Here is a 226316-nt window from a genome sequence, read left to right on the forward strand (position 1 = left end):
ATTGATGCCGCAGCTCATTGCCTTGGCTGCCATTCTTCTTTTGAATTTCATTATGTTCCCGCATTTCTTTAATCTGGAAATGCAGAATGGCAGATTGTACGGCAGCGTCATCGACGTCCTCAATCGCGGTGCGCCGGTAGCGCTTCTGGCGATCGGCATGACGCTGGTCATCGCCACCAAGGGCATCGATCTCTCGGTCGGCGCGGTGATCGCAATTTGCGGCGCTGTTGCTGCCTCGACGATCGTTGCCGGAGGTTCGCTCGCCTATACGCTGTTGCTGACCATCGGCGTCGGGATTGCCTGCGGATTGTGGAACGGATTTCTGGTCGCGGTTCTCGGCATTCAACCGATCATCGCCACGCTGGTGCTGATGGTCGCGGGCCGTGGCATCGCGCAATTGATCACCGAAGGCGTCATCCTGACCTTCAACAATGACGGGCTCATCTTCTTCGGTAGCGGATCTTTTGCCTGGCTGCCGATGCCCGTCGTCGTTTGGCTTGCTGTGGGGCTTGCGGTCATCGTGCTTGTTAGGCGCACCGCGCTCGGTATGCTGGTCGAGGCCATCGGGATCAATCGCCGCGCCAGCACGCTGTCCGGCATCCAGACGCCGATACTGCTGATCGCCGTCTATGCGCTGAGCGGACTTTGCGCCTCCATCGCCGGCATCATCGTTTCTGCCGACATCAAGGGCGCGGATGCCAACAATGCCGGCCTCTGGCTCGAGCTGGATGCGATCCTGGCCGTGGTCGTTGGCGGCAATTCCCTTCTCGGCGGTCGTTTCAGCATTGTCGGCTCATTGATCGGCGCGATGATCATCCAGTCGGTCAATACGGGCATCCTGCTCTCCGGCTTTCCGCCGGAGTTCAATCTGGTGATCAAGGCCGTCATCGTCATCATTATTCTGGTCATCCAGTCTCCCGCCCTTCAGTCCGTGACGACGTTCCTGTGGCGTCGGCGTGACGAGGCGCAGATGATCCGTGAGGAGCAGGCAAAGTGAATTCGAAATATCTTCCTCTGCTCGCAACGATCGTCATTTTCATCCTCGCCTATACCGGCTGCGCGCTGCAATATCCGACCATGCTATCGACGCGGGTGGCCGGTAACCTGCTGACGGACAACGCGTTTCTCGGAATTGCCGCCGTCGGCATGACTTTCGTGATCATCTCGGGCGGTATCGATCTGTCGATCGGCTCGGTCATCGCTTTTACCGGCGTTTTCCTGGCGATCGTCCTGCGCGACACCTCGATCCATCCCTTGTTCGCCTTCGCGATTGTTCTTGTGATCACGACAGCCTTCGGCGCCGGCATGGGGGCGATCATCCATTACCTCGCCATGCCGCCCTTCATCGTCACGCTGGCGGGGATGTTTCTGGCGCGCGGCATCGCTTTTGTCCTGTCGATCGACAGTATCCCGATCGAGCATGATTTCTATTCGCAGCTTAGCGACATGTATCTGTTGCTGCCGGGCGGCGGCCGCCTGACGGTGATCGGCGGCGTGATGCTTATCGTCTTTGCCGCCGGCATCCTGCTGGCGCATCGCACCCGCTTTGGCGCCAATGTCTACGCGCTGGGCGGCGGTGTGCAGACGGCGCAGTTGATGGGGGTTCCGGTCGCGCGCACGACGATGCAGATCTACGCTTTGTCGGGCTTTTTGGCCGGTCTATCCGGAATCGTTTTTTCGCTCTATACATCCGCCGGATATTCGCTTGCCACGGTCGGTGTCGAACTCGACGCCATTGCCGCGGTGGTTATCGGCGGAACGTTGTTGACGGGGGGAGCAGGGTTCGTCGGGGGGACTCTGATCGGGATTCTCATACAGGGCTTGATCCAGACGTACATCACCTTTGACGGAACACTTTCCAGCTGGTGGACGAAGATCTTGATCGGGCTGCTGCTTTTTGCGTTTATTTTGATGCAGAAGGGGCTTCTGTTACTTTCCCGTTTCAATCGACGTTACGCCTAAGGGAAGGACAGAGCGGTTGCGCAGCAGATTGCTTGAGACACGGAAAGGCCAAGGAAAATCACGAACGAGCCATGCTCAGGTTGTCGATGATCTCGGCAAGGCGATTGTGGCGGGCGTTTTTCCCATCGGCGGCATCCTTCCGGGCGATAGCGATCTTCTGCAACGGTTCAAGGTATCGCGCACGGTTCTGCGCGAGAGCATGAAGACGCTGGCGGCAAAAGGACTGGTCGTCCCGCGCGCCAGGGTCGGCACCCGCGTCACCGAGAGGATCCACTGGAACATGTTCGACAACGAGGTGCTGACCTGGCACTTCGAAAGTGGCGTGAACGAAGAGTTCCTGCTTCATCTCTATGATATTCGCCTGGCCTTCGAACCATTTGCCGCCAGTCTCGTCGCCGAGCGGGCCGGCGCGGAAGAAATCGAGCTGCTGCGGCGGCTGGCGCTGGCAATGGCCGCGCCGGAGCATACGGCGGATAGTCTCGCGCTCGCCGACCTTCATTTCCATCTGGCGATCACTGAAGCCTCCCACAATCCCTTCATGCGGTCGCTCGGCGGCCTGATCGAAGCTGCTTTGGTCGGCATGTTCCGCATGAGCGCGCCTCCCTCCAGCAACGGTTTCGCCAATATCGCCGATACGCACATGGCGATTGTCGACGCTATCGCGGATCACGATGGACCGACCGCGTATAAGGCGATGGAGTTCGTGATTTTCGATGGCCGCCAGCATGTGCTGGAAGCCTTCGCGGCGCTTGCTGATGCCTGAGCGACATATCCAAATTCGCCGTAGTTCCCCATTCAACTAGTTGCTAAGAGAAAGCGAAGCCTGCATAGGCCTCGCCGAGTCGTATCTTTCGGAGCTTGAAATGGAACGCACCTGCCTCGCCATCATCCTCGCCGCCGGTGACAGCACCCGCATGAAGTCGTCGGTCTCCAAGGTGCTGCATCCGATCGCCGGCCGTCCGATGATCGCGCATGTGATGGAAGCGATCGCCAAGACCGATATTTCCGCCGCCGCCCTCGTTGTCGGCCGCAATGCGGAGGAGGTGGCTGCCGCCGCCGATATCGGTGGCATCGAGGTCGAGGCCTATCTGCAGAAGGAGCGTCTGGGGACCGGGCATGCCGTGCTGGCCGCGCGCGAGGCGATCGCCCGGGGCTATGACGATATTATCGTCGCTTACGGCGATGTGCCTCTGCTCACCGACGTGCCGCTGCGCGCCGCCCGAAAGGGACTTGCCGACGGCAACGATATCGTCGTCATCGGCTTTCACACGGAAAATCCGAATGCCTATGGCCGGCTGCTGGTCAAGGACGGCGAACTGATCGCCATCCGTGAGGCGAAGGACGCAACGGACGCCGAACTGGCGGTGACCTGGTGCAACAGCGGCCTGATGGCGATCAATGGCCGCAGGGCACTCGATCTGCTCGACCGCATCGGCAACAGCAACGCCAAGGGTGAATACTATCTGACTGACCTGGTGGAAATCGCCCGCTCGCTCGGCGGCCGCGCCGTTGCCGTTGATGCGCCGGAAGTGGAAATGACCGGCTGCAACAACCGCGCCGAACTCGCATTCATAGAACGCCTCTGGCAGGAGCGTCGCCGTCATGAGCTGATGCTTTCGGGCGTCACGATGATCGCACCGGAAACGGTGTTTCTCGCCTATGACACGGTGATCGGCCCGGATGCGCTGATCGAGCCGAACGTTGTCTTCGGCCCCCGCGCGGTCATCGACGGCGGGGCGGTTATCCATGCCTTCTCGCATATCGAAGGCGCTCATGTCAGTGGCACCGCCACGGTCGGCCCGTTTGCACGGCTGCGCCCCGGCGCGGATCTTGCCGATGGCTCGAAGGTCGGCAACTTCTGCGAAGTGAAGAACGGCAAGATCGGCAAGGGTGCCAAGGTCAGCCATTTGACCTATATCGGTGACGCCACGATCGGCGCCGGCAGCAATATCGGCGCGGGCACGATCACCTGCAATTATGATGGCGTCAACAAGCACGAGACCCATATCGGCGCCAACAGCTTCATCGGCTCCAACTCCTCATTGGTGGCGCCGGTGCGTATCGGCGACAATGCCTATGTTGCCTCCGGCAGCGTGATCACCGAGGATGTCCCCGCGGATGCACTTGCCTTCGGCCGTGCGCGCCAGGAGGTGAAACCCGGCCGCGCCAAGGTCATCCGCGAAAGAGCCCTGGCCATCAAGGCAGCAAAAAAAGGCAGCCATTAAGTATTTCGCTTGCGGTCGCGTAACGGTTGGAAACCGAAAGTGACCGTCGCGGTAATTGTGAAAACTGTTAGAATCATTAGGACTTGCCTTCTTATTTGAGGCCAGACGGAGAGTTGCATGTGCGGCATTGTTGGGATTGTCGGAACGAAGCCGGTAGCGGCGCGATTGGTGGATGCCTTACGGCGTCTCGAATATCGCGGTTACGATTCGGCGGGTGTCGCGACCATTCATGACGGCGTGATGGATCGCCGCCGCGCCGAAGGGAAGCTCTTCAATCTGGAGAAGCGGCTTGAGGCCGAGCCATTGGCCGGTGTCACCGGCATTGCCCATACGCGCTGGGCGACGCACGGCGTTCCGAACGAGACCAACGCCCATCCGCATTTCATCGAAGGCGTCGCAGTCGTCCACAATGGCATCATCGAGAATTTCTCCGAATTGCGCGAGGAATTGAAGGCCGAGGGCAGGGTGTTCACCACGCAGACGGACACGGAAGTCGTCGCGCATCTGCTGGCGAAATACGTCGGCGAGGGCCTTGATCCGCGCGCGGCGATGCTAAAGATGCTGAACCGCGTCACCGGCGCCTATGCGCTCGCGATCATGTTCCAGAGCGATCCCGATACGCTGATGGCGGCCCGCTCCGGTCCGCCGCTCGCCGTCGGTTTCGGTAATGGCGAGATGTTCCTCGGTTCGGATGCCATTGCACTTTCGCCCTTCACCAACGAGATCACCTATCTCGTCGACGGCGACTGCGCGATCATCACGCGCAATAGCGCCACGATCCTCGATTTCAACGGTAAGGAAGTCAGCCGCCCCCGGCAGATATCGCAGGCGACCGCCTATGTCGTCGACAAGGGCAATCACCGCCACTTCATGGAAAAGGAAATCTACGAACAGCCGGAGGTGATCTCCCATGCGCTCAGCCAATATGTCGATTTCGTCGGTCATCGGCTGCGCCCGAATGCGTCGGCGATCGATTTCAAGGGTGTATCGGGACTTGCTATCTCGGCTTGCGGCACGGCCTATCTCGCCGGCCTGATCGGCAAATACTGGTTCGAGCGCTACGCCCGCCTGCCGGTCGAAATCGATGTCGCCTCCGAATTCCGTTATCGCGAGATGCCGCTGTCGCCCTCGCAGGCAGCGCTGTTCATTTCGCAGTCCGGCGAAACCGCCGATACGCTGGCGTCGCTGCGCTATTGCAAGGACAACGGCCTGAAGATCGGCGCAATCGTCAACGTCAAGGAATCGACCATCGCGCGCGAATCCGATGCGGTGTTCCCGATCATGGCCGGCCCGGAGATCGGCGTTGCCTCGACCAAGGCTTTCACCTGCCAGCTTGCCGTTCTGGCATCACTGGCGATCGGCGCGGGCGTTGCGCGCGGCACGGTGAGCGCCGAGGACGAAAACGCGATGGTACGCCACCTTGTCGAGATGCCGCGCATCATGGCAAGGGTGCTGAACATCATCCAGCCGCAGATGGAAAGCCTTGCCCGCGAAATCTCCAAGTTCAAGGACGTGCTCTATCTCGGCCGCGGCACCAGCTTCCCGCTCGCCATGGAAGGCGCGCTGAAGCTCAAGGAAATCTCCTATATCCATGCCGAAGGCTACGCCGCCGGCGAACTGAAGCATGGTCCGATCGCGCTGATCGACGAGAACATGCCGGTTATCGTCATTGCGCCCTATGATCGATTCTTCGACAAGACCGTCTCCAACATGCAGGAAGTGGCGGCTCGTGGCGGCCGTATCATCTTCATCACCGACGAGGCGGGGGCGGCTGCCTCCACGCTGCCGACGATGGCGACGATCGTCCTGCCGGTTGTCGATGAAATCATCGCGCCGATGATCTTCTCGCTGCCGATCCAGCTGCTCGCCTATCACACGGCCGTCTTCATGGGCACGGATGTCGACCAGCCACGCAATCTCGCCAAGTCGGTGACGGTGGAGTAAGGCGCGGCCTCATTTATTTTCGTGTGATAACGTCGTCGTGAACTGGGCCGATATCCGGCCCGGTGGCGTGGCTGCCGGGTTGTGCACTGCGCCGATTTCTGGCACGATTCATCAAGGAGGTGGTGGGGGAATTTGCCGGTTAGCGGTTGGCGACGGAACGGAGTTTTCGAACGGCGAATGACGGAAAAGCCCATCAAAATGTCCGTGGCGACACGGCTCAGAAACAATTTCCTGGCCGGCCTCATTATCTGCGCGCCGATTGCCATCACGCTCTGGCTAACCTGGTCTGTCATCCATTGGGCCGATAGCTGGGTCCGACCCTATATTCCCGCGCGCTACGATCCCGAGAGCTATCTGAACTTCGCCGTTCCCGGTACGGGTGTGGTGATCGCGATGATCTTCATCACCATCATCGGCTTCCTCGCCAAGAACCTGATCGGCCAGAGCATCGTTCGCTTCGGGGAGTCGATCGTGCAGCGCGTGCCGCTGGTGCGAACCATCTACAAGAGCCTGAAGCAGATCTTCGAAACCGTGCTGAAGGAGCAGGGGACGTCGTTCAAGAAGGTCGGGTTGATCGAATATCCGAGCCCCGGTCTCTGGTCGATGGTGTTCGTCTCGACTGATGCCAAAGGCGAAATCGCCTCGAAATTCAATGCCATGGGGCATGATATGGTGGCGGTTTTCCTGCCGCCGACCCCAGTACCAACAGCCGGTTTCCTGATCTTCGTGCCGCGCGAGAAAATCACGCTTCTCGACATGAGCCCGGAAGACGGGGCCAAGCTTCTGATTTCGGGTGGCCTGGTCTCGCCCGAATATCGGGAGAAGCTGATTGCAGCCAAGGAATTGCCGCCGCCCGTCCCGATGAAATCCCTGTCTTAATGCGAGATCGCGTGTTGGAACGGTAGCTCGCGCGCCGGCCAGTCCCTGCGATGCAACGCTTCTATCTCACGCTATTGAACATTTCGATCGCGCTGTTGAAGCGGGTGACGACGAGTTGATATTTGTCCGGCGTGGGATCCTGTTTGATCTGGCGGAAGTCGCCGACCATTCCGGTCAAACTGTCGTTGATGCCATCAAGAAGAGGAGTATTGACGCTGTTGCCGCCTTCCTGTTTGGCTTTTGCCAAGGCGGCGCGCTGATCCTCTAATGTCTTTTCCAGATCGGTGATCTTTGCGTCTATCTGACTCTGTAGAGCAGGCTTACCAGGATCTTCCGAACTATTGAGAAGATCGACCAGTTGTCTCGCCTGGCTGAGGGCAAGCCGTGTCTGATAGACCGGCATGTCCCCGCGTTCCTTGATCTTGGCAAGCTCGGCTTGTTCCCGACGATCAAGCTCCTTCTGCAATTGCTGATGGAATTCCTCCAGCGCGGCGGCCGCAGTCTGGAAATCGGCAAGCATCAACGGATCCTCGCGCTTTCCGCGCGCGAGCCCGTCTTCCATGTAGGCCTTGCTGGCATAGTAGACATTCAGGCCGGAGAGGCGGGGCACGGCCTGACCAAGCGCGGAGATCAGCTTGTCGGCGGCGGTATCGAGTTCTGTGGACGCATCGCCCTTTGCGCCGCGCACCGCCTTCAATTTGTCCGCGGATCGTTCGAGCGAGCCTTTGCTGACTTCGGTAATATTGTCGGAGGTCGCGCTCTTCGAAATATTGGCGTTCTGATAGGCCTGATATTGCGCCAGCAGGCCGGAATCCCCGATGAGATCATTATAGGCCAGCACGTAGTCGTTTAATTTTGCGCTGTTCGCCAGCTTCGATGCCGTATCGGCCGAGGACTGATTGCTGGCGGCAGTGGAATTCGACTGATCGTCGCAGGCCGAGAGGCCCAGGATTGCGGTGAATGCCATCGCGAGAACAGCGACAGAAGCAGACGTCTTCATGGAGTGAAACCCTTCGCTATATTGTGGCGTTAACGGCGATTATTGCGAGGACATCGCAAACAAGGTTCGCAGCAGGCTTAGGAACGACCTACGCCAAATGCGGCACGGTTTCAATCTCAAGATGTCGTGGCGGACGAGCGGAACGTTATGCTAGCGATCATCCGGCCAGCCGGTCGCATCAGCCGGATCGAACTGTCATGTCCCTATCATATTGCCGTTCTAGACCGGTTGCCGGAAGGGCAGGCGGGCACATCTCATGGTCGAATGTTTTCGGCTCAACGGAGCCTGACACTATCGTTCGACATGGTTTTCGACCGATCGGGAGATGAACGCCATTCCAGCACAAAGAGTTTTCATTAGGAGGATATTGCCGTGAGAAATTTGCGTTCAATGAGTTTGCCGCTGCTGTCGGCAGCGCTCGCCACTTGCGTTTTCGCAATGCCGGTCGTGGCCTTCGCCGATAGTTCCGTCGCCGTCGGTGGCGTCACGCTGGTGAACAAGGGCCTCGTCGCTGTCGGCCGTATCCCGGCTAACCAGCGCGACAAGTTCGGTGAAACCTTTGGCTCGGGTTCGGGCATGTCGATCGACGCCAAGAACTGGGTGCGCAATGCCGATGGCTCCTACAAGGGATCGCTATGGCTGCTGCCGGATCGTGGCTATAACGTCGTCGGCACCACTGATTATCGTCCGCGCCTCAACACCATCGACGTTCAACTGATACCGGTCGCCCCAGGCGCAACGCCGCCGGCTGGCAAGGAGCAATCGGGCGTCGTTGCCAAGCTGGCCGACACCATGCTGCTGGCCGACAACAAGGGCGCCGACACCACCGGCCTCGATCCCTCGGGTGGCAGTCGCCATCCGGAAGATGGCATGCCCTTGCTGCCTGAAGCACCGAACGGCAAGATCTCGCTCGACAACGAAGCCATCGTCCGCTTGGCCGATGGCACCATGTTCATCAGCGACGAATATGGTCCCTATATCTACCGCTTCTCCGCCGAGGGCCGCATGATGTCCGCCACGCCGCCGCCGGCGGCGCTGCTGCCGATGCGTAACGGCGCCGTGAACTTCGCCTCGAACAATCCCGGCCCCGGCGAAAGCGCGCCCGACCCCAAGGATCCGACCAGTGGACGCCAGAACAATCAGGGCCTCGAAGGCATGTCGATGACCCCGGACGGCAAGTTCCTGATCGCCGTGCTGCAATCGGCGACGCGCCAGGACGGCGGCGATTCCGGTTCGACCCGGCAGAACACTCGCGCATTGGTCTACGATGCCACCGACCTGGCCCATCTGAAGCTGGTGCATGAATATGTCGTGCCATTGCCGGTCTTCACCAACAACAAGGGCAAGACGGCTGTCGCTGCTCAGAGCGAAATCGTGGCGCTTTCGCCGACGAGCTTCCTGATGCTGGCGCGCGACAGCAACAACGGCTACGGCATGGAAGGCGAAAAGTCGCTCTACCGCAGCATCAACGTCGTAGACATCTCGACTGCCACCGATATCGCCGGCAGCAAATTCGATGCCGACACGCCGGTTGCTCCGAAGGGTGTTCTTGATGCGTCGGTGAAGCCCGCAACGGTTAGCCAGTTGATCGACATCAACGATAGCGCCACCCTTGGCCGCTTCGGTCTCCATAACGGCGCACCGAACGATCGCAACAACCTCTCCGAAAAGTGGGAGGCCATGTCGTTCGTCAGCGTTCTCGATCCGAAGCTGCCGGACGACTACTTCCTGTTCGTCGCCAATGACAACGACTTCCTGACACAGGACGGTTTTCAGGTGGGCGCCGCCTACAAGGGTGAAGGTGGGGCTGACGTCGACACCATGTTCCAGGTGTTCCAGGTGACGATCCCTGGCTTGTCTGCCAAGTAATAGCTTTTGAGAGGGATGGACGCGCCTGCTGCGTCCGTCCAACTATCCGGCTCTCAGGAACCGGATCGCTTCGTCGCGGCGGAAGAGATAGAGCAGGGTGCGTACCGCCATGCCGCGCTCGCCGGTCAGGTCCGGATCGCGGTCGATCAGATAGGCGGCGTCTTTGCGGGCGATCTCCAGAAGATCGGCATGGGCCTCGAGGCTGGCGATGCGGAAGCCGGGCGTGCCGGACTGGCGCGTGCCGAGCAGCTCGCCTTCGCCACGCAGCTTCAGATCCTCCTCGGCAATGCGGAAGCCGTCCTCGGTATCGCGCATGATCGATAGCCTCGCATGGCCGGTCTCGCCGAGCGGGCCTTTGTAGAGCAGGATGCAGGTCGAGGCTTCGTCGCCACGTCCGACGCGGCCGCGAAGCTGGTGTAGCTGAGCCAGGCCGAAACGCTCAGCATGTTCGATCACCATGATCGTCGCATCCGGCACGTCGACACCGACCTCGACGACCGTCGTGGCAACCAGCAGCCGGATTTCGCCGTTCTTGAAGGCCATCATCACGGCATCTTTTTCCGGCCCGCTCATGCGGCCGTGGATCAGGCCTATGCCGGGACCAAGCGCCTTGACGAGCGTTCCATGCCGCTCCTCGACGGACATTAAATCGGATTCTTCGGATTCTTCCACAAGTGGGCAAATCCAATAGGCTTTCTTGCCCTCTGACAGCGCACTCTTCAGCCGGGATACGATATCCCCGGTTCGTTCGGTCGGGATGGTGATCGTCTGGATCGGCTTGCGGCCGGCCGGCTTCTCGGTGAGTTTGGAAACATCCATATCGCCAAAGGCGGCTAGCACCAGCGTGCGCGGGATCGGAGTTGCGGTCATCACCAGCATGTGCGGCGAGATGCCCTTCGCCGTCAGCCGCAGGCGCTGGTGGACTCCGAAGCGGTGCTGCTCGTCGACGACGGCCAGCATCAGGTTCGCATAGCTGACGCTGTCCTGGAACAGCGCATGCGTGCCGATGATGATCTGTGCCTCACCGGAAGCGATGCGCTCGAGGATGGCATCGCGCTCGCGACCCTTGGTGCGGCCGGTCAGCACTTCGACGGAGAGATTGGCGTTGGCGGCGAATTTCGCGATGGTCGCATAATGCTGTCGCGCCAGGATTTCCGTCGGCGCCATCAATACGGCCTGGCCGCCACTTTCGATGACGGCCGCAATCGCCATCAGCGCGACGAGCGTCTTTCCTGCGCCGACATCGCCTTGCAGCAGTCGCAGCATGCGCTCGGTGCCCGCCATATCCTTGAGGATATCGGCAATGGCTGCCGTTTGGCTATTCGTCAGGGAGAAAGGAAGGGATTCCAATATCTTCTGGCTGATGTCTCCAGTCGGATGCACGGGCTGTCCCGCGACTTTGCGCAGCCGTTGACGGACGAGCGCCAGCGACAATTGCCCGGCCAGGAATTCATCATAGGCAAGCCTGCGGCGGGCCGGCGCCTGCGGGTCGAGATCAGCGGCGTCGCGCGGCGAATGCAGCATGTGAAAGCTGTCGGATATCGAGGGGAAGCCCTGCTTCTGCGCCAGCGCCTCGTCATCCCATTCCGGCAGTTGCGGCAAGCGTGTCAGCGCCGCCTCGATGGTCTTGCGCAGGAATTTCAGCGCGAGCCCCGCCGTCAGCGGATAGACGGGTTCGACCAATGGCAGGTTCTGCGCTTCGCTTTCGCGCATGATGTAGTCGGGATGCACCATCGACGGGCGGCCATTGAACCAGTCGACCTTGCCGCTGACGGTGACCGTCTCATCGATCGGCAATTGCTTTTCCAGCCATTGCGCCTTGCCGCGGAAGAATACCAGGCCGAGTTCGCCGGTCTCGTCATGCAGGAAGACGCGATAGGGCACGTTGCTGCGCGGGTTCGGCGGCGGCTGGTGGCGGTCGACGCGTCCGGTAATGGTGACGATCGCGCCCTGCGGCGCCCGCGCGATGCCCGGCTGCTCCCGTCGGTCGATAATGGAGTGTGGCGCATGAAAAAGGAGATCGATGACGCGGCAATCGTCGATGGTTTCCCGGTCGAGCAGCTTCACCAGCAGCTCGGCGACCTTCGGCCCAACGCCGGGCAGCGAAGAAATGGACGCAAATAACGGGTCGAGGATGGCGGGTCGCATGGCCGGCAAAATGCGACGGGGAGGGTAGTCTTGGCAAGAGCTGACCGCCACGGAGGCTTCCGCGAGGCACACACTCCCCGGAAAATTGAATGTCAGGCGCTTTTTTCCGAAAAAGCGGTTCCCACCTTCCAAGGCTGGTTTTATAGAGACGCATCAACATAAAGGTTTTTGTGATGACTGGGCTGACACTCAGCAGTGCCGATCTCGATCCCCGCCGCCGCCGTATCCTGTTTCGCTGCTGGCACCGTGGCCTCCGCGAGATGGATCTCGTTTTCGGCCAGTTCGCCGACAACGAATTGCCGGGACTCAGCGAGGCCGATCTCGATGAGTTCGAGCGCATCATGGATGAGGAAGACAATGATCTCGTCCGGTGGATCCTCGGAACGCTGCCGGTGCCCGAGCATCTGCAGACGCCGCTTTTCAAGCGTGTGGCCGCCTATAAGCCGGATTTTGAAGAGGTCGCGGAAAGGCTTGGGATAACCAGATGATCCCAGGGTTCGACGCGAAGAAACTGCTCGCGGCGAGCGAGCCGCTGACGGTTGGCCATGTTCCTGCGGGCATGGAGCCCTTCCTGCTGGCCGAACTGGCCCGCACCGGTGAGCCGATCGCTTATGTGATGTCGGACGGCCAGCATATGGCCGATGTCGAGCAGATGCTTGGTTTCCTCGCGCCCGAAATTCCGGTTTTGCCGCTGCCTGCCTGGGATTGCCTTCCCTATGACCGCGTATCACCCAGCTCCGACACCTCGGCCCGCCGTCTCGCGGCCCTGAGCGGCCTTATCGCCTACCATCGCAAGCCGCATGCGGCGATCGTACTGGTGACGGTCAATGCCATGCTGCAAAAAGTGGCGCCGCAGGATGTGATCGAGAGCCTGGCTTTCTCGGCCCGGCCGGGCAATCAGGTCCGGATGGACGACGTCGCCGGCCGTCTGGAGCGCAACGGCTTCGACCGCGTCGCGACCGTGCGCGAAGTCGGCGAATATGCCGTGCGCGGCGGTATCCTCGATGTCTTCGTGCCGGGAACGGAAGAGCCGGTGCGCCTCGATTTCTTCGGCGATACGCTGGAAAGCATCCGCAGCTTCGATCCCGCCAGCCAGCGCACGACCGGTCAGGTCCGCTCTCTCGATCTCAATCCTATGAGCGAAGTGACGCTGACGCCGGATACGATCAGCCGATTCCGCAAGAATTACCTCTCCTCATTTGGTGCCGCAACGCGCGATGACGCTCTCTATGTCGCTGTCTCCGAGGGCCGCCGCTATGCTGGGATGGAACATTGGCTGCCGCTGTTCTACGAGAAGCTGGAGACGGTTTTCGACTACCTCCGAGGCTTCCGGCTGGTCACGGATCATACGGTGCGTGAAGCCGCCGAGGAGCGCTCCAAGCTCGTTTTCGATTATTACGATGCCCGCCTGAACTCCGGACAGCCGGCCAAGAGCCAGATGTCCCAGGGCACGCCGTACAAGCCGGTAACGCCAGGCCAGCTCTATCTCGACGGCGGCAGCCTTTCCAAGGCGCTCGATGCCTTCAACGCCATCCGCATCTCGCCTTTCAACGAGCATGAGGGCGAGGCTCGCCGCGTCATCAACATCGATGCCCGTCAGGGTCCGCGCTGGGCGCGGTCCGCGACCGAAAACGCGGACGCCGAGCGCGTCAATGTCTTCGATTCCGTGGTCAAACACATAGCCGAACGCCGCGCCGCCGGCGGCAAGGTAATGATCACGGCTTGGACGGAAGGCTCGCTCGACCGCCTCTTGCAGGTGCTTGCCGAACATGGGCTTGCCCGCGTCAAGACGGTCGAGGCTTTCAAGGATCTCGCCACGCTGGCGAAAGGCGAGGCGGCCGCAGCTGTGCTGAGCCTGGAAGCCGGTTTTGAAGTTGGCGATCTCGTCGTCATCGGTGAGCAGGACATTCTCGGCGACCGCATGGTGCGCCGCTCCAAGCGCCGCAAGCGCGCCGCCGATTTCATCTCGGAAGTGGCAGGTCTCGACGAGGGCTCGATCGTCGTCCATGCCGAACACGGCATCGGCCGTTTTGTCGGCCTCCGAACCATCGAAGCGGCGGGTGCGCCGCATGCCTGTCTCGAGCTGCAATATGCCGATGAGGCCAAGCTTTTCCTGCCGGTCGAAAATATCGATCTCCTGTCGCGCTACGGCGGCGAGGGCACCGAAGCGCAGCTCGACAAGCTGGGCGGCGGCGCATGGCAGATGCGCAAGGCCAAGCTCAAGAAGCGCCTGCTGGATATGGCCGGCGCGCTCATCCGCATCGCGGCCGAGCGCCTGACGCGGCATGCACCGGTGCTCAGCACCCCGGATGGCCTCTATGACGAGTTCGCCGCCCGTTTCCCCTATGACGAGACCGAAGACCAGATGAACGCCATCGAGGCGGTGCGCGACGATCTCGGCGCCGGCCGGCCGATGGACCGACTCGTCTGCGGTGACGTCGGTTTCGGCAAGACGGAAGTGGCGCTGCGCGCCGCCTTTGTTGCTGCCATGAACGGCGCGCAGGTCGCGGTCGTCGTGCCGACGACGCTTCTGGCGCGTCAGCACTTTAAGACTTTCACCGATCGCTTCCGTGGCCTGCCAATCCGCATACAACAGGCATCCCGCCTTGTCGGAGCCAAGGAATTGGCACTGACCAAGAAGGAAGTTTCTGAAGGCAAGACCGACATCGTCGTTGGCACGCATGCGCTGCTCGGCGCCGGCATCCAGTTCGCCAATCTTGGTCTGCTGGTCATCGACGAGGAGCAGCATTTCGGCGTCAAGCATAAGGAGCGCCTGAAGGAGCTGAAGAGCGACGTGCATGTGCTGACGCTGTCGGCGACGCCGATCCCGCGCACGCTGCAGCTCGCCATGACCGGCGTGCGCGAATTGTCTCTGATCACCACGCCGCCGGTCGACCGCATGGCGGTCCGCACCTTCATCTCGCCTTTCGATTCGCTGGTGATCCGCGAAACGTTGATGCGCGAGCATTATCGCGGCGGCCAGAGCTTCTATGTTTGCCCGCGCCTCGCCGATCTTGCCGACATTCACGCCTTCCTGCAATCGGATGTGCCGGAGCTGAAGGTTGCCGTCGCCCACGGCCAGATGCCGGCCGGCGAGCTCGAGGACATCATGAACGCCTTCTATGAAGGTCGCTACGATGTGCTTCTCTCGACCACCATCGTCGAATCCGGTCTCGACGTGCCCACGGCCAACACGCTGATCGTGCACCGCGCCGACATGTTCGGCCTGGCGCAGCTCTATCAGCTGCGCGGCCGCGTCGGCCGTTCCAAGGTACGCGCCTTCGCGCTCTTTACGCTTCCGGTCAACAAGGTGCTGACGACGACGGCCGAGCGCCGCCTCAAGGTGCTGCAATCGCTCGACACGCTCGGCGCCGGCTTCCAGCTCGCCAGCCACGACCTCGATATCCGCGGCGCCGGCAATCTGCTCGGCGAGGAACAGTCCGGCCATATCAAGGAAGTCGGTTTCGAACTCTACCAGCAGATGCTCGAAGAGGCCGTTGCCGAGGTCAAGGGTGTCGACGAGATCCAGGACACCGGCTGGTCACCGCAGATCTCCGTCGGCACGCCGGTCATGATCCCCGACGCCTACGTGCCGGACCTGCATCTGCGCATGGCGCTCTATCGCCGCCTCGGCGAGATCACCGAAATCAAGGAAATCGACGGCTTTGGCGCGGAAATGATCGACCGTTTCGGACCGATGCCGATCGAGGTGCAGCATCTCCTGAAGATCGTCTACATCAAGTCGCTCTGCCGCGTCGCCAATGTCGAAAAGCTGGATGCCGGCCCCAAGGGTGTTGTCGTGCAGTTCCGCAACAAGGAATTCCCAAACCCCGCCAACCTCGTCGGCTATATCGCCAAGCAGGGCACCATGGCGAAGATCCGCCCCGACCATAGCGTGTTCCTGACGCGCGATTTGCCGACGCCGGAGAAGAGGTTACAGGGGGCGGCTGTGGTTATGACGCAGTTGGCGGAGCTGGCGAAGTAGAAAGACCGGTAATCAGCAGGCGGTGGTATTGACGACAGCTTTGGGGCCGGCAGCTTTCCAAGGGACTAATAGCCATACCTGCTGTTCGCCAATCCGATGCGTTATGCTCGACAGTAAAGGGAGCACGTCAGTGACAATTCCGTGCACCGTTTGGCGAGCGTACTAGACTGTGAATCCATAACCCCCCCCGAGGCCGAGATTGTAGGAAGGGTAAGCCACTGTTATTTTCGCGACTTGACGGAGACAGCTACCGTTCGGTGTTCTGCCGTAACGACGATGGGATGTTACAAAGCCAGAGCAAGTTCGAGCGGAAATCCGTTCAAAGCGCAGAATGTCGACGATAGAGGCCGCAGTCAGTGATGACTGTTTATTGCGGCGCGATACGCCTTTTCGGCCCATTGAACCAATGTCTCGTCATCTTCCAAAACATCGGCCGGTGCTTCCATGTAGGACTTGAGGGCTTGGGGTTTGCCTTGGCTATGATATTCCAAGGCGTGCGACCCTGCCGCGTCGAAATCTTTTCGGGTGTTTTCGTCTACTTTGAAATAGACCGCTCCCTTCCACACCATGGCGAAGACATGGTCTCCACGATACAGAGCGATGGCACCGAACAGCGGTCTTGTCGTGACGTCTGCCCAAGTTGACAGTCGTTCGACAACGTCTTTGGCCTGATCAGCTTTATTCGTCATCTGTCCTCGCGTTCGCATATCAAGCCATTGAATTCATCTACCAATCGGACACACCTTAGCATTTCGCGCCTGGGGATGTTGTGGATGGCGATAGCGGCCTAAAAGTGGTTGCCGCATTCAATAAAACAGCGGCCAGGATGTCTGCCTTGGGGTAGAAAATACGATGTGCCGAATAATCAGCGGGTGAAGTCTGCAACGGTTTTTCCGGGCGCGTGACCGGTACGGTTGCGCTCGATGGCCTCGGCCAGGTCCTCGAAGGCAACGACTTCGGCGATCACTGATCGTAGGGAGCCATCGGCGACTTGTTGGGCGATGCTGGCCAACTGAGCCGTGTCAGGCTTGACCGAGAACCAAACGCCCCGACGGCCTTCCGGTGACCGCGCGACCACGTCGGTTGCAGCGATACTCACCAGGATGCCATTGTGCGACAGGATAGCCCACGACGTGTCCACGACGGGACCGCCGACGAGATCGACAACGAGATCGATGTTGTTCGCAACAAGCTCGAACTTCTGCTTTTGGTAATCGATCACCTCATCAGCGCCGAGGGACAGGACATGGGCCACGCTCTTTGTCGAGGCTGTGGCATAGACGGTCGCACCTGCCGCCTTGGCGAATTGAACAGCAAAGCTACCTACGCCGCCAGCCGCACCGTGGATGAGCACCCGTTTTCCTTGAAGGTCGAATTCAGGGACCTGGAGGACTTGCCATGCCGTCATCGCCGCCACCGGCAGCGCTGCCGCGTCAATGTCTGACAGGTTTGCAGGTGTCCTGACGAGCTTGTCGGCGTTTATCACCAAATGGTCGGCATAGGCGCCGAGGCCACCGAGCGCAGCCATGACCCTTTCTCCCACGCTCACGTCTTTGACGTTCGATCCGACCTTGAGCACGACGCCCGACATTTCGATGCCAAGGGTGGCGGGCAACACCAAATTGAACCTTTCGCGCAGATAGCCTTCACGGACTTTCCAATCCATTCCGTTGATGCCAGCGGCTTTGACCTGGACCAGGACCTGATCCTGCCCCGGCTCGGGAGCACGAACCGTATCGACTTTCAAGCTGTCAGCGCCGCCATAGGCGTGCAGCCGCAGAGCCCGACCTTTGGCCAGTGGTTCAGTACTATTGTCCCTCTCGGGCGTTGCAGAATGGGTCATGCTTATCTCCTTTTGGAGAGACGGGCGGCGTGGGGCGACTCCGCTACCACGTGCCATTTTCTCGTATGCTGGCGCATCGTCTCGCCATTGTTGAAATGCCATCCCTAGGTCTTACGGAATGAGCTGCTGATCTCGTGCCCACCGCGTGATCACGTCGTGGGATGCCGGAGCGGGTCCGAAGAAGCGCTCGTGCTTGGAGATGTTCGAGACGTAGAGCCCCGTCCTGAAGAACAGGAACATTTGGATCAGATCATACCCGAGCTCGGAAAACAGTTTGACCGGCCCCGCCGCCACTCGAACGATCCACCATGGGATGATCTGGATCTTCAGACGCTTATTGATGACATCGGAGACAATGTCGGCCAGCTCCTGCTGGTTCTTCGGACCGTCACTCCAGCCGACATCGATCGTCTGGTTGGCGATTTCGGTCCCTTGATACGTTGCCGCCTTCGCAAGATAGGAGGCAAGGTCATCCGTCAGAACATAGGACCACCTGGTGGTCTTGTCGCCGATGCCCTGGAATTTGCCAGCTTTTACGGCCTTTGCGATATAGTCCGTGCTCTGGTCGAGAAACGAGGGCGCGCGGACAAAGACATAAGGCACGCCCGATTTCTTGATCAGATCCTCAGCCACCTTCTTGGCGTGGAAGTGAGGCACTGCCGAGGCCGCCTCACAGCTCACGATGCTGAGAAAGACAAATCTGCTAACCTTTGCCCGTGCCGCTGCCTCGATGAGGTTCTTGTTGCCCTGGAAGTCGGTTTCTAGGCTGCCCTTCATGTAGCTGTTTGCCGAGCTGACGACGACGTCGACGCCCTGCAAGGCGCGATCCAGCGACGCCGGGTCCATCATGTCGCCGCGTACCCATTCGACGCCGGCGACCCCGCCTGAGGGAGCGCCCTTACGCGACATGGCGAGGACGGCCGCGTTTTCGTCAAAGGCGAGGTTGCGCAGGATCTTTGCACCGAGGAACCCTGTCGCACCGACGACCAGGACTTTCAATCTCGCTGCAGCATCTGCGCCGCCCGACGCTTCACGAATTGCAGAGGTCGATGGATGCTGTGATTGGGTCATATCGAGCCTCCTGTCATGAATTCGCGTTGGCTGAGGGGATGAGCGTAGGGTAATCCGTATAGCCCTCTGCTCCGCCGCCATAATAGGTCGTCGGATCGGCCACGTTCATTGCCGCATTCGTCTTCAATCGCGCGACGAAGTCAGGATTGGCCAGCACCATCTGACCATAGGCTTCCAGATCGGCCAGCCCTGACGCCACGTCGGTGCCGATCTGGTGACGCGGACGACCTGGACGGTTGAGGATGAATGATTGGTGCCAGAGCTGGCGGATGTCAGCGACCAGTGTCTCGTTGCCCAGATGCATGATGTGCAGGTAGGCAAGCCCGAGCTTGTTGAGTTCCCCAACGAGGTAGCGGTAGAGAGCCGGCCCTTCTGCGCCTTCGTCGATACCCCATATCGTCGTGCCGGGGGACAGGCGGATCGCGGTGCGATCCGCACCGATTTCCTCGGCGATGGCTGAAGCCACCTCGATGGCAAAGCGGGCGCGGTTCTCGACGGAGCCGCCATATTCGTCCGTGCGCGTGTTGGCGCTCGGTGCGAAAAACTGCTGGACGAGATATGCGTTCGCGCCGTGGATCTCGATGCCGTCAGCACCCGCCTCGATCGCAGAGCGCGCCGCATTGCGGAAATCGGCGACGGTCTGGCGCACCTCTTCCGTCGTCAGCGCTCGGGGTGTGGGAATGTCCTTCATCCCTGTCATTGTGAACATGCCCGTCCCTGGCGCGATCGCGGACGGTGCGACACCCTGGCGATGATGCGGCGTGTTGTCAGGGTGGTTCATACGACCGGCATGCATGAGCTGGATGAAGATTTTGCCGCCCTTGTCGTGGACGGCGGATATGATCTTGCGCCAGCCGGCGATGTGAGCGGGCGTGTAAATGCCTGGCGTCATCAGGTAGCCCTGGCCGTCATCGGAAGGCTGGCTGCCTTCGGTGACGATCAGGCCAAGGCTGGCGCGCTGGGCATAGTAGTCGGTAGCCAGTTCGCCGGGCGTGCCGTCGAAGGCGGCACGGCTGCGGGTCATGGGTGCCATGACGAGGCGGTTGGGAAGCGAGTAGCGGCTGACATGGACTGATGTGAATATTGGATTCATTTGAGGTCTCCATTTGTTGGGACCACTATCCACTGTTCTGTTTTCGGGATAAACCCGTTGATGCTGAAATCAGTATTTCATTAATGGGGCAATGGTATGAACCATCTGAATGACATGGCGCTATTCGTCGAGGTGGCGAGAGCCAAAAGTTTCCGTAAGGCGGCGGAGGCTGCGGGCATTCCCAACTCCACGCTGTCACGCCGTATCAGCGAGTTGGAGAAGGCAATCGGTCTGAGGCTGCTGCATCGCACGACCCGCAAGATCGAACTCACGGAGGCGGGCCAGCTTTACTACGCACGGAGCAGGCGGATCGTCGACGAGGCACGGCTGGTGCACGAGCAGCTCGGCGAGATGCTTGAGCAGCCGAGCGGCGTCCTCCGCGTTTCGTTGCCGGTCGATCTGGCCACTCATTACCTCACGCCGATCATCGCCGATTTTGCGGGGCACTACCCCGGTATCACATTCGAGTTTGACTTAACCCCACGCCGCGTCGATCTGGTAACGGAGCCTTTCGATGTGGCGATCCGCATCGGCAAACTGGAAGATTCCGGTCTGATCGCCCGCCTGATCGGGAGGCATTCGCGCTACCTCTATGCGTCCCCTGGCTATATCGAAGCGTCAGGCGAGCCCGCCACACCGGCGGACCTGGCGGAGCACGAATGCATCTGCATGCCGAAGGTTTCGACCTGGACCTTGCATCAAGGGGTGAGCAAGGTTGAGGTGGAGACCGCCGTTCACGGTCGGTTTACACTCAACAGCGTTGGGATGATCCGTACCCTCGCGGTCAACCATCAAGGTATCGCCCTTCTTCCCGAGAGGATCGTCGCCGAAGACTTAGCGTCAGGCCGCCTCCGACGCGTTCTGTCCGACTGGCAGGGGTCAGAAGTCAGCATCTATGCCGTCACCGAAACGCGACTTATTCCGGCCAAGACCCAGCGCTTCATAGAATTCCTGTCCGCGAAACTTATGTGACCTCGATCGCAATCATGAAGAGCAGCCGCAGTAGGTGAGCCGTAAAGCCATTAGCTCGATCGCCGCACATCGCCCTCTTAACACCCAGGATAGTCGTTCCAGCGCCATGAGTTGACCGGCAGCTTTCAAGAACGTGCCCGAGTGCCTCTAACGGCAAAGAGGGGGCTAAATTTCGGTCGCAGCACCGACCAAAGCAGAAGGGCTGCTTTCGGTATTCGCCTAGGCCGCGCGAACGACAGAAATGGGGAGCGCAAAGCGGCCTTCAACTCTTTCATGAAGCAGCCGTGACCTTCCGTATGAAGGTTAAAATCTGTAGACGCTGTTCAATTCATCCCCGCCCGCGCCTCAGCCTTCATCTTGGCGATATCCCTCAACGCCCCAACGAGCACATCCGGTGTCTGCGCGCCGCTGACGGCGTATTGTTGGTCGAAGATGAAGAAGGGGACACCGGTGACGCCGATCTTCTGGGCGGCCTCGATTTCGCCGATCAGCAGATCACGGTCGGCGTCGGAGGCGAGCAGCGTGGCGATGACGGAGCGGTCGAGGCCGGCCTTTTCGGCGATATCCAGCAGCACGGTATGGTCGCCGACATTACGGCCCTCCTCGAAATTGGCCTTGAACAGGGCGTTGACCACCTTTTCCTGCTTTTCGCGGTTTTCGGTCCCGGCCCAATGGATGAGGCGGTGTGCGTCCAGCGTATTCGGGCCGATCTTGATGGCGTCGAAATCGAACTTGATGCCGACTTCGCGGCCGAGATCGCTCAGCATCTTGTGCGCCTGCGCGACACGCTCCTCGCCGCCGAGCTTCTGCGCCAGCGCCTTCTTCTGGTCGACGCCCTCGGGCGGATATTCGGGATTGAGCCGATAGGGGCGCCAGTTGAGATCTACGCCCACCTCGTCCTGCACCTCGGCGATCGCCAGCTCTAGCCGCGCCTTGCCGAGATAGCACCAGGGACATACGACGTCCGAGACGATATCGATCGTGATGCGTTCCATGGTCCGTGTCCTTCCGCTTTATCGGCCAAAGATCCCATCTAGGCTTTCCAGCCGGAGGCTTCAACCGGTTACCGAAAGGGAACCGGCAACATTTTGGCGGCTTCAGTGCCCTATTGCACCGAAGCGTCCCACCATGTCGGCAATTGATAGCCGTAGAGCGGCAGCACATCGGGATGGGCGATGCGGCTGCGCCGTGCCACCCATTGCTGGCCGATATGATAGAGCGGCAGGACGTAGTAGCCGGAAATCAAGATGCGGTCGAAGGAGCGCACCGCGTCACGGAAATCCTCGGCGGAATGGGCCGTCAGGAAATGATCCATCAAAGTATCGACATCGGGATCAGCGACACCAGCGAAATTGAGGCTGCCTTCAGCCTTTGCGGCGGCGGAGCTCCAGCGTCCCACCTGCTCGATGCCTGGCGACAGCGATGAGGGGTAGGCTTTGAGGATCATGTCGTAATCGAAGCTGATCGTCCGGAGCTGATATTGCGAATCATCGACGGTGCGGATCGTCACAGAGATGCCGAGCAGCGACAGCGACCGGCGATAGGCGATCGCGATGCGTTCCTGATCGGGGTTCTGCGTCATGATCTCGAAGCTGAGCTGGCGCCCGGCACTATCGACCATTTTCTCGCCTTTGATCGTGTAGCCGCCCTGCTTGAGCAGATCGACGGCCTTGCGCAGGATGGCGCGATCGCGGCCTGACCCGTCGCTGACGGGCAGCCTGTAGGTGCCGTCGAGCACATCGGCATCGATGCGGTCCTTGATCGGGCCGAGCATGGCCAGCTCGCGCGCATCGGCGGGCATGCCGAGCGACGAAAGATCGGAGTTCTGCCAGTAGCTCTGCGTGCGCGTATAGGCGTTCGAGGAAAGGCTGCGGTTGACCCATTCGAAATCGAAGGCAAGTGTCAGGCCTTGCCGCACCTTCTTGTCGGAGAAGATCGGCCGGCGCGTATTGAAGACGAAACCGAACATGCCGCTCGGCAACTTCGGCTTGAAAACGTCCTTGATGACGGCGCCGGAGGTGGCTGCCGGGAAGTCATAGGCCTGTTGCCAGTGGCCTGGGCTTCCGTCGGGATAGACGTCGATATCGCCCTTCTTGAAAGCTTCGAATAGCGTGGTCTCCTGCAGGAAATAGGTGACCGATATCTCGTCGTAATTGTCGACGCCGACCTTTGCGGGAATATCCTTGCCCCAATAATCGGGATTGCGCTGGTAGATGATACGCTGGCCCGGATCGATGCTCTTTACCTTATAGGGGCCGGAGCCGACGGGAATGGCCAGTGTGGTCCGGTCGAAGCCTTCCGGATCGATGACATGTTTCGGCAGGATCGGCAGTGACGACGCGATGATCAGCGGCGTTTCGCGATTCGCCTTATCGTTGAAGTGGATCCGCACGCCATGCTCGCCGACCTTCTCCATCTTGTCGACCGCCTGCAGCGGGGATGAGAAGACCACGCGGCCCTTGTCGCGCAGGAGCTCGAAGGTGAAAATCACATCTTCCGGCGTCACCGGCTGCCCGTCCGACCATTTGGCGCTCGGATTGAGGTTGAACTGGATGAAGCTGCGGCTCTCATCCCATTCGACCGTCTGCGCCAGCAGCCCATAAAGGGTAAAGGGCTCGTCGCGCGAGCGCTGCATCAGCGATTCGTAGATGAGATTGCCGTAATCCGGATCCCACATGCCGCGCGCCGTCGTGCGCATGCTTTTCAGAATGAAGGGATTGAGATTGTCGAAAGTGCCGACGACGCCATAGCTGATACGACCGCCCTTCTTGACGTCCGGTTTGACGTAGGGGAAATGCGTATAGTCCGCTGGCAGGGCAGGATCTCCATGCATTGCGATGCCGTAGAGCGGCTGGGCGGCCGCCACGTTGCAGAATGCTGCGAAGAACAGGAGAGTAGCGATCCGGAGCGCTTGCATGGCATCCTTTCCGGTAAGGGGTATGATTCTGCCGGACCTTATCATGACAGTGCCGAATTCAACACGCGTCCGGGGAATTCTTGGGTCTCAGCAGAAAAGACCAAAGAAAAGCTGGATATCCTCGCCTGTGCGATGTAACAGGAGTCCCGGGTTTCCCGGGTCATGCATTTGCCTCAATCTTTCGACAGGTGGACGGTAGTTTGACCCGGTTGGCATGGGGCGACAGGCTGTCGTCCCGCATCGGATTTCAGGAGGCGGTTTCGCTATGACGTTCAAGACTGACAACAAAACGCGGGCAGGTCTGTCTGCTCTGGCTCTCATGATCGGTGCGGCGCTTCCGGCTGCTGCCTTCGCTCAGGACGCTTCCGGCGCGGCCCCTGCTGACGGTGGCGGCGACGCCAGCCAGCCGCGCCTAGGCTGGTACAAGACCTGCACCAAGCAGGATGATGCCGATATCTGCATCGTTCAAAACCTCATGATGGCCAACAATGGTCAGCTCGTGACGGCAGTCGGCCTCATCTCGGTCGACGGCAAGGTCAACCGCAAGATCCTGCAGATTTCCGTTCCGACCGCACGTCTGATCCCTCCGGGCATCACCATGCAGATCGATGGCGGCAAGGGCCAGAAGCTCGATTACGCTGTCTGCCTGCCGGACAAGTGCACGGCCGAAGTGCCGGTGACCGACGCCATGATCGCTGCTTTGAAGAAGGGCACGGACGTGACCTTTACCTCGATCAACTTCCGTCGCGCTCCGAACCCGATCAAGATTTCGCTGACCGGTTTCGGCGCTGCCTTTGACGGCGCTGCCATCTCCGACTCGAAGCTGGCCGAAAGCCAGAAGAGCCTGCAGGACAGCATGCAGAAGAAGGCTGAGGAAGCTCGCAAGAAGCTCGAAGACGCTCAGAAGGCTGCCAAGCAGTAAGCTGCGGCACCTATTATATTTCATGAAAAAGCCCGGCGCGAGCCGGGCTTTTTCTATTGCGGCACCGGTCTGATGAAAGGTGAACCGCTCAAAACGAAAGGGAAGACGTTGGGAGCGTCTTCCCTTCGGGAAACCTGTTATAAAATAGGCGCTTAATGCGCGAGGCTCATCTTGGGCTTGAGCTCACCCGTGGGCGCCTGGTCGAAAATCTGAGCGATCTGTGGGTTGCGGAGCGGAACGCCGCTCTCGTCATTGATCAGGTTCTGCTCGGATACGTATGCGACATACTCTGTCTCGTCGTTTTCGGCGAGAAGGTGATAAAAGGGCTGGTCCTTGCTGGGCCGCACTTCCATCGGAATGGAATTCCACCATTCTTCGGTATTGGCGAATTCCGGATCGACGTCGAAGATGACACCGCGAAATGGGAACATCCGGTGTCGAACCACGTCGCCTATATTGAACTTTGCGTTGCGTTGTTTCATGGCGCGACTTCCTTTCAAGCAATCATGTGGTGAGTTTCACCGCCGATATCAAGGATTTTGCCCCGATTCCTTCATGTAGCCGTCACATTCGATTAACGCGTATCGTACCCTGATCGTTCGATCATGCGATGCACGAAATGTGACATCCAGTGAGGCAGTCGTGACCGAGAAATGCCTGCCTCACGCTTGCCGGTAATGAAAAAGCCCCGGCGAACCGGGGCTTTCGCTTCGGCTCTTATGCCGAATAGTACATGTCGTATTCGACCGGATGCGGGGTCATTTCGAAGCGCATGACTTCCTGCATCTTCAGTTCGATGAACGCGTCGATCTGGTCGTCGTCGAAGACGCCGCCGGCGGTCAGGAACTTGCGATCCTTGTCCAGGCTTTCGAGCGCTTCGCGCAGCGATCCGCAAACCGTCGGGATCTTCTTCAACTCCTTCGGAGGCAGATCGTACAGATCCTTGTCCATGGCCTTGCCCGGATGGATCTTGTTCTTGATGCCGTCGAGGCCGGCCATCAGCATGGCGGCGAAGCCGAGATAGGGGTTCGCGGTCGGGTCAGGGAAGCGGACTTCGACGCGCTTTGCCTTTGGATTGGTGCCAAAGGGAATACGGCAAGAAGCCGAACGGTTGCGCGCAGAGTAGGCGAGCAGAACCGGAGCTTCGTAACCCGGGACGAGACGCTTGTAGGAGTTCGTCGACGGGTTGGTGAAGGCGTTGAGCGCCTTGGCGTGCTTGATGATGCCGCCGATATAGTAGAGGCAGCTCTCGGAGAGGCCTGCATATTCGTCGCCCGCAAAGGTCGGCTTGCCGGCCTTCCAGATCGACTGGTGAACGTGCATGCCCGAACCATTGTCGCCGAAAATCGGCTTCGGCATGAAGGTTGCCGTCTTGCCGTAGGCATTGGCGACCTGATGAACGACATACTTGTAGATCTGCATCTTGTCGGCGTTGCGCACCAGCGTGTCGAACTTGATGCCAAGTTCGTGCTGAGCGGCGGCAACTTCGTGGTGATGCTTTTCGACGGTGACGCCCATTTCGCCGAGAACCGTCAGCATTTCCGAACGCATGTCCTGGGCGCTGTCGACCGGCGGAACCGGGAAATAGCCGCCCTTGACGCGCGGGCGGTGGCCGAGGTTGCCGGTCTCATAGTCGGTGTCGTCGTTCGACGGCAGTTCGCTCGAGTCCAGCTTGAAACCGGTGTTGTACGGATCGGCCTTGTACTTGACGTCGTCGAAGACGAAGAATTCGGCTTCCGGACCGAAGAAGGCGGTGTCGCCGATGCCGGATGCCTTGAGGTAAGCTTCGGCCTTCTTGGCGGTACCGCGCGGATCGCGGTTGTAGGCTTCGCCCGAGACCGGGTCGAGAATGTCACAGAGGATGACCATGGTGGACTGCGCGAAGAACGGATCCATGTGAACCGTTTCGGTATCCGGCATCAGCACCATGTCGGATTCGTTGATGGCCTTCCAGCCCGCAATCGAGGAGCCGTCGAACATGACGCCATCGGCGAACATGTCTTCATCGACGCAGACGATGTCCATCGTGACATGCTGCAACTTGCCCTTGGGGTCGGTGAAGCGCAAGTCAACGAACTTGACGTCGTTGTCCTTGATCTGCTTGAGAATTTCGCTTGCCGTCGTCATTAAATTTCTCTTCCCTTGACTTAGATGACGATTTTTAGCCGCGGCCAAAAGGCCGGGCGGGTTAAATGGCGTCTATGCCAGTTTCACCGGTGCGGATTCGAATGACCTCTTCCACATTGGAGACGAAAATCTTTCCGTCGCCGATACGGCCGGTCTGTGCTGCCTTGCGGATAGCGTCGATCACCGCCTCCGCGTTTTCGTCCGCCAATACGACTTCGACCTTCACCTTCGGCAGGAAGTCAACGACGTATTCAGCACCACGGTAAAGTTCCGTGTGGCCTTTCTGACGACCGAAGCCCTTCGCTTCCGTGACGGTGATGCCCTGCAAGCCGACTTCCTGAAGGGCTTCCTTCACTTCGTCGAGCTTGAAAGGCTTAATGATCGCTTCGATCTTTTTCATGAGAAAATGTCTCTCCGCTTTTCCTGTTACAGCAGGACTACTCCCCGCTCGGCCAACGTGATGCACGTATCATGCCAGTTCAGAGTGATCCGCTGCGAAAAATCCCGGCGAATTGACGCCGAGACCCCGGATTGATGAGGATTTTTGGAGAAAATGAAAGCGATTTCGCACAAAATTGGGCGGGATAAGCATATTTTTGCGAAAAAGTGCCTCAACTCTCACAATCGTGCCTTGGCGGGGTGCCTGTGGTTGATGGAGTTATTTTAAGCATATGCATAATTTTCGATCAAATCGCCCAGCCGAATGACGGTTGTTTTTCAGGCAGGTTTCGGATTCAATGTGGTCCATCATGATGTTACCGCTCGCCGATCTGCTTCTCTCACCTGATGATATGGCTGCCGTCGATCGCGCAGCGGCCGCGTCGGGTATCGATTCCTATGGCCTCATGGAAAAGGCAGGGCAGGCGGTGGCCGCGAGCGCCCTTCGGCATTTCCCCGGAATCTTGAGATATGTCGTGCTGTGCGGGCCTGGCAACAATGGCGGCGACGGCTATGTGGCGGCGCGCGCGCTCCGGCAAAGCGGCGCGGAGGTCCTGCTCTTTCATCTAGGCGATCCGAAAACGCTCAAAGGCGATGCCGCTCGCGCCTTTGCCGATTGCCCTGTCGCAGGAGAGGCGTTGGAGCGCTATCTGCCGCGCGCCGGCGATGTGGTCATTGACGCCATCCTCGGCGCCGGTCTCTCCCGTCCCGTCTCCGATCAGGTTGCCGCGATTATCGCGCGGGTTACCGAAGCCGGTATTCCCGTCATTACTGTTGACTTGCCCTCCGGCCTCGATGGTCGCAGCGGTCAGGTGCTTGGTACTGCTTTCCGCGCCGAATGCACGGTCACATTCATGACCCGTAAGCCTGGCCATCTGCTGATGCCGGGACGGGAGCTTTGCGGTGTTCTGGAGATCTTCGACATCGGCATTCCCGCGCGCATTGTCCGTGCCCATGCGAATGGCATGCTTGCGGAGAATACGCCGGCGCAATGGCTGGCGAACCTGCCAACGGCGGCCAGCGACACCCACAAATACAAGCGCGGCCACCTCGTCGTCTTTTCCGGCGGCGCGACGGCTACGGGCGCGGCGCGCATGTCGGCCATGGCCGGGTTGAAGGCGGGGGCAGGGCTCGTCACCATCGCCTCACCGGAACAGGCACTGGCGGTCAATGCCGGCATGCTGACGGCAATCATGCTGCACGCCGTCGAGGACGAGGTGTCTTTGCGTGAGTGGCTAGCTGACAAGCGCCTTTCGACCTTCGTCCTTGGTCCCGGCTTCGGTGCTGGCGAGAAGGCTCGACAATTTGCTTTGGCCCTAAGTGACCGCCATCTGGTGTTGGACGCCGACGGCATCACCTCGTTTCGCGACGACCCGCAACGCCTGTTCGACGCCTTTGCGGATGGCCCGACGCGTTTGGTGCTGACGCCGCATGAGGGTGAATTCGCCCGCCTCTTTCCCGATATCGCCACCGATGGCGCGCTAAGCAAGGTGGACAAGGCCAGAGCGGCGGCGGCGCGGGCGCATGCCGCGATTATCTATAAGGGTGCCGATAGCGTCATCGCGGCACCCGATGGCCGGGCGCTGATCAATGCCAATGCCCCGCCATGGCTTGCCACCGCCGGCTCCGGTGATGTGCTGGCCGGCATCATCGGCGGACTGATGGCGCAGGGAGCGCCCGCCTTCGAAGCGGCAGCCGCCGGTGTCTGGCTGCATGGCGCCGCCGGGCAGCGCGCCGGAAAAGGACTGACGGCGGAAGATCTAGTCGCCCACGTCACGCCTGTTTGAGGGATGCTATTTCGCGACTTCTTCCTGTAGCGCGATCGCGCCATGCGGCGCATTGACCTTGCCCTCATGGATCATGAAGGCGAAGACGTCGCGCGGCTCGGCCTTGACCTTGCGAGCCTCGTCGATCAAAGGCAGATCATCGGGTATCTCACCCTCGGCCCAGGTTTCCAGCCGCTTTGCCCAGGCTTTCAAGTCTTTCGGCGGATAGCAGGTCTTGATCTCATCGGACCCTTTCTGCAGACGAGCATAAACGAAATCGGCGGTTACATCGGCGATCATCGGATATTCGAAATGCTCGGCGCAAACCGGCGCGATATTGTATTTGGCGAGCAGGGCGATGAATTCCGGCACCTTGAACGAGTCATGCCGAACCTCAACCACATGCCTCAGCGCCAAGCCATCCTGCTTGCCCGGCAGCAGCTTTAGAAACGCCTCGAAATCATCCGGATCGAACTTCTTGGTCGGAGCGAACTGCCAGAGCAGCGGGCCGAGATGATCGCCCAGTTCACTGATGCCGGAGTCGAGAAAACGCTGCATGGATTCACCTGCTTCGGCAAGCACGCGCCGATTGGTGACGAAACGTGTCGCCTTGAGCGAGAAGATGAAACCATCCGGCACGTCGGCGGCCCATTTGGCAAAAACCTCAGGCTTTTGCGTGCTGTAATAGGTGCCGTTGACTTCGATCACCTTTAGCTGGCGACTGGCGAAATTGAGTTCTTCCTTTTGCTTCAGCGTGTCGGGATAGAATGTCCCGCGCCACGGCTCAAACGTCCAGCCGCCAATGCCGGTTCGGATCGTGCCGGTTTTGGTCATTCTCTCCTCCATTGATTGGGCGCGGCTAGATCACTCCGCCGCTACCACTTTTTTCATCGGCCGCCGCTCCAGCAATTCCTTGAGGAACTGGCCGGTATAGGAGCGCTTCTCCTTGACGATCGTCTCCGGCGTGCCCGTGGCAACGATCTCGCCGCCGCCGTCGCCGCCTTCGGGGCCGAAGTCGAGGATCCAGTCGGCCGTCTTGATGACTTCGAGATTGTGCTCGATGACGACAACCGAATTGCCCTGGTTGACCAGCTCGTGCAGCATCTCCAGAAGCTTGGCGACATCGTGGAAATGCAGCCCGGTGGTCGGTTCGTCGAGAATGTAAAGCGTGCGGCCCGTCGATCGCTTCGACAGTTCCTTGGCTAGCTTGACGCGCTGTGCCTCGCCGCCCGAAAGCGTATTGGCCTGCTGGCCGACCTTGATATAGCCGAGACCGACATCCTTCAGGGACTGCAGCTTGTCGCGCACGGCGGGAACGGCGGCGAAGAAATCGACGCCTTCCTCGACCGTCATGTCGAGCACATCGGCAATCGACTTGGTCTTGAAGGTGACGTCCAGCGTTTCCCTGTTGTAGCGCTTGCCGTGGCAGACGTCGCAGGTGACGTAGACGTCGGGCAGGAAGTGCATCTCGATCTTGATGACACCGTCGCCCTGGCAGGCCTCGCAGCGGCCGCCCTTGACGTTGAAGGAGAAGCGGCCCGGTTGGTAGCCCCGCGCCTTGGCTTCCGGCAGGCCGGCGAACCAGTCGCGGATCGGTGTGAAGGCGCCGGTATAGGTCGCCGGGTTCGAGCGCGGCGTGCGGCCGATCGGCGACTGATCGATGTCGATCACCTTGTCGATATGCTCGAAGCCGTCGATCCGGTCGTGTTCGGCCGGGATTTCGCGTGCGCCCATGACGCGGCGCGCGGCCGACTTATAGAGCGTCTCGATCAGGAAGGTAGATTTGCCACCGCCGGAAACGCCGGTAACGGCGGTAAAGACGCCGAGCGGGATCGCGGCTGTGACGTCCTTGAGGTTGTTGCCCCTGGCGCCGACGACCTTGATCTCCTTGCCCTTCTTGATCTTGCGACGTTCGTCGGGAACCGGCACGCCGAGCTCGCCGGAGAGATATTTCCCGGTCAGCGACTTTGGATTGGCCATGACTTCCTGCGGCGTGCCATGCGCCACCACCTGGCCGCCATGTATGCCGGCGGCGGGGCCGATATCGACCACGTCGTCCGCCGTCATGATCGCATCCTCGTCATGTTCGACGACGATCACCGTGTTGCCGATGTCGCGCAGATGCTTCAGCGTTTCCAGCAGGCGGGCATTGTCGCGCTGATGCAGGCCGATCGAGGGTTCGTCGAGGACGTAGAGCACGCCGGTGAGGCCCGAGCCGATCTGCGAGGCCAGACGGATACGCTGGCTTTCGCCGCCGGACAGCGTGCCGGAATTGCGCGACAGGCTCAGATATTCAAGGCCGACATCGTTGAGGAAGCGCAGGCGATCGCGGATTTCCTTGAGAATGCGGACGGCAATCTCGTTCTGCTTGTCGGTGAAAGTCTCCGGCAGCAGATCGAACCAGTCGCGGGCAATCCGGATCGACATCTCCGCGACCTGGCTGATATGCAGCTTGTTGATCTTGACCGCCAGCGCTTCCGGCTTCAGGCGGTAGCCGTTGCAGGCCGGGCAGGGGGCGGCCGACATGAAGCGCTCGATTTCCTCGCGCGCCCAGGCAGAATCCGTTTCCTTCCAGCGCCGTTCGAGGTTCGGCACAATGCCTTCGAAATTCTTGTGGGTCGTATAGGAACGCGCGCCGTCGGCGTAGTGGAACTCGATCTTGTCCTCGGTGCCGTTGAGGATGACGTCCTTCGCCGTATCCGACAGGTCACTCCAGCGGCTGCCAAGTTTGAAGCCGTAATGTTTGCCGAGCGCTTCCAGCGTCTGATTGTAATAGGGCGAGGTCGATTTGGCCCAGGGAGAGATCGCGCCGTCGCGCAACGTCCGTTCCGGTTCCGGCACGATCAACGCGGGGTCGATCTTCTTCAGCGAGCCGAGACCGTCGCAGGACGGACAGGCGCCGAAGGGATTGTTGAACGAGAACAGCCGTGGTTCGATTTCTGAAATGGTGAAGCCGGAGACCGGGCAGGCGAATTTTTCTGAAAACAGCACGCGCTCATGCGTCTCGTTCAGCGACTTGTTGGCCGAACCACCGGCGGAAGTTTCCTCCGGCGGCAGCGGCTTGTCGGCGAATTCCGCAACAGCAAGGCCGTCGGCGAGACGCAACGAGGTTTCGAAGCTGTCCGCCAGGCGAGCTGCCATGTCGGGCCTGACGACGATGCGGTCGACGACCACGTCGATATCGTGCTTGTATTTCTTGTCGAGCGTTGGCGCATCGGCGATCTCGTAGAACTGCCCATCGACCTTGACGCGCTGGAAGCCCTTTTTCATGAGCTCCGCCAGTTCCTTCTTGTATTCGCCCTTTCGACCGCGCACGAGCGGCGCGAGAATATAGAGCCTGGTGCCTTCCTCGTAGGCGAGCACGCGGTCGACCATCTGGCTGACCGTCTGACTCTCGATCGGCAGGCCGGTGGCCGGCGAATAAGGCACGCCGACGCGGGCAAACAGCAGGCGCATGTAGTCGTAGATTTCGGTGACGGTGCCGACCGTCGAGCGCGGATTGCGCGACGTGGTCTTCTGCTCGATCGAAATCGCCGGCGACAGGCCGTCGATCTGGTCGACATCAGGCTTCTGCATCATCTCCAGAAACTGCCGGGCATAGGCAGACAAGCTCTCGACATAACGACGCTGTCCCTCGGCATAGATCGTGTCGAAGGCAAGCGACGACTTGCCCGAGCCGGAAAGGCCGGTCATGACAATCAGCTTGTTGCGCGGCAGGTCGAGATCGATGCCCTTGAGATTGTGCTCGCGCGCACCACGTATGGAAATAGTCTTCAGCTCGCTCATCGTCTTACGCTTATCCCTTGGAGTCTGCCCTTATTTAGTGATGCCAAGCCGTGAGTCGAGGCTGAAATGAAGGGCAGCGCCAGGTTTTCGATTCGGTTGACAGGATCATAGGGATAAAATAGAACAAAGAAAGAACAAAATTCCTTGTGGATGAAGCTCCCTTGGATGATTGCTTAAATAGCACCTGATGGCGGCAATAGTCTAAGGTGCGCGGATAGAATTTCAGAGCCGTCGATGGGCGGCAAGTAGGGTGGTGTCATGGCCGGTAGTGTGAACAAGGTAATTCTGGTTGGAAATCTCGGGGCGGACCCGGAAATTCGCCGTACGCAGGATGGCCGTCCGATCGCCAATCTCAACATCGCGACATCGGAAACCTGGCGCGATCGCAATTCCGGCGAACGCAAGGAAAAGACCGAATGGCACCGTGTGGTGATCTTCAACGAAGGTCTCTGCAAGGTCGCCGAGCAATATTTGAAGAAGGGCGCCAAGGTCTATATCGAAGGCGCTCTGCAGACGCGCAAGTGGCAGGATCAGAATGGCCAGGATAAGTATTCGACCGAAATCGTGCTACAGGGCTTCAATTCGACGCTGACCATGCTGGATGGCCGCGGTGAAGGCGGCGGTGGCGGCGGTAATCGTGGTGGCGGCGGCGGTGATTTTGGTGGCGGTGACTACGGCGGCGACGACTACGGTCAGCCCGCACCGTCATCCGGCGGTGGTCGCAGCGCTGGTGCAAGCCGTGGCGCTCCCGCAAGCGGCGGCGGTGCTGGCAGCAATTTCTCGCGCGACCTGGACGACGATATCCCGTTTTGATCGAGCGGCCCTGATCGATAGCTTATATCGGCTTGAGTTGAACAGCTCGCCTTTTCCGGCGGGCTTTTCTATGCGAGCGTGAGGGCGGACCGCACGCCGTCCACGACAAACTGGGCGGCAAGTGCTGCGAGGATGACGCCGAGCAGGCGGGTCAGGATAGCGCGCCCCGTTGCCCCCAGCATGCGGTCGAGCCTGTCGGAAATTGCAAGGGCCGCGAAGACAAGTCCGAGATTGACGGCGATGACGCCGATTAGCTGCGCCCGGTCGAGCGTGGTTTGCAGCGAGCCGGCGAGCAGGATGGTTGCAGAGATAGCACCGGGGCCGGCGATCAGCGGCAAGGCGAGGGGGAAGACCGCGATATTGTGGATGTGATCCTTGGTGATCGCGACCTCGGTCGTCTTCTCTTTCCGGTCCTGCCGCTTTTCGAACACCATCTCGAAGGCGATCCAGAAGAGCAGCAGGCCGCCGGCAATGCGGAAGGCGCCGATGGAGATGCCGAGAATGCCGAGCACGCTGGCGCCGAACAGCGCGAAGGCAGCCAGGATGAAGAAGGCGATCAACGAACCACGCAAGGCTACCTGCTTGCGCTCGGCCCGGTTCATGCCGGCCGTGAGGCCGATGAAAAGCGGAGCGAGACCTGGCGGATCGACCGTGACAAGCAGCGTCGTGAAGGCATTGATTAGCGTGTCCGCGCTCGCCATATAGTCCCCAGCCATTTGTTTTCTATGGTTGTTGATCCATTGATATGCGAGGAATGGGCTTTCGCAAAGCGCAATGCGGCCAATCCGGGACGTGCTGCCACGGAAATGTTCGATTTAGCGGGTTAAGAGGGCAAAAGCCTGTTCAAAAGCACCCGCCAAAATTGGCGCTCGCAGGGCCTTTCGGCTATAAATTTCGCAGTGATTCTAAAAGAGATCGTGATCTGTTTTGACTGAGCAAACACCACCCGGCGGCGGGAAGCTCCCGCCAGGCATCGAGCCAATTTCCATCATGGAGGAAATGCAGCGGTCGTACCTCGATTACGCCATGAGCGTGATCGTCAGCCGCGCACTTCCCGATGTTCGCGATGGTCTCAAGCCCGTTCATCGACGCATCCTCTATGGCATGTCGGAACTCGGGATCGACTGGAACAAGAAATATGTGAAGTGCGCCCGCGTCACCGGTGACGTGATGGGTAAATACCATCCGCACGGTAACCTCGCGATTTACGACGCGCTCGCCCGCATGGCGCAGCCCTGGTCGCTTCGCCTGCCGTTGATCGACGGGCAGGGCAATTTCGGTTCCGTCGATGGCGATCCGCCGGCGGCTGAACGTTACACGGAATGCCGCCTGCAGAAGGTGGCGCATTCGCTGCTCGACGATCTCGACAAGGATACCGTCGATTTCCGCGATAACTATGACGGCACGCTGAGCGAGCCTGTCGTCGTGCCGGCAAAGTTCCCGAACCTGCTTGTCAACGGTTCTGGCGGTATTGCTGTCGGTATGGCGACCAATATTCCGCCGCATAACTTGTCCGAAGTGATCGATGGCTGTATCGCGCTGATCGACAATCCGGCGATCGAGCTGCCGGAGATCATGCAGATCATTCCGGGTCCGGACTTCCCGACAGGCGCCAAGATCCTCGGCCGTGCCGGTATCCGCTCGGCCTATGAAACCGGGCGTGGCTCCATCGTCATGCGCGGCGTCGCAGCGATCGAGCCGATGCGCGGCGACCGCGAGCAGATCATTATCACCGAAATTCCCTATCAGGTGAACAAGGCGACGATGATCGAGAAGATGGCCGAACTCGTGCGCGAAAAGCGCATCGAAGGCATCTCCGATCTGCGTGACGAATCCGACCGCCAGGGCTACCGCGTTGTCGTCGAGTTGAAGCGCGACGCCAATGCCGATGTCATCCTGAACCAGCTTTACCGCTATACGCCGCTGCAGACGTCTTTCGGCGCTAACGTGGTGGCTTTGAATGGCGGCAAGCCGGAGCAGCTGACCCTGCTCGACATGCTGCGCGCCTTCGTGTCCTTCCGCGAAGACGTCGTCAGCCGCCGCACCAAGTACCTGCTGCGCAAGGCGCGTGAACGCGCCCACGTCCTGGTCGGCCTGGCAATCGCCGTCGCCAATATCGATGAAGTCATCCGCGTCATCCGCCGCGCTCCCGATCCGCAGTCGGCGCGTGAAGAGCTGATGACCCGCCGCTGGCCTGCGGAAGATGTCGAATCCCTTATCCGGCTAATCGATGACCCGCGCCACCGCATCAATGAAGACCGCACTTACAATCTTTCGGAAGAGCAGGCGCGCGCCATTCTCGAGCTGCGTCTTGCCCGCCTGACGGCACTCGGCCGCGACGAAATCGGCGACGAACTCAACAAGATCGGCGCCGAGATCAAGGATTACCTCGATATCCTGTCGTCGCGTGTACGCATCCAAACCATTGTAAAAGATGAGCTTATCGCCGTTCGAGACGAGTTTGGCACACCGCGCCGCACCGAGATCGTCGATGGCGGTCTCGAGATGGACGACGAGGATCTGATTGCCCGTGAGGACATGGTCGTCACGGTTTCGCACCTCGGCTACATCAAGCGCGTGCCGCTCACCACCTACCGCGCCCAGCGCCGCGGCGGTAAGGGCCGCTCCGGAATGACGACGCGCGACGAAGATTTCGTTACCCGGCTATTTGTTCTCAATACACATACGCCGGTGCTGTTCTTCTCGTCGCGCGGCATCGTCTATAAGGAAAAGGTCTGGCGCCTGCCGATCGGCACGCCGACATCGCGCGGCAAGGCACTGATCAACATGCTGCCGCTGGAGCCCGGCGAACGCATCACCACAATCATGCCGCTGCCCGAGGACGAGACGAGCTGGGACAATCTCGACGTCATGTTCTCGACGACGCGCGGCACCGTGCGCCGCAACAAGCTGTCGGATTTCGTTCAGGTGAACCGCAACGGCAAGATCGCCATGAAGCTGGAGGAGGAGGGCGATGAAATCCTCTCCGTCGAGACCTGCACCGAGCATGACGACGTGCTGCTGACGACGGCGCTTGGACAGTGTATCCGCTTCCAGGTTTCGGATGTGCGCGTCTTTGCCGGCCGTAATTCCATCGGCGTTCGCGGCATTTCGCTGGCCTCGGGCGACAGCATTATTTCGATGACAATCGTCAACCATGTGGATGCCGAGCCTTGGGAGCGTGCTGCCTATCTCAAGCGCTCCACCAGCGAGCGTCGCTCGACCACGGGCGAGGAAGAGGAAATTGCGCTGGTTGGCGAGGAAGTCACCGAAGAGGGACAGCTGAGCGACGAGCGCTATGAAGAGCTGAAGGCACTGGAGCAATTCGTGCTGACGGTTTCGGAAAAGGGCTTCGGCAAGCGTTCGTCTTCTTACGATTTCCGTATCTCCGGCCGTGGCGGCAAGGGTATCCGCGCCACCGACACGTCGAAGACTGCCGAGATCGGCGAACTGGTCGCCGCCTTCCCGGTCGAAGAAAGCAATCAGATTATGCTGGTCTCGGATGGCGGTCAGCTGATCCGTGTTCCAGTCGGCGGTATTCGCATCGCCAGCCGCGCCACCAAGGGCGTCACCATCTTCTCGACGGCCAAGGACGAAAAGGTCGTTTCGGTCGAGCGCATCAGCGAGCCGGAAGGCGATGATGACGCCGTCGAGGCGGATGCTGAGGATGGTGTGCCGAATGGCGAGGCCGAGGCGCCTGCCAGCGACGCCGAAGGGACTAGCGAGGAATAGCTCGCAGTCTTCATAAGTTGAATGGAAAACGGCCGCCTTCGGGCGGCCGTTTTTGTCTGTTCGATAGCATCGGCATGAACCTGCAACCCGCCCTATCGAGAGGCGGCAAGACCTGTCCGCCAGGTGGTCCATCCTGTCAGCAGCACCAAGCCCAATACGATCGCGGGAGCAATGGCATGTGAATATTCGCCGTGTCCAAGCACGGTCGCGATCGCTGCGAGCATGATAGTGGCGGCGAGCGCCAGGCCGAGAAGGCGAGTGGAGCGCAGAAGGATGAGGGCGGCGGCAACCAGCTCGACTATGCCAGTCACGTAATGAAACCATTCGGGATAGCCCCAGCGCTGGTAGTCATCGAGAATGGTATTGGATGCAAAGATATTGCCCAATCCTCCGGCCACGAAGAACACTCCCACAATCCAGGGAAGTATCAGGTTCCATTTGAATTTACTCATGGCCTTTGGTCTCCCTTGTCATGGCACCCTGTAGAAAAGTTTTGACGGCAGATTCGCTCAGGCGCTCGATTGCTGCTTGATCCAACGGCTTGCGATCAATCCCCACGAGACCGCGCAACTGCGGCGCCATCACCAGCATGCTCAGGAACTGTTCGGCCAAATCAAACGCGGAGATGTCTGCCCGAAACTGGCCATCCGCTTGCTTTGGTTCGATCCAGCTTGCCAGTATACGCGCGGCATTCTCCGGGCCTCCGAACCAGATTGCCTGGGCGAGCCTCGGGAATTGATGGCCTTTGGATGCCATCAGGCGATGCAGTGCGAGCGTTTGTGGTTGAAGCACGATACCAAGAATGCTGCATCCGAAGGATGCGAGAGCTCTATCGAACTCTCCAATGTGGGGGATCTCAAGCAGTTCGAGCGGGCCGGAAAGATCAGCGCAAAGCCGCGTGACCGCTTCTATGAAAAGCCCTTCCTTGCCGCCGAAATGATCATAGACGTTGCGCCGCGAACCACCGGAGCGGGATATCACCATATCGATGGAAACCGCGTCATATCCCTGTTCCAGGAACAATTCCGCTGCACTTTCCACGAGTTGCTTAACCCGGTCTGCCCCACGTTCTGTCCTATGGGTTTCCATATGAGCCTCTTTTGAAGAAAGATGGTATGGTACTATACCATACCATACCATTTGGTGGTGCAATATTTGCCGGAGGCGTGCGACCTTTTGTCGATTTCATGATTTCCGCTGTGCAGCTGCCGCATAGAAAAAAACCGGACGCTGGGGAGCGTCCGGTTTGAATGGTCCCGGGCGCCTGGAGGGCCGCACGCGGGGTGGGGGAGATTGTCAGGAACCCGAGGGTTCAGAGTGTTCCGTGACGCTTGTTCAGCTTCTTACTCTCTTCGCTTTCGCGATGGAGCGCCGATATGGTGGATGCGACAGACACAACGAACATGCAGCTAATGAAAAGCGTAAGCACCGTTAATATCGTGAACATGATCGCTCCCTTCCTCTCGTGGAACTAGCGTTCAGATCCCTTTAGTATTGGCTGGAGGCGGTAAAGGAACGAGCCGAAGCAAAGGGACCATAGATCTTCGACTGGTCAGGCTTTTGATCGTAAAGTGCGATCGTTGCTGCAAGCATTCCGGAAATCATCGTCATCCAAACAACGTTAATAAGGGTGATCTTGTCGGGCATACTCTGTTTCCTTCTTACAGCAATGTGCAAATTTAAGGTTCGTACTTTAACGCAGCGGCTCGTGAATGGTTCCGCCATATGTTGGCCTCTATTTACCAACGCCCATCTGAAGCAACCTTGAATGCCTTGTTCATCTGGCGTTCAGATTCGCGATGCGTTTTGCGCATGGCGATGATTATTTCTTGAGCAGAAATATTGTCCTCCCTGTCGGTATGCGCAGCCCATTCGATTTCGTAGTTGTTCGCGAACAGGTGAGCGATGTGCTCGATGAGGATGGAGGCGACAATGGCGACTGCGACGATGAGGACCAGCATGGCCTGATATTCCTGAGCCGGGGCGGATGGCTCGATTGAGCCGGCCCGTTTCGATGTTGGGGTGAGTAAAGCATCGTCGATCTGAAACGGGCTTGAACGTTGCATTCATCTGTCGTTCAGAGGCCATCGCCGGGTTGCAAATGACTTGCGAGAAGGGGCTATCCGTGACAAAAGGCGTCGAAACAACGAGCCGGCTTGGTATGACGACAGCCTTTTATCCCGGATCCTTTGATCCCATGACCAACGGACATCTGGACGTCCTCGTGCAGGCGCTGAATGTCGCCTCCAAGGTGATTGTCGCGATCGGTATTCATCCCGGCAAAAAGCCCCTCTTTTCCTTCGAGGAACGGGCCGAGCTGATCAATCGGTCGCTTGCCGATGCACTGCCGCAGAAGGCGGTCGATATTTCCGTCGTCTCTTTCGACAATCTGGTGGTCGATGCGGCGCGCAAGCATGGCGCGAGCCTTCTGGTGCGTGGCCTGCGCGACGGCACCGATCTCGATTACGAAATGCAGATGGCGGGCATGAACCGCCAGATGGCGCCGGATATTCAGACCCTGTTTCTGCCCGCCGGCACGGCGTCGCGGCCCATAACCGCCACATTGGTGCGGCAGATCGCCTCCATGGGCGGCGATGTCAGCGCCTTCGTCCCGCCAGCGGTTCTTGAAGCCCTGACTGGCAAGTTAAAAGATCCGGCCAAATAAAAGCAGGCCGAAATCCATTTCCCGAACGGAGCACCCATGAAACTGTTTCATATCGCATTGGCAGGCTTTCTCGGCCTCGCCGCCTTCGCAGGCAGCACCATCTCGGCTGCGGCCACCGATCTTCTGACGATTCAGCTGAAGGACGGCCCGGTTGTCATCGAGTTGATGCCCGAAGTTGCGCCGAAGCATGTCGCGCAGATCGAAGCGTTGGCGAAGAAGGGTGCGTATGACAATGTCGTATTCCACCGCGTCATCGATGGCTTCATGGCCCAGACCGGCGATGTCCAGTATGGCAACACGACGAAGGGCTACAATGCCGCCAAGGCCGGCACCGGCGGTTCCGATCTTCCCAACCTTCCGGCCGAATTCTCGAAGGTTCCGTTTACGCGCGGCGTTATCGGCATGGCGCGTGCCCAGGATCCGAATTCCGCCAATTCGCAATTTTTCATCATGTTCGCCGATGGCGATTTCCTGAACGGTCAGTACACGGTCGTCGGCAAGGTCGTCTCCGGCATGGAGCTCGTCGACAAGATAAAGCGCGGCGAAGGCCAGAACGGCGAAGTGAGCAACCCGGACAAGATGCTGAAGGTCACCGTCAGCAAGAAGTAATTTCACAGGCATGATCCCAAAAAGTGCCATGCGGTTTTTGGATAAGATCATGCCAAGCCAAGCGACATGATCCCCAAAAATGTGAAGCGGTTTTGGACAGGATCATGCACAATCAAACATAGAACGAGGAAACGAAAATGGCTGAGATCAAGGATCCCGAAAACACCCTCATCCTGGAAACCACCAAGGGCGAAGTTGTCATTCAGCTTCTGCCGCAGGTTGCTCCGGAGCACGTTGCGCGCATCAAGGAACTCGCTCGCGAGAAAGCCTATGACGGCGTTGTTTTCCACCGCGTCATCGACGGTTTCATGGCCCAGACCGGCGACGTGGAGCATGGCAAGGTCGGCGGCAATACGGCTCGCGCCGGTACGGGTGGCTCGTCCAAGCCGGACCTGAAGGCTGAATTTTCCGCCACCACGCATACGCGCGGCACCTGCTCGATGGCGCGTTCGCAGAACCCGAACTCGGCCAACTCGCAGTTCTTCATCTGCTTCACCGATGCGCCTTGGCTGAACAAGCAGTATTCGGTCTGGGGCCAGGTGATCAGCGGCATGGACAATGTCGACAAGATCAAGCGCGGCGAGCCGGTGAAGGATCCGGACTCGATCGTCTCCGCGCGGATTGCCGCCGACGTCTGATTGTGATTATTCCTGAAACCCGCCTCTTGCGCCTTTGGCGCGGGGGCGGGTTTCGCTTTGCCTGGATTGCCTGAATGCGTGTTGACCTTTTCGATTTCGACCTCCCGGACGAGCGTATCGCGCTCAGGCCCGCCGAGCCGCGCGATAGCGCGCGTCTGCTCGTGGTCGATCCGAATGCCGAGATGGTCTTGAGCGATCGCCAAGTCAGCGATCTCCCGTCCTTCCTTCGTCCCGGCGATGCTATCGTCTTCAATGACACGAAAGTTATCCCCGCCCAGTTGGAAGGCATTCGTCATCGCGAGGGTGCGCCCGGCCAGCAGGTTTCGGCGACGCTGCATATGCGCGCCGCACCCGATCGCTGGAAGGCGTTCGCGAAGCCGGGCAAACGCATCAAGATTGGCGACCGCATCCAGTTCGGCCATGGCGAGAATGTCTGCGCGCTTGGCGCGCTTGATGCTGTGGTCGAGGAGAAGGGCGAGGGCGGCGAGATCACGCTGCGCTTCGATCTCTCCGGTCCAGCGCTGGATGAAGCGATTGCCACTGTCGGCCATATCCCGCTGCCGCCCTATATCGCCGCCAAGCGTCCGGAAGACGAACGCGACCGCGCCGACTATCAGACCATCTATGCTCGCGAGGAGGGCGCCGTTGCAGCGCCTACCGCCGGCCTGCATTTCACGCCGTCGCTATTTGCCACGCTGGACGCCATGGGCGTCGAGCGGCATTTCGTGACGCTGCACGTCGGCGCCGGCACCTTCCTGCCGGTCAAGGCCGATGATACCGAAGATCACAAGATGCATTTCGAGATCGGCCATGTCGATGCGGCGACAGCGGAAAAGCTGAACGCCGTGAAGACGAGGGGCGGGCGCATCGTCTGCGTCGGCACGACGTCGTTACGGCTGCTCGAAAGTGCGGCCGCCGAGGATGGTACGATCAAACCCTGGTCCGGTGCGACCGGCATCTTCATTACGCCAGGCTACCGCTTCAAGGCGGTCGATCTGCTGATGACCAATTTTCACCTGCCGCGCTCGACGCTGTTCATGCTGGTGTCGGCCTTTGCCGGCCTCGATACCATGCGCGCGGCCTATACCCATGCTATTGAGACGGGCTATCGCTTCTATTCCTATGGCGATGGCAGCCTGCTCCACCGGAAAGACTAAGACGAGATGAGCGAGAGCTTTCAGTTCACATTGAAGAAGACCGACGGCGGCGCCCGTCTCGGTGAAGTTTCCATGCCGCGTGGCACGATCCGCACGCCGGCCTTTATGCCGGTCGGCACGGTCGGCACGGTCAAGGCGATGTATCTCGACCAGGTGCGCGAGAGCGGCGCCGACATCATCCTCGGCAATACCTATCATCTGATGCTGCGCCCGACAGCCGAGCGTGTCGCCCGTCTCGGCGGCCTGCACGAGCTGATCCGCTGGCCGCATCCGATCTTGACCGACTCCGGCGGCTTCCAGGTGATGTCGCTGTCCGGCCTGCGCAAGCTCAATGAGCAGGGCGTTACCTTCAAGTCGCATGTCGATGGCAGCCTGCACCACATGTCGCCGGAACGCTCGATCGAGATCCAGGGCCTGCTCGGCTCCGATATCCAGATGCAGCTCGATGAATGCGTGGCGCTTCCCTCGACCCCGAAGGAGATCGAGCGCGCTATGGAAATGTCCTTGCGCTGGGCCGAGCGCTGCAAGGTCGCCTTCGGCGATCAGCCCGGCAAGGCGATGTTCGGCATCGTGCAGGGCGGTGACGTGCCCGATCTGCGTGTTCGCTCGGCGCAGGCACTGAGCAAGATGGATCTGAAAGGCTACGCTGTTGGCGGCCTTGCCGTCGGTGAGCCGCAGGATGTGATGCTGCGCATGCTGGAAACCACCCTGCCGGAACTGCCGACCGAGAAGCCGCGCTATCTGATGGGGGTCGGCACACCCGACGATATCCTGAAATCAGTTGCCCGCGGCATCGACATGTTCGACTGCGTGATGCCGACCCGCTCCGGCCGTCACGGCCTGGCGTTCACCCGCCGCGGCAAGGTCAATATCCGCAATGCCCGTCACGCCGAGGATATGCGCCCGCTCGACGATCAATCGAATTGCCCGGCCTCGCGCGATTATTCCCGCGCCTATCTGCACCATCTCGTCCGCGCCAACGAGGCGCTTGGCGGCATGCTGCTCTCCTGGAACAATCTCGCCTATTATCAGGAACTGATGCAAGGCATTCGCAAGGCGATTGCCGAAGACCGATTCAGCGACTTCATGGCGGAGACGCAGGAGAACTGGGCGAGGGGCGATCTCGAGCCGGTTTGAGATGCGTCTGGCTGACCACTTTGGGTCTAGCCCATCGTTCGCAGTCCTTGCTCCTGCCCAAAATCGGCGCTAATCGGAACTGTCGAAAAAGGCAGGGTCGGTTTTGGTAAGCCCGACCCCTTTCATCCGGAAGCTCTGTTCCGCGCCTTGGCGCGAGTACCCACGACGCGGAAGCTTGGCCATACCGGCCGAGCCACCCGCGTTGGTGCGGGCAATTTCGGCCGGCATGCCTCCGCGGGATAGATCTATGGAGCTGCCTGCCATGCGACTAAATCACCTTGATCTTCATGTCCCCGATGTCGCCGCGACGAGGGACGTTCTCGTATCCGCCTTCGGCCTGACCGAGGTCGAGACGCGGGGCGTGAACGGCCTCGCCATTCTGCGCGACGAAGCCGGTCTCGAACTGGTCATCAGTCGTCCGATCGAGAAGTTCGGCGGAGGTGATTCGGTCTCGGTCGGACGCAATACCTATCACATCGGCTTTATATTGCCGTCGCGCGAGGCTGTGGACGAACAATTTGAGCGAGCCAAATCGGCCGGTTGCGAGATCTGGCAACCGCCTTCGGCGGTGCGAGGTGGATGGTTATTTTACTGCTTTGCGCCGGGGCGAATTCTCATCGAGGTCGGCTGGCGTTCAGACCCAAGCGTCTGATCAGAAATATTAATGTCTGTAATGGTTTGTGATGCGATCTTCGCGTCACAAACCGGGCGTTTTTCGGTGGCGAATTCGAGCTTTTTCGATGGGTCGCAAGCCCACCCGAAATACCGGCACGATGAGAAAGCGTTTGGAAAAATGGCGAATCGGAATAAACGGTCCGTCCGCCGATGATAAGCTTCATTGGCTAATTTAATCGCGATGGGTTTGGAATTCCTGTGGATTTCGGCTACAACGCTTTTTCTTGATCGATAAGGGCTGTTCTAATCATAAGTAGGAGGCACCTGCCGTTGAGGGCGCAAGGTAAATTGGGGACGTGTCTGTCCGGCTTGTTATTCGTCGGATTGGCGGCAACAGGCTGCACGACTGAAACGAAAACATCTTCGGCTACTCATAGCTCGACAAAATCGATCCAGCCGGCGAAGGTAACCTATAATTACACCGCCAAGGATCGTGACTGTCTGAAGCGTGTCATGTATTTCGAGTCCGAACATTCGGATCACGATGGGTACATGGCGGTGGGCACTGTCGTGATGAACAGGCTGACGTCGGGGGCTTATGCCAATTCGATTTGCGGCGTCGTCGCACAGGAGCGGCAATTCGCGCCGGGCGTGATGACGAGGCTTGTTCGCCCCGAGGCGGAACCGGAGCTGGATACGGCGGCCACGGCCATTCTGCGTGGCGAACGGCATGCCGGTGTGAAGGACGCGATGTTCTTCCATACCAACGGCCTGAAGTTCCCCTACAATAACATGCACTATGTCGCGATAGCCGGCGGAAATGCCTTCTACGAGAAGCGCGGCCGGGATGGCGAGTTACAGACCCCGGCGCCACTTCCGGCCTATGAGGTCGCGATGAACTACGTGTCGACGCAAGGAATGTCGACGACACAATCGCCGTTCATATTGCCGGAAACGCGGCAAGTGCAACAAGCGCCTTCCGTCGCCACCTTTACGCCGGTGTCGAACCCGACTTTCACCATGCCGGCAGCGACGGATGCTATCCCGGCGGTGGTTCCTATCCCGACGCCGGCTCCGGCCTTGGTTTCGGTGCCAGTTACCCATGGGACGGCAGTCGTCGAACCGATCTCGACCATAGCGGTTCCCCAGCCGCGCCCCGATTTCGAGGGTGAGGGCTATTCTGGCAACTTGGTTAGAATTCGCGGCTAATAGAGCCTGCAACTGCCTTTTCAGCGGCGCGCACTATATCGGATGATAGACGCGCCGCTCCATGGCATCAATCCCGCAACATTGCTCAGATGCCTTTGCTGGCCGTATTAGGCAGGATTTGCACGCCGTTGATCTTGTAAGTGCCATCCGGCTGGCGGGCTATCTGATAGATCGCCGTCCAGTCCTTGTCGTCGATACCGGTGATCAACACTTCCTGATAGACGACGGCGCCGTTGTCGATGGCGCGGCTTTTGCCGAAGGCGTAGTTGCCGGGGTGATAGACCGGCTGGTAGCTCTTCTTCACCATCGCGAAAAAGACGTCCTTATCCGGAAAGAGCGCCTTGATGCCCGGCGCGGCGAAGGCATAGGCCGTCGCCGCATCATTGCGCAGGAAAGCTTCTATCTGTCCCTGGATCAGCGTTTGCGCCGTCTGCACCGGGTCTTCCGCACGCGCTTCGGGCGCAAGGATGAGGCAGAGCGTGACGGCGAGAGATAAAGCGCGCATGAACATCTCCGGCGAATATCCCGAAGAGCATAGCGCGCTTCATGTCTTTGCAGAAGGGCTATTGCCAGCGGCGGAACAAGGCGCTGGCATTCACGCCACCAAATCCAAAACCGTTGGAGATCGCATATTCCATCGACATCGGCCGGGCCGTTGCACCGACCAGATCGATACCTTCGGCAGCCGGATCGGCTTCCTGCATATTGCGGTTCGGCGGCGCGATCTGGTCGCGTAGCGCCATGATCGTGAAGACAGCCTCCAGGCCGCCGGCGGCTCCGAGGAGATGGCCGGTGGCCGCCTTCGTACCGCTGACGGCAATGCCGCCATCGCGGCCGAACACGGTCTTGATCGCCTCCATTTCACCGCGGTCGCCGACCGGCGTCGAGGTGGCATGGGCGTTGAGATGTTTGACGTCGTGGGGCGAAATTCGCGCCTGCGACAAAGCTGCCAGCATCGCGCGGCGCGCACCATCGCCATCCTCTGGGCCGGCCGTCATGTGATAGGCGTCGGCGGCGGTGCCGTAGCCGACGAGTTCGGCAAGCGGCGTGGCGCCGCGGGCCAGCGCATGATCCAGCGTCTCGATTACCAGCATGCCGGCGCCTTCGCCCATGACGAAACCGTCGCGGGCCGTATCGAAGGGGCGGGAAGCTTCCTCCGGCCGGTTGCTGAAGCCGGTGGAAAGGGCGCGAGCCGCCGCAAAGCCGCCGAGGCTCACCTTGTCGATGCAGGCTTCGCCGCCGCCGCAGATAGCCACATCGGCCTCACCGGCTCGGATCAGCCGCGCCGCATCTCCGATTGCCTGGACGCTGGCGGCGCAGGCTGTGACCGGTGCACCAAGCGGCCCCTTGTAGCCGTAGCGGATACTGACCTGGCCGGCTGCGAGGTTGACGAGGAAAGAGGGGACGGTGAAGGGCGATAGTCGCCGTACGCCGCGTGTTTCCGCCGTCCGGACCGCGTCGGCGATTGCCGGAAAGCCGCCGATTCCCGAGGCGATCACGGTGGCGGTGCGCTCAAGGTCGTGAAGATCGGTCGGCTGCCAGCCGGATTGTTTCACGGCCTCTTCGGCCGCCGCCATGGCAAAGAGGATAAAGCGGTCCATCTTCTTCTGGTCCTTCATTGGCACGTAACGATCGGCATCGAAACCTGCTTCACTATCTTCCTCGAGGCTTGGCACGACGCCGCCGACCTTGGCGGCGAGATCATCAACCATTGTCTCCGGCAGAAGCCTGAGACCGGAACGACCTTCGACCAGCCGTTTCCAGGCTGCGTTGACGCCGACGCCGAGTGGCGAAACCAGGCCCATACCTGTTACGACGATGCGATCCATGTCTTGCTCCTATTTAATGTAGTCAGGCGTCGAAGCCCAAGAACCATGCCTTCATGTGCTCTATCCGCTCATGGACGGCTTCATCGGCGGCCGGGCCGGGCACGAGAATCGTATCTTCGGGATGGAAGGCGCGGCCGGTCACGCGGTCGATGAGAAGCGGATCGCGATCTTCACCGGTGGCCGCATCGGCAAGCCGCATCGCGACGTCCTCGGGCGGCAGATGCCGGTTGCCCCAGGTGAACAACGCCATCAGGACAGGAAAGAAATCACGCCCCTTGTCGGTCAGGACATATTCGTAGCGCGGCGGCCGCTCATTATAGAGGCGGCGTTCGAAAAGGCCTTCATCGGTGAGGTGTTTCAGCCGCCGCGTCAGGATATTCGGGGCGACCCCGAGATTTTTCTGGAATTCATCGAACCGCGTCAGCCCCTGGAGCGCATCCCGGAGGATCAGAATGCTCCACCAGTCGCCGACGCTTTCAAGCGCGCGGGCGGCGGGACATTTGAAGGTGCTGAAGCTGGTTCTCTGCATGGCAGAGGCGAATAGCATGAATAACTATCATGATGCAAGTTACTAGTAAGCGCGCTGAAATTTGATTGCAGGAAGGGGTGACAAAGTGGTCATTTCAATCAGGGTGTTTCGAAACTGACATTCAGTCTCTGTCTCGGCTAGAGTAGCGACATGACAGCGATCCGGCATCTAGACACTGAGCGGTTATATCTACGCGGGCTTCTTCGAACCGACATTGCGTTCATACGCGAATTGATCACTCATCAGGAGGTACGCCGCTATCTTGGCGGCCCCATTCCGAGCGCCCGACATGAGGCGGCTCTGTCCGGCTATTTTACGGTCGACGAAGGGGAAATGGTGTGGTTGGCGGAAACAAAAGATTCATTGCAACCTCTTGGTTTGATTTCCATCTCGCATCACGCAGATGGCTTTGATGACGAACTGTCTTACCAATTTCATCCCGACGCTTGGGGGCTTGGCTATGCAACGGAAGCAGCTGGGCGCGTCCTTGAGTATGCATTGAAAGATCTGCAGTTCGACCGGCTAATAGCGGAAACACAGTCTGCTAACTCGGCATCTCGCCGCCTGCTTGAGCGAATAGGAATGAGAGAAATGAAACGATTGCAACGGTTCGGAGTCGAGCAGATCGTCTATGAACGCTAACTATTCGCCACGACAAATGCTGGGGGCAACACCTTGGGAAAGCATCATGGATCGATTTTATAGGCTTTGGAGAATGATCCGCCGCCCGAGCGATAGGTTTGGAAGCCCATAGCCTCATAGTAGGCGAGCCCCATCTTATTGCCTTCGCCGATGGTCGCATCGATATTCTGCAAACCAAAACTCTTCGCGGCCCGCAACGTCGCCTGAAATAGTGCTGAACCGATGCCCTGGCGGCCAGCTTGGGGGCTGACATGGGTTCCGATGATCCCCCATCCCTCGGATACTCCATAGGGATTTCCCGCTACGGCGTAGCGCAGGGACTGGAACCCGAGAATCCGCCCTTGTCCGTCCTCTGCGACGGAACATTCTATGCGATGTTCGTGCTCGATGTAATGCGCCAGGACCAACGCGACATCGCCAGCACTCTTTCGCAGGCCGGCGTCGAAAATCTCGTTCAGAACAATGCTCATGCCTTGAGCATCAGCAGATTTGGCGGGTCTGATGTTCATATTTGTAACCTGTGAGTGCAACGATTCCAGACCTACGTCCGCGACTCCGTCGGCGTGGACGGGGTCGCTTCCTCGTCGGGAATATCGTCGAAAGAGGAATAGTTGAGGTTATAGAGCTTCGAATAGAGCTTGCCGTTTGCCATCAGCTGATGGTGATTGCCGCTTTCGATCAGTTGCCCGTTCTGCAAAACGATGATGCGGTCGGCCTCGCGGATGGTGGCGAGGCGGTGGGCGATCACCAAGCCTGTGCGGCCTTCCAGCAGCTTCACCAGCGCCTTCTGGATCAGCATTTCGGTATAGCTGTCGATATTGGCGGTGGCTTCGTCGAGCACGAGGATCTTGGCGTCGGCGACGAGGGCGCGGGCGAAACTGACGAGCTGGCGCTGGCCGAGTGACAGGCCGCCGCCGCGCTCGCCGAGCATGGTTTCGTAGCCATCCGGCAGCCGTATGATGAACTCATGCGCGCCGACCGCCTTTGCCGCCTCGATGATCTCTTCGCGGGTCGCCTCGGCCTTGTTGTAGCGAATGTTCTCCATCACGGTGCCGGTGAAGAGGAAAGGCTCCTGCAGCACCATGGCGATCTGCTGGCCAAGCGAATCCTGGGTGAGGGAGCGGACGTCATGACCGCCGACCAGCACCTGGCCCTGCTGGACGTCGTAGAACCGATGGATCAGCGCCATGGAGCTGGACTTGCCCGAACCGGTCGGCCCGATCAACGCGACGGTCTCGCCGGGATTGACCTTGAAGCTGACGTTTTTCAGCACCGGATGCTTCGGGTCATAGCCGAAGACGACATCGCGGAACTCGACCGAGCCATCCATATCCGCCGACAGCACCTTGGCGTCGGGCGCATCCTTGATATCGATCGGCACGTCGAGCACTTCCGTCAGCCGCTGGCCAGAGGCCATGGCGCGCTGCATGACGGAATACTGCATCGTCAGTGAACGGATCGGATCGAAGAAGCGCTGAATGTAGAACAGAAAGGCGACCATGACGCCGACATCAAGCCTGTTGTTCAGCACCATCGAACCGCCGACGATGATGACGATGGCCATGGCCATACCCGTCAGCGTATCAACGATTGGAACCATGATTTGCGCATATCGTGCCGCGGTCAGGTGCGCCTTCAGATTGGTTTGCGCCTTCTCGTCGAAGAGGCTGAAATTGACACGTTGGCGGTGCATACCCTGGACGGCACGCACGCCATGGATCGCCTCGGCCAGTGCGCCGCTGGTGATAGAGTTGACTTCATGTGCGTTCATGAAGGCGACACGCGCCTTCGGGAGCCAGAACAGGCGGACGACGAAGAGGATCGGCATGACCGAAAGCGTCAGCAGGCCAAGCCGGAAATCGAGCGACAGCATGACGACGACAATGCCGAAGAGCAGGGCGATGTCGCCGACGGAAAGCACTGACGTTTCAAGGAATTCCTGCATGGAGTTAACGTCGCCCTGCAGGCGCGACATCAGTCGGCCGACCTCGGTCTTGTCCATGAAGGAGAGCGAAACGCGCTGCATATGTGCAAACATCGCCCGGCGAATATCGAACAGCACCTCTTCCGCGACCTCACCGACATAGGTCTCCTGCACGTAGCTTGCCCCGTAGTTGACGAGGATCGCCACGCTGAAGATCGCCAGAGCCAGCCAGAGCGCCGAATAATTGACGGCGCCCGGCACCATCGCATGGTCGATTGCGTAGCGAATGACGAGCGGTATGACGATCTGCGACGCGGTGAAGAGAAGCACGGCCACGACCGCGATATAGACCTGCCGGCGATACGGGCTAACGAAGGCCCAGATGCGACGGACGATCTTGGTGTCGAAGACCTTGCCGAAGATCTCTTCCTCAACGCGGTGCGAACCGACCACGGCACGGGGAGGGCGGCGTCCGTCGTCGCGCACATCGTTGCGCTCGGTTTCTGTGGTTTCCGACATTGTCAGGCCTCCCTCTTCACCGCGACGACCCTGTCGGTAGACAGCTTTACGTCGTCATCCGGGCGAACCTGCAGATCGTATAGCGCCTTGTACCGCCCCCCCGCGGCCAGGAGCTGTTCATGCGTTCCCCGTTCGAGGATCTCGCCATCTTCGATGAACAGGATCTGGTCGGCATGCATCAAAGAGCTCAGCCGATGGGCGACGACCAGGGTCACGCGGTCACGGGCAAAACGCTTCATGGCGCTGCGAATGCGCTGCTCGGTCGCCGCATCGATTGCTGCGGTGGAATCGTCGAACACCATCACCGCCGGCTTCAGCATCAGCGTCCGCGCGATCGTCAAACGCTGGCGCTGGCCTCCGGACAGCGATACGCCGCGCTCGCCGACGACTGTGTTGTAGCCAGCCGGCAGGCCGAGAATGTAGTTGTGCAATTGTGCGGATTCAGCGGCGCGCTCAATGCGGCCTTCCTTCGCCCAGGGATCGCCATAGGCGATATTGTTCTCGATGCTGGTCGTGAACAGGAAGGAATCCTGCTGCACGACGGCGACGTTCTGGCGCAGTGATTGCAGCGTCGCCTTGTTGATGTCCTGACCGTCTATGGTGATGCGGCCGGAGGTCACATCGTAGAAGCGTGGAATGAGATGCGCGATCGTGGATTTGCCGCTGCCGGGCGGTCCGACGATGCCGATGGTCTCGCCGCGCCGTGCCTCGAAACTGATATTGCTGAGCACGGGGCGCGTTTCTTGGCCGGGATAGACGAAGCTAACATTTTCGAAGCGCAGCACGCCGTCGGTGACGACCAGCGGCTTGGCGTCCGGCGCGTCCTTGATGGCGATGTCGAGGTCAAGCAGGGCAAAGAGCCTCGAGCCGCAAGTCGAGGCGCGGGCAAAGGCGTTGACCATCAGCCCGAGCTGGCGCACCGGCATTTGCAGGATGGTCATGAAGGTCAGGAACGAGGCGAGAGTGCCGACGCTGATTTCGCCCGCAATGACCTTGTTGCCGCCGACCCAGAGCACGAGGCCCATGGCGGCGAAAAACGAAAAGTTCATGGCGCTGGTGTTCACGACACGAATGCCGACGCGCTTGTGGGCGAGGGTGAGGGCGTTGTGCGACGCCTTGTCGAATTTCATCAGCTCGTGAGCCTGCGCGGCGAAGGCACGCACGACACGAATGCCGCTGAGATTTTCTTCCATGACGCGGGTCATAACCGACAGCCGCTCTTGTAGGTCGAGCCACGTCGCGCGCAGCCTGAGCTGGGTCACGGAGGAACGCCAGGCGACGAAGGGCACAAAGCTCAAAGCCAGAAGCCCGAGCACGGCATCGGTTGACAGCAGCATATAGGCGCCAACGCCGATCAACACGGTGAGCAGCACCGTGCGGACAAGCGCCGTGGAGAAATACATACGCACGCCTTCGAGATCGAGCAGCCCAATCGTGATGAGATCACCGGAGTGAACCTTGTCGTGGAAGCTGAAGGGAAGCTGCTGGAACTTCTCATAACAGGCGAGGCGCAACTCGTAGCCCATATGGTGGCCGACGGCTTCGCTGTAATAGTTCTGCACCATGGTGAAAAGACCGCGCAGAACGCTGACGACTAGCAGGAGCAGGGCGGTCGTCATCAGCGCGCTTTCGGCGACATGTCCAGCCACACCGCCGGCGAAGGCCGATTGCGTCTGATCCACCGCATGGCCAAGCAGGCGCGGGATCATCAACTGTAACGTTGCAGCTACAAAAGTGGCCCCTATGGCAAAACCTGTCTGCCAAGGGTGACGCAGCGTCATATGCGTGATCCGCACGATGGTAGAGAGACCTCGACCCCAACCGGCCGCACTAACATGCGCCAACGAAGTCAACGACTTCGCGGCGCTTCTTGATGAATCGCTGCTCACGCTCTTATCCAGGCATTTTTAGAACGAGGCGGGCCCGGAATCGGGTTCGGATCGCAAAGGGGAATTATTGATGTGACGAATGTCGCCGATTCCAACCGGGCATTCAAGGGTTCACTTGGTCACAAGTGCTCCCCGAACGTTAGATTGCGTGTTCAGAGACGTTCAGTTTCGGAACTCGCGCAAACAGTTGACGACCTCGCGCAGGCCCTTTGTCAGGTGCTTGTCGCGACGCATGACCATGCCGAGCTGGCGCGCAAGCCGTGGCTTCAAGGGCGATGTCGCCAGGTAATCGCTTCGATCGCGCTGCAGGGCCAGCCCCGGAAGCAACGACCAGCCGAGGCCCGCCGCCACCAACTCCTTGACCGCTTCGACGCTGCCGAACTCCATCGCGGGCTTCAGCCGGATTCCGGCGGAAGCGAACCATTCGTCGATCGCGCGCCGCGTGTTGCCACCCTCGTAGAGCATGAGGGTCTTGTCGCTGAAAAATGCGGCCTCCGGCCCATCGCTAGGCATTTGGCTGCCCTTGGGGGCTACAGCGAGAAGCTCATCTTCGTAGAATGGTTCCACCTCGAGCGAACGTCCGGCAGCGGGCAGGACCACAACCGCGAGATCCAGCGCATTCGCTTCCAGATCGCGAAGGATCTCGTCGGTGTTACCGATTCGGACGATAATCTCCAGCCCAGGCATGCGCTTCTTCACGGCGGCGATGGCACGGGGCAGGAGGTGGATGGAGGCTGTGCCGCCGCTGCCGATCCGGACGCGTCCGACCGAACCCTCGTGGTAAGGCATCATCGCCTCCTGCGCCGCGGAACAGTCCTCCAGTATCCGACGCGCGTGAAGCAGCAGCTCGACGCCGGCCGGAGAGGGCTGTGCTCGCCGGCCCACACGTTCGATCAAGCGAACGCCAAGCCGCTGCTCGAGGAGCTTCACTTGCAAACTGACGGCGGGCTGCGTCAATCCCACCTTATCGGCGGCGGCCGTGAAGCTGCCGAGATCGACGACGCTGACGAACGCGGCGAGCTGATCGAGATTGAGCATCAGAAGAATTCCTTATGAATTGTATTAATTTCATAAGCTTCCTTCGTGGGGAGCGCCAGTGCATTTTATGGGCATACCCAAAAGCAGCCCGGCGTTTTATCGGCTGCATGGCAGATCAGGAGCTTATGCGATGACAACCGACGTTGAAAACCCGATTGCAATAGGGCCGGGAAGGGACTGGAACGGGGTGATGGGCATCGCGCGGTGCGCGCTGACCACGCTCGTCTGCTATCTGGAAAAACGCGAGACCCGAAGAGACCTCTCGGAGCTCTCCGACACTCAGCTTCTGGACATCGGCGTGACGCGTGCGGAGGCAAAAGCCGAGGTCAATAAGTCATGGTTTTGGGGGTAGCACGGCGCAGCGGGTGCTATTGGTCGTAGTTGCTGATATCGCCGAAGGCATAACCACGTTGTCTAAGCGCATCGATCAGCGCCTTCAGATTCCGCGTGCCATCGAACTTGTCCTGAAACATCTCATCGTGCATGAGCAGGATCATTTTACCTGGTCGCACGAACTTGCCATACGCAAATAGATGATCAATCTCCCCGACGAGGTGATCGACGGACTGGACGGGTTTGCCGTCATTGCTGTGAACCCACTCGAAATCCCAGCCATAGAGGTAGAATCCGGCTTCGGCGACGAGTTCATAGTCCAGCCACTCGCGCTGCCACTCGGCGACATTGAGGGACATATCCTCGCTGGAAACATTGCGAAGCCGAAAGACATTGCGTCCCGGCAGGCGGGCGTCAACCTTCGGTGTCAAATCAAGAACGCCATTGGCACGAAGCATGTCAGCGACCACGGCATCGGTGTTTGAGTAGTAGTGTCGATAGTGATTGTTGGCATGGCTATAGCTGTGATTTCCCACCGTGACGAGCGGCAGGGCTTTGGCCTCGGTCAATAACGCGCGGCCCTGCGGATTGCTTTCGACGTGCTGCCCGACCATGAACATAACGGCGGGAACATTTTCCTGTTTCAGCGTGGAAAGGATATTCTCCGTGCCGAGCAGCGGACCGTCATCGAATGTCAGATATATCGTTCGCTCCGCCGCCGATGCAGCGCCGATGCAAGCCACGAGAAAAATCGCGACCTGAAGCGACCGTTGAAATACGTTCCAAAGCAAATCGTATCCGCCCGAAAGTCTATGCTGCAAACTTGCGGCAGGTTGGCATATCAGCCGTGATAAGAAAAGCATGTGGCGAACGATGGAGGCGGTCTGCGTGACGGCTGGGGCTAGAAGTAGGTGGGTGCGTTTCATTGGCACGTCGCACTTGGAAATAGAATGTACCCAGCCAAATACAAATATCACATAAGATAGATTATGGAACTAAACTCATATCCGATATGCCGCGTTACCGCGAACAAACATATTCCCAGAACGCTAAACCAAGCTCGTGGTCACCAGCAACAGGAATGTCGGCAGCGGCTCGCGCAGAACACCGGCGGCAATCGTGAACGGCGTTTTTCACCGGTGAAAGATATGCTGCGGATTTGGCGGTATACAGTCCGCTCGGTCATCCCTATTTCGTATTCAACAACAGATGATCGAGGAGGATGTGATGCTGACGAAACCTGATAAGGCCACGACGATTAGTCTTTGGAATGGGCACGAGATTCCGCGGCTCGGCATGGGTTGTTGGGCGATCGGTGGCCCGTTCTACGCAGGTGATGTGCCACTTGGCTGGGGAGAGGTCGACGACGATGAGTCGATCCGAGCTATCCATCGCGCCGTCGATCTCGGCATCCGTTTCTTCGATACGGCTTCGAACTATGGTGCAGGACATTCCGAAAAGGTGGTTGGCCGTGCGATTGGCAATCGCGACGATATTGTCATCGCCACGAAGTTCGGTTTTGCAACCGACGAGGCAAGCAAGCAGGCGACGGGAGCCTTCGCCGATCCCGCTTTCATTCGCCAATCTGCCGAGACGTCACTGAAGCGGCTGAAGCGCGAGCGGCTGGATCTGCTGCAGTTTCACCTGAACGACTTTCCGCTGGAGGCATCCGACGAGGTCTTCGAGACGCTTGAGATCCTGAAAGCCGAAGGCAAGATCGATGCGTTCGGTTGGAGCACCGATTACGCCGATCGCGCAGCCAGGCATGCCGCACGGACGGGTTTCGTCTCCGTCCAGCACACGATGAACGTCTTCGAGCCGGTTCCTGACATGATCGATGTAATCGAAAAGAATGGCCTGATCTCTATCAATCGCGGCCCGCTGGCTATGGGACTTCTCAGTGGCAAGTTCACAATTGACAAGACCGTTGGCGCAAACGATGTGCGCGGCGCGAGTCTTGATTGGATGGTCTATTTCAAGGATGGCAAAATCGCGCCGGAATTTGCAACACGGCTGGATGCCGTGCGAAATCTGCTGACGGCGGATGGACGGACGCTAACGCAGGGCGCACTTGCCTGGCTCTGGGCACGTTCTAGCCGCACATTGCCGATACCCGGCTTCCGGACTGTTGCACAGGTGGAAGAAAATGCCGGGGCATTGCAGAAAGGCCCGCTGGCACAGGACGTGATGGATGGTATCGACGCGGCCCTCGCCCGCTTGTAGGCTCAGCCTGCCTTCACCCGTATCACCTTGGCCCCGATCTTCTCTGCCAAGACCTTCGGATTGCAAGCAAAAATACTGTCTGGCCGTCCCGCCGCACACCAGACCTGATCGTAGCTCAGCAGACTTTCGTCGACGAAGACCGGCAGGTTGACGCGGTGGCCGATCGGGCCGACGCCGCCGATGGCGAAGCCGGTTTCGTCGCGGACGCGGTCGATGTCGGCGCGCTTTAGGCGCAGGCCGTAAGTGGCTGCGATATATGCCGTATCGGCATTGTGGGCGCCGGAAACGAGAAGCAGCGTCAGGCCATTGGTGTCCGCATTGACGAAGACCAGCGATTTGACGATCTGGCCGACGGCGCAGCCGGCCGCATTGGCGGCTTCCTCAGCCGTGCGGGTCGATTGCTCCATGCGCTTGATGGCGATGTCGAGGCCGAGATCGCGAGCGGCCTGCTCGACGCGCTCCAGGCTTGAAAGCTTCCTGCTATCCTCGCTCATAGATCATCATCCTCTACATCGAGCTCAATACGCATCTGGTCGTAGGCCGGTTCGACATTATCTGGCGTTTCCGCAAGCACGGTCTCGTAGTCGAGCGGTGTGTGCATATGGGTCAGGATCGCATGCTTCGGCTGCAAGCGTTCGATCCAGGCGAGCGATTGCTCCAGCGAAAGATGGCTTGGATGTGATCGATATTGCAAGGCGTCGATGATCAAGATGTCGAGATTTTGTACCTTCTCGACAGATTCCGCCGGGAAGTCGCTGATATCGCTGCAATAAGCAAGCTTGCCGATACGAAAGCCAAGCGAGTGGATGTCGCCATGCTGCTGCTTGTGTGGCCAGAAGCTGATCGGACCGCCCGGCCCTTCGATCGTAAAGCTCTTGTCGAGGCTTTCGATGATGACCGGCCTGACGATCGGCGGATAGCTGCTGCCCGGCGGCGTTTCCAGGCAATAGCCAAAACCTTCGCGGATACGGTCCATGGTCGGCTGATCCGCGTAGATCGGAATGCGTTCATGGGCATTGTGGAAGAAGCCGCGCAGATCGTCGAGGCCGTGAATATGATCGGCATGCGCGTGCGTATAGAGCACGGCCTCGATCGAACCCACGCCGGCGCGGATCATCTGTTCGCGAAAATCCGGGCCGGTGTCGATGACGACGGTGGTAACGCCGCCATCTGCGGCGATCTGCTCGACCATGAAGGCCGAGCGCGTGCGACGGTTTTTGGAGTTCTTCGGGTCGCAAGCGCCCCAATCGCCGGTAATGCGCGGCACGCCCGGCGACGACGAACAGCCCAATATGGTGAAGCGCCGCCGGTGTGTCACGCCGTCAGACCCTCGTCATCCGGGAGAAACAGCGAAATGCGTTCTCGGTGGTGATCGCTGAGATCTCATCCATGCTGACGCCGATCGTGTCGGCCAGCACCTCGGCGGTGTTGACGACATAGGACGGCTCGTTGCGCTTGCCGCGCCAACGTTTCGGCGCGAGATACGGCGCATCGGTCTCGACTAGAAGCCGGTCGTGCGGGATCGTCTTGGCGATGTCGCGCAGTTCCTCGGATTTCGGAAAAGTCAGGATGCCGGAAAAGGAGATATAGCCGCCGATTTCGACGCAGGTACGGGCGAGGGCCGGGCCGGCGGAGAAGCAATGCAGGATGAAGGGGAAGGCCCCCTTCCCTGTTTCCTCGGTCAGGATCGCGGCCATGTCTTCGTCGGCGCTACGGCTATGAATGACCAGCGGCAGCTGCGTTTCGCGCGCGGCTGCGATATGGCGCAGGAAGCCGGTCTTCTGATCTTCAGGCTTCACCGTGTCGTAGAAATAGTCGAGCCCCGCCTCGCCGATGGCGACGATCTTCTTATGCTGGTTTGCCAGCCGCACAAGATCCTCGGTCTGGATATCAAGCTCCTGATCGGCACTGTTCGGATGCGTGCCGACCGAACAGAATACGGATGGATACCGCTCGGTGATCGCCAGCAATCCATCGAGCTTTCGGACCTTGGTCGAGATGGTGACCATCTGCTTGACGCCGACTTCATGGGCGCGTGCGACGATCACATCGCGTTCCTCCGCGAAATCGGCAAAGTCCAGATGGCAATGCGTATCGATCAGCATGGCAAACCTTATTCGACTGTCGGCGCCACGTAGCGCGGGAAGACAGGCTTCGGCGCTTCCAGCGGTGTTCCGGGGACAAGACGGCCAGCCTCGCCGAGGGCGGCGAAGTCGCGTTTGTCTGAGGGAATGGCGATCAGATCCAGCAGCTTGGTAGAGGAATCCGGCATGAAGGGCTGCAGCAGAATGCCGATCTGGCGGACGACATCGGCCGTGACGTAGAGCACGGTCGCCATGCGAGCCGGGTCGGTCTTCTTCAGCGCCCAGGGTTCCTGGCCGGCGAAATAGCGGTCGCTTTCGGAGACGACGGCGATGATCGAGGCGAGCGCACGGTGAAGCGCCTGCTTGTTCATATCCTCGCGTGTGGAGGCCAGCAGCGCATCGGCTTGTGCCAGAAGCGCCTTGTCTTCTTCCGTCAGCTCCCCGCATTCCGGGATCTTGCCGTCGCAATTCTTGACGATCATCGACAGCGAGCGGCTAGCGAGGTTGCCGATGCCGTTGGCGAGATCGGAATTGATGCGCGTGCCGATCGCCTCCTCGCTGTAGCTGCCATCCTGGCCGAAGGAGACTTCACGCAGGAAGAAATAGCGTACCTGATCGAGGCCAAAATGGTTCACCAGATTGACCGGATCGACAACGTTGCCGAGCGACTTCGACATCTTCTCGCCCTTGTTGAGCAGGAAGCCATGGGCAAAGACACGCTTCGGCAGCGGCAACTTCGCCGACATCAGAAAAGCCGGCCAATAGACGGCGTGGAAGCGGATGATGTCCTTGCCGATGATGTGCACATCGGCCGGCCAGTATTTCGCGCGCGGATTGTTCCTGTCCTCGATATAGCCGGTCGCCGTGATGTAGTTCGTCAGCGCATCGACCCAGACATACATGACATGCGCCGGATCGTTCGGCACCTTGATGCCCCAGTCGAACGTCGTGCGCGAGATCGACAGATCCTTGAGGCCAGACTTGACGAAGGAAATCACCTCGTTGCGGCGCTCGGTCGGGCCGACGAAATCGGGGTTTTCCTCGTAGAGCTTCAGCAGGCGGTCCTGATATTCCGAGAGCTTGAAGAAATAGCTTTCCTCCTGCACCCACTCGACCGGCGTGCCCTGCGGTCCGTAGCGCACGCCGTCGGCGCGCAGCTCCGTTTCGTTTTCCTGGTAATAGGCTTCGTCGCGCACCGAATACCAGCCGGCATAGGAATCCTTATAGATGTCGCCGGCATCGGCCATCAGGTTCCAGATGTTCCGCGAGGTCTCGTGGTGGCGTTCTTCCGTCGTGCGGATATAGTCGTCGTTCGACGAATTGAGCAGCTTGCCCATCGCCTGGAACTCGGCTGAATTGCGGTCGGCGAGCTCCTGCGGAGACAGACCCTCGCCGCGCGCCGTCTGCTGCATCTTCTGGCCGTGTTCGTCCGTACCCGTCAGGAAGAAAACGTCGCGCCCATCCAGCCGCTGGAAACGTGCCATGGCGTCGGTGGCAATCAGCTCATAGGCATGGCCGATATGCGGCTTGCCGTTGGGATAGGCGATCGCGGTGGTGATGTAGAACGGGGTCTTTTCGGTCATATCAGGCAATGGTCCGCTTTACGGTTTCATCATTGTTATTCTTGCTCATGCTCGCTTTAGCGCATGTTTGCGGGGAGCGAAACACCAAGTTTCGCGCCTGCAGCATTCCTTGGCTCCGAACGTGCTTTGCTTGACAGGGTCCCGACCCGGCTTTACCCCTGCGGAAAACCGAAGGGCAGGACAGAAATCACCGTGAATTCCATTTTCATTTTTGGCAGCCTGTTCAACGGCTCGAAAAGGCCGTGGTTTTGAGTTTTCCAGCAACATTTCAACCCCTTTATTCCTTTTCCGGTTTCTTCGTCGGCATGCTGGTGGGCATTACCGGCGTTGGCGGCGGTTCGTTGATGACGCCCTTGCTGGTCCTGCTGTTCGGCGTGCATCCGGCCACGGCCGTCGGCACCGATCTCCTCTATGCCGCGATCACCAAGACGGCGGGAACGGCCGTGCACGGCATGCATGGGCGGGTGAATTGGAGAGTCGTCGGTCTGCTCGCCTCCGGCAGCGTACCGGCCGCGCTCGCAATGTTGTGGTTCATGGCCGGCGTAAACCGCGAGAGCCCGGAGGTTGCGCATGCGATCACCCTGTCGCTTGGCTGTCTTCTGCTGCTGACGGCGCTGATGCTGCTCTGTCGCGGACAGGTGTTGAACGCCATGCGCAAATGGCGGGGCGAGCGCGGAATGCTGGCGCCGCGCACCATCGCTCTGCTGACGTTGGTCCTCGGCCTTGTGCTCGGCACGCTCGTCACCATGACATCGGTCGGCGCCGGCGCGCTCGGAGTCACCGTGCTCCTGGTGCTCTATCCGAACCTTGATGTCCGCGAGATCGTCGGCTCGGATATCGTCCATGCCGTACCGCTGACCCTGATCGGCGGAATGGGCTATTGGTTCATCGGCGAGATCAATTGGACGATGCTGTTTGCGCTGCTTGTCGGGTCGATTCCCGGCATTGTCGCCGGCAGCCTGCTGGCGCCGCGTCTGCACGAGCGCCTGATCCGCATCGTTCTGGCCGTCACGCTGATGGTCGTCGCCGTGAAGCTGATCTTCCCTTAATAGGAAAGCTGCTGCTTCAATTCGCTGAGTACGGTGATGATGGTCTGCTTGCGGTCGAGATTATAGGCCAGCGACACGGTGAGCCGCTCGGTGACGTCGGAATAGAGGCGGGCAAGCCTTTCCGCCACCGTCAGATGCCCCTCCAGCGCGGCCGCCCTCGCCCGGGCCATGATGTCGTCGCCGATGTGGGATACGAAGAAACCGAAGATCGTCTCGCTTTCCTTGGCCGACAGCGCATCGGCGAGGCGATGCATCGCCCGGCGCGCGGCAGGCCCTTCGGCCGAAATCACTTGCTCATACGCAGCGACGATTTCGCCACCACCGTAATTCAGCAACTTCAGCGCCTCGTTGACACTGCCCTTGGCCGCCGCCAGCAGGTCCGCGCCCTGCCCTGGCTGCAGGCCGATACCAAGATGCGCAAGCGCGTTGCTCAAGGCATCATCGCTCAGCGGTGCCAGCTTCAACGGCAGGCAGCGCGAACGAATGGTCGGCAAAAGCTTGCCCGGTGCGTGCGACAACACCAGGAACAACGCCCGCTTCGGCGGCTCCTCGAGGATTTTTAAGATGGCGTTGGCGGCATTGCGGTTAAGGTCGTCGGCGGGATCGATGATGACGACGCGCCAGTTATCGGTGCCGGAGGTCTGCGAAAAGAATTTGCCGGCGCGGCGCACCTCGTCGACGGTAATCGCCGATTTCACCTTGCCGCTCTTCTCGTCGACCGGACGGGCGAGATGCAGCAGATTGTGCGAGGCGCCGCCGGAAATCTGCCGGCTGACGGCGGAGGCTTGATCCGGATCGCTAATCGCCTCAGGCGCACTGGCGGGATCGGGATGCGAGAGCACATGGTTGGCAAAGCGGAAGGCGAGCGTTGCCTTGCCGATGCCCTCCGGCCCTTCGATCAGCACGGCATGGTGGCCCTTGCCGGACCGATAGGATTGCGCCAGAAAAGCCTCGGCCTCCTCGTGGCCGAAAAGACGGGTGTTATCCTGCGGAGGGATTGCTCCGTCCAGAACGCCGGGCCGGTCTTCGCTCATTGTGCAACTTCCGGTCTGACGGTTTGCAGCTCGCTTGCCGGGCTCAACCGCTTTTCGATAATGGCGGCGATCTCGTCGGCAATGGCATCCTCTCCGCGCTGCGCATCGACGACATGGCAGCGGTCGGGGTCGCGTGCGGCGATATCGAGAAAGGCTTCGCGGCGCTTCTCATGGGTCTGCAATTCTTCCTTCTCGAAGCGATCTGGTGCTGCGTCGGCCGACGCGCGCTTGCGGGCGCGTTCCAGGCCCAGTTCGGCGGGTATATCGAGGATCAGTGTGCAGTCCGGCACGACACCGTTGACAGCCACCCGTTGCAGGGCTTCGATGAAATCCGGTTCGAGATTACCCGTGATTCCCTGATAGACGCGGGAGGAATCCATGAAGCGGTCGCAAAGCACGATCGTGCCGCGCGCGAGCGCCGGGCGGATGATCTCCTCGACGTGATCGTTGCGTGCGCCGGCAAACAGGATGGCTTCCATACGCGTGCCGAACATTTCCGCCGCGCCCGAGAGCAGCACATGCCGTACCGCTTCGGCTCCCGGCGAACCGCCCGGCTCGCGCGTTACCAGCACATCATGGCCAAGCCCGCGCAACCACGTCGCCAGACGGCGAATCTGGGTCGATTTGCCGGCCCCTTCCCCGCCCTCGAAGCTCACGAACAGTCCGGTTGCATCAGCCAATGATCATGTCCTGCACTTGTTTTACGCTCTTCTGCCGCTGCGCGATCTGTGTTCTGTTTAACCCAAGACGCAGGCGGGTGAAACCACCAGCTCGGACATTCTATATAGGCTGTGAACAGGGTTTTCGCGAGGCGGGAAGCGATCACGTCGGTGTCGGCGTATCCCAGAGCCAGGAAAACAGCAGCGTTTCCGTCAACTCCAGGAAGGCATCGAGCGCGCGGCGGCTGAGCGTCCCCTGAGCAACCGGATCCTTCGTATAGAGCGGCAGTTCGCGCAGCAGCCGCGCGCCGGAAAAGACGCGGAGCGTTCCCGCTTCATAGCCGGCGGCGACGGGAGCCGTCAGGGGCCAGCGGTAGACGATGCGGGCCGAAAGGCGATCGGGATTGTCGTTTGCCACATAGACATCGACTGGCATCTTGGCAAGCAGCCCGACGGTGGATTGCGCCCCGCCATAGACGCTGGCATTGCCGATCACTTCGCCGTCGGCGAAGAGGCGCTGGCTCTTGAAATTGCTGAGGCCCCATTCCAGCACGCGCCGGCTTTCCTCGGTGCGTTCCTTGTCCGTTTTCAAGCCCCCGAGCGCCAGGAACAGACGCTTGCCGTCGCGCTGAATGGAGGCGACGATCGAATAGCCCTCGCCGTCTGCAAAACCGAGGCCGAGGCCATCGACGCCGATGTTCAGCGGCAATAGCGGGTTGCGATTGCGCTGGAAGATCTTGTTCCAGGTGAAATCCGGCTGAGCGAGATATTTGTAGAAATCGGGATAATTTTGTTGCAGGTCCTGCGCCAACGTCACCAACTCGCGCGCGGAGATCTTGCCGCCGCCGTTCGGATTGTCCGGACTCGGCAGGCCGGTCGAATTGGTGAACACAGCGCGTGGCATGCCGATCTCTCTCGCACGCGCCGTCATACGTCGGGCAAATTCCTTTTCGCTGATCGAAATCCCCTCGGCGAGGACGATGCAGCTATCATTGGCCTGCTGCACCGCGATGCCCTGGATCAGGTCGCCAACGCGCACGCGTGATTTCAGCGCGGCAAACATGGTCGAGGTGCGCGACGGTGCCCCGCCGGTGCGCCAGGCATTTTCGGAGACCGGATATTCGGTGTCGAGCGTGATCTCGCCCCGTTTAAGCGCATCGAAGATGACATCCAGCGTCATCAGTTTGGCGAGCGATGCAGGCGAAATCGGTTGATCCGCGTTCTTGGCAAGCAGGATCGTGCCGGTTGAGGCTTCAATCATGAAGGCCTGAGTGGCCTTGGTATCGAAAGCGGGAGGCGGTGCCTGCTGCGCGACCGCCGGCAGGCATCCAATTCCGACAAGGAAGAAAAACGCGACAGTAAAGCGTCTTAGCATGTCGGCTCCCCAATGCGACCACCCCCGAACATATTAGCCAGGGGTGAAGATTCAGGCAATCACACCGATCAATCGACTTGCGTCTGACCTTGATGCTGGCGGTGATAGGCGGAGAGGATGGATTCCTGCGTCAACCCGTCATTGCGGACCATGACCGCATCGAAAGCGAGGTTGACATAGACCGTCTTGACCGGCGCATCCTGGTAAGCGGCAACCGTGGAGGCGAGCGACGGCGCGCCGAGGCTGGCCATGCCCGGCGAGAAGTCCGGGCGCTCATAGGGGATGGGGCCGATCATGGGCAGGACGACAAGCGTCGGCTCGACAGGATCGACGGACGGCGCGGCGCCGCCATTCCAGGTCATCGGCGGCGGATTGTTGTGCTTGCTGGCGTTGGAATTCGTCGGCGTGGAGCCGACAAAGGCAACGGCAGAATTCGGCGAGGATCGCGGTATCGGTGCCAGCGCCGGTGTGGTGTCGAAGCTGCGCTGTTCACGGCTCTTGCGGGCGTAGCTATCCGACGGAGGCAATTGATCGGCGGTCATTCCGCCATTCGAGGCAACCATCACACCCGTTGCGATCTGGCCGCCGGGATTGATGCTGGGAATACGCGACCCCTTGGGAATGTAGGAGGCCATCAGATAGGGCTCGTCGTGGCCATCCATGCGGGCGCGGCCGACATATTGCACGCGCACGTCGCCGGTGCCGCTGTGCTGCAGATCGAGCAGCTGCGCCGTCTTGTTGGAAAGGTCGATGATGCGGCCGGGATGGTAAGGCCCGCGATCGTTGACGCGCACGATGATGGAAGAGCCGGTTTCGACATTGGTCACCCGCGCATAGCTCGGCAGCGGAAAGGTCGGATGCGCGGCGGTCAGTGCCTGCTGGTCGTAGACTTCGCCGTTGGCGGTCAGTCGCCCGTGGAAAGCCGAACCATACCAAGAGGCGATCCCGGTCTTGTTATACGCGTAGTCTTCCTTGGGATAATACCACTTGCCCTTGACCTGATAGGGATTGCCGACCAGGAACCGGCCGCCACCCTTGGGGACCGGCCCGTTGGCGACAACCCGCGGGCTCGCCTTGACGCCATATTCCTTCTCGGAGAAATATTCCTTGCCGTGCTGACGCTTCGTCGCAACCTGCTGCGAGGTTCCGCAAGCGGTAACGGTGGCGCACATCAAGGAGAGAGCAAGCCAACGCATACCTGTCGCGTATGTCACCGCACGATTATCGAATTTCATCTGTCCCACGCCGCTTAACAAATTACCAGGACCGAGGCATGCACTGGCATATCCCTCATGCCGATATCTGCTACGCCCCAATCACCTAACGGTACTTTAATCATGATTGCATGTTGTCGAATTTGCGTTCCGATTTGAGCGGATACGGATAATTCCGAATGTTATGGTTAATGAATTATTAAAATAAAAGCTAGTCTTAGGGCCGCAGCACGACGCCGAACTGCCCCGACACGCCGTTGTTGCGTGAACCCAATGGAGGGCTCGGCTGCGACTTTTATGAAGTCCTGCGGAGCCGTGACGTCGATGGGGTGGCGAACCCTGCAAGGGCTAGTTGATTGCTTTTATTCAAACAATGATCCAAGTTTCCACCGTTAGCCTGACATTACATACCCCCACCCACGTCAGGCAACGGAGGAAAACATCATGCGATTTGTGAGAACGTTCACGGCTGCGGCCATTGTTGCTTTGATCAGCGCAAACGCGATGGCGCAGACAGCGACCCCATCGACGACAACGACCACACCGGCCACCACCACGACCACCACGGCGCCGGCGGCAACCGCGAAAACGACCGTAACCACGACCAAGCAGAAGGCTGCACAGCCTGCTCAGACGGAGGTTTCGAAGGCTTGCTCCGCACAGGCCGATGCAAAGGGTCTGCATGGAAAGGAACGCTCCAAGTTCCGCAGCCAGTGCAAGAAAAATGGCGGCAAGTCATAAGCCAGCCTGACACCGAGGCTGCGGCGTGAACACCGCCGCGGCCCTTCCCGCCCCTGCTCTCGGCTCCGGGCGATGGACATTGTCAAGCCGAGGTCTGTCGGGTAAAGAATGCCCGCATCAACCATTTATCGTTTGGAGCATCGGCATGGGAGCCGCCAAGTCGTCAGATAAGTAAGCCGCAACAACGCATTTTGTTGTTGCGGCGTTCTGTCGAACCTGACCCAGCCAGTTGCTGACATGCAGACGCCGCCGGATATTTCTCATTCGAGCGGATATAATCTCATGACCACCACACGCCCCATTTGGGGCCACACGCTGCCGGCGGCCCTGCTGCTGATGGCGCCCTTCGACATTCTCGCCTCCCTGGCGATGGATATCTATCTTCCCGTCGTTCCGGCAATGCCCGGAATCCTTGGCACAAGTCCATTTGTGATCCAGCTCACGCTCAGCCTCTACATGGTGATGCTCGGCGTCGGGCAGGTCCTGTTCGGGCCGATCTCGGATCGCATCGGACGTCGCCCGGTGCTGCTCGCCGGCGCGCTCCTTTTCGCGATCGCGTCTTTGGGCGCGGCTTGGTCATCGACCGCCATCCCCTTCGTCACGTTCCGCCTGCTGCAGGCAGTCGGAGCCTCGGCCGCGCTTGTTGCGACTTTCGCCACCGTTCGCGACGTCTATGCGGACCGCTCAGAGGGCGTCGTCATCTATGGCCTGTTCAGCTCGATCATGGCCTTCGTGCCGGCGCTAGGGCCTATTGCGGGAGCGCTGATTGCGGATCATTTCGGTTGGCGAATGATCTTCATCGTCCTGGCGGCGTTGTCGGTGCCGGCCGGGCTGAATGCCGCGTTCCGATGGCATGAGACGAGGCCCGGGAGCCAGACAATGCAGCGCCGATCGGTAATGCCGATCTTTTCCAGCCTGCCGTTCTGGACCTACACCTTGGCCTTCAGCGCCGCCATGGGCACCTTCTTCGTGTTCTTCTCGACGGCGCCGCGTGTCCTCATCGATCGGGCCGGTTATTCCGAGATCCGGTTCAGCCTCACCTTCGCGACCGTCGCGGTCGTCATGATCATGGTGACCCGGTTCGCCAAGGTGTTTGTTGCACGATGGGGCATTGCCGGAAGCGTGGCGCGCGGGATGGGCTTGTTGCTGAGCAGCGCTATTCTCCTCGGCGTGGGCGAAGTCTTCGGCTCGCCATCCTTCGCGAGCTTTGTCTTGCCAATGTGGGTTATGGCAGCCGGCATCGTCCTGACCGCATCGGTCTCGGCGAACGGTGCGCTCACCGGCTTCAACGACATCGCCGGATCGGCCGTCGCCTTCTATTTCTGCATCCAGAGCCTGATCGTCGGGACGGTGGGGACCCTGGCAACGACCATGCTGGGCGGAGATACCGCCTGGCCGCTGATCGGCTACGCGGCCACGATGGCGATGCTGGTGTCGGCTGGTCTCGCACTGCTCCGGTTACGGGATCAATCCTCAGAGCAGTGAAGCTTGTCGGGCGGCTGCGAGGCTGCCTAATGAGAGGCCGGAGCCTTCGCGCCGGCCTCGTCACGCATGCCACTTCATCGTGGTAGATGACTACATATGATATTGATAAGGTTAAATAAAAATCAGATAAAAGCCAGGCCGCTGGACACTGAGATCAGTGAAGCAATTGCGCCACCATAAGTGCCACCGTGATTGCACCTGCACATACCGTCAAAGCAGTCAAAATCGAAGTCGACATTAATCCGCCCCTCAAAGCTCTTTGCCTCAAACTCGAATGTTGGAGGCTAACTACAGGAGCGAGTGAGGAATGTCGCGTGACAGCTGGCGTGACATGGTGAGACATCGCCCAGGGCGCGCAGCCATGGCCATATCATGGCTCGTCTTATCAAGAAAAAGAACGGCCACGTAATCTCGTGGCAGCAGCGTGACGTCAATCGGCCGCCCGACCCCGCCCTAAAGTTGACGGCAGTCGCGTTCTTCGGTGGTGTCTACAGGATCGACGGTGACAATCAAGTGCGATTTCACGGGTGAACGCGGGCGCTGTTATGCCGTGGACAATGTAGAGATGGCGGAAGAGGTGGGATTCGAACCCACGGTACGGTTTCCCGCACGCCGGTTTTCAAGACCGGTTCCTTAAACCACTCGGACACTCTTCCTGTCGCCGAAGCGTTACGCTTCAGAAAATGTGGTGGGCTGGCTTTACAGCTATTCGGGCCGGAGCGTCAACCGGTTGCGCGGCGGTGTGCGGCCCAATTCGTGACCCAATTGAAGATGCAGGGATTGGGCTAGGCGTTTCAACGATCGGGCGATAGTAGTTTCTAGCATCGACCATCCGAAAGGACACCGCCTTCGCCCATGACGCCCAGCGACCAACCCCTGCCTCTCGGCCCGGCGCCGCTTGCTGGCCCGGCCCTCACCGCCTTCTTTTCCCGCGATGCCGTGGTCGTCGCGTCTGATCTCATCGGCGCGCGCTTTACCGTTGCGGGCGTTGGCGGGCGTATCGTGGAGACGGAAGCTTACCGGCCGGATGATGAGGCATCCCATGCTTTTCGCGGGCCGACGGCGCGCAATGCGGCGATGTTTGGCCCGGCGGGGCATGTCTACGTCTATCGATCCTATGGCATTCACTGGTGCGTGAATTTTGTCTGCACGACCGGGAGCGCCGTGCTGATCCGGGCGATGGAGCCGGAAAGCGGGATCGGGGAGATGATCCACAGGCGTGGCACTACCGACATAGCGGCACTTTGCAGCGGGCCGGGAAAGCTGACGCAGGCGATGGGCATCGACATCAGCCTGAATGGCAGGGCATTGGATGCTGCGCCCTTTGAATTCTCTCTGGCCGAACCATTGTCCGTCGTCGCAGGCAAACGCATCGGAATCAGCAAAAATGTCGATCCGCTCTGGCGCTTCGGCGCGGCCGGCTCACGCTTTGTCAGTCGCCGATTCCCGAAAGAATAAAAAGGGCCGCCGGCGTGGTGTCCGGCGGCCATGTAACCGCGCAGTGAAACTGGAAAGACTGTGCGGCTATTCCATCGCAACGCTATGATCGACCACCGGCGGTGCGGCTGGCTTGCGCAGAAGCATCAGCAGCGGCATAGCGAAGATCGACATCAGCATCAGCAGCTTGAAGTCGTCCATATAAGCGATGATCGTCGCCTGTGTGGTGATGATGCTGTCGAGCGAGGCGCGGCCGACGGCCGTTACTGGGCTCAAGCCCTGCGCCGCCGTCGCATCGAAATAACGATTGAACGGCGTCACATAGGCGGCGATCGTCGAATGATTGACCTGGGTATTCTCGGTGATCAGCATCGAGACGACGGAAATGCCGACGCTGGAGCCGATATTACGCGAGAGATTGTAGAGGCCGGTCCCCTCGCCGCGCATCTGCGCCGGCAGCGTCGCAAAGGCGATCGTCGTCAGCGGCACGAAGAGGAAGCCGAGACCCGCACCCTGCACGAAGCCGACCGAGATCAGCGTCCATTGCGAGACGTCGGGCGTCCAGCCGGTCATGTCGTACATCGCCCAGGCGGTCAGCGCGAGGCCGATGAACAGTAGCCAGCGTGTATCCACCTTGCCGATCAGCCGCCCCACAAGGAACATGCAGGTCATGGTGCCAAGGCCGCGCGGACCCATGACGATGCCGGCGGTGACGACGGGATAGCCCATCAGCGTCTGCAGATAGGGCGTCATCAGCGCCAGCGAGGCGAGATAGGTGACACCGACGATGAAGATGAACAGCATGCTCACCGCGAAATTCTGGTCCAGGAACAATCGCGGGTTCACGAAGGATTTCTCCGCCGTGAACATATGCACCAGGAAGAGATAGAAGGCGCAGACGCAAACCAGCGCCTCGATGATAATTTCCCCGGAATAGAACCAGTCCAGCTGTTCGCCACGGTCGAGGAAAAGCTGTAGTGCCGCGATGCCGATCGACAGCATGCTGAAGCCGAATATGTCAAGCTTGGCGAGCGCGTCGAGCTTGGTTTCCGTCACATAGACGACGATGCCGAAGAAGGCGAGCGCGCCGATCGGCACGTTGATGTAGAACACCCAGCGCCAGCTCATATTGTCCGTCAGCCAGCCACCGATAACAGGCCCGAGCACCGGGCCGACCATGACCGAGACGCCGAACAGGGCCATCGCTTTGCCGCGTTCCTCGACATTGTAGATGTCAAGCAGGATGCCCTGGGACAGCGGCACGAGCGCCGCGCCGAACAGGCCCTGCAACAGGCGGAAGCCGACGATCTGGTTCAGCGATTGCGCCAGACCGCACAGCACGGAGGCGATGACGAATCCGGCGATCGCCACCAGCAGCACGCGTTTGCGGCCGAACTTGGCCGACAGGAAGCCCGACGGCGGCGTCATGATTGCGGCGGCGACGATATAGGAGGTCAGTACCCAGTTGATCTGGTCGGCGCTGGCCGAAACGTCGCCCTGGATATGCGGTAGGGCAACGTTGGCGATGGTGGTGTCCAGCGCCTGCATGATGACCGCGAGGATGACGCAGGCGGTGATGGCGCCGCGATTGGCGATGGGGCCGGCGGGGGAAGCTACGGCAGCGTTACTCATGATCCTGACCGTGGGATTGGCCCAACAGGCTGGCGATAGAGTCCGGCAGGCCGCGGGCGTGGCCGGTATCGACACCGGCGACGACGCTCATGCCGACGCGCAGCGGCGGCTTGCCCTGCGTATCGTTGATGCTGATGATCATCGGAATGCGCTGAACGACCTTCACCCAGTTGCCCGTGGTGTTCTGCGCAGGCAGCAGCGAGAAACTCGCGCCCGAGGCCGGCGAGATGCTGGAGACGGTGCCCTTCCAGGTGACGCCCGGATAGGCATCGACGGAGATGGTGACCTTCTGGCCGGTCTTGACATAGGTCAGCTCGGTTTCCTTCGGGCTGGCATTGATCCACATATTGGTGGTGGACACCAGCGAGAAGCCTTGCTGCGCGGCCGTCAGATAGGCGCCGACCTGCAGCGAGGGAACATTGGTGGTGATGCCGTCGAAGGGCGCGCGCACGACCGTATCGTCGAGCTCGCGCTGGGCGTTGTCGACGGCGGCCTTGGCCTGCAGGTAAAGCGGATTCTGTTCGACCGGCAGGTCGGCGTTGCCGCCGAGCTGGGCGAGCGTGGTCGCTGCCTGCGCCTGGGCAACGGAAACCTTCTGCTGGGCCGCATCGAGGTTGTGCTTGGCCTGATCGTAAGCGGCCTTCGAGGCGACCGAGCTGTTGATCAGGTTCTGCTGGCGCTCATATTCGTTCTGGTAATAGGGAATGTCGGCCTGCGCCTGGGCGATCTCGGCGAGCGATTGCTTGTAGCTCGCCTGCAGGTTCAAGATCTGGTTGCGGGCGTTGCCGAGCTGCGCCTGCGCGCCTTCCAGCGTAATGCGGAACGAATCGGGCTTCAGGCGGAAAAGCACCTGCCCCTTTTTCACCACTTCGTTTTCATGCACGTCGATCGAGATCACCGTGCCGGAAACATCGGTCGAAACGCCGACCATGTCCGCCTGGACATAGGCGTTGTCGGTGGACATGATCTGCCCGCCCGTGACGTAATAGTAGCCGCCAACAACCAGTGCGACTGGTAGCAGCGCGAAGAGGATCGGCCGCGTCGGGCTGCGGCGCTTGCGCGGCTTTTCGGGAGCGGTGGCCGGAGCCGCTGTCCCTGCTGCTGCAGGCGCGGGCGCAGGGTTTGAGGACGGCGCCTCCGCGACTGCGCTTTGGTTCTGCTCGATTGCGGAATTTACGTTTGCGGGTACGCGAAGCGGAGAGGATGCGTCAGCCATGATGTGTCTCTTTGTCGCCCACCGTTGCACGGCAGGCCTGAACCAGGTTCGATTTCATAAGGGTAAGCAATTGATAAAGGCGCTCATGTTCCTCGATGGGAACACCTTGCAGGGCCTCCCTGCGGGTCTGGTCGCCCAGGCTGCGCATGGTGTCGAGCAATGGCCGGGCGTCATCGCGCATGTAGAGCAGCCAGCTCCGGCGATCGTTCGGATGCTGGCGACGCTCAACCAACCCACGATCAGCCAGCTTGTCGAGGATACGCACCAGCGTAATCGGCTCGATTTCCAATATCTCGGCAAGACCCGCCTGATGGATGCCCTCGTTGTTCGAGAGATAGGCAAGCGTCTGCCATTGGGAGCGTGTCAGTCCCAAATCTTTAGCACGCTGCTCGAACCGCTTCCGTAGAAGCCGCGCAACGTCGTGTAGGAGAAAGCCGAGGGTCGGTGATGTGTGCATGATATGAGAAGCCTGCTATTCATAAGCAACCTTATAATGCCGTGACGTATAATAAGTGGACGTCCGATTCAAGAGGCCGAGGCGCGATCAACGGCGGATTGTCAAAATGTCGCAGGGGTGTCGCAAAGATGTCGCAGTCGCCAGGGATGCGAAGCTGCGCGCGACTCATGGTTCATAATTCAAACTGGAAACGGCATCCGCAGGCCCTAAGCCCGCGGATTTATAGATTCTACACGCACATGCGCTAGCGGTGGCTGAGCAGGCCTATCAAATAACCAATGCCGGCCGCGGCAGCGACCATGAAGATCGGATCTTGACGAACCTTCTCCCGCAGCTGCTCGGTTACTTCCTGAGCCTCCTCGGTGACGACCGACTTTGCGCCCTGCCCGACCGCTGCCACGCTATGGGAAAGTCTTGTCAAATCCTCCCGCAGCGCTGCAATCTGCGCGGCCAGGTCGTCGACGGCGGTTTCTGCGTGTGCCTGTGCTGAGGCGGATTGGGCGGAAGCGGATTTCGTCTCGGCCATCGTCGGCTCCTTTTGTTGTTACCTTGTCAGTCAACGTCAATCCTGGGTAAAGGTTCCGGAGCTTTAGTGCCTCGCCCGGTTGATTTCCTTGGTAGCTCTTCAATTCCGTTTCGGATTGCTCTAAGGAACTCCGATTGCTTCGCCCGTGGGCGAAGAGGGTATTGATGACGAGGTTTGCCTTCCGATGTTCGATGTGTTGAGAAAACTGGCCAAGACCTGGGTTGCCAAGGGTATCTTCGTGCTTCTGATTGCTGCTTTCAGCATATGGGGCATCGAAAGCCGAATGGTGACGGGAGGGAGCAGTAATGCCGTCGTGACCGTCGGTGATCAGAAGATCGATACCAACGAATTCCGCCTTGCCTATCGTCGTCAGATCCAGGCGATCAGCCAGCAGCTGCGCATGCAGATCACGCCGGAACAGGCACGCGCCTTCGGTATCGCGCAGCAGACCGTCGCGCAGCTTGTGGCCGGCGCCTCGCTCGACCAGCTCGCCAGCGATATGAACCTCGGCCTGTCGCAGGATCGCCTCGCCCAGCTCATCGGCGACGATCCAGCCTTCAAGGCGCTGAACGGCACCTTCGATCGTCAGAAGTTCGAGAGCTTGCTGCGCAACAGCAGCATCAATCCCGACGATTATATCAAGGAGCGCAGCAAGGTCGCGGTCCGTAGCCAGATCGTGGAAGCCGTCTCCAACGGCTTTGTCGCGCCGAAGACTCTGGTCGATGCCGTCAAGCAGTATCACGACGAAAGCCGCAGCATCGACTATCTGCTGCTGACCAATGCCAATATCGATCCGATTAAGGCTCCGGCAGACGACGTGCTGTCGAAATGGTTCGATGGGGTCAAGTCGAAGTATCGCGCTCCCGAATATCGCAAATTTTCCTATGTGAAGCTCCAGGCGGAAGATATCGCCGATACGGCAAGCGTCACCGACGATGCCGCTCGTGCCGAATTCGAGAAGCGCAAGAATAGCTTCACCACACCGGCAACGCGCACGATCGAGCAGCTGACCTTCGCCAACAAGGACCTCGCAAATGCGGCCTCGGATGCGCTGAAGACCGGAACGACTTTCGATCAGCTCGTCACCGACCAGGGCAAGAAGCCGGCCGACGTGCTGCTCGGCACCTTCATCAAGGATCAGGTTCCGGATCAGACGCTCGCGCAGGCAGCCTTTGCCGTTACCAAGGAAGGCGGCACGACGCCCGTCGTCTCCGGTTCATTCGGCCCGGTGATTCTGCGCGTGACCAACGTCAAGGACGAGACCGCGAAGAACTTCGAGGACGTCAAGGAAGATATCCGCAAGCAGATCGCGCTCAGCGCCGCCGCCAGTGACATCACCAGCATCCACGATAAGTTCGAAGATCTGCGCGGCTCCGGCGTATCCTTGCAGGAGGCTGCTCAGCAGCTGAACCTGAAGGCGGTAACGGTGGATGCAATCGATTCGGCCGGGCTCGACCAGGCCGGCAACGAGATCAAGGATCTGCCCGCCAGGCAGCAATTGCTCGGTGAAGTCTTCAAGGCGGACCAGGGCAGCAATGCCGCGTCCCTGACGGTCGGTAACGACGGTTACGTCTGGTATGATGTTCTGGGCATCACCCCCGACCGCGACCGCCCGCTTGCCGAAGTCCGTGAAAAAGCCGTTGTCGACTGGACTGCCGAACAGCAGAAGATCGCGCTCGCCGCCAAGGCCGCCGAACTGAAGCAGGAAGCACAAAAGGGCAAGTCGCTTGCCGATATCGCCGCCCCGCTCGGCATTGCCGTCGAAAGCAAGGCTGACGTGACGCGCACGACGGACGATCCGGTCCTTGGACGTGCTGGTGTTGCCGCCGCCTTTTCCGGTCCGGTCGATACGGCCGCCAATGCTATCGGCGCCGACGACACCACGCAGATCCTGCTGAAGGTCACCGACGTCAACAACAATCCGACGACCGATGCGCTGAGCAACCAGGATCAGCAGGCGGCCCAGATTGCCAACGCTGCCGGTGACGACATTCTCGACCAGATCGTTGCCGACCTGCAGTCGAAATACACCGTCACGGTCAACCAGAACCTCGCCGAACAGGCGATGTCTCGCTAGCCCGGTCGGGAGGATCGATAGCCGATGGCTGAACTGAAACCCTTTCTTGCCAAGGTCGCCAATCGCGAGGTGCTGACGCGGGACGAAGCCCGTCAGGCATTCGAGATTTTGATGTCGGGTGAAGCCACGCCCTCGCAGATCGGCGCTTTCCTGATGGCGCTACGCGTGCGTGGCGAGACGGTCGGCGAAATCGTCGGCGCCGTCACGGCGATGCGTGCCAAGATGTTGCCGGTGGAAGCGCCGGCGGATGCGATCGATATCGTCGGCACCGGCGGCGATGGCTTTGGCACCTACAACATTTCGACGCTTGCGGCGTTTATCGTTGCCGGTGCAGGCGTGCCGGTGGCAAAGCACGGCAATCGCGCTCAGAGTTCCAAGGCTGGCACGGCCGACACGCAATCCGTGCTGGGCATCAAACTCGATATCGGTCCCGAAACGATCGCCCGGTGCATTCGTGAAGCGGGTATCGGCTTCATGTTCGCGCAACTGCATCATTCCTCGATGCGCCATGTCGGCCCTTCGCGCGTCGAACTCGGCACCCGTACGATCTTCAACCTATTGGGACCGTTGTCGAACCCCGCTGGCGCCCGTCGGCAATTGCTCGGCGTCTTCGCACCGGAGTGGGTCGTGCCGCTCGCAGAGGTGCTGAAGGACCTGAATGCCGAAAGCGTATGGGTTGTGCACGGTAATGGCCTCGATGAGATCACCACGACTGGCGCGACCTCGGTCGCGGCAGTCGAAGACGGGAAGATCCGTACCTTCGAACTGACGCCGGCAGATTTCGGTCTTGCGCATGCCGATCTTGCCGATCTCAAGGGCGGTGACGGCGTTGCCAACGCGGCAGCGCTCCGCGCCGTGCTCAGCGGTGAAAAGAATGCCTATCGCGATATTTCGCTTGCGAACGCGGCAGCATCCCTGGTGATTGCCGGCAAGGCGGAAACGCTTCATGATGGCATGAAGCTCGCGGCCCAGTCGCTCGATAGCGGCGCGACCGCCGCTGCACTGGAAAAGCTGATCGCCGTCTCCAACGCCGAAGAATAGGTTCAGGACGTCATGACCGATATCCTCCAGAAGATCGAAGCCTACAAGCGCGAGGAGATCGCCGCCGCCAAGGCCAAGGTCTCGCTTGCCGATCTCAAGGCGATGCAGGCCGGCCAGTCCGCGCCGCGCGGCTTCCACAAGGCGCTGCTCGCCAAGAAGAATGCCGGCTCCTTCGGCCTGATCGCTGAAATCAAGAAGGCCAGCCCCTCGAAGGGCCTGATCCGCCCCGATTTCGACCCGCCTGCCCTCGCCAAGGCCTATGAAGTGGGAGGTGCTGCCTGCCTCTCCGTCTTGACGGATAGCCCGAGCTTCCAGGGTGCGCCGGAATTCCTGAGCGCTGCCCGCGCGGCTTGTTCGCTGCCGGCATTGCGCAAGGATTTCATGTTCGAGACCTATCAGGTGCATGAAGCGCGCGCCTGGGGCGGCGACTGCATCCTCCTGATCATGGCCTCGCTCTCCGACAGTGATGCCGAGCGCCTGCAGGACGAGGCCTTTGGCCTTGGCATGGATGTGTTGGTCGAAGTGCACGATGCCGAGGAGATGGAGCGGGCGCTGAAGCTGTCCTCGCCGCTGATCGGCATCAACAACCGCAATCTACGCACCTTCGAGGTCAGCCTGACGGTCAGCGAAGCCCTGGCACCTATGGTTCCCAAAGATTGGTTGCTGGTGGGCGAAAGCGGCGTCTTCACCCATGCTGACTGCAAGCGGCTCGAAGCCGTTGATATCACAACGTTCCTCGTCGGCGAAAGCCTGATGCGCAAGGACGACGTGGCGGCGGCGACACGCCTGCTGCTGACCGGCGAACCCGGCGCCGTCGCGGCCGAGTAAGATGAGCACGGAGAAAACCGGCCTCACCCATATCGGCGCTTCCGGCGAGGCGCATATGGTCGATGTCGGCGACAAGGCCGAGACGGTCCGCATCGCCACCGCCGAAGGCCATGTGGTGATGAAGCCGGAAACGCTGGCGCTTATTCGCGAAGGCAACGCCAAGAAGGGTGATGTCATCGGAACTGCAAGGCTCGCCGGCATCATGGCCGCCAAGCAGACCGCCAATCTCATCCCGCTCTGCCATCCGCTGATGCTGACCAAGGTCACGGTCGATATTGCCGAAGACGACGCCCTGCCCGGCTTGCGGGTCACCGCCACCGCAAAGCTCACCGGCCGCACTGGTGTGGAGATGGAAGCGCTGACGGCGGTGTCCATCGCCTGCCTCACCATCTACGACATGGCCAAGGCTGCCGACAGGACGATGGAGATCGGCGGCATCAGATTATTGGAGAAATCCGGCGGCAAATCCGGCGATTTCCGTTACCCGGAGGCCTGACGCATGAGCCTTTTACCCGTAGCTGACGCCCAGGCGCGGCTGCTGAACAGCGCAACGCCGCTCCATCGCATCGAAAGCGTGACACTTGATCTCGCCGAGGGCCGGGTTCTCGCCAAGGATCTCTCCGCGCGTCTTACACAGCCGCCCTTCGACGCCTCGGCGATGGATGGCTATGCGCTGCGTTTCGAGGATGCCGCCGAGCCGGGCGCGGAATTGACCGTGATCGGCGCTTCCGCCGCTGGCCATGCTTTCGAAGGTGCGGTCGGCAAGGGCGAAACGGTGCGTATCTTCACCGGTGCGCCGGTTCCTGCTGGAACCGATACTGTGTTGCTGCAGGAAGATGCCGAACGGCCGGAGGATGGTCGCATTCGCACGACTTACCCTCTGCGCAAGGGGCAGCATATCCGCCCGCGCGGCCAAGATTTTGCCGAGGGTGAAGTCGTGCTTCCGGTCGGCACGGTGATGGATTTCTCGCGACTAACAGTTGCCGCCGCCATGAGCCATCCGGCGCTCGATGTTTATCGCCGCCCGCTGGTGGCGATCCTTGCGACGGGCGATGAGTTGGTGACGCCCGGAGCCGAGCCCGGCCCCTCGCAGATCATCGCGTCGAACACCTTCGGGATCGCCGCACTTGCCCGCAGCGCCGGCGCGCATGTGCTCGATCTCGGTATCGTCCCAGACGACAAGGCGGAAATTACCGCCGCGATCGGCCGGGCGCAGGTGGCGAAGGCGGATGTCATCGTCACGCTCGGCGGGGCCTCCGTCGGCGATCACGATCTGGTGCAGGCGACGCTCATTGAAGCGGGAATGCAGCTCGATTTCTGGCGGATCGCCATGCGCCCCGGCAAGCCGCTGATGGTCGGTAGCCTCGGCGAAACCCATGTGCTCGGGCTGCCCGGCAACCCGGTCTCCAGCCTCGTCTGCGGACTGTTGTTCCTGGAACCACTGATCCGCAAGCTGGCGTCTCTACCGCCGGTGAAGCGCGAGGCTACGGCCCTGGCTGCCATACCCCTCAAGGCTAATGATCAACGTCAGGACTATGTCCGCGCGACGCTGACGAAAGCCGCCGACGGCTCTTGGTTGGCAGAGCCTTTCTCCAAGCAGGATTCATCGATGATGAAGGTCTTTTCCCGCTCGGATTGCCTTATCATCCGCCCGCCGCATGTGCCCGAACTTGCTGCCGGCTCCCCATGCCAGGTTCTTCTGTTGCGCCCAGACTTGCTGGGTTAAACCGAATACAAAAATGCCGGGCAGTTTGAGCCGCCCGGCACGAATGTCATCAAAACTGTAAAGCGATTACTTGACCGGCTTCTCGTGGTGGCCGCCGAAGCCTGCGCGCATGGCCGACAGCACCTTGTTAGCATAGTCGTCATTGCCGCGCGAGGCGAAGCGGCCGTAGAGGGCGGCGCTGAGCACCGGCGTCGGGACACCTTCGTCGATCGCGGCCGAGATGGTCCAGCGGCCCTCGCCCGAATCCGAAACGCGGCCGGCATATTGCGACAGGGCGGCATCGCCATGCAGCGCGTCGGCGGTGAGGTCGAGCAGCCAGGAGGTGATGACGCTGCCGCGGCGCCAAACTTCGCTGATTTCGGCAATGTCGAGGTCGTACTGGTAGTATTGTGGATGGGACAGCGGCGCGGTTTCCGCGTCGGCTTCGGTGGTCTGCTTGCCGACATTGGCATGACGCAGCACGTTGAAGCCTTCGGCATAGGCAGCCATCAGGCCGTATTCGATGCCGTTATGGACCATCTTGACGAAGTGGCCGGCGCCGGAGGGGCCGCAATGCAGGTAGCCCTGCTCGGCCGTGCTGGCGTTTGCGGCTTCTTCGGAGCGCATCGGCGAGGGAAGAACGTCGCCGACGCCCGGTGCGAGCGTTGCGAAGATCGGCGACAGGTGTTCGACGGTATCCTTTTCGCCGCCGATCATCAGGCAATAGCCGCGCTGCAGGCCGAAGACGCCGCCGCTGGTGCCAACGTCGACATAATGGATGCCCTTGGATTTCAGTTCCTCGGCACGGCGGATGTCGTCATGGTAATAGGAGTTGCCACCGTCGATGACGATATCACCCTCGTCGAGCAACGGAAGGAGTGCTGTAAGCTCCTGGTCGACGATCGCAGCCGGCAGCATGAGCCAGACAGCACGGGGACGGGCGAGCTTCGATACGAAATCTTGGAGCGAGGTGCTACCGGTGGCGCCGAGTTGCTCAAGGGTCGCGACGCTTTCCGGACGCGCGTCGAGAACGACGGCGGTATGGCCGCCCTTCATCAGACGCTGCACCATGTTGCTGCCCATACGGCCAAGGCCAATCATTCCGATTTGCATGTTTCAGTCTCCCAAGGAAGGATTTGTATCGGTTGAAATCTCAATAAAGACATTTAGCCGTCTTTGCCAATGAACAAATGACGGGCGAGCTATGCAGCCGCGCGGGATCAGAGCGAAAAATGCAGTGCTCACGCATCTGTGATATTGCCTGGCGCTGGCAGGCTGCGATGCTATCGGCATAGACCATCTCTGGAGCCAATATGCTGGATCACGTCACAATCGGAGTGAGCGATGTCGAACGGTCGAAGGCCTTCTACGACAAGGCTTTGCTTCCCCTCGGCATAGAGCGCCTATACGCCGAAGGCGCGACGTTTGCCGGATATGGGATCAGGCCAAAGGCCTTCTTCTGGATAGGGCAGCGAGACCTGCCGCAAACCAGCGCTCACATTGCCTTCACGGCTGAGGACAGAGCGGCCGTAGATCGGTTCTACGAGGCTGCCCTTGCCGCCGGAGGGCTGGACAATGGGCCTCCCGGCATCCGGCAGCACTATCACCCCAACTACTACGGCGCCTTCATCCTCGATCCAGACGGACACAATATCGAGGCCGTCTGTCACTCGACCGGCGGGCCGACATAACGCGCGCGCGGCCGGATGAGATGACCGCTTGTCGACTGTTCCATGGCATGCGCCAGCCAGCCGACCGTGCGGGCAAGCGCGAAGATGATCATCGGCGCGTCCTCAGGCAGATGATAGGCTGACGTCATCGCCGTCAGCGCAAAGTCGACATTGACACGTTCTCCAACGAGGTCTTCGGCTACGCTCCGAACCTCTGCGAACAAAGGCGGCAGGTTAAAGCATGAGAGCAGCGCCTTGGCGCGCGCGTCGCCATCCGGATAGAAGGGATGCCCGACCGCCGGCACCGGTCGGCCTTCCGCCAGATAGCCGCGCACCGCCTCCTCCGCCCCGATCGCGGCGGCACGGGTGACCAGCGAGCGCACGCTTTGCCACGCGCCGCCATGCAGCGGCCCAGTCAGGGTTGCAAGACCGGAAAGTGCGGCGGCTGACAGCGTCGCTCCGGCGGAAGCGGTGATCCGCGCCGTGAAGGTCGAGGCGTTGAGTTCGTGATCGGCAAAGAGAACCAGGCAGCGGCGGATGAGGTCGCTTGCATCCGGTCTCTCCCAAGCCGTTGCCAGGCGTTCATGCAACGGCAGCGTCGACGCCCCCGGTGCCAGTGCTACCGCAACGGTGCCGAACACGCTTTCGGCTTCGTTCTGCAGCGCCGGCAGCGAGCGTCCAAGCGAAGGCAGGTCCGTCGTGGCGCGCCCGGCAAGGGCAGAAAAGGCAGCGCTCAGGGCGGGCAATCGTCTATCGCCACCCTGCCCTTCCAGCCGCAGAGGCCGCTTCATATCCCAGAGCAGGACCACGATTTCCTCCAGTGTCGCATGGTCGGCAAGCCCGGCCGCATCCCGCCCGCGATAGAACAGCCGACCGTCTGAAACCGTCGACAGTGCCGAAGGCAGCACCGGATCACCCCATTGGATCGCCTCGGCCGCCACCGTCTCTGTCTTGCGCCGTCCGGCATGGCGCGCCGCCAGCCGTTTGACGTCATCGGTGTAGTAGAGGCTGCGCCGCGTATCCGCCGGATCGGGCTTTGCACGGATGCGGCCACGGCTGACATTGGCGTACAACGTCTGCGTTTTTGTGCCCAGCAGGGTCAGCGCCTGCTCCGCCGTCAGCCAGCTCATAAATCCTCACATTGATCAATTCCGTCAAGATTGACGTCAATGAAAATAGGACTGATCTAAACGCATAGTCAAAGGAGAATGATGATGAAAAGTGGTCTTGAAGATGTCATTGCTGCCGAAACCAAGCTGTCCGATGTCGACGGCGCTGCCGGCCGGCTGATCATTCGCGGCGTGTCGCTGGACGATCTGGTGGCGACGAGCCGTTTCGAGGATGTCGCAGCGCTGCTGCTCGACGGTCTGTTCGAGGAGCATGCCGATGCTGCAAGCATCAAGACGCAGCTGGGCGCGGCTCGCGTAGAGTTGTTCGCGCATGTCGGCGCCGCCGATCCGGTGTTGTTGACCCTGCCGCCGGTCGAGGCCGTTCGGGCATTGCTCGCCCGCATCGAGGACGGCGAGGATTTCGCGACCGCCATCCACCTGATGGCGGCACCGGCTGTTTTCCTGCCCGCCGTGCTGCGCCTTCAGAACGGTGAGACGCCGATCAAGCCCGACGCCTCGCTGTCGCAGGCGGCCGACATCTTGCGCATGCTGACAGGCAAGCGCCCGACATCAGAGCAGACAGCCGGCCTCGACGCCTATCTAGTGACGATCTCCGACCATGGCCTGAACGCTTCCACCTTCGCCTCCCGCGTCATCGCCTCCACCCATGCTGGCCTGACTTCGTCGGTGCTGGCTGCGATCAGCGCTCTCAAGGGACCGCTGCATGGTGGCGCGCCCGGCCCGGTGCTCGACATGTTCGACGCCGTCGGCGAGCCGGCCAACGCGCGGGCCTGGCTGTCGCAGGCGCTTGATCATGGTGAGCGGCTGATGGGCTTCGGCCACCGCATCTACCGCGTCCGCGATCCGCGCGCCGATGCCTTGAAGACAGCGCTCAAGCCGATTTTCACAAGTGGTCAGGCGGACGCCGGTCGCATCGCGCTCGCCGAGGCGATCGAAACTGCGGCACTTGCACTCCTCAAGGAGCGCAAGCCGGATCGTCCCCTCGATGTCAATGTCGAGTACTACACGGCGCTGCTGCTTGACGCTCTCGGCTTTCCGCGCAACGCCTTCACCGGCGTCTTTGCGATCGGCCGCACGGTCGGCTGGATTGCCCATGCGCGCGAGCAGACATTGGACGGCCGTTTGATCCGCCCGCAGTCACGTTACGTCGGCCCGTTGCCGAAGGCTGCGTAACAAATATATCTCATGCGGCCGTGACCTGTCGCGGCCGCATCAGCCCCTCGCGGATGTGGCGGGCAAGCTCAGTGGCGGGAGGCGTTGCTTCGCTTTTCGGCAAATGGAGGTTGACGGAGAAGACCGGCAGCTCCGGCAGGCCGTCACTGGTTCCGAGAATATCGAGATCTGCCGGAACGGTGGAGGCGAGCCAAGCGGTAACCGCAAGGTCGGTTCGGACCGTTGCGGTCGTCGCTTCGATATTGCCGTTCTCGAATACTGTTCGCCAGCGACGTCTATCATCGGCGAGTGCAGCGAAGACAGATGGCCGGAAGGCGCAAGTGTCGGCCACCATCGAAATCGGCAGCGGATCTTTGCGGTAGGCATTGCCCGCTCTGGCACCGACCCAGACCAGCCGGTCGATCGCCAGGCATTCCCCCGTCGACGAGCCGAGCGGTTCTTCCACGATGCCGAGATCGATGCTGCCATCGTCGAGTGCCCGCATCAGTTCCGGCGATGAGGCGCAGACCAGCGAAATCTCCACCTGCGGATGACGTTCGGCATAGGATTTGAGAACCGGCGCCAGCGTCGTTCCGATCAGATCATAGGGCACGCCGAGCCGCACGCTGCCTTCGACTGTACTCTCCGTCATGTCGGCCCAGATATCGTCATTGAGAATCAACAGTCGGCGCGCATTGCCGAGCAGTCGCTCTCCTGCATTCGTCAGCCGCAATCCGCGCTTCTCCCGCTCGAACAAGGTACAGCCAAGCATATCCTCCAGCCGTTTGATCTGTTGGCTGACGGCACCCTGCGTCATGTGCAGCGTATTGGCGGCAATCGTCATGCTGCCGTGGTCAGCGACGGCGACGAAGGTTCTGATCAGGGCAATATCGAAGTTCCGGCTCATCCATCCATTATAGATGCTAATGCACCACCCCTTCAACATTCGTTCTTATGATGGCCGCGATTCGCCTATGTCTCCGTTGAAAACGGAGATTGCCCCGCATGACCATCGATGCCCTCTTGCCCCTGATCTTCTTTGCTCTGATCTCGACCATCACGCCCGGCGGTGCCACGACGCTTGCGACCGCATCCGGCGCGCATTTCGGCTTTCGCCGGTCGATCCCCGTCATGGCCGGCTGCGCCATCGGTCTTGGCTCGATCGCCTGCGCCGCAGCGGCCGGGCTCGGAGGCCTGTTGACGGCCCTGCCCGCATTGCAGATCGCGATGAAAGCGCTGGGATCGCTCTACCTGATCTGGCTTGCCATCCGGATCGGCCGCAGCGGTCCGCCGCATCTTTCCGGCGATATGGTGAAGCCCACCAGCTTTGCCGCCGGCGTCTGGATGCTCTGGTATAATCCCAAGGGCTGGGCGATGACCGTTGGCGCGGCCGCCTCTTTCGCCGCCCTGGCGAGCAGCCCTGCCACCTTGGCGATCCTGCTCGGGGCGACCTTCTGCCTTGTCGCCGCTTTCTCGCTAGCGGTCTGGTGCGTCCTCGGGCAAATGCTCGGACGCTTGCTGAAAACAGCATGGCAATGGCGCGTGCTCAATGCCTCGCTCGCCTGTTTGCTCGTGATCTCCATCATCCCAATGTGGCGCGGATAGAGCCTGAAATATTAAGGGCGTTCCGGATCATGCATGGCTGCGCCAGAGCCATATCACCAGGGATCCGGCGCGGCCGCGCACGCTTGTTTCGAGCGGACCTTCGAGCCTGCCTTCGATATAGGGCAGGCTGTCGTGTCCGGCAGAATGCAGTAGGTCGTTGCTGATGGCGATCTCGGCCTGATTGCGGGCGGCCACTTCCATCAGTCGGCTGGCAACATTGACCGTGTCGCCGGTCGCGGTGATCTGCTGACGGCCTTCACCACCGAGTCTTGAGGCGACGATGGTGCCGAAATGCGCGCCGATCTTGAAGCCGATGCGCGAAGCGGTCGCCTCCGGCAGCGTGCCGAGCCAGCCTCTCATCCGGTCGGCGAGGCGAATACAACAGCGCGCCGCATTGGCGGGATCGGTTCGCTTCGGCTGCGGCAGGCCGAAAAGGATCATCGCGCCGTCTCCCATGAAGCTGGTGATGGCGCCGCCGCTGGCTGTCACCTCCTCGTCGACGAGATTGTAGAAACCATTCAGCAGCTCGCGCACGGCGGCTGGGCCGATCGCCTCGCTGAGGCCCGTAAAGCCGTTGATGTCGATGAAGACCACCGCTGCCTCCTGATGCACTGGCTCCGCGAGAAAGCTGGGGTCGTGGGCAAGATGTTCGGCAAGACCGGGCGCCTGGATGCGCTGCAGGCGTTCGCTCTGCTCGGCAAAGCGCCCGGCCTGCCTGCGGCCGAGCCAAAGTTGCGCCGCACCGAAAAGCAGCGCCGGCGGCACTGTCGCCGCGATCGGCAAGGCGGCACTTAGCCATATCCCGTGCTTGAAGGCGCTGAGGTTGATCCCCAGCCAGGCAAGGGCGACGCAGAGCGCCATGATCAGGCCGATGGTGTTGCGCCGCCAGGCAAGCAGGCTGACGATGACGAGCGGCAGGCCGACGGCGAAATAGAGGTCGATGAGACGCACGCCGCGGTCGCGGATGAGGCCGTCGCCGGCGACCAGATGCGTGATCGAGGTGGAGATGACTTCGACACCCGGCAGTACCGGATCGAAGGGAGTGGGAAAGACATCGCCGCCGCCGGTGACGGTTGCGCCGATGACGACGATATGATCCCTGATCGCCTGCTCCGGCAATTGTCCGTTCAGTGCCGCGCTGGCGCTGATGGTGCGGATCGTGCCGCGCGGACCATAGAACGAGAGCGGCATCAGATAGCCGGTATCGGTATGCACCGAACGGTCGCCGATCTTGATGTGGTCGGAAATGACCGTCGGGTGTTCGCCGGTCGCCGCCGAAACGACGCGCAGCGAGAAGGAAGGTTCGATCCGATCACCGCTGCGAAACAGCATGGGCACGAAACGCGGCGTTCCCGTCTTGTCGGTCTGCACATTCACGACGCCATAGCTCGCAGCCTCCGCGAAGCGCTGCTGCGGCTCCAGGAATTGCAGCGCGCTGGGCACGCGGGCGAGAGGTTCCTTGCTGTCGTCGGTGACGCGCTGGCGGCTTTCCGGAAAGATGCCGGCGGCGGCCAATACGATATTGGTTCGCCTGAGCGATTGCTCCAGCGCCGCATCGCCGGCTTCATCGCCCGGATCGACCAGAAGCATGTCGAGCGCGATGGCTTTCGGCCCTAACGCGGCGATCGCATCTATGATTGTGGCGAGGCTGGCGCGGGGCAACGGGTAGCGTCCAGCCGCCCGTGACGCCTCGTCGTCGATGGCAACAATGGTGACGATATCGGGCGGCTGGCGGCTGCCACCGACGGCATTCCTGAGGTTCGTCAGCGTCGCCTCGGCGCCGTCGATGAAGGGAATATCACCGCGCAGATGAGTGATACCGAGGCCCAGACCCCAGACGGCGGTCAAGACAAGCGCGATCAGCGTCTGGAGCGGCGGTCTGCGCATGGGCGTCAGGATCTCACTGGCCGAGACGGGCCATCAATGCGTTTATGCGCGGTTGTCCCCAGCGCGTGACATGCAGCGGAGAGCGGCCGCGGTCAGCATCAACGCCCTGCCATTGCCCGAGCGTAACGCCTTGCCCTGTCGAAACCTTGTTGACGGCGACACGGCCGCGCAGCACCAGCACGGATGTCTTGCCATGCTGCGCATCGACCGCCCATCGCGTGCCCCGGACGGCTGCTATCGCCTGCGGCGTCACCACTTCGAACCCGCCTTGAACGCGACTGCTGTCGACATCGACCAATGCTGCCTTGCTGTTGAGCACGATAGCATCCACCTGACCGTCGCGATTCCGGTCCGCAAGCCGGTAGCGTGCCCCGCGTTCGACGGTAATGCTAAGCCCCGGTTCGCAATTCAGGGTCTGTCGCTCGGCGCTGACCGCCGGCCGCAGCGAGCAGTTCGCGGCGGCTTGCGCAGAGGCCGACCCGACGCTGATGGCGCAGAGAACACCTGCAGCCAGCACAACGCCGAGAATATCGCTTGTCCGGATCATGATTGTGCCCCCTCCTCGCATGTAACCAAGGCCGAGGACGACGATCTCCAGTCGCGGCATTCTCGATCCCTGGAGCCGATGATGCGTCAGGAGCGGTTGATCTGCAAGTTATCGTAGCCCCCGGCCTTGTAGAGGACAGTCGAAACCAGCCAGCTCAAAAGGAAGATGCCGACGATCGCGAAGCCGAAATTGGCAAGATTGTCGTTGAGATTGCCGATGAAGCTCCAGACACCGCCTTCAAGGCCGAGCTTATCGGAGATCAGCCCTATCGCCTCGATGCCGCCGATGAAGATCGCGACGACGACCGACGCGGCGGTGATCGTCAGATTGTACCAGAGCTTGCGCACCGGCTTGATGAACGCCCAGCCATAGGCGCCGGTCATCAATGTGCTGTCGATGGTATCCATCAGCGACATGCCGGCCGTGAACAGCGCCGGGAAGATGAGAATCGTCCAGAAGGACATGCCTTGCGCCGCCTGCGCCGCCGAAATGCCGAGCAGACCGATTTCCGTTGCCGTATCGAAGCCGAGGCCGAAAAGGAAGCCGATCGGATACATATGCCAGGAGCGCGTCACCACCTTGAACATCGGGCGGAAGATGCGCGCGAGAAAGCCGCCACCTGCCAGAAGCGCGTCGAGATCCTCGTCAGCGATCTTCTCGCCCCGTCTTGCCCGGCTGAAGGCCGACCAGACGCCCTTGAGCACGAACAGGTTGGCTACACCGATGAGAAGCAGGAAGACGGCCGAGACCGTCGTGCCGATAACGCCGCCGATATCGTGGAACGATTCGAACTGTCCCTGCATCGCAGCCGCCGTCGCGGCAATGAAGATCGAGGCGAGCACGACGATGCTGGAATGGCCGAGCGAGAAGAAGAAGCCGACGGCGTAGGGCTGCTTCTTCTCCTGCATCAGCTTGCGCACCACATTGTCGATGGCGGCGATGTGGTCGGCATCGAACGCATGCCTGAGGCCGAACATATAGGCCAGAAACGCGGTGCCCAGCAGCGACGGCCTGTCGGAGAAGGCAACCCATGCCCAAATCCAGGCGGCGATGTTGAACGCAATCAAGATAATATAGGTGACGGCGATCTTGGTCTTCGACCGCTCGATCCGGTCGTCAAATGGATTGAGTATCATACTTTTGTTCCCAATGTGCTTACCGGCAAATTGCCATGGAAATGGGAACAGCGCGACAGTCAAATGACGTAGGGGCGGAATTTTTTTTGCGGTGCAAAATAGAAGCCCGGCGAGAACCGGGCTGCCTTCCGTTGACGCCCTACCCTCGCTCGAAAGTTAACTCCTCGTCTGCCCAGCCCGTCATGCCGCCGATCATGACTTTGACGCGCTTGCCAAGCGTGCCAAGCCGCAAGGCCGCCTTGTCGGTTCCGTTGCAATGCGGGCCGGCGCAGTAGACGACAAAGAGCGTATCATCCGGCCATTCCGCCATTCTTCTCGCTGTCATCTTGCCATGCGGCAGGTTGATTGCGCCGGGTATATGTTGCTGTTCGAACAGAGATGGCCCGCGAACGTCGAGCAGGACGAAGTCGGCATTTCCCGAGGTGATGGATAGCTGGACATCGGAACAATCCGTTTCGAATGCTAGTTTCTGGGCGTAATATTCGGCGACCGCGTTGGGAGAAGCGGCGGGTATTTCACTGACACGGCTGGACATAAAAGGCTCCTGCGTTGGTGTTGCGGGAACATTCATGCCGCGAGCATCTCCCTGTTGAAATTGGCTGAAATGCCATATAGCGTAAAAATCATGCCAAACACCTCCACTCCCGTTCTTCGCGGTCCGCATGTCGTCGCTCTTGTCTATGACGGGCTCTGCACTTTCGAATTCGGCGTTGCCTGCGAAATCTTCGGTTTGCCACGACCGGAGATGGGAGAGGATTGGTATCGCTTCTCTGTTTGCGGCATCGAGGATGGTCCTCTGCGTGCCGCCGGTGGCCTGCGAATCCAGGTCGATCACGGTCTTGATATTCTGCGGGAAGCCGATCTGATCATCGCTCCCGGTTGGCGCGGAATAGCCTCTCCCGTTCCCGAGCCGTTGATCACCGCGCTGCAGGCTGCCAGTGATCGCGGCGCTCGCGTCATGTCGCTGTGCTCGGGCGTTGCCGTTCTCGCTGCCGCTGGATTGCTGGCGGGGCGGAAGGCGACGACGCATTGGCGCTATGTCGATGCCATTGCCGCTCGCTATCCCGATGTCACCGTCGATGCGGATGTACTGTATGTCGACGAGGGTGCTGTTCTGACCGCGGCCGGAAGTGCCGCGGCGATCGATCTTTGTCTCCACGTTGTCCGCAGAGACTTTGGGCCGGAGGCGGCAAACAGCGTAGCGCGCCGGCTCGTGGTGCCTCCCCATCGCGAAGGCGGTCAGGCCCAATATATTGAAACGCCGGTGTTGCGTCAGCGCGAGGGGGCCAGACTAGGTCCGTTGCTCGACTGGATGCGCCAGAGGCTGCAAGAGGAGCAGCCGATCGTCACGTTGGCTGAACGTGCCGGAATGAGCGTGCGGACATTTCAGCGTCGTTTCGAAGCGACGACCGGCATGGCGCCGGGCGAATGGCTTCTCGCTGAGAGATTGAGATATGCTCGCGATCTTCTTGAAAAAGAGACGGCGAGATCGCTGGACGATGTTGCCGTCGCAAGCGGTTTTGGTTCGCTCGCCACGATGCGTCATCATTTTCGGGAAAAGCTTGCGGTCAGTCCAAGTGACTACCGCAAGCGATTTTCAGCTACTAAACCAGACGGCTCTGTTCCGTCGCAGCTTCGATGAAGCTCGAGAACAGCGGATGCGGTTCGAGCGGGCGTGACTTCAGTTCCGGGTGGTACTGAACGCCGATGAACCAGGGATGATCGGGATATTCGACCGTTTCGGGCAGAATGCCGTCCGGCGACATGCCGGAGAAGATGAGGCCGCAATCTTCCAGCCGATCCTTGTAGTCGATATTGACTTCGTAGCGGTGGCGATGGCGCTCGGAAATATCGGTCGAGCCGTAGATTTCGGAAATCTTCGTGCCCTTCTTCAACGCGGCCTTATAGGCGCCGAGGCGCATCGTCCCGCCGAGATCGCCGGATTTCGTGCGCTTCTGCAGCTCGTTGCCCTTGAGCCATTCCGTCATCAGACCGACCACCGGTTCATCGGTCGGGCCGAATTCGGTGGATGAGGCATGTTCAACGCCGGCAAGGTTGCGCGCCGCTTCGATGACGGCCATCTGCATGCCGAAGCAGATGCCGAAATACGGCACCTTGCGCTCGCGGGCAAAGCGCGCCGCCAGGATCTTGCCTTCGGAGCCGCGTTCACCAAAGCCGCCGGGCACGAGAATGCCGTGGACCTTTTCGAGATACGGCGCCGGGTCTTCCTTTTCGAAGACCTCCGACTCGATCCATTCGAGGTTGACCTTGACGCGATTGGCGATCCCACCGTGATGCAGCGCTTCGATCAGCGACTTATAGGCATCCTTCAGGCCGGTATATTTGCCGACGATGGCGATCGTCACCTCGCCTTCCGGCGTGCGGATGCGATTGCAGACTTCTTCCCACTGATCGAGGCGCGGCTTCGGCGCCGGCTCGATGCCGAACGCGGCCAGCACTTCGTTGTCGAGGCCTTCCTTATGGTAGGCCATCGGCACGTCGTAGATATTCGCAACATCGAGTGCCTGGATGACGGCGGACTGACGGACGTTGCAGAACAGCGAAAGCTTGCGGCGCTCAGCCTCGGGGATTTCCCGGTCGGCGCGCACCAGCAGGATGTCGGGATGAATGCCAAGCGCCTGCAGTTCCTTGACGGAATGCTGGGTCGGCTTGGTCTTCAGCTCGCCGGCCGCCGGAATATAGGGCATCAGCGTCAGGTGAACATAGACCGCGGTGCCGCGTGGCAGATCGTTGCCGAGCTGGCGGATCGCTTCCATGAATGGCATCGCTTCGATATCGCCGACCGTGCCGCCGATCTCGCAGATGACGAAATCATACTCGTCATTGCCTTCGATGACGAAGTCCTTGATCTCGTTGGTCACATGCGGAATGACCTGGACAGTCGCGCCGAGATAGTCGCCACGACGTTCCTTGTCGATGATGTTCTTGTAGATGCGACCGGTGGTGATGTTGTCGGTCTTGGTGGCCGAGCGACCGGTGAAGCGCTCGTAGTGGCCGAGATCGAGGTCGGTTTCCGCGCCGTCGTCGGTCACGAAGACCTCGCCGTGCTGGGTCGGGCTCATCGTGCCCGGATCCACGTTCAGATAGGGGTCGAGTTTGCGCAGGCGGACCCGATAACCACGGGCCTGCAACAACGCTCCGAGAGCCGCGGCCGCAATTCCTTTTCCGAGGGAAGAAACCACGCCGCCAGTGATGAATACATATCGCGCCATGGGAGTCACCGGATACCTTTTAACAAACGATTCTGCCAGCCCTAAAATTCGTTTCCGGAATTTTGGACACAGAACACGGAATTTCGACAAAACAAAACCGGCAGATCCGAAGACCTGCCGGAGGATGATATGCGACCGGGCTTAGTTGCCGGTCGGAACGCCGTTGCCGCTCTGGGCAGGCGTCGTGGTAGCCGGCGCCGTCTGCTGACCGGTAGCGGCCGGGGCCTGCTGCGTGGTCGCTGCCGGAGCGGGCTGCGTCGTCTGGGACTGCGGAGCAACTGCGCCGCTGTTCGGAACGCCGCTGTTATTGGCGGGCTGCGACTGGCCAGCTGCCGGGGTTGCGCCATTCTGGCCGCCCAGCGAATCGAGAATGCCGTTGCCCTGGCCCGATGTGCTCGGAATACGGTTCAGAATATCCGTCGGACGTCCCTCGAAGCGCGAGAGCACGTTCATGCCGAGCGCCAGTGCGAAGAACAGGGCCGCCAGGATTGCCGTGGTGCGCGTCAGCGCATTGGCCGTGCCGCGCGCCGACATGAAGCCTGATCCACCGCCAATGCCCAGGCCACCGCCCTCCGAGCGCTGAATCAGCACAACGCCGATAAGGGCGACAACAATCATGAGATAGATGACAAGCAATACGGTTTGCATAGGTCCAGTCCTGCCCACGGGCGCGGGCATCAATCAAAAAGAAAAGCTCGCGGCTCTTTACATGAGGCTATCGCCTATTCCAAGCCCTTTTAAGATTGGAATTCAGGCAAGTGGGGCCTTCAGGCGAACTGCAGTTCGAATGCGCCATAGATGGCGAGGAAGTCGACGGCTTTCAAGCTTTGCCCACCGACGAGCAAACCGTTGACATTTGCGACCGACAGCAGGTCCGCCGCATTCGCGCCGCTGACCGAGCCGCCGTAGAGAAGACGGAACTTTTTGCCGTCCTCGCCGAAGCGTTCCACGAGTTCGCCGCGGATGAAGGCGTGGGCCTCCTCGACATCGGCACGCGTTGGAACCTTACCCGTGCCGATCGCCCAGACGGGCTCATAGGCGATGACGGTCGTTTCCGAGACGGAACCGTCGGGAACCGAACCGGCGAGTTGGCGCTTGAGCACGTCAAGAGTCTGAGCATTGTCGCGCTCTTCCGCCGTCTCGCCGATGCAGACGATCGCGGTCAAATCGGCATTGAGGGCCGCTTCCGCCTTGGCGCGCACCAATGCGTCGCTTTCCGCGTGGTTTCTGCGGCGTTCCGAGTGGCCGACGAGGACGTGGGTGCCAAAGCAATCGGCAATCATCTCGGCGGAAATATCACCGGTGTGAGCGCCGCTGACCAGTTGATGGCAGTCTTGCGCGCCGATCGCCAGCGGGCTGTCATCGCAAAGTGCCGTTGCGACATAGAGGAGCGTTGCCGGCGGGCAGAGCAGCGTGTCGATCTTTTCCGACAGAGGCGCCTTCACCCCTTCCGCGATCGCCTTGATCTGGTCGAGGCTGGCACGCGTGCCGTTCATCTTCCAGTTCCCCGCCAACAGCGGCCGTATTTGCTTCGTCATTCCTCATCTCCCCTTCATTCATGTGCTGCCGCACTAACAAAAGTGAGAGGGAAAGAAAAGTTAACGGTGCTCCTCGGAACGACTTAAAATCGTTTAAAAATCGCTTTTGCGAAAATAAACCGAAATTTTTCCGAAAAGACCTATGACGGCTGCGGATCAAGGATCCAGTTCAGCACCTTCCGCCAGTCGGTCATGCGAACCGGTGTGCCGTGATTGCCGGTCGCAAACAGCGTGAACCGCGTCGGATAATGCGTCTTGTAGAGTTTTTCGAACAGCGTTTCCTGGTCGGCGGCGGCATAGACCGGATCCTTGCTGCCATGGGTGAACCAGACCGGCAGTTTCGCCTTGTAGAAAGCGCTCTTGGTAAAGTCAGGATCGGTCACGCCGCTCAAGATCGCCATGCCCTTCAGGCGTTTGACGCTCTCGGCATCGCGGGTGATGCCCCAGCAGACGAAGCTACCCATGGAGGCACAGGTGAGGATCACCGGCTTGCCACCCGACTTCTCATAGGAATAGCGGATCAAGGCTGCGATATCGTCGACGCCATTGCTGTCGAAGCTTTTGACGCTCGGGGCATAATAGGTGCCGCCATTGTTGTAGGCGAGGTTCTTCAGCCGGTTGAAGTTGCCGCCGAAGGTGTAGTCGTTCGACCCCAGCCGACGGTCGCCGCCGCGGCCATGGATGAAGATCACCGTGAAAGCCTGTCCGGATGCCGGGCCGATGCGCGTGACATCGAGCTTGCGATCGCCAAGCGGCAAGGTCTCGTCCTGTTGCGCTTTCCAGCGCACGCCAGTTTCGACATAGGCCGGCTTGACCCGCTTTTCCGGGATCTGGTCGCGGCCGTTGATGTCGCGCATTTCCTGATAGTCGATCGTCTGGAAGGCGCCATTGTCATGGCTTTCGATGACCGTCTGGCTGGAAAACAGTTCATCCTTGAAGGGCTTCAGCGCTTCGGCGGCGACGTCAGAGGCGACGGTCAGCGGCAAAAAGGCCGCAATTGCGGCTAGTATCGACAAATGAGCTGTGGACATTCGCATGCGGAGACTTTCCTCGATAGGCTCACGGGCTTGCCATTCGTCGCCCGGCAACGCAAATCTTTTTTCGAATTTGTCCCGTCATCGGGGCGCCATCGCGTTAGAACGTCGTTTCTGGCAGAATCAAGGTGATTCGCGGCATCGACGGCAAATGTGATGATTCTGGGGTGTGACCCCTTCAAGGATAAATCTGAACAGCTCCATGGATAACAGCAACGATCTCTTCTCCGGACTGCCGGTTTCGCCGAAGCCCGAAACGGCGGAAAAGCCGGCCGCAAAGGTTGAAAGCCCTGCGGCCGCTCCTGCCCCTGCCCCGCGCGCAGTTCCGACAACCTCGTCCGCCGAGGAATACGGTGCGAATTCGATCCGCGTCCTCGAAGGGCTCGAACCGGTGCGTATGCGCCCCGGCATGTATATCGGCGGCACCGACGAGAAAGCGCTGCATCATCTCTTCGCCGAAGTCATCGACAACTCCATGGACGAGGCCGTTGCCGGTCACGCCGATTTCATCGAAGTGCATCTCGACCAGCGCGGTTACCTGACTGTCACCGATAACGGCCGTGGCATTCCGGTTGAAAACCATCCGCAGGTGCCGGGCAAATCGACGCTTGAGGTCATCATGACCAAGCTGCATGCCGGCGGCAAGTTCGACGGCAAGGCCTACGAGACCTCTGGCGGTCTGCACGGCGTTGGCGTTTCCGTCGTCAATGCGCTCTCCGACGATCTCGAAGTCGAGGTTGCCCGCAACCGCAAGCTCTATCGCCAGCGCTTTTCGCGCGGTGTGCCGCAGGGCGGCCTTGAAGAGTTGGGCGATGTCCATAACCGCCGCGGCACCCGTGTTCGTTTCCACCCTGATCCGCAGATCTTCGGCGATCACGCCAAGTTCGATCCGGCCCGCGTTTTCCGCATGGCCCGCTCCAAGGCCTATCTCTTCGGCGGCGTCGAAATCCGCTGGAGTTGTGATCCGGAATTGGCGCCGGCAGGCTCGGATATTCCCGACAAGGCCGTCTTCCATTTCCCCGGCGGCCTGAAGGATTATCTCAAGGCGACGATGGGCAACGAGTTCACCGTCACCCGCGAAATATTCTCCGGCAAGTCGGAGAAGGGAACCGGCCATGGCTCACTGGAATGGGCGATCACCTGGTATGGCGGCGACCCGCAGGTTCATTCCTATTGCAACACCATCCCCACCCCCGAAGGCGGCACGCACGAGGCCGGCCTGCGCATCGCGCTGACCAAGGGGCTGAAGAATTATGCCGAGCTGACGCAGAACAAGCGCGCCGCCGGCATTACCACCGACGACGTGATGATCTCCGGTGTCGGCATGCTGTCCATCTTCATTCGTGAGCCGGAATTCGTCGGCCAGACCAAGGACAGGCTTGCGACCGTCGAGGCGCAGCGCATCGTTGAAAACGCGTTGCGCGATCCCTTCGATCACTATCTCACCGACAATCCGACAGAAGCCGAAAAGCTGCTGGAATGGGTGATCGAACGTTCCGAGGAGCGGCTGCGCCGGCGTAAGGAGAAGGAAGTCAATCGCAAGACGGCCGTGCGTAAACTGCGCCTGCCCGGCAAGCTTGCCGATTGTTCGCAGAACACCGCCGAAGGCGCCGAACTCTTTCTCGTCGAAGGTGATTCTGCTGGCGGCTCCGCCAAGCAGGCGCGCAACCGCATGAACCAGGCGATCCTGCCGCTGCGCGGCAAGATCCTCAACGTCGCCAGCGCCGGCCGCGAAAAGCTCTCCGCCAACCAGCAGATTTCCGATCTGGTTCAGGCGCTCGGTTGCGGCACGCGCTCGAAATATCGCGAGGAAGACCTTCGCTATCAGCGCATCGTCGTCATGACCGATGCCGACGTCGATGGCGCTCATATCGCCTCGCTGCTGATCACCTTCTTCTATCAGGAAATGCCCGAGCTGGTTCGTGGCGGCCACCTCTTCCTGGCCGTGCCGCCGCTCTACAAAATCACGCAGGGCTCGAAATCCATCTATGCCCGCGACGACGCCCATCGGCTGGAGCTGATGGAGAGCGATTTCAAGGGCAAGGGCAAGGTCGAAATCAGCCGATTCAAAGGCTTGGGCGAAATGCTTCCCGCTCAGCTTAAGGAAACGACGATGGACCCTTCCAAGCGTACGCTGTTGCGCGTCGTGATCGACGAGGTGGATTTCGAAGGCACGCGCGACGCCGTCGACAACCTCATGGGCACCAAACCCGAGGCCCGCTTCCGCTTCATCCAGGAACGCGCGGCATTTGCGGAAAATCTGGATATCTGACAGCCGCGCTTCGGCGGCTGCGGCAAAATCGATTTCCCGATATTTTTAGGGCATGGAGCGCGATCCGTAACGAAAGCGTCATGGTCGGATGCATAGATGCGGCGCGAACCCGCCAGCTCATGATCCGGATGTAACGATATCGCCATGATGAAGCCCTTCCTGCCGACCGCCGCTCTTGCCCTTCTTCTCTGCACCACCGCCCGCGCCGCCGATATCGGTGCGGTTGTTGACGTGCCCTGCCCCTTCGGCGACTGCAAGGCCGGTATCAGTCTCTCCTATCTCGGTGAGTACGACATTCCGACGGGCTTCGTGGAAAACGGCGTCGAGGTCGGCGGTCTCTCCGGTATCGATTTCGATCCCTCGACCGGTCACTATATCTCGATCAGCGACGACCGTTCCGAAAGGGCACCGGCTCGCTTCTACGATCTCGACATCGATGTCGGCGCCGACGGCCTCAAGGGCGTGACGGTGCTCGATCATGTGACGCTGAAGGACAAGAACGGTCAGCCTTTCGCGTTCCGCACGGTTGATTCCGAATCGATCCGCATCGGCAAGGACGGCATCTATTGGAGCAGCGAAGGCGACGGCAAGCAGCTGTTGCCGCCATTCGTGCGCGTCGCCAATCGCGATGGCAGCTTCGTGCGAGAATTGCCTTTGCCCGAAGGCTTTGCCCCCACCGCCGACAAGAGCACGGGTATCCGCGATAACCTCGCCTTCGAGGGTCTGACGTTCCTCACCAGTGGCGATCTTCTCGTCGGCATGGAGTCCGCACTTTATCAGGACGGGCCGATGACGACGCTGACCAATGGCACGCTTGCCCGCATCATCCGTTACGATGCGGCCACGGGCGAACAGAAAGCGCAATATGTCTATCCGATATCACCGATCCCGCAGGCGCCGGCCAAGCCCGGTGGCTGGAACGATTTCGGCATGTCGGAAATCCTGGCGCTGGATGACCGGCATGGGCTGTCGGTCGAGCGTGGCTATGCGCAGGATATCGGCAACTCGGTGGTCATCAACATGTTCGATCTCGACGGCGCAACCGATGTTTCCGCGATCCCATCGCTCGCAAAGACCGATCAGCGCATCGTGCCGGTACGCAAAACCCAGGTCATGGATTTGCGCGCGCTGGGCCTCGCACCCGACAATATCGAAGGTGTCACCTTCGGCAAGGCAAAGGACGGCACGGATGTGCTGATCTTTGTTGCCGACAATAATTTCAATCCGACGCAGAAGACCCAGTTCTTCGCCTTCAAGGTTCTTCGTCGGCCATCTTAACGCCAGTCGTCTCTTGCCCGCATTGGTAGTCGTCTTGCCGTCATGACAACGGATTATATAGGCTTTCGGGTTGCGGCCCTTGAATCGGCCTAGATCATGGCCCATAACCGGTTGATCGAATAAAAAAGGTAAAACAAGTCCGGTGGGTGTATTCGAACGTCAAAAGCAGAGGGAACCACGGTGGCTGGGGCCTACCGCGCCTTCACGCATGGCCCTTATTCCGTCCATTTCGGCGGCACGCTGGCTGCTGATCCTGATTGCCGCGGCCGGCATTTATTTCTTCTACGGCTTCCTGATCCCTGTGCTGGCAGCGGCCGTGATAGGTTTTGCCACCTGGCCGCTCTACAGCGACCTTCTGCGCCGCACCGGCGGCAACACGACGCTCGCCGCCGCCATTGCCATTGCCTTTATCGTCACCTTCCTGGTGCTGCCAATCGTGCTTTCCGCCATCTATATGGCTGGCGAGGTGCGCGAATGGTTTGGCTGGGCCGTGCATGTCAACCGCGACGGCGCTCCGCCGCCGCAGTGGATTCTGGCGCTGCCGATGGTCGGCTCCTGGCTTGGCGATCAGTGGACGCAGTATATTGGTAGCCCCGGTTCCATCGGCGAATTGGCGCAACTCATCAGCGGCGCGCATATCGGCAATATCTACCGCGCGGTGCTTGCCGCCGGTGGCGGTGCCTTTCATGTCATTCTGACCTTGCTTTTCATGCTGATCGCGTTGTTTTTCATATACCGCGACGGCTCGATGTTCGTCCGCCAGGTCGATCTGTTGGGCGAACGCATCCTGCCGAACCGCTGGGAGCGCATTTCCCGCGTCGTGCCGGCGACGATCAGTTCCACGGTCATGGGCATGACGCTGATCGCCATCGGCGAAGGCATCGTGCTTGGCGTTGCCTATTGGATTGCGGGAGCGCCATCGGCGATCACGCTCGGTGTTCTCACTGGTGTCATGGCGCTGGTGCCGGGCGGTGCGCCGCTCTCCATGTCGCTCGTCTCCATCTACCTTGTCGCCAGCGGTTCGCTATGGGCGGGTATCGCCCTGTTTGTCTGGGGCACAGTCGAACTCTTCATCGTCGACAAGACGTTGCGGCCGAAGCTCGTCGGCGGGCCGATCAAGCTGCCCTTCCTGCCGACCTTTTTCGGCCTTGTCGGTGGCGTCAAGACCATGGGGTTCCTCGGCCTCTTCATCGGCCCGGTGCTGATGGCCATCATCGTCGCGATCTGGCGCGAGTGGATTCGTGAGGCCGAGCTGACAGAGGAACAGCACGCCCAAGAGCCGGAACTGCAATTGAAAATCCGGGATGGTTCCGAAGGCTGATCAGATCCTGCCTACGGGGACAGGGTCTTTTCCATGAACAGGCTGAGCGGATCGGGTTTGTACTCGCCGAATGGTTCGATCTCCACATAGCCGAACTTGCGGTAGAGAGCGATGGCTTCCGGCTGGTATATCCCGGTTTCCAGCCGCACCGCCGTCAGCTTCCGTTCCGCCGCCGTCCCTTCAAGCACGTCCATCAGCCTTAGAGCGACCTTTTGTCCCCTGGCGATCGGATCGACGAACATGCGCTTGATCTCGGCCGTGCCATCACCCGCCTCGACCAGCGAGCAGCAGCCGACGATATCGCCATCCAGCCGCGCAACCCAGAAGGTCACTTCCGGGTTTTCCAATGAGCTCAGATCTAGCAGGTGGTTGCTCTCGGCAGGATAGAGCGATTCGGCATAGGCGCTCGACATGTCGAGGAGACGGATAACACCGTCCTGGCGCGGTGGTTCAACGGCAATGGTCAGCAAAAGTCATATCCTGAAAACTTTGATCGCTGATCAATATCACGCTGCCGCGAGAGCCGCCAGCGCTGCAAAACTCCGCGCAGTCTGCCGCCGTTCGGCATTGGCGAGCTTCTCCACCATGTCCAGTAGCTGTATCGCCGCGCCGGGAGACCGCTCCGCGACATGGAATTTGCGCATCAACCGGACCGAGACATTTTCCAGCATGCTGCCGCCCGATGCCTGTGATGCCTCCCGCCAGATCAGGGTCGCCTCGACGAAGACAACGCTGATATCGCGCGGCAGGCCAGCGGATTCATAAAGCGCGCGCACGGCATAGACACGTCCGGTCGACAGGATCGAACGCACCCGCCGCTCGCCGCAGCCGGAAAGGTTCGTAATCGCGCCGGCAAAGAAATCGACCTTGCCGGAACAAAGCGCGTGCATCAGGAAAGCCGGCGTCAGCCAGCCGGACTGACGCAGATGTTCGGCCAGATCCGGAATATCGTCATGCTGAACCGATCCGGCGATCGAGACCGTCGCGGTCTCGCTGGCCTCACGGGTAATATGCTGCAGCCGGCCGGTGCCGATCGTCGCCTGGATAAGGCTGGAGCCCGCCAACGCTGCGCAAACATGCCGCATCAGCAGGTGGCGGACATCCGAAGGCAGGGCGTCGCGGGCAAGAAGCAGGCCACGAATCTCCGCGTGATCGCCGAGCCGCTCGGCAATGCGTTTCAGCGAGGCGCGCGACAATGAGGCGGCATCGTTTTCCAGCAGGCAGAGAATCTCGGTTTCGCCGCCAATCTCGGCCAATGCCGCGGAAACCGGTCGAGACACCTGCCCGCGCGAGGCGATCAGGACACGCGTCACGTCACTGCCGCGCAGTGCAAGATCGACGAGATCGCCATCGGTGAATACCGGCGACAAGAGAATGACCTGGCCGGCGATTTCCGGCTGATCCTCCGCCAGGGAAAGGATGATATCACGCGGTGCGTTCGGCGCACGCGCCACGGCTTCGGCAAGTGACAGCCGTACGCGAGGCGATGGATCATCGAGCAGATAGGTCATCGCCATCTCGGCGGCCTCACGCTCTCCCGCCGGCATCGCCGATTGCAGATAGGCACGGCCGAGGGCATTGGCTGCCCTTGCCCTGCCCTCTGCCTTGGCGGTCTCAGCCCAGCGAAGAAATGCTTCTATGATCACGTAATGCCCCGATATCGTCGGGACGATTCTTGTCCCGCAAATCCATGAGGGACACGCTAACGGCGAAAGGTTTACGGGCCGTTTACCTTATTTATTAACCACTAATGCGCGAACCGGCACCCTCTGGCGTCACGGTGTCTTCGGCCGTATTAATTCGAAGACTTCGCTGCCTTCACTGTAGTCCATGTAGCCCATACGCGCGACAGGCCGGGCAAGCGCCATATCGAGCCGACCGTCGCGAATGATCGTCTCATCGATATGAATGCCGACAACCTGGCCGAAAACCATGACATTATCCGTCGGCTCTCCGTTGAGGTCCTTGGGCCGCATGATTTCCGTTACCTGGCATTCGAGAACGGCGAAGGCTTCGCCGACATAGGGCGCATCCACCAATCGGCCGGACTCGGCCGTGAGACCGGCAAGCTCGAACTCATTGGTGCCATAGGGTACGGAAATGGATGAATGGTTCATCTTGTCGACGAGGTTGCGGCTGACCAGATTGGCGGTGAAGACGCCGGTTTCCTCGACATTGCGGGCGCTGTCCTTGCGGCCCGTCGAGGAAAACATCACCAGCTTCGGTCGATCGCTGACGGCGTTGAAGAAGGAGTAGGGCGACAGGTTGATGGAGCCGTCCCTGCCCTTGCTGCCGATCCAGCCGATCGGGCGCGGCGTGACGATCGCCTTGAAGGGATCGTGAGACAGGCCATGCTGATTGGTGTCGGTCGTGTAGAACATTATGCCCCCTCGCCGCCAACCCAGGTCACGGTTTCCGCCAGTTCCGGGCGCGGCCGTTCTATCGGCGGGAACTCGGAGGAGCCGATATGGATGAAGCCGGCGACCTTTTCACCCGGCTGGACGCCAAGGAGCGGATAGGCGCGCTCGTCATAGGCGAACCATTCGGTCAGCCAGTTCGAAACCCAGCCATGTGCATTGGCCGAAATTAGCAGATTGAGGCAAAGCGCGCCCGCTGACATCAACTGTTCCCATTCCGGGATCTTGAAATGTGGGCCTGCCTTACTGACGACGGCGATAACGACCGGCGCGCGGGTGAAGCGCGTGCGCTCGACCTGAATCATTTCCCCGGACAGATCGGGCTTGGCTTCGAGCGCGAGCTTCAGCAACTCTTCACCGATCCGCGCGCGCTCCTCGCCGCGATAGACGATAAAGCGCCACGGGGCGAGCTTGCCGTGATCCGGCACACGGGAGGCTAGCCGCAGGATCTCTTCGATTTCGGCCTTGTCCGGGCCTGGTTCCGCCATCTGAAACGCGGGAATGGATCGGCGAACCGCCAGATAATCGACCAGCTTGATATCGGTTTTCATGGAATGATTGCTTTCATTTTCATGCGCGGGAGGAAGTGGGTCTTGAATTTGCCACCGCATTGGTTTTGAAGTGGCCTGTGTTTTATCGGAAGTCAATCGGTTGGGAACGCATGTCAGGTATTTCATCCGCTCACCGATTGGGCGCGGCTTTCGCCATGCTCGCAAGCCTGAGCACGGCTGCCTCGGCGCAGGATGCCTTTCAGGAATTCAAGCAGCTCGACGGCAGCATGAAAATGCCGAAGCTCAATGCCTTCGTAGCGCCGGGCGGCGAAAACTCGCCCGCGCGGACATTGCGCGACGTTTCGCTGGAAGCCAAGCTCGCGCCGGATAGCGGCCCGCAGCAGCAGGGCCTGTCCTGGTATGTCTTCAGCCCCTTTGCCGGCGCTGATGGCAAGTTGCCACTGGTGGCGAGCTCCAAGGGCGGCTCGGCCTCCTTCCATCTCCTGCCCGGCGATTATTTCGTCAATGTCTCCTTCGGCCGGGCCGGCGTCACCAAGAAGCTGACCGTGCCCGAAAGCGGCCTGTCGCAGAAGCAGACCATGGTGCTGGACGCCGGCGGCATGGTGCTGAACGCCGTCTCCGGTTCCGACGTTCGCATTCCGCCGGCCGAGCTGAGTTTCTCGATCTATGCGGGCGACGCCAAGGAAGATGGCGAGCGGGGGCTCGTCATGTCCGACGTCAAGCCGAACACTCTGGTGGGTCTCAGCACCGGCACCTATCACATCGTTTCCGAATACGGCGCCGTCAACGCCGTCATTCGAGCCGATATCCAGGTCGAGGCCGGCAAGGTGACTGAGGCGACGATACAGCACAGGGCCGCCAAGATCACCTTCAAGCTGGTCTCGGATGCCGGCGGCGAAGCGATCGCCGATACGGCATGGTCAATCCTGACATCTGCCGGCGATATCGTCGGCGAAAGCCTCAGCGCTTTCCCGGTCATGGTGCTGGCGGAAGGCCAGTATACCGCCGTCGCCCGCAACAAGGACAAGATCTACCAGCGCGACTTCACTGTCGTTGCAGGCCGGAACACCGATGTCGAAGTGCTGATGAAGGAACAGCAGCCGCAGGACGCCGACGATCAGCAACCGGCGCAGCAGCTTCCAGTACAGTTGCCGCAGGCACAGCAGAACCAGGGGCCGTCGGGCCAACCAGGCGTGTCAAGCCAACAGCGTCCGTTGCCGACCTACGAGCAATTGGCACCGTCCGCCGGCGATGATGGCGGCGATAGCATGGATTGACGGTGAGGCAGTCCTTGCCTCAGCCGGCTTTTTTCCGTAGCGCCCGCTTCGGCGGTGCCATGGAAAACACCGCGCCATAGAGTTTCGACAACAGATCCTTGCGGTCGCTGCCTTCGCTCATCGCTTCCCAGGTCATCAGCTTGCCGACATGGGCGGTGATCGTGCTGCCGGAAAGGCGGCGGAACTCGCGGATCAATAGCGAGATGCGCAGCGTCATCGATACGCGGCTGGCAAGATGAAACAGCCGGCCATTCTGGCCCTCGAAATAAATGGGAATGACGCTGGCGCGGGCCGCCTGGATGAGTTTTGCCGGAAAGATCTTCCACGGCAGGTCCTCGGCACGCCCAAAGCCCTTCTTGGCCGTCGCGACGCCGCCGGCCGGAAAGACGATGATGGTGGTGCCTTCCTTGAGCAGGCGAACGGCCTCATGGCGCGTTTTCATGTTGATCGCCATCGCTTCCTTGGTCTCCTCGAAGGAAACCGGCAGCGAATAGTCGTTCATTTCCGGCACTTTCAGCAGTTCGTTGTTGATGAGCACCTTGAACGGGCGTCCGAGCTCTTCGGCGAGTGCCAGCACGGCAATGCCGTCGCCGATACCGAAGGGATGGTTGGCGACGATGACGATCGGCGCATCGGGAATTTCACGCGGCGGCCATTCGCCCTTGGTCGCGAGGCGCACATCGATGAGATCGAGCATCTTGCCGAAGACACGCTCGCTTTTGCCGACAATATCGCTGCGCCAAATATCGTAGAGCCGGGTATAGCGATCGCGGCCGGAAAGGCCCTCTATGGAGCGGATGAACCAGCGCTTGATGCGCGTATCCCGTTCATTGGCGTAGGATAATTCTTTGAAATCCAAATCCGCGACGGGCTGCCCCGCTCCTTGTGCATCCAGGCGCATATATTACAGATGTATGTCAGTTATCTGACGGCGCACTGAAGGCGCCGTCAGACAACATCTATCTGTTTATCAGGCGAGCTTGGCCCGCCTGGCTTCGCGCTTGCGCAGAACGTCCGGCGGTGTGGCTTCGAGCGACAGCGATGCGATCGCCTCGTCGAGCGACATTGCCGTCTGTGCCTGGCTGCCGAGACGGCGGATGTTGACCGAGCGCTCCTCGGCTTCCTTCTTGCCGCAGACGATGATCACCGGAACCTTCGTCACCGAATGCTCGCGGATCTTGTAGTTGATCTTCTCGTTGCGGAAATCGGTCTCGACCGTGAGCCCGGCATCGCGCAGTGCTTCGGCAACTTCTTCGCCATAGCCGTCGGCTTCCGAGGTAATGGTTGCGACCACCACCTGCAGCGGCGAAACCCAGAGCGGCATATGGCCGGCGAAGTTCTCGATCAGGATACCAAGGAATCGCTCCATCGAGCCGCAGATGGCGCGATGGATCATTACCGGCTGCGTCTTTTCCGAATGCTGGTCGATATAGAAGGCGCCAAAGCGTTCCGGCAGGTTGAAATCGACCTGCGTCGTGCCGCACTGCCATTCACGACCGATGGCATCCCTCAGCGTATATTCGAACTTCGGCCCGTAGAACGCGCCTTCGCCCGGCAGAATGCCGGTTTTGATGCGGCCGCCGGACTGTTCTTCGATCGTCTTCAGCACGTCCATCATCACGCTTTCGGCACGATCCCAGAGCGCATCGTCGCCGACGCGCTTTTCAGGACGGGTCGAGAGCTTGACGACGATCTCCTTGAAGCCGAAGTCTTCATAGACCGAGAGGATCAAGTCGTTGATCTTCAGGCATTCGGCCGCCATCTGCTCATCTGTGCAGAAGATGTGCGCGTCGTCCTGCGTGAAGCCGCGCACGCGCATCAGTCCGTGCAGCGCGCCCGAAGGCTCGTATCGATGCACGTTGCCGAATTCCGCAAGGCGGATCGGCAGTTCGCGGTAGGACTTCAAGCCATGCTTGAAGATCTGGATGTGGCCGGGGCAGTTCATCGGCTTCAACGCGAAGACGCGGTCGTCGTCGGTATCATCGCCGGCGACAGTCACCTTGAACATGTTATCGCGATACCAGCCCCAGTGACCCGAGGTTTCCCAGAGCGACTTGTCGAGCACCTGCGGCGCGTTGACTTCCTGATAGTCGCCTTCCAGACGGCGGCGCATGTAGGAGACCAGCGTCTGGAAGATCCGCCAGCCCTTGCCATGCCAGAAGACGACGCCCGGACCTTCTTCCTGGAAATGGAACAGGTCCATTTCGCGGCCGAGACGGCGGTGATCACGCTTTTCGGCCTCGGCGAGGATGTGCAGGTAGTTGTCGAGATCGGCTTGCTCGGCAAAGGCCGTGCCATAGATGCGGGTCAGCATCGGATTGTTGCTGTCGCCGCGCCAATAGGCACCGGCCACCTTCATCAGCTTGAAGGCCGTGCCGATCTGGCCGGTGGAAGCCATATGCGGCCCACGGCAGAGGTCGAACCAATCGCCCTGATAATAGATCTTCAGGTCCTGGCCCTCAGGAATGGCGTCTACGAGTTCGACCTTGTAGCGTTCGCCCTTGTCGGCAAAGACCTGTTTCGCCTTCTCGCGCGACCAGATCTGCCTGGTGAAGGGCTTATTGCGCTGGATGATCTCGCGCATCTTCTTCTCGATGACCGGCAGGTCGTCGGGCGTGAAGGGCTCGTTCTTGGCGAAGTCGTAATAGAAGCCGTTTTCGATCACCGGGCCGATGGTCACCTGCGTGCCGGGCCAGATCTCCTGCACGGCTTCCGCCATGACATGCGCCGCGTCATGCCGGATCAGCTCCAGCGCGCGGTCGTCATTACGGGTAATGATCTCGATCTTGCCGTCGGTCACCGGCTCGGAAAGGTCGCGCACGGTGCCGTCGATCGCAATGGCGACGGCCTTCTTGGCAAGCGACTTGGAAATGGATTCGGCGACATCCCGGCCGGTTGCGCCAGCATCGTAGCTGCGCACGGAACCATCAGGAAATGTCAGGGAAACGGATTGGGACATCGAAATTCTCCTTGTCCAGTCCCGCCAACGAATGCGGGTGGTTTCAACAGACGCGGTCAATCAATGTTGTTGAACGCGGTCGCCTGATAGCGATATTTCGCCGTTTAGTAAAGGAAAAGAGGCTTATGAGCCGATCATCCGGGCCACGCCGCGTACCGTATTCCAGTTACGCAATGTGCCGACACCAAGGCGCTTGGTGGTCAGCGACGACAGCAGGCGCGTTTCGCTCGCTTTGCCGCCAAAATCGATCCAGAGATCGCCATTGACCACGGCCAGCCGCTCCGGGTCGCTTCTGCGCTTTTCGAGTACTTCGATTACGGACGGATCGAGCGGCCTGCGCATGACGCGGACCGCCACTTCGCTGCCCCCACCGTCTGCGAACGGATTGCCAGTAACAAGCTTCATCCATGTCGCAGCATCGCGCGCAATGATGTCGACGTGCTTGCCGAAAGTCTTCGCAAAGCCTGCTTCGAGTTGAGTTTCGATTGCTGCAATCGGTTGCTCGCCAGCCTCAAAGACCAGATTGCCGGTCGCGACCAATGTTTTGACGTTGGTGAATCCGAGATCCTCCGCCATCGCCCGCAGATCAGCCATGACCACGCGCCGGCCGGCGGTGAGAACGATGCTGTGAAGCAGTGCGACATATGTCGTCATGCCGTTCAGGCTGCTTTTCGGCCGATGACGAAATACCGCCAGGGTGTCCACCAATGATAGCGGCTTTCCAGAGCCTCCGGCACGGGGTCCAGCCCGCTGGTGCCGCCAGGTCCGCATCGTGCCACCCGAAACAGCGTCATCCAGCCGCCGGCCCAGAGGCCATGACGGGCGACGGATTCGTAGCCATATTCCGAGCAGGTCGGAATATGGCGGCAGGAATTGCCGATGAATCCGGAAAGGGTCAGTTGATAGAGACGGATCAGGCCCATACCGAGGAGCCGGTCGGGCGTCTTGCGGAAGGGGCCGGAATAGTTGCGGGAATGCAGCGGTTTAATGTTGTCGCGGGATGCTATCTCGCTGCGCCTCGCGCTGCTGGAGCCTGCAGCGGCGCCTCCCTCGTCATCGTCGTCCTGAATGGAACAGAGATAGCACATGGCTCACCGTCTTTATGAAACGGCTGCGGCAGCCGCAATCGCAGGATTTCCGCGCGCCGCCTCGATCTGCTCGATCGCATCCACGACGGCATCGAATGTCAGCATCGTCGATGCGTGGCGCGCCTTGTAATCCTTGACCGGCTTCAGATAGCGCATGTCCTCGAAACGGCCCGATGGCCCCTCGCCGTCCGCCTTCAGCATCGCAAGCATATCCTCGCGCGCTTTGCGCAGTTCTGCGGCGGTCGCGCCGACTATGTGGCGGGCCATGACCGAAGAAGATGCCTGACCGAGCGCACAGGCCTTGACGTCGTGCGCAAAATCGGTAACGACACCGTCGTCCATTTTCAGCCAAATCTTGACGCGGGAGCCGCACAGTCTGGAATGGGCCTGAGCGCTTGCATCGGCGTCTGAAAGGCTGCCAATGCGTTCGATATTGCCGGCGAATTCCAGGATCTTGCTGTTATAGATCTCGTCCATCATCGATTTCGCTCCGATGTACCTGTTTTGTGTTTCGAAACAAAAAACACACTGTATCTCGTTCGGACACTTTCACAGGGACAATGCCATACTATATGTATGTCGTTCGAAGACCACAAAATTGCAATGGTCTTCTGTAAGTTTGATGGGAAACCGTGCAGGACGGCAGGCTTGTCCGCCAGCCAGAACGCCCCGGAGCCCGCCAAAGGTGCACATTTTCCCAAGTCTGGGGAATACCAGTGGCGAGTCCGACAAAACAAGATCCGCGGTGCGGATCAGGAGATCCACAGGTAATGGACGCCATTGTAAAGAACTTTCCGCAAGCCGTTGAATCCGATCGTGTATTGGACCGCCCTTCGCAGAAGGAAGCAGAGGACGCCGTACGCGTTCTGCTTCGCTGGGCGGGTGACGATCCGCAGCGTGAAGGCTTGCTCGATACGCCGGCGCGCGTCGCCAAGGCCTATCGCGAGCTTTTCGCCGGTTATGACATGAACCCCGAGGATGTGCTTGGCCGCACCTTCGAAGAGGTTTCCGGCTACGATGACATTGTCCTCGTGCGCGATATTCCGTTCTACTCGCATTGCGAACACCATATGGTGCCGATTATCGGCAAGGCGCATGTGGGTTATCTGCCGAATGGCCGCGTGCTCGGCCTGTCGAAGATCGGCCGGGTCGTAGAGATTTTCGGCCGCCGCCTGCAGACGCAGGAGGCCATGACCGCCCAGATCGCCAATGCCATCGACGATTCCCTGCGTCCGCGCGGTGTCGCCGTGATGATCGAGGCCGAACATATGTGCATGGCGATGCGCGGTGTGCAGCAGCAAGGGTCTTCGACGCTGACGACGACTTTCACCGGTGCTTTCAAGGCCGATCCGGCTGAGCAGGTCCGCTTCATGACGATGGTTCGGAGCCGCTGATAGGGCTCCAAGGAAAGAGCCTGAGATGAATTTGGTATTCAACGCCCCTTCCACGGATAAATCCGAGCTTGAGGACGCGGGTGATTTCACGCCCCGTTTCGACGATCGCGGCCTGATCACCGCGATCGTGACCGATGCCCATGACGGCGAGTTGCTGATGGTCGCGCATATGAATGCCGAGGCTCTGGCGCTGACGATCAAGACCAAGACGGCGCACTACTACAGCCGTTCGCGCGGCAAGCTCTGGAAGAAGGGTGAAACCTCCGGAAACCTGCAAACGGTGACGGAGATCCGCACCGATTGCGATCAGGATGCCATCTGGCTGAAAGTTGTAGTCGCAGGTCACGATGCAACGTGCCATACTGGTCGCCGGTCCTGTTTCTACCGCACGGTCGAGCTTGAGGATGGAAAGCCGGTGCTGAACGTGGTCGACGATCACCTGCACTTCGATCCCAGCGACATCTACCGGAAGTAGGCCTCGCGGCCAAGTTTCCGCCTATCGATCGATAATTAAATATACGATTTGGAAACGAAAAAGGGACAGTATTTTAGCAAGGGGCACATAAAGGCCTCGGAGGAAGATATGTCATGCTGAATTGGGGGTTGAATCGTCAGGGCGCCGGACAGACTTCGGCAGGTTCAGATCCGACGACCTCGCGCGACATCCTCGCTCCCCCCATTGCTCCCGCTGCCCCGAAGAAAGTGAAGATCGCGCTGGCGCTCGGTGGCGGCGCTGCTCGCGGCTGGGCTCATATTGGCGTGCTGCGCGCCCTGGACGAAGCGGGTATCGAGGTCGGCATGGTTGCCGGCACCTCCATCGGGGCTCTGGTCGGCGGCTGCTATCTTGCCGGCAAGCTTGACGAGCTGGAGGCTTTTTCCCGCTCCTTGACCATGCGCCGCATCGCCAGCCTGCTCGATCTCACCATCGGTGGCAGCGGTCTGTTCGGCGGCATGCGGCTCACCAAGCGTATGCAGGAACACCTTGAAGGCCTGTCAATCGAGGATCTCGACCGCACATTCGTCGCCGTCGCCTCGGAATTGAACACCGGTCATGAGGTCTGGATCGCCAATGGTTCGCTGATCACGGCGCTGCGGGCGTCCTATGCCCTGCCCGGCATTTTCGAGCCGGTTCGCACCAACAGCCGAACGCTGGTCGACGGCGCTCTCGTCAATCCCGTGCCCGTTTCCGTCTGCCGCGCCTACGAACAGCCGCTCGTGGTCGCCGTCAACCTGAACTACGATCTTTATGGTCGCTCAGCTGTCGTCAAGCACAATGCCGGTCCGCCAACCAGCGACCAGCAACGCCGCGACGAGGCACCCTACACCAAGCTTGGCATGACCGGCGTGATGGTGCAGGCTTTCAACATCATCCAGGATCGGATCTCGCGCGCACGCCTTGCCGGCGATCCGCCGGATCTGTCGCTGCATCCGCGCCTCAGCGATATCGGTCTTTCGGAATTCCATCGCGCCGGCGAGGCGATCGAGCGCGGCTACGAGGAGACATTGGCTCGCCTCACCGAAATCCGGCGCATGCAGGAAGCCTATGCGCGCTAAGGCGCCGATAGACCAGAAAATCTGAAAAGGCAGATAGCCACAAGCCCATCTCGTTTACTAAGGCGGGATGGGCTTCGCATGTGATGCCCCGCCCTTCGCTTTAGGCTCAGGGCGTTCGTCGTTGCAATCAACTCACTGGCTCGATTGCTCGGGCTCTGCCCGACCGCTGCTCAACCGGCAATATAAGCTTTGATCTGCTCGGCCTCGAGCTCGATTTCGCGGATGCGCCATTTGACGACGTCGCCGATCGAGATGATGCCGGAGAGCTTGCCTTTGTCCTCGACCGGGACATGGCGGAAGCGGCGCAGGGTCATCACTTCCATCAATTCATCGGTGGTGGTCTCTTCCTTGCAGCGATGCACCTTCGCCGTCATCAGCGAGGCAATCGGCTGATCAAGACATTCGCCACCGTGCTTGGCCACCGCATTGACCACATCGCGCTCGGTGAATATGCCGGAAATCTTGCCCGCCATGCCGACGACGACGATGGCGCCGATGCGGTTCTCGTTGAGAATCTTGGCGGCCTCCGCAACGGTCGTATTACCCCCGGTGGTAACGACATCGCGGCCTTTGGTATCAAGTATGGCTTTTACGGAAACTGACATTCGATTCTCCCATCTCGAAAGCACAGTGAACATGCGAGCCTCGGATTTGTTCCGAAACCACCCCAAGGTTTCGGACCGCTGCTCCCGTCATCGGCCGCGTTGGTCTCCTCCCACGCGCGTCCGATAGAGATGAATGTTGCGCCTGTGAGGCCAAGAAAGCAACAGCTTCATTCCGTTGATGCAGCTGGATTTTCGACTTCGGCGCGAGGCTGCCGGTCGAACAGCGAAAACAGCAGGAATCCGAAGAGGAAGCCGCCGATATGGGCGTCCCAGGCAACGGGTTGTGAACTGTCGCCAACCAGAGTGACGCCGAACGCGACCAGCGCATTGCCGGCGATCCACATCAGAATATAGACGACGACCGTCCGGCTGCGCAGCGAGGCGAGGATCGACAGCCGTGGATTGAGGTGGGCTTGCCGTATGCCGATGCGGCGGCCGTCCATGGCCGGAAAGGCAAAGCGGCATGCCGCTCCCATCAACCCGGAAACGACGCCGGATGCGCCGATCAACAGGGTCTGGTCACCCCAATAGATGGCTGCGTGCAGGAATGCGGAGGCGGCGGCCGAAAAAATCCAGAACATCACATAGCGCACGACGCCAATCCGGCGCGCGACGGGGGCTGCGAAGACCATAAGCCATAGGCCGTTGAAAACGATATGCTCGATACCGCCATGCAGAAGCGAATAGGTGACCGGCGTCCACAGCCACTCCAGCCCCTGCTGCGACAGCGGAAAAGCATAGCGCGCGGGAATGAAGCTGAAGGTGAAATAGAGCCAGTTCAGCGTATCGTCCGACCACCAGGGCAGGTTCTGAACAGCGAAGACCACAGCCAATAGCGCCAGGCTTGCGAGGATGACAGGTGGCAGGTTGAAAGCCGGAACGCGCTGCGGCGGCCGCTCGTCTTCTGGCTGTTGGCGCGGCGGCTCTGCATTATCCATGTCTTGCTCTGAGATCCTCAAAAAGGGACTCGAGACATACAGCAGCGACCGTCAAAAAAAAAGCCGTCCAACTGAGGTGGACGGCTTGATCGGGCGTTCCTCATCGGGATGCACAGCAATGGCTTGCATCCCATGCCCGAAAGAGTTTGTGCTGAAGGTCACCTCGTGAAGTGATGGGATATTTCTCCCATTCAGGCTCGCAGAAGGCAAACGATACCCTTTGTTAACCCTAATGGCTCGGCGTTGGCATGAAATAAGCAAGGCAAGGCGCAAGGGCGATGAGCGCCCCGGTATTTGAACTGAAATGGGACACCGACGCGTCATGCGCCAGAAGACGAGCATCGAGATATTTACCTATTGGGAGCAACTGCGCGGCAGCGTGGATGCCCCCTTGCGCAATTTGATACAGCCTTCGGCGGTCCGCCACATCTTGCCAGAACTCTTCATTCTCGAGCTCCTGCCGAATGAAGCTCCACGTTTTCGGCTGGCCGGGACGGCGATTTGCAGTCTCATGGGGCGCGAAATTCGCGGTGAGAGCTTTGCGGCACTTTGGGCAGGCAGCCAGATCGAAGACCCGGTACGCATTGCGACGGGCGTCATGACGCATGTGGTTCCCGCCTTGATCAATGCGACCGGCTATAGCATCAGCGGCCGCCATATGGCCTTTGAAATGGTGCTGATGCCGATGCGTTCGTCGGGCGATGTCTGCGATCGACTGCTCGGCTGTCTGACGCCGGTTGCCCATACGGCATGGCTCGGCAGCGAGCGTTTGGAGTTCCTGGCGCTGGATCGCAGCCGCCTGCTTTACGACCGCCCTGCCCGTGCTGCCGAACAGCCATCGCATCCGCAATCCGCCTCTCCGATCTCCCCTCGGGATGGCGCTCGCTTTGGTGAACTAATGCGCCGGGTACTGAATCTGAAAACGGGCATGCACGATTCGCGCGCCGGCTGACCCATCGCGGCACAAATTCATCCATCTCTTCTCGGTGATTCCTTGGCAAAGACAACCTTACCTTAAGAAAGTTCGGCTAAAGATTGTAATAAACATAATCGGTTGAAGAAGCCCTTTCATGCATTCATTCCAGCCAGCCCAGACGACGCGGCCCAACAAGATGGTGGGAGGTGCGCCCCGCAATGATCTGCGAACCTTTCAGCGGGTTCCGATCAATATGCAGGGCCGTCTGATGCTGGCCAGTTACGAAGAGTTCGAATGCCTGGTCACCGACATGTCGCCCGGCGACATGTATGTCACCTGCCTGGGACGTCCGCGCGCCAATGAGCGCATCGTGGCCTATATCGATCATCTTGGCCGGGTCGAGGGCAATGTGGTCGCCATCGACGGTCGCGGCTTCAGCATGTCGATCAACGCGACCGACCGCAAGCGCGAGAAGCTCGCCGCTCAGCTGACCTGGCTTGCCAACAAGCATGAGCTTGGTCTTCCGGAAGATCGCCGTCATGACCGCCTGACGCCGCGCTCCACCACCAGCGAGTTGACCTTGGAAGACGGGACTCTCTATATCTGCCGCATCATGGACCTGTCGCTGTCGGGTGCAGCCGTCGATGTCGAGGCCCGTCCGCCGATCGGAACGCCCGTTCGTCTCGGCAATATGCGCGGCCGCGTTGTGCGTCACTTCATGGAAGGCGTCGCGATCGAGTTTCTCTCGCTGCAATCGCGCGAGACGTTGCGCGAATTCCTCTGATCCCGTCATTCTGACGTCACGTTCTCTCTAGAGACAGAGGCAATTCTCCTCCTCTATTCGCGTGGCCATCGATGAAGACGCTTTATCCGGAAATCGAGCCCTATGATCAGGGCACGCTCGATGTCGGCGATGCCAACAGCCTTTACTGGATGCAATCGGGCAACCCGAACGGCGTTCCCGTCGTCGTCCTGCATGGCGGCCCCGGATCCGGTAGCTCCGCCGGCGCCCGCCGCTTCTTCGATCCGCAACATTATCGCATCATCCAGTTCGACCAGCGCGGCTGTGGCAAAAGCCTGCCGCACGCGTCCGAGCCGGAGAGCGATCTCTCCGCGAACACCACACGGCATCTGGTTGCCGACATCGAGCGGCTAAGGCTCTTTTTCGGTGTCGAACGCTGGCTGGTCTACGGCAATTCCTGGGGATGCACTTTGGCTTTGGTCTACGCGCAGGCGCACCCGGAGCGCGTCGTAGCCCTTATCGTCGCCGGCGTGACCATGACGCGCCAATCCGAGATCGATTGGCTTTGCAAAGGGCTCGCTCGCTTCTTTTCCGAGGAATGGGAGCGATTTCGCGCAGGCGTTCCGGAGAGCCAGCGCGATGGCGACCTCGTCGCAGCCTATTATCAATTGCTCCGCGACCCGGACCCTGCCGTCCATCTCAAGGCCGCCAGAGACTGGCATGAGTGGGAATCGGCCAACATTCTGGTCGATCCACGGGCGACGCTTTCCGACCGTTGGGCCGATCCACGCTACGTCATCGCAAGAGCTCGCATCATCACCCACTACTTCCACCATCGCGGCTGGCTGGATGACGATCAGATACTGCGGAATGTCCATCGGCTTGCTGATATCCCTTGTACGATGATTCAGGGTCGCCTCGATCTCGAAGCGCCCGTTGTCACCGCATGGGAACTCTCGCGGGCCTGGCCCACGGCACGTCTGATGATAGTTCCCAATGCTGCGCATTCACCGGGGACGTCGGAGATGGCGGCAGCCATTGTCGATGCCACGGACGTGTTTCGCGCCCTCGCCTGAAGGCAGTAAAAAAAACAAAAATATTTTCTAGTGTGCCGTCCCAAAATGGCACAACAAACGGAAATCTCCGACATTCGGACTGCCTCTGCTATGTGCCGAGACAAGGAATTGGCCCTGCTTCATTAACGCCTCGGGTGAACAAGCCGTTCGGCTAATTTTAGCACTTAAAAAGAAAGTCATTCAAAAACAAACGGATATGAGAAATCCAGTCACAGCGGCAAACGCGAGAGGATTTTTGAATTCCCATGGAAACTACTTCAAATTTGATTCAAATTTTATTCTCATTTTATGACAATTCGACGTGTGTTTGAATAAACTAAGTGCTTAATTTGACTGCGTAATTTTGCGTGGGGTAAAAGCCTGCATGTCATTCTGGTCCCAATAAAAAAGGGACACGGACATGAGCTTTCAACTTCTTCTTCGCGGATATGCCGCAGTAGCTCTCTTCACCTTCGGCTGTCTCGGCCTCGCCCATGCGACGCCTGCCAATATGACGATCACGGGCGATGCCGCGCCACCGATCGGCCACTACCAGTTCTGCAGGGAAAATCCGACTGAATGCTCCTATGCCGGCGGCGATGCCGGTCCCGCTATCCTCACCGAGGATCGCTGGAAGACGATCCTGAAGATCAACTACGCGGTCAACACGACGATCCGGCCGATGACCGACATGGACCTCTACGGCGTCGAGGAAAAATGGGCGATCCCGACCACCGCCGGCGATTGCGAGGATTTCGCGCTTCTGAAGCGCAAGGACCTGATCGAGGCTGGCTTTTCCCCCTCCGATCTGCTGATGACCGTCGTGCTGCAGCCGAACGGTGAAGGCCATGCCGTGCTGACGGTCCGTACCGACCGTGGCGACTTCGTCCTCGACAATATGCGCAACAAGGTGAAGCTTTGGTCGGACACCGAATACACCTTCCTGAAGCGCCAGTCTGCCGACGATCCTGCTCGTTGGGTCAAGATACAGGATGGCCGCGCGGTCGCTGTCGGCAGCTTGAAGTAAGTCACCTCTCCTCCTTGCGACCGCCGGCGGCCTAGCGTTGGCGGCGTGAGCAAAAGGCCCGGTCTGTCCCAGGTTTCTGTCCCGATCGGCGCCTCGGAGCCGTTCCCACTGTCCCGGGAACGGCTCTTTTTCGTTTCCGGGCGTATCCCGTCGAAAAATCATCCGGATAATCGCGAGAGCATATCCGCGATTAAATATGCAGGGCGACATACTTTTAATCACTCATTAACCATGAAGGCGGCAATCATTCCACATCGGGACTCATCAGGGGTCTCTTGCCGCAGCGGATACGTCGCCAACGATGATGACCGATGCGGGTTGGAACCGAAGGCAAGAGCATGGCCCCTCCTCTGTCGTCCACCTCCATGATCGACGAACAGCCGCTGATTTCGAGCGGCCTGGTTTACCGTCTGACCGCCGGTGTTGCCGTGCTTGCGGCGCTGACCATGGCAATCACCATCGGAGGCCGCTGGCTCGGCGAGAAAATTTCGCTTGCGGGCCACACTGACAGCACCAAACCGATCACCGTGACGATCGGCGAAGACACCTTGCGCGTTGGTGCCAATATGATCCGCTTTCCGAGCGAACGGGCAAACGGCGTCGCCGAACGCGTCGATCTCTACCTCACCTGGCCGCAGATGCAGGGCTACAGCGATGCCGACAGGCTGCGTTTCGACGATATTTCCCAATCCGCCTCATTGATCTTCCTCCAGCTCAGCCAGAGCACCATGTCGCGCGACATGTCGGGCCGGCTGGAGCCGATCTATTCGCATTTGATGGAGGGACAAGCCGTTGCCGGTCCGCACGGCCTGACAGCACATCCGCTCCGCGCCGATGCCGGCTATAGCGGTGAAGTGCTTCTGACAGCGCCGCGCATCGGCGAGCCTGATTATGTCGTCCGCTGCATCCTGCCTGCCTCACCCGACCTTGCGACCAGTGGCGATTGCCAGAGGGACGTCAAGGTCGGCAAGGATCTGAGCGTCCTTTATCGTTTTTCCGCCAATCAGCTCGGCGACTGGCAGACAATGGATGCGGCCGTTCAGGGCTTCGTCAAATCCCACCTCATCGACGCACCAAACGCCAGCGGCACGTCCGCAAGCGACGGCTAAAATGGTGCCTAAATTTGAAACCAACTGTTCATCATAAACCGATTGGTAACGCTAAGCCCCTAGGTTGGAACGTAACGGACGTTCTTGGAGGCGGCGGCCGGATAATCGAGACCGTAAATGCAAGCAGAGAGTGAAGTAGTGTCCAGATCAAATTATTCCGCATCCTCAACGCACTCCGGCAAGTTTCTGGCGAAGATGCTGTTTGGTCTCGCAGTTTCGACGGCGACGATAACGATGACCGTTGATGCGTCGTACGCAGCCGGTGGCTCGAAATATGCGGGCATCGTCATTGATGCGAATACCGGCAATGTCCTCTACAGCGAGAATGCCGACACGCTTCACTATCCCGCGTCGCTGACCAAGATGATGACGGTATATCTGACCTTCGAGGCGCTCGAATCCGGTCGGGTCACTCTCGATACGCCTGTGATCTTCTCAAAGAATGCCGCCATGCAGGCGCCGACGAAGCTTGGCATCGGCACTGGCCGGTCGGTTACCGTTCGCGAAGCGATCCTCGGCATCGTTACCAAGTCGGCCAACGACGCGGCCATGGCACTTGGCGAAATGCTCGGCGGCTCGGAAGACAACTTTGCCCGCATGATGAACGACAAGGCCCGCATGCTCGGCATGACGCGTACGACCTATCGCAACCCGAACGGCCTGCCGAACACCGCGCAGATGACCACGGCGCGCGACCAGGCTCGTCTCGGCATCGCCCTGCGGGAGCACTTTCCGCAATATTACGGCCTCTTTTCCACAACGAGCTTTCGCCTTGGCAACAGGGTGATCCCGGGACACAACCATCTGCTCGGCTCGGTCCGTGGTGTCGATGGCATCAAGACCGGTTACACGCGCGCCGCCGGCTACAATCTCGCGACTTCCGTGAAGGTCGATGGCCGTTCGATCGTCGGCGTCGTGCTCGGTGGCGCCTCGACGCCGGCCCGCGACAACCAGATGCGCAAGCTGATTGCGACCTATCTGCCGGTCGCATCGACCAAGCATATTTCCTCCAACGTGATTGCCCAGACCGTGGCGGAAACACCGAATATCCAGGCCGCAAGCGCGCGCATGGCGGCAGCTGGCAGTGTGAAGGCGAGCAAGGTCGAAAGCGCGGAGGTCGAAGACGATCAGCAGCCGTCCAGCGCCGCTGCTTTTGCTGCGGTAGCGCCGAAATCCAGCAATCCGCTGCTTACGAGCAAGCAGAAGCACCGCGCCGCATCCGACGAAGTTGCCTCCATAGCGCCGACGGCGACGGATGAGAGCGGCGTCGATGATGTCGATACGCTGACGACTGCTTCGACGTCCAAGTCAGATACGAAGATCATCAAGCCTCAGAAGGTCGAAAAGGCGGAGAAGCCTGAAAAGCTTGCCAAGGCTGAGAAAGGCCCGACTGGCTGGGTCGTGCAGATCGGCGTTTCCTCCAGCAAGGACGGCGCCGACGATCTACTCGACAGAGCCAAGAGCAAGGGCGGCAAGGCATTGCGCTCGGCCAAGGCTTACGCAGTTGCCTACGACAACGGCTATCGCGCCCGCTTCGGCGGCTTTGGAGACCAGAATGCGGCGGTCAATGCCTGCAAGGCGCTCAAGAAGGCCGGCGTGAAGTGCTGGGCAAGTTTGGAATAGGAATGTGGCCACGGTTTTCGTGTCGCATTGTCAAGAGATTGCCGGGTTTCGCGTTGAGACACCCGGTTTTCCGGTCCCCGATGTGTATCGGGCCGGCCCTGAGTTTGTAATGTGTTGCGGGGATATAAGATGGCGATGAACGAGAACTTTCCAGGTTTCTCGCTCGATGGCGCGGGAAAGACCAAACCGAAGGGCTTTGCCCTTCATCCGCTGCATGAAGCGGCATTGCGGCTGGCCGATCTGGGCCTCAACCGTTCGCGTTCGCGCAGTAAAACGAAAGACCTAATCGGCATCCTGCTCTGCCATGGCGCGCGCGCCTGGCGTTATTCACAGCCGGAAGCCAATATTCGGCTGCACATCACCTCGCCGAACGGCCAGGCACCGGTGCAGCTGCGGGTGCGCTGAGTACCCGCTTTACAGCAATCCCAATTCGGAAAGCTCGCGTCTCAAGTCCGCGGGCAACTCGGCAACGCCGCCGAGACTGTCGAGGTCGCGCGGCACATCGTCCTGCGGCAGGTAACGCCATCCCTGAAAAGCCCGACGCGGCTGTCCGGCGGTTTCGACGACACTCGGATCGAGAATCAGCCGGCAGCGATGAATGCCGTCGACGTCGGTGAAGGTTTCGACACCGAGTAGCTTCTGTCTCGCCTGCACCTGCCCCTTGATCACCCAATAGAGCGAGCCGCCGTCCAGCAGCTCTTCCATCCGCTTCGGCACCATGCGCGTCGTATGGGTGGTATGCGGCTCCAGGCCGGCGGCAATAGCGCTCATCGCCCGTTCGGAAACCCATTCGCGCAGATCCTCAAGCGAGTCTGCGCCCACGCATAATTTGATCAGATGCAAAGCCATGACGCCGTTGAAATCCTTTTGACCGGCAGCGTCAAGCTTTTCACGTCATGCGTCCACAAACTCGATATCGTTCTGCCCGGGCCATGTATGATTCTCGGGGCTGCCACTGACATCGTCGCCCCAGTTATGTTGTCAGAGAGTTTCGTGCATGGTGCGATTGATCGAGGAATATGATTTGGTATCAGGTTGGAGCTTACGGAGGGCGTAATCATGGTGGGCCATCGAAAACAGCCGTCGAAAAGACATCGGCCGGATGCCTTGTCGGATAATGCCTTCACGCCATATGAAATTGCGTCGGATACGTCATGGGCGGATCTGCGGGAAATGGAACAACCACCCGTCAGTGCAGACGCCTATGTCCAAGCTTATCTCGCTGATCCCGATACGTATTGGTGGTCAACGAACGATTATTCATCACGCGAGGCGGACGTCGTCTTGAAACGGGTCCTCGCCATCATCGCGCAAGCCCGCCTGCCCGATCATGAGCAAGCGCTCGGTCAATTGGGCGTCGGGCCGCTGGAAAATATGATGTCCGATGCTCTGCTTGATCTATTAGGACCCTGGATGCCGTTCACGGCCGCAATGTGCTACGCTCTTGGCTCAGTGCGGATGGAGTTCGAGCCACCCGCTTTACAACGGCGTTTAGCCACGATGATCCTGCATTCGCAGGGTAAAGACCGTTGATGCCATAGAAATACAAGAAAAGAACTCGGTCGGGCGGCTTGAAAGCTACCCGTCAACCAGGTCTATTGACCACCTCATCTGTTGGATGAAGCAATACCTCTAATGTTCTGATTCAACATTCGACGACGTTCACCGCAAGGCCGCCCATCGACGTCTCCTTGTATTTCTCGCTCATGTCGTTGCCGGTCTGGCGCATGGTTTCGATGCAGGCGTCAAGCGGCACGAAATGCTGGCCGTCGCCCTTGAGGGCCAATGAGGCGGCAGTCACAGCCTTGACGGCGCCAAGCGCATTGCGCTCGATGCAAGGTACCTGCACGAGGCCCGCAACCGGGTCGCAGGTCATGCCGAGATGGTGTTCGAGGGCGATTTCAGCGGCATTTTCGATCTGCTCCGGCGAGGCGCCCATGACCGCGGCAAGTCCCGCAGCCGCCATCGCGGCCGCCGAACCCACCTCGCCTTGACAGCCGACTTCGGCGCCGGAGATCGAGGCATTGTGCTTGATGATGCCACCGACGGCAGCGGCCGTCAGCAGGTAATTGCGGATACCGTCCTGGTCCCAATCCTCATGGAAGTGCTGGTAATAGCGGATTGTCGCCGGAATGACGCCGGCAGCGCCATTGGTCGGCGCGGTGACGACACGGCCGCCGGCCGCATTCTCCTCGTTGACGGCCATGGCATAGACGCTCAGCCAGTCGTTGGCGAGCAGCGGATTGATGCGGTTGCTGCGCCATTCCTCCTGCAGCTTGTCATGGATGGAGCGGGCGCGACGGCGCACCTTCAGGCCACCAGGCATGATGCCATCGACCTTCAGGCCGCGATCGATGCAGCTGCTCATCGCCGTCCAGATGCGATCCAGCCCGGCATCGAGATCGTCGCTGCTCATCCGGGTCTCTTCGTTGGCGCGCTTCATCTGGGCGATCGAAAGACCGGAGCGCTCGGCCATATCCAGCATCTGCTTGGCGGTGGAGAAGGGGAATGGAATGCGCTCGCCGGAAGAGGCTTGCTTCTTGTTGGCACGCATCTGCTCGAGCTCGGTATCGGTGACGACGAAGCCGCCGCCGACGGAGTAGTAGATACGCTTGACGAGCAGACGCTCGTCCTTGTCGAAGGCGGAAAAGCTCATGCCGTTGGCATGGCCCGGCAGCGGCACCTTCTTGTCGAAGATCAGGTCGGTCTTCGGTTGGAACTGATAGGCTGGATGGCCCGGCGGCGTGATGCGGCCGCTGCGCTCAACCTCGTCGATGATAGCATCCATCCGGTCGGGATCGACCTGGTCCGGGCTTTCTCCCATCAGGCCGAGAATCACCGCCCTGCCCGTGCCGTGGCCGATGCCCGTATGGGCAAGCGAGCCATGCAGGCTGACCTTGATCGAGGCGACATGCACATTCGAGGACGGCCGCGGCCACTCGCTCGACAGCACGAGGTCAAGAAACCGATTCGCGGCCGACATAGGTCCCATCGTGTGCGAACTGGACGGTCCGACGCCGATCTTGAAAACATCGAAAACTGAAAGAAACATGGACCTCTAGTGCCTCCTCGGCAAATCAAGCAATGACAAGGCTACGCTATCAGGGCAGCCCTGCACGGCGATCGACCGACATCGGATTTCATGCCTGCGACATAACATATAGGCTTGAGGCGGCGCAAACATAAGGCCATTGCGCCCGAACAGGCGTGCGTTACAGTCTGGAATAGAAAGACTGGGAGAATCTGCCTTCATGACGACCGTCGACTATGTCGCCCTCGCCCTCTTCATTTTTCTCTGGATTGCCCTGAACTGGATCACCAGCAGCGCCAGCTTCTTCAATCGCACCAGCTTGACGCTGGCGATGAACGAGCGCCGGCGCGAATGGATCCACAATTCATTGCGTCGCGACCTGAAGATGATCGATACGCAAATTCTGGCCGGCCTGCAGAACGGCACCGGTTTCTTTGCCTCCACATCGATCTTCGCCATCGGCAGCTGCTTCGCCCTGCTTGGCGCCACCGACAAGGTCAACGCCTTCTTCGCCGACCTGCCCTTCATCCTCAATGGCGGCCGCGCCGCCTTCGAGCTCAAGGTGGCGGGGCTTGCCTGCCTGTTCGGCTACGCCTTTTTCAAATTCGGCTGGGCCTATCGCCTGTTCAACTATTGCACCATCCTCTTCGGTGCCCTGCCGATGCGGCAGGATGCCGAGCTCGATCCCGCGCGGGCGGAGCGGGCCGCAGAGCGCGTCATCCGCATGAACATCATCGCCGCGCGCAATTTCAATGCGGGTCTGCGAACCATCTTCCTGTCGATCGGCTATCTCGGCTGGTTCCTGAGCCCCTATGTCTTCATGGTCACCACGATGTTCATCATCATCGTTCTGGTCCGCCGGCAGTTTTTTTCCGACGCCCGTCTGGCCATCATGGATATCGATGTGCCATGACATCGCCGCGTTGGCGATGACTGATCTGCTGCCGACGATCTGAATTCATGCCTGGAAGGATTCCCCAAATGGCCGTTATCGCCGAGAGTATCGATGCGCCGCAGAAAACGCCCCGCATCGGCATTCTGGACACGGCGCGTGGTATCGCGCTTCTGGCGATGGCGAGCTATCATTGCACCTGGGATTTCGAATTCTTCGGCTATCTCGAGCCTGGTACGGCGGAAACCGGCTGGCTGAAATTCTATGCTCGCGCCATCGCCAGCACCTTCCTGTTCCTCGCCGGCGTCAGCCTCGTCCTTGCCAACACGCCTGAAGTCCGCTGGCAGTCCTATTTCAAACGCCTCGGCATGATCGTGGTCGCCGCCGTGGCGATTTCCATCGTCACCTTCATCGGCATGCGCGACGAATGGATCTTCTTTGGCATCCTGCACAGTATCGCAGCGGCCAGCATCATCGGCCTGTTCTTCCTGCGCCTGCCGGCCTTCGCAACGCTGCTGATAGCCGTGCTGCTCCTGGCCGGCATCGTCGTTGACAATGTCATCGCGCCTTTTTCGCTGCACTCCACCGTTTTCAATACGCCCTGGCTCTATTGGGTCGGCTTGTCCGAAAACCTGCCGCGATCGAACGACTACGTGCCCGTCTTCCCATGGCTGACACCGTTCCTTTTCGGTCTCGGCATCGCGCAGCTGGCGATCTCGCTCGGCTGGCTCCGGCCTCTGGCGAAGCTTGGTCCCGGCCATAACCTGATCGCCCGCGCCGGCCGACACAGCCTGATTTTTTACCTCGTCCACCAGCCGCTGCTCTTCGGCCTGGTCTATCTTCTGTCACTGGTCGCGCCTGCTCCGGTACCAGACCCCACGGTTGGCTATATCAGGCAATGCGAGACCTCCTGTACGCAATCGGGCAGCGAAGCCATGTGCCGCAGCTTCTGCAAGTGCACGCTCGATCAGTTGCAGGCGCAGAATCTCTTCTCGCCGCTGGAGTCCGGGGCAATTAAGGCAGATAGCGATGAACGGATCAGCCGAATCGCGCTACAATGCACGGAACAAGCGCAATGACAGGGTTATTCGATGAATGCCTATCGTTCCAAGTCGCTGAGTTTCCCGTGGCCGCCTTTATTATATAGTCTCGCAGTCATAACGGCGCTGTATTTGAACCAGGACTATCCGGTGAGACTGCCCTATCTGTGGGCCATCATCGGCTGGGGCATCGGCGCTCTTCTCACCATCGCCGCAGTGACGCTGAATGTCTGGGCGGTGAAGACGCTGATCGAAAGCCGCACCACCGTGCTGACGCAACGCTGCACCGCGCATCTGGTGACCAAGGGGCCGTTTCGCTTTACCCGCAATCCGACCTATCTCGGCTATACGCTGCTGACGGCAAGTCTTGGCCTGATGATCGGCAACGTCTGGTTCGTCGCCATGGCGGCCGTGGCGGCGGCGCTGACGACGCTGCTGGTCATCCGCTGCGAGGAAATGCACCTGCTCTCCCGCTTCGGCTGCGAATTCGAGTTCTATTGCAGGCATACGCGCCGCTGGATTTGAGGGCTTAGGTCCCCACGCCAATCTCGGCCAGGCGGCCAAGGCAGGCTTCCTCAACATTGTCGAGCTCGGTCAGCGTGTCTTCGATATCCTTGCGCTTCTGGCGCAGTTCGTTGCGTTTCTCGTCGACGCGCTTCATCAGCAGTTTCAGCTGGCCCATCTCGCCCGGCGGTTCCTTGTAGACCTGGATGATCTCGCGGATTTCGGCGATGGTGAAGCCGATGCGGCGGCCGCGCAGGATTTCCATGATAAGACGACGGTCGGCTGTGCGGAACAGACGGGTGCGGCCTCTGCGTTCAGGATGAATAAGACCTTCGTCCTCGTAGAAACGCAATGTTCGGGTCGAAACCCCGAATTCCCGCGTCAGCTCCGTTATGCTATAGTATCTGTCCACCAGTCGCGCGCCCCTGTATTGCAGGGGGCATAATATTGACTTTTACGTAATAGTCAATTTGTGCACGATGGCACTCCCCCTGTCATTTCAGCCTAGTGAATGGCGAACCACCACGTCGCAATGCCCAGGAATGCGAAATATCCCGTGCAATCCGTGACCGTGGTGACGAAGGCCGACGAGGCGATGGCCGGATCGGCGCCGAAGCGATGCAGAATCAGCGGCAGAAGGATGCCACCAAGGGCCGCCGCGACCAGATTGATGATCATCGCTGCGCCGACGACGATACCAAGCTGAAAATCATGGAACCAGAATGTGGCGACGGCACCCATGATGATGGCGAAGAGCATGCCGTTGATCAGGCCGACGCTCGCTTCCCTGCGGATAACGCGGAAAGCATTGTAGATATCGAGGTCGCCGGTGGCGAGCGCCCGCACGGTGACGGTCATCGTCTGGGTGCCGGCATTGCCGCCCATCGAGGCGACGATCGGCATCAGCACGGCAAGCGCCACCATCTTCTCGATCGCGCCGTCGAAGACATCGATGATGCTGGAGGCAAGGATCGCCGTGACCAGGTTGACCGCCAGCCAGACGAAGCGCGAACGCACCGTCGAGGTGACGTTATCCGACAGTTCTTCGTCGCCGACGCCGCCGAGGCGCTTGATGTCCTCGTCGGCTTCTTCGTTGATGACGTCGACCACGTCGTCAATGGTCAGCACGCCGACCAGCCGTTGATTCTCGTCGACGACGGCGGCGGACAGCAAGTCGTATTGCTCGAAGAGCTGCGCCGCCTCCTCCTGGTCCATTTCGGCCGGGATCGGATGCGAGGTTTCGCGCATGATGCCCTCGACCTTTGCCTGGCGCTTGGCCCGGAGGATGCGGTCGAGATCGATGCTGCCGAGCAGCTTGAACGTCGGGTCGATGACGAAGATCTGGGTGAAGGCTTCCGGCAGCCCTTCTTCGTCGCGCATATAGTCGATCGTCTGGCCAACCGTCCAGAATGGCGGCACGGCGACGAATTCGGTCTGCATGCGGCGGCCGGCAGACCGCTCCGGATAATCGAGCGCTCGCCGAAGGCGGACCCGCTCGGTGAACGGCAATTGCGACAGGATTTCGTCGCGGTCTTCCTGATCCAGGTCCTCGAGAATGTAGACGGCGTCGTCCGAATCAAGCTCGCCGATGCCGGCGGCGATCTGGTCGTTCGGCATCTGGTCGACGATCTCCATGCGGATCGCCTCGTCCACCTGCGTCAGCGCCGTCATGTCAAAGTCGTTGCCGAGCAATCGCACGAGCGCCAGACGTTCATGCGGCGGCAGCGATTCGAGAAGATCGCCGAGTTCGGAATCGTGCAGCCGCACGACATTCTGCTGCAGGAACGCAACGTCCTGCCGCTCGATCGCATCGCTGATCTTGGTCAGAAAATCGGAGCGGACGACGCCGTCCTCATTATAGATATCTGGATCGGTCTCCGCGGAGGTCTTGCGAAGGCGTTCGTCTTCGTCGGTCGTGGTCATTGTCGCCTCCCTTCCCGATTCAATTTATGGAGATCTAGGATTTCGCTCTGGAGAATGACGGCGAAAAGCTTATTGTCAACAATTGGATAGACGAGAAAGCTGACGTTTTATGTCGGATCTGTAAGACGGTGGCATTAGCCTAGTATTGCCCCTATCCTTAGGCGGTCACTATATCGTTCCGTCAACAGAGATTGCCGTGCCAGTCCGTCCTATCATTCATTTCCCAGATCCACTGTTGAGAACCGCCTGCGCGCCGGTGACTGTCTTCGACGATGGTCTGCGCAGTCTGGCCATCGATCTCCTGGATACCATGCGCGCTGCGCCCGGCGTCGGCATCACTGCCGCCCATATCGGCGTTCTCCAGCGCGTCACCGTAATCGAGCTTAGCCGCGAGGACGGCGTCCGCACCTATATCAATCCGGAGATCACATGGTTTTCCGAGGAAACGATACGGCATATGGAAGGTAGTGTCTCCATGCCCGGCTTCACCGACGAGGTTGTCAGGCCGAGGGCCATCCGCTTCCGCTATCAGAATATAACCGGCGAATCCCATGAAGCTGAGGCCGCAGATTTCCTGGCGGTTTGCATCCAGCATGAGGTCGATCAGCTTGACGGTCTGTTCTGGCTGCAGCGGCTGTCAAAGTTGAAGCGCGATCGGCTGGTGAAGAAATGGGAAAAGGCGAAGACCTGATCTGGCTCTCCGCACAAAAAATACGGGCGCCTTTGGGGCGCCCGCTGATTGTCAGATGAAGAGGCAGATTAGCCCTTCAGCTTGGTGTTGCAGAGGCTGTAGTAGCCGCCGCCCTTCTGGATCCACTTCAGGCCATTGAGGCTGTTCTTAGCCTTGTTGGCGTTGTAGGCGTCGACGCAAGTGTGGAAGCGGCCCTTGCCGGGCGTTTCGCTCGAATACTTGGTATCGACGGCAGTCGGGAAGGTCACGCCCGACGGAGCGACGGTCGTCGGCTTCGCCGGCTCCTTAGCCGGTGGCTTGGTGACATCTGGCTCGTTGGGATCGACCTTGGCGGTCGTGGTCGTCTTTGCAGGCGTCGTTGCGGCCGGTGCGGTAGTGGTTGCAGATGTATCTGCACCGCACTGAGCGGCACGGAAATCATTCCACTTCTGGCCGTTCAGAGTACCCGCATCCTTGGCAGCCTGGTATTTGGTGCTGCACTCTTTCATCGTTAGCGCAGAGGCCGGCGATGAGAGGGCCATCGAGCCCAAAACTGCAAAAGACGCAAAAGACATCAACAGGATGGCACGACTAGTCATTGGCAAATCCTCCGCTCTATGACGAATGTCGAAACTATTAATCATCTCGCCCCTTTGATTTGTCAATCGACGCAGCATCAGGGTTCGATGAGCGACACCATATGACGACGAACATGAACGGTAACTGTACAGAAACAGCGACCAACGCGAGTATATCACATATCGCGCAACTTAAAAGGATGTAGAAAACTCCGGCGGAGTAGAAAAACAAAAAAACCCGCCGAAGCGGGTTTCTTGTTTGGTGCGGTCGAGAAGACTCGAACTTCCACGGGTTGCCCCACAGCGACCTCAACGCTGCGCGTCTACCAATTCCGCCACGACCGCATCGTGGTAGTTGCTGGATTGCTCCGGCGGGGCTGCATGTAGCAAAAGCACTCGGGGGGCACAAGAGATATGTGTCAGTTTTTTTGAAGAGTTTCACAACTGTTTGAATTCCCCTGTGAAAGCCTCCATATAGGCGGTGCTTGCCGGCTCGTTGACTTTATATGAGATGCGCGGCCGCAGGCGTGCAAAGGACTGGCAGGATGCTACGCACCGATCTCGAACACCAAATGTTTCCACTTATTGATTCACCGCCGGTGCGTTGGCGCATCGCCGACTGTCCCGTGCCCTATGACGAGGCGGTGGCAACCATGGAGGCGGAAGTCGCCGCCATTGCCGATGGCCAGGCGTCGGAACTCGTCTGGCTGGTCGAGCACCCTCCTCTATATACGGCCGGCACCAGCGCCAACGCGGCCGATCTCATCGAGCCCGATCGTTTTCCGGTTTTCACCACCGGGCGCGGCGGCGAATACACCTATCATGGCCCCGGCCAGCGCGTGGCCTATGTCATGCTCGATCTGAAACGCCGGCGTCAGGATATCCGCGCTTTCGTGGCCGCGCTGGAAGAAGTCATCATCCGCACGCTCGACTCGATGAATGTCCGCGGTGAGCGCCGCGAGGATCGCGTCGGCGTCTGGGTGCGCCGTCCGGAAAAACAGCTGCTGCCGGATGGGACCATGACAGAGGACAAGATCGCCGCACTCGGCATCCGCGTGCGCAAATGGGTGACGTTTCACGGCCTGTCGCTGAACGTCGATCCCGACCTCAGCCATTTCTCAGGCATCGTCCCCTGTGGAATATCCGCCTATGGCGTCACTAGCCTGGTCGATCTCGGCCTGCCGGTAATGATGACGGATGTGGATATCCGACTGCGCGAGGCTTTCGAGCAGGTTTTCGGCGAAACAGCCAATGAGGTCTAATGCGCGACGTCCTTGCTGACGTTGCGTAGCCGAATCTGATGGTCAAGCCTTTCCAGCTGGCGTGTCGTCGTCTCGATCAACCGGCCAATGTCCTGATGGGCGGAACGCAGGCGGGACAATTCGCTCCGAACCGCTTCCAGCGCCCGTTCTTCACTATCGTCGCGCGGCCCGTCCCCCGTACCGGTCATCAGCCAGGCAGGCGAAACGCCGAACAGGCCGGCCATCGCGGCCAGAACGGCCGCTTTCGGTTCCGAACGGTCCGATTCCCAGGCGAGCATCGTTTCCTTGTTTACGCCAAGCTGGCTTGCCAATGATTCGAGGCTGATGCCGGCGGCATCGCGGGCCATGGAGATGCGCCCCCCCAGGGTATCGTCGCTTTCATCCGAAAAAACGGTCGTCTCATGTTCCGTCTTCAACATCGGTGCGATCCTCCGTTTTGGTCGCGCCGGTGAAATTCTGAGCGGCGCGCTTAAATTTTTAGCGGATTAACCAGGCGGATATAGGTCTAGAGGCGTCATGTAGCGACCTCGATGTGTCCGATTTGGGAAAGTCCGGCACTTTACGTCAAATGGTACAACCAATTGAAAAAGACAGGTTGCACCCGATGCCTTGATCGAATGGCGTTCCTGTGATTGATGTCCGGTCATGTCCGCTATCGTCACCGCTCCCGCCCAGCAAAACCCTCTGCAAGGTATGGCCATCATGGCCGGTGCCATGATCGTGTTGCCGGTGATGGATGCCATCGCCAAATATATGGCGACCTTCGAGGCGATGTCGCCGGGACAGGTGACCTTCTATCGCTTCTTCTTTCAGCTCGTCTGCACCCTGCCGCTGCTCTTTTTTGCGTTCGGCTGGGGGGCGCTTTCGGCCAAGCGGCCGTGGATGAACCTGTTGCGTGGCGCATTGCACGGCGCAGCGAGCCTGCTGTTCTTCGCAGCGGTCAAATACATGCCGCTTGCCGACGTCTTCGCCATCTATTTCGTCGAGCCCTTCATTTTGACCGCGCTCTCGGCGCTGTTTCTCGGCGACAGGGTCGGCTGGCGGCGCTGGCTGGCGATCGTCGTCGGCTTCGGCGGCGCTATGATCGTCATCCAGCCGAGCTTCGAGATTTTCGGCCTGAAGGCGCTGCTGCCGGTCGCCTGCGCCTTTCTGTTCGCGCTCTATCTCTTCATGAACCGCGCCGTTGGCGACGCCGATTCACCTTTGACCATGCAGACCATGGCCGGTATCGGCGGCACGATCTTCATGACAGGCGCGCTGTGGATCGGAGCCTCAGCCGGCGCTACCGATTTCGTACCGTCCCTGCCCGCTTCCTGGCTCGGTCTCGCACTGCTGCTGATTCTCGGCGCGGTATCCGGCTATGCCCATCTGCTGGTCGTCCGCGCATTCCGGCTTGCGCCGTTATCGTTGCTGGCGCCCTTTCAATATTTCGAGATCATCTCCGCCACTATTCTTGGTTATGCGCTGTTCGGTGATTTTCCTAATTTTTCCAAATGGATCGGCATCCTGATCATCGTTGGATCGGGCCTGTTCATCATCTGGCGCGAGCGGGTGCAGTCGCGATTGATGACATCGGCTTGAGGGCCTTTATCTTCCGCATGGACCGCCGGGGCGATTTGTGGCTAAAACGCTAGCAGGGCATATGCATTGGGCGGAGTTTCCATGTTCAAGAAAATCCTGATCGCCAACCGCGGCGAGATCGCTTGCCGTGTGATCAAGACCGCGCGTCGAATGGGGATCCTGACTGTCGCGGTTTATTCAGACGCGGATCGCGACGCCCTGCATGTCGAGATGGCCGACGAAGCCGTGCATATCGGCGCAGCCCCTGCCGCCGAAAGCTATCTTGTTGCCGAAAAGATCATCGCCGCCTGCAAAGAAACCGGAGCCGAAGCGGTGCACCCCGGCTACGGCTTCCTCTCGGAACGCGCCTCCTTCTGTGAAGCTCTGGAGAAGGAAGGCATCATCTTCATCGGCCCGAAACCGAAGGCCATCAAGGCCATGGGCGACAAGATCGAATCGAAGAAATTCGCCAACGCCGCCAAGGTCTCCACCGTGCCCGGCTATCTCGGCGTCATCGACGATGCCGACCACGCAGAAAAGATCGCGGGCGAAATCGGCTATCCCGTGATGATCAAGGCGTCGGCGGGCGGCGGCGGCAAGGGCATGCGTATCGCCTGGAGCAAGGATGAAGTGCGCGATGGTTTTGATCGCGCCCGTTCCGAGGCGAAAAGCTCCTTCGGCGACGACCGTGTCTTCATCGAGAAATTCGTGGTCGATCCCAGGCATATCGAAATCCAAGTGCTGGCCGATGGTCACGGCAATGTCGTCTATCTCGGGGAGCGCGAATGCTCGATCCAGCGCCGCAACCAGAAAGTCGCCGAGGAGGCACCCTCGCCTTTCCTTGACGAGGCGACACGCAAGGCGATGGGCGAGCAGTCCGTGGCGCTTGCCAAGGCGGTCGACTACCAGAGCGCCGGCACCGTCGAGTTCATCGTCGATCGCGACCGCAATTTCTATTTCCTCGAAATGAACACCCGCCTGCAGGTCGAGCATCCGGTGACCGAACTCGTGACCGGCATTGATCTTGTCGAGCAGATGATTCGGGTTGCCGCCGGAGAAAAGCTGCCATTCAAGCAGGATGACATCAAGTTAAACGGCTGGGCGATCGAAAGCCGTCTCTATGCCGAGGATCCCTACCGCAACTTCCTGCCGTCGATCGGCCGTTTGACTCGCTATCGCCCGCCGCGCGAAGGCAAGAACGGCAAGATGATCGTTCGCAACGATACCGGCGTCTTCGAGGGCGCTGAAATCTCGATGTATTACGACCCGATGATCGCCAAGCTCTGCACCTGGGCACCGACACGGCTTGAAGCGATCGACGCCATGGGTGAGGCATTGGACGGCTTCGTCGTCGACGGCATCGAGCACAACATGCCGTTCCTCTCGGCGCTGATGAAGCATCCGCGCTGGCGTGAAGGCAGCCTGTCGACCGGCTTTATCGCAGAAGAATATCCTGATGGTTTTGCTCCAATGACGCCGGATGGCGGCGAAGCCGCACTGCTGGCGGCCATTGCCCTCTCCTGCGGCCTGGTCGATGCCAACCGACGTGAGCGCTATGCCGACAGGTTGCGGCCGGCCACGGGGCCATTGCGCGAAGAATGGGTGGTCAAGCTTGGCGCGGATTATATTCCGATTACGCTGCTCGACGGCCTCGTTACCATCCCGTTCGAAATGGACATGCAGATCGCCGGTGACAGCTTCACGGTTACCACCGAGTGGCGTCCAGGCGATGCCGTTTGGGCCGGCTCGGTCGGCGGGCGCAAGGTGACAGCGCAGATCCGTCCCTTTCTCAATGGTTTGCGCATCGACTGGCAGGGGCTCTCCGTCCGGACCAGGGTCTTTACTCCGAAGCAGGCGGAACTCGACAGGCTCATGCCGGTGAAATTGCCGCCGGATACGTCAAAGCTGCTGCTCTGCCCCATGCCGGGCCTCGTCGTCGCCATTGCGGTCGCCGAGGGACAGGAGGTCAAGGCCGGGGAGACGCTGGCGATCGTCGAGGCGATGAAGATGGAGAACGTGTTGCGCGCCGAGCGTGACCTGACCGTCGGCAAGATCAACGCCAAGCCCGGTGAAAGCCTCGCCGTCGATGCGGTGATCATGGAGTTCGACTGATCAAAATACGGCATTAAGTGTCTGATTTTTAGCTTGAGACGTACTGCGCGCTCATGCGAATGTCGCGCCGACCAAATCATTATTAGAAGGGAATGAAACGATGGACGTACGCGCCGCCGTTGCCGTTCAGGCAGGTAAACCGCTCGAAGTCATGACCGTGCAGCTCGAAGGCCCGAAGGCCGGCGAAGTGCTGATCGAGGTCAAGGCCACCGGTATTTGCCATACCGACGACTTCACGCTGTCGGGTGCCGATCCGGAGGGTCTGTTCCCGGCCATTCTTGGCCACGAAGGTGCAGGCATCGTCGTCGATGTCGGTCCGGGCGTGACCTCGGTCAAGAAGGGTGATCACGTCATTCCGCTTTATACGCCGGAGTGCCGCGAATGCTATTCCTGTCTGTCGCGCAAGACCAATCTCTGCACCTCGATCCGCGCCACCCAGGGCCAGGGCCTGATGCCCGACGGCACCTCGCGCTTCTCCATCGGCAAGGACAAGATCCACCACTATATGGGTTGCTCGACCTTCGCCAACTACACGGTCCTGCCTGAGATCGCGCTCGCCAAGGTCAATCCCGACGCGCCCTTCGACAAGATTTGCTACATCGGCTGCGGCGTGACGACCGGCATCGGCGCGGTCATCAACACTGCCAAGGTCGAAATCGGCTCGACTGCGATCGTCTTCGGTCTCGGCGGCATCGGTCTCAACGTGCTTCAGGGCCTGCGCCTTGCCGGTGCCGACATGATCATCGGCGTCGATATCAACAATGACCGCAAGGCCTGGGGCGAAAAATTCGGGATGACGCATTTCGTCAATCCGAAGGATGTCGGTGACGACATCGTGCCCTACCTCGTCAACCTGACGAAGCGCAACGGCGACCTGATCGGTGGCGCCGACTACACCTTCGACTGCACCGGTAACACCAAGGTCATGCGTCAAGCGCTCGAATCCTCGCATCGCGGCTGGGGCAAGTCCGTTATTATCGGCGTTGCCGGCGCAGGCCAGGAAATCTCCACCCGTCCGTTCCAGCTGGTCACCGGCCGCAACTGGATGGGCACCGCCTTCGGCGGCGCGCGCGGTCGCACCGATGTGCCGAAGATCGTCGATTGGTACATGCAGGGCAAGATCCAGATCGATCCGATGATCACCCACACCATGCCGCTCGAAGACATCAACAAGGGTTTTGAGCTGATGCACTCGGGCGAAAGCATTCGGGGCGTGGTGGTGTACTGATTGCCGCCAACAGAGCTGCATGCGGTGCATGAGTTAAGCACCGTATGCTATTCTAACTATTGAAGTATCAAATGATCTATGTCGACGCCGATGCCTGCCCGGTCAAGCCGGAGATTTTGAAAGTTGCCGAGCGCCACGGCATCGAGGTGACGCTTGTGGCCAATTCCGGTCTCAGGCCGTCGCGCGATCCGATGGTGAAGAATATCATCGTCTCTAGCGCTTTTGATGCCGCCGACAATTGGATTGCCGAGCACGCCGGTCCCGGCGATATCGTCATCACCGCCGATGTGCCGCTCGCCGGGCGCTGTGTCGCCACCGGCGCGCTGGTGACCGGGCCGACCGGCCGCATCTTCGATATCGCCAATATCGGAATGGCCACCGCGATGCGCGACCTTGGCGCCCATCTGCGCGAGACCGGCGAAAGCAAGGGCTACAACGCCGCCTTTTCGCCGCGCGACCGCTCGGCCTTTCTTGAAACATTCGACCGGCTCTGCCGGCGGGCAAAAGCCCACAATCCGTCTGGAGACCAGTCTTGAATATCATTTCCCAGAACACCGCCTTTGGCGGCATGCAGGGCGTCTTTTCGCATGAGTCCGTGATCTGCCAGGGCGAGATGACCTTCGCTGTCTTCGTGCCGCCGCAGGCGATCACTCAGCCCTGCCCGGTCGTCTGGTATCTTTCCGGCCTCACCTGCACCCATGCCAACGTCATGGAAAAAGGTGAATATCGTCGCATGGCGGCTGAGCTCGGTCTGATCATCGTCTGCCCGGATACCAGTCCACGCGGCAACGACGTGCCGGACGAGTTGACCAATTGGCAGATGGGCAAAGGCGCCGGATTCTATCTCGATGCCAGCGAGGAGCCGTGGTCCGAGAACTACAAGATGTACACATACATCACCGAGGAACTGCCCGCCTTGATCAGCGAACAGTTCCGAGCCGACATGAGCAGGCAGGGCATCTTCGGCCATTCCATGGGCGGCCACGGTGCGATGACCATCGCGCTGAAGAATCCGGATCGCTTCAAGAGCTGCTCTGCCTTCGCGCCGATCGTCCAGCCCTCGACCGCCGATTGGTCGGCACCGGCCCTGGAAAAATATCTCGGAGCCGACAAGGCCGCCTGGCGGAAATACGATGCCTGCGCGCTTGTCGAGGATGGCGCCCGTTTCCCCGAGTTCCTGATCGACCAGGGCAAGGCCGACAGTTTCCTGGAAACCGGCCTACGCCCCTGGCTGTTCGAAGAGGCGATCAAGGGCACCGGCATCGGTCTGACGCTGCGCATGCATGAGCGCTACGACCACTCCTACTATTTCATCTCCAGCTTCATGGACGACCATCTGAAGTGGCATGCCGAGCGGCTGGCATGAAACAAGTGGCATAGCAGCCATGCAATCCTCAGGTTGAAAAACCGATGCAACTGAGGCATATATCTACCCGCGCAGACGACTGCGGCGGCCGGTATCGGATTACCGACCGTAAAATACCGCGGGGACGGCCTCGCTCTCACAAAGGAGCGTAAAATGGCTTGGTTCCTGCTTTTCCTCGCAGGTCTATTTGAAATCGGTTGGGCCATCGGCCTGAAATACACGGATGGTTTCACCCGACCGATGCCGACAATCCTCACCGTCATCTCGATGGTTATCAGCGTCGTATTGCTGGGGCTGGCGGTGAAGACTTTGCCGATGGGCACGGCTTATGCCGTCTGGACGGGCATCGGTACGGTCGGCACCGTCCTACTTGGCATCTGGTTGCTGGGCGATCCCGCAACCCTCGTTCGCCTGTTCTGCATCGGCCTGATCGTTGCAGGCATTGCCGGGCTCAAGCTCGCTGCCTGAGGCGTGCGAGCTCCAATCACCCCGACAGGAAGAGCAATATCGTAATTGCAAAGGGCGCGGGCGAAAAGCTGAAGAGCTTTTGCGCGCCGCGCCCGATGCAGATGGGGGTTATGATAATGTGTCGGACCCGGAGATTGGCCGAGCCAGACGTTGGGATCGATTACTTCTTGCGATTGTCGATGGCCAGGAGACCGGGACCCGCGAAGATCAGGAACAAGAAGACGAAGCAATAAAGGATAGCTGCGTCGCCGCCATTGTTGGCGGGGTAAAAATCCTTCGGGTAATGCGCCATGAAATAGGCGACCGCCATGTTGCCGCAGAGGATGAATGCGACGGGACGGGTAAAGAAGCCGACGACTATTGCCAGTCCGCCGATGACCTCGAGAAGACCCTGAACCAAAAGCAGGGTTGGCAGCGGGCTTGGAAATTGACCGCCGGCCGGAAAGCCGAAAAGCTTCTGCGTGCCATGTTCGATGAACAGGACGCCGGTAACGATACGCAGGACAGCAAGTGCATAAGGCTGGTATTGATTCAGCCGATCGGAAAGCGCCATTTTAAACTCCAGTTCTAAGTCCCCCAAATGAAAGCATTAGAGAGGTCGGTTGCGAACGTGAAAACACGGATTCTGACGTCCAATCAATTTACCGTGTAAAATCCGTGACTTGTTGTCACGTACCTAAAGTGGAATGTTGTCGTGCTTCTTCCATGGATTGGTCAGATTCTTGTTGCGCAGCATTTTCAAACCCTGCGCCAGCCGACGCCGGGTCGAGTGTGGCTTGATCACCTCGTCGATATAGCCGCGCTCGGCGGCGACGAAGGGTGACAGGAAACGATCTTCATACATCTTCGTATGCGCCGCGATCTTCTCCGGATCGGCTATATCCTTGCGGAAAATGATCTCGACCGCGCCCTTGGCGCCCATGACGGCAATCTGTGCAGTCGGCCAGGCATAGTTGAGATCGCCGCGCAGATGTTTCGACGCCATGACGTCATAGGCACCGCCGAAAGCCTTGCGGGTGATGACGGTGAGCTTCGGCACGGTGGCTTCAGCATAAGCGAAGAGCAGCTTGGCGCCGTGCTTGATCAGCCCGCCATATTCCTGCGCCGTGCCTGGCAGGAAACCGGGCACGTCGACGAAGGTGACGATCGGGATATTGAAGCAGTCGCAGAAGCGCACGAAACGCGCCGCCTTGCGTGAGGCGTCGCTATCGAGCACGCCGGCAAGCACCATGGGCTGGTTGGCTACGAAACCGACCGTGGCCCCCTCGATCCGGCCAAAGCCGCAGACGATGTTCTTGGCGAAGCTCGCCTGGATCTCGAAGAAATCCCCCTCGTCCGCCACCTTCAGGATCAGCTCCCTGATGTCATAGGGCTTGTTTGCATTGGCTGGGATGATCGTGTCGAGCGACATGTCCGGGTCGGTGACCGATTGGTAGCACTCGATTTCCGGCAGGGCCGCGGTATTCGACTGCGGCAGGAAATCGATGAGCCGGCGCACCTGCATCAGGGTATCGATGTCGTTATCGTAGGCGGCGTCGGCAATCGAGGATTTGGTCGTGTGCACGGAGGCGCCGCCGAGCTGCTCGGAGGTCACGGTCTCGTTGGTGACGGTCTTCACCACATCCGGGCCGGTGACGAACATATAGGAGGTGTCGCGCACCATGAAGATGAAGTCGGTCATCGCCGGCGAATAGACGTCGCCGCCGGCGCAAGGTCCCATGATGATGGAAATCTGCGGAATGACGCCGGAGGCGAGCACGTTGCGCTGGAACACCTCGGCATAGCCGCCGAGCGCCGCCACGCCCTCCTGGATGCGCGCGCCGCCGGCATCATAGATCCCGATGATCGGCGCGCGGTTCTTCAACGCCATATCCTGGACCTTCATGATCTTCTCGGCATGCGCCTGCGAAAGTGAGCCGCCGAAGACGGTAAAATCCTTGGCGAACAAGAAAACGGTACGGCCATTGACCGTGCCCCAGCCGGTGACGACGCCATCGCCGGCGATCTTGGTCTTGTCCATGCCGAAATCGGTCGAGCGGTGCTCGACGAACATGTCGAACTCCTCGAAGGAGCCTTCATCGAGAAAGATGTCGATGCGCTCGCGCGCCGTCAGCTTGCCGCGCGCATGCTGCGCATCGATACGCACCTGCCCGCCTCCGAGCCTTGCGACCTCCCGGCGACGTTCCAGTTCCTGCAGGATCTCTTTCATGATGGCCCTCTTCTGCGCTTATCCGCCTTAGCATGACGCAGGAATAGTTTGAAGCCGTAGGCTCAGTTCACCAGCGGCGGCGTCTTCAACACGAAGATCGACCGGATACGAGCGGCAACATCCTCGGCCATCAGATCGTTGGCAGCGGTCGGATCCTGTGTGTAGTTCACGATATCGAAGGAAGCGATTGCAAGCACCGCACCAGTATCGACCGAGGCAGCATCGACATTGATCTTTGCCGAATTGCGGTCCTTGTTGAAGCTACGCCCCTTGCGAAGGTCCGTCACACGGATCGTCAATGCCACCTTCGGCAATGGCGTATCACGGGTCGTCACGGCAATGGCGGCGTTGACGTGATCATTGATGGCTGACAGCAACGTCGGCGGAACTGGCGGAACGGCCTGGTCGGCAACAACAGTGGCGCTGCGAACATCATAGGCCGGCGGTGCAGGCGGTTCCGTCAGCGACCAACTCGAGCATCCAGCCAGTGCCAAACATCCCACGAGCGCCGATACCGCCCCCGACCTCAATTGCAGCATGATTCGCGTCCCGAACTCCCAACCCCGTAATATGCAGAGTTCGATATAACGGACTGGAAATCAACAACATTCAACTGCGAAGCGCAGAAAATACATCCGTTGCCGCCTGAAACTCTTCGAAGCGCTGGGCGCGGCGATGATCGGCCTCTTCATCATGCCCCCATTGCTCGATCGTCCAGTCTTCATCGAGATGGGCAAGCGACCAGACCTCGGCAAGAGGTAGTCGACCCTCGGCAAAGGCAAGCGCCAGGATCGCCGAACCCGTCAGCGTGGTGATCGTGTGCAGGCTGGCGAGTTCCAACGGCGTGTCGTATTTGCGCAGCGTCACGGCAAATGCGGCGATCGCCTCGCGCGGCTGCTCCTGATGCATGACACCTTCCGCCACGATGAAGCGGGCGCCGAGCTCGTTGGCTGCCCAGTCGATCAGCGGATCCCACCGCTCCGATTGCCGTTCCACCAGCCGTTCCGGTTGATCGGCGCGATAGCAGAGCAGGTCGCTGGAGGAAAAGCGCAGAATATCCTCGAAGACCGCTTGCGGATCGGTCGCCACGCCATCGAGCGCTGTATTGACCAGGCGCGTGACCGGCATGACGGCTGGGTCGATGATCTCTACCTGCCGCGCCCATTCGGTCGCCACAAGTTTCGCCAGCGCCTCGGTCGGCACCGCGAGCGATCGTCGAGCTGGCGTCTTCACCACCTTGCCGTCCAGCTCGATCACGTGGGCATCCTCGCCCTCGCGGATGCCCACGTCCTTGTAGAAGCGCTTCGGCAAAGGCTTCTTCATCTGGATCTGCGCACGGCGGATCGGGTCGGGGTGGCTCAAACCTTCGGAAAGGTCGTTCAACAGGTCGCGCATGGCGTCACCTCAGAGAATATGGCTCAATAGGTCATTCGGATGATGGGCAATGGCGTCAGCGCCGGCGGCCAGCAGTTCTTCCACCGAGGCATAGCCCCAGGCGACGCCGATCGCGGTCGCACCCGCTGCCTTGGCCATCTGCATATCATAGATGGCATCACCGATGACAATGGTATCATGCGGATCCACGCCCGTCTCGCCGCAGCACTCCGTCACCATCGCCGGATGCGGCTTCGAGGGGCAATCGTCGGCGGTACGCGAAACGACGAAATAAGGCGCAAAGCCGTTCGCCTCGAGAATATACGTCAGGCCGCGGCGCGACTTGCCGGTGACCGCACCCAGCAGCAACCCCTCGCGGGCGGCCAGCGTCTCGATCAGCGGCTTGATGCCGTCGAACAGCGGCGTCTGCATATCCGCCTCGTCTCGTACGCCGGGATAGATTGCTTTGTAATGCGCCGTCATGGCGATCGCCTCGTCATCGACATGCGGCTTGCCCTGCATGCGGGCAATCGCGATATCGAGCGTCAGGCCGATGATCGACTTGGTGGAAGCAACGTCAGGTCGCTTGTGGCCGAAGTCGACGAAGGTGCGGGCCATAACCTCGTGGATCAGCCGCGCACTGTCGACCAGCGTCCCGTCGCAATCGAAAAGAACGAGGCTCATTCGTCGTCCGGCTCCCCCGCCGATGCCATATCAAGGCCGAGAAGGTTCCAAGTCTGCACCATATGCGGCGGCAATGGCGCGGTGATGCGCAAACGGCCGCCATTGGGATGCGGAATATCGATGTGGCGGGCATGCAGATGCAGCCGGTTCTGAACGCCACCCGGAAAATCCCAGTTATGATCGTCGTCGAAATATTTGGGATCGCCGATGATCGGATGCCCCATATGCAGCGCATGGACGCGCAACTGGTGCGTACGGCCGGTATAGGGCTCCATCTCCAGCCAGGCGAGGCTCTGCGCCGCGGTTTCAAGCACGCGATAATAGGTGATGGCGTGATCGGCGCCGTCTTCTCCATGCTTGGCAATACGCATGCGGTCGCCATCGGGGGTGGCTTCCTTGACCAGCCAGGTCGAGATCTTGTCTTCGTGCTTGCGCGGCACGCCCTTTACCAGCGACCAATAGGTCTTCTTGGTGTCGCGTTCGCGGAAGGCGGCCGTCAGTTTCTGCGCCGCACCTCGGGTGCGGGCGACGACGAGGACGCCGGACGTGTCGCGGTCGAGACGATGTACCAGGCGCGGCTTTTCGCCCTTCTTGCTCGTCCACGCCTCAAGCATCTTGTCGAGATGACGAGTAAGGCCGGAGCCGCCCTGCACGGCAAGGCCGGCCGGCTTGTTCAGCACGAAGACCTTCTCGTCCTCATGCAACAGCATGCGCGCCAGAAGATCGGCGTCGCTGGAATGCTTCATATCCTTGTTGCCGATCGGGCCGCTCTTCACCCCTTTTGCGTCGACGTCCAGCGGCGGTATCCGCACGATCTGTCCCGGCTGCACGCGCGCATCGGTCTTCACGCGGCCGCCGTCGACACGCACCTGACCGGAACGCATCAGCTTCTGCAACTGCCCAAAGCCGAGCCCTGGGAAGTGCACCTTGAACCAGCGGTCGAGGCGCATGCCGGCCTCGTCAGGCTCGACCTCTATATGCTCAATCCCGGCCATTCTTCTTCTTTCAAAAGTCGCGGCGTGGTCCCGAAAGGTGTGAAACGGTTTCGGGCAACTTCATGCCAAATCAGGGAACTGGAGACGATCTCGCCCCAGGGCCGGTCCATCCCGGCCTTTTGACGTGGCTTTAGAGCATTTCGAGGGAAAGTGGAAACCGGAATTGTCCATAGGTGGGAATTTTATGACGGCATTCGCACTTCGGTGGCCGCGCAAACCTCAGTTTGCGTTCGGCGCAACAACGGGCAAGTTGATGTCAACCATCCCCGCCTTCTCGAACATCAGCATGACCGGCACGGTGCCGCCTTGCCTGAATGGCGCCTTCACCTGCTTGAACATCATGTGCATGGTGCTCGGCGAAAGCGTCACGGTGGCGCCGGCAGGAATGGCGATGCCTTCCTTCACTTCGCGCATCTTCATGACCTCGCCCTCCATCTTCATCTGATGCAGCTCGACCTTGCCGGCTTGCGACGATGTGACGGAGGTAAGCTTGTCGTCGCTCTTGCCGCCATTGTGGATGGTGATGTAGCCGCCGCCGACCGGCTGGCCCGGCAGCATGGCGCGGACGTAGCCACCGCTGATGTCGAGATCGCCGAGCTTGGCCGTTGCCGAACCCGCCGGCGCCTTGCCCGCATCCATGTGCATCCCGTGCATGCTATTGGCGTCGTTGCTCTGCTGCGCCATGACGGCTGTCGCCGAAAACGAAAATACGGTCGCCGATATCATCAACGCGGCGGCATAATTGTGGTTCATCATTGTCTCCTACCCTGCCTCTCCATTGGCTTCATGGGATAGCCTCTCGAGGCGTCATTGCAAAGTCCCTCGCATCCGCCAGTCGCGCACTTCCGCGTGTGCTCAAACAAGCCGCGCGACAAAAATTTGTTCAAGGGCGACATTTGCCCCTTGCCATCTCTGACGACTACCAGATAATGGCACTCAACCTTGTTGGGAGAATCCGGTGCAAGCCGGTGCCGAAGGAGCAACCGCCCCGGAAACTCTCAGGCCAAAGGACCAGCAAGGGGCAGACGGAACTCTGGAGAGAAACGCGCAAGCGTTCGCCGAAGGGATAACAATCTCAGGCAAACGGACAGAGGGGGCTCATCGTAAGGCGCAGCTGCGCCGAAATTTTGAGCCCTGCGCTTTTAACCGAGCGCAAACCCCGGAGACGTCATTTGGACGAGACCGCTGCCCTGAACAAGACACCCCTTCACGCCCTGCATCTGTCGCTTGGTGCCCGCATGGTGCCGTTCGCCGGCTATGACATGCCGGTGCAATATCCCGCCGGCGTGATGAAGGAGCATCTCTGGACCCGCGCATCCGCCGGTCTGTTCGACGTTTCCCATATGGGCCAGGTGACGATCCGCGCCCGCTCCGGCAAATATGAGGATGCGGCGCTGGCGCTCGAAAGCCTCGTGCCCGTCGATATCCTTGGCCTCGCGGAAGGACGTCAGCGCTATGGTTTCTTCACCGACGACAATGGCGGCATCCTCGACGATCTGATGATCACCCATATGGACGACTATCTTTTCGTCGTCGTCAATGCCTCCTGCAAGGAGGAAGATCTTAAGTATCTTCAAGATCATATCGGCGATATCTGTGAAATCACTTTACTGGATCGCGCCCTGATCGCATTACAGGGGCCGCGCGCCGTCGCCGTCCTTGCCGAGCTCTGGGCCGACCTCGCCTATATGAAATTCATGGATGTGCGCCATTGTCGCCTACACGACGTTTCTTGTCTGGTCTCGCGCTCGGGCTATAGCGGCGAGGATGGTTTTGAGATTTCCGTACCGGCCGACAAGGCCGAGGACATCGCCAAGCGGCTACTTGAACATCCCGACGTCCAGCCGATCGGCCTCGGCGCCCGCGACTCCCTGCGCCTCGAAGCCGGACTTTGCCTCTACGGCAATGACATCGACCAGACGACGACGCCGGTCGAGGCCGCGCTGGAATGGGGCATGCAGAAAGCCCGCAAGACCGGTGGCCTGCGTGCCGGCGGCTTCCCTGGCAGCGCCCGCATCCTTGCCGAACTCGACAGTGGCGCCACGCGTCGGCGCGTCGGCCTGAAGCCGGAAGGCAAGGCGCCGGTTCGCGGCCATGCCAAGCTTTACGCTGATGCCGAGGGCAAGACCGAGATTGGCGAAGTCACCTCCGGCGGCTTCGGCCCGAGCGTCGAAGCTCCGGTCGCCATGGGCTACCTGCCCGTCAGCTTCGCCGCACCCGACACGCTGGTCTACGCGGACGTGCGCGGCAAGTACCTGCCCGTCCGGGTCTCCGCCCTGCCTTTCATCACCCCGACCTACAAACGCTAAGACGTCATAGCCCAGAGAGGATTATCCATGCTGAAATTTACCGATGAACACGAGTGGCTGAATATCGAAGGCGACGTTGCGACTGTGGGGATCACGGAGTTTGCAACCAAACAACTCGGCGATCTCGTTTTCGTGCAACTGCCTGACGTCGGCACCAATCTCGACAAGGGCGAAGGCGCGGCAGTCGTCGAATCCGTCAAGGCGGCCTCCGATGTCTATTGTCCGCTTGCCGGCGAGATCACCGAAATCAACAGCGCGATTGTGGATGATCCGGAGCTCGTCAATAACGATCCGATGGGAGAAGGCTGGTTCTTCAAGATCAAGTTGAAGAATGTGGTAGATGCAAATGCTTTGTTTGATGAATCTGGCTATAAGGAGTTCATCAAGGAATGACGACGCCGACGGAATTCACATTCACCGATTATCAGCCCTACGACTTCGCCAATCGCCGTCATATCGGCCCGTCTCCCTCGGAGATGGCCGATATGTTGAAGGTGATCGGTTATGGCAGCCTCGACAAGCTGATCGATGCGACATTGCCGCCCTCCATCCGCCAGAAGGCGCCCCTCGTTTGGGGCGCGCCGATGACGGAGCGCGAGGCTCTCGACAAGCTGCGCGAGACTGCCAACAAGAACAAGGTGCTCGTGTCGCTGATCGGCCAGGGCTATTACGGCACGATCACGCCGCCGGTCATTCAGCGCACCATCCTGGAAAACCCGGCCTGGTACACCGCCTATACGCCCTATCAGCCGGAAATCAGCCAGGGCCGCCTTGAGGCGCTCCTGAACTACCAGACGATGATCTGCGACCTCACCGGCCTTGATGTTGCCAACGCCTCGCTGCTTGATGAAGCAACCGCCGCCGCCGAAGGCATGGCGATGGCCGAGCGCGTGGCGAAATCCAAGGCCAAGGCCTTCTTCGTCGACGCCGAGTGCCATCCGCAGACGATCGCTCTGATCGAGACCCGTGCAGAGCCGCTCGGCTGGAAGGTCATTGTCGGCAATCCCTTCACCGATCTGGATCCCGTCGACGTCTTCGGCGCCATCTTCCAGTATCCGGGCACGCATGGTCACATCCATGACTTCACCGGCCTGATCGCCAGACTGCACCAGACCGGCGCCATCGCCGTCGTCGCTGCTGACCCGTTGGCGTTGACCCTGTTGAAGTCGCCCGGCGAAATGGGCGCAGATATTGCCGTTGGCTGCTCGCAGCGCTTTGGCGTGCCGGTCGGCTATGGTGGCCCACATGCGGCCTATATGGCCGTCAAGGATGCCTATAAGCGCTCCATGCCGGGTCGTCTGGTCGGCGTCTCGGTCGATGCGCGCGGCAATCGCGCCTATCGCCTGTCGCTGCAGACCCGCGAACAGCATATCCGCCGCGAAAAGGCGACGTCGAACATCTGCACCGCGCAGGTCCTGCTTGCCGTCATGGCCTCCATGTATGCCGTCTTCCACGGCCCGCAAGGCCTGAAGGCGATCGCCCAGCAGGTGCATCAGAAGGCCGTGCTGATGGCCAAGGGGCTGGAGAAACTCGGCTACGTCATCGAGCAAGAGACCTTCTTCGACACCATTACCGTCGAGGTCGGCCATATGCAGGGCCTGATCCTGCGCGCTGCCGTTGCCGAGGGTGTCAACCTGCGCAAGGTCGGCAAAACCAAGATCGGCATGAGCCTCGACGAGCGCACGCGCCCGGCAACGCTGGAAGCCGTCTGGCGCGCCTTCGGCGGCAATTTCCGCCTGGCCGATTTCGAGCCTGGCTATCGCTTGCCGAAGACCCTGCTGCGCACCAGCGATTATCTGACGCATCCGATCTTCCACATGAACCGCGCCGAAAGCGAAATGACCCGCTATATCCGCCGGCTCTCCGACCGCGATCTGGCGCTCGACCGCTCGATGATCCCGCTCGGTTCCTGCACGATGAAGCTTAATGCAACAGCTGAGATGTTGCCGATAAGCTGGCCTGAATTCTCGGATATTCATCCTTTCGTTCCGGCCGACCAAGCGCTCGGCTATCGCGAGATGATCGACGATCTGACGGAAAAGCTCTGCGCCGTGACCGGCTACGACGCCTTCTCCATGCAGCCGAATTCCGGCGCGCAGGGCGAATATGCCGGCCTGCTCACCATCCGCAACTACCATATCGCCAATGGCGAAGGTCACCGCGATATCTGCCTGATCCCGACCTCGGCACATGGCACCAACCCGGCCTCCGCACAGATGGCCGGCATGAAGGTGGTCGTCATCAAGGTCAGCGATGACGGCGATATCGACATGGTCGATTTCCGCGCCAAAGCCGAGCAATATGCAGCCAACCTCTCCTGCTGCATGATCACCTACCCTTCGACGCATGGCGTCTTCGAGGAAACGGTGAAGGAGATCTGTGATCTCGTGCACGAGCATGGTGGCCAGGTCTATCTCGATGGCGCCAATATGAACGCCATGGTCGGTCTTTCCCGTCCGGGCGACATCGGCTCCGACGTCAGCCACCTGAACCTTCACAAGACCTTCTGCATCCCGCATGGCGGCGGCGGACCCGGCATGGGACCGATTGGCGTCAAGGCGCATCTGGCGGAGCACCTGCCCGGCCACCCGCAAACGGACGGACGCTCCGGCGCGGTCTCGGCGGCCGCCTTCGGTTCGGCGTCCATCCTGCCGATCTCCTGGAGCTATTGCTTGATGATGGGCGGCGAAGGGCTGACGCAGGCAACCAAGGTTGCGATCCTCAACGCCAACTACATCGCGGCACGGCTGAAGGGCGCATACGACGTGCTCTACAAGTCGAAAACCGGTCGTGTGGCGCATGAATGCATCATCGATACGCGCCCGCTGGTCGACAGCGCAGGCGTCACCGTCGATGACGTCGCCAAACGCCTGATCGATTGCGGCTTCCATGCCCCGACCATGAGCTGGCCGGTCGCCGGCACGCTGATGATCGAGCCGACCGAATCGGAAACCAAGGCCGAACTCGACCGCTTCTGCGAGGCGATGCTGGCAATCCGCGAGGAGGCCCGCGCCATCGAAGAGGGCCGGATGGACAAAACCAACAATCCCCTCAAGAACGCACCGCATACGGTGGAAGACCTTGTCGGCGAATGGGATCGTCCTTATTCCCGCGAACAGGCCTGCTACCCGCCCGGTGCCTTCCGCGTGGATAAATACTGGTCGCCCGTCAACCGCGTCGACAACGTCTACGGCGACCGAAATCTGGTGTGCTCCTGCCCGCCGGTCGAATCCTACGCCGAGGCCGCTGAGTAAGGTTTCTCCAAAAAAAGCGAAGCGGTTCAGCCGCTTCGCTCCTGCCCGACATAAATCTATCGTGAAAAATGCCTATGACTGCGCCGCGTGTCCGATCGGATGCGCGGCGTTTTCTTGAACGCTATGACGGGGCCTGGAAGTCAGACTTATGCCGGAACGGCCGGAGTTTCATTTCATCATCGAGCGGGAAGAGTTCTCTTCTCCGCCGCTTCTGCTGCTACATGGCAGCGGCGGAAGTGAGATCGATCTCATTCCCTTTGCAGCAGACATCGCACCGCAACGGCCCTACATGTCGCTGCGTGGCGGCGTGAAATGGGAAGACGGCTTTGCCTTTTTCCGCCGTAATCCAGATCGCAGCCTCGACTATGATGATCTTGCCGAACAGACGAACTTGCTCTGTCGGTTCATTAGGGAAACGATCGAACGAGGCGCATTGAAACAGCCACCGATCCTCCTGGGCTTTTCCAATGGCGCCATCATGGCCGCATCGGTCCTGCGCACACGACCGGACCTCGCGTCAGGCGCCATTCTGATGCGTCCCTTGTCTCCCGCTCCCGAGACAAACCTCCCATTGATGACCGGCCTGCCGATCCTGATGACGGCGGGCGAACACGACCAACGCCGCGAACCGGGCGATGCGTTGCTGGTCAAACGACAATTCGAGAACTGCCACGCAGATATCAGCATGCATGTGCTGCCCACGGGCCATGGCTTACATCAAAGCGAAGCCGGACTCATTCGCGACTGGCTTATACGGAAAGGCATCTAAAATGAATCGGGAGACTCCCTTCGGCACGGACAATCCGGACGGCTATATCGCAGCCGCTTTTGCGACGGACGATCCAGCATCGATCGCCAGGGCATTGGGTGACGTGGCCCGCACGCGAAACATGAGCAAACTGGCCAAGGATGTTGGCATGAACCGCTCGGCGCTCTACCGCGCCCTCAGCGGCGAAGGAAATCCGGAATTCGCGACGATCCTGAAAGTCGTCAAGGCGCTCGGCCTCAAGCTGACACCGGTGCCGGCTGCCCATTGAGAATTCGCAATGCCCTAGCCTCGCGCACCGTTAGCCGATCGCTTCTTCAAGAACGAGAAGCACCAGAAATCCCGCGAAGAACATTGCCGTCACCCACGGACGATCGGGTGTTTCATGGGCTTCGATCAGCAGTTCCTCGGTGACGAGGTAGAGAAGTGCAATCAGGCCGAACGAGAAGAATCCGGTCAAGATGGGGCCGGGAAGCAATGCAACCGGCGTCCCGAGCAAAGCGCCGATCGGCAGCAGAAGCGTAAGCGCCGCTGTGATTGCGACTATCCTCGTACGGGAGCGGACGCTCTCGCCAAGCTCGGTGGCGACGGTCAATCCAAGGAACAGCACCTCGATCGTCAGGGCGATCGTCAGCAGCAAGCCGACCTTCGGGCCGGCGGCAAACCCAATGCCGAGCACGAGGCCGTCGATCAGGATATCGATGCCGATAGCCGCCAGGAGACCGACCGGTCCTTTGGCCCAATTTTCCAATTGTTTGACCAGCAGCATGACGGCGACGCCAATCGCACCGCCGATCACCGTCGCCAAGGGATTGCCACGATGCATAACGTCCGGCAGGATTTCGCCGGCAGCGGCAGCGAACACCACCCCGGCAGCAAAATGCTGGATCGCGCTGATAAGATTAGGACCGGGCCGCGTATTCACCGCAACCACAGAGCCGACGATGGCCGCAGCCGCCGGGATCAATGTGTATACCCAAGCCGAAGCCGCCATACAGTCCCCCATTGCTCGCCTTGTCGACTTTATCCAGCTGCGCCGGTTAGCCAACGACGCGGCGGAGAAGCCGGCAATTACCAAATCACCTTGGACAATTCGGAAAGAACCGTGTTGCCATAGTCCTCGTCCTTGATGCTGAACTCCGCTTCACCAGACACTAGATTGAAGTTAAAGAAAACCTCGGCTTCGTCTTGATCGAGGAAAAGCTTGGTGGCGTACCAGTCGCCCTTTCCGCCGCCGAAGCCACCGCCGGGAAGCCGGGCCGTCGCTGCTCCGAGAAATGCTATGCCGAACGGCAGCGTTTCCAGCTTTGCGTTTGAAAGGCTGGGGGCATTTGCCGTCAAGGCTTTAGCCAGTTGTTCGAAGAATCGCGTCGGGCGAGAGCCAGGAACGTGGCGAAATGCGCCGCGCGAGAAGCTTATCGGACCGCTGCCTTCTTTTTCATCCGGCGCCTGAATTTCGATGACGAATTTCGTTTCGCTGTCACGCTCGCCATAGCTAGCCATCAGGGCAAGGGCTTCCGTATCCGAGCCGCCCGTCAGAGGAGCGACCTTGAAGGCGAGAGGCACGGGGAAATCGGCATCAGCAAGAACAAGATCCTGCGCACGGCTGCCGCCGGACAATATCGTACCAAGCGACATGATCAAAATAGAGCGCCGTGTAATCATTCTACTCTCGTAGACGTAAAATAGCTGATCCGGAACTACTATAGATAGCAGAAATCCAGACTTCAAATCCGTTCTTGAAGTCGGCCATTTTCGCAGTTTCGGGTCGAACGACCCTTTAAGCCGCAGGCGCCGCCTGACGCTGTGCCGCCAGGGCAGCAAGATCCGCCGGCTTCAGCTCGACGGATTCGCCGCAGCCGCAGGCCGATGTCTGGTTGGGGTTGGTGAAGGTAAAGCCGGAGCGCAGCGTCGTGGTCTCGAAACCCATTTGGGTGCCGAGCAGATAAAGCACGGCCGACGGCTCGACCCAGACCTTGGCACCATCATGCTCGATCAGGTCATCCCTGGCATTCGGCTCGGTCACCAGATCGATGGTATATTCCATCCCGGCGCAGCCGCCCTTCTTGATGCCGACGCGAACGCCCTTGGCATCGGGGCCAGAGTTCTCGACGATCGCCTTGACGCGCGCTGCGGCGGTCTCGGTCATGGTCATTACAGCAAAGCCCATGGGCCTATTCTCCTTCCACAACCGGGGTCAAGATCCGGTGCTTCGAGTCATAATGTAAAGCGAGCGGCTTAAAGCTTCAATACCAGCCGATCGCCACCTGCGCTTCTTCCGACATGCGGTCGGCCGACCATGGCGGGTCGAAGGTCATGCTGACCTCGACGCCCGATACACCTTCCACGGCACCAACGGCGTTTTCGACCCAGCCCGGCATCTCGCCAGCGACGGGGCAGCCGGGGGCTGTCAGCGTCATGACGATCTTCACCATGCGGTCGTCTTCGATGTCGATCTTGTAGATCAGGCCGAGTTCGAAAATGTCGGCTGGAATTTCAGGATCATAGACCGTTTTCAACGCGCTGATGACGTCATCGCTGAGACGCGCCAGCTCATCCTCGGGAATGCTCGAATGCACGATGCCTTCGCGCACGTCGATCTTCTGTTCGCTTTCGTCGAGTGACATCGCGTGCCTCCTTAGGCAAAGAATTTGCGCGCATATTCCAGCGCATCGGCCAAGGCGTCTACCTCGGCTCGGGTATTGTACATGCCGAACGATGCTCGGCATGTGGAGGTGACGCCGAAGCGTTTCAAGAGCGGCTGGGCGCAATGCGTGCCCGCACGCACCGCAACTCCCTGACGATCGATCACCATCGACACGTCATGAGCGTGAATGCCGGCGAGTTCGAAGGAGAATATACCACCTTTGCCGGGCGCCGTGCCGAAAACCCGCAGCGAGTTGATGTCGCTCAGCCGTTCCGCCGCATAAGCCGAAAGATCGGCTTCGTGCCGGGCAATCGCCTCACGACCAACACTCTCCATATAATCGAGCGCATAGCCGAGCCCGATCGCCTGCACGATCGGCGGCGTGCCGGCCTCGAAACGATGTGGCGGCTCGTTGTATGTCACGTTCTCCTCGGTGACATCGAAGATCATCTCGCCGCCACCCTGGAAGGGCCGCATCTCGGCAAGCCTGTCCTTCTTGCCATAGAGCACGCCGATCCCCGAGGGACCGTAGAGCTTGTGGCCGGTCATGACATACCAGTCGCAGTCGATATCCTGCACATCGACGGGCATATGCACGGCACCCTGCGAACCGTCGATGAGCACCGGAATGCCGCGCTCATGGGCGATGCGGCAGATTTCCTTCACCGGAACGACGGTGCCGAAAGCGTTCGACATATGGGTGATGGCGACGAGCTTGGTGCGTTCCGTCAGGCTCTTTTCGAAATCCTCGATGTGGAACGCGCCCTCGTCATCGACCGGCACCCAGACCAGCTTGGCGCCCTGCCGCTCGCGGATGAAATGCCAGGGCACGATATTGGAGTGATGCTCCAGGATCGAGATGACGATCTCGTCGCCCTCGCCGATCTTGGGCATGCCCCAGCCATAGGCAACCGTATTAATCGCCTCGGTCGAGTTCTTGGTGAAGACGATATTGTCCACCGAGGGCGCATTCAGGAAGCGGCGCACCTTTTCGCGCGCAGCTTCATAGGCCTCGGTGGCGGCATTGGAGAGAAAGTGCAGGCCACGGTGCACATTGGCATATTCGCTCGAATAGGCATGCGATATGGCGTCGATCACGACCTGCGGCTTCTGCGCCGATGCGCCGTTGTCGAGATAGACCAGCGGCTTGCCGTGAACGGTCGTCGACAGGATCGGAAAATCCCGGCGGATCGCTTCAACGTCATAGGCGGTGGCTGGTACGATCTTGTCCACGAGCATTGCTCCAATCAATCAGGCGTGCTTTTCGAGCCAGGCAAAGATAACGCCTTCCAGCGCCTCGACCAGTGCCTCGTCTTCCAGCTCTTCGACAATTTCGGCGACGAAGGCATTGACCAGCATGGCGCGAGCCTTGTTCCTCGGAATGCCGCGCGCCATCAGGTAGTAGAGATGGTTGCTGTCGATATCGGCGACGGTGGCGCCATGGCCGCACTGCACGTCGTCAGCGAAGATTTCGAGCTCCGGCTTGACGGAGAACTCTGCATCGTCGGACATCAGCAGCGTGTTGCAGGCCATTTTGGCGTCGGTCTTCTGCGCATCCGGAGCGACCCGGATCATGCCCTGGAAGACGCCGCGAGCGCGGTCGAACACCACGTTGCGGACGATTTCCGTCGAGCTGGTGTGCGGCACGTCATGGCCAAGCACCATCGTCACATCGGTATGCGTATCGCCGCCGAGCAGATTGACGCCGCGCAGCGAGAGCTCTGCGCCCTCGCCCGAAACCTTGATATGCAGTTCCTGGCGTACCAGCTTGCCGCCGGCATTGATGACGAACAGCTTCAGCTTGGCGTCCGCGCCGAGATCCACACGGATCTGACCGAGATGCGTGTCCTCGGAACCCTGCTCCTGCAGGATGATCCAGGTCACTTCGGCGCCCTTACCGACCGTGATGTCACTGATCGAGGACACCAGCGCCGCAGCACCCGGAACACCCTCGTGACGCTCGATCACGGTTGCCTTGGCACCTGCGCCGAACGTAACAGGCAGACGGCTGTGAATCTGCCCGCCGGCATGGATGAACTGGATTTCCAGCGGTGCATCGAGTTCGGTGCCGTCGGGAAAATCAATGACATAGCCATCGCGAACGAAGCTGGCATTGATGCGGCCGATAGCGTCGTCCTTGCCGAGCGCTTCCAGGCCGGCAGCGGCCGTGCCGTCCGTCAGACTATCGACATAACGGCTGACAACCAGGCCGTCCACCGAAGTCTTGCCGGCCGCGTGGCCCTGCAGAACCGAAAGAACGGCCGAACCGGCAGCCGTCGGCGGCAGCGGCTCGACACTGCCAGTGCCGAGATCGGTCGGAACCGTGCGCAGCAGGTTTTTGAAATCGGTATAGTGCCAAGCCTCGAAGCGCCGTGTCGGCAGGCCGGCGGTCTTGAGATCATCCAGCAAGCGGTCGCGGACGGCGAAGACTTCGCCGTCACCCGGCAAGTCGCCCAGCTGGTTGTTGTAAGCCTCGATCAACGCGGTTTCCGCGGCAGTCAGGCGGGTCGTCGTCTGAACGTTCATCGACGTATCCTTTCCGCCCCGATCAGGCCGCAGCCCCAATGATGTCGGCATAGCCGTTGGCTTCGAGTTCATGCGCCAGCGTCTTGTCGCCGGACTTGATCACCTGGCCCTTGTAGAGGACGTGAACGGTGTCCGGAACGATGTAGTCGAGCAGGCGCTGATAGTGGGTGATGACAATCACGGCGCGGTCGGGCGAACGCAGAGCGTTGACGCCGTCGGCGACGATCTTCAGCGCGTCGATGTCGAGACCGGAGTCGGTTTCGTCGAGGACGCAAAGCTGCGGCTCCAGGAGCGCCATCTGCAGGATCTCGGCGCGCTTCTTCTCACCGCCGGAGAAACCGACGTTCAGCGGACGCTTCAGCATCTCGGTGTTGATCTGCAGCTTGCCAGCGGCTTCCTTGACGCGACGCATGAAGTCCGGCGTCGTCAATTCAGCCTCGCCGCGCGCCTTGCGCTGCTCGTTCATCGCCACCTTCAGGAACTGCATGGTGGCAACGCCCGGGATTTCGACCGGATACTGGAACGCCAGGAAGATACCCTTGGCGGCGCGCTCGGCAGCGTCGAGTTCGAGAATGCTCTCGCCGTTATAGAGGATATCGCCTTCGGTCACTTCGTAGTCGTCACGGCCGGCAAGGATATAGGAGAGCGTCGACTTGCCGGAGCCGTTCGGCCCCATGATGGCAGCAACTTCGCCGGCCTTCACCGTCAGGTTCAGACCACGGATGATCTCAGTGCCGTCTTCGGCGATACGGGCATGCAGGTTCTTGATTTCAAGCATATTCGTTTCCTTCATCCCACCCTTGGCGATTGGTTATCGAACCAACGGTGCTTGTCTCTATAGGTTTAGCGGTCGTCTGCCGGCATGAAGCTCTGCGTTACAACAATCGCGCCTATGATATTGCGATTGAATTCGTCGAGTTCTTCCGCTGGCACCCAAAGCTCTTCATGTTCTCGTCCACCAACGATCTTGCGTTCAAAACGCGATACATAAGCGGCATTTACATCAAAACGTGTTACGTAACCGCGCTGTGATCCGACCTTGGTATTCCAGTCTCTTGCAATCTGAGCTGCGTAACCTTCGTTCGTCACAGGATAGAAAATCGGCTGATCCGGAAGTCGTGGCGGGAAGGCTTTCCAGCCGCTCTCTTCGATCAGCTTCAACTCCTCCAATCCAACTGGGCGGAAGAGTGTGACTGTCTCTACTGCGGCCATCACCCCACGCTGCCTTCCAGCGAGATGCCGATCAGCTTCTGCGCTTCGACGGCAAATTCCATCGGCAGTTCCTGCAGGACTTCCTTGACGAAGCCGTTGACGATCAGTGCGATCGCCGCTTCGGTTGGGATGCCGCGCTGCAGGCAGTAGAACAGCTGATCCTCGGAAATCTTCGACGTCGTGGCTTCATGCTCGAACTGCGCCGTCGAGTTCTTCGCCTCGATGTAAGGCACGGTATGCGCGCCGCACTTGTCGCCGATCAACAGCGAGTCGCATTGCGTGAAGTTACGCGCGTTGGACGCCTTGCGGTGAGCCGAGACCTGGCCGCGATAGGTGTTCTGCGAGACGCCGGCAGCGATGCCCTTCGACACGATGCGGCTCGACGTGTTCTTGCCGAGATGGATCATCTTGGTGCCGCTGTCGACCTGCTGATGGCCGTTGGAAACGGCGATCGAGTAGAACTCGCCGCGGCTGTCGTCGCCGCGCAGGATGCAGGACGGATACTTCCAGGTGATCGCAGAACCGGTCTCGACCTGCGTCCAGGAGATCTTCGAGCGATGGCCACGGCAATCGCCACGCTTGGTGACGAAGTTGTAGATGCCGCCCTTGCCGTTCTTGTCGCCCGGATACCAGTTCTGAACCGTCGAGTACTTGATCTCGGCGTCATCCAAGGCAACCAGCTCGACCACCGCCGCATGCAGCTGGTTTTCGTCGCGCTGCGGCGCCGTGCAGCCTTCGAGATAGGAAACATAGGCTCCCTCTTCGGCGATGATCAGCGTGCGCTCGAACTGGCCGGTGTTCTTCTCGTTGATACGGAAGTAAGTGGACAGCTCCATCGGGCACCGAACACCCTTCGGCACGAAGACGAAGGAACCATCGGTGAACACGGCCGAATTCAGCGTCGCATAATAATTGTCAGTCGTCGGAACGACGGTGCCAAGATATTTGCGCACGAGATCGGGATGTTCGCGGACAGCTTCCGAGATCGACATGAAGATCACGCCGGCCTTCTTCAGCTCTTCCTTGAAGGTGGTGACCACCGAGACCGAATCGAACACCGCATCGACGGCAATCTTTGGGCGCTCGACACCGGCGAGAATTTCCTGCTCACGCAAGGGAATGCCGAGCTTTTCATAGACCTTCAAGAGTTCCGGATCGACTTCGTCAAGCGAGGTCGGACCGGGCGTGGTCTTCGGCGCGGCGTAATAATAAATGTCGTTGAAGTCGATCTTCGGATAGTCGACTCGCGCCCAGGTGGGCTCTTCCAGCGTCAGCCAGCGGCGGTAAGCCTCCAGACGCCATTCGAGCATCCACTCCGGTTCCTGCTTCTTGGCGGAAATAAAGCGAACAATATCCTCGGACAGGCCTTTCGGAGCCTTGTCCATTTCGATGATGGTCTCAAAACCATACTTGTACTGGTCCACGTCGATCAGACGAACCTGATCGATTGTTTCTTGGACGGCAGCCATGTCGTTCTCCAATCTCGCCGGATCCAAGGTCCGGCAGCTTGTCAACGTTTCAGTAGACTTTCGCCTACCCTCTATGTAGTCGGCCAAAAGGGACTTTTCAGCCCACTTGGCAAGCGGAAATTTATGTTTCCGCAAAATTGTAAGTCGTCAGGCCGCAGCGCCCGCAGGTTTGCGTCGTCCGGCAATTCTGGCGAAGGCGGCAATCGCGCGCTCGACATCCTCTTCGGTCGTCGTAAATCCGAGCGAAATGCGCAACGCCCCGAGCTTCGGATCGCAGCCCATCGCCGACAGCACATGGCTTTCGCCAACTTTGCCGGACGAACAGGCCGAGCCTGCCGAAATCGCCACACCTTCGAGATCGAAGGCGATCTGCCCGGTTTCGGACTTCAGCCCCGGCAGGGTGAAGAAGCTGGTATTCGGCACCCGCGCACCGCCTTCGCCATGAATGATGACATCGGGCGCGGCAAGCTTCATGCCCGCCTCCAGCCGGTCACGGAGCTTTGCCACACCCGCATTGCGGCTATTGAGCTCGGCGATCGCCGCTGTCGCGGCCGCACCAAAGCCGATGACACCAAGCGCGTTTTCCGTGCCCGAGCGATGGCCCTTTTCTTGGCCCCCGCCATGGATCAACGGCTTCGGCATCAGCACTTCGCCGCGAGAGATCAATGCGCCTACCCCTTTCGGCCCGCCGATTTTATGCGACGAGACGATGAGGAAATCCGCGCCGATCACATTGATATCCAGCGGAACCCGGCCCGCGGCCTGAACCGCATCGACAACAAACACACCGCCGAACGCCTGCACGATCTTTGCCGCGTCGGACACGGGCTGAAGAATGCCGGTCTCGTTGTTGGCAAGCATGATCGCCACCATCGGCAAGCCATCAGCCTTGTCATGCGCGGCAAGCATCGTCTCCAGCGCGGCCAGATCGACCGTCCCTTCCGGCGTCACCGGAATCTCGCTGATCTTGTCCTTCGCAAACCGCCCGCCTTCGCGCACGGCCGGATGTTCGATCGCCGAGATATAGAGGCGGCCGATCGCAAGCGGCGTGCGGCCCATGCGAAATTCCGGCGTCAGCACCATGTTGGCGGCTTCGGTCGCGCCGCTGGTGAAGACGACATGCGCCGGCTCGGCACCCGTCAGGCTTGCAACCTGCCGACGCGCGGCCTCGATCGCCGCCCGCGTTGCCCTGCCCTCGCCATGCACGGAATTAGGGTTTCCATATAGATCCAAGGCATGCAACATAGCATCGCGCGCCGCCGGGTGGAGCGGAGCGGTGGCATTCCAGTCGAGATAAAGGCGCGGTGCGGCCATAATCTTCTTCCTGCCTGACGAAGCCTTGTTGCGCCGCCCGGTTCATTTTCCTTGAAATTTCGACCGGGCATGCCTTATGACACGTTCCACAAACCGTTGAACAAGCAACGCGTGGAAGACCGTACCAAGTTTCGAATTGTTCTAAACTGCGTTCTAGAAAAGATGAGCGCATTCGTCAAGTCAACTTGCTGCGTCCCACCTGGTTTGAACGCAGAAAAAGAAGAGCCGGAGTATCGATGCCCGAAGTTATTTTCAACGGCCCCGCAGGCCGCCTTGAAGGCCGCTATCAACCCTCCAAGGAAAAGAGCGCCCCGATCGCGATCATCCTGCACCCCCATCCGCAGTTCGGCGGGACGATGAACAATCAGGTCGTCTACCAGCTTTTCTATATGTTCCAGAAGCGCGGCTTCACCACGCTTCGCTTCAACTTCCGCAGCATCGGCCGTAGCCAGGGCGAATTCGACCATGGCGCCGGTGAATTGTCGGATGCCGCTTCGGCGCTCGACTGGGTGCAGAGCCTGCATCCCGATTCGAAAAGCTGTTGGGTTGCCGGCTATTCCTTCGGCGCCTGGATCGGCATGCAGTTGCTGATGCGCCGCCCCGAGATCGAAGGCTTCATGTCGATCGCGCCGCAGCCGAACATCTACGACTTCTCGTTCCTGGCGCCCTGCCCGTCCTCCGGCCTGATCATCAACGGCGATGCCGACAAGGTTGCCCCGGAAAAGGACGTCAACGGTCTCGTCGAGAAGCTTAAGACGCAGAAGGGCATTCTCATCACCCACAAGCTCGTCTCCGGCGCCAATCACTTCTTCAATGGCCAGGTCGACACGCTCATGGGCGAATGCGAGGACTACCTCGATCGTCGCCTGAACGGCGAACTGGTGCCGGAACCGGCAGCCAAGCGGATCAGGTAAGAGGCTCGCCTCTTACCGCGACATCCCAAAAGTTGGACACGCGAGCCCGTCGATCACCATCGGCGGGCTTTCTTGCATTCCGATTTTACGCAGAACCCGCTGCGAGGCGGCGTTTTCCGGGTGAGTGAAGGCGATGAACCGCTTCGCAATACCGCGCTTGAAGAACCACTCCGCCAAGGCGCCCGCGATTTCTGTCGCATAGCCATTACCCCAGGCCTCCCGGCTCAGCGAATAGCCGAGTTCGAATTCACCGCGACCACGCTCTCCCTGGAAACGCGAGAAGCCTGCCCGGCCGATAAAGCGACCGTCGTCGTGCCTGAGCATCTTGTATTTGGTCACACCGTCGCGAGCCTGCTCGTCGAACCAGCTCTTCAGCCGCTCCTCGGCCTTCTCCAGCGTCCACGGCGCGGCGCCCGAGAGATAGCGGGTCGTATCGATGGTCGAATGCAACCGCTGAATCAGCGCTGCATCGCCCTTGTGCCACATCGTCAGAACGAGACGAGGTGTTTCCAATATGATTGTGTCGCTCATCAGCCGATGTCTTTCCGATCCCGCTGAATTATTCGGCTCGTACCTGACAGGAGGAGCCGACAGATCAGTGTTAAACCCGCGGCGACGGCTCAACAATAGCGATACGCCGATATCATCGTCGCGGCAAACGGAAGCCGCCAATGGGTAATCCCTGGCAGCCATCCGTCCCGATGTCGCTTATACGGTGACATCACTCAATGACATGCGGGCAGGCCGGGCGCTCCACATTTCTTCACCGGCGGCTTTTGCGGCGGATGTGCCAGTGGTGGCCGTTTAGCCTGCTGCACAATCTTGGGCTGCGGTTGAGGCTTTGGCTGAGCCTGAGGTTTGGCAGCCGGCGCTCTCGCTGGCGCTGCTACATGCGGCGCAGGCGCCTGTCGTGCCATCTGGGGCGCAGGTTTGGCCTGTGGAGCTGGCCTGGGAGCCGCATGGCGCGGCGGCGCGACAGCGACGACCTTCGGCTTTGCGGGTGCGCCAATAGCAGCCGCTGGCGCTGCTTGAGCATGAGCCGCTGGCTTTGCCGTCGACACCGGATTCTGCACGCTATTGGCAACAGGCTGCGAAGATTGGGGCTTCTTTGCTTGAATCTGTTTGGGCGTCACCTGCGTGTTGCCGACAAGCGGCAATGGCTGGCCCTTCGTGCCGGGAAGCGCATGTGTGTTCTGCGGCTGTCCTGCGGGTACCGGGCTAACTGCCGGAACCTTCGTCGCGGCGGCCGGACTTTGCTTCTGAATGATTGCGGCGTGCTTCTGCACCGAGGGTGGCAAAGCGACATGCAGTGCCGCGGCACTCGCGCCGGCGACAACAGCGGCGCCGGTCAATTTCTGCGCCGTCGTCAGGCCCGGTGCTGCGGGAGCAGCCGTGCTCTGATTGACGGTCGTGTTGTTATTGATGACCGTGTTGTTGACGACCGTATTGTGGATATTGTTGAAAATGACGTTGTTCTCAGGCGGCGCTATGTCGCGCGGCGGGAGCACCCATTGAGGAACCGGAACGAAAACCGGTGCCGGCAGGACATAGAGATCGATCGACGGCTGTGGCGGCGCCAGCACGACGAAATCCGGAGGCGGCGGCGCCAGGAAAACGACCGGCGGCGGTGGGGCATAACCGAAATCGGCATCATCGAAATAGAGGATAGGCCGATCGACATAGACGATCTCCGGCGGCGGCGGCGGAGGCACGTCATATTCGATCACCGTAAACGACGGCGGCGGCTCAAGCGCTGCCTCGAAATGTTCCAGGCGGCGACGGGCGTCCCACACATGCGGGCCGCGCGGATAGCGCCTCAGATAGGACCAATAGGCTTCCGGCGTATCCGCACCCCAGGTCTCGCGCCATGTGATCGCCTCGCGACGGGCGGCGATGATGGCGCGAACGCGCCTTGCCATCGGATCATCCGGATAGGCGGCAAGGAAGTCTTCGTAGCCCGCCAGGGTGTCGCGGTCGAGCGCGGCGAAATAGGCGTCTCTCTCATCGAAATCGCGGATCGCCTTCGTGCGCATGGTGGCGCTATTGTAGCTGGAAGCCTGGACTGCGGGTGCATCGGGGCCACGATCGAGGAATGTGAATGCTCCGCCAAACTTCGAGGCATCCCATGATATCTGCGCGCCCTTGCTGAGGTCGCCGACCCGCAGCCGCGTACGGTCGAACACGTCGCCGAGCGGAAGGCCGCCGACGCGCATCATTTCCGCCAAGGCATGTGCATAGGCACCATAAGGCCCCGCCTCCGGCGGCGCCACTGTGCCGGGCGCGGCATTGAACGCGATCAGCTGATTGGCATCGGCATCGACAAGCGCCAGGCCGCCCGCAAGTGGCTGATTGGATTGCGCGAATGGATTGGCGCGCGCGGCATCTAGGACAACGATACTGCCTCTGTTCCTGATCGCCGCCAGCGACCTGGTGAAATCGCTAACCCGGATGGCTTCGACCGGAACGTCGGTGGCATTGGCGATCTGTGCGTCGACCGGCACGAAATAGTTGTCGCCCTGATATTGAAGCCCATAGCCGGCCAGATAGACGAAAGCGATCGTATCGGGGCCGGAAGCATTCGCCTTGGCGAGAAAGTCGCGCAGCGCATCGCGCAGCCCGTCCTGGTTCAGGTCGCGCGCGCCAATCACGTCGAAGCCGGCGGCCTGCAGCGTCTGCGCAATCAGACCCGCATCATTCGCCGGCGTCGGCAATGCGCCGGCCTTGTAGGCCGAATTGCCGATGACGAGCGCTATTCGCTTTTCCATGGAGTTTTGTGCTTCGGCCGGACCCGCAACAGCAAGACCAGTCAATACCAGGACCATGGCAAGCCATGCCCAGATCGCCCTTATGGACGACAATCCCATTACCGAAAACAAAGGTGACATACCGGTTTCTTTCGTGAAACATGTGGTGCACGCGGGATCAATGGTGAGACGACTATTGGATGTAATTTCGGCGAATGCTGGGCGCATTTTCGGCCCCTTCGCGGCGATCTGGCGTCCTATTCGCGCCGAGATGCTGCGACCGGCAGAGCAGATCGATCGTCTTCTCGGTTTTGCTGAAACTTCCGATGCGCCGTCCAACCAAATGGTGACGCGCCGCGAAATCAGTGCTAAACGCGCCGCGATAGTTCAACAACAGCGATTTCGCCGCACGACATAGAGATGCGGCGCCCGAGAGACCAAGATCATGGCTGAGTTCAAATCCGATTTCCTGCGCACCCTGCAAGAGCGCGGCTTCATCCACCAGATTTCCGATGAAGCCGGGCTCGACGACCTTTTCGCCAAGGAAACCGTGACCGCCTATATCGGCTTCGATCCCACGGCACCGAGCCTGCATGTTGGCTCGCTGATGCAGATCATGATGCTGCACTGGCTGCAGGCGACCGGTCACCGTGCCGTCTCGCTGATGGGCGGCGGCACCGGCATGGTCGGCGACCCCTCCTTCAAGGATGAGGCGCGCCAGCTGATGACCGTGGACACGATCGAAAGCAACATCGCCTCGATCAAGCGCGTTTTTTCCAGCTACCTCACCTATGGCGATGGCCCGAAGGACGCGTTGATGATCAACAACGCCGAATGGCTGCGCTCGCTGAATTACCTCGAATTTCTGCGCGACGTCGGCCGGCATTTCTCGGTCAACCGCATGCTGTCCTTCGACAGCGTCAAGACGCGCCTGGATCGCGAGCAGTCGCTGTCCTTCCTCGAATTCAACTACATGATCCTGCAAGCCTACGATTTCGTCGAGTTGGCCAAGCGTTACGATTGCCGCCTGCAAATCGGCGGTTCGGACCAGTGGGGCAACATCGTCAACGGCATAGACCTTGGTCACCGCATGGGGACAAAGCAGCTCTACGCGCTGACCTCGCCGCTGCTGACCACCTCCTCGGGTGCCAAGATGGGCAAGTCTGCCTCCGGCGCGGTCTGGCTGAATGCCGACCTACTCTCGGCCTATGACTTCTGGCAGTACTGGCGCAACACCGAGGATGCGGACGTTTCCCGCTTCCTGAAGCTCTACACCACGCTGCCGATGGACGAGATTGCTCGCCTCTCCGCGCTTGCCGGCTCGGAACTCAATGAAGTGAAGAAGATCCTGGCGACGGAAGTCACCGCCATCCTGCACGGTCGCGAGGCTGCGGAGCTTGCCGCCGAGACCGCGCGCAAGACTTTCGAGGAAGGCGGCCTTTCCGAGAACCTGCCGTCGGTCGATGTCCCCGCTTCCGAACTCGACGCCGGCATCGGCCTGCTGTCGCTGATCGTCCGCGCTGGCCTCGCCGCATCGAACGGTGAAGCGCGCCGTCATGTCCAGGGCGGAGCCGTACGTATCAACGACCAGCCCATCAGCGACGAACGCAAGCTGATCGGCAGCGGCGAAATCACCGCCGATGGCGTCATCAAGCTGTCGCTCGGCAAGAAGAAGCACATCCTGGTGCGCCCGGCTGCTTGAGCGGGCAGACATCAAACGAATGAAAATGGCCGGTGCATCGCACCGGCCATTTTCATTTTATCTCCATAGAAATCGGAGCTTACGACCGTCCATTGGTGAACTGCACCAGATCCCACAGATTGCCGTAAAGATCCTTGAAAACAGCGACAATCCCATAATCCGCCTGCTTCGGCTCCCGCGTGAATTCGATCCCTTTTTCGAGGTAGACGGCATAGTCGCGCCAGAAATCATCGGTCTGGAGAAACAGGAACACCCGTCCCCCAGCCTGGTCACCAATATAACTCTCCTGATGGGATGAGGAGGCACGCGCAAGCAGCAGCGAGGCCGCGCCATCGCCCCTTGGCTTGACGACAACCCAGCGCTTGTCCTGCTCTGGCTGATAGCTGTCCTCAACCAGGACGAACCCGAGCTTGTTCACATAGAAGTCGATTGCATTGTCATAGTCTCGAACGACGATGGCAATATGGGCAATGTTCTGGTTCATGCCATTCCGGCTCCCGGCTCGTCGCTTATTTCCTCAAAACTCAAAGATCTGCCTGAAAACACCCGGCGCGATGATCGATAGCGGGTTGATCTGCATGCTCGATTTTTCGATCGTGCCGGTCACCCGGAAGGTAATGCCGATCAGGCCGCGGTCGCTGCCGTTGCCGAGGATGAAGCCGACGATCGGGACTTCCGCGAACAGCCGGTTGAGACCGTAGGCGGGCATGAAGGTGCCGGTCAGGTCCATGTTGCCCTTGGCGTCCTTGACCGTTCCTTGAAAGGTTGCGCCCACCTGTGTGCCGCGCACGACGCCGTTTTCCACCGCAAGCGCACCATTACGGAACACCAGCCGCGCGAAACCGCGATCGAAACTCTGCGAACGCGTGTCGATGTTCTGCTTGACGGCTGAATTCAGGCTCTTCCCATTCTTGCCGCTCGGCGTGGAAACGATGGTCGAGAGCTTCTTTTCATCGATGATGGCGAAGCTGCGGATATCCAACGAACCGTCCCATGCATCAGGGCCGGTGGAGCGCAGCGACAGGTTGAGAAGGCCACCCTTCAGGTGCTTGTAGAGGTCGGCAAAGCGCGCCACCGCGCCGGCATCGCCGCTGGTGATACGAATGGTGCCGCTGCCACCGCCCTTGCTCATCTGGCTGACCACGGCTTCGCCGCTATCGGTGAGCCCGGAAAAATCCGCCGCTACAATGTGTCCACCGGAAACGGAATAGACACCCTTGAGATTGCGGATCGATTCGTCGTTGAAACCGATGACCTTGTCGATATTGGCGCGGACCGTCGCGCTGGATGAATCGTCTGCGCTGCCACCATTTCCTCCGCTCGACGATGCCTTCAGCCGCGCGAGAACCGGCCGCAGGTCCGCCGAGTTGCCGGAAACCGATATGTCATAGGCACCGCTCTTGCCGTGCTTGACCGACAGGGCGAAGTCATCGAGCGCCGAGAGTTTGACGCTGCTGAAATTGGCTGATGTCAGGCCGCCCTTGCTGACGACGAGATCGCCACTGACGCCAAAACCGTCGCCCTTGAGGACGAAATTCTTCAGCGCCGTCTGGCTGTCCGGTCCGGAGGCCTCGAACTGGGCGGTGGCCGGAATACCGCTGCCCTTCGACCAACCGATCCACGGCACCGTCAGGGCCGCCTTGCCGAGATCGATCTTGACGGCCTGGCGATCCTCATCGATGCGCGTGAGTTCCAGCTTGACGGGGCCGTCTACGATGTCGTTGAGGCCCGGTATGACGGAATTGCGTTGCGCGTCCGTGAGCGTGGCCGTAATCACGCGGCTGCGTTTGGCCGGCGATTTGCTGTCCGTGGGCTCAACCATATCGATCTGTGCGGGAATGCCATCGATCTGGGCCTGAGCATTCAGATGCACGGCTTGAGGATCGGCGTCGATATCACCCGTAAGATTGGTGACCTTACGATTGTTCATCGGCTTCAGCACGTCGACATTGCTAAGCTGCAGGTTCGCCTTCCAAACGGGCGGCGGCGGCTTCTGATCGCTGAGCAGGCCGATGGTCGCCTCGACATTGGCGACGATCTTGCCGTTGAAGTTCTCCGGCTTGAATTCGGTTCTCTGCAGTACTTCCAGCGGCTTATAGGTCAGCAGCTCGCCGATCGCATCGCCGGTGCCGGATATTGCGAGATTAAGCTCCGCCATCAGCGGCTTGTCATAGGCTGACGGGATCGAGAAATTGCTGCCGCTCAGCGTCACCGACCGGCCGCTGGAAAAATAGGAGGTCGCGCTCGCAATATCGACGCTCATCGTCGGACCCGTCAGGTCGAAATGCGCCTTGGTATCGCGTAGCGGCGGGATTTCACCGGGCACATCGAGACGGGTGTTGTCGATATCGAAGGCGATGTGCAGCTCATCCGTTCCAAGCTGCAACTTGCCGGTCTGCGCAGCCTCCCTCAGCCGTCCGGCGGGGATGAAAACCGAGATGACCGCGTTGGTCACAGTGCCGCCGAAGAGATTACTCTCCACCCAGACGCGCGGCTTGGACGCCATCCAGAACGGCCAGAGCTGCTTGATCGCGGTGGTATCCAGCTTGTCGGCGCGGCCGCCGAAGCTGATTTCCGGCGAGCTGTCGCCGAGCTTCATATGCAGCGAGCCGAACAGTGCGCCGAGCGGTGTCGAAATGCCGATATTCTCGAATTGAAGTTCCTTGGTCGCCGCCAGGAAGCGTCCCGTCGCCTGCCCGTCGAAGCTGACAGGCTGCTCGCCGGAAATCGAGGAGGCCGCAGTGCCCCCGCGAATCAGGAAGTCGATGCCGAAGCCCTTGTCGGCATTGGCATCGATGCGGTCGAGATCGATGAGAGCGCCGGAGAAGGGTACGATGGTGCCGACGAACTGCGCCTTCGACTGCACGATCTCAAGCTTCTGGCGCGTGAAGTCATAGGCAAGGTTGATATTGGCCTGCGTCAGGTCCTGCTTGTCGCGGTCCATGTATAGCGTGCCGGGCTGGACATCGATGGAGGCGCTGAGCTTCGGATCGACACCCTCGCCGCCGCGCACCGCGGTGACCGTCATGCCGGCAAGGCTCATGATGCCCTGGCGCGGCGTGCCGTTCTGGTCATAGGCCATGGTCAACGGCTTCAGGTCGACATTGGCGAGTTTCGCCGTCAGCGAAGAGCTATGGCCGGTCTCCTGCTGATCGGCGACCACATCCAGCGTCGCCAGGGAGCCATTGATGGCAACCTCTCCATAGAGATGCAACGCTGTCGGCCCGCTGCGTTCGAAGGTGAGATTATCCACCACGAGCGAGATCGGCTCCCCTTCGTGCCGCGCAAGCTTGACGGCAAAGCCGGAAATACGCACCGAGTTCGTACCGCCGCGCTGAACGAAGCGCTCCAGGAAATCCAGATTGTCGAAGGCTGAATTCAGTGCCTGCGGCAAAGCGTCGACACGTAGAGTCGTCAGATCGACGGGATCGCCTTGCGGCAACAACGAGGTATCGAGCGCGATGCCTTCAGCCGAAACATTGGCGACCGCGACGCGGCCTTCGACAAGCGCCAGGGGATCCAGTTCCATGCTGACCGAAGACATGGTCGATAGATGCTTGCCGCTTTCCTGGTCGACCACATTGACGTCGTGGGCCTCGAGCGCCAGCCGCAGGCTCGGCGTGAACCGGACGACGGTCGAGCCAACCTCCGCCTTGTAGCGCGGCCCGATCGCCTCATCGAGTGCCGACTGCGCCTTCTGCGACAGAGGCTGGTCGAAGATACCGCTCTCGATGGTGGCGACAAGCGCACCACCGATCAGGAGAAGGAAGGTGATGAAGACAAGAGTGATGCGGCAGACGTGCCAGACATGCGAACGGTTCCGGCGGGCAGGCTCCGGCACATGCACGATCATGGGATCGTCGACCTGAGCGGAAGGCAAGTGGTCGAGTGAGACGAGATCCTTCTTGCGGAATATAATCTTTTCGCCTCGGATCACTCCCGTGCGTCCCTTTCATTCTTCGCAATTTTGTTGGTGACGCTGCGTCCGATGTGGACGGCATACCGCTACAGTATATATGGCTGATGCCCAGTGTCATCTAAAATACCGGCAAAAGAAAGGTTTTCCCGTGTCCAAAATCCCAGCGGTTGAATTAGCAATCGGCGACAAAGCCCCGGATTTCGACCTTCCGCGCGATGGCGGTGGCCGCATAAGCCTCGCAGACTTTGCCGGCAAACCGTTGGTGATCTTCTTTTATCCCAAGGACAATACGTCCGCCTGCACCGCCGAATCGATCGCTTTCACCGCGCTTGCGGCGGACTTCAAAAAGGCCGGCGCTTTGATCCTCGGCATGTCGCCGGATTCGGTCAAGAGCCATGACAAGTTCGTGAAAAAATACGACCTGTCCGTTCCCCTTGCCGCCGATGAAGAAAAGACTGCCGCCGAGGCTTATGGCGTCTGGCGAGAGAAGAGCATGTATGGCCGGACCTATATGGGCGTCGTCCGTTCGACCTTCCTGATTGGGGCAGACGGACGAATCGCGCGCATCTGGGATAAGGTCAAGGTGGCCGGCCACGTCGAAGAAGTCCTGGCTGCCGTGAAGGGACTTTGATGACGATGTCGGAATCGGCGGACATCGAGACAATCACCTCGCTGCGCGGCGGCGCCATCGCCGCCATCCGTGCGACCGATCTCGACCGCAAGACGACGCTTGCTCAGGAGACGGCTACCCGCTGGTTCGCACGCACCCTGTCGCTGCGCTCGCCGCTCGATCCGCCGCTCGCTGATCGTCCCGGTCGACCGGAGAAGCCGGAACTGGTGCCACCGAAACACATGAAAAAGCGTTCGCTGCACACGCTGCAAGGCCGTATCGCGCTGCTGCATGCCATCGCCCATATCGAGCTGAATGCGGTCGACCTGGCGCTCGATATTGTCGCGCGCTTTGCGACCGGCCCGGTGCCCAATTCCTTTTTCGATGGCTGGATGCAGGTCGCCTTCGAGGAGGCCAAGCATTTCAAGATGGTGCGCGCCCGCCTGCGCGATCTCGGCGCCGACTATGGCGATCTGCCGGCCCATGACGGCCTGTGGCAGGCCGCGCACGCGACCCGCACCGATCTGACTGCTCGCCTCGCCGTCGTCCCGCTCATTCTCGAGGCGCGAGGTCTCGACGTGACGCCGGCGCTGCAGGCAAAGATGCGGGAAACCGGCGATATGGAAAGTGCCGCCGTGCTCGATGTCATCTACAATGACGAGAAAGGCCATGTGGCCGTCGGCGCCAAATGGTTTCGTTTCCTCTGCGCCCGGGAAAAGCGGGATCCAGCCCGCACATTCCAGGAGCTGGTGCGCTCCAATTTCCGTGGTTCGCTGAAGGCGCCGTTCAATGACATCGCCCGCGCCGAAGCTGGCTTGACGCCGTCATTCTATCGCTCGCTTACATCCACAAGCAATGCATAACATACCAAAATACAAGAGCTTTTCAATTTTCTAGTAGTGCAGCATAAAGCAATCATTAACCATAAATCCGTCTACTTCCACAATGGATGCGAGAATGCGTCGATTGGGAGATTCTCGGTGACAACGAAGCCTCAAAACCGGGTTTTCGGTAAACAGAAACAGTGTCACACCATCATCGTGGCAAGCGGCGACACGGTGCGTCACATGACCGTCCGTCCATGGATGGCAGCACTCTCCGTCTGTCTCATCGGCATCTTTTCGATCGGCTATCTCCTGGCGACCTCCTATCTCGTGCTGCGCGACGACCTGATCGGCGCAACCATGGCCCGGCAGGCGCGGATGCAATATGACTATGAGGATCGCATCGCTGCGCTGCGCGCCCAGGTCGACCGGGTCACCTCGCGCCAGCTTCTCGACCAGCAGGTCGTGGAGAAAAAAGTCGACAAGCTGATGCAGCAGCAGCAGGCGCTGTCCTCGCGCCACGGCAAGCTCGATGCGCTGCTCGACCGCGCCGAGAATTCCGGGCTGATGGATAAGGGTGCCAATGCGGCGACCACCGGTAGTCGGGGAGACAAGGGTGATCATGCGGAATTGACCGGCGGCCTGAAAGCAATCGAGACGCTTCTATCGAGCGGCAAGCCCGCCGATGCCACACCCGACAATTCCACCCTCGCCTATGTTCCCGCCCCCGAGACAGTCGCCGACCGCGCCGACCGCGTCTTCTCCAGGGTGACGCTGTCGCTGAAGCATATCGAGCAGGATCAATTGACTCGCGTTCAGCGCCTGACAACCGGTGCCGCCGATACCGCCGACAACATCCAGTCGATCATGCAGAATGTCGGCATCAAGGTTCCTACCGTGACGGCGAGCGTCGCCAGCAAGGACAGCAATGACGACGAAGGCGTTGGCGGCCCCTATGTCGCGCCTGAAAATGTCGATCAGTTCGAACAATCCATGACCGATCTCGATACGGCGCTTACGCGTCTGGAGACGGTGCGTGGCGCGGCCGAGAGCCTGCCATTCCGCAATCCCGCGCCGGGCAAGCTGATCACCAGTCCTTTCGGCAATCGCAAGGATCCTTTCTTCGGCAAGCTGGCGCTGCATACCGGCACCGATTTTCATTTCAGCCCGGGCGAGAGGGTCAGGGCAACGGCGCCAGGCAAGGTCGTTTCCGCCGGCTGGACCGGCGGTTACGGCAACATGGTCGAGATCGACCACGGCGATGGCATCTCGACGCGCTACGGTCATATGGAAGAATTGCTGGTCAAGGCCGGCGATACGGTGAAGGCCGGCGACGCCGTCGGTCTGGCCGGCAGCACCGGACGTTCGACCGGTACACATCTGCATTACGAAGTCCGCGAAAATGGCCACCCGATCGACCCGATGTATTTCATCAATGCCGGCATGAAGCTGGCAAGTTATATCAATGGGATCGGGGCAATTTCGGCGCGAGAATTGTGACAAACGAGCAACAAAGATGGCGCTAATCTAAAAATTGCGTTATGAATGGGCTCCAAGCTTTTCGAAGCGCCCGCTTTCCTTGACTTCGCGGGTATTTGGTTCTATGTCGCGCAGCATTGCGGCACGCTAGAACGTGTCGACTCATGAGTGTTCGACCGAACCGGAACGGAAATAGTTTTCCCTTTGACAACATTTGCTGACCTTGGCTTGAGCCAAAAAGTCCTATCCGCTGTAACAGACGCGGGCTACACCACGCCGACTCCGATCCAGGCCGGCGCCATTCCCTTTGCGCTGCAGCGCCGCGACATCTGCGGCATCGCCCAGACGGGCACCGGCAAGACCGCCTCCTTCGTACTGCCGATGCTGACCCTGCTTGAAAAGGGCCGCGCCCGCGCTCGCATGCCGCGCACGCTGATCCTCGAACCGACGCGCGAACTCGCTGCGCAGGTTGCCGAGAATTTCGAGAAGTACGGCAAGAATCACCGGCTGAACATCGCCCTGCTGATCGGCGGCGTGTCCTTCGAAGAACAAGACCGGAAGCTGGAGCGCGGCGCCGATGTGCTGATCTGCACACCTGGCCGCCTGCTCGATCATTTCGAGCGTGGCAAGCTGCTGATGAGCGCTGTCGAGATCTTCGTCATCGACGAAGCCGACCGCATGCTCGACATGGGCTTCATTCCGGATATCGAGCGCATCGCCAAGCTCATTCCCTTTACCCGCCAGACCCTGTTCTTCTCGGCCACCATGCCGGCGGAAATCCAGAAGTTGGCCGACCGCTTCCTGCAGAACCCGGAACGTGTCGAAGTCTCGGCGCCGGCCTCAACGGCCAAGACCGTCACACAGCGCTTCGTCGCCTCGCATGGCAAGGATTACGAGAAGCGTGCCGCTCTGCGCGATCTCATCCGCGCCCAGACCGACCTGAAGAACGCCATCATCTTCTGCAATCGCAAGGTAGATGTGGCCGACCTCTTCCGTTCGCTCCAACGCCACGGTTTCTCGGTCGGCGCATTGCATGGCGACATGGACCAGCGCTCGCGCACGACGATGTTGCAGAACTTCCGTGACGGCCAGATCCAGCTTCTCGTGGCTTCCGACGTCGCGGCACGCGGTCTCGACCTTCCGGATGTCGGCCATGTGTTCAATTTCGATGTACCGATCCATTCGGAAGATTATGTCCACCGTATCGGCCGCACCGGCCGTGCCGGCCGCTCCGGCGCCGCTTTCACCCTGGTGACCAAGCGCGACACCAAGCATATCGACGCGATCGAAAAGTTGATCGGCGAAGATGTCCAGTGGCTGAACGGCGACCTTTCGGCACTGCCGCCGGCCGAAGAAGGCGGGGACGACACTCGTTCTTCTCGCCGCCGCGAGCCGAAAGGCAAAGGCCGCGAACGTGATCGCAGCCCCAGAGGCCGGAGTGCCTCGAGTCATAAATCTGATATCGACGTCGAAGATAATGTCGTCGTTGAAGTGATCGAAGCAGCACCAGCAAAGGCCGAGAGCGTGAGAAACGAGCGCAAGTCTGAGAACAACAACAAGTCCCACAACGGTTCTCGTAACAACAATCGTCCCTTCCCCGCTGCCAATGACGACAATCGTGAACGCCGCAACCGTTACCGCGACCACGATGACGGCCCGACTCCGGTCGGTTTCGGCGACGATATCCCCGCTTTCATGCTGATCGTAGCCAACGCCAAGGGCTAACAGGGTCGCGCGGCATGGGGAAACCCGGCATCGATTTCCCAGGATTAGGAACCGGTCTCGCAATTTTGCGGGATCGGAAATTGCTGCTCTATAAGCGCCTCAAGGCGCCGGAAGCCGGATTCTGGAGCATCGTCGGCGGCAAGGTCGACCATATGGAGCCGGCCGCCAAAGCCGCCATCCGTGAGGCCGAGGAGGAAAGCGGCCTCTCCATCGGCCAGATCGATTATCTCTGCGCCATTGAAGTCCTCGTAGAAGCCGACCAGCAGCACTGGATCTCGCTGATCTATGTCACCAAGGATTTTTCCGGCGAAGCAAGTCTGGTTGAGCCGGATAAGCTCTCCGATTTCGGCTGGTTTGGCCGCAACGAGCTGCCGCAACCGCTTTCGGCTTTTGCAGAAGCGACGATCGCTCATCTGAGCGAAGACGATTTTTAGCTGAATTATTTATCCGCCCGCACGGCCGCCTCGTAGGCGAGTCGCACCCAGCGCGCCATGATATCCGGATCGTCGAAAGCATCGTCCGGGATCGACCAGTAGGGCATGTTGACCGGTTTGCCCTTCTTGCCCTCATAGGCCCAGCGCCTGGCGCCTGCCTCCTCAAATTCCGGGGCGCTGATCTCGTCGGCCTTCAGCAGCATCTCGCTATCCAGTTCGATGGCAAGGATGCGGCCCATGTGGTAGATGCCCTTGCCGCCGAACATGCGCTTGATCGTCACCGGACCAAGTGCCTGGAACATCTCTTCGATCTCGATATTGTCCATTCCCTACCCCTTCAAAATACCGCCGGCGGCGAGCACGGCTTCGGGCGTATCGACATCGAGATGGGCGGCATCGCCGATATCCACATCGACGACGGCGAGCCCTGATGTCTCGATGATATGCCGGGCGCCGACATCACCCTCCAGACGCATCACGGCATCGTAGACTGTTCGCGGTAGAATGACCGGATTGCCCCGCTTGCCGCGCGACACCGCCCTAACGATTGCCTGACCGTTCGCCTGGCGGAAAGCCACAATCAACGCTTTCAGGTCGTCGCTCGTGACACCCGGCATGTCGGCCAACATGACCAGCACACCATCCGCCCGTTGCGCCGCCGGCGTGCCGATCCCCGCTACAAGCGAGCTCGCCATGCCGGAGGCATAGTCGGGATTATAGACCCGCTCGACCGCCAGCCCGGCAAGCGCGCCCTCGATTTCCCCGCGACGATGGCCGGTGACCGCAACGACAGAGGCGGCTCCGCTTGAGAGAGCCGTCAGGGCGGAACGTCGAACCAGTGGCGAGCCATCGAACTCGGCCAGCAGCTTGTGCGGCCCGTCCTCGCCCATGCGGCTCGCCCTGCCGGCGGCAAGCAGAACGACGGCGACAGAAATCTGCGCCTCCGGCTTTACGGGGATATCGCGCGGCCGCGGCCGCGATTGTATTTCCATCAGAAGACCTCCGACGCCCATGCCGCTGATTTCCTGCGGCGTCGGCTGCTCGCCGGCGAGAATCCGGTCCAGCACCCAGTCGAAACCATTTTCCTTCGGGCTGCGCGCGCAGCCGGGGGCGCCGACGACATAGACGTCGCCGACCTTGCCCAGCACCAAAAGATTGCCTGGATCGACCGGCATTCCGACCTGGATGACCTCACCACCAACCAGCCGGATCGCTTCCGGAATGACATCGCCTGCGTCGATCACGGCGGATGCACCAAAGACGACAATCAGCTTCGGCGATCGATCCGCTGCCCGTAGCGCGCCACCAATCGCGTCCGCGACCGCAGGTGCACGATGCGCCACACGCTCTTCCCGCACCAGCGTACTGCCGGCGAGCTGCAGCCGTTGCGACAGGATGCGCGCCGTCTTGTCCATAACAGAGGTCTTCAACGACGGCAGTTCGGTGGCGATCAGCGATATCGCGTGGGGCACGAACGGCTTGACCTCGAACGCCGTCATCCGCCGCAGGATATCGACACCGGCTGCAATCTTCGTGCCGGAGACCGCGAGCGGTATGATCTTGAAGGTCGCCACCATGTCACCGCGGCGCACCGGGACGTGATCGGCAAGACAGGCAAGCGTGATCGCCGGGTCGACACTGTTCAGCCGGTCGACGGCAGCGCGGTTTGCGACGAACAGGCCGTCGACCGCGCTATGAGCATTGACGCGCCCGGTAGCTGCCTCGGAGAAGGTCAGATGATCCGGCGCGATTGCCCGCGCCAGCCGCTCCGCGGCCTCGTCCTCCATCAGATCGCCCGGTTCGATCCGCGCGGCAATAACCCGATCGATCCCGGCAGCGGCAAGGCGATCAATATCCGCCGGCTCAAGAACATGCCCTTTGGCAAAGCTGCCATCCGGCAAGCGGACGGAATGCGCCAGAACCGCGTCAACCGCCTCCCTCGTCGGAAAATCACCGAAGATCATTGTTTGTCACCCTTTGGTGACGAGACATTGCGGCCACGCAGCGCTCCGACAATCTCCGCCAAAATCGAAACAGCGATTTCCGCCGGGCTGGACGCGCCGATGGGCAGGCCGATGGGCGCGTGAATTCGGGCGAGATCGCCTTCCGTCAACCCTTCCCGCGTCAGCCGCTCCAGCCTGCCCGCATGCGTCTTGCGGCTGCCGAGCGCGCCAACGTAAAAACAGCCAACCTTCAATGCTTCGGCGATCGGAAAATCATCGATCTTCGGATCATGGGTGACCGCGACCAGCGCCGTATAGGCATCGAGAGGTCGCTCCTTCAGCGCATCCACCGGCCAGTCGGCGACGAGGTCGACGCCTTCGAAACGCTCCGGTGTCGCAAAGGCGGTACGCGGATCGATGATGCGAATATCGAAGCCGGCAAGCACGGCCATCTGTGCCAAGACCTGGCTAATATGCACGGCGCCGATGACGACGATATGCGGCGGCGGCAAATGAACATTGAGAAAGAGGTTACGTCCGTCGACGTCCACCGCCGAGGATTTTCCAGAGCGGAAGGCGGAGGCGACGGCATCGCCGAGCGGTCCATCGACAGCATCCCCCTCGACAATCAGCCGATCGGCACCACCGGACAGATCGGTGACCAGGATCACCGCCTGCCGTGCGCGCCGCAGCGCATTCAGCGTCGTCAGTATCCGACGGTCCATCAATGAAGCCTTTCGACATAGACGCGAATACGGCCGCCGCAGGAGAGGCCAACGCGCCAGGCGGTTTCATCCGCCACACCGAAGTCCAGCATGCGGGCCTTGCCGCTTTCGATCACGTCCAGCGCCTCGGTGATGACAGCGCCCTCCACACAGCCGCCGGAGACCGAGCCATGAAAATTGCCCTCACCGTCGATGACGAGATGGCTGCCGGTCGGGCGTGGTGCAGAGCCCCAGGTGTCGACGACGGTCGCGAGCGCCACGCTGCGGCCGGCGGACACCCATTCCTCCGCGATTACAAGCGGATCCAGGCTTTCGGATATGTTGGTCATGTTTGCCTCACAGCTTGGCAAGAAAACGGCGTGGATCGTAAGCACCGGCGCGACCGGCGCTAAGGGCCGAAACGAGATCAGCCAGAGATAATAGATTGTGAACCGGACGGAATTCGTCAACATGCGGCAGCATGGTTCGCACGCCTCTGGCACGAGGTTCGAAGCCTTCGAAGCGCAATAGCGGATTGAGCCAGATCAGCCGCCGGCACGAACGATGCAGCCGGTCCATCTCGGTTTCAAGAAGCTCGACGCCGTCGCGCTCCAACCCATCGGTGATGAGGAGCACGATAGCGCCCTGCCCGAGCACGCGGCGCGCCCAGAGCCGATTGAACTCCTTCAGCGTCTCGCCAATGCGCGTGCCGCCGGACCAGTCGCGCACGGCAGCGGCGCATTCGTCCAGCGCCTGATCCGGATCCTTGTGACGCATCGCCCGCGTGACATTTGTCAGCCGCGTGCCGAACAGGAAGGTATGCACGCGCCGCCGTCTCTCGGTCAGCACATGCAGGAAATGCAGAAAGATGCGGGTATATTGGCTCATCGAGCCGGAGATGTCCGCGAGAACCGCCAGCGGTGGCTGCATCTCCCTGTGTCTACGATAGCGCGGGAGGATCAGGGAGCCGCCGGTGCGCAACGCTGAGCGCATCGTCGCGCGGGGATCGATCCGGACCGGCGCATGTGCCGAGACAAAACGGCGGGTCCGCACGCGATCGAGCGGCAGCTCCAGTCTGAGTAGCTCCTTCTTCGCAACAGCAATCTCCGCGGCCGACATCTGCGCGAAATCCATGCGGCGGAGCACTTCGCTGCCGGATGTGGTGAAGCGGGCATCGATCTCGATATCCGGCGTCTCGCGCTGTGGCCGGCGGTCGTTACTGTCGCCGAGCAAGGCATCACCGGCGCGGGTTTCGCCCGGTTTCGGCTTTTCCTTCTCGCGATTGTCGAGTGCAATCGGCGACATCATCGCGATCATCTTCTGTACAAGATCGCGTGAGCGCCAGAACAGCCGGAACGCCTCGTTGAAAACAGCGAGATCCTCATGGCGCTTCACGAAGGTGGAACAGAGCGCCGCATGAAACTCGTCACGCGAGCCGATGCCGATCGCCTCCACGGCTTCGATGGCATCGGCAATGGCAGCCGGCCCGATCTTCAGTCCCGCCTTGCGAAGCGCCCGGGCGAAAAACACGATATTGTCGGCAAGGCGCCCGTCACCAGGCGGTGACGGTGGAGCGACGATGCCATCCTGCGCTTGCGGCTCCATTGCCTTATCCCGCCGCAAGCAATTCGGATTTCACCTCGTCCAGCACCCGCTTGCCCTCGCCGCCCTGAATACGGGCAATATCGTCCTGGTATTTCAGCAGGGTGCCGAGCGTATCGGAAATAGTCTCCGGATCGAGCGCCAGCCTGTCGAGTTCGGTCAAAGCCGTCGCCCAATCGATGGTTTCGGCGACGCCGGGGTTTTTGAAGAGGTCGAGAGCGCGCAGCTTCTGAACATAGGCGACGATCTGGCGCGACAGCGCCTCGTTGCAGCCCGGCACCTTGCGGCGGATGATCTCCAGCTCCTGCGCGGCTTCCGGATAATCGACCCAATGATAGAGACAGCGCCGCTTCAGTGCGTCATGCACCTCGCGGGTGCGGTTGGTGGTGATGATGACGATTGGCGGTTCGGCGGCCTTGATGGTGCCGAGTTCCGGCACGGTCACCTGGAAATCGGAAAGCACTTCCAGCAGGAAGGCTTCGAATGCCTCATCGGTGCGGTCAAGCTCATCGATCAGGAAGACCGGCGCGCGGCCGTCGACGCTCGACAAGGCCTGCAGCACGGGCCGGCGGATCAGATAGCGTTCGGAGAAGATGTCCGCCTCGATGCGGTCGCGATCGGTGAGGCCCGATGCTTCGGCAAGTCGGATTTCCAGCATCTGCGCCGGATAGTTCCACTCATAGACGGCGGAGGAAACGTCGAGACCTTCATAGCATTGCAGCCGGATCAGCGGCCGGTCGAGCGCCTTCGACAGCACCTTGGCGATCTCGGTCTTGCCGACGCCGGCCTCGCCTTCGAGAAACAGCGGCCGCTTCATCTTCAGCGCCAGAAACAGCACAGTGCCAAGCGCTCGCCCGGCGAGATAATCGTGAGCACCGAGCAAGGCGATCGTCTCGTCGATCGAGCCGGGTAATGAAGGTGCAGCTTTATCGGACATGGTTTCTCCCATCACTGCGCCGCGCGTCCTATCGGACGCGCAAAGGACGCAGTAACATCTTAAACTGGCGCATAATCCTTTCCTTAAATCGATTCCGATTCAAGGGGTTATGCGCTAGGGAGTTCATAGCGTGTGATAGTCGCGGTTCATATAGATGAGCGCCGGCTTGGTTTCGCTGAACCGCACCGCCATGACCTCGCCGAAAAGGATATTGTGCGTCGATGCTTCCTTGATCTCGATGACGCGGCAGTCGAAGGCCACCAGCGCGTCGGCAAGCACTGGTGCCCCCGTTACCAACGTCTCGAAGGTGCCGCTGGCAAAGCGCTCGTCGTTGCTGAGGCCGGTCTTGCCGGAAAAGGCGTCCGCAAGTCCCTGATGATGGGCGCCAAGCGCATTCAGCGCGAAGACGCCACTCTTGAAGAAGATCTCGTTCTTCACATTGCTATTGTTGAGGCAGATCAGCACCGTGGCCGGATTATCGGAGACCGAGCAGGCAGCCGTGATCGTCACCCCGCGCCGCTCACTGCCAAGCGCCGTGGTCACCAGCTGCACATGGCCCGCATAGCGGCTCATGGCATCGCGATAGAGCGCTGGTCCCATACTCTGCCTGTCTAGCACGATCGTTTCCCTCATTTCCGTCATTTCGCATGTTCCGTTCAATATGGCGGGCGGATCCTAGCTTTTCTACAATAGGATTATTGAAAACCGAGTGATTTTGTTGCTTTTTCTTTGACGACCACTGTCATGTGGATAAAAGGGCAGAAGATTTGCCCGGGATAACCATTCGATGAATGTTCTGCGTCGCACACCGCTTCTGATGATGCTGCTCCTGGCAGCCGGCAGCAGCCATGCCGCGGGCATCAATATCGGCATCGTCGCACCCCAGGGCGGAAACTTCGCAACGCTCGGCGCGGAAATCACCGCCGGCGCCGATTTCGAAGTGCAGGCGCAGCAGAATTCCGCCACCGTCGTCGACGAGCCCTGCACGGAGGATGGCGGCCAGGCCGTCGCCGAGGCGCTAATCAACGCCAAGATACAGGTCGCAATCGGCTTCCTTTGCAGCGAAACCCTGGAAAGCGCGCTGCCACGGCTGAAGGATGCTGGCATTCCCGTCATCACCGTCTCGGCGCGCTCGCACATCCTGATGGAGGATGCGCGGAAGAACGGCTGGCCGCTGTTCCGCCTCGCTCCTGTCGACACGGCCGAGGCCGCAATGGCAGTCGACGCCATTCTGAAAGGCTGGACGGCGGAGCCGATGGCGCTGATCGATGACGGCACGATCCACGGCCGCGAACTGGTGAGCGCGGTTCGCAGCGCGCTGGAGGACAAAGGTTTGAAGCCTGTTTTCACCGATACCTTTCGCCCGGGCCAGGACCAACAGATCGCCCTTGTTCGCCGACTGAAAAAGGCCGGCGCCGCGCGCGTTTTCATCGGAGGCGACCGCAGCGATGTGGCAATCATCGCCCGCGATGCACAAAGCGAGAATGTGCCATTGAAATTGATGGGCGGCGACGCGATGCGTGCCGCCAACCAGCCGGTGCCTTTGGCCGACGGCGTACAGGCCATTGCCTTGCCAGATTATACCAGCCTGCCCGCCGCCCAAGCGACAACGCAGGCCATGCGCGCCAGTAGCATCGAACCGGACGGCTATATCCTACCGGCCGCCGCAGCAGCGCTGATCGCAAATCAAGCGGCCGAAAGTGCCAAGTCGGAAAATAAGCCGATTGCCGACAAGCTCATCGGCACAGCCTTCCAGACCCCGATCGGCCCGATCACCTTCGACCGGAACCACGAATTGACCGACAATCCCTACCGCTTGCTGGAATGGCGCGGCAACGCCTTTGTGCCGCTGGTGTCGCCGTCGAATTAATTGGGCCGGTGCAAGTCTAGCGGACTATGTTGTCCGCCAGCCGAACCAGTGCTAAGCCAAGCGCGAAAAAATCAGACGGAGTTCAGCTACCCCATGACCCTGCCGATCCGCATTGCCCCTTCCATTCTCGCGGCCGATTTCGCCAAGCTTGGGCAGGAAGTCAAAGACGTGACCGAAGCCGGGGCGGACTGGATCCATCTCGATGTCATGGACGGGCATTTCGTGCCGAACATTTCTTTCGGAGCCGATGTCATCAAGTCGCTGCGCTCCTATACGACAGCCACATTCGATTGCCACCTGATGATCTCGCCGGCCGATCCCTATCTCGAAGCCTTCGCCAAGGCAGGCTGCGACCGGATTACGGTGCATGCCGAAGCGGGCGTTCATCTGCATCGCTCGCTCCAGACCATCCGCAATCTCGGCAAGAAGGTCGGTGTCACGCTTAATCCGGCAACGCCGCTGTCGATCCTGGAAAACGTCCTCGACGATATCGACCTGATCCTGATCATGTCGGTCAATCCCGGTTTCGGCGGCCAGAAATTCATTCCGGCCATGGCTGACAAGATCCGCAACGCCAAGTCACTCATCGGTGACCGCCCGATCGAGCTTGAGGTTGATGGCGGCGTCACCGTCGAGACCGCTCCGATGATCACAGCCGCCGGCGCCAATGTACTCGTCGCCGGCTCGGCGATCTTCAAGGGTGGTTCCGTCGAGGCCTACAAGCAAACGGTTTCCGACCTTAGGGCTGCGGCAGAACGGGGCCGCGTTGGATCAAATTAATCCGGCCAGCACTGTCGTTGCCACTGAGCGGCTCAAGGCAGCCGTCCCTTCCTATCGACGACTGCTGATTGGGGCGCCCTGCTGGGGCGCTGCAATGGCAAGCTCCGCGCTGGCGGCGCTTTATCTGCGCAATGGCCTTCTGACGAGCCACCTGACCGCGCTAATCACCGTCTATTTCCTCGGCGGCATGTTTGCCTGGCCCTTCATGGTGGCGCTGGCGCGGCTGCTTGCTCGCGGTCGGACTCTCGAAGCGCGTTTCGCGGCATTCTTCCTGACGCTATCGCTCGGCACCGTCGCCATGACCGCCTTCCTCTTCGCCATGGACTACCGCTGGTTCTATGCCCGCTGGCACGCACCTTTCGGCACGCTCGTCTGGGCATTTCAGTTCGCCTTTACCAGCGCCAGCGCCGTCTATCAGTTTGCCGTGCTGGGTCTTGGCCTGTTTTTGCCGTTCGGTCTCCTCTGTCTGGCGGCCGCGAGCCTCTATCTCGCCCGGCATATGCGTTGAGCCGAACGAAAGATTGCGCCAAGAAACATTGAGATTACCGCCCGTCTTTGTTATGGGGGCGCCAAGCATTCGTTTCCCGCACCCCAAGAAAGTTGTGAGCCCATGATCCCGCGCTACTCCCGACCGGAAATGGTCGCCATCTGGTCGCCCGAAACCAAGTTCCGTATCTGGTTCGAGATCGAGGCCCATGCTTGCGACGCTCTGGCCCAACTCGGCGTCATTCCGAAGTCCGCTGCCGAAACCATCTGGGAAAAGGGCGGCAAGGCAACCTTCGATGTCGACCGCATCGATGAGATCGAAGCCGTCACCAAGCATGACGTCATCGCCTTCCTGACGCATCTCGCCGAAATCGTCGGTCCCGATGCCCGCTTCGTGCACCAGGGCATGACCTCCTCCGACGTGCTCGACACCTGCTTCAACATCCAGCTCGTGCGCGCCACCGACATCATGCTTGCCGATATCGACAAGCTGCTGGAAGCGCTGAAGCGCCGCGCCTTCGAGCATAAGGATACCGTCACCATCGGCCGCTCGCACGGCATCCATGCCGAGCCGATCACCTTCGGCGTCAAAATGGCGCTTGCCTATGCCGAATTCGAGCGCTGCAAGCAGCGCCTGATCGCCGCGCGCGAAGAGGTCGCCACCTGTGCCATTTCCGGCGCCGTTGGCACCTTCGCCAATATCGATCCGCGCGTCGAAGAACATGTCGCCGCAGCCCTCGGCCTCAAGCCGGAGCCGGTCTCGACGCAGGTCATTCCCCGCGATCGCCACGCCATGTATTTCGCGACGCTCGGCGTCGTCGCCTCGTCGATCGAACGCCTGTCCGTCGAAATCCGCCATCTGCAGCGCACCGAAGTGCTGGAAGCCGAGGAATATTTCTCCCCCGGCCAGAAGGGCTCGTCGGCCATGCCGCACAAGCGGAACCCGGTGCTCACCGAAAACCTGACCGGCCTTGCCCGCATGGTCCGCTCCTATGCCCTTCCGGCAATGGAGAACGTCGCTCTGTGGCATGAGCGCGATATCTCGCACTCCTCCGTCGAGCGCATGATCGGCCCGGATGCGACCGTTACCCTCGATTTCGCACTGTCGCGGCTCACCACCGTCATCGACAAGCTTCTGGTCTACCCGGAAAATATGATGAACAATTTGAACAAATTCCGTGGACTTGTTCATTCTCAGCGCGTGCTGCTGGCACTGACCCAGGCCGGTGTTTCCCGCGAGGATTCCTATCGTCTCGTGCAGCGCAACGCCATGAAGGTTTGGGAACAGGGCAAGGATTTCCTTGAAGAGCTGCTTGCCGACCAGGAAGTGCGCGCCGCGCTCTCGGAAGAGGACATCCGCGAAAAGTTCGACCTCGGCTATCACACCAAGCACGTCGACACGATCTTCAAGCGCGTCTTCGGCTAAGCTCGGACAAGCCTATTGATCCGATTTTGAAGAGGCGGCGCTGACGATGCGCCGCCTTTTCTGTTTCAGGCGCGTCTTCCCGCCAACTTCGTCCTTGCGCTGCCCGCCGGCCGGTCTGTCTCCGTCAAGCTTGGCAGCCTTTTCCACCAGCCGGTCCAAATGCTTCAGATCCTCCTCGTCGAGGTTCTCGATCCCGACGAAACGATTTTCGGCGGCACTGGTCAAAATGAGTTCATTGAGCTTGGCTTGAATAGCGCGCGTGTCGCGCGTCTGGGCGTTCTGCAGCAGGAAGACCATTAGGAAGGTGATGATGGTCGTGCCTGTATTGATGACGAGTTGCCAGGTCTCAGAGAAATCGAAGATCGGTCCTGTCAGACCCCAGACGACGACCGACAGCAGCGCCAAGATGAAAATAACCGGTTTCCCCGCCCATTCCGAAACCGTGGCGGCGAAATGCGCGAAAATATGCTTGAGGCTTGCCATGGTGCACCGAGTCCTCGGCCACGCTCTGCGTATCTCCCGAATTCGGGAGATACATGGGAGGTGACGCGGATCAACGCCGCAGGATCACTGTGGTTCCACAAGACCCAGTTAGCTTAATGCGTTTCAGCCGGTACGACGAGCTTGCGATAGAGATGCCAGGTCGCATGACCGAGGATCGGCATGACGACAGCAAGGCCCGCAAAGATCGGAATGGTGCCGATCACCAAAAGTGCGGCCACAATCAGGCCCCAGATCGCGACCGGCACCGGATTAAGCAGCGTCGCCCGCAAACTGGCATCGACCGCCGCCACGGCGCCGACATCGCGGTCAAGCAGCAGCGGGAATGTGACGATGGTGGTCGCCAATACGACAAGGGCAAAGATGAATCCGGTGAGATTACCCCAAAACATCATCGCCATGCCCTGCGGCGTCGACAGCACATTGGACAGGAACGACGATAGCGTCACCGGCACCGAGTCACCGAAAAAGGCCATGTAGATATTCTGCGCCACGACCAGCCAGACGATGAAGAAGGCGAACAGCATGAGACCGACCACAATGATCGACGGCAAGGCCGGCGAAAAGCGCACGTCGAAAGCATGCCGCCAGGAGGTATCCATTCCTCTTTCCCGTCGCATGCTGATCTCGTAGAGCCCGATTGCCGCCAGCGGTCCGACCAGAGCGAAGCCGGACATCAACGGAAAGAGCAATGGCAACAGGTTGGCACCGGAACTCCATAGCGTCAGCGCGATGCCCGCGATCGGATACATCAGACACAGAAAGACATAGTGCGATGGTTTTTCCCTGAAGTCGTCCAGCCCCATTTTCAGGGCGTCGACGAGGTCGGCAATGCCGATCTTGCGGATGGCCGGGCGCGTAAAGGTATGGTCTGCACCAGCCATGACGTGAAATGCCGCCATAATATTCCTCCTCCTCATCAGCCTATGTGTTCAGCTGGCGGCACGAAAATATCGGGGCAAAAGAGGCGCCGACATCATCAATCGCTACCGGCAAGCGCCATCCTAACAAATTTTGCCGCAATTGTCGCCTTTTCCCTTGACAGTCAGGCCTTCCTTTTCCACATCGGCGCATCATGAAAGTCTCCGACGCAGATATTCTCATCGTTCCCGGTTACACCAATTCCGGCCCGGACCACTGGCAGACGCGCTGGGAGCAGAAGCTCTCGACGGCGCGGCGCGTGGAACAGGCGGAGTGGTCGAAGCCCGTGCGCGACGATTGGGTTGCCCGCATCGCCGAAGAGGTGAATGCCTCGACCAAGCCAGTGGTGCTGGTAGCGCATTCGCTTGGCGTTCCCTCGGTGATCCACGCGATCCCCTATTTTCGCAACAAGGTGGCCGGCGCCTTCTTCGTCACGCCGCCCGATGTCGCCAATCCGAAGATCAAGCCGAAGCATCTGATGACTTTCGGCCCCTACCCGCGCGATCCCCTGCCTTTTCCCTCGCTCATCATAGCCAGCCGCAACGATCCTTTCAGCAGCTACGAGCAGACCGAAAAGCTGGCCCATAGCTGGGGCTCGCTGCTGATCGACGCCGGCGAGGCGGGCCATATCAATGCCGATTCCGGCCATGGTCCCTGGCCGGAAGGCACGATGGTCTTCGCCAAGTTTCTGAGCAACCTCAAGCCGTAATCGCGGCCAAGTGTGATACAATGGTTTGCTTGGGGTGGATCACTAGCCTGTGCAGTACCTGCGGGCTTCATTCCATCGTCAAATAAAAGCCTGTAGAACATGAGATGACAGGATCCCGATTCTCGCATTGGTACCCACCAAAGCCGGAATTCCGAGGAAGGAGGCGCTGGCGGATTGTGAATTTGCTTCTTATCCGTTATGGGGACGCCAACAGACAGATCCAATTGCGCTTCCTCCAGAGCGCCAACGACAGAGAACAACACCAATGAACCGTCGCCGCCGTATTTACGAGGGCAAGGCCAAGATCCTTTACGAGGGACCTGAGCCGGGCACGCTGATCCAATTCTTCAAGGACGATGCCACCGCCTTCAACAAGAAGAAACACGAAGTCATCGATGGCAAGGGTGTTCTGAACAATCGCATCTGCGAATATATTTTCAGCCATCTGAACAAGATCGGCATTCCCACGCACTTCATCCGCCGCCTCAACATGCGCGAGCAGCTGATCAAGGAAGTGGAGATGATTCCGCTCGAGATCGTCGTGCGCAATGTCGCCGCCGGCTCGCTCGCCAAGCGCCTCGGTATCGAGGAAGGCGTGGTGCTGCCGCGCTCGATCATCGAGTTCTACTACAAGTCCGACGCGCTCGAAGACCCGATGGTCTCCGAAGAGCATATCACCGCCTTCGGCTGGGCAAACCCGGCCGAACTCGATGACATCATGGCGCTCGCCATCCGCGTCAACGACTTCATGACCGGCCTCTTCCTCGGCGTCGGCATCCAGCTCGTCGATTTCAAGATCGAATGCGGCCGCCTGTTCGAGGGCGACATGATGCGCATCATCCTCGCCGACGAGATTTCGCCGGACTCCTGCCGTCTCTGGGACATCGAAACCCATGAGAAGATGGACAAGGACCGTTTCCGTCGCGATATGGGCGGCCTCGTGGAGGCCTATTCCGAAGTTGCCCGCCGTCTCGGCATCATCAATGAAAACGAACCCGTGCGCGGCACGGGGCCGGTTCTCGTCAAGTAAAGCGCAGGAAGGACAATCGTGATCAAGGCTCGTGTAACCGTCACGCTGAAGAACGGCGTTCTCGACCCACAGGGCAAGGCCATTGAAGGCGCGCTCGGCGCGCTCGGCTTCGAAGGTGTCGGCCAGATCCGCCAGGGCAAGGTCTTCGACCTCGAGCTCAACGGCGCGGACAAGGCCAAGGCCGAGACTGAGCTGAAAGCCATGTGCGAAAAGCTCCTCGCCAACACGGTGATCGAGAACTTCAGCATTTCGATCGATTGATCTTACCGATGGCATCCGCAAGCCTCCAGACCGAAATCTCCAAGTTCATGAGCTACGTGCTAAGGCACGCGCCGCACGAGGCGGGATTGACATTGGATCCGGAGGGGTGGGTGCCGTTCGAAGATTTGAAGAAGGCTGTTTTCGTTCGTTTTGATGTTACCGACGCCGATGTTCTCGAAGTGATCGAGACCAACCCGAAGAAGCGCTTTACCCTGACGGGTGATCGTATTCGGGCGGCGCAAGGTCACAGCGTCGACGTCGATCTGGCGCTGCCCTCGGCCACGCCACCGTCGCGGCTCTTTCATGGAACCACGGTGGAGAGCTGGGCAGCCATTCAGACTGCGGGGCTGGAAAAGATGCCACGCCATCACGTTCATCTGTCAGCGGATCTCGAAACAGCCAAGATCGTCGCGGCCCGACGCAAGGGTGTACATATCATCCTGGAAATCGATGCGGCGCGCATGCATTCCGAAGGTCATTCTTTCTTTGTCACAGACAATGGGGTATGGCTCACCGATCACGTACCAAGCCAGTATCTTTCGCCTATCTCGGGAGCAGAATCATGAAATCAGCAGTCGTTCAACTTCCCGGTCTCAATCGCGACCGTGACATGATCGCGGCGCTGACCAAGATTTCCGGCCAGGCACCCGTCACGATCTGGCAGACGGAAACCGAGATTCCGGATGTCGACCTGATCGTCATTCCCGGCGGCTTTTCCTATGGCGATTACCTGCGTTGCGGCGCGATTGCAGCCCGTATGCCGGTCATGCAGGCGATCAAGGACAAAGCCGACAAAGGCGTCAAGGTTCTCGGCGTTTGCAACGGCTTTCAGATTTTGGTCGAAGCCGGCATGCTGCCTGGCGCGCTGATGCGCAATGCCTCGCTGAAGTTCGTCTGCCGCGAGGTCAAGCTCGAAGTCACTAACGCCGAAACGGACTTTACCCGCGCCTATGCCAAGGGCCAGGTGATCCGCAGCCCGGTCGCCCATCATGACGGCAACTATTTTGCCGACGCGGAAACGCTGGCGGCGATCGAAGGCAATGGCCAGGTGGTCTTCCGCTATGCCGAAGGCACCAACCCGAACGGCTCGATCAACGACATTGCCGGCGTCATCAACGCCAAGGGCAATGTACTCGGCATGATGCCGCATCCGGAAAACCTGATCGAGGCAGCCCATGGCGGCTCCGACGGTCGCGGCCTCTTCGCCTCCGCCCTCGACGTGATCGCTGCCTGAGGCGATCATCCACACCAAGAGTGGAACTTGCGAACCGACCGGCGCTTTGCCTCATAAGGGTGTCGGAAGGTTCCCCACATATCATTGGCTGAGAGCAGCCCAACCAATTCATTGGAAGAGAAGATTGATGCGCCCTCGCCTCGTTACCGGATTTCATTCCGCCGCCGCTCTTGCGGCTCTCGGCCTGCTCGTCACGTCTTGCGGCACGCACACGCCGACTACGATTACGGTTGATCGCACCGCCCTGACGACGATGGAACGCGTCATGCTGAGCGCCAATGCCTGCTGGTTCAAATCGGCAGATCCGGCCTTCGCCGGCTATCAGCTCGCGCCCGAACTCAACTCCTTCACCGGCCGCCCGCGCATTCTCGTGGTCGACAAGAAGCACCCGACCGGCCGCCCATCGCTCGTCGTCCAGGCGGAAGGCAACCCGGCGCAGCTGCAGGCTTTCGGCCCAATGATGGGTGGCGCTTCCGGCGGCCGCATCACCGGCGATGTCAACCGCTGGGCCGCAGGCTCAAAGGGCTGCCAGTAACGGTTTCGCTGCCGCGGTTGTGTTGCCGTTAAGTAGGCTATCACCCGGATTCAAGCAGCCTCACCTTTAAGGCTTCCCAATCCACTCTTCGAATGCCTTGGGTTCGACATTGCCGCCACAAAGAACGGTTGCCACTGTCTTACCGGCAAAACGCCGTGGGTTCTCAAGAATGGCGGCGACGCCAAGTGCGGCGGCGGGCTCCACGATAAGTCCCGAATGCAGGTATAGAAGTCGCATTCCCTCCTTGATACTCTCCTCGCTGACCAAAAGGACATCATCGGCGACGACCAATAGATCATCGAGAACTTCCGGGATCACATAGCGTCCGGCCACCCCATCGGCGATGGTATTCGGGGCGCCGGCGTCCACAATCCGCCTGGCTTTAAAGGAAAGAGTCATGGCCGGTGCATTTCGGGGCTGGACCGTGATCATCTCCACACTTGGCCGCCGGCATTTCAAGGCATAGCCGATGCCGGTTGCCATTGCCCCGGCCCCCAGAGAAACCAGAACAGCATCCAGCGCTTGAGGAAGTTCCGAAAGCTCGAGCCCGATTGTCGCGGCACCTTCACAAGTGTCGAGATTTTTGCTGTCCTCCAGGAGGAACGCACCCATTTCCTCGGCGAAATCCGTGGCCGCCTGGAGCGCGGCTTCGATCTCCCCTTCGACCAACACCACATTTGCCCCCAGTAGCCGCATCTTTTCCACCTTGAAGGCATTGGCGGCGGCGGACGCCGTCACCGTGACATCAAAGCCTCTCAGTTGGCCGCCATAGGCGAGTGCCTGGCCCAGATTGCCCGCGCTGGCGCAGACGACCGATTTCGTATCGCCTTGCGACTGTAGCCGCGCCAGAACCATCTCGGTGCCACGCCCCTTGAAGCAGCGCACGGGGTTCATCGTTTCGACTTTGAGAACGATCCGACAGCCTAGAGCCCGGCTCAGACTTTCACAGACATATTGCGGTGTATGCAGAAAGACCTTGTTTATGGTCGTGGCAGCGGTTTCGATTCGATCGATATCCAAGCGCATATGAGCCCCCATTGCATTTCGCGGTAAGGCCCAGGCGGTCGGCATATATCGCTGCGTTCCACGATGGTTTTCCATCACAATCCGCCAGTCGCGCAGCTATCACAAACTCGTTCACAGGCCAGGCGATGTCAAGGATGTGAATCGCTCTGATGGACACGTGCTAGTTTGTTGATACGCGGCTGAACTCGCTCAATCCCAGAAAAACGACTTGCTGACCTCAGTCCTCGCTTCGCTGCGGGTCAGCCCGATATCGCACAACTGGTCATCCGTCAGACCGCGCAACGTCCACCGGCTTTCGCGCTTCTGTAGCCAAAGCGCAAAGGATCCTAAAAGACGATGTGCCAGACGCGACAGAGGCTGCGCCGGCTTGAAAGCATCAAGCGGTATCTTGACGGGTTCGGTGCCTCTGGAAAGGCAGATTGTATCTATTGTATCCATTTTGCGCTCGTAGGATTGTGACAATGAGGATGTATCGAGCCAAACGATACAATTGACTCATAGTATTGACTCCATTTCCAGGGCAATCTAAGAAATTGTCATCATGACAAATTGGTTGCCTGACATTTCCAGCGGGAACGGACCGGTTTACATCCGCGTCGCCGACAGCATTGAAAACGCGATCACCCATGGCGTATTGCCACCGGGGACGAAGCTGCCGCCGCAACGCAATCTCGCTTATGATATCGGCGTGACAATCGGCACCGTCAGCCGGGCCTATGCGCTCGTGCACGAACGCGGCCTCGTCGCCGGCGAAGTCGGCCGCGGCACCTATGTGCTCGACCGCATCAACGGCAAGCAGATCGAGCCGGTGGATCCGATCACGCAGGCACTCGCCGGCACCCGTGGCCTGGAAACCCCGGTCGGCAAGATTCGCTTCGATGCAACGGCAGCACCCGATATCGGCCAGGGCGAAGTCATCGGTCGGCTTTTCGCAGACATCAGCCGCGATCACCAGACGGAGATTTCCTCCTATTCGCGGAGTTTTCCGACGAGCTGGTTCCGTGCCGGGCAGGTCTGGCTTGCCCGCAACGGCTGGCAGCCGGCGATCGAGACGGTGGTGCCGACACTCGGCGCCCATGCCGCTGCCATCGCCGTCATTTCGGCGGTCACCTCCCCCGGCGACAAGATCGTCTTCGAGAACCTGACCTACACGCAGGTTAGCCGCGCCACCCGTCTTCTCGGTCGCCGCTCCATATTGGTGGATTCCGACGAGCACGGCATCATTCCCGACGATTTCGAGCGGCTTTGCCAGCAGCAGCATCCGCGTCTGGCCTTCCTGATGCCCACGGCGCACAATCCGACATTGACGACCATGCCGGAGGCCCGCCGCCGCGCGATTGCCGCCATCGCGCGGCGGCACAGCGTCTGGCTGATCGAGGACGATCTCTATGGCGGCATGACCGAGGATCCGAACCCGCTGATGGCAAGCATCGCACCGGAGCGCACTTTCCTTGTTAGCGGTCTATCAAAATCAGTCACTGCGGGCGTGCGCGGCGGCTGGGTTGCCTGCCCGCCACATTTCGCCCAGCGCATCAGGGTCACCCACAAGATGACGACCGGCGGCCTGCCCTTCATCCTGGCGGAAACCTGCGCCCGATTGGTCCTCGAAGGCCATGCGCTGGCACTGCGCCGCAAGGCGGTCGATGAAATCCGCGCCCGTGAACAATTGGCGCGCGAGGCGCTATCCGGCTTTGAATTCACCTCGCATCCGCATGTGCCGTTCCTGTGGCTGAAATTGCCGGAGCCCTGGCTTTCCGGCACGTTCAAGAATGCGGCCCTTGCCGAAGGCGTGCTTGTCGACGACGAGGACGAGTTCAAGGCGGGCCGCTCGGATAAGGTCTATCACCGCGTTCGCGTCGCCTTTTCCTCCCCGCAGCGCCGCGACGATGTCGCAGCCGGCTTCATGACTTTACGCCGCCTTCTGGAAAACGGCTCGGCCGGCTACGACAGCCACATATGACGGCATTGTTGCGGTTTTGCTTCGGTCTCGCAAAATAAGCCTTACTTAGCAACGCGCGCTTTACCTCGATTTCGAGGGTGCTACGATCCCCCGATACGACGCGATTCGCTCGCCATATTGGGGGGAGTGCATGGTTACGGCTTCTATATTCGGACGCCTCTTCGCTAAGAGCGGCCTCGCAGCTATTTTTATTATGAATGCCTCGATTTTCCTTGCCACTGAAACCGCTGCTGCCGCCGACAACAAGATATTCGATGAACTGCGCTTCGGGGCAAGCGGGTCTATCCAAAGCGGATACGACCATGAAAAGGGCATCTTCCCGGATGTCCAGGTGCTGTTCAATCCGTTCGGCTATAATCCGACCGCAGACTGGAAGGATCAACTCACCCATCCGCGCATCCATCTCGGAACCTCCGTCGGCACGGCAGGTTCGGCAACGCAATTCTACGGCGGTCTGTCCTGGACGCTCACGCACAGCAACGGCATCTTCACCGAAGCCGGCTTCGGCGGCACCATCCATACCGGCAACCTCGATGACTGGACCGAGCACGGCCCCATGCTCGGCTGTCGCCTGCTTTTCCATGAATATGCAGGGCTCGGATACAACTTCGACAGCCATTGGAACATGATGGCCCAGATTGCCCATTCCTCCCATGCCGAACTCTGCGACGGCCCCAATGGCGGGATGACGCGCGTCGGGCTTATGGTCGGCTACAAGTTCTGATCGCCGCCAATCGGTCGCAAATGATCACGCCCGCGCTTTACCTATTGTGAATCGCGGTCATTTTCCTGTCGCGCGACAGGTTCACATGCGCTAAAGAGACCCCGATCCCCTGACCGGCCTTCAAACCCTTTACAGGCAAGGACCTTCGAGCGCCCATGACCCTTTCGAATACGATCCAGATCACCCCGGAACTGATTGCCGCCCACGGCCTGAAGCCGGACGAATATCAGCGCATACTGGATCTGATCGGCCGCGAGCCCTCCTTTACCGAGCTCGGCATCTTCTCGGCCATGTGGAACGAGCACTGCTCCTACAAGTCCTCGAAGAAGTGGCTGCGCACCCTGCCGACCAAGGGACCGCGCGTCATCCAGGGTCCTGGCGAGAATGCCGGTGTGGTCGACATCGATGACGGCGATTGCGTCGTCTTCAAGATGGAGAGCCACAACCATCCGTCTTATATCGAACCCTATCAGGGTGCGGCGACCGGCGTCGGCGGTATCCTGCGCGACGTCTTCACCATGGGCGCGCGCCCGATCGCGGCGATGAACGCCCTGCGCTTCGGCGAGCCGGACCATCCGAAGACCCGCCACCTCGTTTCCGGCGTCGTCGCCGGCGTCGGCGGCTACGGCAATTCCTTCGGCGTTCCGACAGTCGGTGGCGAAGTCGAGTTCGACGCCCGCTATAACGGCAATATCCTCGTCAACGCCTTTGCGGCCGGCCTTGCGAAATCCAACGCCATCTTCCTCTCGGAAGCCAAGGGCGTCGGCCTGCCGGTCGTCTACCTCGGCGCCAAGACCGGTCGTGACGGTGTCGGCGGCGCGACCATGGCATCGGCGGAATTCGACGAATCGATCGAAGAAAAGCGCCCTACCGTCCAGGTCGGCGACCCCTTCACTGAAAAATGCCTGCTAGAAGCCTGCCTTGAGCTGATGCAGACCGGCGCCGTCATCGCCATCCAGGACATGGGTGCCGCCGGCCTTACCTGCTCGGCTGTCGAAATGGGCGCCAAGGGCGACCTCGGCATCGAGCTCGATCTCGACAAGGTGCCGGTGCGCGAAGAGCAGATGACGGCCTATGAAATGATGCTCTCGGAAAGCCAGGAGCGCATGCTCATGGTACTGCAGCCGGAAAAGGAAGCCGTCGCCAAGGCGATCTTCGTCAAGTGGGGCCTGGATTTTGCCATCGTCGGCAAGACCACGGACGACCTGCGCTTCCGCGTCATCCATCAGGGCGAAGAAGTTGCCAACCTGCCGATCAAGGATCTCGGGGACCAGGCTCCGGAATATGACCGCCCCTGGCGCGAAGCTGACAAGCGCGCCGCCCTGCCCGCCAATCTCGTCGCGGCACCCGAGGACTACGGTCAGGCGCTGCTGTCGCTGGTCGGCTCGGCCAATCAGTCCAGCCGCCGCTGGGTCTATGAACAATATGACACGCTGATCCAGGGCAACTCCCTGCAGCTTCCGGGCGGCGACGCCGGCGTCGTCCGCGTTGAAGGTCATCCGACCAAGGCGCTTGCCTTTTCCTCCGACGTGACACCGCGATATGTCGAGGCCGATCCGTTCGAAGGCGGCAAGCAGGCCGTTGCCGAATGCTGGCGCAATATTACCGCGACGGGCGCCGAGCCGCTGGCCGCGACCGACAATCTGAATTTCGGCAATCCGGAAAAGCCTGACATCATGGGCCAGCTCGTCGGCGCCATCAAAGGCATCGGCGAAGCCTGCCGCGCGCTCGACTTCCCGATCGTCTCGGGCAATGTCTCCCTCTACAACGAGACCAACGGCGTCGGGATCCTGCCGACCCCGACGATCGCCGGTGTCGGCCTGTTGCCGGACTGGCAGGCAATGGCGCGCATCGGCTCCGCCTCAGAAGGTGATCGCATCATCATGATCGGCGTCGATGGCAGCCATCTCGGCTCCTCGATCTATCTGCGCGACATCCTCGGCTCGACGGACGGCCCGGCTCCGGAAGTCGATCTCTTCGCCGAACGCCGCAACGGCGATTTCGTCCGCTCCGCCATCCGCAACGGCCAGGTCACCGCCTGCCACGACATTTCGTCGGGCGGTCTTGGGCTGGCGCTTGCCGAAATGGCGATGGCCTCGGGCAAGGGCCTGAATATCGATCTCGGAGAATGCAAGGGGCTGGCACATGCCCTGCTCTTCGGTGAGGATCAGGCGCGCTATGTCATTGCCGTACCTACCGATGTTGCCGATTTCGTCTGCATCAACGCCGAGAGTGCTGGCATACCTTTCCGTCGTCTCGGCACGGTTGGCGGTGACGCCCTTGCCATTGACGAGCTGCTGTCAGTTTCGGTTCAGCAGTTGCGTCAGGCGCATGAATCGTGGTTTCCTGCCTTCATGGATGGCAGCGCGCTCGCTGCTGCCGAATAGGAATGAGGTAAATCACTGATGCCAATGAATCCCGGCGATATCGAAGACATGATCAAGGCCGGCATTCCCGGTGCCAAGGTGACGATTCGCGACCTGGCCGGGGATGGCGATCATTATGCCGCCGAAGTCGTGGCCGAAGCCTTCCGCGGCAAGAGCCGCGTACAGCAGCACCAGATGGTCTATGACGCATTGAAGGGCAATATGGGCGGCGTCCTGCACGCCCTGGCGCTACAGACCTCAGCGCCCGACTGAGGAAATCCGGACGTTGTCATTGCCGGGGCCGAAAGCCAGTTCCGGCATATCCGTCTGCGAGAATGCAGCAAAACTGGATGCCGGCAACGGGCCGGCCGTCAGAAGCGTGAAATCGAAGGGAGCTCGGACATCCGGTCCGAGCACATATTGCCGGTGTACGCGCAGGAAATCGCGCTTGATCTTGGCATAGTGCTTCGACGACAGCATTTTCTTGAAGCGAATGAACTGGATCGTGGCCGGCGGTGCGTCGGCATGTCCGCAGACCGCGACGATCTTGGCTTTGTAGAAATGGATCGCGTCCGTCAGACAGTGAACGTCGAGCCAGAAAATCTCCTGACAGCGCGCGAGCAGGCCAACTCTTGACCGCAGCGTCATGGCGGGCCGCATCAATGCACATTGCAGGATGGCACTACCGAGCGTCGTGAACACGACTCGCTTGCCACGAAATAGCTCCGGCTCCCGTTCGAGCAGCAGCCCGATCACATGAGCGGCAACGCTCGATCCCATGCTGTGCGAGGAAATGACATACTCATCGGCCGGCTCATCGAGCGCCTGACGCGCACTGATCGCACAGGCTTCGATCCATTGCTCGGCGCCAATGCCGTTCAACCCTGCCATGGCGACCGCCATCTCCCAGTCGGCGAAGAGATGCAGCGTGTGCAGCCGCTCTGCCTGGGGCAGGAAGACATAGATGAAGAAGGCTACCGCCAGCGCGATGCTGCCGATATGGCTCCAAGACGGAAGCCCGAGAAGAGAGGGCAGAAGGGCAATGGACAGGCTGAGGAGCAGCCCGACCAGCATCAACAGGAACGGGAAGATAAAGAAGAGACCGAAGCGCCAAGCGTGCCGGAAATAGCCCATCATGCCACCGGAGGCCGCAACCCTCCCGGCTGCGAGATACCCTTGCCCCAGCCGCGTGAAAAACGGCCTGCCATTCAGCTTTGCGACCAGATCATTGTGATCGAGGACATGAACGCGGCTATGGGTCTGCCAATCCGCGCCGTTGGCATTCACATCGAAATACGGCGCCCTGCCGAAGTTTTGCAACGAATCTACGGCGACCGAAAAATCCCATGCGGACGCACTCTGCCGAGCCGAACGCTCATAACGCGCCCGATGCAAGGACGCATCCAAAGGCTCGAAGCCGGGGAAGTGAAGGACCACCCTCTTTTCAACGTTACGCATAATGTACTTGGTTCCCCGGCGCACTGACGGCATCGCGTCTATATCAGAGACCGGCAACACCATGACGAGCCGGCTTTTTCATGGCAGACCGCGATGAAAACTGGCGAAAAGGTTCCCACGGCCTGGTTAAGGAAGCGTCTAAGTCAGCACTCCCGGCCCGAATAAGGCGAGTAATCAGCGCAGGGATCGGCCGGCGGCGCGGTCATGATCCTATGGACAGCCTGGGGCTGCGGCTGAACCTGCGGCGCCGCTGTCGTGGTCGTCGCACGATAGCCGAAGGCGATGCTGAGCATCAGAACGATGGCGCTCACCGTGACGGCGCTATTCAGTATCGATGCTTTGGGGGTTCGAACATGCTCATAATACTCCCGCTCGCCGTCGCTCGTCTCGTTGGAACCGTAAAAATTACGCTCCTCGCCGACCTGGCCGTCAGAATAGTGATGATGGCTCATGATACCCACTCCCTAAAATGCAATGCTCGCAAGGGGACAGGTACCCGTCATGCACGCCCTACAGACGCGCCTCAAAAACTCTGTCGCCACCGACTCTGAAAAACCCAGCAGCGTAATATTAAGCGTCCCTTGCTTCTTTCTATATGTGTTGTTCGGTTTCCGAGTTGAAGAAGCGATTTCAAAACGCACTGTTCAAAAAAAGGTGATAATTCCAACACGGCGCCATCATTCGGGACCAATGTTGCGCGAAAGCCCATTCATGCGATGAAAAACATTCGGGCACGTTATTGCGGCTGGAAATCGAACCTTCTCCTTGCTATTTAAGGAAAAGATTTGGAACTGCGGACCTTGACCCCGCATGTGAAAGGACTGGAATATGAGCGGCATCAACGAATTCATCGAAAATGAAGTGAAGACCAACGATGTCGTTCTCTTCATGAAGGGCACCCCACAGTTCCCGCAATGTGGTTTCTCGGGCCAGGTGGTCCAGATCCTCGACTACATCGGCGTGGACTATAAGAGTGTCAACGTTCTGGCTGACGCGGAAATTCGCCAGGGCATCAAAGACTATTCCAATTGGCCCACGATTCCTCAGCTCTACGTGAAGGGCGAGTTCATCGGCGGCTGTGACATCGTGCGCGAAATGTTCCAGGCGGGCGAGCTGCAGCAGCATTTTCAGGAACACGGCATCAGCGTTCGCGGCGCCGCCTGACCGGTCACCGGGCACTCTCGTCCGGTTTCCATAGTCCAATTCGATTGATAAGGCGCTGTCGCTCGACAGCGCCTTGATATGTTTATGGGAATAAAACCGTGACGACTCCATCTCCAGCCATGTCCCATTGGCAGCTACCCATGGGTAAACGCGAGTTCATAGCGCTTGCGGCTTTCCTGATGGCGATCAACTCGCTGGCGATCGACATCATGCTCCCCGCCCTTCAGCAGATCGGCTCCTCCCTCGGCGTCGAAAACGAGAATCACCGTCAATATGTGGTCACCGCCTATCTGATCGGTTTCGGTTCGGCGCAGCTGTTCTATGGACCTTTGTCGGATCGATTCGGCCGCCGCCTGCCGCTGTTGATCGGCCTTGTCGTCTTCATCATCTCCGCTTTCGGCATCGCGCTCATCCCGTCCTTTGCCGGCCTGCTTGCCCTGCGCTTCATCCAGGGCCTGGGCTCGGCGGCAACGCGCGTCATCACCATTTCCATCGTTCGCGACATCTTCGGAGGCCGCCAGATGGCCGAGGTGATGTCGCTCATCATGATGGTCTTCATGATCGTTCCGGTCATTGCGCCGGGAAGCGGCCAAATCATCATGCTGGTCAGCACCTGGCACATGATCTTCGTCTTCATCGCCACCATGGCGACCCTTGTCGGCATCTGGATGTATTTCCGCCTGCCGGAAACGCTGAAACCAGAGAACATGCGGCCTCTCACTGTAAAATCCGTCGCCGCGGGTTTCGGCATGGTTCTTACGAACCGTGTCGCGCTGTGCTACACGCTCGCCAGCACCTTCCTGTTCGGCGCGCTGTTCGGCTTCATCAATTCGGCGCAACAGATCTACAGCGGCATCTATGGGCTGGGCGTCTACACGCCGGTCGCCTTTGGCGGCGTGGCGGTATTTATGGCGCTGTCATCCTTCATCAATTCGCAACTCGTCGGTCGCTTCGGCATGCGGCGGCTGTCGCATGGGGCACTCTTCGGCTTCTGCTTCGTCACCTTCATCTGGCTGATGGTGCAGCTTTACGGCCCCGCGCCAATGCCCTTCCCGCTGTTCATGGTCTTCTTCGCGCTGGCTATGTTCCAGTTCGGCCTGATCGGCTCGAACTTCAATTCGCTCGCGATGGAACCGCTCGGCCATGTCGCAGGCACCGCCTCCTCCGTACTCGGCTTCATGAGCACCGTTGGCGGCGCCTCGATCGGTGCCGGCATTGGTCAGTATTTCAACGGCACGGCAACACCGATGGTCGTCGGCTACTTCACCGTCTCGCTGATCGGCATCGTCTTCGTGCTGATTGCCGAAAAGGGACGCCTCTTCCAGCCACACAATGCGCCACCGCCGGCCGATCAATCTCTCGCCCTTCACTGACAGGCATTTTGACATGACCCCGCCCCAAGCAAAATCAGCGGAACCAACCGGCTCCGCGCGTATCGGCCTCGGCATCGTCGAATTCGTCATCATCATCGCGCTGATGACGGCGAGCATTTCGCTCGGCATCGACAGCATGCTGCCGGCCCTACCGAATATCGGCCAGTCGCTGGCGGTCGCCAATCCCAACGACACGCAGATGGTCATTGCCGTCTATTTTCTTGGCTTCGGCATCTGCCAGCTGTTCTTCGGCAGCCTGGCCGACGCCTATGGCCGGCGCAATATCCTGCTCGGCGGCCTCGCCTTCTATACGGTGGCGCTATTTGCTGCCGCCTGGAGCGGCAGCCTGACCATGCTTCTGGTACTGCGCTTCACCCAAGGCGTCGGCGCCGCGGCCGTGCGTATCACCACCCTGGCGATCGTGCGCGATTGCTTCGGCGGCCGCGAAATGGCGCGGGTGATGTCCTACGTCACCATCGTTTTCATGATCATGCCGATGGTCGCCCCTGCGGTCGGTCAGCTGATCGTCGCCTATTCGAACTGGCAGTGGATCTTTATCGCGCTCGGCATTACGAGCGCCGTTCTTCTTCTCATCGCATTCTTTCGGATGAAGGAGACGCTGCCGGACGATGAGCGTCTGCCGCTCTCCGTCGGGTCTGTCATATCCGGCTTCAAGACGGTGCTGACCAACCGCATCACCTGTGGCTACATGATCGGACTGACGCTCTATACCGCCGTTATCTGCGCCTACATCGTCTCGGTGCAGCAGGTGTTCGGCGAGGTCTATGGCCTCGGTGAGTGGTTCCCGATCGCCTTTGCCGTGACGGCGGCAGGCACTGCGGTTGCACAGTTCGCCAATGGCTATTTCGTTCGCAGCTTCGGCATGCGGCGCATCTCCCATGCCGCCATGATCATCTTCACACTGCTTGGCGCCTTCGGCTATGTCGTTGGAATGGCCGGCATGCCGAGCTTCGTATTCACCTATGTTCTGATCTCGGTGATGCTGATGATGTTTGCGGTTATCACCACAAATATCATGGCCATCAGCCTCGAGCCGATGGGCCATCTGGCGGGAACCGCCGCCTCCATTACCAGCTCGGTCTCCACCACCGGCGGCGTGCTTCTTGGCGGCATTGTCGGCCAGATGTTCAATGGCACGCCCCAGCCGCTGATCGCCGGCTTCACCATTTTCGGTGCGCTGTCCATCCTTGCGACCCTATGGGCGGAAAAAGGCAAACTCTTCACCCATCCCGGCGACAACCCGAAGCTGGAGCCCGGCATGGGTCACGTCTGATCAGGGATCTGCGGCGCGGCGGCCAATCAAATGTCGCCGCGCGGGCGCCCGAGCCAGCGCCGACCGGCGAAAATGGCCAGGCCCAGCAGTGGCCATATTGCCCAGGGCGTCCCGTGCCAGGACAGAAGGTTGATACCAATGAGGCCGACACCGATCACGCCGAAAATGGCAAGCTGAGGGTCGATCTGCCTGTTCGTCCGTGCCCATCGAAGGCCGGCCGCAAACGCAAGACCAAGCAAGGGCCATCTCGCCCAGAAATCACCGTGCCAGGTGAATGCGTTGACCACCAGCACGACAAAGGCCGCCAGCGCCAGCGAACCGTAAATCTGGGTAAATCCCGCCGCAGGTCCGCCGTTCGCCGCCGCTGGAGCCCGAACCTCGTCGCGAATACTGCGAGGCTCCGGCGAGGCACTGGCGGCCTGTGGGGCGCCGATCCGCACAGCATAGCTCGCCACGCCGCCGTCGATATTCTTGACCTCCAACTGGCCAAGAAAATCGAATCCGACAGCCACCTTGTTGCGAACCTGATCATAGACCGTATTGGAAATCACAATGCCGCCAGCCGCCGCGCAGGCCTGAAGGCGCGCGGCGATGTTGACACCATCGCCATAAAGATCGTTGCCTTCGGCAATCACGTCGCCAAGGTTGAGACCGATGCGAAATTGCATCTGCGTATCGGGATCGCTTTTCGCATTGTAGCCGGCGAGTTCATTCTGGACATCAACCGCCGCACGCAACGCCTCGACGACACTGGGAAATTCGGCGAATACCCCATCGCCCCAAGTGTTTATGACACGACCACCATGCGCTTCGATGAGCCGCGCCATCGCCTCGCGATATCGTTTGAGGGTTGCGAGCGTGCCTTCCTCGTCCTTTTGCATCAAGCGCGAATAGTCTTGCACGTCGGCACAGAAGATGGTGGTCAGCTTGCGGCTCGTCTCGGACATCGGCCTCATCCCAGTGGCAAATTCCGCCAGAGGACGGTTGCCTGTTGCGGGTGAAGATAACGCTGCGCCCGCGACTTTCCAAGAGGCACCATCTCAGACGGTGAAGACCTCTTGCCGCAGCAGATCCCACGACGGCTTGTCCACCGCAACCAACAACCCGCCGTCTAGATGATGCGGGAGATAGGGTGAGCCGTCGAAGCGCCTGACATAGGCACCCGATTCCTCGGAAATCAGCGCGCCGGCCAGATGATCCCAGGGCATCAGCTTGTTGTACATGAGATAATGAACATGGCCGCCGGCAAAGGTGCGGTATTCATGGGCGGCGCAGCGATAATTGGTGATAAAGCGCACCTTGGCGAGATTGCCCAGGATCTCGGCGCGTTTGTCCTGCGGCAGGTATCCGGTCGATGCCATGCCGACCATCTCTTCCAGCGCAACCGGCGGTGCCACGGAGAGACGCTGCGCCTCGCCATCCGGCCGACGCAGCCAGGCGCCACTGCCCTTTTCCGCCAGAACCCAATCATCGCCCATCGGGTCGAAAATAATGCCCGCCACGGTCTCGCCCTTAGAAACGACGGAGGCCATGACGCCGAATGCGGGAATGCCGGCGGCGAAATTGAACGTGCCGTCGACCGGATCGACGATGATGGCCAGATCCGCGCCCTGAAGCTTGTGAAGCAGCGCCGGATCGGCGGCGACGGACTCCTCGCCTACAAACAACGCCTCGGGCCAGAGCCGCGCCACCTCGGCCTTGATCATCCGCTCGGCCTGCTCATCCGCTTCCGTCACAAGATCGGTCGCCTCGCTCTTGGCGCGGACATCATTGCTGCCAAGCCGGCGAAAGCGCGGCAGGATTTCTGCTTTTGCCGCCTGGCGCAGTAGATCGGCAAGGGTCGTCACGTCGACGGATGATGTCATGATACTGTCCTCTCCTGTCAGGCGCCGACGATCTCGCGGCGGATGATCCGCCAGCTTTCCTCGTCCGGAGCCGAAATAATGCCGCCCGCCGTCTCGCCGGGCCGGTAGGGCGTGCCGTCAAACTTCGCCGTGAAACCACCTGCCTCCTGATGCGCGAGCACGCCGGCCAGGTGATCCCAAGGCATCAGTTTCGAGTGGCCGATGAAATGGATCCTGCCCGAGGCGACCATCCAATATTCGTAGGCCGAGCAGTTCAAGGCAAATCCCATGCGTATCTTCGCCATATTGGCGCTGATGCGGGAACGGTCCGGCTCGTCCATATGACCCCAGGAGATCAGGCCAGTCATCTCGCTCAACGGGACAGCCGGAGCGACCGCAAGGCGGCTCGCCTGCCCGTTGCGCCGCCGCAAATAGGTGCCGGCACCTTTCACCGTGGTGACGGTATCGCCGAGCACGGAATCATGAATGATGCCGGCGATCGTCTCGCCCTTGGCAACGACGGCGAGGATCGTTCCGAAGACCGGCAAGCCGGATGCGAAATTGAAGGTGCCGTCGACGGGATCGATGACAAAGGCAAGATCCGCATGGGCCAATGCCGGCACGACGGATCTGTCCGCCTCGTAGGCTTCCTCGCCGACCACGAGCGCACTGGGAAAGCGTGTTTTCAGTGCCGCCGTGATGCGCTTCTCCGTCAACAGATCAGCTTCCGTCACCAGATCGACGGCGGAGGTCTTTTCGGAAATATCGCTTGCACCGAGATTGCGGAAGCGCGGCATGATTTCAAGCGCCGCAGCCTCGGCCACGGTCGCCATCAGATAGTCGAAGTCTGGATCGGAGAGGGTCATCGATGATCTTTACAGAAAGAGGATGGCTCCCCTTATGCCCGATTCGATGACAGCCTTGTGGCAAAACCGATTAAATCGAGTGCAGGCGGCGACTTAGGGCTTGTGCGCCATCAGCGCCGCAAAATCGAAAAGCTTCGGATCGAGCAAGTGCGACGGGTTCACATGCGCCAGCGCCCGCAGCATCGTATCCTTGCGGCCGGGCATGCGGCGCTCGATATCACCAAGCATCTCCTTCATCGCATTGCGCTGCAGGCCGTCCTGCGAGCCGCAGAGATCGCAGGGAATGATCGGAAACTGCATGGCGGTGGCGAACTTGGCGAGATCGTCCTCGGCCGCATAGGCGAGCGGTCGCAGTACCATCAGATCGCCTTCGTCATTGAGAAGTTTCGCCGGCATCGAGGCCAACCGGCCGCCATGGAAGAAATTCATGAAGAAGGTCTCAAGGATATCTTCGCGGTGATGGCCAAGCACCAAGGCGTCGCACCCTTCCTCGCGGGCGATGCGATAGAGGTTGCCGCGGCGCAAGCGCGAACAGAGCGAGCAATAGGTCGCACCCGCCGGCACCTTCTCCTTCACGATGGAATAGGTGTCGCGATATTCGATGCGGTGTTCGACACCGATCTTCGTCAAATACTCCGGCAAGACATGCTTGGGGAAATTCGGCTGGCCCTGATCGAGATTGCAGGCGATCAGCTCCACCGGCAGCAGGCCGCGCCATTTGAGATCGAGCAGGATCGACAGCAGCCCGTAGGAATCCTTGCCGCCGGACACGCCGACGAGCCAGCGCTTCTGACCCTTCAGCATCTGAAAATCGTCCAGCGCCTGGCGCACCTGACGCAGCAAGCGCTTGCGCAGCTTGTTGAAGGAGACCGAACGCGGCGCATCGGCGAACAGCGGATGAGCGGCATTGCTGCCTTCTTCCGCTTCGATATCGAATTCATCCGCCACTGTCGTTGCGATATTCATCTTGTCATCCCTCAGGCCTTGCCACGCTGATAGCAGAAAGCGCAGTCAAAGACACGGTATCAATCGCCGAAGACCGACCATCCAGTACGCGCGGCAAGCATCTCCAGCGCCACCGCGCCGAGCTGCGAATTGCCGACCTTGTTCAGCCCCGGCGACCAGACCGCGATGGAGCCGATACCCGGCGCCACCGCCAAGATACCACCGCCGACGCCGCTCTTGCCGGGCAGTCCGACATGGTAGGCGAAATCCCCGGAACCGTCATAGTGGCCGCAGGTCAGCATCAGCGCATTGATACGCCGCGCCCGCTTCGGCGAAACGACGGAATGGCCCGTGATTGGATTGGTGCCGCGGGCCGCGAGATAAAGCCCCGCCTTGGCGAGCTGCTGGCAGCTCATCGACACGGCACATTGATGGAAATAGACGCCGAGCACATGTTCGACGGGATGGTCGATATTGCCGTAGGCGCGCATGAAATTGGCGAGCGCGAAATTGCGGAAGCCGGTCTGCGTCTCCGAACGCGCCACCTTGTCGTCGATGGTGATCGTTTCGTCATCGGCGACATAGCGCACGAAGCGCAAAAGCTCGCCGATCGCCTCACGCGGCGCATGGCCAGACAATACGACGTCACTGACCGCGATCGCGCCGGCATTGACGAAGGGATTGCGCGGGATGCCCTCTTCGCGCTCGAGCTGAACGATGGAGTTGAACGCCGTTCCGGAGGGCTCGCGGCCAACCCTGTTCCAAAGGCTCTCGCCCACCTTGCCGAGCGCCAGCGTCAGCATGAAGACCTTGGAAATGCTCTGGATGGAAAAGGGCACATCGGCGTGACCGACACTGTGGATATTGCCATCCACCGTCGCGATCGCCATGCCGAACTGGTTCGGATCGACCTTGGCAAGCTCGGGAATATAGTCCGCAACCTTGCCCTCACCGAGACGCTGCGAAAGCTCAGCATGGATGCCGTCGAGAATTGCCTGCAAATCCGCCATCGTGATCTCCGGAAAGAAAAAAGCCGCCCAGAAGGAGCGGCTTTTCCATTCGTAAGAAAGATATCCGCTGATTAACGCGAATAGAATTCGACGACCAGCTGCGGTTCCATGACGACTGCGTACGGTACGTCAGCGAGGGTCGGAACGCGGGCGAAGGTCGCAACCATCTTGTTGTGGTCGGCTTCGATGTAGTCCGGAACGTCGCGTTCAGCCAGCGAAACCGCTTCCAGAACGATCACGAGCTGCTTCGACTTTTCGCGAACTTCGATAACGTCGCCAGCCTTGCAGCGGTAGGAACCGATGTTGACGCGAACGCCGTTAACCGTGACGTGGCCATGGTTGACGAACTGGCGGGCAGCGAAAACGGTCGGAACGAACTTAGCGCGGTAGACGATCGCGTCGAGACGCGATTCGAGCAGGCCGATCAGGTTTTCCGAAGTGTCGCCCTTGCGGCGGTTGGCTTCGTCGAAGGTGGCGCGGAACTGCTTTTCACGCAGGTCGCCGTAGTAGCCCTTCAGCTTCTGCTTGGCGCGCAGCTGCACGCCGAAGTCCGAAAGCTTGCCCTTGCGGCGCTGGCCGTGCTGGCCCGGGCCGTATTCGCGACGGTTAACCGGGGACTTCGGACGACCCCAGATATTTTCGCCCATACGGCGGTCAATTTTGTACTTGGACGATTCGCGCTTGCTCATCGCATTTCCTTTCAAAGTGTTTTAGCGGCTTGTTGCCAAACCGCGAAGGAAACACGCCCTCCTCTGAACTCCGTTTTCGAGCTCTGACAGGTTCCTCACGTTAGCGAACGGAGGAGCCACGGGACATGTCAGTGAAACACCGGACATTTCTGCCCGGCGTTGGCGCGGTCTGTAAGGGGTCGTCATGAAATTGTCAACAGCGGGAAGCCTGGTTTTAGGCCGCGCTATTTGTCAGACACCCATTCCTCCGGCACATTCGGCAGCGACGGCATCAAATCAGGCTCGGATGTCGCCTTTCGAAACTCTATGCCAGCCTCGTTCAACGCCGATATCTGAACGGGCATACCTCTGGCATTGACCACAAGCAGGCCGACAATATCAGCCGGTGCAGATCGAATATAACTCTCCGCTCGATCGAGCACTTCAACCAGTGCTTCTCTGAGAACGGCAGCCGTGAAATCGATCGGAAGACCTTTCACGGAATTATACTCATCCGTCGAAACCGACAGCCCTCTTCGCCGAATTTCATCGATTATCTTGATGGGAGAATAATGCGGCGGCTTCCCCGACGCGGCCATAATAACCGCACCGAGCGGAGACAGCCTTTCATCGATCATCACCAAGTCGACGAAATCCCGTGGCTTGGTTCTCGTCGATGCCGCCAGGACTTTATTGACGGCTAGATCTGCCGGATGAAGCCTCGCTCCCCATTCCTCATCGCGAACAAGTGGAAAGAAACGGGTTCGCGATTCGCTCATCCATTGGATGAGCGTAGTCTCATACGCCTTGGAAACCTCAGCTTCGACACAGCCGTAGACATTCACCTCAATAGAGACACGGAAACCGTCGCCCTTGAGGGTTTCCATATCACGGTCCGCTGTGGGACCGATTTCCTCGTCGGTATCCTGAAAAATATCAATATCGTCGGAAAGGCGGGGCCAATTCATATTCAAGACAAGCCCACCGGCGACATAGCTCGTTTCCGAGCGGTTCTTCGCAATGGAAGCCATAATCTCTTTTTGTAGATTCGTGAGCGCCATCGCCTATTGTCCGATCTCGCTCAGCATACGCCGCCCCATCACAAAAGCACGCGCATCGCCACGCTCCATCAAGGCGTCAGCCACCACTTTCGATTTTTGCGCCAGGTCCGGAAGTCGACCCAAGTCGATATTGTCCAATAGGCGAACGCCATAACGGGCAAGCGCTTCGTCAAGATTCTGCTGAAGACGCTCTCTCTTTTGCCGGTGTTCAGCACGCATCTCGGTGGCTTGCGATAGGATATCATTGCGACGGGCAACCGGAACCAGAACCTCCACCCTCACAAGGTCGGACGCTCCTCCACTTTCCCTATATCGCTGAATTCTCTCGCGTACGGCCACTACGTTATCTCCGGTGAGAGACAAATATAGGCGTATCCCGGATACGGGTCAACGACCGCCACTAATGACAGCTATTCGGCCGCCGCCTGCTCGCCGCCCTCGACATCTGGCGCATTGGCATCGCCCGGTGCGGTCTGGCTGCCGATATCCGGAAAGGCGACGATGCGCTTGCCGGAGAAATCGGTGTGGACGACCACGCTGCCCTGCTCTTCGAAATAACTGAGCAGGCGACGGGCGCGGCGGGCGGAGTGGGTGCCGTAGGCGCGGGCGATGCGGGCGTCGGATGGGCATGGCTCGCCGCAGATGGCCGCCTTGGCGAGCATCAGGAACACACCTTGCAGATCGTCGGTAACGCCAGAGGAAAGCGACATGGCCGTGGCCCAGGCCTCCGTCGCCATCGTCGCCTCGTCTGCGCCGGAGCGCACGATCGCCACGCGGCGGCGGAATTCCGACAGCGCCATCGGCACCCCCGGCACGCGGCGCATGCGCAGTCGCACGAGAAATTCCTGATAGAGCACTGAATCCGTACGGAAACCGGAGGCGGGATCATCGAGGATCTCAGAGAGTACGGCGCCTACCCGCGCCTCGCGATCTTCTGTCGACAGTTCCGGCTGGCTCGCCCTCGGCTCGGCCGGGGTCGTACTGGCGGCGGGTGTCGAGCGGGAAAGTTCGGCCAGAATGTCCGTCGTTGGGCGCGGCGCGGGCGTGGTGCGGCGAACGACCGGCCTTGAGAATTCCTCAGGGTCCGGCGTGAAGATCAGATCCTCGACATCCTGCGGCGCATCCGGCAGCGGCATCAGCTTGGGGCTGGAGGAGCGTGCCGAGGTTTCGACATTGCCGATGGTAATCGGCAGCGGCCGGCGCGACAGAGCCGGGCCGAGTGCGACGAAATTGCCGCGCTTCAAGTCACGGAACATCTCCGCCTGCCGGCGATCCATGCCGAGCAGGTCGGCGGCGCGCGCCATGTCGATATCGAGAAAGGTGCGGCCCATCAGGAAATTCGAGGCTTCGGCGGCAACGTTCTTGGCGAGCTTCGCCAGGCGCTGTGTGGCAATCACGCCGGCAAGACCGCGTTTACGGCCGCGGCACATCAGATTGGTCATGGCGCCGAGCGACATCTTGCGCGCATCTTCCGAGACATCGCCGCCGACCGACGGCGCGAACATCTGCGCTTCGTCGACAACGACCAGCACCGGATACCAATATTCGCGCTCGGCATCGAACATGCCGTTGAGAAAGGCGGCGGCGGCGCGCATCTGCTGCTCGATATCAAGTCCTTCCAGCGTCAGGACGCAGGAGACGCGATGCTGACGGATACGGTTGGCGATACCCGCAAGCTCAGCCTCGGTGCGCTCGCCATCAACAACGACATGGCCGAACTTGTCGGCCAGCGTGACGAAGTCGCCTTCTGGATCGATGATGACCTGCTGCACCCACTGCGCGGATTGCTCCAGCAGACGCCGCAAAAGATGTGATTTTCCGGAACCGGAATTGCCCTGTACGAGCAGGCGGGTTGCCAACAGTTCCTCGATATCGAGTTGGGCGCTGGTCCCGCCGGACGCCGTTCCCATGTCGATGCCGACCTGCAATGCAATACCCCTTTGACAAGACTCAGATGTGGAAGCGCCCATCTTTCAGAAACGGAGCGCCCCCGTCTATCAAAGATTTCTGCGGCTTACGCGAACGGATTTCAGAAACCCACAGGGGAATGCGATCCGGCCGCCCGTCTACCGGAAACGCAGGTTGGCGCGCGAGAGCTGATCGACGGTCGTGCAGCCCATGAGCTTCATGCCGCGTTCTATCTCCGTGCGAAGCATGCCGAGCGCACGCTCCACACCCGGTTGGCCCGCAGCCGCCAAAGGATAGAGATAAAAGCGTCCGACACCGACGGCCTTGGCTCCGAGCGACAGCGCCTTCAGAACATGCGTCCCGCGCTGAATGCCGCCATCCATCATCACGTCGATCCGATCGCCGACCGCATCTACGATCTCAGCCAGCTGATCGAAGGCCGAGCGCGAGCCGTCCAGTTGCCGCCCGCCATGGTTCGAGAGCACGATGCCCGTGCATCCGATCTCGACGGCGCGCTTGGCATCCTCCACGGACATCACGCCCTTGAGGCAGAATTGCCCACCCCAATGCCGTACCATTTCGGCGACATCGTCCCAATTCATCGACGGATCGAGCATTTCGGTGAAATACTTGCCGATCGACATCGCCCCGCCGCTCATGTCCACATGCTCGTCGAGCTGCGGCAGACGGAATTTCTCGTGAGTGACGTAGTTCAAGCCCCATGCCGGCTTCATGGCAAATTGCGCTAGGCCAGCAAGGTTGAGTTTGAAGGGAATGGAGAAACCGGTGCGCAGGTCGCGCTCGCGGTTGCCGCCGGTAATGCTGTCGACGGTCAACATCATCACATTGACGCCGGCATCCTTCGCCCGCTGCATCATAGCGCGGTTGAGACCACGATCCTTATGGAAATAGAACTGATAGACCTGCGGCCCCTGATGCTTCTTGCGCACCTCTTCGAGGCTGACCGTACCAAGCGAAGAGACGCCGAACATGGTGCCCATGGAAGACGCCGCGGCCGCAACCGCGTTTTCGCCCTGGTGGTGGAAGAGCCGCTGCAGGGCCGTCGGCGAGCAGTAAAACGGCGTCGCCAGCTTCTGTCCCATCACCGTGACGGACATGTCCACGCTGCTGACGCCGCGCAGGACATTGGGAACCAGATCGCAATTTTCGAAACTAGCCGTATTCCGGCGAAGCGTCACCTCGTCGTCGGCTGCACCATCGATATAGTTGAAGATCGGACCCGGAAGACGGCTTTTCGCCAAGGCGCGGAAATCATGGAAGTTATAGCAGTCAGTGAGACGCATGATTTGCCTCGACAATGAAACTGCAACGCTTTTCAAAAGACATCAAATATCGTCCTCCCCCAATACCGCCTTCACATTGCTCTATAAGCGATGCAACCGCGCTTCCCACTTGTAGAGCACGTCGGGCTCCTTCTCCTCATTGCCCGCCCCGTCCGACTCGTCAACAACCAAGAAGCCGTGTTTCTCGTAAAAACGCCGCGCTGCGACGTTTCGCTGAAAAGTCCAGAGTGAAAGCGACGGATAGGCGGATTTGGCGACCTCCAGCAACTGGGTACCGATACCGCGCCCCTGCGCATCGGGCAGGACGTAGAGCTGATCGATCCAATCCTCGAGGAAAGCGATGACGCCAACGAGGCGACCGTCCTCCTCTGCACCCCATATCTGGCAATCCTTAAAGACGACCGCGCTCCAGAAGCCGACATCCTCCTCCGACGTATGGAGCCCCGACAGCGTCGGAAGCCGCTCATCGAAGGCGGCCCGATGGACCCCGGCCGCAGCCGGCATGTCAACGAGATCGAGTTTCCGCAATGAAATCGTGCCAGCCATATCGTTATGCCCTCAACCCAAAGCCCTGCATCAGCCGTCGTGTCGGAAAATCCGGCGTGCCGGAGGTGAAGACGGCGAAATCGTAAGTGTCGGGATGAACGGCATCGGCTACCTGCGGCACCAGGCTGCGGGCGCGACGCGCGATCGCCTCGGCCGGGTCGAGCCAATCGACCGGCCAGGGCGCAAGCCTGCGGAAGATATTGGCCATGAAAGGATAATGCGTGCAGGCAAGCACGACGATATCGGTCTTGCGGCCATCCATCTCGACAAAGCACTGACCGACTTCGGAGAGCACAGCATCATCGGAAACCGTGCCGCCGCGAATATAGGCTTCCGCTATGCGCGCCAGATTTTCCGAGCCGACGAGCCGGACATGGCATTGCGTCGCAAAGGACTGGATGAGATCGCGGGTATAGGCGCGCTTGACGGTGCCCGGCGTCGCCAGGACCGAGACGAGACCGGAGCGCGTCCGCTCCGCCGCCGGCTTGATGGCCGGCACGGTGCCGACGAAGGTCATTTGCGGATAAGCGGCACGCAAGTCGGCACCGACAAGCGTGAAGGCGGTATTGCAGGCGATAATGCAGATTTCCGGATCGTAATCCGCCAAAAGCTTGGCGAAGAGACCAACTATGCGCTCGCGCAACGCCTGCTCTTCCCAGTCGCCATAGGGGAAACCGGCATCGTCGGCGACATAGATGAAACCGCGCTCCGGCATCAACACCCTCGCCTCGCGCAGCACCGTCAGGCCACCAATGCCCGAATCGAACATCAGAACCGGTTTCAGCTCATTCGCCGTTGCTGTCATCGCTTGTGGTTTCCTTGGGTGCAGCGGAGGATCTGGGATGCGAGCCGCTGCCGCGCGGAGATTTTCGCGTGAAGCGGTCGAGGGACGAGATCACCCCGCGCAAGACGCTGATTTCCTGTTCGGTAAACGCCCGGCGCGAGAGGACCGCACGCAGATTGTCGATCATTTTCGGCTTTTTCCCGGCGGGATGGAAATAGTTGCGCGCATCCAACGCTTCTTCGAGCTGGTCAAACAGACCGAAGAGCTGCTCCTTGGTCGAAGGGCGCTGCTCCATCGCCTGGAAGGGAACGGCGGCAACATCCTCCATGCCGGTCTTCATCCATTCATAGGACATCAGCAGCACGGCCTGAGCGATATTCAGTGAAGCAAAGGCGGGATTGACGGGAAAGGTCACGATCTCGTCGGCCAGCGCCACTTCCTCGTTCGTCAGCCCCCAGCGTTCGCGACCGAAAAGGATGCCGGTGCCCTCGCCCGCCCTGAATCTCGCCCGAAGCGTCTCGGCAGCAACCACCGGCGACCGCACCGGCTTGAAGCCGTCACGCTCGCGTGCCGTCGTCGCGTAGACGAAGTTGAGATCGGCAACCGCCTGCTCCAGCGTCTCGTAGACCTTGGTCGCCTCGATGATGTGATCGGCCTTGGAAGCGGTCGCCTGCGCCCTTTCGTTGGGCCAGCCGTCGCGCGGGTTGACGAGGCGAAGCTCGGCGAGGCCGAAATTCGCCATGGCGCGCGCCACCATGCCGATATTTTCGCCCATCTGCGGCTCGACCAGAATGACGGCCGGCCCTTCGGCCAGAAGTTGACGCTCGCTATTCGTGCCTGCCATGACGCCTTTCCCCATGCGCGGACCATATCGCGCAAATCACGGTCGCAATAACGAGACAGGCGGCAATCGGCAAGACTTTTGAGCCTCGGCCCGTTCAGGCTGTATCCAGAGACTTATTTCTGATCCGGTTGTTTCTGCTGCTGGTCCGCCGACTGCTGTTGCTTGACGATATCCTGCATAACGGATTTCAGCGAATTGGACTGACCGCCCTCATCGACCGTGATGATGTCGTCGATGACGGGCTTGCCTGTCTCCTGAATGACCTCGAAACGCACCGTGGTCACCGCCTGACTAGCGGCGTCCGAGCCCTGGCAAGCCAAAGACTTGAAGGTCGCTACGACCTCCGTCGTCTCGCCCTTGGGGGCTTGCGGGGCGATATTCAGGTCCTGTAGCGGACATGCATCCTGACCGCCGACAATGACGTCGTAGTCAAAGGGTGAAATGCCATCCTCGTCGGCAGCGGGAAACTGTGCCGCCGCCTTGTATTTCGCAATGAGATCCTTGCTGTAGCGCTCATCCAGCCTGCTCTCCTCGAAAATATCCTGCCAGTCGCTGTCGCCGCCCGCCCAGTTGGACACAGTGGCGTCCATCACTTGCCTGACCGGCGTCGTCACATCGGCCGCCGCGGCCGGGCCTGCACTGAGCGAGAGGGGAAGGAAAACAGCGAGAAGCGCGGCAGCGACAATTTTCTGCATGATTAAGAATCCATAACGATCAGCGAAGCATGCGCGCGACATTAGCCGCATCCGTCGCTTTGGCAATGGTTCGTCCTGCAAAAGCAAACGGCGCGATGAGGAGGATGTGATGAGCAAAAACGCCGCTTTGGCGCCTCTTTGGCTTTGCGTTCGGAACTTGCGATGCTATAGCGCTCGAGACTTCATATCACTCACGGGGACATCCGCCCCCATCAGCTTAAACGAGGCAGAAGCATGAAGAAGATCAAGGTCGCTAACCCCGTTGCCGATCTCGATGGCGACGAGATGACTCGCATCATCTGGCAGTTTATCAAAGACAAACTGATCCATCCTTACCTCGATATCGATATCGACTATTACGACCTCTCGGTCGAAAACCGCGATGCGACCAACGACCAGGTCACCGTCGACGCCGCCAACGCCATCAAGAAGCACGGCGTCGGCATCAAGTGCGCGACGATCACGCCCGATGAAGATCGCGTCAAGGAATTCAACCTCAAGCAAATGTGGAAGAGCCCGAACGGCACGATCCGCAACATCCTCGGCGGCGTCATCTTCCGCGAGCCGATCATCTGCAAGAACGTACCGCGCCTCGTTCCCGGCTGGACCAAGCCGATCGTCGTCGGCCGTCACGCCTTCGGCGACCAGTACCGTGCAACCGATTTCAAATTCCCCGGCAAGGGCAAGCTGACCATCAAGTTCGTTGGCGAAGACGGCGCAGTCATCGAGAAGGAAGTCTTCGACGCTCCTGGCGCCGGCGTGGCAATGGCCATGTACAACCTCGACGAATCGATCCGCGAATTCGCCCGCGCTTCGATGATGTACGGCCTGATGCGCAAGTGGCCGGTTTACCTCTCGACCAAGAACACCATCCTCAAGGCCTACGACGGCCGCTTCAAGGATATCTTCGAAGAGATCTACCAGAGCGAATTCAAGGCGAAGTTCGACGAAGTCGGCATCACCTACGAACATCGCCTGATCGACGACATGGTCGCTTCCGCGCTGAAGTGGTCCGGTGGCTATGTCTGGGCCTGCAAGAACTATGACGGTGACGTTCAGTCCGATACGGTCGCCCAGGGCTTCGGCTCGCTCGGCCTGATGACCTCGGTTCTGCTGACGCCAGACGGCAAGACCGTCGAAGCCGAAGCTGCTCACGGCACGGTTACCCGCCACTACCGTCAGCACCAGAAGGGCCAGGAAACCTCAACGAACTCGATCGCCTCGATCTTCGCCTGGACCCGCGGCCTCGCGCATCGCGCCAAGCTCGACGACAACGCCGAACTCGCCAAGTTCGCAGCGACGCTCGAAACCGTTTGCGTCGACACCGTCGAATCCGGCTACATGACCAAGGATCTAGCGCTGCTGATCGGTCCCGACCAGCCGTGGCTCTCCACCACCGCCTTCCTCGACAAGATCGACGAGAACCTGCAGAAGGCCATGGCTGCCTAAGCCTCGGCAACATCAAAGCTTACGGAAACCCGGCCTCAGCGCCGGGTTTTCTTTTGCCGGAAAATCTTGCCGCCACGCGTTGCGGATGGCAAGAATGGCAGAACAAAAGGGAGGAACGCATGACCGAGGAACTCGTTTTCTACACCAACCCGATGTCGCGCGGGCGCATTGCCCGCTGGATGCTGGAGGAGATCGGTGTGCCCTATCGCACCGAATATCTGGACTTCGGCACGACGATGAAGGCGCCCGAGTATCTTTCGGTGAACCCAATGGGCAAGGTACCGGCGATCAAGCATGGCGAGACCGTCGTCACCGAAGGTGCTGCTATCTGCGCCTATCTGGCCGAAACCTTTCCGCAGGCGGGCCTTGCACCGACGGCAGCGGAACGCGGCCGCTATTTCCGCTGGATGTTCTTCGCCGCCGGACCGATGGAAATGGCCGTCACCAATCGTGCCCTCGGCTTCGAAATTCCGTCCGAGCGCTTGCGCATGGCCGGTTGCGGCAGCCTGGATAATGTCTTCGACACGCTAGAGCAGGCAGTAACCGCTTCGCCCTACATTACAGGCGACCGTTTCACGGCCGCCGACGTCTATGTCGGCTCCCATATCGGCTGGGGTCTCAACTTCGGCACGATCGAAAAACGGCCGGCCTACATCGATTACTGGAACCGCGTCAGCAATCGCGATGCCTATCGTCGCGGCAACGACATCGATAACGCGGCGATGCCGAAACAGGAAAATGGCTGAAGAGACAAAGATCTACAGCCATTCTCTCAAGCGAGACTCCATGCCGCTATTGCAACGGCATGTAGATTTCGGTCAATAACTCCGTCGGCTGCACATCACGCGGATTGTTGAGGTATTCCTCGAACATCAATGCGTCACGCAGCTGGCGACCGGAAGCGGGCAGCCATTCGGCATAGAGCCACTGATAAGCCTTGTACATATCCGCATAAGGGCCTTTGTGCCGCAACACCGCATATTCACCGCCATCGACTGTCCGACGCTCCAGCGGAGCGTTGGCGGCTACCTCCTCGCTGGCATTGACGCAGGCATAGGAGCGCAGTTTCTCCGCCGAAACGACATCCGGGTCGTCGAGATAGACACCGATCATCCGCATATCGGGCCTGGCAAGGCCACGAGCGTACAGCGTACCGAACAGGGTTTCGAAAGCCTGGCCGATCTGCATGTAGGGGCCGGTATGGGAAACGCCGATCAGCGAGAGCGGGGAAATGGTGCGAAGCGTGACGTCGAACATAAGCCTGATCCTTCCTTGGGTGCTGGGTTCGAAGATCGTGTGGCTTCCCTCATTCCGATATCGCGCCGGCGGCATGCCGTAGACGGATTTGAAGATGCGATTGAACGATTGGAGGTTGGGATAGCCCGACCGCTTTGCAATGTCGCCGACGACAAGATCGGTGTTGACGAGATCGCCGGCGGCACGGTGCAGCCGCAACCGCTTGACGGTCGCGGCCGCCGTCTCGCCATAGATCGCCCGATAGATCCTGTGCCAATGATAGCTGGACATACAGGCGATCTCGGCAAGTCTCTCCATATCGAGCTCTTCGTCCAGATGCTCGTGGATATAGGCCGAAACCCGCCGCAGACGGGTTTCATAAAGCGCCCATGCCGTTTCGCCGTTCATGTCAGCCCCCTTGCAAATCGATCGGCCCCAAGGAACCATAACTCGATTTGACAAATCCTGCTGAGTTTCGGGCACAAACAAAACGGCGAGGGTTATTCACCCCCGCCGCTTATCAATCTTCAATGAAATCTAGGCCTTAGCCGGCGAGTGCAGCAGCAACAGCCTCGATCGCCTCATCCGCCTTGTCGCCATCCGGTCCACCGGCCTGGGCCATGTCGGGACGGCCACCACCACCCTTGCCGCCGAGAGCGGCAGAGGCGATGCGGACGAGATCGACGGCGCTGAAGCGGCCGATCAGATCGTCGGTGATGGCGACAACGGCGCTGGCCTTGCCGTCTTCGGAAACGCCGATCAGCGCAACGACGCCGGAGCCAAGGCTGGTCTTGCCGTCATCGGCGAGGCCCTTGAGATCCTTCGGATCGACGCCGGAAATGGCCTTGCCGAGGAACTTGACGCCGCCGATGTCGCGGACTGCATCGGCGGAACCGCCCTGGCCGCCGCCCATGGCAAGCTTACGCTTGGCATCTGCCAGTTCACGCTCCAGCTTACGGCGCTCATCCATCAGTGCTTCGACGCGCGAAACGACATCGGTCGGCTGCACTTTTAGCGCGGTGGCAAGCGCCTTCACCCGGTCGTCCTGTTCAGCCAGATAATCACGAGCGGATTCGCCGGTGACCGCCTCGATGCGACGCACGCCAGCACCAACGGCGCTATCGCCGAGAATGCGGATAAGGCCGATCTGACCGGTGGCAGCGGCATGTGTACCGCCGCAAAGCTCGATGGAATAAGGCTTGCCGGCCTTCGCACCGCGCACGCCCTGCCCCATGGACACGACGCGCACTTCATCGCCATACTTTTCACCGAACAGCGCCATCGCGCCTTCGGCAATGGCATCGTCGACGCTCATCAGGCGCGTCGATACCGGCGAATTCTGCAACACGATCTCGTTGGCCATATCCTCAACGATCTTCAGCTCCTCCGCCGACATCGGCTTTGGATGAGAGACGTCGAAGCGCAGGCGCTCGGGCGCAACCAGCGAGCCCTTCTGCGCCACATGGGTGCCCAGCACTTCCCGCAGCGCTTCATGCAGCAGATGGGTCGCCGAATGGTTGGCGCGCAGGCGCGAGCGCCTGTTGTGATCGACGGTCAGGACGACGGCATCGCCGGCCTTGATCGTGCCGTCCGAAACCGTGGCGATATGCACGAACAGGCCCTCGCCCTTCTTTTGGGTATCGCTGACCGCAAGCTTGCCGTTGTCGCTGGAGATGACGCCGGTATCGCCCATCTGACCGCCGGATTCGCCATAAAACGGCGTCTGGTTGACGATGATCTGCACCTTATCGCCGGCGGAGGCGCTGTCGACGGCAACACCGTCCTTGACGATCGTCTGGATCACGCCTTCGGCAACTTCCGTGTCATAACCGAGGAACTCGGTGGCGCCGTGCTTTTCCTTGAGCTCGAACCAGATGGTTTCGGTCGCCTTGTCACCGGAGCCGGTCCAATGCGAACGTGCCTCGGCCTTCTGCCGTTCCATCGCATCGGTGAAGCTCGAGATATCGACGCCGATGCCGCGGGCGCGCAGAGCATCCTGCGTCAGGTCCAGCGGGAAGCCATAGGTATCATAGAGCTTGAAAGCGGTTTCGCCGTCGAGGCTGTCGCCCTTATGCAGCTCCGAAGTGGCATCGTTCAGCAGCGACAGGCCGCGTTCCAGCGTCTTGCGGAAACGGGTCTCTTCGAGCTTCAGCGTCTCGGAGGTCAGCGCTTCGGCACGCACAAGTTCCGGATAGGCGCGGCCCATCTGCTGCACCAGCGCCGGCAACAGCCTCCACATCAACGGTTCCTTGGCGCCCAACAATTGCGCATGGCGCATGGCGCGGCGCATGATGCGGCGAAGCACGTAACCGCGGCCTTCGTTCGACGGCAGCACGCCGTCGGCGATCAAGAAGGCGGAGGAACGCAGGTGATCGGCGATAACGCGATGGCTGGCGCGATGCTCGCCTTCGGCCTTGACGCCGGTTGCCTCTTCCGACGCCTCGATCAGCGCCCGGAACAGATCGATGTCGTAATTGTCATGCTTGCCCTGCAAGACAGCCGCAACGCGCTCGAGACCCATGCCGGTGTCGATCGACGGCCGCGGCAGATCGACCCGCTCCTGCTTGGTGATCTGCTCGAACTGCATGAAAACGAGATTCCAGATCTCGATGAAGCGGTCGCCATCCTCTTCCGGCGAGCCGGGAGGTCCGCCCCAAATATGATCGCCATGGTCGTAGAAGATTTCAGAGCACGGGCCGCAAGGTCCGGTATCGCCCATCGCCCAGAAATTGTCGCTGGTGGGGATGCGGATGATCCTGTCGTCCGAGAGGCCGGCGATCTTCTTCCAGAGGTTAAAGGCGTCGTCGTCGGTGTGATAGACCGTCACCAGCAGGCGCTTGGCGTCGATGCCGAATTCCTTGGTGATCAGGTTCCAGGCGAGCTCGATGGCACGCTCCTTGAAATAGTCGCCAAAAGAGAAATTGCCGAGCATTTCGAAGAAGGTGTGGTGACGGGCGGTATAGCCGACATTGTCGAGGTCGTTATGCTTGCCACCGGCGCGCACGCATTTCTGCGCAGTCGATGCCGTCGTATAGGGACGCTGCTCCAGGCCGGTGAAAACGTTCTTGAACTGCACCATGCCTGCATTGGTGAACATCAATGTCGGATCGTTGCGCGGCACGAGCGGGCTCGACGGCACGATTTCGTGGCCGTTCGTCTTAAAATAGTCGAGGAAGGTCGACCGGATTTCATTCACACCGCTCATGTTTGGCCCTTCAGTATGCCTTCGGCAAGTCCTATCAAAGTCAGTGGCTTTTATCGTTCGCTCCCGGCCCTGTCCAGCCGCACAAACAAAACCGGCCGCACATCCCTTGGACAATACGGCCGGTTTTGAATTTTAGTCCTATATCAGAGCCTGGAAAGGCTCCGGAAACCGCTATTCAGCGGCAGCTTCGCCGTCATCGGCATCAGGCCCGCCATTCTGCAGGAAGCGGTCGGCGATCAGGCCGGCATTCTGGCGTAGCGACAGTTCGATCTCGCGGGCAAGATCCGGGTTGTCGCGCAGAAAGAGCTTTGCGTTTTCGCGGCCCTGGCCAAGACGCTGGCTGTTATAGGAAAACCAAGCACCGGACTTCTCGACAATGCCGGCCTTAACGCCGAGATCGACCAGTTCGCCGGTCTTGGAAACGCCTTCGCCATACATGATGTCGAATTCCACCTGCTTGAAGGGAGGCGCCATCTTGTTCTTGACGACCTTGACGCGGGTCTGGTTGCCGACCACCTCTTCGCGCTCCTTGACGGCGCCGATACGGCGGATGTCGAGGCGGACGGAGGCGTAGAACTTCAGCGCATTACCACCGGTCGTCGTTTCCGGCGAACCGAACATGACGCCGATCTTCATGCGGATCTGGTTGATGAAGATCACCATGGTGTTCGACTTCGAGATCGAAGCAGTGAGCTTGCGCAGTGCCTGACTCATCAGGCGGGCTTGCAGGCCCGGCAGGCTGTCGCCCATTTCGCCTTCGATTTCGGCGCGCGGCGTCAGCGCGGCAACGGAGTCGACGACGAGAACGTCGATGGCACCGGAGCGCACGAGAGTATCGGTGATCTCAAGCGCCTGTTCGCCGGTGTCGGGCTGCGAAATCAAAAGGTTCTGCAGGTCAACACCGAGCTTGCGGGCATAGACCGGGTCGAGCGCATGTTCAGCGTCGACGAAGGCGCAGATACCGCCCTTCTTCTGGGCTTCAGCGATCGTCTGCAGCGCCAGTGTCGTCTTACCGGAGCTTTCCGGCCCGTAGATCTCGACGATACGCCCCTTCGGCAAGCCACCAATGCCGAGCGCGATATCGAGGCTCAGGGAGCCGGTGGAAACTGTTTCGATTTCGACCACGTTCTCGTTAGAGCCGAGCTTCATGATCGAGCCCTTGCCGAACGACCGCTCAATTTGAGAGAGCGCCGCTTCAAGTGCCTTGCTTTTATCCACCGATTTGTCCTCTACAAGCCGCAAAGAATTCTGAGACATTCGATCCACCTTTAGGTTATTGAAGCCGCTCAAGCAATGTCGCCGCTGATGAGAATTGTGTACTCGATTTGTTCTCTTTTCGCAAGAGCACAACAAGCAATTGAAAGAAAAAGGTAAAATGAATTTCGTTCTACATTTGTTTTCTTCTTTCATCCCAAGCACTTACGTACCCTCGCCGACCAATTCCGGCATGTTATCAACCGCTTCGATTCGCCTTTTTGGCCGCTGAGGAGATCGATATGGCGAAGAAGATTCTCGTTTTGGGCGGCGCTCATATTGATCGGCGCGGCCGCATTTTCGGCGATACGGCGCCCGGCGCCAGCAACCCCGGCGCCTGGTTCGAGGAGGCGGGTGGCGGCGGCTTCAACGCGGCGCGCAATCTGGCTCGCCTCGGCTTCGACGTACGGCTGATCTCGCCGCGCGGCGGTGATCCCTCGGGCGAGATGGTGGCGGAAGCCGCAAACCATGCCGGCGTCGACGACAAGCCCTTCGTCTTCCTCGATCGCAAGACGCCAAGCTATACGGCGATCCTTGAGCGCGACGGCAATCTGGTGATCGCGCTTGCCGACATGGAGCTCTACAAGCTGTTCGTACCGCGCCGGCTGGCGATCCGCGCCATCCGCGACGCTTTCGAGGCCACCGATCTGATCCTCTGCGACGCCAACCTGCCGGCCGATACGCTAAGCGCAATTGCCGCGCGGGCATCCACCTACGGCAAGCCATTGGCCGCAATCGCGATTTCGCCGGCCAAGGTCGTGCGCCTGAAGCCCTGCCTTGCCGGGATCGACCACCTTTTCCTCAATGAGGCGGAGGCCGCGGCACTGACGGAAAGCCGGCCGGACGATCCGCGTGATTGGGTTGCCGAACTGCGCGCGCTCGGCCTCAAGAGCGGTGTGATCACCCGTGGCAAGCGCGAGTTGATCGCCTTTTCCGGCGATACCACCGTCAGCCTGCAGCCGCCAGTGGTGGATGAGATCGCCGATGTCACCGGCGCCGGAGATTCGCTGGCCGCCGGCATTCTCGCCGCTTTGCTTGCCGGCCATGATCTCGCCGAGGCCGTGCGTCACGGCGCAGCGGCCGCTGCCATTACCGTGCAATCCCCTTTCGCCACGGCGGAAAATTTGTCGCCCGCGCTTCTGAAGGCGATGTTGGCTCTTGTTCCGCAAGCCGTAATTCTGTCATGAAGCGCATTGATTTCGCATTTCCTGTTTCAGCCGATTGGACTAGACCATGACCAAACCCATTTCCCCCCTGCTGCCGATCTCCTATTCAAAGGAAGTAGCCGCCGCCAAAATGCGTGGCGCGCCGCTGGTGGCGTTGGAATCGACCATCATCACCCATGGCATGCCCTATCCCGGCAATATCGAGATGGCGCAGAGCGTCGAGGCGATCATCCGCCAGGAAGGCGCCGTACCGGCAACGATCGCCGTCATTCATGGCGTCCTGCATATCGGCCTGGAGCCGGAAGAGCTGGAAGCGCTCGCCAAGACCGAAGGCGCGATGAAGGTATCGCGCGCCGACCTCGCCTTTGCCATCGCCGAGCGCCGCACGGGCGCGACAACGGTTGCCGCGACAATGATCGCCGCCGCCCGCGCCGGCATCAAGGTTTTCGCCACCGGCGGCATCGGCGGTGTGCATCGCGGCGCTGAGGAAAGCTTCGATATTTCCGCCGACCTCGAAGAACTCGCGCGCACCGGCGTCATCGTCGTCTGCGCCGGCGCCAAGGCGATCCTCGACATCCCAAAGACGCTGGAAGTGCTGGAAACCCGCGGTGTTCCCGTCGTCACCTACGACAGCGCCGAATTCCCGGCCTTCTGGTCGCGTTCTTCCGGCCTGTCGAGCCCGCTGACACTCAACAGCCCGGCGGCGATCGCCAATTTCCAGGCAACCCGCGAACAACTCGGCATCGACGGCGGCATGCTGATCGCCAATCCCGTGCCGGAAGCCGCCGAAATCCCGCGCGAGGAGATGGAGATCTATATCGAACGCGCGCTCGACAGCGCCGAACGCGACGAAATCGTCGGCAAGGCGGTCACTCCCTACCTGCTCAGCACCATCTTCGACCTCACCGATGGCCGCAGCCTGAAGACCAACATCGCGCTGGTCGAAAACAACGCGCGCCTCGCCGCCGAAATCGCGGTTGCCCTGGCGGAATAGCGCTGCTCATCAGGTCAACCTGAAGAGACCGAGAGCGGCGCGCAGTTCGTCAAGCGTCGCCTCGGTCCGCTCCCTTGCGTTCAATGTACCCTGCCGCAGCAGGTCCAGAACATAACCCGGATCGCCCGCATAACGGGCACGTCTCTCGCGAATGGGCGCGAGTAGCGCTTGCAGCACATCTTCGAGGTGCCGTTTCACCGCCATGTCGCCAAGGCCGCCCTTTCGATATCGCGCTTTCATCTCATCGACCAAATCCCGATCTTCGGCAAACGCATCCAGATAGGTGAAGACAACGTTGCCTTCGACCTTACCCGGATCGGCTGCGCGCAGATGATCGGGATCAGTGTACATCCGCCGCACCGCCTGGCGAATATCGGCCGGTGAGGCAGAGAGCGGGATAGCGTTGCCCTGCGATTTGCTCATCTTCGCCTTGCCATCGACACCCGGCAGGCGCCCCACAGTCGGGATCATCGCCTCGGCTTCGAAAAGAATCTCGCTGCCGACCTGCCGATTGAGACGACGCACAATCTCGTTGGTCTGCTCGATCAACGGAGCCTGATCTTCGCCGACAGGAACGATCGTCGCCTTGAAGGCGGTAATGTCGGCGGCCTGGGAAACCGGATAGCAAAGGAAGCCCGCCGGAATATCGCGTTCGAAGCCGCGAAGCTGTATCTCAGTCTTGATCGTCGGATTGCGTTCAAGCCGACCGACAGTCACAAAATTCAGATAGAGCAGCGTCAATTCGGCGAGCGCCGGCAAGGCAGATTGCAGGCAGATGGTGGTCTCAGCCGGATCGATCCCCACGGCGAGATAATCAAACGCGACTTCCAGGATATTGCGGCGGACCCTGTCCGGGTCATCGGCATTATCGGTCAGGGCCTGCGTATCCGCGAGAAGCAGGTATTGCCGATGGCTGTATTGAAGGGCGACGCGGTTCCTGAGGGAACCAACATAATGGCCGAGATGGAGGGGACCGGTTGGGCGATCGCCCGTCAGGATGACCGGGCGGCTATCAATGGGTGAAGACATTGTTGGTGCTCCTAAAAGGAACCACCGCGATCGGGAAGAATGTCGAGAAATGGACCATGTCTGCCGGATCACGGCGGCAAGGGTCGATTTCAAGAAATGACGACTGCCGCTCCTAGAAGGAGCGCCACCACATCCGCAGACTGGGATTTGCAAAGTCGATCATGGCTGCTTGATGCCATGGATCGGATAAAAATGGCAATCGGAATATCGAGATTCCCTGGTCGGCATCATGACATCGCCGCCTACTTACGCTCAATCTCTAGAGAAAAAATCCTGTGAAAACAAAATTTTACGGCAATCTCTTCATTAGTGATCCAGCGTCTCCCGGACCACCACCGCAAGCTGCTTCAGCGAGAACGGTTTCGGCAGGAAGCCGAATTTGGCGTCGGCCGGCAGGTTGCGGGCGAAGGCGTCCTCGGCATAGCCGGAGACGAAGATGAACTTCATGTCCGGATATTTCTTGCGCAGTTCTCCCAGCAGCGTCGGTCCGTCCATTTCCGGCATGACGACGTCGGACACGACGACATCCACCTGGCCGTCGAGTTCTTCCATGATCTCGAGCGCCTCGACGCCGGAGCCGGCCTCGTAGACAGTATAACCACGCGTCTCCAGCATGCGCTTGCCACCGCGCCGCACAGCCTCTTCGTCTTCGACCAAGAGGACGACGGCCGACTTGCCGGTGAGATCCGCCGGTTCTTCCGGCGGAACGACGGCGGCGACGCTCTGATCCATTGCGGAGATATCGCGGCTCTCGGGCGTCTGGCCTTCCGTCAGGGCCGGCATTTCGACGATATGGCGCGGCAGGAAGATGTGGAAGGTCGTGCCCTTGCCGACTTCCGATTCCGGATGGATATAGCCGCCGGACTGCTTGATGATGCCATAGACCATGGCAAGACCGAGACCCGTGCCCTTGCCCACTTCCTTCGTCGTGAAGAACGGCTCGAAGATCTTGTCCATGATTTCCGGAGCGATGCCCGTGCCGGTGTCGTTGACCTCGACCAGCACCATCTCCTCATGCGGCAGATAGGCATAGTTGAAGGCTGCGACATCGGCGGCCGGCAGATTGCGGGTGCGCAGCGTCAGGGTGCCGCCACCCGGCATGGCATCACGGGCGTTGACGCAGAGATTGATCAGCACCTGCTCGAACTGCGACAGATCGGTCTTCACGGGCCAGAGATCGCGGCCATAGTCGACGTCGAGCTTGACATGCGTGCCCGACAGCAACCGTTCCACCAGCATGCGCAGGTCACCGATCACGTCGGTCAGATTGAGGATCGTCGGCCGCATCGTCTGCTTGCGCGAGAAGGCGAGCAACTGCCGAACCAGCACGGCGGCGCGGTTGGCATTGCGCTTGATCTCCATCAGATCCGCGAAGCTGGCGTCCGCCGGACGGGCCTGCAGCAGCAGATGGTCGGAAGACAGCAGGATCGCCGTCAGCACATTGTTGAAATCATGCGCGATGCCGCCGGCAAGCGTGCCGACCGCATTCATCTTCTGCGTCTGTGCCATCTGCGTTTCCAGAGCCTTCTGCTCGGTCACTTCAACGGCATAAACGATGGCCGCCTCTTCCGGTGCCTCGTCGGTCTGATCGATGACGGCATTGATATAAAACCGGAAATGCCGCGTATCGTCCTTCGGATTGCGGGAATCGATCGGTGGGATATCGCCCTGCCGGTCCTTGGCGGCGGCAAGCGCGCCCTCGAGCCGTGGGCGGTCGGTTTCGTTGACGATCGTTTCAAGCGCAGCGCCGCGCTCGATATCGTCGCGCGACACGAGGTCGGAAAAGAGCTTCAGGAAGGGCGCGTTCGTGCGCAGGATACGCCCCGCGCCATCGACCGAGGCGATCGCCATAGGCGTGTTGTTGAAAAAGCGGCTGAAACGCATCGCCGCGACGGAAGCCGACTGATCGTTGTCGCCGCCATTCTGGCGCGTCAGAACGATGGTCCGGCTTTCGCCCGGCGCACCGTCGCGCATCGAGGTAACGCTGTGAACGATCTGCACCGGCAGGCTCTGGCCGTTGGCGCGGCGCAGATCGAGATCGAGCGTCACCGTCTTCTTCAGCCCCGGTTCAGCCTGCACGGACTGGATCAGCGTCAGGCCCTCGCCCGCGACGAGATCGCCGACGCTCATCGAGCCTGGCGTGAACTTGGTGAGATCGAAGCCCAGCCATTCGGCAAGCGTCGCATTCAGATAGAATATCTCGCCCTTGCGCCCCGCCGAGAAGAAACCCGCCGGCGCATGATCGAGATAGTCGATGGCATTCTGCAGCTCCTTGAAGAAGCGCTCCTGGTCATCGCGTTCCGAAGTGATGTCGATGATTTGCCAGATATGCAGCGCCTTGCCGCGTCCCTGCTCCGGTGGGAGAACGCGCGCCTTCAGGCGATACCAATGCGCGCCATTGCCATTGCCTTCCGCAAGCCCGAGCGGCTTCAGCAACCGGAATTCCTCCGATCCTTCCTTGCCGTCACGCAGGCCATTGGCCAGGCGATAGAGCGCCTCGTTCGATTCCCGGTTGCGCGACAGCAGCGTTTCCAGCGACTGCACCTCGGTCGCCTTGGCGGCGCCCGTCAACCGGCCGTAGGCGGCATTGGCGTAGACGATGCGGCCTTTTTCGTCGGTGATCAATGTACCGTCCGGATGGCTGTTCAGGAAGGAGCGCGCCAGGCTGTCGGACTGCGTCTGCGGCATCACCTCGACGAAGCCAATGATGGACGACACGAGAAAGAAGATGCCGACCATGGCGAGAATGCCGAGCCCGCCAAGCACGGCTTCATTGTCGAGCTCGTCCTTGAAGACCACAAAAGCAGCGGCAGCAGCCACCAGCACCAGCGCCAGCAGGATGATGCGCAGCACGGTGCCCGAACGAACCCCGCGGTCCACCAGCGGTACGCTATACTCGTCGGACGGACGCTGCTTCGTCATGGACCCCTCGTCTCCGTCCTCCTCCTTGTCGCGTCGTGCACTTGACGGATCGCCGGAATCGGACCTTTCGAATCATCTTTAGCAATTTGCCGCCTCAGCAAAAAGCTTTGCGGAGGCAGAAAGGCTTGTATTCACAAGGAAGAGCGCTGAACAGCGAACGATCCTATCTTGCCTCGAAGGTGGACCTGTCCATATGATTGCCTCATATCAGGACAAAGAGGAAGGCGCGCGGCCAGTCGTATACCACGGCAAGGCTGCGACATCGGGGTTAATTACGGAGTATCTCGACATGTGGGACGAAATCGCCGGGGCCTATGGCAGCCGCTTCCTTCTTGCAGCCGGTGGAGTGGGCATCGCCCTTCTGCTGCTGATCGGCATCCTTTGGATCCTGCGCAGCCGAGCGCCGTCGCCCTTCGTGCGGGGCGGAAAGAACCGCCAGCCGCGCCTGCAGGTGCTGGACGCCGCCGCCGTCGATGCCCGCCGCCGCCTCGTGCTGATCCGGCGCGACGGCATCGAACACCTCATCATGATCGGCGGCCCGACCGATATCGTCATCGAATCCGGCATTTCCGATCCAAGCAAGGCCGCGGCGCAGACACCGCTCCCGGTCGAATTGCCAGCCGCAGCTGAACGACGGCTGGAGCCGGTGCCGGAACTCCCACGCCTTGACCGCCCAGCGCCCGAGGCTGCGGAAGCCAAAATCGAAGCCTATCTGAAGGCTGAGCCGACCGTTGCCGTCGCGCCGGCAATCGAGCGGGCGCAGCCGGTTGCGGCCCAGCCACCGCGCCCGCAACAGCCCGCAGCAGCCGTACTCAGCGAGGCGGAGGCAACCGAGATATTGGATGCGGCGCGCCATGTCGTCCTGCCGCAAGAACCGCCCCGCCCCGCGCCCGCCGCCCCGGCAGTTGCAGCGCCACAGGCGCGCGAACCCGGCAGCGATTTCCAGCGCGTGCTGGAAGCGGAAATGGCAAACAATCTCACCGCCGAGCGGATCATTCCGAACGTGCAGCCGCAACCGCAAATACAGCAGCAACCCGCAGTCGCCCCCGCGCAGCGCCGCGACCCCGAACTCGCACCGATCACCGGTTCGGACGCAGCACTTCAGAAGGAAGTCGCGCGCATTTTCGGCGAAATGAGCGTCAACCGCGATAAGTAATCGGTATGCGGCCGCAATAGGTTCTGCGAAGACACAAAAAAGGCACGGCGGAGATTTCCGTCGTGCCTTAATTTTTTGCAGTCCGATTTTAGCCGGACGGTGCTTATTCGTCCTTATAAACTTTTTCGCGGCGCTCATGGCGTTCCTGCGCTTCGATCGACAGGGTAGCGATCGGGCGGGCATCGAGGCGCTTCAGGCCGATCGGCTCACCGGTTTCTTCGCAATAGCCGTAGGTACCTTCATCGATCCGTTGCATGGCTGCATCGATTTTCGAGATCAGTTTCCGCTGGCGGTCCCGAGCCCGGAGTTCGATGGCTCTGTCGGTTTCCGAGGAAGCCCTGTCGGCGAGATCGGGATGGTTTGCGCTTTCTTCGGCCAGATGCTCGAGCGTTTCGCGCGCTTCTCTTAGGATATCATTCTTCCAGGCTACTAACTTTGCTCGAAAGTAGGCCCGCTGCCGCGAATTCATGAACTCCTCGTTTTCCGAGGGCACATACTCGCTAAGATCGATCTTCTCACTCAACGCGATTCTCCTGAAGAACATCTCATATGGCGGGGTGTATATCCCAACCGATAGTATCGGTTCAAGCCAAATAGACGCTGTAAACCGATTTTTAATTTTGTCATAAAATTCGGCTAACGGTCTATTTTTTCATCATATTCTTGAAATACCGAATTTGTGCTGTCGCCGTAACCTTCGCGTGATGGGTCGCCAAGTACCCGTATCACCAATAGTTACGCAGTTGACGACGCATGGGATGAAACGATACGTCAAAGGATAAATTCAGCATGGGAATTTCGCCATGACCAGCATCTCACCGCCGCCTTCCAGGATTTACCTGTTGCGTCATGCCCAGGCTCAGCACGCCGCCCCCGGCCAGCGGGATTTCGACCGACCGCTGAGCGACGATGGCTATGCGGCGGCCGAGATCGTTGCCGACAAAGCCGCCGACAAGGACTACAAACCGGATCTCGTCATTTCCTCAACGGCGCTGCGCTGCCGCCAGACCGCCGACGCGGTCCGCCGTGCCATAACCCCGCCTCCTGAAGTCCGTTTCGTCGACGCGCTCTATAATGCGACGCTCGAGGTCTATCTTGAAATCATCTCCTCGCAGGCAACCGAGGATTCCGTGATGCTGGTCGGTCACAACCCGATCATCGAGCAGACACTCGAAGCCCTGATCGGCCATGATGCGCTGATCGCAGCCCTGCCCGGTGGCTTCCCGACCGCCGGTCTCGCCGTGATCGACGCAACATCCTCCGGCTGGATCCTGAGCGAATTCATCACCGAATAGGGCCGGTTGGAAAATATCAGGCCAGGCGATGATTTAGTGAGTTTTGATCTATAAAGCCTGCTCATCTTTTCGGCGCTTGCATTGCTTCCTATATTGACGACCACGCAGTCATTCAGGGATCCCGCCTTGCCGCCAAGCCTGACCTCCTTCACGGACGACGCCCGGATCGCCTTCGACAACCTGGTCGACCGCACAACCGGCCTCGTCAATCCGACCATTCGTCTTGGCGTCACCGGCCTGTCGCGCTCGGGCAAGACCGTGTTCATTTCCTCCCTGGTACACAATCTCCTGAACGGCGGTCGCCTGCCGCTGTTCGAGCCAGTGCAATCCGGCCGCGTCTCCGCCGTTCGCCTGGAACCGCAACCAGACGACGCCGTGCCGCGCTTCCAGTATGAGGATCACATCCGCGCGCTGGTGAAGGAGCGCATCTGGCCGGATTCGACGCGGGCGATCTCCGAGCTGCGCATCACGCTGGATTATCAGAGCGCCAGCGGCTGGAACCGTCTGTTCTCACCCGGCCGCCTTTCCATCGATATCGTCGACTATCCCGGCGAATGGCTGCTTGATCTGCCTTTGCTGGCCAAGGACTTCCGCACGTTCAGCGAGGAAACGCTGGCGCTCGCGAAGACCGGCGTCCGCGCCGAACTCTCTCAAAAGTGGCTGGCAATGACGCAGGCGACCGACATCGCCGCACCAGCGGACGAAATGACGGCGCGCGATCTCGCCACGAGCTTTGCCGACTATCTCAAGGCCTGCAAGTCCGACGAACGCTCTCTATCGACCTTGCCGCCCGGCCGCTTCCTGCTTCCCGGCGATCTCGATGGCTCACCGGCGCTGACCTTCGCACCGTTGATACCCGCGAACGAAACCATTGCGCAGAAGGGCTCGCTCTGGGCAATGATGGAACGGCGCTACGAGGCCTATAAGTCCGTCGTGGTCAAACCCTTCTTCCGCGAGCACTTCGCCCGGCTGGACCGGCAGATCGTCCTGGTCGATGCGCTGCAGGCGATCAATCGTGGGCCGGAAGCCGTGCAGGATCTCGAGCGCGCCCTGACGGATGTGCTTGCCTGCTTCCGTCCGGGTACCAACTCCTTGCTATCGTCTCTGCTCGGCCGCCGTATCGACCGCGTGCTGGTCGCGGCAACCAAGGCCGATCATCTTCATCACGAAAGCCACGACCGGCTGGAAGCCTTGACGCGCCGCCTGGTGGAGCGTGCCATCGACCGGATCGGCATGGCCGGCGCAGGCATCGACGTCATGGCCATCGCCTCCGTGCGCGCCACACGCGAGGCGACGGTCAAACGCGACGGCCAAACCCTGCCCGTTATCGTCGGGACACCCATGGACGGAGAAACGATTGGCGGCGAGCGCTTCGACGGCAATCGCAAGACGGCGGTCTTTCCCGGCGACCTGCCGGAAAATCCGCAATGGCTGTTCGATGCGCTTGACCCCGGCGCGACAAATGTCCATCTGCCCGAGGTGAACGTGGTCCGCTTCCGTCCGCCAGAGCTGGACGAGACCGGCGGCGGCATCAAACTCTCCGTGCCGCATATCCGCCTCGACCGCGCCATGCAGTTCCTGTTCGGAGACCGCCTCGCATGACGAAACCGACAGAAGACGATCCCAAGGGCCTTTCGCGCCGTCCCGCCGCCTTTTCGCTGGAGCCCGAAACCGCAAGAGACGTTGCTCACACCAAAACGGCAGCAGAGATACCGCGCCGCAAGCCGCAAAGTTTCGACACCGAGATCGTTCTGACGCCGGACGAAGAAGATCCGTTCCTCAATCCTGCCCTCTCCGCATCCGAAGCCGAGGCGGCCATTGCCGTGCCGCGCCGCCGCAGATTCTCCTTCGGCAAGGTCGCCCTCAGCGCCTTCGGCATTCTCGTATCGCTCGCCTTCGGCCTGTGGACCGACGAATTGATTCGCAACCTGTTCAGCCGCGCCGACTGGCTGGGCTATACGGCACTGACCGTGCTCGCCATCGGCATCCTTGCGGTCCTTGCCATCGTCGTGCGCGAAACGGCCGGTATGATGCGGCTCGCGGCGGTGCAGACGATCAAGGCGGAAGCAGACGCCGCCGTTGCCGAGACGCGCCCGGCGCGCGCGAAAGCGCTGGTCCAGCGTCTCTGCACCCTGCTGGAAGCCAACCCGGCAACGGCAAAGGGCCGCGCAACGCTGAAAGCCGCCGAAGACGATATCATCGACGCGCCGCACCTCATCGACCTTGCCGAACGCGAGCTGCTCGGACCGCTCGATCGCAGTGCTCGTACTCTCATTCTCGGCGCGTCGAAACGCGTCTCCGTCGTCACCGCCGTCAGCCCGCGGGCGTTGGTGGATATTCTCTACGTGCTCTACGAATCAGCCAAATTGGTCCGCGCCATGGCGGAGCTTTATGGCGGCAGGCCCGGCGGGCTCGGCATGCTCAAGCTCATGCGCGATGTGCTCGCCCACCTCGCCGTCACCGGCTCCATCGCCGTT

General features: G+C 60.1%; 221 protein-coding genes, 2 tRNA genes and 2 riboswitches (2 of these 225 running past the window's edge). Of the genes, 101 read left to right on the plus strand and 122 right to left on the minus strand.

The window, feature by feature from the left end:
* The 6 genes from AC1RO0_RS01050 to AC1RO0_RS01075 all read left to right on the plus strand — a co-directional run.
* Positions 1-997, plus strand: the 3' portion of a protein-coding gene (locus AC1RO0_RS01050) for an ABC transporter permease (RefSeq protein ID WP_498591127.1). Its footprint begins 32 nt before the window's first position; the window shows 997 of its 1029 coding nt (coding positions 33-1029); its start codon lies beyond the left edge, outside the window; it ends in the stop codon at positions 995-997.
* On the plus strand, positions 994-1962 hold the full coding sequence (gene yjfF, locus AC1RO0_RS01055) for a galactofuranose ABC transporter, permease protein YjfF (protein WP_498591128.1): 969 nt from the start codon (positions 994-996) through the stop codon (positions 1960-1962). The genes AC1RO0_RS01050 and yjfF overlap by 4 nt, the downstream gene beginning before the upstream one ends.
* A 16-nt stretch (positions 1963-1978) precedes the next feature.
* Complete coding sequence (locus AC1RO0_RS01060) at positions 1979-2725, plus strand: FadR/GntR family transcriptional regulator (protein WP_498591129.1); 747 nt, start codon at positions 1979-1981, stop codon at positions 2723-2725.
* A 100-nt stretch (positions 2726-2825) separates the two neighbouring features.
* Positions 2826-4187: a bifunctional UDP-N-acetylglucosamine diphosphorylase/glucosamine-1-phosphate N-acetyltransferase GlmU gene (gene glmU / locus AC1RO0_RS01065; protein ID WP_498591130.1), complete on the plus strand. Its 1362-nt coding sequence runs from the start codon at positions 2826-2828 to the stop codon at positions 4185-4187.
* A 117-nt stretch (positions 4188-4304) separates the two neighbouring features.
* The gene (gene glmS, locus AC1RO0_RS01070; protein WP_498591131.1) at positions 4305-6131 is read left to right on the plus strand and encodes a glutamine--fructose-6-phosphate transaminase (isomerizing); all 1827 of its coding nucleotides are present in this window, start codon (positions 4305-4307) and stop codon (positions 6129-6131) included.
* Positions 6132-6308: 177 nt separating this feature from the next.
* Complete coding sequence (locus AC1RO0_RS01075; protein WP_153365663.1) at positions 6309-7010, plus strand: DUF502 domain-containing protein; 702 nt, start codon at positions 6309-6311, stop codon at positions 7008-7010.
* Between the two features lie 61 nt (positions 7011-7071).
* On the opposite strand, the gene AC1RO0_RS01080 is transcribed toward AC1RO0_RS01075, so the two are convergent.
* On the minus strand, positions 7072-8010 hold the full coding sequence (locus AC1RO0_RS01080; protein WP_498591132.1) for a YiiG family protein: 939 nt from the start codon (positions 8008-8010) through the stop codon (positions 7072-7074).
* 372 nt (positions 8011-8382) lie between these two features.
* Here AC1RO0_RS01080 and AC1RO0_RS01085 point away from each other — a divergent pair, with 372 nt between their 5' ends.
* The gene (locus tag AC1RO0_RS01085; RefSeq protein ID WP_498591133.1) at positions 8383-9879 is read left to right on the plus strand and encodes an esterase-like activity of phytase family protein; all 1497 of its coding nucleotides are present in this window, start codon (positions 8383-8385) and stop codon (positions 9877-9879) included.
* A 42-nt stretch (positions 9880-9921) separates the two neighbouring features.
* On the opposite strand, the gene recG is transcribed toward AC1RO0_RS01085, so the two are convergent.
* Positions 9922-12027 carry an ATP-dependent DNA helicase RecG gene (recG, locus tag AC1RO0_RS01090; protein ID WP_498591134.1) on the minus strand — a complete coding sequence of 702 codons (2106 nt, stop codon included), beginning with the start codon at positions 12025-12027 and terminating at the stop codon, positions 9922-9924.
* 173 nt (positions 12028-12200) lie between these two features.
* On the opposite strand from recG, the gene AC1RO0_RS01095 reads away from it, so the two are divergent.
* Positions 12201-12515 (plus strand): FAD assembly factor SdhE, encoded by a 315-nt coding sequence (locus AC1RO0_RS01095; protein ID WP_368511549.1) that lies wholly within the window; start codon positions 12201-12203, stop codon positions 12513-12515.
* Complete coding sequence (gene mfd / locus AC1RO0_RS01100; protein ID WP_498591135.1) at positions 12512-16012, plus strand: transcription-repair coupling factor; 3501 nt, start codon at positions 12512-12514, stop codon at positions 16010-16012. Before AC1RO0_RS01095 ends, mfd begins: the two co-directional genes overlap by 4 nt.
* A gap of 353 nt (positions 16013-16365) precedes the next feature.
* Here the strand turns inward: mfd and AC1RO0_RS01105 are convergent, their stop codons facing one another.
* The 4 genes from AC1RO0_RS01105 to AC1RO0_RS01120 all read right to left on the minus strand — a co-directional run bounded on the left by AC1RO0_RS01105 (position 16366) and on the right by AC1RO0_RS01120 (position 20019).
* Positions 16366-16701, minus strand: a complete 336-nt coding sequence (locus AC1RO0_RS01105) for a TfoX/Sxy family protein (RefSeq protein WP_498591136.1) — start codon at positions 16699-16701, stop codon at positions 16366-16368.
* Between the two features lie 176 nt (positions 16702-16877).
* Positions 16878-17855, minus strand: a complete 978-nt coding sequence (locus AC1RO0_RS01110; protein ID WP_498591137.1) for an NADP-dependent oxidoreductase — start codon at positions 17853-17855, stop codon at positions 16878-16880.
* Between the two features lie 111 nt (positions 17856-17966).
* On the minus strand, positions 17967-18926 hold the full coding sequence (locus AC1RO0_RS01115) for an SDR family oxidoreductase (RefSeq protein WP_498591138.1): 960 nt from the start codon (positions 18924-18926) through the stop codon (positions 17967-17969).
* Between the two features lie 13 nt (positions 18927-18939).
* The gene (locus tag AC1RO0_RS01120; protein ID WP_498591139.1) at positions 18940-20019 is read right to left on the minus strand and encodes an alkene reductase; all 1080 of its coding nucleotides are present in this window, start codon (positions 20017-20019) and stop codon (positions 18940-18942) included.
* A gap of 96 nt (positions 20020-20115) precedes the next feature.
* Between AC1RO0_RS01120 and AC1RO0_RS01125 the strand changes: the two genes are divergently transcribed.
* Positions 20116-20991, plus strand: a complete 876-nt coding sequence (locus tag AC1RO0_RS01125; protein ID WP_498591140.1) for a LysR family transcriptional regulator — start codon at positions 20116-20118, stop codon at positions 20989-20991.
* A 323-nt stretch (positions 20992-21314) separates the two neighbouring features.
* Here the strand turns inward: AC1RO0_RS01125 and AC1RO0_RS01130 are convergent, their stop codons facing one another.
* Entirely contained in the window at positions 21315-21986 is a 672-nt protein-coding gene (locus AC1RO0_RS01130) for a DsbA family oxidoreductase (protein WP_498591141.1), read from the minus strand.
* Between the two features lie 110 nt (positions 21987-22096).
* Entirely contained in the window at positions 22097-23908 is a 1812-nt protein-coding gene (locus tag AC1RO0_RS01135) for an extracellular solute-binding protein (RefSeq protein WP_498591142.1), read from the minus strand.
* A 265-nt stretch (positions 23909-24173) separates the two neighbouring features.
* On the opposite strand from AC1RO0_RS01135, the gene AC1RO0_RS01140 reads away from it, so the two are divergent.
* Positions 24174-24830 (plus strand): invasion associated locus B family protein, encoded by a 657-nt coding sequence (locus tag AC1RO0_RS01140; protein ID WP_498591143.1) that lies wholly within the window; start codon positions 24174-24176, stop codon positions 24828-24830.
* Positions 24831-24982: 152 nt separating this feature from the next.
* On the opposite strand, the gene hspQ is transcribed toward AC1RO0_RS01140, so the two are convergent.
* From hspQ to AC1RO0_RS01155, 3 genes are all read right to left on the minus strand, one after another.
* Positions 24983-25312 (minus strand): heat shock protein HspQ, encoded by a 330-nt coding sequence (gene hspQ, locus AC1RO0_RS01145; protein ID WP_007693548.1) that lies wholly within the window; start codon positions 25310-25312, stop codon positions 24983-24985.
* Positions 25313-25547: 235 nt separating this feature from the next.
* Complete coding sequence (glnA, locus tag AC1RO0_RS01150) at positions 25548-26957, minus strand: type I glutamate--ammonia ligase (RefSeq protein ID WP_007693550.1); 1410 nt, start codon at positions 26955-26957, stop codon at positions 25548-25550.
* A gap of 61 nt (positions 26958-27018) precedes the next feature.
* Complete coding sequence (locus AC1RO0_RS01155) at positions 27019-27357, minus strand: P-II family nitrogen regulator (protein ID WP_003539626.1); 339 nt, start codon at positions 27355-27357, stop codon at positions 27019-27021.
* A gap of 349 nt (positions 27358-27706) precedes the next feature.
* On the opposite strand from AC1RO0_RS01155, the gene AC1RO0_RS01160 reads away from it, so the two are divergent.
* The gene (locus AC1RO0_RS01160) at positions 27707-29182 is read left to right on the plus strand and encodes an NAD(P)H-hydrate dehydratase (RefSeq protein ID WP_498592351.1); all 1476 of its coding nucleotides are present in this window, start codon (positions 27707-27709) and stop codon (positions 29180-29182) included.
* A 6-nt stretch (positions 29183-29188) separates the two neighbouring features.
* Here AC1RO0_RS01160 and AC1RO0_RS01165 read toward each other — a convergent pair whose 3' ends face one another.
* Complete coding sequence (locus AC1RO0_RS01165; protein WP_498591144.1) at positions 29189-29995, minus strand: DUF72 domain-containing protein; 807 nt, start codon at positions 29993-29995, stop codon at positions 29189-29191.
* Between the two features lie 30 nt (positions 29996-30025).
* Positions 30026-32947: an excinuclease ABC subunit UvrA gene (gene uvrA / locus AC1RO0_RS01170; protein ID WP_498591145.1), complete on the minus strand. Its 2922-nt coding sequence runs from the start codon at positions 32945-32947 to the stop codon at positions 30026-30028.
* Positions 32948-33205: 258 nt separating this feature from the next.
* Here uvrA and AC1RO0_RS01175 point away from each other — a divergent pair, with 258 nt between their 5' ends.
* The gene (locus AC1RO0_RS01175) at positions 33206-33760 is read left to right on the plus strand and encodes a single-stranded DNA-binding protein (protein WP_498591146.1); all 555 of its coding nucleotides are present in this window, start codon (positions 33206-33208) and stop codon (positions 33758-33760) included.
* Between the two features lie 68 nt (positions 33761-33828).
* On the opposite strand, the gene AC1RO0_RS01180 is transcribed toward AC1RO0_RS01175, so the two are convergent.
* A complete protein-coding gene (locus tag AC1RO0_RS01180) occupies positions 33829-34461 on the minus strand; it encodes a MarC family protein (RefSeq protein WP_498592352.1) in 633 nt (210 codons plus the stop codon).
* Positions 34462-34687: 226 nt separating this feature from the next.
* On the opposite strand from AC1RO0_RS01180, the gene gyrA reads away from it, so the two are divergent.
* A complete protein-coding gene (gyrA, locus tag AC1RO0_RS01185) occupies positions 34688-37492 on the plus strand; it encodes a DNA gyrase subunit A (RefSeq protein WP_498591147.1) in 2805 nt (934 codons plus the stop codon).
* A 92-nt stretch (positions 37493-37584) separates the two neighbouring features.
* Here the strand turns inward: gyrA and AC1RO0_RS01190 are convergent, their stop codons facing one another.
* From AC1RO0_RS01190 to AC1RO0_RS01205, 4 genes are all read right to left on the minus strand, one after another.
* The gene (locus tag AC1RO0_RS01190; RefSeq protein WP_498591148.1) at positions 37585-37944 is read right to left on the minus strand and encodes a DoxX family protein; all 360 of its coding nucleotides are present in this window, start codon (positions 37942-37944) and stop codon (positions 37585-37587) included.
* Positions 37937-38581, minus strand: coding sequence for a TetR/AcrR family transcriptional regulator (locus tag AC1RO0_RS01195; protein ID WP_498591149.1), 645 nt, complete (start codon positions 38579-38581; stop codon positions 37937-37939). The genes AC1RO0_RS01190 and AC1RO0_RS01195 overlap by 8 nt, the downstream gene beginning before the upstream one ends.
* A 399-nt stretch (positions 38582-38980) precedes the next feature.
* Positions 38981-39139, minus strand: a complete 159-nt coding sequence (locus AC1RO0_RS01200) for a hypothetical protein (protein WP_007696021.1) — start codon at positions 39137-39139, stop codon at positions 38981-38983.
* A gap of 92 nt (positions 39140-39231) precedes the next feature.
* The gene (locus AC1RO0_RS01205) at positions 39232-39558 is read right to left on the minus strand and encodes a hypothetical protein (protein WP_498591150.1); all 327 of its coding nucleotides are present in this window, start codon (positions 39556-39558) and stop codon (positions 39232-39234) included.
* A 95-nt stretch (positions 39559-39653) separates the two neighbouring features.
* On the opposite strand from AC1RO0_RS01205, the gene coaD reads away from it, so the two are divergent.
* The 7 genes from coaD to AC1RO0_RS01240 all read left to right on the plus strand — a co-directional run bounded on the left by coaD (position 39654) and on the right by AC1RO0_RS01240 (position 45522).
* On the plus strand, positions 39654-40157 hold the full coding sequence (gene coaD, locus AC1RO0_RS01210) for a pantetheine-phosphate adenylyltransferase (protein WP_498591151.1): 504 nt from the start codon (positions 39654-39656) through the stop codon (positions 40155-40157).
* 36 nt (positions 40158-40193) lie between these two features.
* Positions 40194-40766: a peptidylprolyl isomerase gene (locus AC1RO0_RS01215; RefSeq protein WP_498591152.1), complete on the plus strand. Its 573-nt coding sequence runs from the start codon at positions 40194-40196 to the stop codon at positions 40764-40766.
* Between the two features lie 137 nt (positions 40767-40903).
* Positions 40904-41404 (plus strand): peptidylprolyl isomerase, encoded by a 501-nt coding sequence (locus tag AC1RO0_RS01220; protein WP_153365644.1) that lies wholly within the window; start codon positions 40904-40906, stop codon positions 41402-41404.
* A gap of 74 nt (positions 41405-41478) precedes the next feature.
* Positions 41479-42561: a tRNA preQ1(34) S-adenosylmethionine ribosyltransferase-isomerase QueA gene (queA, locus tag AC1RO0_RS01225; protein WP_498591153.1), complete on the plus strand. Its 1083-nt coding sequence runs from the start codon at positions 41479-41481 to the stop codon at positions 42559-42561.
* A gap of 6 nt (positions 42562-42567) precedes the next feature.
* Positions 42568-43698, plus strand: a complete 1131-nt coding sequence (tgt, locus tag AC1RO0_RS01230) for a tRNA guanosine(34) transglycosylase Tgt (RefSeq protein WP_498591154.1) — start codon at positions 42568-42570, stop codon at positions 43696-43698.
* 262 nt (positions 43699-43960) lie between these two features.
* Complete coding sequence (locus AC1RO0_RS01235) at positions 43961-44350, plus strand: VOC family protein (protein ID WP_498592353.1); 390 nt, start codon at positions 43961-43963, stop codon at positions 44348-44350.
* Between the two features lie 293 nt (positions 44351-44643).
* Entirely contained in the window at positions 44644-45522 is an 879-nt protein-coding gene (locus AC1RO0_RS01240; protein ID WP_498591155.1) for a cell wall hydrolase, read from the plus strand.
* Positions 45523-45607: 85 nt separating this feature from the next.
* Here AC1RO0_RS01240 and AC1RO0_RS01245 read toward each other — a convergent pair whose 3' ends face one another.
* The 3 genes from AC1RO0_RS01245 to AC1RO0_RS01255 are packed head-to-tail and all read right to left on the minus strand — an operon-like array spanning position 45608 to position 47880.
* Complete coding sequence (locus AC1RO0_RS01245; RefSeq protein ID WP_498591156.1) at positions 45608-46027, minus strand: DUF4864 domain-containing protein; 420 nt, start codon at positions 46025-46027, stop codon at positions 45608-45610.
* A 58-nt stretch (positions 46028-46085) separates the two neighbouring features.
* The gene (gene fabF, locus AC1RO0_RS01250) at positions 46086-47351 is read right to left on the minus strand and encodes a beta-ketoacyl-ACP synthase II (protein ID WP_498591157.1); all 1266 of its coding nucleotides are present in this window, start codon (positions 47349-47351) and stop codon (positions 46086-46088) included.
* Positions 47352-47373: 22 nt separating this feature from the next.
* Positions 47374-47880: a winged helix-turn-helix transcriptional regulator gene (locus tag AC1RO0_RS01255; RefSeq protein ID WP_498592354.1), complete on the minus strand. Its 507-nt coding sequence runs from the start codon at positions 47878-47880 to the stop codon at positions 47374-47376.
* 150 nt (positions 47881-48030) lie between these two features.
* Here AC1RO0_RS01255 and AC1RO0_RS01260 point away from each other — a divergent pair, with 150 nt between their 5' ends.
* A complete protein-coding gene (locus AC1RO0_RS01260) occupies positions 48031-48522 on the plus strand; it encodes a GNAT family N-acetyltransferase (RefSeq protein ID WP_498591158.1) in 492 nt (163 codons plus the stop codon).
* A gap of 44 nt (positions 48523-48566) precedes the next feature.
* Here AC1RO0_RS01260 and AC1RO0_RS01265 read toward each other — a convergent pair whose 3' ends face one another.
* The 4 genes from AC1RO0_RS01265 to AC1RO0_RS01280 all read right to left on the minus strand — a co-directional run bounded on the left by AC1RO0_RS01265 (position 48567) and on the right by AC1RO0_RS01280 (position 53892).
* Positions 48567-49031, minus strand: a complete 465-nt coding sequence (locus AC1RO0_RS01265; protein ID WP_498591159.1) for a GNAT family N-acetyltransferase — start codon at positions 49029-49031, stop codon at positions 48567-48569.
* Positions 49032-49063: 32 nt separating this feature from the next.
* Positions 49064-50965 carry an ABC transporter ATP-binding protein gene (locus tag AC1RO0_RS01270; protein WP_498591160.1) on the minus strand — a complete coding sequence of 634 codons (1902 nt, stop codon included), beginning with the start codon at positions 50963-50965 and terminating at the stop codon, positions 49064-49066.
* Between the two features lie 2 nt (positions 50966-50967).
* The gene (locus AC1RO0_RS01275) at positions 50968-52746 is read right to left on the minus strand and encodes an ABC transporter ATP-binding protein (RefSeq protein ID WP_498591161.1); all 1779 of its coding nucleotides are present in this window, start codon (positions 52744-52746) and stop codon (positions 50968-50970) included.
* 270 nt (positions 52747-53016) lie between these two features.
* The gene (locus AC1RO0_RS01280; RefSeq protein WP_498591162.1) at positions 53017-53892 is read right to left on the minus strand and encodes a LysR family transcriptional regulator; all 876 of its coding nucleotides are present in this window, start codon (positions 53890-53892) and stop codon (positions 53017-53019) included.
* Between the two features lie 130 nt (positions 53893-54022).
* Here AC1RO0_RS01280 and AC1RO0_RS01285 point away from each other — a divergent pair, with 130 nt between their 5' ends.
* The gene (locus AC1RO0_RS01285) at positions 54023-54244 is read left to right on the plus strand and encodes a DUF1127 domain-containing protein (protein ID WP_498591163.1); all 222 of its coding nucleotides are present in this window, start codon (positions 54023-54025) and stop codon (positions 54242-54244) included.
* Positions 54245-54260: 16 nt separating this feature from the next.
* Here the strand turns inward: AC1RO0_RS01285 and AC1RO0_RS01290 are convergent, their stop codons facing one another.
* Positions 54261-55151 (minus strand): polysaccharide deacetylase family protein, encoded by an 891-nt coding sequence (locus AC1RO0_RS01290; RefSeq protein WP_498591164.1) that lies wholly within the window; start codon positions 55149-55151, stop codon positions 54261-54263.
* A 301-nt stretch (positions 55152-55452) separates the two neighbouring features.
* Between AC1RO0_RS01290 and AC1RO0_RS01295 the strand changes: the two genes are divergently transcribed.
* Positions 55453-56448 (plus strand): aldo/keto reductase, encoded by a 996-nt coding sequence (locus tag AC1RO0_RS01295; RefSeq protein ID WP_498591165.1) that lies wholly within the window; start codon positions 55453-55455, stop codon positions 56446-56448.
* Positions 56449-56450: 2 nt separating this feature from the next.
* Here the strand turns inward: AC1RO0_RS01295 and AC1RO0_RS01300 are convergent, their stop codons facing one another.
* The 4 genes from AC1RO0_RS01300 to metG are packed head-to-tail and all read right to left on the minus strand — an operon-like array spanning position 56451 to position 60115.
* Positions 56451-56942 (minus strand): YbaK/EbsC family protein, encoded by a 492-nt coding sequence (locus tag AC1RO0_RS01300; protein WP_498591166.1) that lies wholly within the window; start codon positions 56940-56942, stop codon positions 56451-56453.
* The gene (locus tag AC1RO0_RS01305; RefSeq protein ID WP_498591167.1) at positions 56939-57766 is read right to left on the minus strand and encodes an MBL fold metallo-hydrolase; all 828 of its coding nucleotides are present in this window, start codon (positions 57764-57766) and stop codon (positions 56939-56941) included. The genes AC1RO0_RS01300 and AC1RO0_RS01305 overlap by 4 nt, the downstream gene beginning before the upstream one ends.
* Positions 57767-57770: 4 nt before the next feature.
* The gene (locus AC1RO0_RS01310; protein WP_498591168.1) at positions 57771-58553 is read right to left on the minus strand and encodes a TatD family hydrolase; all 783 of its coding nucleotides are present in this window, start codon (positions 58551-58553) and stop codon (positions 57771-57773) included.
* Between the two features lie 8 nt (positions 58554-58561).
* Positions 58562-60115, minus strand: coding sequence for a methionine--tRNA ligase (gene metG / locus AC1RO0_RS01315; protein ID WP_498591169.1), 1554 nt, complete (start codon positions 60113-60115; stop codon positions 58562-58564).
* Positions 60116-60363: 248 nt separating this feature from the next.
* Here metG and AC1RO0_RS01320 point away from each other — a divergent pair, with 248 nt between their 5' ends.
* Positions 60364-61164: a sulfite exporter TauE/SafE family protein gene (locus AC1RO0_RS01320; protein WP_498591170.1), complete on the plus strand. Its 801-nt coding sequence runs from the start codon at positions 60364-60366 to the stop codon at positions 61162-61164.
* Here AC1RO0_RS01320 and AC1RO0_RS01325 read toward each other — a convergent pair.
* The 4 genes from AC1RO0_RS01325 to AC1RO0_RS01340 form a co-directional block, all read right to left on the minus strand.
* Positions 61161-62198 carry a DNA polymerase III subunit delta' gene (locus AC1RO0_RS01325; protein ID WP_498591171.1) on the minus strand — a complete coding sequence of 346 codons (1038 nt, stop codon included), beginning with the start codon at positions 62196-62198 and terminating at the stop codon, positions 61161-61163. The genes AC1RO0_RS01320 and AC1RO0_RS01325 overlap by 4 nt on opposite strands.
* Positions 62195-62878, minus strand: a complete 684-nt coding sequence (gene tmk, locus AC1RO0_RS01330; protein WP_498591172.1) for a dTMP kinase — start codon at positions 62876-62878, stop codon at positions 62195-62197. The genes AC1RO0_RS01325 and tmk overlap by 4 nt, the downstream gene beginning before the upstream one ends.
* Before the next feature lie 142 nt (positions 62879-63020).
* Positions 63021-64232 (minus strand): D-alanyl-D-alanine carboxypeptidase family protein, encoded by a 1212-nt coding sequence (locus AC1RO0_RS01335; RefSeq protein WP_498591173.1) that lies wholly within the window; start codon positions 64230-64232, stop codon positions 63021-63023.
* 68 nt (positions 64233-64300) lie between these two features.
* Positions 64301-65467, minus strand: coding sequence for a septal ring lytic transglycosylase RlpA family protein (locus tag AC1RO0_RS01340; RefSeq protein ID WP_498591174.1), 1167 nt, complete (start codon positions 65465-65467; stop codon positions 64301-64303).
* Positions 65468-65890: 423 nt separating this feature from the next.
* Here AC1RO0_RS01340 and AC1RO0_RS01345 point away from each other — a divergent pair, with 423 nt between their 5' ends.
* A complete protein-coding gene (locus AC1RO0_RS01345; protein ID WP_498591175.1) occupies positions 65891-66187 on the plus strand; it encodes a PsiF family protein in 297 nt (98 codons plus the stop codon).
* 282 nt (positions 66188-66469) lie between these two features.
* Positions 66470-67672, plus strand: a complete 1203-nt coding sequence (gene cml, locus AC1RO0_RS01350; RefSeq protein ID WP_498591176.1) for a CmlA/FloR family chloramphenicol efflux MFS transporter — start codon at positions 66470-66472, stop codon at positions 67670-67672.
* Between the two features lie 566 nt (positions 67673-68238).
* Here cml and AC1RO0_RS01355 read toward each other — a convergent pair.
* Positions 68239-68328: transfer RNA gene (locus AC1RO0_RS01355), tRNA-Ser, on the minus strand.
* Between the two features lie 199 nt (positions 68329-68527).
* Between AC1RO0_RS01355 and AC1RO0_RS01360 the strand changes: the two genes are divergently transcribed.
* Positions 68528-69130: a DNA-3-methyladenine glycosylase gene (locus AC1RO0_RS01360; protein ID WP_498591177.1), complete on the plus strand. Its 603-nt coding sequence runs from the start codon at positions 68528-68530 to the stop codon at positions 69128-69130.
* Between the two features lie 66 nt (positions 69131-69196).
* On the opposite strand, the gene AC1RO0_RS01365 is transcribed toward AC1RO0_RS01360, so the two are convergent.
* From AC1RO0_RS01365 to AC1RO0_RS01380, 4 genes are all read right to left on the minus strand, one after another.
* On the minus strand, positions 69197-70741 hold the full coding sequence (locus AC1RO0_RS01365; protein ID WP_498591178.1) for a DHA2 family efflux MFS transporter permease subunit: 1545 nt from the start codon (positions 70739-70741) through the stop codon (positions 69197-69199).
* The gene (locus tag AC1RO0_RS01370; protein WP_498591179.1) at positions 70734-71957 is read right to left on the minus strand and encodes an HlyD family secretion protein; all 1224 of its coding nucleotides are present in this window, start codon (positions 71955-71957) and stop codon (positions 70734-70736) included. The genes AC1RO0_RS01365 and AC1RO0_RS01370 overlap by 8 nt, the downstream gene beginning before the upstream one ends.
* Positions 71950-72414 carry a MarR family winged helix-turn-helix transcriptional regulator gene (locus AC1RO0_RS01375; protein WP_498591180.1) on the minus strand — a complete coding sequence of 155 codons (465 nt, stop codon included), beginning with the start codon at positions 72412-72414 and terminating at the stop codon, positions 71950-71952. The genes AC1RO0_RS01370 and AC1RO0_RS01375 overlap by 8 nt, the downstream gene beginning before the upstream one ends.
* A gap of 244 nt (positions 72415-72658) precedes the next feature.
* Positions 72659-72940, minus strand: coding sequence for a hypothetical protein (locus tag AC1RO0_RS01380; RefSeq protein ID WP_498591181.1), 282 nt, complete (start codon positions 72938-72940; stop codon positions 72659-72661).
* Positions 72941-73124: 184 nt separating this feature from the next.
* Here AC1RO0_RS01380 and AC1RO0_RS01385 point away from each other — a divergent pair, with 184 nt between their 5' ends.
* From AC1RO0_RS01385 to AC1RO0_RS01405, 5 genes are read left to right on the plus strand one after another with little or no spacing between them, the layout of a single operon-like run.
* Positions 73125-75017: a peptidylprolyl isomerase gene (locus AC1RO0_RS01385; RefSeq protein ID WP_498591182.1), complete on the plus strand. Its 1893-nt coding sequence runs from the start codon at positions 73125-73127 to the stop codon at positions 75015-75017.
* 24 nt (positions 75018-75041) lie between these two features.
* Positions 75042-76058 (plus strand): anthranilate phosphoribosyltransferase, encoded by a 1017-nt coding sequence (gene trpD, locus AC1RO0_RS01390; RefSeq protein WP_498591183.1) that lies wholly within the window; start codon positions 75042-75044, stop codon positions 76056-76058.
* 12 nt (positions 76059-76070) lie between these two features.
* A complete protein-coding gene (trpC, locus tag AC1RO0_RS01395; protein WP_498591184.1) occupies positions 76071-76886 on the plus strand; it encodes an indole-3-glycerol phosphate synthase TrpC in 816 nt (271 codons plus the stop codon).
* A 1-nt stretch (position 76887) separates the two neighbouring features.
* On the plus strand, positions 76888-77382 hold the full coding sequence (gene moaC / locus AC1RO0_RS01400) for a cyclic pyranopterin monophosphate synthase MoaC (protein WP_498591185.1): 495 nt from the start codon (positions 76888-76890) through the stop codon (positions 77380-77382).
* A gap of 3 nt (positions 77383-77385) precedes the next feature.
* Entirely contained in the window at positions 77386-78612 is a 1227-nt protein-coding gene (locus tag AC1RO0_RS01405) for a molybdopterin molybdotransferase MoeA (RefSeq protein ID WP_498591186.1), read from the plus strand.
* Positions 78613-78678: 66 nt separating this feature from the next.
* On the opposite strand, the gene gnd is transcribed toward AC1RO0_RS01405, so the two are convergent.
* Complete coding sequence (gene gnd / locus AC1RO0_RS01410; RefSeq protein ID WP_498591187.1) at positions 78679-79704, minus strand: phosphogluconate dehydrogenase (NAD(+)-dependent, decarboxylating); 1026 nt, start codon at positions 79702-79704, stop codon at positions 78679-78681.
* A 200-nt stretch (positions 79705-79904) separates the two neighbouring features.
* On the opposite strand from gnd, the gene AC1RO0_RS01415 reads away from it, so the two are divergent.
* Positions 79905-80282: a VOC family protein gene (locus AC1RO0_RS01415; RefSeq protein WP_498591188.1), complete on the plus strand. Its 378-nt coding sequence runs from the start codon at positions 79905-79907 to the stop codon at positions 80280-80282.
* Here the strand turns inward: AC1RO0_RS01415 and AC1RO0_RS01420 are convergent.
* Positions 80258-81391, minus strand: coding sequence for a citrate synthase (locus AC1RO0_RS01420; protein ID WP_498591189.1), 1134 nt, complete (start codon positions 81389-81391; stop codon positions 80258-80260). The two genes, AC1RO0_RS01415 and AC1RO0_RS01420, sit on opposite strands and share 25 nt — an antisense overlap.
* Positions 81392-81475: 84 nt before the next feature.
* On the opposite strand from AC1RO0_RS01420, the gene AC1RO0_RS01425 reads away from it, so the two are divergent.
* Positions 81476-82564: a citrate synthase/methylcitrate synthase gene (locus AC1RO0_RS01425; RefSeq protein ID WP_498591190.1), complete on the plus strand. Its 1089-nt coding sequence runs from the start codon at positions 81476-81478 to the stop codon at positions 82562-82564.
* Positions 82565-82574: 10 nt separating this feature from the next.
* On the opposite strand, the gene AC1RO0_RS01430 is transcribed toward AC1RO0_RS01425, so the two are convergent.
* The gene (locus AC1RO0_RS01430; protein ID WP_498591191.1) at positions 82575-83450 is read right to left on the minus strand and encodes a LysR family transcriptional regulator; all 876 of its coding nucleotides are present in this window, start codon (positions 83448-83450) and stop codon (positions 82575-82577) included.
* A 98-nt stretch (positions 83451-83548) separates the two neighbouring features.
* Between AC1RO0_RS01430 and AC1RO0_RS01435 the strand changes: the two genes are divergently transcribed.
* Positions 83549-84148 carry a LysE family translocator gene (locus AC1RO0_RS01435; RefSeq protein ID WP_498591192.1) on the plus strand — a complete coding sequence of 200 codons (600 nt, stop codon included), beginning with the start codon at positions 83549-83551 and terminating at the stop codon, positions 84146-84148.
* A 27-nt stretch (positions 84149-84175) separates the two neighbouring features.
* Here AC1RO0_RS01435 and AC1RO0_RS01440 read toward each other — a convergent pair whose 3' ends face one another.
* The 4 genes from AC1RO0_RS01440 to AC1RO0_RS01455 form a co-directional block, all read right to left on the minus strand.
* Positions 84176-86035 (minus strand): CHASE2 domain-containing protein, encoded by a 1860-nt coding sequence (locus AC1RO0_RS01440; RefSeq protein WP_498591193.1) that lies wholly within the window; start codon positions 86033-86035, stop codon positions 84176-84178.
* Positions 86036-86048: 13 nt separating this feature from the next.
* Positions 86049-86582 (minus strand): FecR domain-containing protein, encoded by a 534-nt coding sequence (locus AC1RO0_RS01445; RefSeq protein ID WP_498591194.1) that lies wholly within the window; start codon positions 86580-86582, stop codon positions 86049-86051.
* 86 nt (positions 86583-86668) lie between these two features.
* Entirely contained in the window at positions 86669-87718 is a 1050-nt protein-coding gene (locus AC1RO0_RS01450) for a HoxN/HupN/NixA family nickel/cobalt transporter (RefSeq protein ID WP_498591195.1), read from the minus strand.
* Between the two features lie 139 nt (positions 87719-87857).
* Entirely contained in the window at positions 87858-88253 is a 396-nt protein-coding gene (locus tag AC1RO0_RS01455; RefSeq protein WP_498591196.1) for a rhodanese-like domain-containing protein, read from the minus strand.
* A gap of 69 nt (positions 88254-88322) precedes the next feature.
* On the opposite strand from AC1RO0_RS01455, the gene ftrA reads away from it, so the two are divergent.
* A complete protein-coding gene (ftrA, locus tag AC1RO0_RS01460; protein WP_498591197.1) occupies positions 88323-89360 on the plus strand; it encodes a transcriptional regulator FtrA in 1038 nt (345 codons plus the stop codon).
* Here ftrA and pyrG read toward each other — a convergent pair.
* The 4 genes from pyrG to AC1RO0_RS01480 form a co-directional block, all read right to left on the minus strand.
* A complete protein-coding gene (gene pyrG / locus AC1RO0_RS01465) occupies positions 89323-90951 on the minus strand; it encodes a CTP synthase (protein WP_498591198.1) in 1629 nt (542 codons plus the stop codon). The genes ftrA and pyrG overlap by 38 nt on opposite strands.
* Positions 90952-91092: 141 nt before the next feature.
* Positions 91093-91599, minus strand: a complete 507-nt coding sequence (gene secG / locus AC1RO0_RS01470) for a preprotein translocase subunit SecG (protein ID WP_498591199.1) — start codon at positions 91597-91599, stop codon at positions 91093-91095.
* Between the two features lie 119 nt (positions 91600-91718).
* Complete coding sequence (gene tpiA, locus AC1RO0_RS01475; protein WP_498591200.1) at positions 91719-92489, minus strand: triose-phosphate isomerase; 771 nt, start codon at positions 92487-92489, stop codon at positions 91719-91721.
* A 140-nt stretch (positions 92490-92629) separates the two neighbouring features.
* Positions 92630-93526 (minus strand): dienelactone hydrolase family protein, encoded by an 897-nt coding sequence (locus AC1RO0_RS01480; RefSeq protein ID WP_498591201.1) that lies wholly within the window; start codon positions 93524-93526, stop codon positions 92630-92632.
* A gap of 199 nt (positions 93527-93725) precedes the next feature.
* Between AC1RO0_RS01480 and parE the strand changes: the two genes are divergently transcribed.
* The 3 genes from parE (at position 93726) to AC1RO0_RS01495 (ending at position 98394) form a co-directional block, all read left to right on the plus strand.
* A complete protein-coding gene (gene parE / locus AC1RO0_RS01485; RefSeq protein ID WP_498591202.1) occupies positions 93726-95795 on the plus strand; it encodes a DNA topoisomerase IV subunit B in 2070 nt (689 codons plus the stop codon).
* A gap of 144 nt (positions 95796-95939) precedes the next feature.
* Positions 95940-97073: an esterase-like activity of phytase family protein gene (locus tag AC1RO0_RS01490; RefSeq protein WP_498591203.1), complete on the plus strand. Its 1134-nt coding sequence runs from the start codon at positions 95940-95942 to the stop codon at positions 97071-97073.
* A gap of 142 nt (positions 97074-97215) precedes the next feature.
* Positions 97216-98394 carry an AI-2E family transporter gene (locus AC1RO0_RS01495; RefSeq protein WP_498591204.1) on the plus strand — a complete coding sequence of 393 codons (1179 nt, stop codon included), beginning with the start codon at positions 97216-97218 and terminating at the stop codon, positions 98392-98394.
* A gap of 11 nt (positions 98395-98405) precedes the next feature.
* On the opposite strand, the gene AC1RO0_RS01500 is transcribed toward AC1RO0_RS01495, so the two are convergent.
* From AC1RO0_RS01500 to AC1RO0_RS01515, 4 genes are all read right to left on the minus strand, one after another.
* Positions 98406-98807 (minus strand): GNAT family N-acetyltransferase, encoded by a 402-nt coding sequence (locus AC1RO0_RS01500; RefSeq protein ID WP_498592355.1) that lies wholly within the window; start codon positions 98805-98807, stop codon positions 98406-98408.
* Positions 98808-98900: 93 nt separating this feature from the next.
* Positions 98901-100055, minus strand: a complete 1155-nt coding sequence (locus AC1RO0_RS01505; protein ID WP_498592356.1) for a DUF2336 domain-containing protein — start codon at positions 100053-100055, stop codon at positions 98901-98903.
* A 114-nt stretch (positions 100056-100169) separates the two neighbouring features.
* The gene (locus AC1RO0_RS01510) at positions 100170-100775 is read right to left on the minus strand and encodes a flavin reductase family protein (RefSeq protein ID WP_498591205.1); all 606 of its coding nucleotides are present in this window, start codon (positions 100773-100775) and stop codon (positions 100170-100172) included.
* On the minus strand, positions 100775-101362 hold the full coding sequence (locus AC1RO0_RS01515) for a nitroreductase family protein (RefSeq protein WP_498591206.1): 588 nt from the start codon (positions 101360-101362) through the stop codon (positions 100775-100777). The genes AC1RO0_RS01510 and AC1RO0_RS01515 overlap by 1 nt, the downstream gene beginning before the upstream one ends.
* Positions 101363-101472: 110 nt before the next feature.
* On the opposite strand from AC1RO0_RS01515, the gene AC1RO0_RS01520 reads away from it, so the two are divergent.
* Entirely contained in the window at positions 101473-102600 is a 1128-nt protein-coding gene (locus AC1RO0_RS01520; RefSeq protein WP_498591207.1) for an RgsD C-terminal domain-containing protein, read from the plus strand.
* A gap of 19 nt (positions 102601-102619) precedes the next feature.
* On the opposite strand, the gene AC1RO0_RS01525 is transcribed toward AC1RO0_RS01520, so the two are convergent.
* The 5 genes from AC1RO0_RS01525 to AC1RO0_RS01545 form a co-directional block, all read right to left on the minus strand.
* Positions 102620-103459 carry a lysophospholipid acyltransferase family protein gene (locus AC1RO0_RS01525; RefSeq protein WP_498591208.1) on the minus strand — a complete coding sequence of 280 codons (840 nt, stop codon included), beginning with the start codon at positions 103457-103459 and terminating at the stop codon, positions 102620-102622.
* Positions 103460-103570: 111 nt separating this feature from the next.
* Positions 103571-105559, minus strand: a complete 1989-nt coding sequence (gene thrS / locus AC1RO0_RS01530; protein ID WP_498591209.1) for a threonine--tRNA ligase — start codon at positions 105557-105559, stop codon at positions 103571-103573.
* A 123-nt stretch (positions 105560-105682) separates the two neighbouring features.
* The gene (locus tag AC1RO0_RS01535; protein ID WP_498591210.1) at positions 105683-106213 is read right to left on the minus strand and encodes a DUF1697 domain-containing protein; all 531 of its coding nucleotides are present in this window, start codon (positions 106211-106213) and stop codon (positions 105683-105685) included.
* A 5-nt stretch (positions 106214-106218) separates the two neighbouring features.
* Positions 106219-106647: a membrane protein insertion efficiency factor YidD gene (yidD, locus tag AC1RO0_RS01540; RefSeq protein ID WP_498591211.1), complete on the minus strand. Its 429-nt coding sequence runs from the start codon at positions 106645-106647 to the stop codon at positions 106219-106221.
* Between the two features lie 12 nt (positions 106648-106659).
* Complete coding sequence (locus AC1RO0_RS01545) at positions 106660-107127, minus strand: iron-sulfur cluster assembly scaffold protein (RefSeq protein ID WP_498591212.1); 468 nt, start codon at positions 107125-107127, stop codon at positions 106660-106662.
* Between the two features lie 290 nt (positions 107128-107417).
* On the opposite strand from AC1RO0_RS01545, the gene folE reads away from it, so the two are divergent.
* The 3 genes from folE (at position 107418) to AC1RO0_RS01560 (ending at position 109595) form a co-directional block, all read left to right on the plus strand.
* On the plus strand, positions 107418-108041 hold the full coding sequence (gene folE, locus AC1RO0_RS01550) for a GTP cyclohydrolase I FolE (protein WP_498591213.1): 624 nt from the start codon (positions 107418-107420) through the stop codon (positions 108039-108041).
* 25 nt (positions 108042-108066) lie between these two features.
* A complete protein-coding gene (gene hisI, locus AC1RO0_RS01555) occupies positions 108067-108516 on the plus strand; it encodes a phosphoribosyl-AMP cyclohydrolase (protein ID WP_153365580.1) in 450 nt (149 codons plus the stop codon).
* Between the two features lie 113 nt (positions 108517-108629).
* Positions 108630-109595 (plus strand): patatin-like phospholipase family protein, encoded by a 966-nt coding sequence (locus AC1RO0_RS01560; RefSeq protein WP_498591214.1) that lies wholly within the window; start codon positions 108630-108632, stop codon positions 109593-109595.
* A gap of 170 nt (positions 109596-109765) precedes the next feature.
* Here the strand turns inward: AC1RO0_RS01560 and AC1RO0_RS01565 are convergent, their stop codons facing one another.
* Positions 109766-110200, minus strand: coding sequence for a CBS domain-containing protein (locus AC1RO0_RS01565; protein ID WP_498591215.1), 435 nt, complete (start codon positions 110198-110200; stop codon positions 109766-109768).
* Between the two features lie 167 nt (positions 110201-110367).
* A complete protein-coding gene (locus AC1RO0_RS01570; RefSeq protein ID WP_498591216.1) occupies positions 110368-111138 on the minus strand; it encodes a rhomboid family intramembrane serine protease in 771 nt (256 codons plus the stop codon).
* 322 nt (positions 111139-111460) lie between these two features.
* Here AC1RO0_RS01570 and AC1RO0_RS01575 point away from each other — a divergent pair, with 322 nt between their 5' ends.
* The 7 genes from AC1RO0_RS01575 (at position 111461) to AC1RO0_RS01605 (ending at position 118015) form a co-directional block, all read left to right on the plus strand.
* A complete protein-coding gene (locus AC1RO0_RS01575) occupies positions 111461-112090 on the plus strand; it encodes a PAS domain-containing protein (protein WP_498591217.1) in 630 nt (209 codons plus the stop codon).
* Between the two features lie 118 nt (positions 112091-112208).
* Positions 112209-112838 carry a PilZ domain-containing protein gene (locus AC1RO0_RS01580; RefSeq protein ID WP_498591218.1) on the plus strand — a complete coding sequence of 210 codons (630 nt, stop codon included), beginning with the start codon at positions 112209-112211 and terminating at the stop codon, positions 112836-112838.
* A 71-nt stretch (positions 112839-112909) separates the two neighbouring features.
* Positions 112910-113872: a prolyl aminopeptidase gene (pip, locus tag AC1RO0_RS01585; protein WP_498591219.1), complete on the plus strand. Its 963-nt coding sequence runs from the start codon at positions 112910-112912 to the stop codon at positions 113870-113872.
* A 400-nt stretch (positions 113873-114272) separates the two neighbouring features.
* A complete protein-coding gene (locus AC1RO0_RS01590; RefSeq protein ID WP_498591220.1) occupies positions 114273-114878 on the plus strand; it encodes a transglutaminase-like cysteine peptidase in 606 nt (201 codons plus the stop codon).
* A 338-nt stretch (positions 114879-115216) separates the two neighbouring features.
* Positions 115217-115987 (plus strand): hypothetical protein, encoded by a 771-nt coding sequence (locus AC1RO0_RS01595; RefSeq protein ID WP_498591221.1) that lies wholly within the window; start codon positions 115217-115219, stop codon positions 115985-115987.
* Positions 115988-116104: 117 nt separating this feature from the next.
* Positions 116105-117610, plus strand: coding sequence for an SPOR domain-containing protein (locus AC1RO0_RS01600; protein WP_498591222.1), 1506 nt, complete (start codon positions 116105-116107; stop codon positions 117608-117610).
* A gap of 129 nt (positions 117611-117739) precedes the next feature.
* On the plus strand, positions 117740-118015 hold the full coding sequence (locus AC1RO0_RS01605) for a hypothetical protein (protein ID WP_371108087.1): 276 nt from the start codon (positions 117740-117742) through the stop codon (positions 118013-118015).
* Between the two features lie 9 nt (positions 118016-118024).
* Here the strand turns inward: AC1RO0_RS01605 and AC1RO0_RS01610 are convergent, their stop codons facing one another.
* On the minus strand, positions 118025-118459 hold the full coding sequence (locus tag AC1RO0_RS01610; protein ID WP_183693481.1) for a DUF1489 family protein: 435 nt from the start codon (positions 118457-118459) through the stop codon (positions 118025-118027).
* A gap of 210 nt (positions 118460-118669) precedes the next feature.
* Here AC1RO0_RS01610 and AC1RO0_RS01615 point away from each other — a divergent pair, with 210 nt between their 5' ends.
* A complete protein-coding gene (locus AC1RO0_RS01615; RefSeq protein ID WP_498591223.1) occupies positions 118670-119143 on the plus strand; it encodes a hypothetical protein in 474 nt (157 codons plus the stop codon).
* A gap of 112 nt (positions 119144-119255) precedes the next feature.
* Here the strand turns inward: AC1RO0_RS01615 and AC1RO0_RS01620 are convergent, their stop codons facing one another.
* Entirely contained in the window at positions 119256-120662 is a 1407-nt protein-coding gene (locus AC1RO0_RS01620) for an L-serine ammonia-lyase (RefSeq protein ID WP_498591224.1), read from the minus strand.
* 199 nt (positions 120663-120861) lie between these two features.
* Between AC1RO0_RS01620 and AC1RO0_RS01625 the strand changes: the two genes are divergently transcribed.
* From AC1RO0_RS01625 to AC1RO0_RS01635, 3 genes are all read left to right on the plus strand, one after another.
* Complete coding sequence (locus tag AC1RO0_RS01625; protein ID WP_007696172.1) at positions 120862-121554, plus strand: DUF599 domain-containing protein; 693 nt, start codon at positions 120862-120864, stop codon at positions 121552-121554.
* A gap of 68 nt (positions 121555-121622) precedes the next feature.
* The gene (locus tag AC1RO0_RS01630; RefSeq protein ID WP_498591225.1) at positions 121623-122612 is read left to right on the plus strand and encodes a heparan-alpha-glucosaminide N-acetyltransferase; all 990 of its coding nucleotides are present in this window, start codon (positions 121623-121625) and stop codon (positions 122610-122612) included.
* 12 nt (positions 122613-122624) lie between these two features.
* Positions 122625-123098 carry a methyltransferase family protein gene (locus tag AC1RO0_RS01635; RefSeq protein WP_498591226.1) on the plus strand — a complete coding sequence of 158 codons (474 nt, stop codon included), beginning with the start codon at positions 122625-122627 and terminating at the stop codon, positions 123096-123098.
* 4 nt (positions 123099-123102) lie between these two features.
* Here the strand turns inward: AC1RO0_RS01635 and AC1RO0_RS01640 are convergent, their stop codons facing one another.
* Together AC1RO0_RS01640 and mgtE are read right to left on the minus strand one after the other, a co-directional pair.
* A complete protein-coding gene (locus AC1RO0_RS01640) occupies positions 123103-123489 on the minus strand; it encodes a MerR family transcriptional regulator (RefSeq protein ID WP_007696178.1) in 387 nt (128 codons plus the stop codon).
* Positions 123490-123581: 92 nt separating this feature from the next.
* A complete protein-coding gene (gene mgtE, locus AC1RO0_RS01645) occupies positions 123582-125000 on the minus strand; it encodes a magnesium transporter (protein ID WP_498591227.1) in 1419 nt (472 codons plus the stop codon).
* A gap of 196 nt (positions 125001-125196) precedes the next feature.
* Between mgtE and AC1RO0_RS01650 the strand changes: the two genes are divergently transcribed.
* Positions 125197-125691 carry a peptide deformylase gene (locus AC1RO0_RS01650; protein ID WP_498591228.1) on the plus strand — a complete coding sequence of 165 codons (495 nt, stop codon included), beginning with the start codon at positions 125197-125199 and terminating at the stop codon, positions 125689-125691.
* A 68-nt stretch (positions 125692-125759) separates the two neighbouring features.
* Here the strand turns inward: AC1RO0_RS01650 and AC1RO0_RS01655 are convergent, their stop codons facing one another.
* Together AC1RO0_RS01655 and AC1RO0_RS01660 are read right to left on the minus strand one after the other, a co-directional pair.
* Positions 125760-126269, minus strand: a complete 510-nt coding sequence (locus AC1RO0_RS01655) for a hypothetical protein (protein ID WP_498591229.1) — start codon at positions 126267-126269, stop codon at positions 125760-125762.
* A gap of 239 nt (positions 126270-126508) precedes the next feature.
* A tRNA-Leu gene (locus AC1RO0_RS01660) sits at positions 126509-126593 on the minus strand.
* Positions 126594-126793: 200 nt separating this feature from the next.
* Between AC1RO0_RS01660 and lipB the strand changes: the two genes are divergently transcribed.
* Complete coding sequence (gene lipB, locus AC1RO0_RS01665) at positions 126794-127510, plus strand: lipoyl(octanoyl) transferase LipB (RefSeq protein ID WP_498591230.1); 717 nt, start codon at positions 126794-126796, stop codon at positions 127508-127510.
* Here lipB and AC1RO0_RS01670 read toward each other — a convergent pair.
* Complete coding sequence (locus AC1RO0_RS01670) at positions 127507-127929, minus strand: helix-turn-helix domain-containing protein (RefSeq protein ID WP_498591231.1); 423 nt, start codon at positions 127927-127929, stop codon at positions 127507-127509. The genes lipB and AC1RO0_RS01670 overlap by 4 nt on opposite strands.
* Before the next feature lie 226 nt (positions 127930-128155).
* On the opposite strand from AC1RO0_RS01670, the gene AC1RO0_RS01675 reads away from it, so the two are divergent.
* The 6 genes from AC1RO0_RS01675 (at position 128156) to sugE (ending at position 134244) form a co-directional block, all read left to right on the plus strand.
* Complete coding sequence (locus AC1RO0_RS01675) at positions 128156-129091, plus strand: DMT family transporter (protein ID WP_498591232.1); 936 nt, start codon at positions 128156-128158, stop codon at positions 129089-129091.
* An 81-nt stretch (positions 129092-129172) separates the two neighbouring features.
* Positions 129173-131182, plus strand: coding sequence for an acetyl-CoA carboxylase biotin carboxylase subunit (locus AC1RO0_RS01680; protein WP_498591233.1), 2010 nt, complete (start codon positions 129173-129175; stop codon positions 131180-131182).
* Positions 131183-131282: 100 nt separating this feature from the next.
* Positions 131283-132410, plus strand: a complete 1128-nt coding sequence (locus tag AC1RO0_RS01685) for an S-(hydroxymethyl)glutathione dehydrogenase/class III alcohol dehydrogenase (RefSeq protein WP_007696195.1) — start codon at positions 131283-131285, stop codon at positions 132408-132410.
* Between the two features lie 71 nt (positions 132411-132481).
* On the plus strand, positions 132482-132946 hold the full coding sequence (locus AC1RO0_RS01690; RefSeq protein WP_498591234.1) for a YaiI/YqxD family protein: 465 nt from the start codon (positions 132482-132484) through the stop codon (positions 132944-132946).
* Positions 132943-133776, plus strand: a complete 834-nt coding sequence (fghA, locus tag AC1RO0_RS01695) for an S-formylglutathione hydrolase (RefSeq protein WP_498591235.1) — start codon at positions 132943-132945, stop codon at positions 133774-133776. Before AC1RO0_RS01690 ends, fghA begins: the two co-directional genes overlap by 4 nt.
* A gap of 153 nt (positions 133777-133929) precedes the next feature.
* Positions 133930-134244, plus strand: coding sequence for a quaternary ammonium compound efflux SMR transporter SugE (gene sugE / locus AC1RO0_RS01700; protein ID WP_498591236.1), 315 nt, complete (start codon positions 133930-133932; stop codon positions 134242-134244).
* 160 nt (positions 134245-134404) lie between these two features.
* On the opposite strand, the gene AC1RO0_RS01705 is transcribed toward sugE, so the two are convergent.
* The 7 genes from AC1RO0_RS01705 to AC1RO0_RS01735 all read right to left on the minus strand — a co-directional run bounded on the left by AC1RO0_RS01705 (position 134405) and on the right by AC1RO0_RS01735 (position 140259).
* Positions 134405-134797, minus strand: a complete 393-nt coding sequence (locus AC1RO0_RS01705; protein ID WP_007696214.1) for a DoxX family protein — start codon at positions 134795-134797, stop codon at positions 134405-134407.
* A 123-nt stretch (positions 134798-134920) separates the two neighbouring features.
* Entirely contained in the window at positions 134921-136453 is a 1533-nt protein-coding gene (locus tag AC1RO0_RS01710; protein WP_498591238.1) for an acyl-CoA carboxylase subunit beta, read from the minus strand.
* Positions 136454-136515: 62 nt separating this feature from the next.
* Positions 136516-136992: a hypothetical protein gene (locus AC1RO0_RS01715; protein ID WP_498591239.1), complete on the minus strand. Its 477-nt coding sequence runs from the start codon at positions 136990-136992 to the stop codon at positions 136516-136518.
* A gap of 70 nt (positions 136993-137062) precedes the next feature.
* Positions 137063-137848: an ATP12 family chaperone protein gene (locus tag AC1RO0_RS01720; protein WP_498591241.1), complete on the minus strand. Its 786-nt coding sequence runs from the start codon at positions 137846-137848 to the stop codon at positions 137063-137065.
* Between the two features lie 9 nt (positions 137849-137857).
* Positions 137858-138511, minus strand: coding sequence for an HAD-IA family hydrolase (locus tag AC1RO0_RS01725; protein ID WP_498591243.1), 654 nt, complete (start codon positions 138509-138511; stop codon positions 137858-137860).
* Positions 138508-139506, minus strand: coding sequence for an RluA family pseudouridine synthase (locus AC1RO0_RS01730; protein WP_498591245.1), 999 nt, complete (start codon positions 139504-139506; stop codon positions 138508-138510). Before AC1RO0_RS01730 ends, AC1RO0_RS01725 begins: the two co-directional genes overlap by 4 nt.
* A 219-nt stretch (positions 139507-139725) precedes the next feature.
* Entirely contained in the window at positions 139726-140259 is a 534-nt protein-coding gene (locus AC1RO0_RS01735) for a copper chaperone PCu(A)C (protein ID WP_498591246.1), read from the minus strand.
* Positions 140260-140442: 183 nt separating this feature from the next.
* Positions 140443-140530: riboswitch (glycine riboswitch) on the plus strand.
* 148 nt (positions 140531-140678) lie between these two features.
* Between AC1RO0_RS01735 and gcvT the strand changes: the two genes are divergently transcribed.
* The 5 genes from gcvT to AC1RO0_RS01760 all read left to right on the plus strand — a co-directional run bounded on the left by gcvT (position 140679) and on the right by AC1RO0_RS01760 (position 146106).
* Positions 140679-141815 (plus strand): glycine cleavage system aminomethyltransferase GcvT, encoded by a 1137-nt coding sequence (gene gcvT, locus AC1RO0_RS01740; protein WP_498591247.1) that lies wholly within the window; start codon positions 140679-140681, stop codon positions 141813-141815.
* Between the two features lie 27 nt (positions 141816-141842).
* The gene (gcvH, locus tag AC1RO0_RS01745) at positions 141843-142208 is read left to right on the plus strand and encodes a glycine cleavage system protein GcvH (protein ID WP_498591249.1); all 366 of its coding nucleotides are present in this window, start codon (positions 141843-141845) and stop codon (positions 142206-142208) included.
* Positions 142205-145069 (plus strand): aminomethyl-transferring glycine dehydrogenase, encoded by a 2865-nt coding sequence (gcvP, locus tag AC1RO0_RS01750; protein ID WP_498591251.1) that lies wholly within the window; start codon positions 142205-142207, stop codon positions 145067-145069. Before gcvH ends, gcvP begins: the two co-directional genes overlap by 4 nt.
* A 148-nt stretch (positions 145070-145217) precedes the next feature.
* On the plus strand, positions 145218-145838 hold the full coding sequence (locus tag AC1RO0_RS01755; RefSeq protein ID WP_498591252.1) for an alpha/beta hydrolase: 621 nt from the start codon (positions 145218-145220) through the stop codon (positions 145836-145838).
* 1 nt (position 145839) lies between these two features.
* The gene (locus AC1RO0_RS01760; RefSeq protein ID WP_498591254.1) at positions 145840-146106 is read left to right on the plus strand and encodes an addiction module antidote protein; all 267 of its coding nucleotides are present in this window, start codon (positions 145840-145842) and stop codon (positions 146104-146106) included.
* A gap of 30 nt (positions 146107-146136) precedes the next feature.
* On the opposite strand, the gene AC1RO0_RS01765 is transcribed toward AC1RO0_RS01760, so the two are convergent.
* From AC1RO0_RS01765 to AC1RO0_RS01810, 10 genes are all read right to left on the minus strand, one after another.
* Positions 146137-146829 carry a ZIP family metal transporter gene (locus AC1RO0_RS01765; RefSeq protein WP_498591256.1) on the minus strand — a complete coding sequence of 231 codons (693 nt, stop codon included), beginning with the start codon at positions 146827-146829 and terminating at the stop codon, positions 146137-146139.
* 77 nt (positions 146830-146906) lie between these two features.
* Positions 146907-147455: a hypothetical protein gene (locus AC1RO0_RS01770; RefSeq protein ID WP_498591258.1), complete on the minus strand. Its 549-nt coding sequence runs from the start codon at positions 147453-147455 to the stop codon at positions 146907-146909.
* A 160-nt stretch (positions 147456-147615) separates the two neighbouring features.
* The gene (gene sufA, locus AC1RO0_RS01775) at positions 147616-148005 is read right to left on the minus strand and encodes a Fe-S cluster assembly scaffold SufA (RefSeq protein ID WP_498591260.1); all 390 of its coding nucleotides are present in this window, start codon (positions 148003-148005) and stop codon (positions 147616-147618) included.
* Between the two features lie 76 nt (positions 148006-148081).
* On the minus strand, positions 148082-148462 hold the full coding sequence (locus tag AC1RO0_RS01780) for an SUF system Fe-S cluster assembly protein (protein ID WP_498591262.1): 381 nt from the start codon (positions 148460-148462) through the stop codon (positions 148082-148084).
* Positions 148463-148473: 11 nt separating this feature from the next.
* Positions 148474-149715, minus strand: coding sequence for a cysteine desulfurase (locus AC1RO0_RS01785; protein WP_498591263.1), 1242 nt, complete (start codon positions 149713-149715; stop codon positions 148474-148476).
* 18 nt (positions 149716-149733) lie between these two features.
* Positions 149734-151008: a Fe-S cluster assembly protein SufD gene (gene sufD / locus AC1RO0_RS01790; RefSeq protein WP_498591264.1), complete on the minus strand. Its 1275-nt coding sequence runs from the start codon at positions 151006-151008 to the stop codon at positions 149734-149736.
* A 22-nt stretch (positions 151009-151030) separates the two neighbouring features.
* A complete protein-coding gene (gene sufC, locus AC1RO0_RS01795; protein WP_371108055.1) occupies positions 151031-151786 on the minus strand; it encodes a Fe-S cluster assembly ATPase SufC in 756 nt (251 codons plus the stop codon).
* 65 nt (positions 151787-151851) lie between these two features.
* The gene (locus AC1RO0_RS01800; RefSeq protein WP_498591265.1) at positions 151852-152169 is read right to left on the minus strand and encodes a hypothetical protein; all 318 of its coding nucleotides are present in this window, start codon (positions 152167-152169) and stop codon (positions 151852-151854) included.
* 50 nt (positions 152170-152219) lie between these two features.
* A complete protein-coding gene (gene sufB / locus AC1RO0_RS01805; protein ID WP_498591266.1) occupies positions 152220-153689 on the minus strand; it encodes a Fe-S cluster assembly protein SufB in 1470 nt (489 codons plus the stop codon).
* Positions 153690-153836: 147 nt separating this feature from the next.
* Positions 153837-155003, minus strand: coding sequence for a cysteine desulfurase family protein (locus AC1RO0_RS01810; protein WP_498591267.1), 1167 nt, complete (start codon positions 155001-155003; stop codon positions 153837-153839).
* 236 nt (positions 155004-155239) lie between these two features.
* On the opposite strand from AC1RO0_RS01810, the gene AC1RO0_RS01815 reads away from it, so the two are divergent.
* Positions 155240-155917 carry an alpha/beta hydrolase gene (locus AC1RO0_RS01815; protein ID WP_007696254.1) on the plus strand — a complete coding sequence of 226 codons (678 nt, stop codon included), beginning with the start codon at positions 155240-155242 and terminating at the stop codon, positions 155915-155917.
* A 12-nt stretch (positions 155918-155929) separates the two neighbouring features.
* Here the strand turns inward: AC1RO0_RS01815 and AC1RO0_RS01820 are convergent, their stop codons facing one another.
* Both AC1RO0_RS01820 and AC1RO0_RS01825 read right to left on the minus strand, forming a co-directional pair.
* Complete coding sequence (locus AC1RO0_RS01820) at positions 155930-156448, minus strand: GNAT family N-acetyltransferase (RefSeq protein WP_498591269.1); 519 nt, start codon at positions 156446-156448, stop codon at positions 155930-155932.
* A gap of 194 nt (positions 156449-156642) precedes the next feature.
* Positions 156643-158781, minus strand: coding sequence for a caspase family protein (locus AC1RO0_RS01825; protein ID WP_498592357.1), 2139 nt, complete (start codon positions 158779-158781; stop codon positions 156643-156645).
* On the opposite strand from AC1RO0_RS01825, the gene AC1RO0_RS01830 reads away from it, so the two are divergent.
* Positions 158738-159079: a hypothetical protein gene (locus AC1RO0_RS01830; RefSeq protein ID WP_498592403.1), complete on the plus strand. Its 342-nt coding sequence runs from the start codon at positions 158738-158740 to the stop codon at positions 159077-159079. The genes AC1RO0_RS01825 and AC1RO0_RS01830 overlap by 44 nt on opposite strands.
* Before the next feature lie 27 nt (positions 159080-159106).
* Positions 159107-160363, plus strand: coding sequence for a tyrosine--tRNA ligase (gene tyrS, locus AC1RO0_RS01835; protein WP_498591271.1), 1257 nt, complete (start codon positions 159107-159109; stop codon positions 160361-160363).
* A gap of 79 nt (positions 160364-160442) precedes the next feature.
* On the opposite strand, the gene AC1RO0_RS01840 is transcribed toward tyrS, so the two are convergent.
* Positions 160443-160847 carry a VOC family protein gene (locus tag AC1RO0_RS01840; RefSeq protein ID WP_498591272.1) on the minus strand — a complete coding sequence of 135 codons (405 nt, stop codon included), beginning with the start codon at positions 160845-160847 and terminating at the stop codon, positions 160443-160445.
* A 33-nt stretch (positions 160848-160880) separates the two neighbouring features.
* Entirely contained in the window at positions 160881-164300 is a 3420-nt protein-coding gene (locus AC1RO0_RS01845) for a YhdP family protein (RefSeq protein ID WP_498591274.1), read from the minus strand.
* A gap of 130 nt (positions 164301-164430) precedes the next feature.
* On the opposite strand from AC1RO0_RS01845, the gene AC1RO0_RS01850 reads away from it, so the two are divergent.
* The 5 genes from AC1RO0_RS01850 (at position 164431) to AC1RO0_RS01870 (ending at position 169354) form a co-directional block, all read left to right on the plus strand.
* Entirely contained in the window at positions 164431-164913 is a 483-nt protein-coding gene (locus AC1RO0_RS01850) for a peroxiredoxin (RefSeq protein WP_498591275.1), read from the plus strand.
* Entirely contained in the window at positions 164913-165755 is an 843-nt protein-coding gene (locus tag AC1RO0_RS01855; RefSeq protein ID WP_498591276.1) for a ferritin-like domain-containing protein, read from the plus strand. The genes AC1RO0_RS01850 and AC1RO0_RS01855 overlap by 1 nt, the downstream gene beginning before the upstream one ends.
* A gap of 117 nt (positions 165756-165872) precedes the next feature.
* Entirely contained in the window at positions 165873-167216 is a 1344-nt protein-coding gene (locus AC1RO0_RS01860; RefSeq protein WP_498591277.1) for a peptidoglycan DD-metalloendopeptidase family protein, read from the plus strand.
* 183 nt (positions 167217-167399) lie between these two features.
* Complete coding sequence (locus tag AC1RO0_RS01865; protein WP_498591278.1) at positions 167400-168920, plus strand: DEAD/DEAH box helicase; 1521 nt, start codon at positions 167400-167402, stop codon at positions 168918-168920.
* A gap of 14 nt (positions 168921-168934) precedes the next feature.
* Positions 168935-169354 (plus strand): NUDIX domain-containing protein, encoded by a 420-nt coding sequence (locus AC1RO0_RS01870; RefSeq protein WP_498591279.1) that lies wholly within the window; start codon positions 168935-168937, stop codon positions 169352-169354.
* Between the two features lie 5 nt (positions 169355-169359).
* Here AC1RO0_RS01870 and AC1RO0_RS01875 read toward each other — a convergent pair whose 3' ends face one another.
* The 7 genes from AC1RO0_RS01875 to AC1RO0_RS01905 form a co-directional block, all read right to left on the minus strand.
* The gene (locus tag AC1RO0_RS01875; protein WP_174051459.1) at positions 169360-169680 is read right to left on the minus strand and encodes a TfoX/Sxy family protein; all 321 of its coding nucleotides are present in this window, start codon (positions 169678-169680) and stop codon (positions 169360-169362) included.
* A gap of 3 nt (positions 169681-169683) precedes the next feature.
* Positions 169684-171318 (minus strand): NTP transferase domain-containing protein, encoded by a 1635-nt coding sequence (locus AC1RO0_RS01880; protein ID WP_498591281.1) that lies wholly within the window; start codon positions 171316-171318, stop codon positions 169684-169686.
* Positions 171315-172022: an XdhC family protein gene (locus AC1RO0_RS01885; RefSeq protein ID WP_498591282.1), complete on the minus strand. Its 708-nt coding sequence runs from the start codon at positions 172020-172022 to the stop codon at positions 171315-171317. The genes AC1RO0_RS01880 and AC1RO0_RS01885 overlap by 4 nt, the downstream gene beginning before the upstream one ends.
* Positions 172022-172351: an XdhC family protein gene (locus AC1RO0_RS01890; protein ID WP_498591283.1), complete on the minus strand. Its 330-nt coding sequence runs from the start codon at positions 172349-172351 to the stop codon at positions 172022-172024. The genes AC1RO0_RS01885 and AC1RO0_RS01890 overlap by 1 nt, the downstream gene beginning before the upstream one ends.
* A gap of 7 nt (positions 172352-172358) precedes the next feature.
* Positions 172359-173606: a vWA domain-containing protein gene (locus AC1RO0_RS01895; RefSeq protein ID WP_498591284.1), complete on the minus strand. Its 1248-nt coding sequence runs from the start codon at positions 173604-173606 to the stop codon at positions 172359-172361.
* Between the two features lie 4 nt (positions 173607-173610).
* A complete protein-coding gene (locus AC1RO0_RS01900; RefSeq protein ID WP_498591285.1) occupies positions 173611-174540 on the minus strand; it encodes an AAA family ATPase in 930 nt (309 codons plus the stop codon).
* A 123-nt stretch (positions 174541-174663) separates the two neighbouring features.
* On the minus strand, positions 174664-175158 hold the full coding sequence (locus AC1RO0_RS01905; RefSeq protein ID WP_498591286.1) for a flavin reductase: 495 nt from the start codon (positions 175156-175158) through the stop codon (positions 174664-174666).
* A 169-nt stretch (positions 175159-175327) separates the two neighbouring features.
* Here AC1RO0_RS01905 and AC1RO0_RS01910 point away from each other — a divergent pair, with 169 nt between their 5' ends.
* From AC1RO0_RS01910 to purB, 4 genes are all read left to right on the plus strand, one after another.
* The gene (locus tag AC1RO0_RS01910) at positions 175328-176410 is read left to right on the plus strand and encodes a branched-chain amino acid ABC transporter substrate-binding protein (RefSeq protein WP_498591287.1); all 1083 of its coding nucleotides are present in this window, start codon (positions 175328-175330) and stop codon (positions 176408-176410) included.
* Positions 176411-176503: 93 nt separating this feature from the next.
* Positions 176504-177190: a ribulose-phosphate 3-epimerase gene (gene rpe / locus AC1RO0_RS01915; protein WP_498591288.1), complete on the plus strand. Its 687-nt coding sequence runs from the start codon at positions 176504-176506 to the stop codon at positions 177188-177190.
* Complete coding sequence (locus AC1RO0_RS01920; protein WP_498591290.1) at positions 177177-177698, plus strand: hypothetical protein; 522 nt, start codon at positions 177177-177179, stop codon at positions 177696-177698. The genes rpe and AC1RO0_RS01920 overlap by 14 nt, the downstream gene beginning before the upstream one ends.
* 102 nt (positions 177699-177800) lie before the next feature.
* Positions 177801-179102, plus strand: coding sequence for an adenylosuccinate lyase (purB, locus tag AC1RO0_RS01925; RefSeq protein WP_498591291.1), 1302 nt, complete (start codon positions 177801-177803; stop codon positions 179100-179102).
* A gap of 12 nt (positions 179103-179114) precedes the next feature.
* Here purB and AC1RO0_RS01930 read toward each other — a convergent pair whose 3' ends face one another.
* On the minus strand, positions 179115-179585 hold the full coding sequence (locus tag AC1RO0_RS01930) for a low affinity iron permease family protein (protein ID WP_498591292.1): 471 nt from the start codon (positions 179583-179585) through the stop codon (positions 179115-179117).
* Positions 179586-179698: 113 nt separating this feature from the next.
* The gene (locus tag AC1RO0_RS01935; protein WP_498591293.1) at positions 179699-180505 is read right to left on the minus strand and encodes a DUF2189 domain-containing protein; all 807 of its coding nucleotides are present in this window, start codon (positions 180503-180505) and stop codon (positions 179699-179701) included.
* A 173-nt stretch (positions 180506-180678) separates the two neighbouring features.
* Here AC1RO0_RS01935 and AC1RO0_RS01940 point away from each other — a divergent pair, with 173 nt between their 5' ends.
* The 6 genes from AC1RO0_RS01940 (at position 180679) to AC1RO0_RS01965 (ending at position 184293) form a co-directional block, all read left to right on the plus strand.
* Positions 180679-181233 carry an RBBP9/YdeN family alpha/beta hydrolase gene (locus AC1RO0_RS01940; protein WP_498591294.1) on the plus strand — a complete coding sequence of 185 codons (555 nt, stop codon included), beginning with the start codon at positions 180679-180681 and terminating at the stop codon, positions 181231-181233.
* 265 nt (positions 181234-181498) lie between these two features.
* Positions 181499-182263, plus strand: coding sequence for a phosphoribosylaminoimidazolesuccinocarboxamide synthase (gene purC, locus AC1RO0_RS01945; protein ID WP_007696300.1), 765 nt, complete (start codon positions 181499-181501; stop codon positions 182261-182263).
* An 18-nt stretch (positions 182264-182281) separates the two neighbouring features.
* Positions 182282-182524, plus strand: a complete 243-nt coding sequence (gene purS, locus AC1RO0_RS01950) for a phosphoribosylformylglycinamidine synthase subunit PurS (RefSeq protein WP_498591296.1) — start codon at positions 182282-182284, stop codon at positions 182522-182524.
* 8 nt (positions 182525-182532) lie between these two features.
* Positions 182533-183090, plus strand: coding sequence for an RNA 2'-phosphotransferase (locus tag AC1RO0_RS01955; protein WP_498591297.1), 558 nt, complete (start codon positions 182533-182535; stop codon positions 183088-183090).
* Positions 183087-183758, plus strand: a complete 672-nt coding sequence (gene purQ / locus AC1RO0_RS01960; RefSeq protein WP_368514479.1) for a phosphoribosylformylglycinamidine synthase subunit PurQ — start codon at positions 183087-183089, stop codon at positions 183756-183758. Before AC1RO0_RS01955 ends, purQ begins: the two co-directional genes overlap by 4 nt.
* Positions 183759-183885: 127 nt before the next feature.
* Positions 183886-184293, plus strand: coding sequence for a hypothetical protein (locus AC1RO0_RS01965; protein WP_498591298.1), 408 nt, complete (start codon positions 183886-183888; stop codon positions 184291-184293).
* Between the two features lie 66 nt (positions 184294-184359).
* On the opposite strand, the gene AC1RO0_RS01970 is transcribed toward AC1RO0_RS01965, so the two are convergent.
* Together AC1RO0_RS01970 and AC1RO0_RS01975 are read right to left on the minus strand one after the other, a co-directional pair.
* Positions 184360-185319 carry a threonine ammonia-lyase gene (locus tag AC1RO0_RS01970; RefSeq protein ID WP_498591299.1) on the minus strand — a complete coding sequence of 320 codons (960 nt, stop codon included), beginning with the start codon at positions 185317-185319 and terminating at the stop codon, positions 184360-184362.
* Positions 185320-185340: 21 nt separating this feature from the next.
* Positions 185341-185421, minus strand: a riboswitch (ZMP/ZTP riboswitch).
* 87 nt (positions 185422-185508) lie between these two features.
* Positions 185509-185757: a DUF1127 domain-containing protein gene (locus AC1RO0_RS01975; RefSeq protein ID WP_498591301.1), complete on the minus strand. Its 249-nt coding sequence runs from the start codon at positions 185755-185757 to the stop codon at positions 185509-185511.
* Positions 185758-185860: 103 nt separating this feature from the next.
* Here AC1RO0_RS01975 and AC1RO0_RS01980 point away from each other — a divergent pair, with 103 nt between their 5' ends.
* The 4 genes from AC1RO0_RS01980 to AC1RO0_RS01995 all read left to right on the plus strand — a co-directional run bounded on the left by AC1RO0_RS01980 (position 185861) and on the right by AC1RO0_RS01995 (position 190642).
* Positions 185861-187279 carry an aminotransferase-like domain-containing protein gene (locus tag AC1RO0_RS01980; RefSeq protein ID WP_498591302.1) on the plus strand — a complete coding sequence of 473 codons (1419 nt, stop codon included), beginning with the start codon at positions 185861-185863 and terminating at the stop codon, positions 187277-187279.
* A 193-nt stretch (positions 187280-187472) separates the two neighbouring features.
* On the plus strand, positions 187473-188003 hold the full coding sequence (locus AC1RO0_RS01985) for an acyloxyacyl hydrolase (RefSeq protein ID WP_498591304.1): 531 nt from the start codon (positions 187473-187475) through the stop codon (positions 188001-188003).
* A 155-nt stretch (positions 188004-188158) separates the two neighbouring features.
* A complete protein-coding gene (gene purL, locus AC1RO0_RS01990; RefSeq protein ID WP_498591305.1) occupies positions 188159-190390 on the plus strand; it encodes a phosphoribosylformylglycinamidine synthase subunit PurL in 2232 nt (743 codons plus the stop codon).
* 18 nt (positions 190391-190408) lie between these two features.
* A complete protein-coding gene (locus AC1RO0_RS01995; RefSeq protein ID WP_004108912.1) occupies positions 190409-190642 on the plus strand; it encodes a BolA family protein in 234 nt (77 codons plus the stop codon).
* Here the strand turns inward: AC1RO0_RS01995 and AC1RO0_RS02000 are convergent.
* Together AC1RO0_RS02000 and AC1RO0_RS02005 are read right to left on the minus strand one after the other, a co-directional pair.
* The gene (locus AC1RO0_RS02000; RefSeq protein ID WP_498591306.1) at positions 190628-191827 is read right to left on the minus strand and encodes a hypothetical protein; all 1200 of its coding nucleotides are present in this window, start codon (positions 191825-191827) and stop codon (positions 190628-190630) included. The two genes, AC1RO0_RS01995 and AC1RO0_RS02000, sit on opposite strands and share 15 nt — an antisense overlap.
* A 143-nt stretch (positions 191828-191970) precedes the next feature.
* Positions 191971-192279 (minus strand): hypothetical protein, encoded by a 309-nt coding sequence (locus AC1RO0_RS02005; RefSeq protein WP_498591307.1) that lies wholly within the window; start codon positions 192277-192279, stop codon positions 191971-191973.
* Between the two features lie 376 nt (positions 192280-192655).
* Between AC1RO0_RS02005 and grxD the strand changes: the two genes are divergently transcribed.
* The 3 genes from grxD (at position 192656) to AC1RO0_RS02020 (ending at position 195658) form a co-directional block, all read left to right on the plus strand.
* Positions 192656-192991 carry a Grx4 family monothiol glutaredoxin gene (gene grxD, locus AC1RO0_RS02010; protein ID WP_498591308.1) on the plus strand — a complete coding sequence of 112 codons (336 nt, stop codon included), beginning with the start codon at positions 192656-192658 and terminating at the stop codon, positions 192989-192991.
* A gap of 140 nt (positions 192992-193131) precedes the next feature.
* Positions 193132-194364: a multidrug effflux MFS transporter gene (locus AC1RO0_RS02015; protein ID WP_498591309.1), complete on the plus strand. Its 1233-nt coding sequence runs from the start codon at positions 193132-193134 to the stop codon at positions 194362-194364.
* Between the two features lie 13 nt (positions 194365-194377).
* Positions 194378-195658: a multidrug effflux MFS transporter gene (locus AC1RO0_RS02020; protein WP_498591310.1), complete on the plus strand. Its 1281-nt coding sequence runs from the start codon at positions 194378-194380 to the stop codon at positions 195656-195658.
* A 26-nt stretch (positions 195659-195684) separates the two neighbouring features.
* Here AC1RO0_RS02020 and AC1RO0_RS02025 read toward each other — a convergent pair whose 3' ends face one another.
* The 14 genes from AC1RO0_RS02025 to AC1RO0_RS02090 form a co-directional block, all read right to left on the minus strand.
* A complete protein-coding gene (locus AC1RO0_RS02025; RefSeq protein ID WP_498591311.1) occupies positions 195685-196605 on the minus strand; it encodes an adenylate/guanylate cyclase domain-containing protein in 921 nt (306 codons plus the stop codon).
* A gap of 93 nt (positions 196606-196698) precedes the next feature.
* Entirely contained in the window at positions 196699-197523 is an 825-nt protein-coding gene (locus tag AC1RO0_RS02030) for an inositol monophosphatase family protein (RefSeq protein ID WP_498591312.1), read from the minus strand.
* Positions 197524-197540: 17 nt separating this feature from the next.
* Complete coding sequence (locus AC1RO0_RS02035; protein ID WP_498591313.1) at positions 197541-198368, minus strand: inositol monophosphatase family protein; 828 nt, start codon at positions 198366-198368, stop codon at positions 197541-197543.
* A 93-nt stretch (positions 198369-198461) separates the two neighbouring features.
* The gene (ttcA, locus tag AC1RO0_RS02040) at positions 198462-199334 is read right to left on the minus strand and encodes a tRNA 2-thiocytidine(32) synthetase TtcA (protein WP_498591314.1); all 873 of its coding nucleotides are present in this window, start codon (positions 199332-199334) and stop codon (positions 198462-198464) included.
* A 59-nt stretch (positions 199335-199393) separates the two neighbouring features.
* Positions 199394-200323: a glutaminase gene (locus AC1RO0_RS02045; RefSeq protein ID WP_498591315.1), complete on the minus strand. Its 930-nt coding sequence runs from the start codon at positions 200321-200323 to the stop codon at positions 199394-199396.
* Between the two features lie 71 nt (positions 200324-200394).
* On the minus strand, positions 200395-201012 hold the full coding sequence (gene rpsD / locus AC1RO0_RS02050) for a 30S ribosomal protein S4 (protein WP_183693697.1): 618 nt from the start codon (positions 201010-201012) through the stop codon (positions 200395-200397).
* Positions 201013-201236: 224 nt separating this feature from the next.
* Complete coding sequence (locus tag AC1RO0_RS02055) at positions 201237-202052, minus strand: nucleotidyl transferase AbiEii/AbiGii toxin family protein (protein ID WP_498591316.1); 816 nt, start codon at positions 202050-202052, stop codon at positions 201237-201239.
* A gap of 3 nt (positions 202053-202055) precedes the next feature.
* On the minus strand, positions 202056-202391 hold the full coding sequence (locus tag AC1RO0_RS02060; protein ID WP_498591317.1) for a hypothetical protein: 336 nt from the start codon (positions 202389-202391) through the stop codon (positions 202056-202058).
* Positions 202392-202462: 71 nt separating this feature from the next.
* Positions 202463-203980 carry a helicase HerA domain-containing protein gene (locus AC1RO0_RS02065; RefSeq protein WP_498591318.1) on the minus strand — a complete coding sequence of 506 codons (1518 nt, stop codon included), beginning with the start codon at positions 203978-203980 and terminating at the stop codon, positions 202463-202465.
* A gap of 138 nt (positions 203981-204118) precedes the next feature.
* The gene (locus AC1RO0_RS02070) at positions 204119-205264 is read right to left on the minus strand and encodes an alpha-hydroxy acid oxidase (RefSeq protein ID WP_174161656.1); all 1146 of its coding nucleotides are present in this window, start codon (positions 205262-205264) and stop codon (positions 204119-204121) included.
* A gap of 81 nt (positions 205265-205345) precedes the next feature.
* Entirely contained in the window at positions 205346-205810 is a 465-nt protein-coding gene (locus AC1RO0_RS02075; protein ID WP_498591319.1) for a GNAT family N-acetyltransferase, read from the minus strand.
* A gap of 4 nt (positions 205811-205814) precedes the next feature.
* Positions 205815-206615, minus strand: a complete 801-nt coding sequence (murI, locus tag AC1RO0_RS02080; protein WP_498591320.1) for a glutamate racemase — start codon at positions 206613-206615, stop codon at positions 205815-205817.
* Entirely contained in the window at positions 206596-207438 is an 843-nt protein-coding gene (locus tag AC1RO0_RS02085; protein WP_498591321.1) for an RNA methyltransferase, read from the minus strand. Before AC1RO0_RS02085 ends, murI begins: the two co-directional genes overlap by 20 nt.
* 113 nt (positions 207439-207551) lie before the next feature.
* Complete coding sequence (locus tag AC1RO0_RS02090) at positions 207552-208133, minus strand: hypothetical protein (RefSeq protein ID WP_498591322.1); 582 nt, start codon at positions 208131-208133, stop codon at positions 207552-207554.
* A 234-nt stretch (positions 208134-208367) separates the two neighbouring features.
* On the opposite strand from AC1RO0_RS02090, the gene AC1RO0_RS02095 reads away from it, so the two are divergent.
* Positions 208368-209582, plus strand: a complete 1215-nt coding sequence (locus AC1RO0_RS02095; RefSeq protein WP_007696360.1) for an NADP-dependent isocitrate dehydrogenase — start codon at positions 208368-208370, stop codon at positions 209580-209582.
* 119 nt (positions 209583-209701) lie between these two features.
* On the plus strand, positions 209702-210328 hold the full coding sequence (locus AC1RO0_RS02100) for a glutathione S-transferase family protein (RefSeq protein WP_498591323.1): 627 nt from the start codon (positions 209702-209704) through the stop codon (positions 210326-210328).
* A 46-nt stretch (positions 210329-210374) separates the two neighbouring features.
* On the opposite strand, the gene AC1RO0_RS02105 is transcribed toward AC1RO0_RS02100, so the two are convergent.
* The 3 genes from AC1RO0_RS02105 to recA form a co-directional block, all read right to left on the minus strand.
* Positions 210375-211226: an AraC family transcriptional regulator gene (locus AC1RO0_RS02105; protein WP_498591324.1), complete on the minus strand. Its 852-nt coding sequence runs from the start codon at positions 211224-211226 to the stop codon at positions 210375-210377.
* Between the two features lie 136 nt (positions 211227-211362).
* Positions 211363-214023 (minus strand): alanine--tRNA ligase, encoded by a 2661-nt coding sequence (gene alaS / locus AC1RO0_RS02110; RefSeq protein WP_498591325.1) that lies wholly within the window; start codon positions 214021-214023, stop codon positions 211363-211365.
* Between the two features lie 171 nt (positions 214024-214194).
* A complete protein-coding gene (gene recA / locus AC1RO0_RS02115) occupies positions 214195-215280 on the minus strand; it encodes a recombinase RecA (RefSeq protein ID WP_012651593.1) in 1086 nt (361 codons plus the stop codon).
* 239 nt (positions 215281-215519) lie between these two features.
* Here recA and AC1RO0_RS02120 point away from each other — a divergent pair, with 239 nt between their 5' ends.
* Both AC1RO0_RS02120 and AC1RO0_RS02125 read left to right on the plus strand, forming a co-directional pair.
* Positions 215520-216464 (plus strand): carbohydrate kinase family protein, encoded by a 945-nt coding sequence (locus AC1RO0_RS02120; protein WP_498591326.1) that lies wholly within the window; start codon positions 215520-215522, stop codon positions 216462-216464.
* Between the two features lie 46 nt (positions 216465-216510).
* Positions 216511-217437 carry a pseudouridine-5'-phosphate glycosidase gene (locus AC1RO0_RS02125; protein ID WP_498591327.1) on the plus strand — a complete coding sequence of 309 codons (927 nt, stop codon included), beginning with the start codon at positions 216511-216513 and terminating at the stop codon, positions 217435-217437.
* Positions 217438-217446: 9 nt separating this feature from the next.
* On the opposite strand, the gene trpS is transcribed toward AC1RO0_RS02125, so the two are convergent.
* Positions 217447-218466 carry a tryptophan--tRNA ligase gene (gene trpS / locus AC1RO0_RS02130; RefSeq protein WP_498591328.1) on the minus strand — a complete coding sequence of 340 codons (1020 nt, stop codon included), beginning with the start codon at positions 218464-218466 and terminating at the stop codon, positions 217447-217449.
* Between the two features lie 306 nt (positions 218467-218772).
* The gene (cckA, locus tag AC1RO0_RS02135; RefSeq protein ID WP_498591329.1) at positions 218773-221388 is read right to left on the minus strand and encodes a cell cycle histidine kinase CckA; all 2616 of its coding nucleotides are present in this window, start codon (positions 221386-221388) and stop codon (positions 218773-218775) included.
* Positions 221389-221677: 289 nt separating this feature from the next.
* Between cckA and AC1RO0_RS02140 the strand changes: the two genes are divergently transcribed.
* Positions 221678-222544 (plus strand): flagellar biosynthetic protein FliO, encoded by an 867-nt coding sequence (locus AC1RO0_RS02140; protein ID WP_498592358.1) that lies wholly within the window; start codon positions 221678-221680, stop codon positions 222542-222544.
* Positions 222545-222647: 103 nt separating this feature from the next.
* Here AC1RO0_RS02140 and dksA read toward each other — a convergent pair whose 3' ends face one another.
* Positions 222648-223067: an RNA polymerase-binding protein DksA gene (gene dksA / locus AC1RO0_RS02145; RefSeq protein ID WP_007696378.1), complete on the minus strand. Its 420-nt coding sequence runs from the start codon at positions 223065-223067 to the stop codon at positions 222648-222650.
* A 280-nt stretch (positions 223068-223347) separates the two neighbouring features.
* Here dksA and AC1RO0_RS02150 point away from each other — a divergent pair, with 280 nt between their 5' ends.
* The 3 genes from AC1RO0_RS02150 to AC1RO0_RS02160 all read left to right on the plus strand — a co-directional run.
* A complete protein-coding gene (locus AC1RO0_RS02150) occupies positions 223348-223839 on the plus strand; it encodes a SixA phosphatase family protein (RefSeq protein WP_498591330.1) in 492 nt (163 codons plus the stop codon).
* A 126-nt stretch (positions 223840-223965) separates the two neighbouring features.
* Positions 223966-225441: a YcjX family GTP-binding protein gene (locus tag AC1RO0_RS02155; protein ID WP_498591331.1), complete on the plus strand. Its 1476-nt coding sequence runs from the start codon at positions 223966-223968 to the stop codon at positions 225439-225441.
* Positions 225438-226316, plus strand: partial view of a YcjF family protein gene (locus AC1RO0_RS02160; RefSeq protein WP_498591332.1) — the 5' portion only. The gene runs 210 nt beyond the window's last position; the window shows 879 of its 1089 coding nt (coding positions 1-879); its start codon is at positions 225438-225440; its stop codon lies beyond the right edge, outside the window. Before AC1RO0_RS02155 ends, AC1RO0_RS02160 begins: the two co-directional genes overlap by 4 nt.

The organism is Rhizobium sp. GW821-FHT14E12 (genome assembly GCF_058803745.1).

Coding starts and splice junctions, on each gene's coding strand:
- AC1RO0_RS01435 (WP_498591192.1), top strand. CDS start 83,549: ATGACCATCGATGCCCTCTTGCCCCTGATCTTCTTTGCTCTGATCTCG.
- purQ (WP_368514479.1), top strand. CDS start 183,087: ATGAAATCAGCAGTCGTTCAACTTCCCGGTCTCAATCGCGACCGTGAC.
- AC1RO0_RS01630 (WP_498591225.1), top strand. CDS start 121,623: ATGGCCGTTATCGCCGAGAGTATCGATGCGCCGCAGAAAACGCCCCGC.
- AC1RO0_RS01595 (WP_498591221.1), top strand. CDS start 115,217: ATGGCCCCTCCTCTGTCGTCCACCTCCATGATCGACGAACAGCCGCTG.
- sufD (WP_498591264.1), bottom strand. CDS start 151,008: ATGAACGTTCAGACGACGACCCGCCTGACTGCCGCGGAAACCGCGTTG.
- AC1RO0_RS02120 (WP_498591326.1), top strand. CDS start 215,520: ATGGCGAAGAAGATTCTCGTTTTGGGCGGCGCTCATATTGATCGGCGC.
- pyrG (WP_498591198.1), bottom strand. CDS start 90,951: ATGGCGCGATATGTATTCATCACTGGCGGCGTGGTTTCTTCCCTCGGA.
- AC1RO0_RS02070 (WP_174161656.1), bottom strand. CDS start 205,264: ATGCGTCTCACTGACTGCTATAACTTCCATGATTTCCGCGCCTTGGCG.
- queA (WP_498591153.1), top strand. CDS start 41,479: ATGCGTGTTGACCTTTTCGATTTCGACCTCCCGGACGAGCGTATCGCG.
- AC1RO0_RS01235 (WP_498592353.1), top strand. CDS start 43,961: ATGCGACTAAATCACCTTGATCTTCATGTCCCCGATGTCGCCGCGACG.
- trpC (WP_498591184.1), top strand. CDS start 76,071: ATGACCGATATCCTCCAGAAGATCGAAGCCTACAAGCGCGAGGAGATC.
- metG (WP_498591169.1), bottom strand. CDS start 60,115: ATGACCGAAAAGACCCCGTTCTACATCACCACCGCGATCGCCTATCCC.
- hspQ (WP_007693548.1), bottom strand. CDS start 25,312: ATGAAACAACGCAACGCAAAGTTCAATATAGGCGACGTGGTTCGACAC.
- AC1RO0_RS01370 (WP_498591179.1), bottom strand. CDS start 71,957: ATGGCTGACGCATCCTCTCCGCTTCGCGTACCCGCAAACGTAAATTCC.
- AC1RO0_RS01115 (WP_498591138.1), bottom strand. CDS start 18,926: ATGACCCAATCACAGCATCCATCGACCTCTGCAATTCGTGAAGCGTCG.
- AC1RO0_RS01385 (WP_498591182.1), top strand. CDS start 73,125: ATGTTCGATGTGTTGAGAAAACTGGCCAAGACCTGGGTTGCCAAGGGT.
- AC1RO0_RS01570 (WP_498591216.1), bottom strand. CDS start 111,138: ATGGATAATGCAGAGCCGCCGCGCCAACAGCCAGAAGACGAGCGGCCG.
- AC1RO0_RS01930 (WP_498591292.1), bottom strand. CDS start 179,585: ATGGCAAGCCTCAAGCATATTTTCGCGCATTTCGCCGCCACGGTTTCG.
- AC1RO0_RS01445 (WP_498591194.1), bottom strand. CDS start 86,582: ATGATCCGGACAAGCGATATTCTCGGCGTTGTGCTGGCTGCAGGTGTT.
- moaC (WP_498591185.1), top strand. CDS start 76,888: ATGAGCACGGAGAAAACCGGCCTCACCCATATCGGCGCTTCCGGCGAG.
- AC1RO0_RS01625 (WP_007696172.1), top strand. CDS start 120,862: ATGACGACCGTCGACTATGTCGCCCTCGCCCTCTTCATTTTTCTCTGG.
- AC1RO0_RS01580 (WP_498591218.1), top strand. CDS start 112,209: ATGCATTCATTCCAGCCAGCCCAGACGACGCGGCCCAACAAGATGGTG.
- AC1RO0_RS01080 (WP_498591132.1), bottom strand. CDS start 8,010: ATGAAGACGTCTGCTTCTGTCGCTGTTCTCGCGATGGCATTCACCGCA.
- AC1RO0_RS01725 (WP_498591243.1), bottom strand. CDS start 138,511: ATGAGCCTCGTTCTTTTCGATTGCGACGGGACGCTGGTCGACAGTGCG.
- AC1RO0_RS01360 (WP_498591177.1), top strand. CDS start 68,528: ATGACGCCCAGCGACCAACCCCTGCCTCTCGGCCCGGCGCCGCTTGCT.
- AC1RO0_RS01830 (WP_498592403.1), top strand. CDS start 158,738: ATGGCAAGCCATGCCCAGATCGCCCTTATGGACGACAATCCCATTACC.
- purC (WP_007696300.1), top strand. CDS start 181,499: ATGAACCGTCGCCGCCGTATTTACGAGGGCAAGGCCAAGATCCTTTAC.
- AC1RO0_RS01825 (WP_498592357.1), bottom strand. CDS start 158,781: ATGGGATTGTCGTCCATAAGGGCGATCTGGGCATGGCTTGCCATGGTC.
- glmU (WP_498591130.1), top strand. CDS start 2,826: ATGGAACGCACCTGCCTCGCCATCATCCTCGCCGCCGGTGACAGCACC.
- AC1RO0_RS01955 (WP_498591297.1), top strand. CDS start 182,533: ATGGCATCCGCAAGCCTCCAGACCGAAATCTCCAAGTTCATGAGCTAC.
- AC1RO0_RS01160 (WP_498592351.1), top strand. CDS start 27,707: ATGATGTTACCGCTCGCCGATCTGCTTCTCTCACCTGATGATATGGCT.
- sufB (WP_498591266.1), bottom strand. CDS start 153,689: ATGGCTGCCGTCCAAGAAACAATCGATCAGGTTCGTCTGATCGACGTG.
- AC1RO0_RS01870 (WP_498591279.1), top strand. CDS start 168,935: ATGGGGAAACCCGGCATCGATTTCCCAGGATTAGGAACCGGTCTCGCA.
- AC1RO0_RS01175 (WP_498591146.1), top strand. CDS start 33,206: ATGGCCGGTAGTGTGAACAAGGTAATTCTGGTTGGAAATCTCGGGGCG.
- lipB (WP_498591230.1), top strand. CDS start 126,794: ATGCTACGCACCGATCTCGAACACCAAATGTTTCCACTTATTGATTCA.
- AC1RO0_RS01670 (WP_498591231.1), bottom strand. CDS start 127,929: ATGTTGAAGACGGAACATGAGACGACCGTTTTTTCGGATGAAAGCGAC.
- tpiA (WP_498591200.1), bottom strand. CDS start 92,489: ATGACGAAGCAAATACGGCCGCTGTTGGCGGGGAACTGGAAGATGAAC.
- AC1RO0_RS01565 (WP_498591215.1), bottom strand. CDS start 110,200: ATGTCAGTTTCCGTAAAAGCCATACTTGATACCAAAGGCCGCGATGTC.
- AC1RO0_RS02100 (WP_498591323.1), top strand. CDS start 209,702: ATGACCGAGGAACTCGTTTTCTACACCAACCCGATGTCGCGCGGGCGC.
- AC1RO0_RS01300 (WP_498591166.1), bottom strand. CDS start 56,942: ATGAGCGAGGATAGCAGGAAGCTTTCAAGCCTGGAGCGCGTCGAGCAG.
- AC1RO0_RS01135 (WP_498591142.1), bottom strand. CDS start 23,908: ATGCAAGCGCTCCGGATCGCTACTCTCCTGTTCTTCGCAGCATTCTGC.
- AC1RO0_RS01910 (WP_498591287.1), top strand. CDS start 175,328: ATGAATGTTCTGCGTCGCACACCGCTTCTGATGATGCTGCTCCTGGCA.
- AC1RO0_RS01685 (WP_007696195.1), top strand. CDS start 131,283: ATGGACGTACGCGCCGCCGTTGCCGTTCAGGCAGGTAAACCGCTCGAA.
- AC1RO0_RS01600 (WP_498591222.1), top strand. CDS start 116,105: ATGCAAGCAGAGAGTGAAGTAGTGTCCAGATCAAATTATTCCGCATCC.
- AC1RO0_RS01820 (WP_498591269.1), bottom strand. CDS start 156,448: ATGAGCGACACAATCATATTGGAAACACCTCGTCTCGTTCTGACGATG.
- AC1RO0_RS01295 (WP_498591165.1), top strand. CDS start 55,453: ATGCTGACGAAACCTGATAAGGCCACGACGATTAGTCTTTGGAATGGG.
- AC1RO0_RS01255 (WP_498592354.1), bottom strand. CDS start 47,880: ATGCAGAGAACCAGCTTCAGCACCTTCAAATGTCCCGCCGCCCGCGCG.
- alaS (WP_498591325.1), bottom strand. CDS start 214,023: ATGAGCGGTGTGAATGAAATCCGGTCGACCTTCCTCGACTATTTTAAG.
- AC1RO0_RS01620 (WP_498591224.1), bottom strand. CDS start 120,662: ATGTTTCTTTCAGTTTTCGATGTTTTCAAGATCGGCGTCGGACCGTCC.
- AC1RO0_RS01995 (WP_004108912.1), top strand. CDS start 190,409: ATGCCAATGAATCCCGGCGATATCGAAGACATGATCAAGGCCGGCATT.
- AC1RO0_RS01875 (WP_174051459.1), bottom strand. CDS start 169,680: ATGGACAATATCGAGATCGAAGAGATGTTCCAGGCACTTGGTCCGGTG.
- AC1RO0_RS01515 (WP_498591206.1), bottom strand. CDS start 101,362: ATGAAAACCGATATCAAGCTGGTCGATTATCTGGCGGTTCGCCGATCC.
- AC1RO0_RS01425 (WP_498591190.1), top strand. CDS start 81,476: ATGAAAAGTGGTCTTGAAGATGTCATTGCTGCCGAAACCAAGCTGTCC.
- trpS (WP_498591328.1), bottom strand. CDS start 218,466: ATGTCTTCACCCATTGATAGCCGCCCGGTCATCCTGACGGGCGATCGC.
- cckA (WP_498591329.1), bottom strand. CDS start 221,388: ATGACGAAGCAGCGTCCGTCCGACGAGTATAGCGTACCGCTGGTGGAC.
- sufA (WP_498591260.1), bottom strand. CDS start 148,005: ATGGGCTTTGCTGTAATGACCATGACCGAGACCGCCGCAGCGCGCGTC.
- AC1RO0_RS01165 (WP_498591144.1), bottom strand. CDS start 29,995: ATGACCAAAACCGGCACGATCCGAACCGGCATTGGCGGCTGGACGTTT.
- AC1RO0_RS01275 (WP_498591161.1), bottom strand. CDS start 52,746: ATGACGCTGCGTCACCCTTGGCAGACAGGTTTTGCCATAGGGGCCACT.
- AC1RO0_RS02125 (WP_498591327.1), top strand. CDS start 216,511: ATGACCAAACCCATTTCCCCCCTGCTGCCGATCTCCTATTCAAAGGAA.
- AC1RO0_RS01345 (WP_498591175.1), top strand. CDS start 65,891: ATGCGATTTGTGAGAACGTTCACGGCTGCGGCCATTGTTGCTTTGATC.
- gcvP (WP_498591251.1), top strand. CDS start 142,205: ATGACGACGCCGACGGAATTCACATTCACCGATTATCAGCCCTACGAC.
- AC1RO0_RS01520 (WP_498591207.1), top strand. CDS start 101,473: ATGTCAGGTATTTCATCCGCTCACCGATTGGGCGCGGCTTTCGCCATG.
- AC1RO0_RS01125 (WP_498591140.1), top strand. CDS start 20,116: ATGAACCATCTGAATGACATGGCGCTATTCGTCGAGGTGGCGAGAGCC.
- sugE (WP_498591236.1), top strand. CDS start 133,930: ATGGCTTGGTTCCTGCTTTTCCTCGCAGGTCTATTTGAAATCGGTTGG.
- AC1RO0_RS02035 (WP_498591313.1), bottom strand. CDS start 198,368: ATGACCCTCTCCGATCCAGACTTCGACTATCTGATGGCGACCGTGGCC.
- AC1RO0_RS01195 (WP_498591149.1), bottom strand. CDS start 38,581: ATGGAAACCCATAGGACAGAACGTGGGGCAGACCGGGTTAAGCAACTC.
- sufC (WP_371108055.1), bottom strand. CDS start 151,786: ATGCTTGAAATCAAGAACCTGCATGCCCGTATCGCCGAAGACGGCACT.
- AC1RO0_RS02030 (WP_498591312.1), bottom strand. CDS start 197,523: ATGACATCATCCGTCGACGTGACGACCCTTGCCGATCTACTGCGCCAG.
- AC1RO0_RS01940 (WP_498591294.1), top strand. CDS start 180,679: ATGAAAGTCTCCGACGCAGATATTCTCATCGTTCCCGGTTACACCAAT.
- AC1RO0_RS01655 (WP_498591229.1), bottom strand. CDS start 126,269: ATGACTAGTCGTGCCATCCTGTTGATGTCTTTTGCGTCTTTTGCAGTT.
- hisI (WP_153365580.1), top strand. CDS start 108,067: ATGAATTTGGTATTCAACGCCCCTTCCACGGATAAATCCGAGCTTGAG.
- AC1RO0_RS01755 (WP_498591252.1), top strand. CDS start 145,218: ATGCCGGAACGGCCGGAGTTTCATTTCATCATCGAGCGGGAAGAGTTC.
- AC1RO0_RS01610 (WP_183693481.1), bottom strand. CDS start 118,459: ATGGCTTTGCATCTGATCAAATTATGCGTGGGCGCAGACTCGCTTGAG.
- folE (WP_498591213.1), top strand. CDS start 107,418: ATGGACGCCATTGTAAAGAACTTTCCGCAAGCCGTTGAATCCGATCGT.
- AC1RO0_RS01765 (WP_498591256.1), bottom strand. CDS start 146,829: ATGGCGGCTTCGGCTTGGGTATACACATTGATCCCGGCGGCTGCGGCC.
- AC1RO0_RS01985 (WP_498591304.1), top strand. CDS start 187,473: ATGAATGCCTCGATTTTCCTTGCCACTGAAACCGCTGCTGCCGCCGAC.
- murI (WP_498591320.1), bottom strand. CDS start 206,615: ATGACAGCAACGGCGAATGAGCTGAAACCGGTTCTGATGTTCGATTCG.
- AC1RO0_RS01710 (WP_498591238.1), bottom strand. CDS start 136,453: ATGAAAGAGATCCTGCAGGAACTGGAACGTCGCCGGGAGGTCGCAAGG.
- AC1RO0_RS01560 (WP_498591214.1), top strand. CDS start 108,630: ATGCTGAATTGGGGGTTGAATCGTCAGGGCGCCGGACAGACTTCGGCA.
- AC1RO0_RS01855 (WP_498591276.1), top strand. CDS start 164,913: ATGACGATGTCGGAATCGGCGGACATCGAGACAATCACCTCGCTGCGC.
- AC1RO0_RS01405 (WP_498591186.1), top strand. CDS start 77,386: ATGAGCCTTTTACCCGTAGCTGACGCCCAGGCGCGGCTGCTGAACAGC.
- AC1RO0_RS01215 (WP_498591152.1), top strand. CDS start 40,194: ATGAAACTGTTTCATATCGCATTGGCAGGCTTTCTCGGCCTCGCCGCC.
- AC1RO0_RS01285 (WP_498591163.1), top strand. CDS start 54,023: ATGACAACCGACGTTGAAAACCCGATTGCAATAGGGCCGGGAAGGGAC.
- gnd (WP_498591187.1), bottom strand. CDS start 79,704: ATGCAAATCGGAATGATTGGCCTTGGCCGTATGGGCAGCAACATGGTG.
- AC1RO0_RS01450 (WP_498591195.1), bottom strand. CDS start 87,718: ATGATACTCAATCCATTTGACGACCGGATCGAGCGGTCGAAGACCAAG.
- AC1RO0_RS01705 (WP_007696214.1), bottom strand. CDS start 134,797: ATGGCGCTTTCCGATCGGCTGAATCAATACCAGCCTTATGCACTTGCT.
- AC1RO0_RS01500 (WP_498592355.1), bottom strand. CDS start 98,807: ATGTCGAGCGCCTATGCCGAATCGCTCTATCCTGCCGAGAGCAACCAC.
- AC1RO0_RS02055 (WP_498591316.1), bottom strand. CDS start 202,052: ATGGCGCTCACGAATCTACAAAAAGAGATTATGGCTTCCATTGCGAAG.
- coaD (WP_498591151.1), top strand. CDS start 39,654: ATGACGACAGCCTTTTATCCCGGATCCTTTGATCCCATGACCAACGGA.
- AC1RO0_RS01635 (WP_498591226.1), top strand. CDS start 122,625: ATGAATGCCTATCGTTCCAAGTCGCTGAGTTTCCCGTGGCCGCCTTTA.
- AC1RO0_RS01220 (WP_153365644.1), top strand. CDS start 40,904: ATGGCTGAGATCAAGGATCCCGAAAACACCCTCATCCTGGAAACCACC.
- AC1RO0_RS02105 (WP_498591324.1), bottom strand. CDS start 211,226: ATGAACGGCGAAACGGCATGGGCGCTTTATGAAACCCGTCTGCGGCGG.
- gcvH (WP_498591249.1), top strand. CDS start 141,843: ATGCTGAAATTTACCGATGAACACGAGTGGCTGAATATCGAAGGCGAC.
- AC1RO0_RS01535 (WP_498591210.1), bottom strand. CDS start 106,213: ATGACGACATATGTCGCACTGCTTCACAGCATCGTTCTCACCGCCGGC.
- AC1RO0_RS01880 (WP_498591281.1), bottom strand. CDS start 171,318: ATGATCTTCGGTGATTTTCCGACGAGGGAGGCGGTTGACGCGGTTCTG.
- AC1RO0_RS01895 (WP_498591284.1), bottom strand. CDS start 173,606: ATGGAGCCGCAAGCGCAGGATGGCATCGTCGCTCCACCGTCACCGCCT.
- AC1RO0_RS01270 (WP_498591160.1), bottom strand. CDS start 50,965: ATGTCGGAAACCACAGAAACCGAGCGCAACGATGTGCGCGACGACGGA.
- AC1RO0_RS01970 (WP_498591299.1), bottom strand. CDS start 185,319: ATGCGCTTGGATATCGATCGAATCGAAACCGCTGCCACGACCATAAAC.
- AC1RO0_RS01715 (WP_498591239.1), bottom strand. CDS start 136,992: ATGCTGCAATTGAGGTCGGGGGCGGTATCGGCGCTCGTGGGATGTTTG.
- AC1RO0_RS01365 (WP_498591178.1), bottom strand. CDS start 70,741: ATGAGTAACGCTGCCGTAGCTTCCCCCGCCGGCCCCATCGCCAATCGC.
- glmS (WP_498591131.1), top strand. CDS start 4,305: ATGTGCGGCATTGTTGGGATTGTCGGAACGAAGCCGGTAGCGGCGCGA.
- AC1RO0_RS02000 (WP_498591306.1), bottom strand. CDS start 191,827: ATGCGTAACGTTGAAAAGAGGGTGGTCCTTCACTTCCCCGGCTTCGAG.
- AC1RO0_RS01290 (WP_498591164.1), bottom strand. CDS start 55,151: ATGAAACGCACCCACCTACTTCTAGCCCCAGCCGTCACGCAGACCGCC.
- cml (WP_498591176.1), top strand. CDS start 66,470: ATGACCACCACACGCCCCATTTGGGGCCACACGCTGCCGGCGGCCCTG.
- ftrA (WP_498591197.1), top strand. CDS start 88,323: ATGCCATATAGCGTAAAAATCATGCCAAACACCTCCACTCCCGTTCTT.
- AC1RO0_RS01810 (WP_498591267.1), bottom strand. CDS start 155,003: ATGGCCGCACCGCGCCTTTATCTCGACTGGAATGCCACCGCTCCGCTC.
- trpD (WP_498591183.1), top strand. CDS start 75,042: ATGGCTGAACTGAAACCCTTTCTTGCCAAGGTCGCCAATCGCGAGGTG.
- yidD (WP_498591211.1), bottom strand. CDS start 106,647: ATGTGCTATCTCTGTTCCATTCAGGACGACGATGACGAGGGAGGCGCC.
- AC1RO0_RS01180 (WP_498592352.1), bottom strand. CDS start 34,461: ATGGCGAGCGCGGACACGCTAATCAATGCCTTCACGACGCTGCTTGTC.
- AC1RO0_RS01490 (WP_498591203.1), top strand. CDS start 95,940: ATGATGAAGCCCTTCCTGCCGACCGCCGCTCTTGCCCTTCTTCTCTGC.
- AC1RO0_RS01680 (WP_498591233.1), top strand. CDS start 129,173: ATGTTCAAGAAAATCCTGATCGCCAACCGCGGCGAGATCGCTTGCCGT.
- mfd (WP_498591135.1), top strand. CDS start 12,512: ATGATCCCAGGGTTCGACGCGAAGAAACTGCTCGCGGCGAGCGAGCCG.
- glnA (WP_007693550.1), bottom strand. CDS start 26,957: ATGACGACGGCAAGCGAAATTCTCAAGCAGATCAAGGACAACGACGTC.
- AC1RO0_RS02150 (WP_498591330.1), top strand. CDS start 223,348: ATGACCAGCATCTCACCGCCGCCTTCCAGGATTTACCTGTTGCGTCAT.
- AC1RO0_RS02015 (WP_498591309.1), top strand. CDS start 193,132: ATGGGTAAACGCGAGTTCATAGCGCTTGCGGCTTTCCTGATGGCGATC.
- recA (WP_012651593.1), bottom strand. CDS start 215,280: ATGTCTCAGAATTCTTTGCGGCTTGTAGAGGACAAATCGGTGGATAAA.
- AC1RO0_RS02095 (WP_007696360.1), top strand. CDS start 208,368: ATGAAGAAGATCAAGGTCGCTAACCCCGTTGCCGATCTCGATGGCGAC.
- AC1RO0_RS01935 (WP_498591293.1), bottom strand. CDS start 180,505: ATGGCGGCATTTCACGTCATGGCTGGTGCAGACCATACCTTTACGCGC.
- AC1RO0_RS01735 (WP_498591246.1), bottom strand. CDS start 140,259: ATGAACCACAATTATGCCGCCGCGTTGATGATATCGGCGACCGTATTT.
- AC1RO0_RS02140 (WP_498592358.1), top strand. CDS start 221,678: ATGTGGGACGAAATCGCCGGGGCCTATGGCAGCCGCTTCCTTCTTGCA.
- AC1RO0_RS01675 (WP_498591232.1), top strand. CDS start 128,156: ATGTCCGCTATCGTCACCGCTCCCGCCCAGCAAAACCCTCTGCAAGGT.
- AC1RO0_RS01415 (WP_498591188.1), top strand. CDS start 79,905: ATGCTGGATCACGTCACAATCGGAGTGAGCGATGTCGAACGGTCGAAG.
- AC1RO0_RS01310 (WP_498591168.1), bottom strand. CDS start 58,553: ATGCTGATCGATACGCATTGCCATCTGGACTTTGCCGATTTCGCGGAG.
- AC1RO0_RS01975 (WP_498591301.1), bottom strand. CDS start 185,757: ATGGATACAATAGATACAATCTGCCTTTCCAGAGGCACCGAACCCGTC.
- AC1RO0_RS01280 (WP_498591162.1), bottom strand. CDS start 53,892: ATGCTCAATCTCGATCAGCTCGCCGCGTTCGTCAGCGTCGTCGATCTC.
- AC1RO0_RS02005 (WP_498591307.1), bottom strand. CDS start 192,279: ATGAGCCATCATCACTATTCTGACGGCCAGGTCGGCGAGGAGCGTAAT.
- AC1RO0_RS01480 (WP_498591201.1), bottom strand. CDS start 93,526: ATGCGAATGTCCACAGCTCATTTGTCGATACTAGCCGCAATTGCGGCC.
- AC1RO0_RS01325 (WP_498591171.1), bottom strand. CDS start 62,198: ATGAGCGAAGACCGGCCCGGCGTTCTGGACGGAGCAATCCCTCCGCAG.
- grxD (WP_498591308.1), top strand. CDS start 192,656: ATGAGCGGCATCAACGAATTCATCGAAAATGAAGTGAAGACCAACGAT.
- AC1RO0_RS01440 (WP_498591193.1), bottom strand. CDS start 86,035: ATGCGCAGACCGCCGCTCCAGACGCTGATCGCGCTTGTCTTGACCGCC.
- AC1RO0_RS01965 (WP_498591298.1), top strand. CDS start 183,886: ATGCGCCCTCGCCTCGTTACCGGATTTCATTCCGCCGCCGCTCTTGCG.
- AC1RO0_RS01380 (WP_498591181.1), bottom strand. CDS start 72,940: ATGGCCGAGACGAAATCCGCTTCCGCCCAATCCGCCTCAGCACAGGCA.
- AC1RO0_RS01260 (WP_498591158.1), top strand. CDS start 48,031: ATGACAGCGATCCGGCATCTAGACACTGAGCGGTTATATCTACGCGGG.
- AC1RO0_RS01130 (WP_498591141.1), bottom strand. CDS start 21,986: ATGGAACGCATCACGATCGATATCGTCTCGGACGTCGTATGTCCCTGG.
- thrS (WP_498591209.1), bottom strand. CDS start 105,559: ATGTCCCAATCCGTTTCCCTGACATTTCCTGATGGTTCCGTGCGCAGC.
- purL (WP_498591305.1), top strand. CDS start 188,159: ATGACCCTTTCGAATACGATCCAGATCACCCCGGAACTGATTGCCGCC.
- AC1RO0_RS01110 (WP_498591137.1), bottom strand. CDS start 17,855: ATGACCCATTCTGCAACGCCCGAGAGGGACAATAGTACTGAACCACTG.
- AC1RO0_RS01245 (WP_498591156.1), bottom strand. CDS start 46,027: ATGCGCGCTTTATCTCTCGCCGTCACGCTCTGCCTCATCCTTGCGCCC.
- AC1RO0_RS01815 (WP_007696254.1), top strand. CDS start 155,240: ATGCCCGAAGTTATTTTCAACGGCCCCGCAGGCCGCCTTGAAGGCCGC.
- AC1RO0_RS01155 (WP_003539626.1), bottom strand. CDS start 27,357: ATGAAAAAGATCGAAGCGATCATTAAGCCTTTCAAGCTCGACGAAGTG.
- purB (WP_498591291.1), top strand. CDS start 177,801: ATGATCCCGCGCTACTCCCGACCGGAAATGGTCGCCATCTGGTCGCCC.
- fabF (WP_498591157.1), bottom strand. CDS start 47,351: ATGGATCGCATCGTCGTAACAGGTATGGGCCTGGTTTCGCCACTCGGC.
- AC1RO0_RS01095 (WP_368511549.1), top strand. CDS start 12,201: ATGACTGGGCTGACACTCAGCAGTGCCGATCTCGATCCCCGCCGCCGC.
- tyrS (WP_498591271.1), top strand. CDS start 159,107: ATGGCTGAGTTCAAATCCGATTTCCTGCGCACCCTGCAAGAGCGCGGC.
- AC1RO0_RS01760 (WP_498591254.1), top strand. CDS start 145,840: ATGAATCGGGAGACTCCCTTCGGCACGGACAATCCGGACGGCTATATC.
- AC1RO0_RS01840 (WP_498591272.1), bottom strand. CDS start 160,847: ATGAACCAGAACATTGCCCATATTGCCATCGTCGTTCGAGACTATGAC.
- tgt (WP_498591154.1), top strand. CDS start 42,568: ATGAGCGAGAGCTTTCAGTTCACATTGAAGAAGACCGACGGCGGCGCC.
- AC1RO0_RS02085 (WP_498591321.1), bottom strand. CDS start 207,438: ATGGCAGGCACGAATAGCGAGCGTCAACTTCTGGCCGAAGGGCCGGCC.
- AC1RO0_RS01455 (WP_498591196.1), bottom strand. CDS start 88,253: ATGTCCAGCCGTGTCAGTGAAATACCCGCCGCTTCTCCCAACGCGGTC.
- AC1RO0_RS01265 (WP_498591159.1), bottom strand. CDS start 49,031: ATGAACATCAGACCCGCCAAATCTGCTGATGCTCAAGGCATGAGCATT.
- AC1RO0_RS01200 (WP_007696021.1), bottom strand. CDS start 39,139: ATGCCCGACAAGATCACCCTTATTAACGTTGTTTGGATGACGATGATT.
- AC1RO0_RS02090 (WP_498591322.1), bottom strand. CDS start 208,133: ATGCAGAAAATTGTCGCTGCCGCGCTTCTCGCTGTTTTCCTTCCCCTC.
- AC1RO0_RS01420 (WP_498591189.1), bottom strand. CDS start 81,391: ATGAGCTGGCTGACGGCGGAGCAGGCGCTGACCCTGCTGGGCACAAAA.
- AC1RO0_RS02075 (WP_498591319.1), bottom strand. CDS start 205,810: ATGGCTGGCACGATTTCATTGCGGAAACTCGATCTCGTTGACATGCCG.
- AC1RO0_RS01120 (WP_498591139.1), bottom strand. CDS start 20,019: ATGAATCCAATATTCACATCAGTCCATGTCAGCCGCTACTCGCTTCCC.
- AC1RO0_RS01545 (WP_498591212.1), bottom strand. CDS start 107,127: ATGATGGACGAGATCTATAACAGCAAGATCCTGGAATTCGCCGGCAAT.
- AC1RO0_RS01105 (WP_498591136.1), bottom strand. CDS start 16,701: ATGACGAATAAAGCTGATCAGGCCAAAGACGTTGTCGAACGACTGTCA.
- rpsD (WP_183693697.1), bottom strand. CDS start 201,012: ATGAGCAAGCGCGAATCGTCCAAGTACAAAATTGACCGCCGTATGGGC.
- AC1RO0_RS01900 (WP_498591285.1), bottom strand. CDS start 174,540: ATGTCCGATAAAGCTGCACCTTCATTACCCGGCTCGATCGACGAGACG.
- AC1RO0_RS01885 (WP_498591282.1), bottom strand. CDS start 172,022: ATGGACCGTCGGATACTGACGACGCTGAATGCGCTGCGGCGCGCACGG.
- uvrA (WP_498591145.1), bottom strand. CDS start 32,947: ATGAGCGAGCTGAAGACTATTTCCATACGTGGTGCGCGCGAGCACAAT.
- AC1RO0_RS01575 (WP_498591217.1), top strand. CDS start 111,461: ATGCGCCAGAAGACGAGCATCGAGATATTTACCTATTGGGAGCAACTG.
- AC1RO0_RS01720 (WP_498591241.1), bottom strand. CDS start 137,848: ATGCGCGACCTGTTGAACGACCTTTCCGAAGGTTTGAGCCACCCCGAC.
- recG (WP_498591134.1), bottom strand. CDS start 12,027: ATGCGACCCGCCATCCTCGACCCGTTATTTGCGTCCATTTCTTCGCTG.
- AC1RO0_RS01980 (WP_498591302.1), top strand. CDS start 185,861: ATGACAAATTGGTTGCCTGACATTTCCAGCGGGAACGGACCGGTTTAC.
- AC1RO0_RS01205 (WP_498591150.1), bottom strand. CDS start 39,558: ATGCAACGTTCAAGCCCGTTTCAGATCGACGATGCTTTACTCACCCCA.
- AC1RO0_RS01335 (WP_498591173.1), bottom strand. CDS start 64,232: ATGCTAAGACGCTTTACTGTCGCGTTTTTCTTCCTTGTCGGAATTGGA.
- AC1RO0_RS02020 (WP_498591310.1), top strand. CDS start 194,378: ATGACCCCGCCCCAAGCAAAATCAGCGGAACCAACCGGCTCCGCGCGT.
- AC1RO0_RS01690 (WP_498591234.1), top strand. CDS start 132,482: ATGATCTATGTCGACGCCGATGCCTGCCCGGTCAAGCCGGAGATTTTG.
- AC1RO0_RS01780 (WP_498591262.1), bottom strand. CDS start 148,462: ATGTCACTCGACGAAAGCGAACAGAAGATCGACGTGCGCGAAGGCATC.
- secG (WP_498591199.1), bottom strand. CDS start 91,599: ATGCAAACCGTATTGCTTGTCATCTATCTCATGATTGTTGTCGCCCTT.
- AC1RO0_RS01510 (WP_498591205.1), bottom strand. CDS start 100,775: ATGTTCTACACGACCGACACCAATCAGCATGGCCTGTCTCACGATCCC.
- ttcA (WP_498591314.1), bottom strand. CDS start 199,334: ATGAATATCGCAACGACAGTGGCGGATGAATTCGATATCGAAGCGGAA.
- pip (WP_498591219.1), top strand. CDS start 112,910: ATGAAGACGCTTTATCCGGAAATCGAGCCCTATGATCAGGGCACGCTC.
- AC1RO0_RS01615 (WP_498591223.1), top strand. CDS start 118,670: ATGGTGGGCCATCGAAAACAGCCGTCGAAAAGACATCGGCCGGATGCC.
- AC1RO0_RS01605 (WP_371108087.1), top strand. CDS start 117,740: ATGGCGATGAACGAGAACTTTCCAGGTTTCTCGCTCGATGGCGCGGGA.
- AC1RO0_RS01375 (WP_498591180.1), bottom strand. CDS start 72,414: ATGCACACATCACCGACCCTCGGCTTTCTCCTACACGACGTTGCGCGG.
- AC1RO0_RS02045 (WP_498591315.1), bottom strand. CDS start 200,323: ATGGCGGATTTGCAGGCAATTCTCGACGGCATCCATGCTGAGCTTTCG.
- mgtE (WP_498591227.1), bottom strand. CDS start 125,000: ATGACCACGACCGACGAAGACGAACGCCTTCGCAAGACCTCCGCGGAG.
- AC1RO0_RS01430 (WP_498591191.1), bottom strand. CDS start 83,450: ATGAGCCGGAACTTCGATATTGCCCTGATCAGAACCTTCGTCGCCGTC.
- AC1RO0_RS01730 (WP_498591245.1), bottom strand. CDS start 139,506: ATGGCCGGGATTGAGCATATAGAGGTCGAGCCTGACGAGGCCGGCATG.
- AC1RO0_RS01075 (WP_153365663.1), top strand. CDS start 6,309: ATGACGGAAAAGCCCATCAAAATGTCCGTGGCGACACGGCTCAGAAAC.
- AC1RO0_RS01190 (WP_498591148.1), bottom strand. CDS start 37,944: ATGAGTAAATTCAAATGGAACCTGATACTTCCCTGGATTGTGGGAGTG.
- parE (WP_498591202.1), top strand. CDS start 93,726: ATGGATAACAGCAACGATCTCTTCTCCGGACTGCCGGTTTCGCCGAAG.
- AC1RO0_RS01590 (WP_498591220.1), top strand. CDS start 114,273: ATGAGCTTTCAACTTCTTCTTCGCGGATATGCCGCAGTAGCTCTCTTC.
- rpe (WP_498591288.1), top strand. CDS start 176,504: ATGACCCTGCCGATCCGCATTGCCCCTTCCATTCTCGCGGCCGATTTC.
- AC1RO0_RS01890 (WP_498591283.1), bottom strand. CDS start 172,351: ATGACCAACATATCCGAAAGCCTGGATCCGCTTGTAATCGCGGAGGAA.
- AC1RO0_RS01340 (WP_498591174.1), bottom strand. CDS start 65,467: ATGAAATTCGATAATCGTGCGGTGACATACGCGACAGGTATGCGTTGG.
- AC1RO0_RS02025 (WP_498591311.1), bottom strand. CDS start 196,605: ATGTCCGAGACGAGCCGCAAGCTGACCACCATCTTCTGTGCCGACGTG.
- AC1RO0_RS01140 (WP_498591143.1), top strand. CDS start 24,174: ATGACGTTCAAGACTGACAACAAAACGCGGGCAGGTCTGTCTGCTCTG.